The sequence below is a fragment of the Bacteroidota bacterium genome (assembly GCA_018266835.1).
Lineage (GTDB): Bacteria > Bacteroidota > Ignavibacteria > Tepidaquicellales > Tepidaquicellaceae > JAFDZO01.
In genome coordinates this window covers 57,672-288,357 of sequence record JAFDZP010000005.1, presented here as the reverse complement: position 1 = coordinate 288,357, position 230,686 = coordinate 57,672, and the positions used below count along the sequence as shown (strand labels likewise).

176 protein-coding genes and 3 tRNA genes (2 of these 179 only partly in view) are annotated in these 230,686 nt (G+C 35.4%); 115 read left to right on the top strand and 64 right to left on the bottom strand.

Annotation, left to right across the window (positions count from 1 at the left end):
* The 5 genes from JST55_14105 to JST55_14085 all read left to right on the top strand — a co-directional run.
* Positions 1-33, top strand: the end of a protein-coding gene (locus JST55_14105; protein ID MBS1494643.1) for a tetratricopeptide repeat protein. 462 nt of this gene lie to the left of the window's left edge; 33 of the gene's 495 nt are visible here — the last part of the coding sequence; its start codon lies off the left edge, out of view; it ends in the stop codon at positions 31-33.
* Positions 34-71: 38 nt separating this feature from the next.
* Complete coding sequence (locus tag JST55_14100) at positions 72-797, top strand: T9SS type A sorting domain-containing protein (GenBank protein ID MBS1494642.1); 726 nt, start codon at positions 72-74, stop codon at positions 795-797.
* A gap of 194 nt (positions 798-991) precedes the next feature.
* A complete protein-coding gene (locus JST55_14095) occupies positions 992-1,381 on the top strand; it encodes an endonuclease domain-containing protein (protein ID MBS1494641.1) in 390 nt (129 codons plus the stop codon).
* A gap of 285 nt (positions 1,382-1,666) precedes the next feature.
* Positions 1,667-3,244: a T9SS type A sorting domain-containing protein gene (locus tag JST55_14090; protein MBS1494640.1), complete on the top strand. Its 1,578-nt coding sequence runs from the start codon at positions 1,667-1,669 to the stop codon at positions 3,242-3,244.
* Positions 3,245-5,835: 2,591 nt separating this feature from the next.
* Complete coding sequence (locus tag JST55_14085; GenBank protein ID MBS1494639.1) at positions 5,836-6,684, top strand: T9SS type A sorting domain-containing protein; 849 nt, start codon at positions 5,836-5,838, stop codon at positions 6,682-6,684.
* Between the two features lie 97 nt (positions 6,685-6,781).
* Here the strand turns inward: JST55_14085 and JST55_14080 are convergent, their stop codons facing one another.
* On the bottom strand, positions 6,782-8,242 hold the full coding sequence (locus tag JST55_14080) for a hypothetical protein (GenBank protein ID MBS1494638.1): 1,461 nt from the start codon (positions 8,240-8,242) through the stop codon (positions 6,782-6,784).
* Between the two features lie 235 nt (positions 8,243-8,477).
* Here JST55_14080 and nuoI point away from each other — a divergent pair, with 235 nt between their 5' ends.
* Together nuoI and JST55_14070 are read left to right on the top strand one after the other, a co-directional pair.
* Positions 8,478-8,966, top strand: coding sequence for an NADH-quinone oxidoreductase subunit NuoI (nuoI, locus tag JST55_14075; protein ID MBS1494637.1), 489 nt, complete (start codon positions 8,478-8,480; stop codon positions 8,964-8,966).
* Positions 8,967-8,975: 9 nt separating this feature from the next.
* Positions 8,976-9,644: a T9SS type A sorting domain-containing protein gene (locus tag JST55_14070; protein ID MBS1494636.1), complete on the top strand. Its 669-nt coding sequence runs from the start codon at positions 8,976-8,978 to the stop codon at positions 9,642-9,644.
* Between the two features lie 266 nt (positions 9,645-9,910).
* Here JST55_14070 and JST55_14065 read toward each other — a convergent pair whose 3' ends face one another.
* The 5 genes from JST55_14065 to JST55_14045 form a co-directional block, all read right to left on the bottom strand.
* Positions 9,911-11,176 carry a T9SS type A sorting domain-containing protein gene (locus JST55_14065; GenBank protein ID MBS1494635.1) on the bottom strand — a complete coding sequence of 422 codons (1,266 nt, stop codon included), beginning with the start codon at positions 11,174-11,176 and terminating at the stop codon, positions 9,911-9,913.
* A 70-nt stretch (positions 11,177-11,246) separates the two neighbouring features.
* Positions 11,247-12,536 carry a T9SS type A sorting domain-containing protein gene (locus JST55_14060; protein MBS1494634.1) on the bottom strand — a complete coding sequence of 430 codons (1,290 nt, stop codon included), beginning with the start codon at positions 12,534-12,536 and terminating at the stop codon, positions 11,247-11,249.
* A gap of 70 nt (positions 12,537-12,606) precedes the next feature.
* Positions 12,607-13,842 (bottom strand): T9SS type A sorting domain-containing protein, encoded by a 1,236-nt coding sequence (locus JST55_14055; GenBank protein ID MBS1494633.1) that lies wholly within the window; start codon positions 13,840-13,842, stop codon positions 12,607-12,609.
* A gap of 1 nt (position 13,843) precedes the next feature.
* A complete protein-coding gene (locus tag JST55_14050) occupies positions 13,844-15,469 on the bottom strand; it encodes a T9SS type A sorting domain-containing protein (protein ID MBS1494632.1) in 1,626 nt (541 codons plus the stop codon).
* A 123-nt stretch (positions 15,470-15,592) separates the two neighbouring features.
* Positions 15,593-16,810 (bottom strand): T9SS type A sorting domain-containing protein, encoded by a 1,218-nt coding sequence (locus tag JST55_14045; GenBank protein ID MBS1494631.1) that lies wholly within the window; start codon positions 16,808-16,810, stop codon positions 15,593-15,595.
* 283 nt (positions 16,811-17,093) lie between these two features.
* Here JST55_14045 and JST55_14040 point away from each other — a divergent pair, with 283 nt between their 5' ends.
* From JST55_14040 to JST55_14025, 4 genes are all read left to right on the top strand, one after another.
* Complete coding sequence (locus JST55_14040) at positions 17,094-17,564, top strand: hypothetical protein (GenBank protein MBS1494630.1); 471 nt, start codon at positions 17,094-17,096, stop codon at positions 17,562-17,564.
* A 216-nt stretch (positions 17,565-17,780) separates the two neighbouring features.
* Positions 17,781-18,212 (top strand): hypothetical protein, encoded by a 432-nt coding sequence (locus JST55_14035; protein MBS1494629.1) that lies wholly within the window; start codon positions 17,781-17,783, stop codon positions 18,210-18,212.
* Between the two features lie 212 nt (positions 18,213-18,424).
* On the top strand, positions 18,425-18,853 hold the full coding sequence (locus JST55_14030; protein ID MBS1494628.1) for a hypothetical protein: 429 nt from the start codon (positions 18,425-18,427) through the stop codon (positions 18,851-18,853).
* A gap of 120 nt (positions 18,854-18,973) precedes the next feature.
* Positions 18,974-19,183 carry a hypothetical protein gene (locus tag JST55_14025; GenBank protein ID MBS1494627.1) on the top strand — a complete coding sequence of 70 codons (210 nt, stop codon included), beginning with the start codon at positions 18,974-18,976 and terminating at the stop codon, positions 19,181-19,183.
* 224 nt (positions 19,184-19,407) lie between these two features.
* Here the strand turns inward: JST55_14025 and JST55_14020 are convergent, their stop codons facing one another.
* The 3 genes from JST55_14020 to JST55_14010 all read right to left on the bottom strand — a co-directional run bounded on the left by JST55_14020 (position 19,408) and on the right by JST55_14010 (position 20,540).
* A complete protein-coding gene (locus JST55_14020; GenBank protein MBS1494626.1) occupies positions 19,408-19,776 on the bottom strand; it encodes a hypothetical protein in 369 nt (122 codons plus the stop codon).
* Positions 19,777-19,861: 85 nt separating this feature from the next.
* The gene (locus tag JST55_14015; protein ID MBS1494625.1) at positions 19,862-19,999 is read right to left on the bottom strand and encodes a hypothetical protein; all 138 of its coding nucleotides are present in this window, start codon (positions 19,997-19,999) and stop codon (positions 19,862-19,864) included.
* Positions 20,000-20,225: 226 nt separating this feature from the next.
* The gene (locus JST55_14010) at positions 20,226-20,540 is read right to left on the bottom strand and encodes a hypothetical protein (GenBank protein MBS1494624.1); all 315 of its coding nucleotides are present in this window, start codon (positions 20,538-20,540) and stop codon (positions 20,226-20,228) included.
* Between the two features lie 212 nt (positions 20,541-20,752).
* Here JST55_14010 and JST55_14005 point away from each other — a divergent pair, with 212 nt between their 5' ends.
* On the top strand, positions 20,753-21,229 hold the full coding sequence (locus JST55_14005) for a hypothetical protein (protein MBS1494623.1): 477 nt from the start codon (positions 20,753-20,755) through the stop codon (positions 21,227-21,229).
* A gap of 177 nt (positions 21,230-21,406) precedes the next feature.
* Here the strand turns inward: JST55_14005 and JST55_14000 are convergent, their stop codons facing one another.
* The 3 genes from JST55_14000 to JST55_13990 form a co-directional block, all read right to left on the bottom strand.
* Positions 21,407-22,891, bottom strand: a complete 1,485-nt coding sequence (locus JST55_14000) for a hypothetical protein (GenBank protein ID MBS1494622.1) — start codon at positions 22,889-22,891, stop codon at positions 21,407-21,409.
* Positions 22,888-23,463: an HAD hydrolase-like protein gene (locus JST55_13995; GenBank protein MBS1494621.1), complete on the bottom strand. Its 576-nt coding sequence runs from the start codon at positions 23,461-23,463 to the stop codon at positions 22,888-22,890. Before JST55_13995 ends, JST55_14000 begins: the two co-directional genes overlap by 4 nt.
* 325 nt (positions 23,464-23,788) lie before the next feature.
* A complete protein-coding gene (locus JST55_13990; GenBank protein MBS1494620.1) occupies positions 23,789-24,103 on the bottom strand; it encodes a hypothetical protein in 315 nt (104 codons plus the stop codon).
* Between the two features lie 720 nt (positions 24,104-24,823).
* Here JST55_13990 and paaA point away from each other — a divergent pair.
* From paaA to paaJ, 4 genes are all read left to right on the top strand, one after another.
* Positions 24,824-25,810 carry a 1,2-phenylacetyl-CoA epoxidase subunit A gene (gene paaA, locus JST55_13985; GenBank protein ID MBS1494619.1) on the top strand — a complete coding sequence of 329 codons (987 nt, stop codon included), beginning with the start codon at positions 24,824-24,826 and terminating at the stop codon, positions 25,808-25,810.
* A gap of 158 nt (positions 25,811-25,968) precedes the next feature.
* A complete protein-coding gene (gene paaB / locus JST55_13980) occupies positions 25,969-26,391 on the top strand; it encodes a 1,2-phenylacetyl-CoA epoxidase subunit B (GenBank protein ID MBS1494618.1) in 423 nt (140 codons plus the stop codon).
* Complete coding sequence (gene paaC / locus JST55_13975) at positions 26,388-27,167, top strand: phenylacetate-CoA oxygenase subunit PaaC (protein ID MBS1494617.1); 780 nt, start codon at positions 26,388-26,390, stop codon at positions 27,165-27,167. Before paaB ends, paaC begins: the two co-directional genes overlap by 4 nt.
* 23 nt (positions 27,168-27,190) lie before the next feature.
* Positions 27,191-27,691 carry a phenylacetate-CoA oxygenase subunit PaaJ gene (paaJ, locus tag JST55_13970; protein ID MBS1494616.1) on the top strand — a complete coding sequence of 167 codons (501 nt, stop codon included), beginning with the start codon at positions 27,191-27,193 and terminating at the stop codon, positions 27,689-27,691.
* 10 nt (positions 27,692-27,701) lie between these two features.
* Here paaJ and JST55_13965 read toward each other — a convergent pair whose 3' ends face one another.
* A complete protein-coding gene (locus JST55_13965; protein MBS1494615.1) occupies positions 27,702-29,171 on the bottom strand; it encodes a hypothetical protein in 1,470 nt (489 codons plus the stop codon).
* A gap of 168 nt (positions 29,172-29,339) precedes the next feature.
* The gene (locus JST55_13960) at positions 29,340-30,029 is read right to left on the bottom strand and encodes a hypothetical protein (protein MBS1494614.1); all 690 of its coding nucleotides are present in this window, start codon (positions 30,027-30,029) and stop codon (positions 29,340-29,342) included.
* Positions 30,030-30,624: 595 nt separating this feature from the next.
* Between JST55_13960 and JST55_13955 the strand changes: the two genes are divergently transcribed.
* The gene (locus tag JST55_13955; GenBank protein ID MBS1494613.1) at positions 30,625-32,406 is read left to right on the top strand and encodes a CHASE3 domain-containing protein; all 1,782 of its coding nucleotides are present in this window, start codon (positions 30,625-30,627) and stop codon (positions 32,404-32,406) included.
* A gap of 59 nt (positions 32,407-32,465) precedes the next feature.
* Entirely contained in the window at positions 32,466-34,427 is a 1,962-nt protein-coding gene (locus JST55_13950; protein ID MBS1494612.1) for a response regulator, read from the top strand.
* Between the two features lie 12 nt (positions 34,428-34,439).
* On the opposite strand, the gene JST55_13945 is transcribed toward JST55_13950, so the two are convergent.
* The 4 genes from JST55_13945 to JST55_13930 all read right to left on the bottom strand — a co-directional run bounded on the left by JST55_13945 (position 34,440) and on the right by JST55_13930 (position 37,649).
* Positions 34,440-34,802 (bottom strand): EamA family transporter, encoded by a 363-nt coding sequence (locus JST55_13945; GenBank protein MBS1494611.1) that lies wholly within the window; start codon positions 34,800-34,802, stop codon positions 34,440-34,442.
* Entirely contained in the window at positions 34,792-35,175 is a 384-nt protein-coding gene (locus JST55_13940; GenBank protein ID MBS1494610.1) for a hypothetical protein, read from the bottom strand. Before JST55_13940 ends, JST55_13945 begins: the two co-directional genes overlap by 11 nt.
* A gap of 41 nt (positions 35,176-35,216) precedes the next feature.
* On the bottom strand, positions 35,217-36,809 hold the full coding sequence (locus JST55_13935; protein MBS1494609.1) for a hypothetical protein: 1,593 nt from the start codon (positions 36,807-36,809) through the stop codon (positions 35,217-35,219).
* A 72-nt stretch (positions 36,810-36,881) separates the two neighbouring features.
* Positions 36,882-37,649, bottom strand: a complete 768-nt coding sequence (locus JST55_13930) for a hypothetical protein (GenBank protein ID MBS1494608.1) — start codon at positions 37,647-37,649, stop codon at positions 36,882-36,884.
* 413 nt (positions 37,650-38,062) lie between these two features.
* Between JST55_13930 and dprA the strand changes: the two genes are divergently transcribed.
* The 6 genes from dprA (at position 38,063) to JST55_13900 (ending at position 44,364) form a co-directional block, all read left to right on the top strand.
* Positions 38,063-39,220 carry a DNA-protecting protein DprA gene (gene dprA / locus JST55_13925; protein MBS1494607.1) on the top strand — a complete coding sequence of 386 codons (1,158 nt, stop codon included), beginning with the start codon at positions 38,063-38,065 and terminating at the stop codon, positions 39,218-39,220.
* 136 nt (positions 39,221-39,356) lie between these two features.
* Positions 39,357-39,941, top strand: coding sequence for a DUF3109 family protein (locus tag JST55_13920; GenBank protein MBS1494606.1), 585 nt, complete (start codon positions 39,357-39,359; stop codon positions 39,939-39,941).
* Positions 39,941-41,434: an RNA polymerase factor sigma-54 gene (gene rpoN / locus JST55_13915; GenBank protein ID MBS1494605.1), complete on the top strand. Its 1,494-nt coding sequence runs from the start codon at positions 39,941-39,943 to the stop codon at positions 41,432-41,434. The genes JST55_13920 and rpoN overlap by 1 nt, the downstream gene beginning before the upstream one ends.
* Positions 41,435-41,560: 126 nt before the next feature.
* Entirely contained in the window at positions 41,561-42,085 is a 525-nt protein-coding gene (hslV, locus tag JST55_13910; GenBank protein MBS1494604.1) for an ATP-dependent protease subunit HslV, read from the top strand.
* Between the two features lie 28 nt (positions 42,086-42,113).
* A complete protein-coding gene (gene hslU, locus JST55_13905; GenBank protein ID MBS1494603.1) occupies positions 42,114-43,625 on the top strand; it encodes an ATP-dependent protease ATPase subunit HslU in 1,512 nt (503 codons plus the stop codon).
* Between the two features lie 13 nt (positions 43,626-43,638).
* On the top strand, positions 43,639-44,364 hold the full coding sequence (locus tag JST55_13900) for a hypothetical protein (GenBank protein ID MBS1494602.1): 726 nt from the start codon (positions 43,639-43,641) through the stop codon (positions 44,362-44,364).
* Positions 44,365-44,444: 80 nt separating this feature from the next.
* Here the strand turns inward: JST55_13900 and JST55_13895 are convergent, their stop codons facing one another.
* The 13 genes from JST55_13895 to JST55_13835 form a co-directional block, all read right to left on the bottom strand.
* Positions 44,445-45,587: an acyl-CoA dehydrogenase gene (locus JST55_13895; GenBank protein MBS1494601.1), complete on the bottom strand. Its 1,143-nt coding sequence runs from the start codon at positions 45,585-45,587 to the stop codon at positions 44,445-44,447.
* 38 nt (positions 45,588-45,625) lie between these two features.
* The gene (locus tag JST55_13890; protein ID MBS1494600.1) at positions 45,626-46,483 is read right to left on the bottom strand and encodes a 3-hydroxybutyryl-CoA dehydrogenase; all 858 of its coding nucleotides are present in this window, start codon (positions 46,481-46,483) and stop codon (positions 45,626-45,628) included.
* Positions 46,484-46,523: 40 nt separating this feature from the next.
* Complete coding sequence (locus tag JST55_13885; protein ID MBS1494599.1) at positions 46,524-47,699, bottom strand: acetyl-CoA C-acetyltransferase; 1,176 nt, start codon at positions 47,697-47,699, stop codon at positions 46,524-46,526.
* Between the two features lie 7 nt (positions 47,700-47,706).
* Positions 47,707-48,468 carry a triose-phosphate isomerase gene (locus JST55_13880; GenBank protein MBS1494598.1) on the bottom strand — a complete coding sequence of 254 codons (762 nt, stop codon included), beginning with the start codon at positions 48,466-48,468 and terminating at the stop codon, positions 47,707-47,709.
* Positions 48,465-49,955 carry an Asp-tRNA(Asn)/Glu-tRNA(Gln) amidotransferase subunit GatB gene (gene gatB, locus JST55_13875; protein MBS1494597.1) on the bottom strand — a complete coding sequence of 497 codons (1,491 nt, stop codon included), beginning with the start codon at positions 49,953-49,955 and terminating at the stop codon, positions 48,465-48,467. Before gatB ends, JST55_13880 begins: the two co-directional genes overlap by 4 nt.
* A gap of 7 nt (positions 49,956-49,962) precedes the next feature.
* A complete protein-coding gene (locus tag JST55_13870) occupies positions 49,963-51,399 on the bottom strand; it encodes a deoxyribodipyrimidine photo-lyase (protein MBS1494596.1) in 1,437 nt (478 codons plus the stop codon).
* 7 nt (positions 51,400-51,406) lie between these two features.
* Positions 51,407-52,441 carry a guanosine monophosphate reductase gene (locus JST55_13865; GenBank protein ID MBS1494595.1) on the bottom strand — a complete coding sequence of 345 codons (1,035 nt, stop codon included), beginning with the start codon at positions 52,439-52,441 and terminating at the stop codon, positions 51,407-51,409.
* Complete coding sequence (gene sucC, locus JST55_13860) at positions 52,441-53,832, bottom strand: ADP-forming succinate--CoA ligase subunit beta (protein ID MBS1494594.1); 1,392 nt, start codon at positions 53,830-53,832, stop codon at positions 52,441-52,443. Before sucC ends, JST55_13865 begins: the two co-directional genes overlap by 1 nt.
* Positions 53,833-53,915: 83 nt before the next feature.
* Positions 53,916-54,167 carry a hypothetical protein gene (locus tag JST55_13855; GenBank protein ID MBS1494593.1) on the bottom strand — a complete coding sequence of 84 codons (252 nt, stop codon included), beginning with the start codon at positions 54,165-54,167 and terminating at the stop codon, positions 53,916-53,918.
* On the bottom strand, positions 54,164-54,415 hold the full coding sequence (locus tag JST55_13850) for a hypothetical protein (protein ID MBS1494592.1): 252 nt from the start codon (positions 54,413-54,415) through the stop codon (positions 54,164-54,166). Before JST55_13850 ends, JST55_13855 begins: the two co-directional genes overlap by 4 nt.
* A gap of 52 nt (positions 54,416-54,467) precedes the next feature.
* Positions 54,468-56,030 carry an L-glutamate gamma-semialdehyde dehydrogenase gene (pruA, locus tag JST55_13845; GenBank protein ID MBS1494591.1) on the bottom strand — a complete coding sequence of 521 codons (1,563 nt, stop codon included), beginning with the start codon at positions 56,028-56,030 and terminating at the stop codon, positions 54,468-54,470.
* A gap of 49 nt (positions 56,031-56,079) precedes the next feature.
* Positions 56,080-57,249 (bottom strand): serine hydrolase, encoded by a 1,170-nt coding sequence (locus tag JST55_13840; protein MBS1494590.1) that lies wholly within the window; start codon positions 57,247-57,249, stop codon positions 56,080-56,082.
* A gap of 590 nt (positions 57,250-57,839) precedes the next feature.
* Entirely contained in the window at positions 57,840-58,586 is a 747-nt protein-coding gene (locus tag JST55_13835) for a DUF3667 domain-containing protein (protein ID MBS1494589.1), read from the bottom strand.
* 367 nt (positions 58,587-58,953) lie between these two features.
* Between JST55_13835 and JST55_13830 the strand changes: the two genes are divergently transcribed.
* The gene (locus tag JST55_13830; GenBank protein MBS1494588.1) at positions 58,954-59,925 is read left to right on the top strand and encodes a hypothetical protein; all 972 of its coding nucleotides are present in this window, start codon (positions 58,954-58,956) and stop codon (positions 59,923-59,925) included.
* Between the two features lie 68 nt (positions 59,926-59,993).
* Complete coding sequence (locus JST55_13825) at positions 59,994-61,331, top strand: hypothetical protein (protein ID MBS1494587.1); 1,338 nt, start codon at positions 59,994-59,996, stop codon at positions 61,329-61,331.
* Between the two features lie 9 nt (positions 61,332-61,340).
* On the opposite strand, the gene JST55_13820 is transcribed toward JST55_13825, so the two are convergent.
* The 3 genes from JST55_13820 to JST55_13810 form a co-directional block, all read right to left on the bottom strand.
* Complete coding sequence (locus tag JST55_13820) at positions 61,341-62,096, bottom strand: hypothetical protein (protein ID MBS1494586.1); 756 nt, start codon at positions 62,094-62,096, stop codon at positions 61,341-61,343.
* A gap of 110 nt (positions 62,097-62,206) precedes the next feature.
* Entirely contained in the window at positions 62,207-63,265 is a 1,059-nt protein-coding gene (locus tag JST55_13815; protein ID MBS1494585.1) for a hypothetical protein, read from the bottom strand.
* 116 nt (positions 63,266-63,381) lie between these two features.
* A complete protein-coding gene (locus tag JST55_13810) occupies positions 63,382-64,998 on the bottom strand; it encodes a T9SS type A sorting domain-containing protein (GenBank protein ID MBS1494584.1) in 1,617 nt (538 codons plus the stop codon).
* 404 nt (positions 64,999-65,402) lie between these two features.
* On the opposite strand from JST55_13810, the gene JST55_13805 reads away from it, so the two are divergent.
* The 7 genes from JST55_13805 (at position 65,403) to JST55_13775 (ending at position 78,879) form a co-directional block, all read left to right on the top strand.
* A complete protein-coding gene (locus JST55_13805) occupies positions 65,403-65,642 on the top strand; it encodes a HigA family addiction module antidote protein (protein ID MBS1494583.1) in 240 nt (79 codons plus the stop codon).
* 461 nt (positions 65,643-66,103) lie between these two features.
* On the top strand, positions 66,104-66,487 hold the full coding sequence (locus tag JST55_13800) for a hypothetical protein (protein MBS1494582.1): 384 nt from the start codon (positions 66,104-66,106) through the stop codon (positions 66,485-66,487).
* 174 nt (positions 66,488-66,661) lie between these two features.
* Positions 66,662-67,312 (top strand): hypothetical protein, encoded by a 651-nt coding sequence (locus JST55_13795; GenBank protein ID MBS1494581.1) that lies wholly within the window; start codon positions 66,662-66,664, stop codon positions 67,310-67,312.
* A gap of 217 nt (positions 67,313-67,529) precedes the next feature.
* A complete protein-coding gene (locus tag JST55_13790) occupies positions 67,530-71,159 on the top strand; it encodes a multifunctional oxoglutarate decarboxylase/oxoglutarate dehydrogenase thiamine pyrophosphate-binding subunit/dihydrolipoyllysine-residue succinyltransferase subunit (GenBank protein ID MBS1494580.1) in 3,630 nt (1,209 codons plus the stop codon).
* Between the two features lie 243 nt (positions 71,160-71,402).
* Entirely contained in the window at positions 71,403-73,577 is a 2,175-nt protein-coding gene (locus JST55_13785) for a T9SS type A sorting domain-containing protein (protein ID MBS1494579.1), read from the top strand.
* A 169-nt stretch (positions 73,578-73,746) separates the two neighbouring features.
* Positions 73,747-76,311 carry a T9SS type A sorting domain-containing protein gene (locus JST55_13780; GenBank protein ID MBS1494578.1) on the top strand — a complete coding sequence of 855 codons (2,565 nt, stop codon included), beginning with the start codon at positions 73,747-73,749 and terminating at the stop codon, positions 76,309-76,311.
* A 162-nt stretch (positions 76,312-76,473) separates the two neighbouring features.
* Positions 76,474-78,879 carry a T9SS type A sorting domain-containing protein gene (locus JST55_13775; protein MBS1494577.1) on the top strand — a complete coding sequence of 802 codons (2,406 nt, stop codon included), beginning with the start codon at positions 76,474-76,476 and terminating at the stop codon, positions 78,877-78,879.
* 19 nt (positions 78,880-78,898) lie between these two features.
* Here JST55_13775 and JST55_13770 read toward each other — a convergent pair whose 3' ends face one another.
* Together JST55_13770 and JST55_13765 are read right to left on the bottom strand one after the other, a co-directional pair.
* Positions 78,899-79,846: a sugar nucleotide-binding protein gene (locus JST55_13770; protein ID MBS1494576.1), complete on the bottom strand. Its 948-nt coding sequence runs from the start codon at positions 79,844-79,846 to the stop codon at positions 78,899-78,901.
* Positions 79,847-79,902: 56 nt separating this feature from the next.
* A tRNA-Asn gene (locus JST55_13765) sits at positions 79,903-79,977 on the bottom strand.
* Between the two features lie 167 nt (positions 79,978-80,144).
* Here JST55_13765 and JST55_13760 point away from each other — a divergent pair.
* From JST55_13760 to JST55_13735, 6 genes are all read left to right on the top strand, one after another.
* On the top strand, positions 80,145-83,426 hold the full coding sequence (locus JST55_13760; protein ID MBS1494575.1) for a hypothetical protein: 3,282 nt from the start codon (positions 80,145-80,147) through the stop codon (positions 83,424-83,426).
* 12 nt (positions 83,427-83,438) lie between these two features.
* Entirely contained in the window at positions 83,439-84,113 is a 675-nt protein-coding gene (locus JST55_13755) for a metallophosphoesterase (GenBank protein ID MBS1494574.1), read from the top strand.
* Between the two features lie 93 nt (positions 84,114-84,206).
* Positions 84,207-84,279: transfer RNA gene (locus JST55_13750), tRNA-Ala, on the top strand.
* Positions 84,280-84,329: 50 nt separating this feature from the next.
* Positions 84,330-86,804: a DNA gyrase subunit A gene (gyrA, locus tag JST55_13745; protein ID MBS1494573.1), complete on the top strand. Its 2,475-nt coding sequence runs from the start codon at positions 84,330-84,332 to the stop codon at positions 86,802-86,804.
* A gap of 60 nt (positions 86,805-86,864) precedes the next feature.
* Entirely contained in the window at positions 86,865-87,884 is a 1,020-nt protein-coding gene (locus tag JST55_13740; GenBank protein ID MBS1494572.1) for an aminotransferase class I/II-fold pyridoxal phosphate-dependent enzyme, read from the top strand.
* A gap of 70 nt (positions 87,885-87,954) precedes the next feature.
* Positions 87,955-92,730, top strand: coding sequence for a PAS domain S-box protein (locus tag JST55_13735; protein MBS1494571.1), 4,776 nt, complete (start codon positions 87,955-87,957; stop codon positions 92,728-92,730).
* On the opposite strand, the gene JST55_13730 is transcribed toward JST55_13735, so the two are convergent.
* Both JST55_13730 and serA read right to left on the bottom strand, forming a co-directional pair.
* Positions 92,723-93,817 carry an aminotransferase class V-fold PLP-dependent enzyme gene (locus JST55_13730; protein ID MBS1494570.1) on the bottom strand — a complete coding sequence of 365 codons (1,095 nt, stop codon included), beginning with the start codon at positions 93,815-93,817 and terminating at the stop codon, positions 92,723-92,725. The two genes, JST55_13735 and JST55_13730, sit on opposite strands and share 8 nt — an antisense overlap.
* A gap of 5 nt (positions 93,818-93,822) precedes the next feature.
* On the bottom strand, positions 93,823-95,709 hold the full coding sequence (serA, locus tag JST55_13725; GenBank protein MBS1494569.1) for a phosphoglycerate dehydrogenase: 1,887 nt from the start codon (positions 95,707-95,709) through the stop codon (positions 93,823-93,825).
* 134 nt (positions 95,710-95,843) lie between these two features.
* On the opposite strand from serA, the gene JST55_13720 reads away from it, so the two are divergent.
* The 7 genes from JST55_13720 (at position 95,844) to JST55_13690 (ending at position 104,617) form a co-directional block, all read left to right on the top strand.
* Positions 95,844-96,677, top strand: coding sequence for a cyanophycinase (locus JST55_13720; protein MBS1494568.1), 834 nt, complete (start codon positions 95,844-95,846; stop codon positions 96,675-96,677).
* A 476-nt stretch (positions 96,678-97,153) separates the two neighbouring features.
* A complete protein-coding gene (locus JST55_13715) occupies positions 97,154-99,241 on the top strand; it encodes a T9SS type A sorting domain-containing protein (protein MBS1494567.1) in 2,088 nt (695 codons plus the stop codon).
* A 233-nt stretch (positions 99,242-99,474) separates the two neighbouring features.
* The gene (cphA, locus tag JST55_13710) at positions 99,475-102,138 is read left to right on the top strand and encodes a cyanophycin synthetase (protein ID MBS1494566.1); all 2,664 of its coding nucleotides are present in this window, start codon (positions 99,475-99,477) and stop codon (positions 102,136-102,138) included.
* A gap of 148 nt (positions 102,139-102,286) precedes the next feature.
* On the top strand, positions 102,287-102,898 hold the full coding sequence (locus JST55_13705; protein ID MBS1494565.1) for a ribonuclease HII: 612 nt from the start codon (positions 102,287-102,289) through the stop codon (positions 102,896-102,898).
* A 7-nt stretch (positions 102,899-102,905) separates the two neighbouring features.
* Positions 102,906-103,259, top strand: coding sequence for a YraN family protein (locus JST55_13700; GenBank protein MBS1494564.1), 354 nt, complete (start codon positions 102,906-102,908; stop codon positions 103,257-103,259).
* A gap of 16 nt (positions 103,260-103,275) precedes the next feature.
* Entirely contained in the window at positions 103,276-103,776 is a 501-nt protein-coding gene (locus JST55_13695) for a YajQ family cyclic di-GMP-binding protein (protein MBS1494563.1), read from the top strand.
* A gap of 190 nt (positions 103,777-103,966) precedes the next feature.
* Positions 103,967-104,617, top strand: coding sequence for an N-acetylmuramoyl-L-alanine amidase (locus JST55_13690; protein ID MBS1494562.1), 651 nt, complete (start codon positions 103,967-103,969; stop codon positions 104,615-104,617).
* Between the two features lie 136 nt (positions 104,618-104,753).
* On the opposite strand, the gene JST55_13685 is transcribed toward JST55_13690, so the two are convergent.
* Both JST55_13685 and JST55_13680 read right to left on the bottom strand, forming a co-directional pair.
* The gene (locus JST55_13685) at positions 104,754-105,644 is read right to left on the bottom strand and encodes a septal ring lytic transglycosylase RlpA family protein (GenBank protein MBS1494561.1); all 891 of its coding nucleotides are present in this window, start codon (positions 105,642-105,644) and stop codon (positions 104,754-104,756) included.
* Positions 105,645-106,402: 758 nt separating this feature from the next.
* Positions 106,403-107,425, bottom strand: coding sequence for an acyltransferase (locus tag JST55_13680; GenBank protein MBS1494560.1), 1,023 nt, complete (start codon positions 107,423-107,425; stop codon positions 106,403-106,405).
* 332 nt (positions 107,426-107,757) lie between these two features.
* Here JST55_13680 and JST55_13675 point away from each other — a divergent pair, with 332 nt between their 5' ends.
* The 16 genes from JST55_13675 (at position 107,758) to JST55_13600 (ending at position 127,595) form a co-directional block, all read left to right on the top strand.
* Positions 107,758-108,684: a PIG-L family deacetylase gene (locus JST55_13675; GenBank protein ID MBS1494559.1), complete on the top strand. Its 927-nt coding sequence runs from the start codon at positions 107,758-107,760 to the stop codon at positions 108,682-108,684.
* A 247-nt stretch (positions 108,685-108,931) separates the two neighbouring features.
* On the top strand, positions 108,932-109,963 hold the full coding sequence (locus JST55_13670; protein MBS1494558.1) for an extracellular solute-binding protein: 1,032 nt from the start codon (positions 108,932-108,934) through the stop codon (positions 109,961-109,963).
* 118 nt (positions 109,964-110,081) lie between these two features.
* Entirely contained in the window at positions 110,082-111,083 is a 1,002-nt protein-coding gene (locus JST55_13665; GenBank protein ID MBS1494557.1) for an ABC transporter ATP-binding protein, read from the top strand.
* An 8-nt stretch (positions 111,084-111,091) separates the two neighbouring features.
* Positions 111,092-112,732: an iron ABC transporter permease gene (locus JST55_13660; protein ID MBS1494556.1), complete on the top strand. Its 1,641-nt coding sequence runs from the start codon at positions 111,092-111,094 to the stop codon at positions 112,730-112,732.
* Positions 112,729-114,354, top strand: a complete 1,626-nt coding sequence (locus tag JST55_13655) for a T9SS type A sorting domain-containing protein (protein ID MBS1494555.1) — start codon at positions 112,729-112,731, stop codon at positions 114,352-114,354. The genes JST55_13660 and JST55_13655 overlap by 4 nt, the downstream gene beginning before the upstream one ends.
* Positions 114,355-114,629: 275 nt before the next feature.
* A complete protein-coding gene (locus JST55_13650; GenBank protein MBS1494554.1) occupies positions 114,630-115,052 on the top strand; it encodes an HNH endonuclease in 423 nt (140 codons plus the stop codon).
* A gap of 109 nt (positions 115,053-115,161) precedes the next feature.
* Complete coding sequence (locus tag JST55_13645; GenBank protein ID MBS1494553.1) at positions 115,162-116,649, top strand: aldehyde dehydrogenase family protein; 1,488 nt, start codon at positions 115,162-115,164, stop codon at positions 116,647-116,649.
* 35 nt (positions 116,650-116,684) lie between these two features.
* On the top strand, positions 116,685-117,227 hold the full coding sequence (locus tag JST55_13640; GenBank protein MBS1494552.1) for a GNAT family N-acetyltransferase: 543 nt from the start codon (positions 116,685-116,687) through the stop codon (positions 117,225-117,227).
* 9 nt (positions 117,228-117,236) lie between these two features.
* The gene (locus tag JST55_13635; protein ID MBS1494551.1) at positions 117,237-118,934 is read left to right on the top strand and encodes a short-chain dehydrogenase; all 1,698 of its coding nucleotides are present in this window, start codon (positions 117,237-117,239) and stop codon (positions 118,932-118,934) included.
* 43 nt (positions 118,935-118,977) lie between these two features.
* Entirely contained in the window at positions 118,978-120,570 is a 1,593-nt protein-coding gene (locus JST55_13630) for an NADH-quinone oxidoreductase subunit M (protein MBS1494550.1), read from the top strand.
* A gap of 970 nt (positions 120,571-121,540) precedes the next feature.
* Entirely contained in the window at positions 121,541-122,788 is a 1,248-nt protein-coding gene (locus JST55_13625; protein MBS1494549.1) for a cystathionine gamma-synthase family protein, read from the top strand.
* Between the two features lie 44 nt (positions 122,789-122,832).
* On the top strand, positions 122,833-123,252 hold the full coding sequence (locus tag JST55_13620) for an OsmC family protein (protein ID MBS1494548.1): 420 nt from the start codon (positions 122,833-122,835) through the stop codon (positions 123,250-123,252).
* A gap of 70 nt (positions 123,253-123,322) precedes the next feature.
* A complete protein-coding gene (locus tag JST55_13615; protein MBS1494547.1) occupies positions 123,323-124,918 on the top strand; it encodes a S41 family peptidase in 1,596 nt (531 codons plus the stop codon).
* Between the two features lie 66 nt (positions 124,919-124,984).
* Positions 124,985-125,773, top strand: coding sequence for a DUF3108 domain-containing protein (locus JST55_13610; protein ID MBS1494546.1), 789 nt, complete (start codon positions 124,985-124,987; stop codon positions 125,771-125,773).
* A gap of 87 nt (positions 125,774-125,860) precedes the next feature.
* On the top strand, positions 125,861-126,499 hold the full coding sequence (gene lolA, locus JST55_13605; GenBank protein ID MBS1494545.1) for an outer membrane lipoprotein chaperone LolA: 639 nt from the start codon (positions 125,861-125,863) through the stop codon (positions 126,497-126,499).
* A gap of 157 nt (positions 126,500-126,656) precedes the next feature.
* Positions 126,657-127,595, top strand: coding sequence for a flippase-like domain-containing protein (locus tag JST55_13600; GenBank protein ID MBS1494544.1), 939 nt, complete (start codon positions 126,657-126,659; stop codon positions 127,593-127,595).
* Here JST55_13600 and JST55_13595 read toward each other — a convergent pair.
* Positions 127,592-128,230, bottom strand: coding sequence for a VTT domain-containing protein (locus JST55_13595; protein ID MBS1494543.1), 639 nt, complete (start codon positions 128,228-128,230; stop codon positions 127,592-127,594). The two genes, JST55_13600 and JST55_13595, sit on opposite strands and share 4 nt — an antisense overlap.
* 217 nt (positions 128,231-128,447) lie before the next feature.
* On the opposite strand from JST55_13595, the gene JST55_13590 reads away from it, so the two are divergent.
* Genes JST55_13590 through JST55_13570 form a run of 5 tightly spaced genes read left to right on the top strand, consistent with a single transcriptional unit; the run spans position 128,448 to position 133,385 of the window.
* A complete protein-coding gene (locus JST55_13590) occupies positions 128,448-128,858 on the top strand; it encodes a DUF2085 domain-containing protein (GenBank protein ID MBS1494542.1) in 411 nt (136 codons plus the stop codon).
* Positions 128,859-129,383: a hypothetical protein gene (locus JST55_13585; protein MBS1494541.1), complete on the top strand. Its 525-nt coding sequence runs from the start codon at positions 128,859-128,861 to the stop codon at positions 129,381-129,383.
* Positions 129,384-129,410: 27 nt separating this feature from the next.
* Positions 129,411-130,490 (top strand): PHP domain-containing protein, encoded by a 1,080-nt coding sequence (locus tag JST55_13580; protein ID MBS1494540.1) that lies wholly within the window; start codon positions 129,411-129,413, stop codon positions 130,488-130,490.
* Positions 130,457-132,019 carry an amidophosphoribosyltransferase gene (locus JST55_13575; protein MBS1494539.1) on the top strand — a complete coding sequence of 521 codons (1,563 nt, stop codon included), beginning with the start codon at positions 130,457-130,459 and terminating at the stop codon, positions 132,017-132,019. The genes JST55_13580 and JST55_13575 overlap by 34 nt, the downstream gene beginning before the upstream one ends.
* Before the next feature lie 25 nt (positions 132,020-132,044).
* A complete protein-coding gene (locus tag JST55_13570; protein MBS1494538.1) occupies positions 132,045-133,385 on the top strand; it encodes an aminopeptidase P family protein in 1,341 nt (446 codons plus the stop codon).
* 4 nt (positions 133,386-133,389) lie between these two features.
* On the opposite strand, the gene rnr is transcribed toward JST55_13570, so the two are convergent.
* The 4 genes from rnr to rfaE1 are packed head-to-tail and all read right to left on the bottom strand — an operon-like array spanning position 133,390 to position 141,668.
* Entirely contained in the window at positions 133,390-135,492 is a 2,103-nt protein-coding gene (gene rnr / locus JST55_13565; protein MBS1494537.1) for a ribonuclease R, read from the bottom strand.
* 6 nt (positions 135,493-135,498) lie between these two features.
* Positions 135,499-140,205 carry a hypothetical protein gene (locus tag JST55_13560; protein ID MBS1494536.1) on the bottom strand — a complete coding sequence of 1,569 codons (4,707 nt, stop codon included), beginning with the start codon at positions 140,203-140,205 and terminating at the stop codon, positions 135,499-135,501.
* Positions 140,206-140,220: 15 nt separating this feature from the next.
* Positions 140,221-140,673 carry a D-glycero-beta-D-manno-heptose 1-phosphate adenylyltransferase gene (gene rfaE2, locus JST55_13555; GenBank protein ID MBS1494535.1) on the bottom strand — a complete coding sequence of 151 codons (453 nt, stop codon included), beginning with the start codon at positions 140,671-140,673 and terminating at the stop codon, positions 140,221-140,223.
* On the bottom strand, positions 140,673-141,668 hold the full coding sequence (gene rfaE1 / locus JST55_13550; GenBank protein MBS1494534.1) for a D-glycero-beta-D-manno-heptose-7-phosphate kinase: 996 nt from the start codon (positions 141,666-141,668) through the stop codon (positions 140,673-140,675). The genes rfaE2 and rfaE1 overlap by 1 nt, the downstream gene beginning before the upstream one ends.
* 72 nt (positions 141,669-141,740) lie before the next feature.
* On the opposite strand from rfaE1, the gene JST55_13545 reads away from it, so the two are divergent.
* The 10 genes from JST55_13545 (at position 141,741) to JST55_13500 (ending at position 158,781) form a co-directional block, all read left to right on the top strand.
* Positions 141,741-144,629 (top strand): hypothetical protein, encoded by a 2,889-nt coding sequence (locus JST55_13545; protein MBS1494533.1) that lies wholly within the window; start codon positions 141,741-141,743, stop codon positions 144,627-144,629.
* 115 nt (positions 144,630-144,744) lie between these two features.
* Positions 144,745-146,958, top strand: coding sequence for a zinc-dependent metalloprotease (locus JST55_13540; GenBank protein MBS1494532.1), 2,214 nt, complete (start codon positions 144,745-144,747; stop codon positions 146,956-146,958).
* Positions 146,959-147,035: 77 nt separating this feature from the next.
* Positions 147,036-147,614, top strand: coding sequence for a DUF5063 domain-containing protein (locus tag JST55_13535; GenBank protein MBS1494531.1), 579 nt, complete (start codon positions 147,036-147,038; stop codon positions 147,612-147,614).
* A gap of 74 nt (positions 147,615-147,688) precedes the next feature.
* Positions 147,689-150,688, top strand: coding sequence for a choice-of-anchor D domain-containing protein (locus tag JST55_13530; protein ID MBS1494530.1), 3,000 nt, complete (start codon positions 147,689-147,691; stop codon positions 150,686-150,688).
* A 696-nt stretch (positions 150,689-151,384) separates the two neighbouring features.
* Positions 151,385-152,530, top strand: coding sequence for a 4-hydroxyphenylpyruvate dioxygenase (hppD, locus tag JST55_13525; GenBank protein ID MBS1494529.1), 1,146 nt, complete (start codon positions 151,385-151,387; stop codon positions 152,528-152,530).
* 73 nt (positions 152,531-152,603) lie between these two features.
* Entirely contained in the window at positions 152,604-152,945 is a 342-nt protein-coding gene (locus JST55_13520) for an Hpt domain-containing protein (protein MBS1494528.1), read from the top strand.
* Between the two features lie 212 nt (positions 152,946-153,157).
* On the top strand, positions 153,158-155,368 hold the full coding sequence (locus JST55_13515; GenBank protein MBS1494527.1) for a response regulator: 2,211 nt from the start codon (positions 153,158-153,160) through the stop codon (positions 155,366-155,368).
* Between the two features lie 72 nt (positions 155,369-155,440).
* Positions 155,441-157,294 (top strand): aspartate--tRNA ligase, encoded by a 1,854-nt coding sequence (gene aspS / locus JST55_13510; protein MBS1494526.1) that lies wholly within the window; start codon positions 155,441-155,443, stop codon positions 157,292-157,294.
* Between the two features lie 79 nt (positions 157,295-157,373).
* Positions 157,374-158,696, top strand: a complete 1,323-nt coding sequence (locus JST55_13505; protein MBS1494525.1) for an adenosylhomocysteinase — start codon at positions 157,374-157,376, stop codon at positions 158,694-158,696.
* Positions 158,697-158,708: 12 nt separating this feature from the next.
* Positions 158,709-158,781, top strand: a tRNA-Thr gene (locus JST55_13500).
* A gap of 261 nt (positions 158,782-159,042) precedes the next feature.
* On the opposite strand, the gene JST55_13495 is transcribed toward JST55_13500, so the two are convergent.
* Together JST55_13495 and JST55_13490 are read right to left on the bottom strand one after the other, a co-directional pair.
* The gene (locus JST55_13495; GenBank protein MBS1494524.1) at positions 159,043-159,300 is read right to left on the bottom strand and encodes a hypothetical protein; all 258 of its coding nucleotides are present in this window, start codon (positions 159,298-159,300) and stop codon (positions 159,043-159,045) included.
* The gene (locus JST55_13490) at positions 159,300-160,613 is read right to left on the bottom strand and encodes a DNA polymerase IV (GenBank protein MBS1494523.1); all 1,314 of its coding nucleotides are present in this window, start codon (positions 160,611-160,613) and stop codon (positions 159,300-159,302) included. The genes JST55_13495 and JST55_13490 overlap by 1 nt, the downstream gene beginning before the upstream one ends.
* Positions 160,614-160,729: 116 nt before the next feature.
* Here JST55_13490 and JST55_13485 point away from each other — a divergent pair, with 116 nt between their 5' ends.
* Positions 160,730-161,380, top strand: a complete 651-nt coding sequence (locus tag JST55_13485) for an SOS response-associated peptidase family protein (GenBank protein ID MBS1494522.1) — start codon at positions 160,730-160,732, stop codon at positions 161,378-161,380.
* Positions 161,381-161,390: 10 nt separating this feature from the next.
* On the opposite strand, the gene JST55_13480 is transcribed toward JST55_13485, so the two are convergent.
* The 6 genes from JST55_13480 to JST55_13455 all read right to left on the bottom strand — a co-directional run bounded on the left by JST55_13480 (position 161,391) and on the right by JST55_13455 (position 167,770).
* On the bottom strand, positions 161,391-162,647 hold the full coding sequence (locus tag JST55_13480; protein MBS1494521.1) for a hypothetical protein: 1,257 nt from the start codon (positions 162,645-162,647) through the stop codon (positions 161,391-161,393).
* 92 nt (positions 162,648-162,739) lie between these two features.
* On the bottom strand, positions 162,740-165,022 hold the full coding sequence (locus JST55_13475) for a TonB-dependent receptor (GenBank protein MBS1494520.1): 2,283 nt from the start codon (positions 165,020-165,022) through the stop codon (positions 162,740-162,742).
* A gap of 72 nt (positions 165,023-165,094) precedes the next feature.
* Positions 165,095-165,880 carry a hypothetical protein gene (locus JST55_13470; protein MBS1494519.1) on the bottom strand — a complete coding sequence of 262 codons (786 nt, stop codon included), beginning with the start codon at positions 165,878-165,880 and terminating at the stop codon, positions 165,095-165,097.
* Positions 165,881-166,008: 128 nt separating this feature from the next.
* Positions 166,009-166,338 carry a hypothetical protein gene (locus JST55_13465; GenBank protein MBS1494518.1) on the bottom strand — a complete coding sequence of 110 codons (330 nt, stop codon included), beginning with the start codon at positions 166,336-166,338 and terminating at the stop codon, positions 166,009-166,011.
* Positions 166,339-166,494: 156 nt separating this feature from the next.
* Entirely contained in the window at positions 166,495-167,208 is a 714-nt protein-coding gene (locus JST55_13460; protein ID MBS1494517.1) for a GNAT family N-acetyltransferase, read from the bottom strand.
* 67 nt (positions 167,209-167,275) lie between these two features.
* Complete coding sequence (locus tag JST55_13455; protein ID MBS1494516.1) at positions 167,276-167,770, bottom strand: hypothetical protein; 495 nt, start codon at positions 167,768-167,770, stop codon at positions 167,276-167,278.
* Positions 167,771-167,952: 182 nt separating this feature from the next.
* On the opposite strand from JST55_13455, the gene JST55_13450 reads away from it, so the two are divergent.
* From JST55_13450 to JST55_13435, 4 genes are all read left to right on the top strand, one after another.
* A complete protein-coding gene (locus JST55_13450) occupies positions 167,953-169,491 on the top strand; it encodes a T9SS type A sorting domain-containing protein (GenBank protein MBS1494515.1) in 1,539 nt (512 codons plus the stop codon).
* 162 nt (positions 169,492-169,653) lie between these two features.
* Positions 169,654-172,500: a T9SS type A sorting domain-containing protein gene (locus JST55_13445; GenBank protein ID MBS1494514.1), complete on the top strand. Its 2,847-nt coding sequence runs from the start codon at positions 169,654-169,656 to the stop codon at positions 172,498-172,500.
* A gap of 116 nt (positions 172,501-172,616) precedes the next feature.
* Entirely contained in the window at positions 172,617-173,420 is an 804-nt protein-coding gene (locus JST55_13440; GenBank protein ID MBS1494513.1) for a CHAD domain-containing protein, read from the top strand.
* A 73-nt stretch (positions 173,421-173,493) separates the two neighbouring features.
* Positions 173,494-174,198, top strand: a complete 705-nt coding sequence (locus JST55_13435; GenBank protein ID MBS1494512.1) for an outer membrane beta-barrel protein — start codon at positions 173,494-173,496, stop codon at positions 174,196-174,198.
* Between the two features lie 49 nt (positions 174,199-174,247).
* Here JST55_13435 and JST55_13430 read toward each other — a convergent pair whose 3' ends face one another.
* Together JST55_13430 and JST55_13425 are read right to left on the bottom strand one after the other, a co-directional pair.
* Positions 174,248-175,576: a T9SS type A sorting domain-containing protein gene (locus JST55_13430; GenBank protein MBS1494511.1), complete on the bottom strand. Its 1,329-nt coding sequence runs from the start codon at positions 175,574-175,576 to the stop codon at positions 174,248-174,250.
* Positions 175,577-175,756: 180 nt separating this feature from the next.
* Positions 175,757-176,122 carry a hypothetical protein gene (locus JST55_13425; GenBank protein MBS1494510.1) on the bottom strand — a complete coding sequence of 122 codons (366 nt, stop codon included), beginning with the start codon at positions 176,120-176,122 and terminating at the stop codon, positions 175,757-175,759.
* A gap of 742 nt (positions 176,123-176,864) precedes the next feature.
* Here JST55_13425 and mscL point away from each other — a divergent pair.
* From mscL to JST55_13305, 24 genes are all read left to right on the top strand, one after another.
* Complete coding sequence (gene mscL / locus JST55_13420; GenBank protein MBS1494509.1) at positions 176,865-177,293, top strand: large-conductance mechanosensitive channel protein MscL; 429 nt, start codon at positions 176,865-176,867, stop codon at positions 177,291-177,293.
* A 99-nt stretch (positions 177,294-177,392) separates the two neighbouring features.
* Positions 177,393-181,631, top strand: coding sequence for an LruC domain-containing protein (locus JST55_13415; GenBank protein ID MBS1494508.1), 4,239 nt, complete (start codon positions 177,393-177,395; stop codon positions 181,629-181,631).
* Positions 181,628-182,518, top strand: a complete 891-nt coding sequence (locus JST55_13410) for a PorV/PorQ family protein (GenBank protein ID MBS1494507.1) — start codon at positions 181,628-181,630, stop codon at positions 182,516-182,518. Before JST55_13415 ends, JST55_13410 begins: the two co-directional genes overlap by 4 nt.
* Positions 182,519-182,558: 40 nt before the next feature.
* Positions 182,559-184,121, top strand: coding sequence for a response regulator (locus JST55_13405; GenBank protein MBS1494506.1), 1,563 nt, complete (start codon positions 182,559-182,561; stop codon positions 184,119-184,121).
* Between the two features lie 146 nt (positions 184,122-184,267).
* Complete coding sequence (locus tag JST55_13400; protein MBS1494505.1) at positions 184,268-185,602, top strand: glycosyltransferase; 1,335 nt, start codon at positions 184,268-184,270, stop codon at positions 185,600-185,602.
* 41 nt (positions 185,603-185,643) lie between these two features.
* Positions 185,644-185,982, top strand: a complete 339-nt coding sequence (locus JST55_13395) for an STAS domain-containing protein (GenBank protein MBS1494504.1) — start codon at positions 185,644-185,646, stop codon at positions 185,980-185,982.
* 103 nt (positions 185,983-186,085) lie between these two features.
* On the top strand, positions 186,086-186,667 hold the full coding sequence (locus JST55_13390; GenBank protein MBS1494503.1) for an ATP-binding protein: 582 nt from the start codon (positions 186,086-186,088) through the stop codon (positions 186,665-186,667).
* Positions 186,668-188,464, top strand: a complete 1,797-nt coding sequence (locus tag JST55_13385) for a sugar transferase (GenBank protein MBS1494502.1) — start codon at positions 186,668-186,670, stop codon at positions 188,462-188,464.
* A 31-nt stretch (positions 188,465-188,495) separates the two neighbouring features.
* Positions 188,496-189,362 (top strand): glucose-1-phosphate thymidylyltransferase RfbA, encoded by an 867-nt coding sequence (gene rfbA / locus JST55_13380; protein MBS1494501.1) that lies wholly within the window; start codon positions 188,496-188,498, stop codon positions 189,360-189,362.
* Positions 189,359-189,907, top strand: a complete 549-nt coding sequence (gene rfbC, locus JST55_13375) for a dTDP-4-dehydrorhamnose 3,5-epimerase (protein MBS1494500.1) — start codon at positions 189,359-189,361, stop codon at positions 189,905-189,907. The genes rfbA and rfbC overlap by 4 nt, the downstream gene beginning before the upstream one ends.
* Positions 189,908-189,915: 8 nt before the next feature.
* Entirely contained in the window at positions 189,916-192,390 is a 2,475-nt protein-coding gene (locus JST55_13370) for a glycogen/starch/alpha-glucan phosphorylase (protein ID MBS1494499.1), read from the top strand.
* Positions 192,391-192,425: 35 nt separating this feature from the next.
* The gene (locus JST55_13365; GenBank protein MBS1494498.1) at positions 192,426-193,751 is read left to right on the top strand and encodes a UDP-glucose/GDP-mannose dehydrogenase family protein; all 1,326 of its coding nucleotides are present in this window, start codon (positions 192,426-192,428) and stop codon (positions 193,749-193,751) included.
* Positions 193,748-194,698 carry an SDR family oxidoreductase gene (locus JST55_13360; protein ID MBS1494497.1) on the top strand — a complete coding sequence of 317 codons (951 nt, stop codon included), beginning with the start codon at positions 193,748-193,750 and terminating at the stop codon, positions 194,696-194,698. Before JST55_13365 ends, JST55_13360 begins: the two co-directional genes overlap by 4 nt.
* Positions 194,699-194,723: 25 nt before the next feature.
* Complete coding sequence (locus JST55_13355; GenBank protein ID MBS1494496.1) at positions 194,724-195,437, top strand: TolC family protein; 714 nt, start codon at positions 194,724-194,726, stop codon at positions 195,435-195,437.
* Positions 195,438-197,648 carry an AAA family ATPase gene (locus tag JST55_13350; protein MBS1494495.1) on the top strand — a complete coding sequence of 737 codons (2,211 nt, stop codon included), beginning with the start codon at positions 195,438-195,440 and terminating at the stop codon, positions 197,646-197,648. It abuts the gene before it with no gap.
* Positions 197,649-197,693: 45 nt separating this feature from the next.
* A complete protein-coding gene (locus tag JST55_13345; protein MBS1494494.1) occupies positions 197,694-200,024 on the top strand; it encodes a glycosyltransferase in 2,331 nt (776 codons plus the stop codon).
* Between the two features lie 21 nt (positions 200,025-200,045).
* A complete protein-coding gene (locus tag JST55_13340; GenBank protein MBS1494493.1) occupies positions 200,046-201,392 on the top strand; it encodes a flippase in 1,347 nt (448 codons plus the stop codon).
* Entirely contained in the window at positions 201,393-202,610 is a 1,218-nt protein-coding gene (locus JST55_13335; GenBank protein MBS1494492.1) for a glycosyltransferase, read from the top strand.
* On the top strand, positions 202,610-203,230 hold the full coding sequence (locus JST55_13330) for an acyltransferase (protein ID MBS1494491.1): 621 nt from the start codon (positions 202,610-202,612) through the stop codon (positions 203,228-203,230). Before JST55_13335 ends, JST55_13330 begins: the two co-directional genes overlap by 1 nt.
* Positions 203,227-203,391, top strand: coding sequence for a hypothetical protein (locus tag JST55_13325; GenBank protein ID MBS1494490.1), 165 nt, complete (start codon positions 203,227-203,229; stop codon positions 203,389-203,391). The genes JST55_13330 and JST55_13325 overlap by 4 nt, the downstream gene beginning before the upstream one ends.
* 17 nt (positions 203,392-203,408) lie before the next feature.
* Positions 203,409-204,371: a glycosyltransferase family 2 protein gene (locus JST55_13320; protein MBS1494489.1), complete on the top strand. Its 963-nt coding sequence runs from the start codon at positions 203,409-203,411 to the stop codon at positions 204,369-204,371.
* Complete coding sequence (locus JST55_13315) at positions 204,372-205,865, top strand: O-antigen ligase family protein (GenBank protein ID MBS1494488.1); 1,494 nt, start codon at positions 204,372-204,374, stop codon at positions 205,863-205,865. It abuts the gene before it with no gap.
* Between the two features lie 39 nt (positions 205,866-205,904).
* Positions 205,905-206,747 (top strand): glycosyltransferase family 2 protein, encoded by an 843-nt coding sequence (locus JST55_13310; GenBank protein ID MBS1494487.1) that lies wholly within the window; start codon positions 205,905-205,907, stop codon positions 206,745-206,747.
* Positions 206,748-206,780: 33 nt separating this feature from the next.
* Positions 206,781-207,623, top strand: a complete 843-nt coding sequence (locus JST55_13305; protein MBS1494486.1) for a glycosyltransferase — start codon at positions 206,781-206,783, stop codon at positions 207,621-207,623.
* On the opposite strand, the gene JST55_13300 is transcribed toward JST55_13305, so the two are convergent.
* Positions 207,620-208,027 (bottom strand): hypothetical protein, encoded by a 408-nt coding sequence (locus JST55_13300; GenBank protein MBS1494485.1) that lies wholly within the window; start codon positions 208,025-208,027, stop codon positions 207,620-207,622. The two genes, JST55_13305 and JST55_13300, sit on opposite strands and share 4 nt — an antisense overlap.
* A 127-nt stretch (positions 208,028-208,154) precedes the next feature.
* On the opposite strand from JST55_13300, the gene JST55_13295 reads away from it, so the two are divergent.
* The 6 genes from JST55_13295 to JST55_13270 all read left to right on the top strand — a co-directional run bounded on the left by JST55_13295 (position 208,155) and on the right by JST55_13270 (position 218,635).
* On the top strand, positions 208,155-210,305 hold the full coding sequence (locus JST55_13295) for a T9SS type A sorting domain-containing protein (GenBank protein MBS1494484.1): 2,151 nt from the start codon (positions 208,155-208,157) through the stop codon (positions 210,303-210,305).
* Between the two features lie 83 nt (positions 210,306-210,388).
* Positions 210,389-211,321 carry a tRNA (adenosine(37)-N6)-dimethylallyltransferase MiaA gene (gene miaA, locus JST55_13290; protein ID MBS1494483.1) on the top strand — a complete coding sequence of 311 codons (933 nt, stop codon included), beginning with the start codon at positions 210,389-210,391 and terminating at the stop codon, positions 211,319-211,321.
* 123 nt (positions 211,322-211,444) lie between these two features.
* Positions 211,445-213,529 (top strand): hypothetical protein, encoded by a 2,085-nt coding sequence (locus JST55_13285; GenBank protein ID MBS1494482.1) that lies wholly within the window; start codon positions 211,445-211,447, stop codon positions 213,527-213,529.
* 169 nt (positions 213,530-213,698) lie between these two features.
* Positions 213,699-215,486: a T9SS type A sorting domain-containing protein gene (locus JST55_13280; GenBank protein ID MBS1494481.1), complete on the top strand. Its 1,788-nt coding sequence runs from the start codon at positions 213,699-213,701 to the stop codon at positions 215,484-215,486.
* A gap of 180 nt (positions 215,487-215,666) precedes the next feature.
* Complete coding sequence (locus JST55_13275) at positions 215,667-217,253, top strand: hypothetical protein (GenBank protein ID MBS1494480.1); 1,587 nt, start codon at positions 215,667-215,669, stop codon at positions 217,251-217,253.
* Positions 217,250-218,635, top strand: a complete 1,386-nt coding sequence (locus JST55_13270; protein MBS1494479.1) for a hypothetical protein — start codon at positions 217,250-217,252, stop codon at positions 218,633-218,635. Before JST55_13275 ends, JST55_13270 begins: the two co-directional genes overlap by 4 nt.
* Before the next feature lie 62 nt (positions 218,636-218,697).
* Here JST55_13270 and JST55_13265 read toward each other — a convergent pair whose 3' ends face one another.
* Positions 218,698-219,318, bottom strand: a complete 621-nt coding sequence (locus JST55_13265; GenBank protein MBS1494478.1) for a histidine phosphatase family protein — start codon at positions 219,316-219,318, stop codon at positions 218,698-218,700.
* A 55-nt stretch (positions 219,319-219,373) separates the two neighbouring features.
* A complete protein-coding gene (locus tag JST55_13260) occupies positions 219,374-220,051 on the bottom strand; it encodes a hypothetical protein (protein MBS1494477.1) in 678 nt (225 codons plus the stop codon).
* A gap of 25 nt (positions 220,052-220,076) precedes the next feature.
* Between JST55_13260 and JST55_13255 the strand changes: the two genes are divergently transcribed.
* Positions 220,077-220,835, top strand: a complete 759-nt coding sequence (locus JST55_13255; GenBank protein ID MBS1494476.1) for a TIGR02757 family protein — start codon at positions 220,077-220,079, stop codon at positions 220,833-220,835.
* A 92-nt stretch (positions 220,836-220,927) separates the two neighbouring features.
* Here JST55_13255 and JST55_13250 read toward each other — a convergent pair whose 3' ends face one another.
* The 6 genes from JST55_13250 to groES form a co-directional block, all read right to left on the bottom strand.
* Complete coding sequence (locus tag JST55_13250) at positions 220,928-221,833, bottom strand: hypothetical protein (GenBank protein ID MBS1494475.1); 906 nt, start codon at positions 221,831-221,833, stop codon at positions 220,928-220,930.
* Between the two features lie 1,171 nt (positions 221,834-223,004).
* The gene (locus JST55_13245; GenBank protein MBS1494474.1) at positions 223,005-223,421 is read right to left on the bottom strand and encodes a hypothetical protein; all 417 of its coding nucleotides are present in this window, start codon (positions 223,419-223,421) and stop codon (positions 223,005-223,007) included.
* Positions 223,422-223,472: 51 nt separating this feature from the next.
* Positions 223,473-223,829: a hypothetical protein gene (locus JST55_13240; protein ID MBS1494473.1), complete on the bottom strand. Its 357-nt coding sequence runs from the start codon at positions 223,827-223,829 to the stop codon at positions 223,473-223,475.
* A gap of 89 nt (positions 223,830-223,918) precedes the next feature.
* Positions 223,919-224,293 carry a hypothetical protein gene (locus tag JST55_13235; protein MBS1494472.1) on the bottom strand — a complete coding sequence of 125 codons (375 nt, stop codon included), beginning with the start codon at positions 224,291-224,293 and terminating at the stop codon, positions 223,919-223,921.
* Positions 224,294-224,391: 98 nt separating this feature from the next.
* Positions 224,392-226,044, bottom strand: coding sequence for a chaperonin GroEL (groL, locus tag JST55_13230; protein MBS1494471.1), 1,653 nt, complete (start codon positions 226,042-226,044; stop codon positions 224,392-224,394).
* A 116-nt stretch (positions 226,045-226,160) separates the two neighbouring features.
* On the bottom strand, positions 226,161-226,445 hold the full coding sequence (gene groES, locus JST55_13225) for a co-chaperone GroES (GenBank protein MBS1494470.1): 285 nt from the start codon (positions 226,443-226,445) through the stop codon (positions 226,161-226,163).
* 238 nt (positions 226,446-226,683) lie between these two features.
* On the opposite strand from groES, the gene JST55_13220 reads away from it, so the two are divergent.
* Positions 226,684-228,090, top strand: coding sequence for a T9SS type A sorting domain-containing protein (locus JST55_13220; protein MBS1494469.1), 1,407 nt, complete (start codon positions 226,684-226,686; stop codon positions 228,088-228,090).
* 83 nt (positions 228,091-228,173) lie between these two features.
* Positions 228,174-230,686, top strand: the 5' portion of a protein-coding gene (locus JST55_13215; GenBank protein ID MBS1494468.1) for a T9SS type A sorting domain-containing protein. 349 nt of this gene lie beyond the right edge of the window; the window shows 2,513 of its 2,862 coding nt (coding positions 1-2,513); its start codon is at positions 228,174-228,176; its stop codon lies beyond the right edge, outside the window.

The following is a 230,686-nucleotide window of genomic DNA, read 5'->3' as shown; positions in this document are numbered from 1 at the left end:
AACTTCAACAGGCTGCAGGGACTATTAAACTAAATTAAAAAATATTACATAATCATCATTCACCAACCAAAATGAAAAAAGCATTACTTATTTGTTTCGCGGTGCTCGCATTTGCAACATGCGCACAATCGCAGAGTTTTACATTTACAAAATTAGGGGCTGATACTGCGCGTTATGAAAACGGCGGTACATTCGATACATATTATACTTATGCAGTAATGAGAAATACAGGCGCTACAACATTGCACATAAAATTTCAGAAGATGGCTAGAGTTATTCCTTCGGGTTGGGCTGCTGATATGTGTTATGGTTTATGCTATGTGAATACGGAAATTATTCCTCCATCCGGCACAGTTGATTTAGCTCCGGGAGAAGTTGATTCAACTTTTGAAGTTACCTGGACAGTTCCGAACCCTGGTGTTGGTACTCAAACTGTAAGAATGTTTGATAATGATAATCCGTCTCAGTTTCAGGAGGTAACTTTTTATGTTAGAAGAACAACAACAGCTATTACTAATATTTCTTCTACAGTAAAATCATTTGAGCTTAAACAAAATTATCCGAATCCGTTCAACCCTATAACAAATATAAATTTCTCAATCCCTAAAGCTCAGAACGTAAGCTTGAAAGTTTATGATATGATGGGAAGAGAAGTTGCCGACCTTGTAAATCAGTTCATGCAGGCAGGGGAGTACAGAGCAGATTTCTCTGGAGCAAATTTATCATCCGGTGTTTATTATTACACTCTTAAAACAGATGAATTCTCTTCTATAAAAAGTATGGTTTTAGTAAAATAGATTTGTTCTAAAAAATATAATAATCAAATTTTGGTATTATTTATAATACCAGTGAAACAGCCTTCAGGTGCCCCTGTAATTCACCATCTGTCGGCTGTTTTTTTATTATTATAAGTTTTAATGAATTTTCTTCCCCCTCCTTACTAAGGAGGGGATTAAGGGGGAGGTTAAAGGCAAGAATTCAATCGGCTGAGATGAAGCTTTACAACAAACCCGAAAAAAAGGAAGCGAGAAAATTTCTTCGGAACAATTCTACTAAAGCAGAGCAGTTACTTTGGGATGAAATAAAGAATAAGAAATTTCATGGGATAAAATTCAGAAGGCAATACAGTGTTGATAGATATATTTTAGATTTTTATTCAATAGAACTCCGACTAGGAATTGAATTGGATGGTGAAGTGCATGATGATAAAGATGCAATTGAGTATGATAAAATTCGGACAAATTATTTGAAGCAAAGAAAAATAAAGGTAATTAGATTTTCAAATGAAGAAATCTATAAATCAATTGATAATGTTCTTAATAAGATTAAGAATGAAATAGAAATTAGTCGCAATTTACCTCCCCCTGCCCCCTCCTTATAAAGGATGGGGTTCTATTCTCGTGATTTACATTCCTTATTTAGGAGTTATTCTAGCTTTACTCTACATAAAAGAAGTTATCGTTTCCCTCTCCTTACTAAGGAGAGCTTGTCCCGCCTTGACGGGAGGGATTAAGGGGGAGGTTAAAGGAAGCTCTTTTTTTAAAATAATAGTGTTTCTTATTTCTGGCTAAAGTTGAGAGAGAAATAATTATCAAATCACATCTTATTTTTGACTACAACTATACATCCACCTGTACTATCTTTGCAGTATAAAACTAAACCTAAAATGAAAAAGTACTTACTCTTTATTTTAATATTAACATTCAGCTCGTCTGTTGCATGGGCGCAATATACGAACATAAGAATAGATTCAGGCTCATCATCACCAAATGAACCTTCTATCTGGATAAATCCTAAAAATCCAAACCAGGTAGTGGGGGGCGCTAATATCAGCAGCTATTATTATTCGACTAACGGCGGCACAAACTGGACTAAGGCTAACCTTACTTCATCTTATTCTGTTTGGGGCGACCCTGCATTGTTCACAGATACACTTGGCAATTTTTATTATCTGCACTTAACAAATCCCAACGGAGGATATTTCATTGATAGAATAGTTGCTCAGAAATCAACTAACGGAGGTGCTAACTGGTCTGACGGAAGTTCAGTCGGATATGTTCCACCTAAGCAGCAGGATAAAGCCTGGGGATGTGTTGACCCGCGTAACAATAATTTATATGTAACATGGACTCAGTTTGACAGCTATGGAAGTTCAAATCCTTCCGACAGTTCCAATATAGTTTTTGCGCGTTCAACAAACGGAGGAGCAAACTGGAGTACAGTAACAAGAATTAATCAAAGGGCAGGTGACTGTATCGATGCCGATAACACAGTTGAAGGCGCTGTTCCTTGTGTAGGACCAAACGGTGAAATTTATGTTGCATGGTCGGGACCGCTTGGAATTGTTATGGATAAATCCACTGATGCCGGAAACACTTGGCTTGCCAATGATATTTTTGTAACGGCTCACCCGGGCGGATGGGATTACGGTGTACCCGGAATCTACAGAGCAAACGGCTTACCTATTACGGCCTGTGACTTAAGCAACGGACCTAACAGAGGAACAATTTATATAAACTGGACTGACCAGAGAAACGGAGTGACTGATACAGATGTATGGCTTATAAAATCTACTAACGGCGGCGCAAACTGGAGCGCTGTAAAACGAGTTAACGATGATCCTGCAGGTAAACAGCAATTTTTTACATGGATGACAATAGACCAGAAAACAGGTATTCTATATTTTGTTTTCTATGACAGAAGAAATTATACATCAGGCAATGCTACGGATGTTTACATGGCGCGCTCAACGGATGGCGGCGAGACCTTTACAAATTTCAAAGTAAGCAGCTCACCGTTCACTCCTACGTCGGGAGTATTCTTTGGTGACTACACAAACGTCTCTGCATACAACGGGAAGATTCGTCCTATCTGGGCAAGACTAAACGGTAGTTCAAGCAGTAACATGAGTATCTACACAGCCATTGTTGATTTCCCTACAAATGTAAATCAGATAAGCGGAGTTGTACCGGAGAAATATTCACTTGAGCAGAACTATCCTAATCCGTTCAATCCCGAGACAAAAATAAAATTCTCTATCCCTGAAACGCAGGCGGTTACATTGCAGGTTTATAATGTACAGGGAAAAATGGTTGCAGAGTTAATGAACGGTTCAACTCTGACATCCGGCTCATACGAAGTCAACTTCAATTCAACTAATTTCAATTTATCATCAGGAACATATTATTATACTCTAAAGACTGACAAGTTTACACAGACGAAGAAGCTTACAATAGTTAAATAAAATTTAAACTAAATTTTAAGATCAAAGCCCTGTGGGATTCTTTCCTCAGGGCTTTTTTTAGAGAATAGTCCATCTCCACCACGTTCTAAAGTGAGTTAAGCAGAATTTACTCCTATCATTGTATTTTTCATTTTTTCTAAATTTATCACCTTATATAAAGTAATACTTTATATAAGGGCTCTATATTGTTGAATTAATGTAAATTAAATCAATAAAATAGTATGTAAACTATATTTTTTAGTTTAAATTTCAGATGATAAAAAATAGTGTCAAATATATGTAAAATTATTAAAATAGTGTGAGATAAAACAATTTTTCAGCAGGATTTTAAAAAAATTTCTTTTTGCTAAGGTATTCGCAATAGAATATCTTTGTTGAAATTATTTTAAATCCGGTATAAAAAATATCTCCCTATGAAAAAAATATCCCAAATTGTTCTTTTATTGGCTTTATTAATAATTATGACAAAGAGTTTAAATGCTCAAATTCCGATTTTATATTACGATTTCGAAGATAATATTGACCGTACTTCATTTCAAAATTCAGTCGAAGCGCAAATAAACTCCGGAAGCGGAGCTCTTGAGAAGTTTGGCGGGCACGGCTCGGCTGTGCATATTGATAATATGAATGGAGCAGGACTATTTAATCTTGGGGCAGCAACAGGTCAGGCAATTACTACACAGCAAGGTGGCTGGAGCAGTGAAACAACAGACCCGGGAACAGGCGCAGATTATTATTATCAGTTTGTTGTAAATACATCAGGATTCAGAGGTATAACACTTTCATTCGATAATTCTTCGGAAGAAGACGGACCTGCAAGAACAGGAGTTTTATTCAGCGGCAACGGAATCAATTTTTTATCTGCTACAACATCACCTGTGCTTACGGGCAATGGTACTTTTAAAAACTCAGGCATCTTTTCATTACCTTCCGGAGCAGATAACTGGAGCACCATTACAATCAGAATTTATGCTTATTCAGGCAGCGCATCAGACAGAACAGGTAGAGACGGATTTTCTTCACACGGGAAATTCGGAGTTGATAACGTTACAGTTTTTGCAAATTCAATTATTACTAATGCGGGAGTAAAGACATTGCTTAACGAATCTAACCTCTACACTTGTGTAAAGTCGGGCAGCACCGGAGGAGTAATCTCACGGAACAGCTGGACTATAAATTCAGGATCGGCAGCAGTACTGACAAGCGATATATCTCTCGTAACGTCACAGGCTCTCACAGTTTTATCGGGTGGAGTAATTTCATTCGGTTCATACTCTCTACTTGAATCAGGTGCAGCATCGTTTACGGCAGCATCAGGTTCATATATAAACATCGGCTCGGCAAATGGAATAACAACATCAGGGTCAGCAGGAAATGTTCAGACTACAACGAGAAATTTTAACGCATCAGCAAACTATATTTACAATGGTGAGGCAGCACAGTTTACAGGAAACGGACTTCCTTCCACTGTAACCAATGTTACAATAAATAATTCTTCGGGTGTTACTATGAGTTCAGATATTACTATTTCTGGGGTTTTAACTTTAACATCAGGCAATTTTAACATCGGTGCAAAGACTCTTAGTATAGGAAATGCTATTCAGGGAACGAGAACAAATTTAATTTCAAATGTTAACTCAAATTTCACGGTTGGCGGAACAGGAAACGGAATTGTCATACCATCATCTGTAACGGATTTACATAATCTTACAATCAGCAATAATCAGGCAGCAGGTGTGTTGTTTACAAGCAGCATTAATATCAATAATGGGACGGCAAATATATCAGGCTTTGCAAAACTAAACAATTATAACTTAACGGGAAAAGGTACAAGTACTCTAAAAGGCTCGTCCAGCGGGAAATTAAGCCTGGCAGGAGATCTTACAACTCAGGTCACCGGCTTTACAACTAATTCATTCAGCAACAGTGACGGAGGTATGTATAGTTTTTCAGGGATTACTGCTCAAACAATTCCCGCCGGTACTTATGCAAACCTTCAATCTGTAAACGCTGCAGGAGTAAATTTAAGCGGAACGGTAATAGTAACCGGAGCAGTAACTTTATCGGGACCATTGAATATCGGCCCGGCAACGCTTAATATTTGTAATCCATTATCGGGCACAATTACAAATCTTACAGGTACATCAAGTTCTAATCTTATCGTTTCAGGATTTATGCCGGGTATAACTATACCATCGAGCTTAACTGATTTGAATAATCTCAATATCAGCAACAATCAGATTGTTACTCTTGGCGGTAACTTAAATATTAACGGAACTCTTACGCTTGAACAAAGCGCTGCATTTTTAAATACTGGGGGAAATACAATAACAATCGGTTCAGGTGTTTCTAATCCGGGTGAAATAATCCGAAACGGCGGTTCGATAAGAGGAACAATCAAAAGATGGTTTTCAACCGGAGCAGCGTTGAATAAAATTTTTCCATTAGATAACGGTTCAGGCGCATTTGCCCAGGCAAAGATTTCATTTAATTCAGTTGCAACAGGCGGCACGCTGACTGCTACATTTCATAATTCAGGCTCAGGTTCATTGCCTTCGCAAGGGGACGGTAATTATATTCCTGCACCTGAAATGCATGTGAACCTCATTAATCTTGCGCCGCAATACTGGACAATATCAGCAGGGGACGGGCTTGCAGGATTTAATTACAATCTTGAGCTTACAGGAGATGCAATTCCGAATGTTTCAAATATTAATTATATCACAGTTATAAAAAGACATGACAGTTCAAATCCATGGGGATGGAATTATTCAAACTATATTCCTACCACGGGCACAACAATAAATCCTGTTTTATATTATCGCAACGGAACCTCATTTTCAGATTTTGGTGTGGCCGGAAACGTAGAAAATTTATTGCCCGTCGAACTTTCATCGTTCACCTCAAGTATAAATGGCAGTAACGTAAATTTAAGCTGGGCAACAAACTCAGAGCAGAATAATTCGGGATTCGATATAGAAAGAAAATCAGATGCATTGGTATGGAAAAAAATAGGCAACATAGTAGGACATGGAAACACTAACACTCCAAGCAATTATTCTTTTACAGATGTAAATAATACTTCAGGCAAATATAACTACAGATTAAAGCAGATAGATTTCAACGGCAACTTCCATTACTATGATTTAGCCAGTGAAGTCATAATCGGAGCTCCCAAAAAATTTGTGTTATCGCAGAACTTTCCTAATCCTTTTAATCCAACCACAAAAATAAATTACGAATTGCCGGTTACAAATTTCGTTTCATTGAAAATATTTGATATGAATGGAAGGGAAGTTGATCAACTTGTAAATGAAGTCCAGCAGGCAGGATATTATAATGTCAATTTTAACGCGGCAGGGCTTCCAAGCGGAACTTATTTTTATAAGCTGACTACAGATAAATTTTCAGATGTGAAGAAGATGGTGCTTATTAAGTAGAAGGTTGCAAAGTTAAAAGTTTATAAAGTAATGTCTCTTTAATTTTTAAGAAGGGGCATTGCTTTTATAAATAACTATCATAACTATAATCCATAACTCACAGCAGCTTTTCCATTTTTTCCAGAATATATTGTCTATGGTTAAAATTTTTCCCGTTTTTAGCAATTTCGTAAAGAAAGCCGTCAATTTTTTTCCCTTCCATTTCGCATTTTATTATTTCCTGAAAATATTTTAGTGATTCGGTAAAATTGACTGTAAATATTTCAGGCATATCTTTATTGTCATTATAATATTGTCTTAATGTCTGTACAGAGGAAAGCGCAGTTTCATATGCTTTCAGCTCTATATAGTTCATCAGATAATAAAAACGGATAGAAATTTTTTGCACCAGATGAACGAGTTTTAATTTGTTCAGGTAATTTAACGACTCTTCAAATTTTCCTTTCTTAAAACTTAAAATGCCGAGACAGTAGTTAAGCTCGCTCTCTCTGGTATCTTCTGCGAGGTAAGGCGCGTACTCATAAACAAAATTTTCCGCCCATTCATACTCCTTCAAAATTATAGCAGGCATAAATGCATCTCTGAAGCAGCCAATTGTGAAAACATTGCCTGAGTCATCAGGGAAGATTTTAAGTTCACGAAACAGATTTGCAAAGTCTAATATATCGCGGTAATATTTTCTGTCAGACCTTACCATTTTAACAAGGATTAAATCAATTGTCCTGAATATAAAAGTGTATGCTTCCCACTTCTCAACCTTATGAATTATATTGAAAATCTCTTTCTTTAAATCATATAATTGCTCTTCATTTATATCAGACTTCATATGATAGTAGAGCATGTAATTTATTTTTAAATAAGAATAATATTTATGGTTTTCCCTTTTTAAAGTTTCTAAAAATTTCTCCATGTCAAACACATTCAAGAATGCATCAACTATCATTATTCCTTTTTCAGAACTTATAGCTTCTTCAGTAGCAATAGAATAGGCTTCAGTATATGTTATTCTGAGGAACCTGGTTATCATGGACTCAGAAATTACTGTCAGAACATTCCTGTAATCCTGCTCTTTCGTTTCAGCGCCGGCATGCTGAAAATTATCTCTTTGAATAATATTTATTCTTTGATTGTATAAGAGCTTTATATGATCGGTAATCAGTCCTGTATCATGTTTGGCAATGCTTTTTTTTATAAATTTTGCAGAAGCGTCAAAGAGATTTTTTGCCGATAAGCTTTCAGCTGTAAGAAGGTCCAGCTCATAGCTTTTATTTGCGATCTCTTCATAGCCGATAAATTTTTTCAGGATGATACTGAAATCAGCATACAGATTTTTTATGCGTTTCTCTTTATATTCTTCATGAGGGAACATTTTTTTCCATATGTTCTTATATTCCAGTGCGGGCGATGAATAATCGGGACGGGCTTTCAAAACTATTTTATAAATTTTTTCAAGAGAGGCTGTGGAATTGTGATATGGGGAATTTATAAAATCGCCAAATCTTTTTAGTTCAGCTGAACTTAAACGTTTTAAAATCTCAACAGTTGTAGCAGAAAGCATAAAGCAATTTAGAAGTTCAGGTAATATTAAGAAACCGAATTCAGATAATAGAAATAAAACAGATGTAAAAGAATTCAGAATATAAATAAGACAGTTTAATAAACAGGTGAATATATTTACAGTTTAATGACCAACAAAAGGAATTTTAATTCAATCATTTTTATTTTATCTTGTATAGCTATAATTTGTATAGTTTAAAAAATTAAATTAGATAAACAAACGCACTATATAATCTATGCCTGTGATAAAAAAGAAAGATCTAACTGTACTTGAACAAACTTATTTACCTCAGATCGTAAAAGGTCTTGCTCAGACATTCAAGCAGATGTTCAAGCCGAAGTTTACACGTCAGTATCCTGAAGAGAGATGGGTTTCCCCGCCTTCATTCAGAGGACGTCCGGTACTTGTAGAAGAGAACGGAAAAGAAAGGTGCGTTGCATGCGGATTGTGCTCAAGGGTTTGCCCTGCGCTTGCTATTGAAGTCCAGGCAGGCGAGACACAACTTGAAAAAGAAAGATATCCTGAAAAGTTTGAAATAAATATGCTTCGCTGTATTTACTGCGGCTTTTGCGAAGAGGTCTGCCCTGAAGAAGCGATTGTAATGAGTGATGAATTTGAGCTGGTGTTTAACAATCAGCCCGAGGCAATTTATGGTAAAGATAAGCTTTTATTCCCGAAAGAAAGAGTTCAGAAAAGATTGGACTTTTTAAAAGAAAACAGGTAATTTGATATAATGAAAATCCGGTCCCTGATATTATCCTGTATATTTTTATTTGCGCTAAATGCCTATGCTATAGATACGCCTGAAACAGATAACCAGCTATCAGCATTTTCTGCGAAGGTAAAAAAGGGCGAGGTATCGCTCTCGTGGAAAATTTCCAATCCCAATAATCTTTATAAGTTCAGATTAGAATCACGTAAATCTTCAGAGGCTGCTTTTACAAAAGTAGATGACGTTCTGTTTACGGATTATCTAAAAAAAGACACGAAGGCAGAAGAGACTGTTTACTCATTCTCCTATAAAGATTCTAAAACAGAGAACGGTGTTTATTTCTACAGACTCACATTGCTTAATGCAAGTGATGCTGTTATATCCAATGAAGAGTTAAAGCTTGGCATCAGTGATATACCTGATTTCAAGCTGCATCAGAATACACCTAATCCATTTAATCCTTCTACACTTATTACATATGAGCTTAAGTCAGCTTCCAATGTCCGCCTGAGCGTATTTACTATGACTGGGCAGTTAGTTGCAAAGCTAATTGATGAGCAGCAGAGCGCGGGGAATTATACAGTCGAGTTTAATGCGATGAATTATCCCGAACTCTCAACGGGAATTTATTTCTATAAACTCGAGACTCAGTATTCATCGGATATAAAGAAGATGATATTGGCTAAGTAGAAAGTAGCAGGTAGAAAGTAGAAAGTAATTTTAGAGCCGCGGATAGCGGCTTTTTTATTGGCAAAAGTTTCGCGAAAATTTGGAGAGCGAAAATAAATTATTCTTAAAACATTAAGTTATTTCCAGATTATGTAAAGTCGATTTTATCCTATTGATTTAACATACAAATAATTGAACGAAATCTTAACTTTTTTTACTCAATTTTGAATTTTCATTTTCCCTTGAAATTACTCCTACCGACTCATTCCCAAGGGTGTAAATTTAGATTACTTTACCAGCACCATCTTCTTCACTTCTGAAAAATTCTCACCCGTCAGCTTGTAATAATATACTCCGCTTGGAAATTCAGAGCCATCAAAATTTATTTTATACTCGCCTGCATTTAAGTTTTCGTTTATGAGCTGCGATACTTCTCGTCCGTTTATATTAAAAACTTTCAGATTCACAAAATTATTTTTTGGAATCTGAAAGCTTATAGTGGTTGAAGGGTTAAAAGGGTTTGGGTAGTTTTGGTTCAGAGAAAATTTATCGGGGATTACTGATAAGCTGTTTTTTATACTTACAACTCCGGTTTCATTATATACCGCTAAGCCACCCGCATCTGTTGCAATCCATTTATTATAATATTTATCTATACTAATACTATTAATAAAATTACTCGGTAAGCCAGAATTTAAATCATTATATTTTGTCCAACTTTGATTGTTGAAATAATGAAGTCCGTCGTATTTTGTTCCGATATATTTTTTGTTTAATCTATCAACTCGAATACTATTTATGTCAGTGTTTCCATTTTCGAATAAAGTAGAATTAGAACTATCATACTTTGTAAAAGTAGTATCATTATAACTATATAATCCTCCCGAATTCTCAGACCCAATCCATTTTTTATTATTTTTATCGATTACAATTGTATAAATTTGATTTGCATTAAGCCCCGAATTTGTGTCGGTAAAAACAGTCCAGTTACCGTTAATAAATCTACACATTCCTCCTCCACTTGTTCCTATCCAGACTATTGAATCTTTTTCAATTGCAACAGATCTTACAAAATTATTAGAAAGTCCCGAGTTGGAAGTATTGTAAATGGTCCAATTTGTTCCATCGAACTTAAGCAGTCCCAAGTGCGTTGCAATCCATTTATTGTTATTTTGATCAATTGCTATATCAAAAATTAGATTTGAAGGTAATGGAGAATTAGAACTATTGTAAAGAGTCCATGAGGTCTCATTATATACTGCTATTCCGCCTTCAGTGGCTATCCATTTGTTATTGGAACCGTCTATTGCAATACAATGAATTCTATTGTTAGGAAGCGGAGAATTAGTTACGTTATAATTTATCCAATTATTACTGTATAATCTGTTTAATCCTCCCGAAGCTATCCATTTTACATCATTGGAATCAATTGCAACGCACAGAGGACCATATGAGGGCAAACCTGAATTAGATGGGTCATATACAACCCACTGTTGCGCTTGTGCAGTTAAGAAAATGAATGAGAAAAATAATATCAGAAGAAGTTTAAACATACACTTTTAAGTTTTCTACACGTATTAAAGTAAATTAAAGATATTTATAAATAATGAGTGAAAAATAATATTACTTCACCAGCACCATCTTCTTCACTTCTGAAAAATTATCACCCGCCAGTTTGTAATAATACACTCCGCTTGGAAATTCAGAGCCGTCGAAATTTATTTTATACTCGCCTGCGTTTAAGGTCTCATTCACAAGCTGCGATATTTCTTTTCCGTTTATATCAAAAATTTTCAGATTCACAAAATTATTTTTCGGAATCTGAAAAATTATAGTAGTTGATGGATTGAAGGGGTTGGGATAGTTTTGAGAAAGTTCAAAGGCTGTAGGGACAATAACGTAAGAATTATTAATACCAACTATACCGTTTTTATTAAATTCAAGTAATCCACTTGCTGTTGCTATCCATAGATTACCTAATTTATCTTCCTTTATATCGTAAATGTTAGTTCCATTTCCAATAACGGGTGGATTAGAATATACAAATTGTGTATCTGCAAATTCTGCCAAACCTGTTTCAGTACTATTAAAACCAATCCATTTGATATTTCTTTTATCTATAAATAGTCCTAATGGATGTGCAGAAATTAAATTAGAATTTTGAGGAGTCCAGTTCTGCCATGAATTACTTGAGGCATTATATTTACACAATCCTGAATAGGAAATATTAATCCAATAATTTCCAGTATTATCTTCTCTAATTTTTCTTATTATAGTTCCTCCAATTCCTGAGTTATTAGGACTAAACAAGGTCCATGTATTATCATTTGCCAGCTTATATAACCCATAGAAATCAAGACCGATCCATTTGTTGTTTTGTTTATCGACGTAGATTTCGGATGCCGTTGAGGGTCTTAAGGGAGAGTTTTTTGAGTCGTAAACAAACCAATTAGTCCCATCAAATTTGCTCAGTGAATTATAGATACACCATACAATATTATTTGTATCTATATTAACACTAAATTGATTTCCGTTTTCAATCCCTGAGTTCTGAGAATTATAATATGACCAGTTATTTTTTCTATCAAACTTCATCAATGCTCCTTCATTTCCTGATCCCTGTCTAAAAGCACACAACCATAAGTTTTCAAATTTATCTACTGACATAGACTTAACTAAATTTGATTTCATAGGTGAGTTTCCTGAGTTATAAGAACTGAAATTTATGCCGTCAAATCTTATCAAACCAAAATCACCTGAACCAATCCAAATAATACCGCTACTATCAATGTATAAATTAATTAAATTGTTGGTGGGAATATTTGAATTAGAAGAATTCCAAACTTTCCACTGTTGCGCTTGTACAGTTAAGAAAATGAATGAGAAAAATAATATCAGAAGAAGTTTAAACATACACTTTTAAGTTTTCTACACGTATTAAAGTATATTAAAGATAATTATAAATAATGAGTGAAAAATAATATTACTTCACCAGCACCATCTTCTTCACCTCTGAAAAATTATCAACCGTAAGCTTGTAATAATACACTCCGCTTGGAAGGGCAGCGCCGTTGAAATTTATTTTATACTCGCCTTCATTTAAATTTTCCTTCACAAGCTGTGATACTTCTCTTCCGTTAATATCGAAAACTTTTAAAGAAATAAATCCGGCAATGGGCAGCTGAAAACTTATAGTGGTTGAAGGGTTAAAGGGGTTGGGATAGTTTTGGTTTAAAGAAAAATTTTTAGGAATGTTTGTGGAAGTTTGTTCTATGAAAACATTACCGCCGTTTGTCGTCTTCAATATAAATGCATTCTGATAGTAGCCGCTTACTATAGCTGTATCTGCTCCGAAAAATTTCATATCATTTAGAACGCCATTCTCCCGCGAATAAATAACATTAAAATTTGTCCCCCCGTTTGTAGTCTTATAAATTTTTTGCTCTGATGTAAAGTAACCGATATTTGCATTGGAGAAGTGAATGGATAAATAATTATAATCCACAATATCAGTTCCTATTCTTTGCCAGCTCAATCCTGCATCTGATGTTTTTGCCAATGCCCCGCGGTTCTGATTATTATATTTGATCCCGGATAAAAATCCTGTATTAGCGTTTACAAAAAATATTCTTGCAAAACCTGTGCTATCTAAATTTGTTGCGATGCGCTTCCAGGAATTTCCGCCATCTGTGGTTTTTTCTATTAAATTTGAGTATCCTCCGCATGCATAACCTGTAAGCTGATTTACGAACATTGCATCATAAAGAGTATAGACTGAATCCGTTATGAGCATCCAGTTATCTCCGTGGTTTGTAGTTTTGTATATAGCAGAGCCGATTGCAAAACCGGTATTTGAATTTATGAATGTGTAATTGCAGATTTCCATCGCACCTGACTCCAGGTACTGCCAGTTGTATCCGCCGTTTGTTGTTCTTGCAATCCTGCTTAACCCTGTTGCAAAAAATCCTGTAGTTTCGTCTAAAAAATATAGACCAAGAACATATCCATCGAATAAAGGTCCGCTTATCTGCACCCAGTTAATCCCTCCGTTAGTTGTTTTATGGAAGGTAGGGAAAGCTGAGCCTGCAAATCCGGTCTGATTATTTATAAAATATATTTTATCGAAGCTTGATGCTATGCCGGGATTATACTGAATCCATTGCGCGTGAACGAAATTACATGTAACGAAGAATAGAGTTATTATAAGAATCTTTTTCATATTATTTTATCAGAATCATTTTTTTTGTTTCAGAAAAATTCTCACCCGTTAGCTTGTAATAATACACTCCGCTTGGAAGGGCAGCGCCGTTGAAATTTATTTTGTACTCACCTGCATTTAAGTTTTCGTTCACAAGCTGCGACACTTCTTTGCCGTTTATATCAAAAACTTTTAAGCTCACAAAATTATTTTTCGGAATCTGAAAAATTATAGTAGTTGATGGATTGAATGGGTTGGGATAATTTTGGTTAAGAGAAAATTTATCAGGTAGATTATTCCCGCTTGGAGTAATATTTACCGGCTGGGAGTATCGGATAGTTGCCCCTTTTTCCCAAAATGGCGGATTGAAATCAATTCCTGTTACAATTAAATCATTATTTTTTGCCAAGGCTAAATGATAAGGGAAATATCTAAAATTTAAAAACCCGTTATTTCTTGTAATTCTTAAAACCTGCCCTGAGGAAGAAATTTTCAGTATAACGAAGTCATAAATATTACCGGTGATAATTTCTCCGCAAGCATAAATATTTCCGAGAGAATCAATTACAGAGTTTCGTAAAATCCCATTGCTGCCCGGTATTAAATTATCCACTCTGTTTATCCACAGTTCATTACCGGTTGACTTATCTAATTTAATTATAGCTAACGTATTGGTACTACTGAACTGAGCATCTTTCATAGTGCTTGAAATAACCGGGTTATTATCGTTATCAATCAAAATATGAGGATAATAGCCGTAATATAGAACATCATTATTTATTGCAACAGGTCCGGGCAGTTCTTTTAGCCATTTTAAATTGCCGGCATAATCATATTTATAAATTGAAAGTACTACTCCGTTCAGCGTCTCTTCCCTGTAAAAGCAGACATAAAGTGATGAATCTTTGGAAGATTGCAAAGCGTATGGGTTGCCCCTATAATTTAATTCCTTCGTCCAAAAAATATTATGAGTAGTATCGGCAAAAGATATAAATGAATTTTTAATATCATTTATTGATAATTCAGAAAAAATGAAAACTTTATTATCAGCGGTAAGATTATATCTTTCGATTCCTGCATTCATATTGTTAATTACAATAAAAATTGAATCGATAATTTCTCCGGCCGGGTTAAATTTATAAAGACATTTTCCGTTTGTATAGCTGGCCCCGTTTGAATATATAGTCCCTGTTGAAGTTAAATTTACTTCCTGGAAATACTGATAATCGTAATAGCCTATTCTCTTTTTCCATATTTGATTGCCTTCTGTATTTAACTTAAAAAGATTCATTGTCCATAAGCTGCTATCAAATTGTGAGCATAAAAAATATAAAAACTTATCTGAACTATATTTTATGCTTAGTGGAAATTCCTTCCTGGAAATATCCAATCCGAAATTCTTGATCCAGATAGTTTCTCCGTATTTATTGATTTTTTGTATGAAGGGGTCACGAGGAGGACTTTCTGTGTATGTTAATCTCGCCGCCTCCTCCATGACATAGGTATTAGAACTGTCATCAACCACCATTCCCATAGGAAAAATCCCAAGACTATCCTTTACGCCATAATAATTTTGCCACTGGGGAGTCATCTGAGCGAAGGAGGGAAGGGAAATGAGGAGAACGAGTAATAAAATAATTTTTTTCATAAGTTTTTGCTTGGTTTCCCCCTCCTTACTAAGGAGGGGGCAGGGGGTGGTTATCAATTCAAACTTTAACTATCCGTTATAGACCCCACCCTATCCCTCCCCTTCGCAGGGGAGGGGAAACACTCACTTTACCAAAATCAATTTCTTTGTTTCAGAAAAATTATTTGAAATTAATTTGTAATAATAGACACCGCTTGAAAGTTTTGAAGCATTGAACATTACCGAGTAACTTCCAGCGGTTTGATTTTCATTAGCCAGAGTTTCAACTTCATTCCCTTTTGAATCGAACACTTTAATAGTAACGTGCTCTGAATTTTTTATTTTATATTTAATTGTTGTAGATGGATTAAACGGATTTGGATAATTCTGATACAGTTCAAATTTATCCGGTATTTCGGAGGATGTCTGAGAAATAAAAACAACTCCGCCGTTAGTCGTTTTGAGAAGATTATTAGTGCTTGTTGTAATCCATCCGGTATTTTCATTGGTAAATTCTATATCCATCAGACCGTATGACGGGTCTATTGTAATAGCAGTCCAGTTTATTCCTGTGTTAGTTGTTTTAAATAAATTTCCTGCGCCGCCGCACGCCCATCCGGTTTGATTGTTAATAAACTTAATATCTCTCATAAGAGAAGTGCCCGGATTTGTTTTTTCCCAAGTAATTCCGCTATCAGTTGTTTTGCAAATCATTCCTCCGGTACCGGTAAGGAAGCCTGTAGATTCATTGATAAAATCCATGCCGTAAGCCATAGTAGAAATTGAAGGCGCAAAGTTGCTTTGAGGCAGCCAGTTAAGTCCGCCGTTAGTTGTCTTACATATACTTTTCATTCCTGCAACCCAACCGGTGTTGTCATTTAAAAAATCCATGCAGAACATTGCATATACAGTATCGACAAGATTTACGGTAATAAAATTTAATCCGCCATCAGTAGTCTTTGAAACAAATCTGCTTCCTGCAATCCAGCCTGTATTTACATTAATAAATTTCATTACTAACCCGTTTATATTATTTGGTAGCTGCAACCAGTTATTACCACCATTTGTAGTTTTAAATATCTCACCACTGCTTTGACAAAAATAACCTGTATTCGAACTTAAAAATGAAAGACTGAAAAATGCATTCACATCTAAAGTTGTTGTTTTCTGAACCCAGCTATTTCCTGCATCATTAGTTTTATAAATAGCATTAGCTAAAAGAAATCCTGTATTTGCATCAGTAAAATTTAATCGAGTTGTCTTTGTGATATTAGAGGGAAGAGTCACAACCTGCCACGCACTTTGTGAAAAAGAGATATTTGAGAGTAAAAATAAAACGAGGGTTAGCGTGATTTTTTTCATGTTCATATTTATTTACTCAAATATGAATTAAATACTATTTACAAGCAAAGATTTTTTTCGCAGTTTATTAGAAATATAACATATTGATAATAAATGATTTGTAAGAAAATTGATATTTTTTATTTAAATTGCTGAGTATGCATTTATGTGTCATCTTTGACATTGGTGTCGGTTTAAGTTATAAATTAATTGAATTTTAATAATTTTTTCACAGTCTGTTTTGGCATAACGATTGTTTAACAGGTGGTTAGAGATTAAGAAATAAATCAAACAAAAAACTAATATGAAAAACTTTAAACAAATTATTTTCGCTGCTCTCCTCACGGCGGTAACTTTTATTTTTATAAACAGCTCGCCATTAAAAGCTCAGGATGCAAGCGCTGTGACCGATACTTATATGCAGGACGGTCCGAGCCTTTACGTAGTTGTTCAGCGCTCAGATATGTGCACAATGTGCGAGGATAACTATGACAGATGGAATAAAGAAGTAATAGGATACTACTCAGGAAGACCATCAATTATTTTTATGAACTACGATATCACAAACGATAAGACAATTGAAAACACAAAAGCAGATATTGATAAATACGGACTGACAGACTTGGTAAATGCTAACAAACGCCCAGGAAGAGTTTTACTTATTGATCCGAACACAAAACAAATTGTAAAAATGCTTGATGTTGACCTTGCAACTACTGATATACAGAATTATATAAATGAAGCAGCTCCTATGAAACATAAAGCAACAAAATAAATTATATTTTTTACGAGGTGATAAATGCCGTCTTTGAGTGAAATTGAGGCGGCATTTATTTTTTTGACATTAAAGTTACTACAGGACATCGATGACAAATTTTATAAATGATACACTCAAAATCTGAGTATTTTTATGGAATAATTTCGGCACGCAGGTTGTAAAACATATGAGTAAGAAGGATAATTTATAACATAAAATCACATGGGGTAAAACATGAAGAAGAAACAAATCTTAAGCCTGTTCCTTAGCTTAATCGCACTGATCGTTTTTAATGTTAACGCAAAGGCACAAACTGATGGAAATATCAGTCCACGCCTTTATGTAATCACACAAAGCTCTGCCAACTGTTTAATATGTACCGATAATCAGACACGATGGAATACAGAAGTAAGAAATTATTATTCAAATGATCCAAGCGTAATATTTCTGAACTATGACTTAACAGATGACAAGACAATGGCAACAACACGCGCCGACCTTGATAAGTACGGAATCTATAATTCGATTTCTTCTTATAATACACCTGGAAGCGTAATACTGGTTGACCCGGTCACAAAACAAGTTGTAGGTACAACAACAATAAGCTCATCTACACAGGATATACTGAAATCGATTAACGGAGGAAATCCCTCCCCTTCGAAATAATTGATTTCTCCTTAAACAGAAGAAGACCCGTAAATCATTTGAGAGTGGCTTACGGGTCTTTGTTATTACTAATGTGACTGACATGATATTGACACTGCGACATGATTGACGAAAAAATAAATCCGTTCTGCAAAATTAAACGTATTTTGCATAAATACTTTGGCACAAATATTGGAATTAAATAAAGCAACAGCAAAACATTAAAACCGCAAATGAAAACAATAGAGTATGTAATCCTGACAGTAATTTTGAGCTTAGTAGTTTTCCAGACATCGGCAGCTGCGCAGACACCGAATCCGACTTTATATGTAATCGTTCAGCACACAGATGATAGTCCGGCTTACAATGCAAACTATGACAGGATTCAACAGGATATAATGAGCAGATATACGAAAAATACCAAGGTTGTTTTTATTTCTTATGATGTTACAAACGATGCAATGACTGCAAACTTAAAAGGGGATTTTGACTGGTACGCTGTTTACAATGCTGCATATGCAAATAACGGAGAGGAAGGAATTATCATAATGGACCCTGCAAGCAAGCAGGTAATATCAAGATATAATCTGGACGCCGGTACAAAGGATATATTGAAATCTATAGCTGAGGGTTCGCAAATGATTGCGCGCTCAAATCAGTAAGAAGATTTCCAGTTTTACACAAGAGAGCAAAATACCCGTGGGCTAAGATAGTAGTTCATGGGTTTTTTGTTTTAAAGGGGGTAATTCAAAAATATCTTTTAAATTTAATTTAAAATATCAATGGAAACTACAAAACAAACCGCCACTAAATCAGGATTCACCGAAGCGGGAATAATGACTCAGCCGCCTGATTATATTTTGAGAGATAAAACAGATGAACCAAATGCTTCTGATTATATGAATGATTCCATTGTTAATGATGAAGGACCTGCAGGAACAGATGAGGATAAAGAATGGGTACAGAGAAAAACAAATGAGACAATGATGTAAACCTTAGAATACTTTGGTAAAATTAGAATGACCGGTGGAATTTTATTTCACAGGTCATTTTTTTATGTATTAAATTTTTATATTAAATAAACTAGGGAACGAGGAATTGATTTCGGATTTGATAAGGATTTGTTGGGCAAAAAAAAAAATTGCTTCCCGGCGGAATATCCCTCAGGTAACAAATACAGTATGGGAGCAGTATGCCGGAAAGCAATTAAAATTAATTATATAACGCTTCTTGAAGTATGGTCAAGTGTAGCGCGTTCTTTGGTGTTTTCAGTTATTGTGTTTTCATCGCCGAAGTTTTCAGCTTCGTTAATGCTAACTCCGTGAGAGTCCTTTGCGCCGCCTTCATCTCTTCCTTTTTCTAAATTCTCCTCGCGTTTTTTTCTATCTACTTCTCCGCCCATCTCTTCAGTTTCTTTTTGCTTGTAACCGTTATCTGTGTTAACATCCTTTGAAGATGGCAAACGGCTTGCAGAATCGTTAATAGCAGTATCGCTTTGGTTCTCTAAGCTGTCGTTATACTCTCTTTGTTTTTCCTTAGCGGAGTCGCTGCCGGGCTGATTTGAGTTGTGATTATTTGTTTCCATTTTATTTTTATTTAATTGCTTTTTGTTCAAAATGAACTGAGCCCCGTATTAGCAGAGCTCAGTTCTTTAAAAAGGCATTGGTTAATTAACCTCTTGAGCTTGCAAAAATTACTATCATAAGAGTAAGAATTGCGCATACAACAAACATAACTCTGCCAGAATTAAATAATCTGTCAGGCATTCTGTAATTCCTCGGGTTCGAGTAATGAAGTTCTGTGTTCATGGTTTTGTACGTTTAGTTTTAGGGGCAGAGCCGGGGAGTGCCGAATGCATATACTATTTGCACATAGTGTTCCTATGGCATGGTAAAATTTCGCTGAAAGTAACGTTTTTTTTGATTCTACTTAGACAGGCATGACGATTTATAGTAGTTGTGTCAGAGGTATTTTCCTCCCCTCGTTTACAAGGAGGGGGGATTAAGAGGTGGATTAAGGGGGTGGTTCAAATCTTTACTCCATCACAAAAGCTTTCATAACAACAACAAGTATAAGCAGCATTACTGAGAGGGAAATGAGAAGAAAGTTCAGATGGAAAACGAATGACTGATATCTGAACAGATGAACGTCACGAAATTTATAATAGAAGAAAATAAAAATCGCCGCAACAACAGGTGAGCCGTAGAGATAGTATTTAAGGAAGTCCGAAAAGAAGATTGTCCGCGGCAGATACTCGGTAAAAAATATCCCTCCGAAGAAAATCAGGATGAACGCAAGATTTATGAGTGTGATTATCGGAAGAAATATTTTAGCGTACAGGGGTTTCATATATCACAATGTAACTCTTTTGGATTTGAGATTTAAGAGAGAAAGATTGAGAGTTCTTCTATGATGTACGACATTATAAAACATAAAGCACCGAAATTGACAGTTATGTCTCAGCAGCTTTTTAATTGTTCACTTTACCTGCCATTCTTAACAGCTATATTGGCATATTCTATGTACGTATTAATACTAACGCACCACTTATTAAACTCAAAATGAAAAATTCAAAGCGAACCATTATTGCAAATCTACTTGCTGTAATTTCCTTTTTTACTTTTATAACTGCAAATGTAAACGCGCAGAATGCAGAAACATTTGATGGCAAAGAGCCTAAGACAACCAATTCACTCTATGTTGTTCTGCAGCGCTCAGATATGTGCGAGATGATGAATGATAACTACACCAGATGGAATACAGAAGTTGTAAATTATTACTCGGATAGACCTTCGATAGTTTTTTTAAGCTACGATATTACTGATGAAAACACTATCGATGCTACGAAGACAGATGTGCAGAACTACGGACTTTTGTATCTCCTAAATGCAAATAAGGCACCGGGAAGAGTGTTTTTAATTGACCCGAACCATCAGCAGATTGTTAATATGCTGGATGTACATCTTACTTCAGAGGAGTTGAAGGATGCTATCAGTAAGGAATCTCCGTATCATGAACAGGCAGAGGCCGGGTTTTAAGAAGTTGTATGCGGGGCGAAAACCCCGAGTTGTTTTATCACTACACTGTCATTCCCGCGAAGGCGGGAATCCAGTCATAAATAATAATTTAACTTGAAAAATAATAGTTATTGGTCAGGAAGACCAATATAGGCTGAAACAATCATTTCCTAAGAAAACTGAATGTGGAATAGAAAATTATTTGTTAAATGGGTTTGTCGGCTTAATTTCCTGAACAGAACTCATTAAATACTTTATCATTCTTACTTTTTGAATTCCATCTTCCCAAAAGACTCTTTGTACTATTTTAAATTTAGAAGGAAGATTGTTAATAAAAACTATATAAGAATCGTTTATTCTTATTGGAACTAGAACAACAATATCTTTTTTTTGCAAAAGATTTGCCCTTTTTCGTGTAGAAGCCACAATTCCATTATTAAAAAAATAATCCACAAATTTTGTGATTAAGTCTTCGTCATCCTCAAGTCTGATTTCATTAACTTCTTCTTCAAAGTGCTTTAAGAAGTATTTATTATCTTCACGATACCATTTTGTAAATAAACTTAAATTATCATAACCTTCTCTTTTTGATTTGAAAAGATCTTGCACTTCCTTAAACCAATCTTCAATATGTGTGTAATCATCTTTTGTTAATAGTTGTTTGTCACATAGAATTTTTTGTTTGTTTCCCTCAAGAGCATGGGTTTGAAACCCCATGCTTAAGAGATAGTTCTCGTCGTTTTTTTCGAAAACAAACAGTGCTTCGCTATTAATTTCCCGACATAATTTTCGTATGATGTCATAATTAATTGTTTTTTTACTGTCTATTAAATCATCGAATAGCTCCGCTGTAAAATCAAATATTCTCTTAATTCTAATTTTTGTTTCTGCTTGAAAAATAACAGCAACAACAATAAAAAAAATGGATACAATTATTAACTGCTTAAATGCTTGCCAGTTAGCAAATCCGTCACGTGCCTCAAGGTATTTATTAAAATTACTCGCATTTTTTAATTCATCAATATTAACTACTTGAATATTTTCTATTCGAATAAGATGATAAAAATTTGAAATTGCTTCGAAAACCGGTAAAGTTGAAATTAAAATTATTGATAAAATGCTTATACTTGTAATTATGATAGTCTTAAACGAAAGATATCGCCTAGCGACCGTAGAGATTGGAATTAGGAACAATAGCCAGTTAGGATTTTTAATTCCGCCATAATAAGTAAAAATTACAATTGCAAGTGCAAGGTCAACTAGTATACGAACTCTTCTCCAAGAATATTTATGATAAGAAATTCTATCATAAGTAGTAACTATGAAAACGAAGTATATAAAATATAGTATTGTTGGATATGGTGGATATACAGTTGTAAAAAATACTGTAGAAAGACATAAAGTAAATAAAGTTCTAAAAAGAGCACTTGTAGTTGGACAGTATTTATAGAAATTATACCAAGGCGATTTTATCTTTTTTGATTTATTAATGTTTGTATACTGTAAAAAAAGGACACATATTATGGAGGCATAATAAATCATTACTTGATAAGATCTATCAATACCAGTAAATGATGATATTGTTGCTATTAACGCACTTCCAATAGTACTGAAAAAGCAGAACAATGAAAATGGGGTCCAGCTATTGTTATTTTGTTCAATTTCAGGTGCAGCTTCAGTCATTTTTTTAAAAATATTTTAAAAACATTAACGATAAAGTTTTCAATTATCCTTGGAATGGTAACCCAAAAAAATGGATCAGTTTTTGGATTTAATGGTCTTTGATAAATAGTATAGATTTCAACATTATTAGCTCCCATAATATCAGTAAAAATTCGATCTCCTACCATTGCTGTATCAGATGCTTTTGTTTCTAATATATTTAGAGCTGCCATAAATGCTTTTGGCGATGGCTTTTTCTCATCTGAATATGTAAGCGGAATTCCAAGTTGCCTTTGTATTTCACTCAATCTTTCAAATTTTTCTTTAGTCTTCGGAAAATTGGAAAGCATACAACACTTTGTTGTTTTTGTAATTTCAAGAATTTCATTTTTTATATCTAAATCTACTATTGTTTCACCGTAAGGTACTATTGTTTGATCTACATCAAAAATCACTCCTTTAAAATTTTGATTTTTTATTATTCCCATTACCTCAGAAATTGTTTCTGCCCTATCTTTTGCAATTAAATTTCGGGGTTTTAAAAACAATTTCAGGTTTTTAAAGAAGTCAATATTAAATAAAGCAATACTCATTTGGTTGACTGAACAGATATTTTAATTAGAATTATTAAGAAAATATTGAATTTTAAAACTAAACTACAAAATGAATATTTCATACTTGAACATATGAAAAATAGTTTAATTATACAGAGAAAAAAAACTTTAGATGTTGGTAAATTATCATTGGAAAAATTTTATCCTCGAAATAATCATACAAATTTTGAGTTAAATAAAAGTTTTTTCAAAAAAAAATATATTTTCTGTTGGTAATTGGAGATTGGAATGTGGAATATTTCTTTGAGCACATGATTAATCAGGTGCAAGTGAGCTCTAGCACCTGCAAGGAAGGAAATCCATCCTACAACTCCTTATAAAAAATCAAACTATATATTAGAGAACCGAGGAGGAAGAAGAGATATAGAAAATTAAAATACAGCATCCACTTTGAAAAGCGGGCGCGGAGATATTTTTTGTAAGCGGCATAAACTCCGGCATAAACGATTAACATAATAGGGGAGACGAGCGAGTAAATCCCGATGCCGTACCCGGGCCAGAAGAGCCAGAACTGTGTCTGCGTAAGCAGCACAACAATAAAGCACAAAAGCGTGTAAACGCTTCCGATTGTAACAAGGTAGATGAAAGTATCTACCGCTATATTTTTTTTAGTTTCCATTCTAATGATATTAAACGCAAAGTGCGCAAAGGTTCACGCAGAGACCGCTAAGAAAATCTGTTATACTTTAAATAAACTAATATTTAATTGCTTTGTGTGCTTCGCGAAAAACTTTGCTTATGTAGTTAAACGCAAAATACGCAAAGGTTCACGCAGAGACCGCTAAGAAAATCTGTTATACTTTAAATAAACTAATATTTAATTGCTTTGTGTGCTTCGCGAAAAACTTTGCTTATGTAGTTAAACGCAAAATACGCAAAGGTTCACGCACAGACCGCTAAGAAAATCTGATATATTTTAAATAAATTTATATTTAATTGCTTTGCGTGCTTCGCGAAAAACTTTGCTTATGTAGTTAAACGCAAAGTACGCAAAGGTTCACGCAGAGACCGCTGAGAAAAACTGATATATTTTAAATAAATTTATATTTAATCGCTTTGCGTGCTTCGCAAAAAATTTTGCTTATGTAGTTAGACGCAAAATACGCAAAGGTTCACGCAGAGACCGCTAAGCAGCAATAAATATATAAAAAATTCAATGCAGTACAATGCATGTGCTTTGCGCACTTCGCGTAGAGCTCTGCGTACTTTGCGTTAAAATTCCACTGCAAGTGTGCCTTTTTTTACAAATCTAAATACATTAAATTTGAATTATAATGCATTTAATATGTTTTATATTCTGTAAACATATTATTTCAATTTAAATTAAACAAATAAGCTTATGTACGGCGGCGGATATATCTACGACGATACAAACAACAATAATAACCAAACTGACGACGCTCAGAAGCTGGAAGCTTTTGAAGCGCGCATTGCAGCGGGCGAAAAAATAGAACCGCAGGACTGGATGCCTGCTGACTATCGCAAACAGTTAATCAGAATGATTGAGCAGCATGCTCACTCAGAGATCATCGGCGCTCTGCCCGAAGGCACGTGGATAACCCGCGCACCGGGATTCAGACGCAAGCTTGCTCTGATGGCAAAGGTTCAGGATGAAGTCGGTCACGCTCAGTTATTATATAGCGCAGCTGAAACGCTCGGCAAGTCACGTGAAGATATGATTAACGATTTGATAACGGGAAAATCAAAGTACTCGAATGTTTTCAACTATCCTGCTGAAACATGGGCAGATACTGCAGTGATTGCATGGCTTATAGATGCAGGCGCAATTATAAATCAGGTAGCGAACTCAAAGGGAAGTTACGGTCCCTACTGCCGCGCGCTTGAAAGAATCTGCACGGAAGAAAGTTTTCATTTAAAATACGGTCATGATAACGTTGTGTTCCTTGCAACAGGCACTCCTACACAAAGAGCAATGGTGCAGGATGCATTGAACAGATGGTGGCCACCGATAATGCATTTCTTCGGACCGTCGGATAAGATTTCAGTTCACACTGAAACAATGATGAGATGGAAATTAAAGATGGCAAGCAATGATGACATGCGTCAGAAATTTTTAGATATGTATGTACCGAAAATATGGGACCTGGGATTAACAATTCCTGACCCGAACTTACGCAAAGATGAAGCAACCGGTCAATGGCAATATACTGAGCCTGACTGGGATGAATTTAAAAAAGTAATTAACGGCGGCGGACCTTGCAATAAGGAAAGACTTGCCGTGAGAAAGATGGCTGAAGAAAGAGGCGAATGGGTTCGGAAGGCATTGATGAAAAGAGATGAGCAGTATATAACTCCATTGGCGTAAAAGAATTTTTTGTATAAGTATAGTTGTAAAGCCCCCTCCTTTATAAGGAGGGGGTTGGGGGAGGTAAAGGATAAGTACAAACTTTGGTTTCTTCTTCCCGCTAACCCCACCCTAGCCCTCCCCTTAGTAAGGAGAGGGAAACACATTAACAAATCAAATTGAAATCCGACTCCACCATCAAATCGCTCGATCCGAGAATAACAAGGGCTGATATTCCAAAGGACGAAGAACTAAAAATTGAAATTGCTCCGCTTGACCAGTGGCAGACTTATGAAGTCTTCCATCAGACAAAGAAGGGCGACCATCATGTGCATGTGGGTTCGCTTCATGCTCCGAATCCTGAAATTGCATTTCTCTCAGCTAAAGAACAATATGCAAGAAGAGGCAAGTGCGTAAATATCTGGGTTGTGAAAACTGCCGATATATTTTCCACTGATTATGAAACTGAAGATATGTATGAAAATAATTCCGAAAAAATGTACCGCGAAGCAGGCGGTTATAAAGTGATGGAAAAAATCAATAAATATAAAAAAGAACATAAGAAACCCGAAGCTGCAAAAAATGAGGAGGTGAAGTCATGAGTAATGGTGAACAGCATACAACTGCTATCAAAAATCTTTTGTTCAGAATGGCAGATGATGAACTTATTATCGGGCACAGAAATTCAGAATGGACGGGACTCGGTCCTATACTTGAAGAAGATATTGCATTCTCTTCGATGGCGCAGGATAAGCTCGGTCATGCTCAGGCGTTGTATAATATTTTACATTCAATGGGTGAGCCGGATGCAGATACGCTGGCATTCACAAGAAACGAAAAGAATTTTTACTGCTGTCACTTTGTGGAGTATCCTATTCGTGATTATGATTTCAGCTTAATGAGACATTTTTTATTTGATACAGCAGAGGCGATTCGTTTTGATATGCTTACGAAATCATCATGCCAGCCGCTTGCAAATCTTGCCAAGAAAGTAAGAGGCGAAATAAAGTATCATACGATGCATGCAAATATATGGATAAGTCAGTTAGGGAAAGCTACCGATGAAAGTAATATAAGGATGCAGGCTGCGCTTAACGAATGTTATCCGCTTGCATTGGGAATATTTGAGAAATCTGATTATGAAAATGAATTGATGGAATCGGGAGTGTTTGACGGAGAAGAATTGTTGCAGAAAGTATGGACAGATATTGTGACTGAAGTAATTGAGAAATCGAATTTGAAGATGCCTGATATTAACGATGCTAATCTGAGTACACTAGCCTTTGGCGGAAGAAAAGGATATCACACAGAGTATTTACAACCGCTGCTTGATGAGATGACAGAAGTTTATTCAATAGACCCCTCAGCAGAATGGTAAAAGCATTACAAACGTTAGACGATATGGATACTATAGAAAATGTCACAAAGGATGATGTTATTTCCTTATTGCAAGAAGTAAAAGACCCGGAAATTCCGCGTGTCTCTGTAGTTGAGCTTGGGATGATAACGGGAATAGAAATTTCATCTGATAATAAAGTTGAAGTAAGAATGACTCCGACTTTTGCGGGATGCCCGGCAGTTGAAATTTTGAAGTCTGAAATTAAAAATAAAGTATTAGAGCTTCCTGTTGAAGATGTTGAAGTGAAGGTTGATTATGATATACAATGGTCAACTGACATGATAACAGAAGAGGGAAGAAGACATTTAAAAGAATCCGGCTTTGCATTGCCGGCACATTTGAACAACGAATTGATTTCGATTGACTTGCTGACTAATGTAGAGTGTCCTTTTTGCGGTAGTAAAAAAACACGGCTTCGAAATCCTTTCGGACCAACTCTCTGCCGCGCAATACACTATTGTGATGCATGTTCTCAGGCGTTTGAACAATTCAAACCCGTCTAGTAGAATTACTTTACCATGATTTTAAAGCACGCAGCTGGGGGGTTTTCTTTAGCTGATGTAACTGCATTCTTCTTAATACATCATCCAGTATTTTTACTGCCTCGACTATATATTTTCCTTTATTAAGCATTACACATTCAGCCCTCTCAGACATGGCTGCATCAGTAATTTCTGCTCTTGTGGGAATTCCGTTTTTTACAAGGGTTTCCAATACCTGAGTTGCCCAAATCACCGGAACGTGGGCAGCTTCGCATATCCATAAAATTTCTTCCTGCATTTCTGCAAGCCTTTCATAACCTATTTCTACTGCTAAGTCACCTCGTGCAATCATAATAGCCAGCGGAAATTTCCCTGCAGTCCTTGCAATTATTTCGGGTAAGTTGTTTACGGCAAGCTTGGTTTCTATCTTGGCTATAATACATATATTTTTATTCTTATGGTCGCAGTTGTTTATTTCTTCTTCAAGCAAATCCATATCGCCGGGTTTTTGAATAAAAGAATAACCTAATATATCAGCATGCTTAAGAATAAATTTTATATCTTCTTTATCTTTTTTTGTAATCGGGTCGATATGACATTCGCAATCAGGGAAATTAATTCCCTTATCGTTTTTTAATTTTTTCCCTTCGGGTGATATACTTTTCACCCGCAGTAAAATCCCTTCAGCTCTTAAATCTATAACTTCGGTTATAATTTTTCCGTCATCAATTACAACTCTGTTACCGGTTTTAATATAATCCAGAGTTTCAGGTATTGAGCATCTTCCGCAGAATCCTATATACTCTGCAGGAGGTTTTTCCCGGGAGAGAAGTATAAGTTCGTTTTCGTAAATCTTTTTGTTTTTTTTCTTCGGAGCGCGAAAATCTTTCAGTCTTATTTTTGGTCCGCCAATTTCCATAGAAATCTTTACTCTCAAGCCCGTAGATCTTTCGGCTCTTCTTATATTGTTAATCATTTTTTCCCATTCGTCTTGTGTATCGTGTGAGCAGTTTATTCTGAAAATATTTGTACCTGAAAGTAAAAGATTTTTTACCAGCTTATAATCTTCAGAAGCAGATTCAGGAAGAGTGACCATTATTTTAACATCTCTATCAGTAAACGTTTCTCCGAAAATTTCTAATGAATTGTTTTTTAATACATCTTCTCCTTTGAAAAATTTTTCCAGTGAAGGCCTGGATAAGTCAATATTAATTTTATTTTCGACAATGGCATTAAGGTTCAGAATTACTGAATCTAAAGTTTCCAATAAGCGGGACTCGCTTCTTCCCAGAGAGGAAAGACCGTTTGCAGTAAGATAGGTTTGGATTTTTCTCAGGTCACGTCTTCTTGCAGATAAGTAATACGCAAGATTTAATGCGCTGTATTTGAATTGCTCCCGTGAAATATTCGGGAGATATGTTGAGTATAATTGCAGCCCCTCAGAAATAATACTCTCTCTTAAAGAAATTAATTCTTTAAGAAGTTCATCATTTGAGTACATTTTTTATTTAATACATTAAGTTTAGCTATCGAATATTATCCGAAGATTAAGCTAATGTAAATATTTAACTGAATTAATTTAGGACATTGTTGAGAGACGAAATAAAACCGGAAATAAAAAAGGGCAATTCATAAGAATTGCCCCGTAAAAATTGAATAAATTATTTTATTAAGCTTTGTTATTTTTCTTGCTGTTTCTTTTTCTGACTGTGTAACCAAACATCAGTCCAAAGAATACTATTACAGGAAGTTCCATTCCGAAGAGTCCGCATTTCTTTCCTGAGCTGCCGCCTTTTACTGTAGCAGTCATGTTAACATCATCTTTTAAGTCTGCAACTGTTTTGCTCCATTTCAAAGTCATGCCGTCTTTTGAAGTAGCGTTTGTAACGATAACTTCACCAGGCATTGTAAATTCATAGTTGAGCTTGAATTCTTCCATACCCATTCCGCCTGCATTAGCAGTATCTTTTAATAATGTGTATTTGAAATCCATTCCGTCTTTTCCTTTTGCCCAGGTTTGTTTAGATTTGGCAAAACCTTTTGCATCGCTCAGTTTATTGAAGTCTTTGAAGTCCACAGTCAGATTTACATGTTTAGTAGAGTCGTCAGTATTTTCCGTAACTTTAATATCAGAAGGTTCGATTCCTGTGGCAGTATAGTTTGTTTTTACGCCCGATTCAGAAAATGAGAAGCCGCCAATTTCATCACCCATTGAGAGATTCTTCATAGAAGTCCAGTAGTGAAGTTTAATTGAGCCCGAGCCGTCTTCTTTCAGGGTTGTTTTCTGGTCTACGTTTACGCATCCATTAACAAATACCAGGCATAGAATGACAAAGATAGAGAGAATAAGAGATTTCATATATCTTGTGGTTAATTTGTGGAAAGACTAAGGTAACTTTTTTGAAATGTAACTTCAATTCAGATATGCTATACAAATATAGAATATCACAGGGAATATGTTATAATATACTGCGTTTATGTACGGAGTTATAGATTTGAAATTGCTTTTTTTTTAAAAACTTTTTATCTTAAAACCGAGTGGCATTTTTAATAACTTTTTATAATTTAAAGTAAAAGGTTGTAAGAAAGTGCAAAGCGGTAAGCGCCTTTTTTATATCCCTTCATAAAATCTCTATCCAAGGAGAACATTCTTTTATATGCATTATTAAAAGATAGCATTGTTCTTTTAATAAAATTTTCCGGAGTCAAATAAATTACCCTAACAGTTATGCTTGTGTAAAATTTATTATGACAATTTTTTGCGTATAATAGTAGTATGTATACTATTAATTATAAATTCAATTAGCTTTTTTAACTTAGCAGTAAATAAATAACTGTAAATCGAAATTTCAGTAGTATAACTACTTTGTTTTATAATTTATTCTTATTTTTATATTTGGTTGTGTAATCTACTGAAGTATTAGTTTAATATTAGAATTTTGCTTTATCGGGGGATGATAAATAAAAAAATTTTATATACCGCATTTGCCTGCGCCATACTGATTTTAATCGGTATATCGTATCTTGCTTATATGAATCTGATTGCGCTTCAGGCTAATGCAAATCAGGTAAAGGAATCATATTCAGATGTAAACCTGCTCAATAAAATCGAAAAGGCAGTTGTTGATGGCGAGACAGGTCAAAGGGGCTATATAATCACAAAAAACTACTCCTATCTGGAACCTTATTTCGGTTCTAAGAAAGAAATAAATTTACTCATACAACAATATCGCGCTGCCAACATTGGCAATCCCCAAATACAACTGTTTGATAAAGTTGAAAATCTTATTAACTCAAAGTTTAAGGAACTGGATTATACCGTTAATCTGAAAGAAAAAGGATTCAGTGATTCAGTAGTAGCAAGAATAAATTCGAATATCGGGAAAAATATAATGGATTCTATTCGGACTTCCATTGATACCCTGCTTTTAAAAGAAAGTGAAATTCTAAAATCGAACGAAGTAAATACACTTGCAAGCAGTTCAGGAGCTGTAAAAAGCTATGTTGCCGGTATTACAATAAGTTTTGCAGTTATTATTTTCGTCTTCTTCTCTCTGTTAAAAGAAATAAATCTGAGAAGCAGACTTGAACAGGAAGCCAACCAGGGACGGTTATTTTTTTCAACCTCACTAATTAGTATTGGTGATGCAGTTATAACCACAAATGAAAAAGCATTCATAACATTTATGAACAAGGTTGCGGAAAATTTAACAAAGTGGGGTAAAGATGAGGCAGAGGGAAGACCAATTGAAACAGTTTTTAATATATATAAAGAGGGAACTAGAGATGCAGTCCTGAGTCCGGTAAAAGTTGCGATTCAAACAAAACAAATTGTCGGGCTAAATAATCACACAATACTTCTTGATAAATTTAATAATGAAATCCATATAGATGACAGCGCCGCCCCGATAATAAATGAGAAAGATGAAGTAACAGGAGCAGTACTGATTTTCAGAGATATTACTGAGAAACGTAAAACAGAAATTGAACTTGATAAGAGCTATGAACAATTGCAGGAGCTTACGAAAGAAATGGACACAAAAATAAATGAGCTTCAGATTTCAAACAGAGACCTCGAATCATTTTCTTACTCGGTATCTCATGATTTAAGAGCGCCGCTGCGCTCCATTGACGGCTTTTCAAAAATTCTTGAAGCGGAATACGGAAATGTAATTGATGACGAAGGCAAACGTCTGTTAAAAATTGTCAGAGATAATGCAGTAAAGATGGGAGTTTTTATTGATGAGCTTTTGAATATTGCCAAAGTCGGCAAGCGCGCTTTGAATTATGCAATTGTTGATAACAACCGGTTAGTTGAAGATGCGATTGAGTTATGTTCGCAGGATTTAGAGAATAAAAATATATTTAAAATAAAACCTTTGCTTCCTTCTTATGCTGATGAAGTACTCTTGTTTGAAGTATGGAAAAACTTGATTTCAAACGCCGTTAAGTTTTCCGGTAATAAAGAGAATCCTTCGATAGAAATAGGATGTGAAGTTGTGGATAGCATTGTAAGATTTTATGTAAAAGATAACGGTGCGGGATTTAATATGAGCTATGCAAATAAACTGTTCCAGGTCTTTCAGCGGCTGCACTCAGAAAGTGAGTTTGCAGGGAACGGTGTGGGACTTGCATTATGTGAGAAAATTATAAGGCTTCATGGGGGAACTATTTCTGCTAAGTCAGTTCCTGATGAGGAGACAATTTTTTCATTCACAGTTCCCAATAAATCATAAAAATATTTTCAAGTTTAATTTATACAATCTTAAATACTGTAACCTTAACGCTGCCCCTAATGGAAAAGATTAAAATACTAATAATTGAAGATAATAAGTTCGATACTGAATTAATTATTCGAGAACTTAAAAAGAACAATCTGAACTTTGAATATAAAAATGTTTATAAGTTTGAGGATGTTAAAAGAGAAATCACCGAGAACCCTCCCGATATAATTTTCAGTGATTATCAGCTTCAGTCATTCAATGGAATTGAAGTTCTGAATTTCAGGAATGAACATGCGCCCTTTACTCCTTTCATAAAAATCACGGGCACATTAGATGAAGAGCGCGCAGTTGAGATAATAAAATCCGGGGCAGATGATTACATCCTTAAACAAAATCTTTCACGATTGGGACCTGCGGTTCATTCTGCAATTGAGAAGATGTACCTGAACAGACAGAAAAATTACGCCGAAAGAAAATTAAAAGAATCTGAAGAAAAATTTTCTAAGATATTTCATTTCTCTCCCGTACCTACGTGCATACTTAACTTTGAATCCGGGCTGATAATGGATGTGAACGAAAGTTTCTGTGATTTCAGCAAATACAGGGAAGGGGAGCTTATCGGCAGCTATATTTATGATTTTGATTTCTTCGATTCACATCATCATGAAAATTTTGTAAAAACTGCCCTGAAGGATAAGTACGTTGTAAAAAATTATGAGCTTGAAGTCGGTACGAAAGAAGGGGAGAAAAAATTTGTTCTTACTAATTTTGTAAAGATAACTCTGGATGGTATAATGTATGTTGTGGTAAAATTTGTTGATATTACTCCGCACAAACTTGCAGAGATAGAATTGAACAAAGCGAAAGAGCGGGCAGAAGAAATGAATAAGCTGAAGACAACTTTTCTTACAAATTTAAGCCATGAGTTCAGAACTCCGTTAAACGGAATTCTTGGATTTTCAGATATGCTTGCAAATGAGCTTGTTAACGAAGAGCACAAATCTTATATAGAAGCAATAAGAACAAGCGGACAGAGACTGCTGGACACATTTAATGATTTAATTGACCTGTCGGTAATTGAATCCGGAAAGATTGTATTGAGAAAAGAGGCGGTGAATTTAGTAAATACAACTCAGAAGATCTTTAATCATTTTAAAGGCACGGTAAGAAAAGAAATAGAACTACAGTTGGAAATTAAATCTGAAAATCTTATATGCACAATTGACTTGGAGGGATATGAAAAAATAATCTATAAGCTTCTGGGTAATGCAATAAAATTTACTCACAGAGGATATGTAAAAGTAGTGCTGGATAAAGTTTTAAAAGACGGACATCAATACATTTTTATAAGTGTGAAAGATTCAGGCATAGGCATCAGCCCTGAGGACCTTGAAATAGTATTTCACAGATTCCGTCAGTCAAGTGAAGGCATAAGAAGAAATTATGAAGGAACGGGTATAGGACTATCGATTGCGCAGAAATTCGTAGAACTTATGGGCGGCACAATAAGCGTGACAAGTAAAGTCGGAGCAGGCAGTGAATTTATAATTGAGATACCTGTCAACAGCAGAAATGGTAACGGCGGCACAGTTAATAATATCAGTCCCGTCGTTTATTATAAAGAGAACGGTGCAAAAGAAATTACAAAAGAAAATTTTTCTGATAAAAATAAAAAAATCCTTTTAGTAGAAGATAATGATGTTGATTGTTTTTATATCAATAAGCTGTTATCCGATAAATTTCAGCTGACTATTGTGAAAGATTCCCTTAAGGCGCAGAAATATTATTCATCGGAAAAATTTGATTTGATAATGCTGGATATACATTTCAACAGCGGTATAAACGGTGTTGAAGTTTTGAAAGGAATTAAGAATGAGTCAATTAATCACAATACTCCGGTAATTGCTTCAACGGCACTTGCTATGGCAGGGGATAAGGAAAAACTTCTTACCGAAGGATTTGATGATTACATTCAAAAACCATTTGATAAGCACGGACTTATTGTAATGCTGAAGAAGTATCTTAAGAAGTGATTGTACAAATGATTATCTGTTTGAGAGACCGATGAGAACTATTCCAAGGATAATCAGAACAATTCCTATGACTTTCTGTTTGTTTATTTCTTCTTTGAGGTAGAATTTTGAAATGAGTGTTACCCATAGATAGCTTAACGAAGCGTAAGGATAAAGCACGCTAAGCTCGCCGCCCTTTAATGCCATGATGTAAACACCTGCTGATATCACCATCATAAACGCGCCGAAAATAATTTTCGGATGTTTAATGATATTGAAGAAAGACATTTTAATTTCATGAACGCCAATCTTCAGCATAATAGGACCAACTGCTCCTATTAAAGTGCTGAGGATAACTAATCCAATTGCCCATAATTCTGTCGGTTTACTTTCCACGTTTATCACCCCCTTTGCCTCCGTAACCTATAAATGAAACTCCTGCAACGATAGCAGCAACGCCTGCAAATCTTAGGACGCTGTATGAATCAGAAGGAAAAAATAATGGTGAAATAATGCTCACCCAGACATACGTAAGACCAATGAAAGGATATAATGTTGAAAGGTCATCTTCTTTTAAAGCTATGGTAAGTATAAGAAAGCTGAGACCGTATGCAATGAATCCTCCTATAAGAACGGGATTCATTACAGTATCTATTAAAGTGTGTTTTTCATTAACTGATGCTACTGAGGCAAGCTTGAAAAGAATCTGCGCTGCTGTTCCGAGAAATGTGCAAACGACGACAAGTAAAATTCCGGTGTAATGTTTCATTAATGCAGCTTAGTATTCTTTTAATAAAAAAAAGACGAACACTATTGTTCGTCTTTTTTCTTAAGGTCAACTGAGATAGGCTCTATAGGAGCATTTCTTCTGTAAATTTCAATTCCGTTATCTACGTAAAGCAAATCGTAAAATTTATCTAAAACTATAGGATCAACTTTATCACGTAATCTGTAGTAGGGATTTTTGTTATCAATAAGAATCCAGTTAGCATAATCCTGCGGACGAGCTAAAGTCTTTGGTCCTACTTCCCAGCTTTCAGGATAAATTCTTTGTTTGATATCAATCTTTGTCCAAGGCTTCAATGAGAAGTTAACACCGTCATAAAAAATTGTTCCGCCTTTGTAATTCATTCTTAAAAATTCTGATGCTCTGTTAATTTCAGGACGTGAATTATTAAAGAAGGCAGTTTCAACAATTACGGGAGCGCCTTTCGGCCAGTTGTAATAATAACTGAGCGGAATTATCAGCGCAAGAACAAAGTATCCTATGTAATAGGGAAGATTGTTATAATATCTGTACTCGTAAATTTTATATGAAAGATAACCTATAAAGAATGCAACACCGGGAATAATAAACACTCCATACCGCGCATTGTAATATCCGTAAGGTTCTATGTTCGGCATTTCAATAATAATCGAACCGGAGTAAACAAGATAAACAGTTACTGGAATTGAAATCAAAAACACATAAGGAGTAATAGCAGAGAATCTGAACTTATTAACTAAGAAATATATTATCACACCGACTCCAAAGAGAAGCAGCGGTATAGTTCCTATTAACTGAACAATATTATTTAAGTAAACTACGAGTGAGAATAATAAATCACCTTTAGCATTAAATCTTCCGCCCTTTTCAAACCATGCGCCTGCTGAGTATTCACCGCGCAAGAATGCAATAGGGTCTCCATAAACGCTCCAGTTGTGATACAGCCAGAAGCCCACAAAGAGAGCAGTTGGCGCAACATATAAAATTGAGTAACGCAGCACCATTGTTTTGTTCTTACCGAAGCAAAGTAGAACAACAGCTATGACTATAAAGACGGCAAATGTCCACCCTTCGTAACGCGAACCCACTGCAAGCGCAGTAAGGATTGCCGAATAAATAAACCAAACTTTTTCTCCCGTTACGTTCCACTTCAGTAGATAATAAACCGAGGCAGTCATGAACATCATCAGAATCATTTCCGACATGGCAGTCGTCTGCAGGTAAAGTATATTGGGATTTATAACAAAAATAAAAACTGCGATGTATTGTGAAAGTCTGTGCTCAGTGATAAGTCTTACCGAGAGAAAAATACAAAGTGAAGTAATTACAAAGCAAGTAAGATTTACTATGCTGCCGGCAAGACCTGTGTACCATAGAAAATCGAAATAAGCAAATGGAAGAATCATTACTGCAGGAATCGGAAGCCATGCAGTACCAAGCTGCTGGCTGATACCCGGAGTAAGTGAATCGTAAAATCTTCGGGCTATATCAACACGGCTGATGGAATCGGGGTATGCATACACATATTCATAGTAGTAGCTAGCAAGCTGCGCAAGAAATCCTACTATCAAAGTAAAATAAAATACGCGCCTGAAAGATTTTATCGTTACCTCATCACTAAAAAATTTATCTACCATGTATTAATAAATTAAATAAAAGGCCGTAAATATTATAACAATGAAAATCCATTAAGGATTTTCGGAAATTCATTAATATCCGAAATTGAATCCGAAGAACAGGCTCGGACCTGTAGAAACATTTTTACCTGCTACAATATATTCTGTGCCGAAGGATAAGCTTGTTGTCTTTGAAATCTTCTGAACAATTGCGCCTGAAAGTTTTGTTGAGCTAGTTGGATTTCCGTTAAGCCCTCTGTTGCTTTCTATTGTTGCATACCAGCTTGTGTATCTGTTGAACGATGAACCGAGTGTAAAGAATATCGAAACTTCTTCGCCTGCATCTGCTGCGCCTCTGAATTTATATTTTATACCTGCGCTGTAATATGAAGGCATTCTGAATAACCGCATTCCGTTTCCGATTGTGAATCCGATGCTGTACGTTGCAAAACTTGCATCGAGCTCGGGATCCTGATCTCTCGGGAAATGGAAAGGAAGATTTGCTTCAAGTTCAAGCCCCATAACGGGTGGACCTGCAGAAATCTGATAAACTAAACCAATACTTGGATTTTTAAAACCAAAGCTGCTTGTTGTTCCCGTAACAGGGTCAACATTTGTCAGTTTAGCTACACCGAATTTAATGAAGAATGCAACACTTGGGCTAATGCCTGTGATGTTGAAAATATCTATATCGAAGCGGGAAAATTTAGAATTGCTGCTTTTTAAAACTCCGGTCGCATCGTATAACTGGTTAAATTCCCCATATTTCATTGTAACGAGTGTTCCATTTTTGCCCTTTGTTGGAATCCACTGGGAATACGATTTCTCTGTACATAACAAAAAAATGCATACTGTTACCATAACGAGCAAAATCTTACTATTTAACGGGGTCTGCAAATTTTGTATTTTTTGGTTGATGGCTATAAATTAAAAGATTAATCGGTAAAAATAAACACTGAAATATATAGTTCTTACTGCCTCTTTTTAACGAATTACTTTATCTGCAAAATTACACAGACAAATATTATAGTTACAAAACTATCATTTTTATTTTTAAAATAAAACATTAAAATTTTGCGAATACTTCCCCCTCCTTTTCAAGGAGGGGGACTGAGGGGGTGGTTTTATTGTGCCTTCCTTTCTACATAAATGAAAACCAGGAAAAGCAAAAAAATGCACATTAAAAGTTTTTTTCGATTTGCAATAATAATTCAATTATTCTACTACTTTTTTTAGACATTCATTTAAAAGGATATAATATTTAAATTATTAAAATGACTGTAAATCTTGATTTAAGCGAGACAGACTTCAGAGAAATTAAATATTTATATTTCCTTTCAAGAATTGAAAACATAGGAAATGTAAAGATAACCTCGCTTGTCAATTTGTTCAAAAGCGCCGAAGCAGTTTTCAACGCAGACCTGCTCAGCATAAAGAATACCGAAATTCTGACAATCGCAAATATTAAAAATTTGGAGAAAGTCAGGAATAGCCAGGCAGCGATGGAAAGTCTTGAAAAAGAGTTTTCAAACCTGATGGACGTATGTGAAAAGAAAGATATAAAGATTACAAGTTTTTTAAGAGATGATTATCCGAAGAATTTAAAACCTATTTATGATGCTCCCGTTCTTTTATATTATAGAGGAAGTCTAAGCGCGACGGATGAGTTTTCAATCGGTATAGTTGGTACCAGAACTCCAAGCGAATATGGAAGACAGATATGCGAACATTTTGCCGAAGAGTTTTCAAAGATGAACATTCCTTTAATGAGCGGAATGGCTAAGGGAGTCGATTCAATCTGTCACAAGACAGCCTGCAAATTCGGAAATGTAAATTATGCATTGCTTGGCTGCGGAGTGGATGTAATTTATCCGCCTGAGAATAAAAAGTTGTATGATGAAGTCGCTGAAGTCGGAGCAATTGTATCTGAGTTTCCGCCCGGGACTTTCCCTGATAAGCCGAACTTCCCAAAGAGAAACAGACTTATAAGCGGAATCAGTCTTGGTACAATTATCATTGAGAGCGCAGCACGAGGCGGCGCATTAATAACTGCGGGATTTGCTATTGACCAGAACAGGGAAGTATTTGCAGTACCGGGACATCTTAATTCAAAGCAATCGGAAGGAACTAACAATTTAATAAAGCGCGGAACCGCAAAGCTTGTGATGAACGCAGATGATGTATTGGTTGAGCTTGAAAGCAAAATGAAAAATTTTGTTAAAGCAAAAAATAAAGAAGAGAAAAAAGTATTGCCGAACTTATCAAAGTCAGAAACTGTTATTTATAATTTACTGGGATTTGAACCGATGCACATAGATAAGATTTACGAAGGAACAGGATTTAATATTTCATCTTGTTTGGTCGAGCTGCTTAGTCTGGAGTTCAAAGGAATAGTCAGACAGCTTCCCGGAAAATATTTTGTAAGAGCGTGAAGAATTCAGAATTCAGAATGTAGAATTTAGAATAAATAAAAAAATGACTCGACTTCCCCCTCCTTCAGAAGGAGGGGGATTGAGGGGGCGGTATCAATAAAAGCAGTTTGTAGCAAGAAAAAAGCATAACCATTAAATGAAAATAAATTTAGACAAGTATATAATAGACGACAGGATTTTCGATGTGAAGTTTTCCTGCGATTTGAATATGTGCAAAGGAGCATGCTGTACAATCACAGGAACAGACGGCGCGCCGCTGCTTGAAAAAGAAATTAATGTAATGAAGCATCTGCTTCCGAAGGTAGAGAAATATTTGCCCGAAAAACATCTTGATGTTATAAAGCGCGAAGGATTTTATTACAGACACGATAACGATTATGCAGTTAGTACGTATAATGATAATGAATGTGTTTTTTCTTTTTACGATGAAAAGGGAATAGCAAAGTGCGCTTTTCAGACGGCATACTTTGCGGGAGAGATTGAGTTCAAAAAACCGATTTCATGTTATCTTTTCCCTATAAGAGTTTATGGCAAAAAAAGAAACATAATGCGTTACGAAAAAATAACTGAGTGCAACGATGCTCTAGATAAAGGTGTTACAGAAGATAAGACGGTTTTTGAATTTTTAAAGCAGCCGATTATTGATGAGTTCGGTATTGATTTTTACAAAGCAGCAAAAGAAAAATTTTTAAATAAGAATTTAAACAAAACAAAAGTATAGTGATATCACAAAGTCAAAATTTAAAACTATCACAAAAACTTTTTCCAAAAGTAATACTTAATCAGAGTGTTCTTGCAGTGCCAACTCTGGCGCTTGAGCAGATGATAAAGAAAGAGCTTGAAGAAAATGTTCTTCTGGAAGAAGAAGCTTCCGATGAGATAAAGGATGAAACCGCTGAGGAAAAAGATCTTGAACTGAAAAAAGACGAAGAGGATATAAAGAAAGAAGATGATGAGATAGAGCCCTCTGAAAATACAAAAGAAGATGAGCTTGACTGGGATGACTATTTCAATAAAGAAGAAATGGATTACGATCCCGCCGAGCACGCATCGAAGGGAACACAGAATGATTACGACAACTCCAATATACAGGCAGCATCATTTTTAAATGAAAGCTTAATGTTGCAGGTTCATCTTATGGGCTTGCCGCCGAAGAAAGCATTTATAGCAGAAGAGATTGTCGGCTCCTTAAATGATGAAGGATATCTTACAACTGATATAATTGATTTAATCCGTGATATAGATGAACTGAAAGTTGATACTGAATTCAAAGATGAGTTCTTTTCAATACTTGAAGTTGAAGAAGTACTGAAAGAAATTCAGATGAGCATTGAGCCTGCAGGTATTGCGGCGAGAAATCTTCAGGAGTGTTTGTCTATTCAGATTGAACGTTCTGCAATAGATACTTTCATTAAGAAAAATGCGCTAAGAGTAATTAATGAATTCTTTGAAGAGCTTCGTTTAAAGAATTATGAAAAGCTTGCAAAGGAATTAAATACATCATTAGAAAAAGTTAAGAAAATATTTGAAGCGATACATAAGCTTAATCCAAAACCGGGACAAACTGAAAGCGGCGCTGCGGAGAGTTATATCTATCCTGATATGATAATCACAAAAGTGAATAATAACTTTGAAGTTTATCTCAATGAAAAGAACGTTCCGTCCCTGCGTATAAATAAATCGTACAGGGAGATGTATCAGAGCGGAGATAAAATTGATAAAGATACAAAAGAATTTTTATCAAATAATTTTAACCGCGCAAAATGGTTTTTAGATGCGATTAATTCAAGAAGACAGACACTGCTAAAAGTAATGAATTCGATTTTACAACGACAGTACGTGTGGTTCAATAATGAAGGTGTGGGATTAAGACCAATGATTGAAAAAGATGTTGCGGAAGATATTCAGATGGATGTGTCAACCGTCAGCCGCGCAGTGAAAGGGAAGTATGTGCAGACTGATTTCGGAATTTACTCACTGAAATCATTTTTCAGCAATGCTCTTACAAATGAAGACGGCTTTGATGTATCTGCGAAAGAAGCTAAAGATAAATTGAAACAGATCATTGAGAACGAGGACAAGAAAAATCCTTTTACCGATGATGCTCTTGTGAAGGAAATGACCAATGCGGGGTATAAGATTGCAAGAAGAACAGTTACGAAATACAGAGAGGCGATGAATATTGCAAAGGCGAGACTGAGACGTTCGATTTAAACAGTTAGCAATTAGTAATTAACAATTATCAGATTCAATGGTGATAAGCAGTTCGTGGGAAACATTTTAAAATTTTAATCAAACAAATTGAGTAAAAATAAATTAGATACAAACAACGAAAATAAAATACGTTCAACAACTGTAATAGGTCTCGTCCGTAACGGCAAAGCTGCTATCGGCAGTGATGGTCAGGTTACGATGGGAAATACAGTTGCAAAATCTACGACAAAAAAAGTAAGAAAAATTTATAACGATACAGTGCTCGTCGGTTTTGCAGGTTCAACATCGGATGCATTTACACTCTATGAAAGATTTGAATCGAAGCTTGAGCAGTACAAAGGAAACTTAGCGCGCGCAGCAGTTGAGATGGCGAAGGAATGGAGAAGCGATAAGTACTTACGAAGACTTGAAGCATTGCTTGCAGTAGTCGGTAAAGATAAGGCTTATATAATTTCCGGTAACGGAGATATAATTGAGCCAGATGACGGAATTGTTGCAATCGGTTCAGGCGGTCCTTATGCATTAGCTGCGGCAAAAGTTTTAGTGAAGTACACAAAACTTTCCGCAAAGGAAATTGTAACTGAATCGCTTAACCAGGCAGCAGATATATGCATCTATACAAATCACAATATTTCAATAGAAGAATTATAATACAATCTATAATAAGAATTTTAATTTAATGACTGAAGAAAAAGAAGTAAAGAAAACAGAAAAGACTCCTAACAAAAACGGTAAAGCTGAAAAAAATTTATCGGGCGATAAAATTAAACAGCTCACTCCATCAGAAATAGTAGCAGAACTTGATAAATATATAATCGGCCAGCACAACGCAAAAAAATCTGTTGCAATAGCATTGCGTAACAGATGGAGAAGGCAGCAGGTGCCGGACAGCATGAAAGATGAAATCATGCCGAACAATATTATTATGATTGGACCGACCGGAGTCGGTAAGACAGAAATTGCAAGAAGAATTTCAAAATTATCAAACGCTCCTTTTATAAAAGTAGAGGCTTCAAAGTTTACTGAAGTCGGTTATGTAGGAAGAGATGTTGAGTCAATGATTCGCGAACTCACCGATTTATCTGTTACGATGGTAAAGAAGGAAAAATCGGATTTAGTACAGAAGAAAGCAGAAGAAAATGTTATTGAAAGAATTCTTGATATTCTCGTTCCTCCTATGAAAAAGAAAGTTTCCATTGATAGCGACAGGGCAGAAGCTGCGCAGGCTGAAGGCGGCGGAGATAATCAAGTAGTGGGATTTACTGTAAATGTTGAGCCACAGGATGAGAAGTCTGAAGAGTCAAATCAGAAGACAAGAGAGAAATTCCGTGAGGATCTGAAATCAGGAAAACTTGATAACAGAAATATTGAACTCGATTTATCTGCTGAAGCACCTATGCTTCAGGTACTTGGACCTATCGGCCTTGAAGAAATGGGACTGAACCTTCAGGACTTGTTCGGAAATATGATGCCGAAGAAATCCAAGAAAAGAAAATTAACAATTGCCGAAGCAAAGACCATTCTTGTTCAGGAAGAAGCTCAGAAGTTAATTGATATGGATGCTGCAATAAAAGAAGCTATAGAGAAAGTACAGAACTCGGGAATAGTTTTTATAGATGAAATTGATAAGATTGCAGGCGGAAGCAAGGCATCGAATCAAAGCCCCGACGTATCACGTGAAGGTGTGCAGAGAGATTTGCTTCCGATTGTTGAAGGCTCTACAGTAATTACAAAATACGGTCCCGTAAAAACTGACCATATTTTATTTATTGCATCCGGCGCTTTTCACGTGGCTAAGCCAAGTGATTTAATTCCTGAATTGCAGGGAAGATTTCCAATAAGAGTTGAACTTAACAGCTTAACTGAAGAAGACTTTTATAATATTCTTACTCAGACACAGAATGCTTTGATAAAGCAATATGTGGCTATGCTGGAAACAGAAGCAATCACACTTACTTTTAAAGAAGATGCAATAAGAGAAGTTGCAAAGATTGCAGCGCTTGTAAATGAGCAGGTTGAAAACATCGGAGCAAGAAGACTGCATACAATACTTACAACACTTCTTGAAAGTATTTTATTCGAAGTGCCGGATAAAATCAAAAAGAAAAAAATTGATATCGATAAAAAATATGTGAACGATAAACTTTCAGCAATTGTAAAAGACAGAGACTTAAGCAGTTACATTTTATAATCTTACTTTTAAAATGAAAACTTTAAAGTTTTTATCAGCCCTCGTTGTTTGTTTTGTAATTATGTGGAGCAATTCTTACTCGCAGATCAAGACAAGAGAAACCGCGCAAGCATATGCAGGAGTAGGGTATTCGTTTGTGATATTTACAAATTCCGATATGACGGATTCTTATCCATTATTCGGAAGCAACGGTGAATTTCTTAAAGAAGTGAATTTCTTTGGAGGAGTAAGAGTTAACAGAAACATTGCTTTGGAGCTATCTCCTTCAATTATTTTCTCGAATACATCTAACAACAAAGGATTTTATTACGGCAATCCCAGTGTAGCAGGTAGAGACAGCTTTTATGTACCGAACACCACTTCGTTCCTCTCACTTCCGATAAATTTGAAAGTGAAGTATTATCCTTTTACAAAGGACATGATTTCTCAAGTAAGCAATTTTTATGTTGGGTTTGAAGCGGGTATGGTTTATGTGAAAGAAGAATTCACAAACTATGTTTATGTTGATAATACTACCAGTCAGTTCGTGGGTTCAAGAAGTGTGAAAAACAGTTTCTGGAAACCTGATTTCGGTATTTCAATCGGGTACGGAAGTACAGCAAAGTTCGGTTACGGCTTCGAAGCATCATACAGATTCATTTCTTTAGACGGAAATAATAAATACCCGTTAACTACTTCGAGATCTAAAGATATGAACAGTATAAATCTTACTGCTAAATTGATCTTTGGTTTTAATTGATTTTGAACTGAAAGGTATAAAAAAAATCCCTCTTTATTATTATAAGGAGGGATTTTTTATTTGTAGTAATTATAAATTTATTAAGCTTTCAAAAGCTCTCTTGCAATAACAATTCTTTGTATTTCAGATGTGCCTTCATAAATTTCAGTTATCTTCGCATCTCTTAAATATCTTTCAACTAAATATTCTCTTACATATCCGTAACCGCCGTGAATTTGAATCGCTTCAAGCGCTGCCTGAACGCAAATCTTACTTGCAAATAGTTTTGCCATTGCAGCTTCTTTGATATATTTTTTACCTTCATCTTTTAATTTTGCTGCCTGGTAAATAAGAAGTCTTGCTGCATCAACATTCACTGCCATATCGGATAACTTGAATTGTATAGCCTGCAGATTTGCAATCGGTGCATCGAATGCTTTTCTTTGCTTTGAATATTTCACAGAAGCTTCAAGACATGCCTGAGCAATGCCTAATGCCTGAGATGCAATTCCGATTCTTCCACCGTTAAGTGTTTCCATAGCAAACTTAAATCCAAGTCCTTCTTCACCGATTAAATTTTCTTTCGGTACTCTTACATTATTCAAACCGATTGAACATGTATCTGAACCTCTTATACCGAGCTTATCTTCTTTCACGCCTGTTTCAACTCCCGCCATCTCTTTTTCAACTATAAATGTTGAAATTCCTTTGTAGCCGAGCTCAGGATTTGTCATTGCCTGCATGAAATAATAATCAGCAGTTGTTCCGTTGGTAATCCAGTTCTTCATTCCGTTCAGTACATAGAAGTCACCGTCTTTTACAGCAGTTGTTCTCTGTGCTGTTGCATCACTGCCTGCTTCAGGCTCTGATAAACAAAACGCGCCGAGCTTCTGTCCTGATGCTAACGGCTTAAGATATTTTTCTTTTATAAAATCACTGCCCCATCTTTCAATGCCGTAGCAAACAAGTGAATTGTTCACTGACATTATAACACCTACCGATGCATCAACTTTGGAAATTTCTTCCATAGCACAAACGTAGCTGACTGCATCCATACCTGCGCCGCCCCATTCAGGCGCAACCATCATTCCCATGAATCCAAGTTCGCCCATTTTTTTCACGATCTCATAGGGGAATTCTGCATTCTTATCTCTTTGTATCTGTGAAGGTGCAATTTCATTTTCGGCAAAATCCCTTGCAGCCATTTTTATTGCTAACTGATCTTCTGTTAGTTCAAAGTTCATTGTTGAGGTAGTTAAATTATTTTATTAAATTTTTTATTTTATTTTTGTGAGTAATCATAAAAACCTTTGCCTGATTTTCTTCCTAAGTAACCTGCGGCAACCATTTTTATAAGCAGTGGACATGGACGATATTTAGAGTCACCCAATCCTTTATGAAGGACTTCCATAATTGAAAGGCACACATCAAGTCCGATGAAATCAGCAAGTGTAAGTGGACCCATAGGATGATTCATCCCCAGCTTCATAACTGTATCGATAGATTCCGGAGTAGCAACGCCTTCCATTACACAATACATTGCTTCGTTAAGCATGGGGATTAAAACTCTGTTAGATACAAATCCCGGATAGTCATTCACTTCAACCGGAACCTTCTCAATTTTTTCAGAGAGAGCTTTTATAATTGAATACGTTTCATCAGATGTTGCAAGACCGCGGATAACTTCGATAAGCTTCATCAGCGGAACCGGATTCATAAAATGCATTCCGATAACTTTATCTGCTCTCTTTGTAACTGCTGCAATTTCAGTAATAGAAATTGAAGATGTGTTTGATGCAAGAATTGCTTCAGGTTTGCAGCACTCATCAAGTGTTGTGAAAATAGATTTCTTCACTTCAAATTTTTCCGAAGCTGCTTCAACTACTAAGTCAGCATCTTTTGCGTCATTAAGATTTGTTGAAGACTTTATATTTCCTAAAGTAGAATTTTTTTGCTCTTCTGTTATCGTTCCTTTCTTAACCATGCGGTCAAGGTTTTTTGTAATAGTTGCAACACCTTTATCAACAAACTCCTGCTTTATATCTATGAACGTAACTGAATATCCGAACTGTGCAAATGTGTGAGCAATACCGTTGCCCATTGTGCCCGCACCTACTACTGCTATATTTTTAATTTCCATTAGTAATTAAATAAAAATAAATTTTTAAATTAAATTTTCTTTAGATCTTTTCTATTATCATTGCGCTTGCTTCTCCGCCGCCTATACATAATGTTGCAAGACCTCTTTTTGCATTTCTGTTTTTCATAGCATGAACAAGAGTTGTTAAAATTCTTGCGCCGCTTGCTCCGATAGGGTGACCTATAGCAACTGCTCCTCCGTTAACGTTTACTTTGCTTGTATCAAGTCCTGCAATCTGATTCACTGCGCATGCCTGTACTGCAAATGCTTCGTTAGCTTCAACTAAATCTAAATCATCAACAGTAAGATTTACTTTCTTCAATAAATTCTGAATCGCATAAGCCGGTGCTGTTGTGAATTTCTCAGGTGACTGTGCGAATGAAATCTGTCCAACAATTTTTGCAATCGGAGTTAAACCTAACTCTTTTGCTTTATCTGCTGACATTATTACTACTGCTGCTGCGCCGTCATTAATGCTTGATGCGTTGAACGCAGTTATCGTTCCTTCTTTTTCAAAAGATGGTTTCAGTTTTCTTCCTTTTTCTGCGTTACCTTTTCTTATGTCTTCATCTTCGCTGATTGTAATTGTACCTTTTTTATCTGTGATTTCTACCGGAACGATTTCATCTTTGAATGCACCGTTCTCAGTTGCTGCCAAAGCTCTCTTATAACTCTCTTCTGCAAAGTCATCCTGCATCTCTCTTGTGATATTCATTTCTCTGCTGCACATTTCTGCTGCATTGCCCATGTGAAAATTATTGTACACGTCCCAGAGACCGTCTTTAATCATACCGTCGATAACTTTTCCGTCACCCATTCTGTAACCGTTTCTTGCTTTATCAAGGTAGTAAGGAACATTACTCATTGATTCCATTCCGCCTGCAACAATAACATCTGCATCGCCGCATTGAATTGCCTGTGCGCCGAGCATCACTGCTTTAAGTCCCGAACCGCAAACTTTTCCGATTGTTAAACATGGAACTGAGTTCGGCAGACCTGCAAATATTGCAGCTTGTCTTGCCGGAGCTTGTCCGAGCCCTGCTGTAAGTACGCATCCCATTATAACTTCCGATACATCTTCAGGTTTTATTCCTGCTCTGTTAATTGCTTCTTTGATTGCTATCGCGCCGAGCTGCGGAGCTGTCTTCGAAGATAATCCTCCGTTAAAACTTCCTACAGGTGTTCTCACCGCTGATACTATAACTACTTCTTTCATTTATTTTCTATTTTATTGACTTAATTATATTTATAAAATTTTCTGATTTCAAACTAGCGCCGCCGATAAGCGCGCCGTCAACTCCACATGTTGCAAAAATTTCTTCAGCGTTCTTATCATTCACACTGCCGCCGTAAAGAATTAATAAAGATACAGCAGTCTCAGAATCGTAAAGTTCGCCGATAGTATCGCCTATTATCATATTCATTTCGCTTATCTGTTCAGTGTTTGCATTGAGACCGGTTCCGATTGCCCACACAGGTTCGTAAGCAATAACTATATTCTTCATGTCTTCTTTTGAAATTCCGTCTAATCCTTTTTGTAATTGTTCAGATACGACTCCTTTGAAAATTCCTTCTTCTCTTTGTGCAAGTGATTCACCTACACAAACTATCGGTTTTAAATTATTCTCTGATGCTTTCTTTATTTTTTTGTTAACTGTTACATCTGTCTCGCCGAAGTATTGTCTTCTCTCGCTGTGCCCGATTATAACATATTCACATCCCACAGATGTAAGCATCGTAGCAGAAATTTCTCCTGTGTAAGCTCCGTCTTTTTCCCAATGAAGATTTTGTGCTCCAAGCTTCATCTTCGTTCCTTTTATCATTGAATTACATACCATCAATGATGTGAACGGAGGACAGATAAGAACATCACACTTATCAAAATAGCTATCGTGAATATTATCAGTCAGCGCTTTTACAAGCACTTCTGAATGAGTAATATCAAGATTCATTTTCCAGTTGCCCGCTATTAATTTCTTTCTCAATTTAATTGTTCTAAGTTTTTTAAAAGTAACTCATTTACAATTTTAGGGTTTGCCTTACCTTTGCTCTCTCTCATAATTTTTCCTACAAATAATCCAGCAAGTTTTTTCTCACCGCCTTTATATCTTTCAACTTCCTTCGGACTCTCATTCAAAATCTTCTTTATTATCTCGTCTATCTCGCTTGTATCGCTGACCTGTTCAAGTCCCAGTTCTTTTATTAAGTGTTCAGGATTTTGTTCTTCTCGTGTTTCCTTTGTCAGCATCAATTCAAATATTTCCAGCGCAACAGTCTTGTTTATTTTTTCATCGAGCAGAATATCGATCAGCTTTGATAGATTTATCTCAGGTATGTTAAATTTTTCTATTCCGATTTTTTTATCGTTCAAAACCTTCAGCACTTCATTCATCACCCAGTTGCTTGCCTGCTTGTAACCTTTTTCGTCTTTATGCTTTAACTCTTTGATAACATTTTCAAAATAAATTGAAAGTTCCTTGCCTGATGTCAATATTTCAGCGTCATATTCAGGAATAGAATAATCTTTTACAAATCTTTTTAATTTTGCTTCAGGGAACTCCGGCAGTTTCGATTCAATTTCATCCTTCATTGCCTTATCTACAACTGTAAATACCAGATCCGGCTCAGGAAAATATCTATAATCATGTGCCTGTTCCTTCGAGCGAGTGGCAGCTGTAGTCTTATCCTTAGCATTGTAAGTCATTGTAGTGAAAAAAACTTTCTCGCCTTTTTCAGTAACTTCTATTTGTCTCTTTATTTCTGTTTCAATTGCATCTGAAACATTCTTAAAAGAATTAAGATTTTTTATTTCCGTTCTGTTGCCGAACTCAATTGCTCCTTTTAATCTAACAGATACGTTCGCATCACATCTTAAACTTCCTTCTTCCATATTTCCATCGCAGATATCTAAATAAACCAAAATCTGTCTTATCTTCTGCATATAATTAATTGCTTCTTCAGAAGAGCGGATATCAGGCTCGCTTACAATTTCAATAAGCGGTACTCCACAGCGGTTGAAATCGACAAGTGTTTCATTGTCGGAAAAATCGTGAATGGATTTTCCGGCATCTTCTTCCATGTGAATTCTTGTTATGCCTATTTTCTTTTCTGATTTGTCTTTCAGTTTTATATTAATAAAACCATCGTAACAAATCGGAGTTTCAAACTGAGTTATCTGATATCCTTTTGTAAGGTCAGGATAAAAATAATTTTTACGGGCAAAGATAGACTTCTCTCTTATTGAACAGTTCGTTGCAAGTCCCATGCGTATAGCATAATCAACAAGCTCTTTATTAAGCACAGGCAAAGTGCCGGGCATACCGAGACATATAGGGCAAACGTTGCTGTTCGGCGAATTATGAAAATTCGTAGAGCATTTACAAAATGCCTTTGTCTGCGTTTTCATCTGAGCGTGAATTTCAAGCCCGATGACCGGTTCATATTTATCGTAGATGTTTTCCAAGCTGCTCAATTAATTTTTATTTATGGTTCGATTTTAAATTCTGTATTCTTTTAAACTCTGAAATCACTCTGTCTTTTATTTCAAAATGATCTACTATTGGCAGGGGATAGTGACTGCCTAATTCAATTCCGTTATTCTCTTTTAAAATTTCTTTATGTTCCCAGGGGTCATGAATATATTTTGCATCAACATCTTTTAATTCAGGAACATATTTCTTTATATAATTTCCTTCTGTATCAAACTTCTTGCTTTGCAGAACAGGATTAAAAATCCTGAAGTAGGGCTGAGCATCGCATCCGGTTGATGAGCTCCATTGCCATCCTCCGTTATTGCTGGAAAAATCCAAATCGATTAACTTCTCAGCAAAATATTTCTCGCCGAGTCTCCAGTCAATAAATAAATCCTTTGTAAAAAACATTGCCGTTATCATTCTCACTCTGTTATGCATCCAGCCTGTTTCATTCAGCTGCCGCATTCCGGCATCAACTATCGGATAACCCGTTTTTCCTTCACACCAAAATTTAAAGAGCTTCTCATCGTAACTCCATTTCAGATTGTCGTATTCAGATCTGAACGACTCCGTAACAATCTGGGGATTATGAAACGTTATATTGTAATAAAACTCTCTCCATATCAATTCGTTTATCCATGTATCAACATTTGTCTTCTCATCAACATTCTTTACTTCTTTATCAATCTTATTGAAAGCTAATCTGAACAGCTCTCTTATTCCTATCGTGCCGAAGTGAATATGCGGTGACATCAAACTTGTGCCGACAACATCCGGAAAATCTCTTTGTTCTTTGTATCGAACCAGCTTATCATGGTAGAAAGATTTAAGATGCTTTAAAGCCTCTGTTCTTCCTCCTTTGATTTTACCTGACTCTTTTGCTTGTAAATCTAATTCTTTTAAACTCTTGCTCTTAAACTTCTTTGCATCTTTCAGCTTATCAAGATTGCAAATCTGCTTAGCTGTGTATTCCTTCTTTAACTCTGAAAGAAATTTATTTTTGAACGGAGTGTAAACTGAATAAAAATTTCCTTCACCGTTCTTTATTTCTCCCAAAGGAAAAATTGTATTATCTTTGAATAAATTAAAAGAGGGGATTATCTCTTTTACCTTCTTATCTCTCTCTATACAATACGGCTCAACTTGTTCATTCGCATAAACTTCAATATCATCCGCTTCTTTTTTTAGTCTCTTAAAAACATCAGGACTCTTTCCTTCAGTTATTAATAAATTAAATCCAATTTCTTTTAAATCGTTCTTAAGCTCAGCAAGACATTCGAATAAAAAATTTATTCTTTTCTCTCCGTAATACTCAAATTTATTTTTATTCTTGATGTACAAAAATAAAATTTCATCTGTATCTTCTATATTTTCAACGAACGCTTTTAATGCTGCATTATCTTTTAATCGTAAATCCTTCCTGAACCAAAAGACTTTCAGCATCTATAAATTATATCTGAGGTTTTCTTTCGTTAAACGAGTTACTTGTTAACCTTACAAATGTAGAATTCTTCTGGAACTCTGTAATACTTGTTGAATTCAGATAACTCATCGATGACTGAAGCCCTTCCTGATAATCTCTGATAATTTTCGTTACGCTTCCTTTATATGTTACCAGCGATTCTTCACCTTCGATATAATTTTTCTTATCCTGCTTAACGGCAAATGATGCGCTGCCGCAATATTTTTTCCAGAGCTGATTGTTATATTTTAATACATCGCCAGGAGCTTCTTCCGTTCCTGCGAGCACACGTCCGAACATAACTGCATCACATCCCAATGCAAGTGCTTTGCACATTGCGCCGGGAGTATTAATCCCTCCGTCAGCGATTATTTTTACATCGCTCTTCATTTCATCCTTAGCTGTTAAAGCGCGGATGATTGCATCAACCTGTCCTATGCCTATACCTGATTTAATGGAAGTGGAACACATTGCACCGTTACCAATACCGACACGGATTGCATCAACTTTTAAATCAATTAAGAACTTTGTCGTCTCATAGCTTGCAACGTTGCCTGCAATGATTTTTAGTCCGTACTTCTTTATTATATCCTGAATGTCATTCAGATAACTTTCAATCATCTTCGAGCCGCCGTTTGCAATATCTACACACATTATTTTTATTCCGTAGTCGGCAAGTTTTTTCAGACGGTCGATATCAATTTTTTTATTGATGCCGACTGCCGCTGATTTAAACTCACTGTCCTTCAAATCATAATCTTCAAACTCAGCAATCTGCTCTTCGATTGTATTGAATCTGTGAATAACTCCAAGGCATTTTAAATCAGCTAATGCCTTAGCCATCTTGCCGCCGCAGACCGTGTTCATGGGTGAGCCGATAATCGGAATCTCCAGCTTAACGCCGAGAAACTCTGCGCTCGTATCACAGTTTGAACGATGCTGCACTGCCGAGATCTGGTCAGGCAGTAACGATATATCATCGTAAGTTAATGAATATGTCTCTGTAATATTTTTGTAGGACATTAGTTTAGATTTTCAGGTGTTGGGTTCTCTTCAGAATTATTTTCTTCAGTGTTGTTTTCTACCGGTATATCAATTACTTCGATTGTTTCTACAACTTCGATTACTTCTGAATCAACTGCGCCTGATTCATCTGCGAATTCTGCTACTTCCTTTTCAACTTCTTTATCTTCTTCTGCCATCTTCAATGCCATGTTAACTTTTTCAGCAGCTTCTGTTAAAGTGTTTGCAGGAATGAGATTCAATCCTGAGTTCTCTAATATTTCTTTAGCTTCTTTTGCATTTGTTCCCTGTAATCTTACTACAACAGGAACTTTGATATCGATATTCTTCGCTGCCTGAATTACTCCGTTCGCAACGCGATCGCATCTTACAATTCCGCCGAATACATTAATCAAAATTGCTTTAACGTTCGGGTCAGATAAAATAATTCTGAAACCGTTTTCTACTGTTGTCGGGCTGGCCGTACCGCCTACATCTAAGAAGTTGGCAGGTGAACCGCCGGCAAGCTTGATTAAATCCATGGTACCCATGGCAAGTCCTGCGCCGTTAACCATACAACCAACGTTACCGTCAAGTTTTATATAATTCAAATTGAAGTTAGATGCTTCAACTTCAAGCGGATCTTCTTCGTTTAAATCTCTTAACTCTTCGAAATCTTTATGTCTGAATGTTGCATTGTCATCCAATGTAACTTTTGCATCAAGCGCCATTATTTTGTCATCATTTGTGATAATCATAGGATTAACTTCGATCATGGAAGCATCCATTCCTTCGTAAGCTTTATAAAGATTTTTAATGAACTTTAAGAAATCTTTGTAAGCAGCACCTTCAAGACCAAGACCGAATGCTAGCTCTCTTGCCTGGAAGTCCTCAAGTCCTGTACCCGGATCAACCCAGATCTTTATAATTTTTTCAGGAGTTTCTTCTGCAACTGTTTCAATTTCCACGCCGCCTTCTGTAGATGCCATTATGACATTTTTTGAATTCGTTCTATCAAGCAAAATACCAAGGTACAATTCTTTTTTGTAATCAAGACCTTCAGCAATGAAAAGAGTCTGTACTTCTTTTCCTTCTGCTCCTGTCTGATGTGTTACAAGCACGTTGCCTAAAACTTTTCCTGCGTAGTCTTTTGCTTTTTCAAAATTATCGCCGAAGAATTTTACTCCGCCCTGTACTGCAACTTCATCTCTGTTATGTTTGTGATACACTGTGCCTTTGCCTCTTCCGCCTGCATGAATCTGTGACTTCACAACAATCTGGCTTACGCCGTTTGCTTTAAGTGTGTCGACTGCAGTATCGAAGTGTTCCATTGATTTGATAGGCACTCCGCCCTGAATTGCAACTCCGTATTTCTGAAGTAATTCTTTTGCCTGATACTCGTGTAATTTCATATTCTATAATTAAATTATTTTATTTTTATAACTTTTTTTCTCACAGATACTTCCTGTGGAATTATAATTTCAATTTTTTAAATTTATTTTTTGTCGGTCTTTTTAGGGTCAACTTTCTTTTGAAGCTTATCAATTTCTTTTGAAAGTGAATCAATGCTCTTCATGTTGCTATCCAGACTTTTTCTTTCGCTCTCAATATATTTGCTGGTAGAATCAATTCTTTTTTTAAGCTCGGCAGCTTCTTTCTGAATCCTTTCCTTCTCAAGTTCCTGCTGGCTTTTTCCGCATCCGGCTATTAACAGTAATGATGCAGCTAAAATAAAAAAATATTTCATTTGTTGGTTTTGGTTTTTTCTTTTATTTTGTTAACGTTTTTATCTAATGTTGAGTCTAAATCTTTACCCAGCTTCTTGAGTGAGTCCAGGCTCAGCTTATTCATAGCAGTATCAATCTTGTTTAATGTCTCGTCTATCTTCTGGTCAATTTTTTCATTAACCTTCTGTTCAACTTTCTCCTGTACCTTTGAGCAGCTTAATAAAACTATGCAAACTAATACTGAAAGAATAAATTTAACTCTGTTCATTATAAAAAATTTTATGTAAAGAAATTTATTTTAAGAAATTATATAAAGAAATTTATTTCTTAATTTTCTTTTCGCTTGTAAGCTTTGCCTGCATGAATAAGCCTAAATAATCTCTTCCGCCTGCTTTTGAATCCGTACCGCTCATATTAAATCCGCCGAAAGGATGCACACCGACTAATGCGCCTGTGCATTTTCTGTTGAGGTATAAGTTACCTGCAAAGAATTCCTTTGCGCCTTTATGTAATCTCTTTTTATTTTTTGTGTAAATAGCTCCAGTCAATCCAAACATTGTATTGTTTGCAATATCAATTGCATCATCAAAATCATTTGCTTTAAGAACTGCAAGTACAGGTCCGAAAATTTCTTCCTGTGAAATCGTTGCATTTCTTTCAACGTCTTTAATAATTGTAGGCTCAACAAAATATCCTTTACCTTCAATTTTATTTCCGCCGGCAATAACTTTTCCGCCTTCTTCAATTGCTTTATTGATGTATCTTAAACAATTATCCTGTGAACGTTTGTTTATAACAGGTCCCATAGGAGGATTGTTTGCTGCGTTATCAACTTTAATAGTCTGAACATGCTCAACCAATGCATCGCAGAATTTATCGTAAATATCCTTGTGAACGATAACTCTTGAGCATGCTGAACATTTTTGTCCCTGGAATCCAAACGCTGCTGAGATTGTTCCTTTTACAGCATCGCTGAAGCTATGTAATTCTTTATCAACAACTATAGAATCTTTGCCGCCCATCTCTGCAACAACTCTTTTAATCCATATTTGCCCCGGCTGTGCTTTTGCAGCAAGCTCGTTAATTCTTAAACCGACTTCCATTGAACCTGTGAAGCATACGAATCTTGTTAAGTGATGCTGAACCATTATATCGCCGATAGTTCCGCCGCCGCCTGTTACAAAGTTTACAACTCCTTTAGGAAGCTTTACTTCTTCAAGAAGTTCAAAGAACATTTGCGCAATGGCAGGGGAGTCGCTTGACGGTTTCAATACAACGGTGTTGCCTGTTACAAATGCTGATGTTGTCATACCGACTAAGATTGCAAGCGGGAAATTCCATGGCGGAATAACTGCGCCTACACCAAGCGGTAAATATTCTAAATGATTTTTTTCATCGGGTAATTTTACTAACGGATGGTCTCCGCTCCATCTTAACATTTCGCGTGCGTAAAATTCCATGAAGTCAATTGCCTCTGCTGTATCGCCGTCTGCTTCTGCCCAGTTCTTACCGACTTCATAAACCATCATTGCAGAAAATTCATGTTTTCTTTTTCTCATTAATTTTGCTGCTTTGAATAAGTAGTCAGCGCGTTTTTTAGGCGCTACGTTCTTCCAGGTCTTGAATGTTTCGTATGCTGTTTCAATTGCCTTCACTGCCATTTCAGCAGAAGCTTTCTGGAATGTTCCGAGCTTCATATCTTCGTTTGATGGATTTATTGAATGCATCTTATCATCGGTCCATAATTTCTCTCCGCCTATTACAATCGGATATTCTTTTGCAAATCTTGATGTGACTTTATCTAAAGCCTTTTCAAAAGCCTGTTTATTTTTTTTATTCGTGAAGTCTGTGAACGGTTCGTTCTTAAATTTTGAGTGTGACATTATAATATTATTTTATGATTTATTTTTTAAAAAGTAAAAAAGCTGCTGACTAATTCCCGTTAAGTAACTCAACTGCCATGTTATGAATTTCAGGTCTTATCTCTCTGATACCGTTATTATCACGGGAAGGATAGACTCTGTTTGTTAAAAAAATTACTATTAAATTTTTATCAGTATCGGCCCATACGCTTGTTCCTGTGTAGCCTGTATGTCCGAATGAATTTTCTGAAAACTTTTCTCCGCAGGGAGTTCTGTATGAAGTCGGTTCCGGTTTTGTGTCCCATCCGAGTCCGCGTGAATTATTATAAGCAGCCGTCTCCCATTTTTTTATAAATAAATTTACAACATCTGCGCTTGCAAACTTCTCTTCTTTCAGTCCTCTGCTATATGGATTATAGTATTTTCCTTTCACAAGCATCATTACCATAAACCAATAGAGGTCTTTTGCATTGGAAAAAAGTCCAGCATTGCCTGATACTCCGTCCAGCATTGCTGCTGTTTCATCGTGCACTTCGCCTTGCAGCAATCTGTTTCTCCAGTAAGTATCGTTCTCAGTCGGGACTGCAAGTTTCTTCAGTTCATTTTTAGGAAGATAAGTCGTGCTTCTCATTCCGAGCGGTTCAAAAATATTTATTCTGCAATATTCATCAAGAGGCATTCCGGAAATTTTTTCTACAATAAGTCCAAGCAGAACTGCATTCAAATCACTGTAAACAAATTTAGTCCCGGTTTTATAATCAGGAGTCATGTTATAGATCTCATCTAAAACTTGCTGCTTTGTTGTAAGCGTTTTATAAAATGGAACCCATGCCTTCAGTCCTGAATTATGAAGAAGCAGATTTGTTATTTTGATATCTTCTTTTCCGTTGTTTGCAAACTCAGGAATGTATAGCCATACGTTATCGTTGATGTTGAGCTTTCCGTTATCATACAATTGCATTATAGCGGATGTTGTTGCAATAACTTTCGTGACAGAGGCGAGGTCATAGATGCTTGAGCTTGTTACATCAGGGGCATCGGAATCATAAGTATATTTTCCGAAATTTTTTTCCATTAAAATTCTTTCCGGAGTGCCAATTAACAGCTGCGCGCCAGGAAAAGATTTGCTTACGATACCTCCGTAAACAAGATTTTCAATTTCAGTTATCGAATTAGCTTTTAGGCAAGATAAATGTACTGAAAAAAGGAAAAGAAATATAAGGATACAATACCGTTTCACTTTGGCAATATACCTAATTTAAAAATTTTTAAAAACTTACAAAAAATGCCCGAAGATTTAACCCATACCTACTAATAGGGAACAATTTGTGGAATAAAAAATTCAAATAGGATATATTGGGGAGGTGGTTAAAAGTTTGGAAAGTTTGTAGGGTTTGTAAAGTTTGTAAAGTTAGTAAGGTTAGTAAACTTTGTAAAGAATACATGGTTTTTTCCCCCCTCCTTTAGAAGGAGAGCTTGTCCCGTCAAAGGCGGGAGGGATTAAGGGGGGGGGGTATTAACAAATGTGACAATAATGTTACTATTATATATTCAATTTTAAGCCGGAATTAAAGAATCCGTCAAAAATCCATCATTTGAATGAAAACTTTGAAACTAAAATGTTACAATAATGTAACTATTTAAACCACCCCCTCAGTCCCCCTCCTTGTAAAGGAGGGGGAAGCAAGTGTATAGTTTTTACAAATAAGGCTTTGATTTTACACCTGAATCAAAGAATCCGTCAAAAATTCATCAATTGAGTAAAAATATTGAAACCAAAATGTGACAATAATGTAACTTTGGAATCTGAAATCTGAAATGAAAAATAAATTAATGCACAAGCTCCAGGTAGCCCCAGAGTAATAATGTAACGATTCCATAATAAACCGCATTTCCGGCAATCAGCACAATTAAGGCTTTAATGATACCTGAAAAAATGTTTGCTTTTGAAAATTGAACTATGGCATAGATGTAATAAACAGCTAAAGGGATAAGCCGCAGCTCCCACATAACAGGAGTTATTAGCGCAAGCCCTAGAAAGATAACGGAAATGAGCGCGCCGAAGCCGAGGATATAAAGATAAAAAGCCAGGCGTTCGCCGTAACCGACATCTTTATTTCTGAATATAATTGTATGAAAAAGCGCTAAAATAGGAGGTAGCATGAACATAAGGTAATTCAGCCTTGATACTTCAAGCTGACGGAAATCATTTACGGAAATATTAGAGTCAATCATCTCACTCGTATCTTCTCCGATAAAAATCGGCTTCATGTAGCTGAAATGATTTTCACTTAAAAAATGAAACATAAGAATGAAAAATCCCACGGTCATAAGGAAAAATCCAACGGGTTTAACGTAGTCTTTTCTTTTGCCATTAATGAAATTGAGAACGAAGTTGCCGGGAGCAAGGAATAAATCCCTAACTGTATAAGAAAAACTGGACTCCCAATATATTGACTTATAAAAGTATTCATCGAAACTGTTTCTTACTGAAATTCCGGGAGCCAGCTTCTGCTGTCCGCAGTTGTGGCAGAAATTTCCGACGAGTTCAGTCCCGCAGTTTAAGCATTTTTCCATGACTCAAAATAGGTAATGATAGTTAAAGAGTCAGTTGCAAATTGAGAGTTACTAAATATTAACCCATTCCTACTAATAGGGAACATTTTATGGGATTTGAAATTAAAAAATTATATATTGAATACTATTTTGAATTGAGAGGAAAAGCAGATAATTGATTTCCATCAATGATGAATTTTAAGACGGATACAAATTGAGAAGTGTTGAAAAAACAATACTGAGTTTCAGAAAATTCGTCAAAAATCCATCAAAATTAAAAAATAAAATTGAAGAGTTTTTCGTGCTTAACAAAATGTGACATTAATGTGACAATGGGAATTTATTTTTATGGTACATTTTCATATTTTCTAATAAAACATAGTATTCAATGAAAAAGCCAGTAAAATTAATATTTATTGCCCTCTTGATTACTTCTTTTTTTTCCTGCAACTCCTCAAAAACAGATGACCCGAATTATATCTATTGTGACTTAAAGAATTTTTCATTGAGAATCGAACTAAGTTCAGATACTGCAGTTTATGGAGAGACTGTCTGGGCTAAGCTATTTGTTAAAAATAACTCGGACGAGAAAGATTCAATTGCTTATTTCAATAAATGGGAAATATTAGAATCTCCTATGATTTTAAATTCAAATGTAAAAGATACAAACTGGGATTGCAAAAATCCCGACAGAGCAGGGGATATGATAGTTGATTATTTTAAAGTACCGTATACAGTTTTTAAACCAAATGAAGAGAAATATGAATACATTTATTTTTCAAGATCAGTATACTCTTGTTCAGAAGATACTACTTACAAAACCTATTCACATTATTTAATTCCTGCCGATTATAAAGTATCAGCTCACTTCTACAGCCGGTGTTTTAATTTCCAGGAAAAGAAAAGTGATAATACTTTAAATCTTAAGATTGTTAATATTGATTTGAAGGCATTTAATGAATTGCTGGCAGATGTTGATGATAGAAGTAAATTTTCTTTGACAATATCAAAGGACAGCGTAATTAAATATTATGATTCAAAAATAGAGGAGTATAAGAATTCCCCTTATGAAAATGAATTTTTTTTGAGAAAATTATACTACGCGCATATAACTGCTTATTGGGGAGAAAACGATAGCACAGGATCGCTGAAAAAACTAACTGAGGAAATTAAATATCACGTTTCGGAGAACCCTAATGCTTCACAAGTTCATGCTTTTCTTGATTACTTTAAAATACTCAATTACGGCAGGCAGCAAGATACACTTGGCACTAACCGGTATTTAAAAGACCTTCAATTAAAATACCCCAGTAAGCGAATCGCTCTATGGGCTAAAGAATATTTAGAAAGGGATTATTAATAGCTAAAAATAATTCTGAATTAAATCTATTGCAATCATTTTGTATATTAACAAACTTTAACTTTTTAATGAGGCGAATACTTCCACTTTTAACGACGGGATTTTTATTAATTGCAGCGGCTTTTTATTCTGTATCTATCACTTCATGCCAGAACGTCGTTAAGACTAACGATACTACAATCCATAATAACGGAACCACTATTCAGGGGCACGTTTACGATGCTAAGGGTTTTCCTTTCAGAGGCGTTAAAGTGTACTCCTCAAAAAATAATTATACTACAACTTTAATTGACGGATATTTTTCGCTTTCAAATATAACATATCCTGTCACATTAATGTTATTGAAGGACGGTGATTCAACTTTGAATGTCTATCAGAACCTTAATGCAAACAATACTAACCTTACATATAATTCTTACAGCGATAACACAAACTATCAGGAAGGCGCATTTATCGTTCACTATCCTACTATTCAGCCAAATAAAAATCTTATGATTGCTTTTGCATCTGAAGATATTACAAACTTCAGTTATAATTACTCAATTGCTGATTCAGTTCAGGCAAGAGTACCAATAACTTGGCAGGGAGATAAACAGACAATTCTGGGTAAGCTGATGCTATTAGTTTACCAAAGGAATTTATTTCAACCGTTTCTTATTTCATCCTATGATGCTTACGCCGAAAAAACTGTTTATATAGATACATTGAGAATCATTAATACAACTTTTGTGGGAACCGATTTTACAACCAATCCCGAAGAAGCTGTTGTTGAAGTAAAGAATTTTAATTTCAGTTCATCATCGGATAACAGAATATATTTTAGTCTTGCCGGAAATACGAACTCTGATTTATTCCTCGATAATTATAACTTCAGAGGAGATTTTGATTTTATAGTGCCGAAGATTTTTGCAAATAACAGAATGCATATTACTACAAATGCACCATATACAACGGATAGTTACATTGCAAATAATGCATTCACTCCTGAAAACTCTATAGTGACATTTAACGGAATTCCTGAAATAGCTTTGATAACTCCTCCATTGAACGGAACAAATGTGGATTCCACAACAACATTTTTTGTAAAGGGTAATACAAATTCAGTTGGAGTTTATTGTTATAATTTTAACATCGAAGGGAACTTCCTGTACTCTGTATGGATTTACAATGCGTCGGACACTTTTACTTATCCCGATTTATCTGCATTCGGATTTAATCTTAGAAGAGGCGCAAGCTATAAATGGAGCGTTCAGAAAATGGCTCCGTTCGGAAATCTGGACGACTATTGTTCAGTCCCTACAAATAAAATTCTGAGGAACTTTGATACTCAGGCAAATGCAAGTTACTTCACAACAAGACCGCCTGATACTGTATCCTTCCGTCCGAAAAATAACTCTTTAAAATAGGCTGTAACATTAAAAATCCAAGTTAAACTTATCTGAATAAGCATTGCTCTTAATTAGCGAAACTAACTTATCAGGTTCATCCGTAAGGATTGCATCGATTGGTTTTTCCAAGTCAAGATATTCTTTCATATCGTCTTCATCGTTTACGCACCACGCATGTACAAATTTAAAATCACCGTTATCTCTTAATTCCAAAGCTCTTTGTATTCTTTCAACAAATTTATCTCTGCCGGGAGAAAATACACTTGAGCCCGCTGCAAAGCAGTGATTGAGATTTTTACTTTTGAAAAAATCGTTTACTTCATCCGGCTCTGCATGTTCATCGACTCCGACAAATTCATTGGGATTAGTTGAGTTTAACTTAGCAAGAAATTCCATACCGTTTGGATTACTGACTGTGGTTATAATTTTAACATCGGGAAAATCTAATGAAAAATTATCTCTTATAATTTTATATAATTCGTTTATATCGTAATTGTAATCGGGTTTTAAATCGAATGTAATAATTTTTAAATCGTATTTTTTCTCGAACAATAATTGTTTCAGTTCATTTAGATATTGTGTTAGACTCAGATACTCGCTTCTGAAAATGTCTTCAATAAAATCAGGAATCTGTTCAATGTCTTCATGCACATAAAACTTTTCGGGTTTATCTTTATGATAGCAAATATCAGGTTCAATGCCGTTTGCGCCGTTAGATAAGTATTTATTTACATCTTCGATTGTATTCGGGTTGTGTCCGATTATATAAAAGTTTTTTACCATAAAGTTTTACAACAGTGATAAGATATTTAGAGTTGCAGAAATATGCAGTTTAAAGAAAAGCAAAAACTGATCTGACAGATTCTAATCTGTCTGATCAGTTAATATAAAAATTAATCGCCGGAGCACATTTTAAATTGATAACCACCCCAGGCAAAACCTCTTGTTACTTTGATATAATATGTTCCTGTTGTCAAAGATATTTGTTTAGTGATGTTATTCGTGCCAATTGTATTAAATTCAGTTACAGGTGTTAATCCGTCATTTTTAAGAATTGATACACCGAGGTCCATTTCCTGATTAAAATTAACTTCAGAGCTTTTGTTGATTGTGAATGCATAATTTTTACTTGACGGAATATCTATCCGGAAAAAATCTACCAAATCAGGTGAGTTTGGAGTTTCGCCGTTAAAGCCTATATGTCCGTTTACAATCGTATTTGTCTGAACCAGTATAGAATTTTCTTTTGTATCATTTGGCTCGGTATCTCCTGAGTAAATAGTTCCTATTGTATAACATTTTAAATTAAAATTACCTTTTCCCGCAGTTCTGTTTAATCTGATTATATAAGTGCCTGCTTTAATGTTTAATCCGCCGCCGCCTCCTATAGTGTTTCCAATTGAAGGACCGGAGGTTGAATATATTTTTGTCGATCCGCTGGAATTATAAATTTCCAAAGCTGAGTAATTACTTAAATCTAAATTGACATCTTTAGTTATTCCTAGACTTAACCAGCAGTCTGCATCAAGTGTTAATGTATAATTATCCTGGGGGGTAGTTTCACTTAAATAACCTGCATGGGTTGTTAAGGTTATTAGCCTGCTTTTTTTTGAAGTCGCTTCAACGAAAACATAATATGTATATTTTGTTTCGGGAGAAAAATCATAGTAATCGAAATAGCTGTCATCCTGAGTTGAACCTATGAGAACATCATTCCTGTAGATTTTGTAACTGGATGTAACTCTGGCCAAACTCCATGTCAGTTCCACATGATTTAAGCTTGAGGAACGGGCAATAAGATTTAACGGGGCCCCGGTTTCCGGTGAGGCAAAACTGCAATCAACTGTTTCATTAGTTGTTACTTCCGATTGAGTTACATTTTCTTTATTACAGCCAATTGAGAGGGATACTGCTAAAATGAGAGGACAGATAAGGAGTTTATATAGTTTCATTTTGCTTCTCCGTTTAAATGAACCAAAGTAACGTATTTATAATTAGAAAAAATGGAAAGGTATAAAATGAGTGTTGAAAACCTGACAGGTTTCAAATCCTGCCAGGTTAAATATAATTATTTAATAAGTATCATCTTTTTTGTTTCTGAAAAATTTTCCGTTTTCAGGGTATAGAAATAAATTCCGCTGGTCAGATTCGCTCCGTTAAAATCTGCCTGATATGTTCCTGCAGATAAGTTTTCATTTATTAAACCGGAAACTTCTTTACCTGATAAGTCAAAAACTTTCAGAGAAACGAAAGAGCTTTTAGGTAACGAGAAATTTATTTTTGTATTCGGGTTGAACGGGTTAGGGTAATTCTGTCCCAGTGAATATTGTGAAGGAACATTTGAAGATGTGTTTACAACTCCGGATGTTTGTGAATATTTAATAGTGATTACTTTATTATATATATCACTGACCTGACTGAATCCTGAAACATAAACGTTATCTGCATTATCTAAATTAATAGCTGAACCGAAGCTTTTAGATGTGTTGTCGCCTTTATATCTCGCAGCCCAGAGCTGAACGCCTGAAGGAGAGTATTTTATCGTTGCAAAATCAGTTTCAGTATTTATCCCTTTACTCAGTCCTGTAACATAGACATTTGATAAAGCATCTATGCAAATTTTCCATGCTTTATTCAGGCCATCGGTCATTGAATATGATTTACCCCATTGAAAAATTCCCTGTGAATTATATTTAGCGGTATAATATTGTGTATTTGTTCCGTCGGCTGTGATAGCGCCTGTAGTATAAATATTTCCTGAATTGTCGGTTACTAAATCAAAAACAGAATTCGGCAAAACATTTGAGGGGGGACTGGCTTTCCATTGAAGAACTCCCTGGGAATTGTATTTTAAAATAATACCACGAGCACCCCCGTTCGTGCCTAAACTGTAACCTGTAACAAAGATATACCCATTGTTATCAATCAGCATATTCGTTACATCATTATCAGGGCTTTCAATATTTTGATATATTGCAGACCATTGTAAATCACCGTTGGTATTATATTTTAATAAAGTCAAATTTGAATTCCAGTTTGAATCAACCGTACTTCCGCAAACATAAACATTGCCGGAATTGTCAGTTAGTAATTTCATTGTTTGATCAGCGCTATGCCATGGTCCGTCAAATGTTTTACTCCACTGAAGGATACCGGATGAATTGTATTTTACAATGACCATATCTCTGTTATTGCCGGAAGTGATAGTGCTGGTTCCGCCTATAAAAATATTTCCTGAATCATCACATGAAACTGTATTTGAAATACTTCGTGAGCTTAAAGGAGTTCTGTAAAGATTTGCCCATTGTAATATCCCATCCGGATTGTATTTTACTGTCAGCATGTCTTCACCGCCGTCTCCTGTTATCACAATATTACCTGAATTATCCATGCCCATTGCATACACTAAATCATCAGTATTGGAGGGATTATTATAATGAACTTTCCATAGTTCAGTCCCCACAGAATTGTATTTTATCAGAACGAAATCGCTGCCTTGATTCTGATAATAAGCATCACATGCTACGTACACATTGCTGGCATTATCAATCTTAGAAAATACAATGTCAGTTGTAGATTCGTCAGGTCTTGAAAATGCTGCAGTCCATTCGGGAGTGAACTGAGCGAAAGAACCTGAAACGAAAAGAAAGAGGAAGATGAAAAGAGATAATGATTTGGTGTCCATAAACAAATTTAAATTATCTAATTGAAAAAATAGAAGTGGATTGTTGAAAATTAAGCAGATTAAATTTAAAAGTAAAGTAAAATTTTAAAATTCAGAACCAATTAAACTATTGAAAAAACTATATGCGAAACTTACGCCCCCTCGTAAGTTCTATGCTAAAATATTGATTTAATAAGAACGATGTTTTGGAGTTTATTAATAGTTATTCTTTAATAATAAACTATTTGTATCCGATAAAATATAAAAATTATATTTTCAAAATTAAATCAAGTTTATCCAATTAGTACTAATGGGGAAGTTTAGTTTGAATGGTATTGACAGGTATGGTAGAAAGTAGGGAGTTTATTTCATAAGAAAAATTGTTTAGTTGGAAGTTATTAGATCCATGATTATTTTTACTAACTATGAGAAAGCTAAAAAATATTCATCCGGGAGAAATTCTAAAAGAAGAATTTTTACTCCCACTGGAAATAACGGCATATAAACTTTCGAAAGATATTGCTATTCCTCAGACCAGGATTTCTGAAATTATAAAAGGCAAAAGAGGAATATCAGCAGATACTGCTTTGCGTCTTTCTAAATATTTTGGTAACTCAGCAAAATTCTGGCTCGGTTTACAAAAAGATTTTGATTTGGAAGAATAATGATATGAAAAATGATATTCTGAATGAATAAGAAAGTATTTTAGAGTGAAGATTGAAAGGAAAATTTTGAAATCTCTTATAAAAAACAAAAAAGTAAGAAAGGAGCGTAAAAGAAACCACTACATAATGTAATACATTGTAACACATTGTAACACATTGTGATGCAACGTATTATCAAATAATAACCGATAATAAACCTATGTAGATGGGTTGAAAATCTTTGTAAAGTACAGTATTATATTGTACAATAAGATGCTAGTGAATATTAAAAACTCAAATTTAAAACTTATAAATTCAGTAAATAAATTCCCATGGGATGAGAAATTATAAGTAAATTCTCTAATTATGAGCAAATTTTCAATCTTTTGTATTGCGAAAATAAATTAAATTTTTTTTACCCAAGGTATTGTTTCTGTAAAATAAAAATAGTATTTTTGAAATATCAAATTAAATAAAAGATTATGCTAGAATTTGAGGTTATAAAAATAAAATCTAAGGCAAATATAAAAGCTGCAATTCACAAAACCGGAAAACTGGGCTTTACAAAGGATGCTATTGAGGAGTTGCAATTGGATAAAGGAAAATATGTAAAATTTGCTAAAAACGCGAAGGATAAAAATGATTCTTGTCTTTATATGTTTATCTCAGGCATTAATGAAGAAGGTTCATTTTCAGTAATAAAAGCAGGAGGATATATTTACCTCAATACAAATCTTCTTTTTTCTGAATTAGGATATGATTATAAAAATAAAAAGATTTCATTTTTAATTACTGAGGAAGAACAAGGTGGTACTAAATTTTATAAATTAAGAAAAAGGGAAGAGAACAGGACAAGTAAAAAATAAAAGCTAATGATGTTTGCCCCATCATTAGCTTCATGAATAAAGAAAAAGTTAAAAATTTACGTGCGGGTTTGTCACCCTTTCTCCTCTTTCTTTATTCATAAATTATAGAATTGGTTTAAAAAATACAATTCTAAAAGCAATCTGAATTAACCTTTTAAAAAATTAAATTTGCTTATGAAAAAGCTAATTAAAATTTCAGCCAAGGGAATTGCTAAATTTATGAATTCAACTGGCTCCCAGCAACTAAAAATCCTTCATGACTATAAATATCCAAATCCTGAAGGTAATGCAATGGCGAGTTATTATGCTATAGCACTAAATGTTATTAAAGCTTATCATCGAAATGATAATGATGAGGATTTAATAAGAAAAGAAATTTCTAATTTAAAAGTTGAAAAAGATTCGGAATCGAATAAATCTCGAATAATTAAACTTAGAAGCAACATTTCTTTATTAGAATCTTATAAAGTACATTTTAAAGAGAAAAGATATAGAATTTTAACCATGCTAAGTTCACGAGTTGAGATTGAAGGTGTAAGCTTGTCAATCACTTCCGATATGCATGCTTTTGAAAAAAGCTCGGAGAAATTTATTAAATATATCTGCAACAAAAAGACTTCCGAACTTGAACTTAAAATTATTTCTCAAGTAATTCTTGAGAGTATGGAATTAAGTAAAGTTAATATTCCATCTAACAATATTGAATTAATTGATATACATAGAGGAACCATCTATAAGTTAGCTAGAAATAGAACGCGGTTACGGAATGATTTAGTAGCTGCTTGTAAAATAATTAATATATTGTGGGATCAAATTGAGGAATAAGTGAAATAGTGACTTAATCCCTATTAGAACTAAGAAGTAAGTTTTAAAAAGCAGTTCCTAAATGGAACTGCTTTTTTTATAAATTTTCCGCATTCTATTTCCTACTGAACTTCAATTTTTATTTGCTTATTTTTGTTGTTTACTAATAATTACATAATCTAGATTTAACACCATAATAATGAAATTAGAAGACCTTAACGAACAGCAGAGAGAAAAAATCTCCGAGTTCGGCGTGAATACCTGGTATGTGCTTGACTTGCTAACTCAATATAAAGAGGATGCGGATTCAGTCCCTGAAAAATGGCAGAACTTTTTTAAAGATATAAATATAGATTCGCTTTCATTCAACATAGGAAACGGACATACAAACGGCTCTGCTGTAATGCAATCTGCTCCTACTATAATACAAACTTCAGGCGCAAAAATTACTATGCCTCTTCCGGCTGAAAATGAGAAGGGTGTAGCGCTCCGCGGCGCAGGCGCAAAGATAGTTGATAACATGACGGGCAGTCTTACGATTCCGACAGCTACAACTTTCAGAACTATTCCGGTTAAGGTCCTTGAAGAGAACAGAATAATAATCAATCAGCACTTCAAAAAATTAAATCTCGGTAAAATATCTTTTACACATATAATAGGCTGGGCAATTGTTAAGGCAATTGACTCCGCGCCTGTGATGAATAATTCGTTTACAATTGTGGACGGAACTCCGACACTTGTTGTAAAGCAGGATGTGAATCTGGGACTTGCCATAGATATTCAGAAGAAGGACGGCAGCCGTTCGCTTCTTGTACCGAATATCAAGAAGGCAAACTCAATGAACTTCCAGCAGTTCTTCGATGCATATAATGATATTGTGAACAGGTCAAGAGTAAATAAAATTGAAGTTGCGGATTTCATGGGAACATCTATTACCCTTACAAATCCCGGAACGCTCGGAACCATAGCTTCTAACCCGAGACTGATGATAGGGCAGGGAGCAATTATTGCAACAGGCTCGCTTGATTATCCTGCTGAGTTCCAAGCATCTTCAAGAGAAATTATTACTTCACTGGGTATCAGCAAAGTAATGAACATGACAAGCACCTATGACCACAGAATAATTCAGGGCGCAGAGTCAGGTTTATTCTTAAAGAAAGTTTCTGAATTATTAACAGGTGAAGAAAATTTTTATGAAAATATTTTTGCCGATTTAAAAATTCCGTTAAGACCTGTTGTTTGGAAGCACGATAACAATCCCGAAGATTTTGTAGGCATTAACAACATTGCTGAAATTGAAAAACACGGCAAGGCATTGCAGCTGATAAATATGTTCAGAGTGCGAGGCCACTTGCTTGCTAATATTGACCCATTATTTCCGAAGGTTCAGTATCATCCCGAGCTTGATTCAGCTAACTACGGATTTACAGTATGGGATTATGACAGGGAGTTTATCACTGACGGTCTTGCAGGAAAACGAAGTGCGCCGTTAAGAGAGATATTAAATATTTTAAACGAAACATACTGCGGTTCCATAGGTGTTGAGTACAGACACATACAGGATCCCGATGAAAAGAAATGGCTTCAGGACCAGATGGAATCGACACGAAACAAAGGTAATTTTTCTTTAGAAGAAAAAATGCTGATGCTGAATAAACTTATTCAAGCGGAAAATTTTGAAAAGTTCATCCATACAAAATATGTCGGGCATAAGAGATTTTCACTGGAAGGAATGGAAACAATAATTCCTGTTCTTGATTACTTAAACGATGAAGCAGCAAAAGAAGGAGTGCAAGAAATTGTTTACGGTATGGCTCACAGAGGAAGACTGAATGTGTTAGCAAACATTGTAAACAAATCTTTATACTCAATTTTTTCTGAGTTTGAAGATATAGTTGATACACGTTCTTCGCAGGGTTCTGGTGATGTAAAATATCATTTGGGTGCAACAGGGGAGTATGAAACATTAAGCGGAATAAAAATAAAAGTTTCTATTGCTTCAAATCCATCACACCTGGAATTTGTAAATCCTGTCGTGGAAGGAATTGTAAGAGCGAAGCAGACAAGAACAGAAGATGCTGACAGAAAGAAAACTCTTGCAGTTGTATTGCATGGCGATGCAGCGTTTGCAGGTGAAGGTGTTGTAGCGGAGACATTGAACTTATCTCAGTTAAAAGGATATACAACAGGCGGAACGCTTCATATAATTATAAATAACCAGATAGGATTTACAACTGACCCGAAAGAAGGACGCTCAACTACCTATGCAACTGACGTCGCGAAGATGGTGCAGGCACCGATATTCCACGTAAACGGTGAAGACCCCGAAGCATGTTTATGGGTAACTAAGCTTGCTTACGAGTACAGACAGAAGTTTAAAAAAGATGTAGTTGTGGATGTTCTCGGCTACAGAAAATACGGACATAACGAAGCAGACGAGCCTTCATTCACACAGCCGTTGATGTATAAAGTAATTAAAGGAAGAGCCAGCATAAAAGAAATTTATGAAAGACAATTATTAAAAGCAGGAACAGTAACTGAAGCCGATATAGTAAGGCTTGAAAATATTTATAACGGGAGACTGAACGAAGCATTTGAGAAAGCAAAAGGCTCGCATCAGGAATTCAAACATGAAGACCCGATGGCATTAACGAAAGCTGAAATAAATACAATTCAGCTGGATAAGAAAACGGAAATTACCGAGGGAGATTTCAATAAAATTGTTGAAGCTCTGGTAAAATTTCCGCAAGGATTTAATGTCCATCCAAAACTTCTTAAATTTAATGAATCCAGAAGAGAAATTTTAAATAATGGTGACGCTCCGATTGACTGGTCATTTGCTGAAGCATTGGCATTCGGATCATTGATACAGGAAGGAATCACAGTAAGGCTCAGCGGGCAGGATGTTTCAAGAGGAACTTTCTCGCAAAGACACGTTGTATTTGCCGATGCTGAAAACGGACATGAGTTTATCCCTATAAATGCTCTTTCAACAAAAGATGCAATATTTGAACCTGTGGATAGCTCGCTCTCTGAAATTGCTGTGCTTGGTTTTGAATACGGTTATGCAACGGCTGATCCGATGGCATTAGTTATATGGGAAGCGCAGTTCGGAGATTTTGCTAATGCCGCGCAGGTTATCATTGATAACTTCGTTGTATCTTCTTATTCAAAGTGGAATCTGCATAATAATCTTGTAATGCTTTTGCCGCACGGACAGGAAGGGCAGGGACCGGAGCACTCAAGCGCCCGTCTTGAAAGATTTTTAACTCTCTGCGCAGATAACAATATGTATGTTTGTAACGTTACTACTGCATCACAGTATTTCCATTTGCTGAGAAGGCAGGCAAAGCTTACCGGTACAGACAGAAAACCGTTGGCATTAATGACACCAAAAAGTTTGTTAAGGTCACCATTGGCTGCCTCACATAAAAAAGATATACTTGAAGGAAAATTCTGGGAAGTGATTGAAGATATTAATCTTGCCGGAAACACCAACGATGTTAAGACTATAATTTTAACAAGCGGAAAAATTTATTATGATGCCGATAAGTACAGAACAGATAATAACCGAAAAGATATTGCTATAGTAAGACTTGAGCAGTATTATCCTTTCCCGGAAGACTTGCTGATATTTGTACTTGCTCAGTATAAAAATGCAAAGAGCTTAGTATGGCTGCAGGAAGAACCCGAGAACATGGGTGCATACAATCATTTAGCTCTTGACCTGATAAGACTAGTTCAGAACAAAATGAAATTCTATTCAGTTTGCAGGGAGCCGAGCGCAAGTCCGGCACCGGGCTCTAATAAGGTATTCCAGATTACACAGAAAGAAATTATTGCTGAGGCATTTTCAGTCAGCAATTAATAATTATTTATTTTACTAGTTTGAAGCCTTTTTAATGAAAATTAAAAGGGCTTTTTTATTTTATAATCCAGTAATTATTAAACAATTCTCTCGTAACAATTCCTGCTTATTTTGCAAGAAAACTCAATTTATGTGTTTATTTTATCATCTTTTTCAGTTACATTAAATCCAATACCATGGTTCACTAATGAAAATTTTGCTATGAAAAAACTTTTTACATTCTCCCTAATTTTTTTCGGTTTTTTGGCTTTAAATTTACAGGCTCAGACATACACTTGGAACAGAACAGATTCTGCTGATTTTCAGGTCGCATCAAACTGGACACCGGACAGAACAACTCCTGCGGCTACAGATGTTCTAGTTTTTAATAACGGCGCTACAGGAACAGTAGTTTATAATATTCCAGCTACACAAACAATTGCAGGTTTTCAACTTTCCAATAATACATTTGTAAGAATTACAAATGGCTCAACAACATTAATTACTATTTCAGGCGGCACAGGTCCGCAGTTTTCAATTGGTGCAGGAAGCACATTAGAAGTTTGTGGTGCAGCAACAAAAGATTCTATAGGATTTAACCTTACAACGGGAACAACTGCTTCTATTAGCGGTATTTTTACAATGAAATCTTATGGAGGAACGCCGGGGCACAGGTTTAGAGTAAAAGATGCAAGCGGAGCAACATTTAATAACGGTTCGGTATTCACATTTGGTCCTGCAGTTGCAGGTAATTCTTTCGGTGCGGCTGCAAATGCTTCATCAGGTAATAATTCTGTAGTTTTTGCTAGCGGCTCAAGATATATTTTAAAAGCCGGTGCAAATCCTTTTGCACAATCAACACCAAATTCATTTGTAGTTTTTAATAGTGGAAGTACATACGAACATCAATCTACGGGTGCGCCTTCGTTATCAGGCAGAACATTTGCTAATTTCGAAATGAATGCAGCTGGTTATAATACGGGTTCCACAGGTGGCGGTACTTTTACAGTTGAGAATTTAACAGTAACGGATGCTACTTCATTTGGTATTAATCTTACAGGAAGAATAAATATTAAAGGAAATATTTCAATTGCAGCAGGAAAAACTCTTGCATTCAGCCCGGCAACTGCCGATACACTTTATTTAAATGGAACATCAAATCAAACTATAAACGGTGCAGGTACATTAACATTCGGAACAGGTTCAAGAATTTTGGTAAATAATTCTGCAGGGATAACATTAAACAGAAACGTTATTCTTGGGGGCGAATTAAATATGCAGTCCGGTAATATTACAACAGGTGCAAATATATTAACACTTGGCTCAGGCACATCTGCATTAGGCACTTTAGTTTACACTTCAGGAACAATTATCGGTAACTTTGAAAGATGGTTTGCAGCTTCCACAGTTTCCAATGTTTTATATCCTGTCGGAACAACTACTGACTACAGACCTTTTACAGTTTCGTTCCCGACAGTAGCTCCTGTAACAGGCGGAACAATTATTGTTTCTCATACAGACGGAACAGATGGAAGTGATTTAACAGTACCGATTAACGATGGCGGATTTAACATCACAAGACGTTCAAATATGTTCTGGACTTTAACTGCTGCTAACGGATTAGCAGGCGGCACATACGATTTATCAATTGACGGAAACGGACAAAATGGAATTAACGATGCAAATAATTTAAGAGCAATCTATTCGACTGATGGAACAGTTTTTTCAGTTTTAGGAACTCATGCAGTGGGAACAGGAACAGTTGCTAACAGAACAGGAATTATCGGCGGTCTACCTGGAAGTTTTTATTTAGGCGGTAATAGCACAAATAACCCTCTTCCTGTAGAACTTGACAATTTTGTTGCAACAACAATTAAGAATGAAGTAATTCTTGACTGGGCAACCGGGCATGAATTAAATAATACAGGCTTTGAAATTGAAAGAGCGGTTTTAACAAATAATCAAAACGGAACTGACGCTGATGTAAATTTCCAAACAGTTGCATTTGTTGCAAGCAAAGGAAACTCAAACAATGTTCAGGGCTATAAATATATTGACGGAAATCTTCTTGTCGGCAGATTTGCATACAGATTAAAACAGATAGATTACAACGGAAACCACACTTACTTCTTATTAAATAATGAAGTGATTGTTGCATCTCCTAATAAATTCGCAATAAGCCAAAATTATCCTAATCCATTCAACCCTGCAACTAAAATTGCTTTTGAAATGCCGTTTGACGGTAATGTGAAGATTGTTGTATTTGATAATCTTGGCAGAGAAGTAAAAACTTTAGTAAACGGAAATGTCAATGCCGGATATAATAAAGTTGATTTCAATGCTTCGGGCCTTCCAAGCGGAATTTATTTCTACAGAATAAATGCTGTATCGGGCACAGAAAAATACGAGAAAGTTTTTAAAATGATGCTTGTAAAATAATTTAACAAAATATTTTTTTTAAAAGGTCTGTAAGATTCAATCTTGCAGACCTTTTTTTATATAACTCAGATATTAGAAATCGTCTTAAAATGTTAGGATTTTGTTAGGATTAGTTTTAATTTGTTAATACATCATTTTTAATGTAAGTTTAATATCTAACGAATCTCAAATGAGAAAATTTCTTACTTCAGTTTTTTTATCTTTTGTTATATTGCTGCTTTCTGTTTTTACCCCCGTTAAAACGAATGCAACAACTTATATAATTCAGGTTGTCGATAGTTTTTTTAATCCTAATTCTCAGAATGCTGCAGTCGGCGATACGATACTTTTTCAATATGTCGGACCTACACGTTCACACACCGCAACTTGTGATCCCGGAATTGACCCTACAACTTCTTTACCCGTAGGGGCAGCAACATTTGATGCGCCATTAAATTCAGGAAGCCTTTCTTTCACTTATGTTTTGACTGTGGAAGGAACCTACCAATATAATTGTCAGTTTCATGCGGGCTCAGGTATGACAGGAATTTTAAATGTTGCAGCAGGCGGACCTCCAACATATGTATGGAACAGAACAGACTCAGCAGATTTTCAGGTTGCTTCGAACTGGACACCCGATAGAACTACTCCCGGAACAACGGATGTTTTAGTGTTTAATAACGGCGCTGCAAATACTATTGCTTATAATATTCCTACACAAACAATTGCAGGATTTCAGGTTACCTCCAATACAACTTTAAAATGTTACGATGCTTTTGCAGGTGCAAGCACAATAACTATTACAGGCGGAACTAATCCCAATTTGCAGGTTGAAGCAGGTTCAAATTTAACATTTGCTTCTTCAGGAGCAAATACGAATACTATTGTAATGAATCTTGCTATGGGTACAACGGGATTAATAGGCGGGACATTTACTTTTACTTCAACTCTTACCGGAACCGGTCATAGATTACAGGCTGTTGATGCAGGCGCTGTTGTTTTTCAAAACGGTTCAATATTTAATTACGGACCTTTCGCTGGAGGTAATGCTTATGGCGCTGGTTCAGGTGCTTCAGGTTTGAATTCTGTTGTATTCCAAAACGGCTCTAAATTTGTTTTCAGATCAATCGCAAACGGAGCTAATCCTTTCGGCGCATCAGCTCCGAATACTGTATGTGTGTTTCAGACAGGAAGTACTTATGAACATCAGTCAAATTTATCTCCTGTAGCATCGGGAAGAACTTATGCTAACTTTGTAATGAATTTAGCAGGAGGCACTGCCAGTGTGACAGGCGCAAGCGCATTGACTCTGGATAATCTTACCGTAACTGACGGTACGTTCAATTGTAATATGACAGGAAGAATAAATATAAAAGGTAATATTTCCGTTGCAGCAGGTAAGACACTGAATTTTACTCCTGCAAGTAATCCGGTCGATTCGTTAGTATTCAATGGAACATCACAGCAGTCAATAAGCGGAGCAGGAACAATCAATATAACAAATACTTTAACAATCCAGACAAAAGTTTTGTTAAATAATTCAGCCGGTTTAGTTTTGAATAAAAACATTACTTTTCCCGGCTCCCTAAATCTTTTATCGGGTAATATTACAACCGGTTCAAATACATTAACATTAGGTACAAGTATACTCAATTTAGGCACATTAACAAGAACATCGGGTACCATCATCGGAAATTTTTCAAGATGGTTTGCTCCATCCACAGTCTCCAATGTGTTATTCCCTGTAGGTACTGCAACAAATTACAGACCTGTGCTTTTTACATTAACTTCAAATCCTTTTTCTGGAGGCACAGTTACTGTAGGTCATACTGACGGTACTGATGGTTCTGATTTAGCGGCTCCGTTCTCTGATGGCGGTTATTCAATTGAAAGACGTTCAAACATGTTTTGGACAGTTACTCCTTCTTTTTCAGATGGAGTATATACTGTTTCTGCTGACGGTAACGGGCAGACCGGTATTACAGACATTAATAATTTACGCCTTATTTATTCTCCTGACGGAACTACATTTTCTGCACCCGGTACACATGTTGCCGGTTCGGGCGGTTCAGTTGCATCAAGAAGCGGTTTAGCCGGTTCAGTTGCAGGTAATTTCTTCCTTGGAGGAAATAACAGCAATAATCCACTGCCGGTAGAAATGGATAACTTCGTTGCATCGACGATTAAAAACGAAGTTATACTTGACTGGGCAACAGGGCATGAACTTAATAATTCGGGATTTGAAGTTCAAAGAGCTTCATTGATTCCAAATCAAAATTCAACAGATTTTGCATCAACAATAAATTATACAACAGTGGGTTATGTTCAAAGCAGAGGTAATTCAAATCTGGAACAGACTTATAAATTTAACGATAGAAATCTTCAGGCGGGAAGATATGCTTACAGATTAAAACAGATAGACGTAAACGGAAACTACACATATTTTATTTTAAATAATGAAGTCTTTGTAAATTTACCTGCAAAGTTTTTTATAAGTCAGAATTATCCTAATCCGTTCAATCCTACAACAAATATTAATTATGAAATTCCTTTCGACGGAATGGTAAAAATACTTGTGTATGATAATACAGGAAGGGAAATAAAAACGTTAGTGAACGGTAACGTAAATGCGGGATACCACAAAGTTGAATTTAATGCTTCAGGTTTACCAAGCGGTGTTTACTTCTATAGAGTGAATGCATCTTCAGGTTCACAAAACTTTGATAAAGTCTTTAAGATGATGCTTATCAAATAAAAGCTCAAAGCTAAACTCTAAGTTATATTAAAACCTGCCGTAAGAATAGGGTAGGTTTTTTTATATTAATCCTACAATTTCGTAGTATTTCTAATAAAATAATTATATTTTTGTAGATTGTAGTCTTTACTAAATCTATATAAGAGTATATAACCCTAATTTATGAGAAAATCTTTTACAATTTTTTCAATTTTTGCTGCAATAATAACATTCGTGTTTATCCCCGTAAATACGAATGCCACCACTTATACTATCACTGTTAACAGCAATTTTTTCAGTCCTGCATCTCAGAATGTACTTGTCGGAGATACTGTCCATTTTCAATGGGTGAGCGGTTCTCACACAACAACATGTGACCCGGGAACATTACCGGGAACTTCCTACCCTGCAGGATTTTTCGGATGGGATGCAAATATGAACAGCGGCAGCACAGATTATTATGTTCTTATTACTCAACCCGGAACTTATGTTTATGGCTGCCAGCCTCACTGGCCTGCTATGCAAGGTACGATAACCGCTACCACAGGATATAAATACTGGTATGGAATAAACGGAGGCGGAGATGGTACATCATGGGCAGATCCTCTGAACTGGTTAGACGGAGTTGCTCCTGTTTCAACAGATACTGTAAAACTTACCAACTCATTTGTTACAAGTACATATATTGTCACTTTACCCACAGGCGCTGTAAATACTAATGTAAAAAGATTAATAATAGAACCTACTGCACCTAACTATGTTTATTTAACATTGCCTTCAGGTAATACAAATAATCCCGGACTTACAGTCGGAGACGGTGTAAGCGGTTCATACGATTTTATATTAAAAAAGAACAGCGTATTTACGAATTCTTCAGGAGCAGCAGCAGGAACGGGCTTTGCATTTGCAGCTACTTCGGATTCAATACAATTGCAAGATAGCTCTATGTGGGTTCATAACTGCACACGCGGTACATCAGGTATCGTCCAGCAGCTTTCAAAGGCTACTAATTGTAACAGAGGTATATGGAGGTTTGATGTTCCAACAGCAAGTAGTTTTTCATTGACAGCATCCGGAATAAGTTACGGCTCATTACAGCTTTACGGTCTGGCTGCAGGCGGAGGATTACTTTCTAAAAAATATGTACGCGCCGGCGGAACCGCTTTAACTATACGCGGCGATTATTATATTGAAGAACATGCTTATGATAGTACTGCTATGACAAATAATTTGAATATATGGGGGAATTATACATGCTATGGGAAAATTGTTTATGCATTATCATCAACTCAAACTATAAATTTTAACGGTACGTCATTACAGACAATTACTTGTGACGGATTAACTTCTGCAAGCTTTACAATTTCAAGATCAGTAACATTTAATAATGCAGCAGGATTTTATATCGCTTCGCCATTTTATTCCGATTCTGTAATTATGACTCAGGGCAATATTAATTCAGGCGGTGGTGCCTGGCTCGGAGTTGGGTATGATGCGAACAATCCCGGGTTCTTAAGCAGAACGGGAGGCATTGTTACAGGGCAAATGGAGAGATGGTATTTAGCAGGAGCAGTTTCGGATTCTCTTAGTTTTCCTGTAGGTACTTCTTCAGTTTTAAAAGAAGCTAAAGTAAGGTTTTCTACAGCTCCTACAACTGCAGGAAGAATAGGTATGAAATTTATAGATAACGGAACCGGAGGAAGCGATTTAACTCCATTTGGATTAGTAGATGGCGGATATTCCATAACAAGAAGGTCTGATTCTTATTGGCTGATGACAGGTACTCTTTTAACAGGCGGTTTAATAGATGTTGCGCTTGACGGAAACGGACAGGCAGGAATAACGGACCCTCAGAATATGAGAGTAATCTGGTCAAACGACGGCACAACTTTTACTTTACAAGGAAGCCATAAGGACGGAAACAATTCTACAGCAAGAAGAACAGGAATTAGCTTTTACTTCAGCAATTTTTATCTGGGTGGAAACTCATCATTCAATCCTTTACCTGTTGAGCTGAACAGCTTTGCAGCTTCTACTATTAAAAATGAAGTTATACTTGACTGGGTAACAGGACATGAAACAAATAACAATATGTTTGAAGTTCAGCGAGCAAATGTTAACTCAGGAAAGACAGGTGACTTTACAACAGTTGGTACAGTCCCGAGCAGAGGAAATTCAAATTTGCCGCAGGCATACAGATATTCAGATAAAAATTTATCCATCGGAACTTATGCTTACAGATTAAAACAAATTGACCACAACGGTAACTTTGAATATTTTGCGCTTAACAACGAAGTAAATGTAGGTCAGCCAAAAGATTTTATTGTAAGCCAGAATTACCCGAATCCTTTTAACCCAACAACAAACATTGATTACGAAATTCCGTTTGACGGATTAGTAAAAATAATTGTGTTCGATAATTTGGGTAGGGAAGTGAAAACTCTGGTAAACTCAAATGTAAACGCAGGATATTATAGAGCAGAGTTTAATGCTGCGGGACTTCCGAGCGGAATTTATTTCTACAGAGTAAACTTAACATCAGGCTCTCAGAAATTTGAGAAAGTTTCCAAGATGATGCTTGTAAAATAAAATAATTTAGTTTTAAATTTTAAAAGTCCGTTTCAGAATCTGATTCAAGTTCTTCTTCTTCAGAATCTAAACGGGCTTTTTTTATTTCTCCTTGAATCTCTATAATAACTTCTTTAATTGATTTTTGTTTTATCCCATAGCTTTGGAGTTTAGATGTATCCATTGAAACATTTGCCACAAAAATATCTCCAAGCATTTTTTGTCCGTCAGTTTTTACTAAGTTGTTTTTATCGAATCCGAAAACATCACAAACCAATTCTCCCATAGCATAACGCGAAATTTTTTCTGCACCGCCGAAGTTTATGATTTCGTTTGAAATATTTTTTTCAATCAGCTCAGAAATAATCCTTGCACCGTCTTTTGCTTCGAGCGGAGTTCTGTACTGATTAAAAAATAAATTTACTTTTTCATTGTTCTCTAATGCTTCCAGCATATTCTGAAAGTGAGTCCGTGTATGGCTTAAACCCAATCCGTACAATAAAGAAGTTCTGAGAATTATATAATCTTTGCAATTTTCTTTTAAAACTTCTTCTGCTATAACTTTTGTCTCAGCATATAAAGATTTTGGTTCAAGCGCGCCACCTTCATTAATTAATACATCATTACTTTTATAAACTAAATCAGTAGAAGTGAAAATTAATTTTGAGTTGTATTCGTTAGCTTTCTCTGATAAAGTTTTTAACAGATTTATATTAAAGTTTATAACATCTTCTTTTTCAGTTTTATTGCAAATATCGGGAGTGGAATATGCGGCAGTGTGTATTATAATTTCGGGTTTAAAATTTTTGAAAAGATTGGATAATGCAGACTGATTTCTTAAATCAATCGAAGCACTTCTATAATTAAGACAGTTGCCGGGGTTAGTTCGGAAAGTGGTCATAATTTCAAACTTATTATTCAGTTCAGTATTTAGATATTGTCCAAGAAATCCGCTTCCGCCGGTTATTAAAACTCTTTTTCTTTTCATTTTAATTTACTAGGTATAATAACAAAAAAGCCCGGCATTTTACAATACCAGGCTTTTGGCTCGACGAGCAGGATTTGAACCTGCAACCCTTCGGTTAACAGCCGAATGCTCCACCATTGAGCTATCGTCGAATAAAATTAAAAATAGTAATATTTGATATTTTAAGCAATATAGAATTCACTACATTTTAAGAAAAATTTAATTTTTTTCTGCAAAATTTTGAATATAAGATTATTTATTAGGTTGAACAGTTGGAAATATTTTACAAAATTCAATATTTGAACATTTTTAGCAGAATTTGCTCCATTTAGAATTTTCACAGAAGATAATTGTGCCGGAAGTAGCGGATACTTACTATTCCCGCACGCGGCTAATGGAAAAGCTTGCTTCCTTTAAAAAGAAGAAAGTTATTCTCCTTACTGCGCCTGCAGGCTACGGCAAAACTTCGCTATCTGTTGATTTTTATCATTCTTTGAAAAAAGAACAGAAGATGTGGATTTCATTATCTACCTATGATAATTCTATAGAAAATTTCTTCATTCTGCTATCCCTGGCATTTCAGAAAGCTTTTCCTGATTCTCCATTTGGTGATAATCTTAAAAATGTTATTTCAAAATCGCAGAACCTCTCATTAACTGAAAAAGTAAACTACATAATTTCATCTTTTGCCAATGACCTGCATTTTTATCTGGAAGAACATAAAAAAGAGTTGTACATATTCTTTGATGATTTTCATAATGTAGATAATTCTGAGGAAGTATGTGAATCATTAAATTATTTACTGGACTATCTTCCCACAAAACTACACCTGATATTTATATCAAGACGGGAAGCAACTAAGATGAACTATCCTAAATTCCTGGCAAAGAACTGGCTTGGAAGAATTAAAAAAGATGAGCTTGCATTCGATGCAAAGGATTTAAAAAGTTTTCTTAAACTGAATAAGCAGCTTGCTAAGTTCCTTTCCCAAAATACAATGGAAGTTGAAAAATTTCTTTCAGCTACTGAGGGATGGATTACAGCAATTCAGCTGCTGCTGTTATCAGGAAATTTTTCATCTGTTGCAAAAGCTAATATTTTACAGACGAAGTATGATATTTTTAATTACTTCACTAATGAAATTTTTAACAGCTTTACACGCGAAGAAAAATCATTTTTAATAAAGACATCATTCCTTGAATATCTGGATAAAGAGAATATAGAAGAAGTCCTTGGCATTGAGAACGGTTATGATAAGTTAATTTCTCTTTTCAATAATAATATCTTCATAACGAAAGAAGAAGATTCCTACAAGTATCATGAACTGTTCAAAGAGTTTCTTATCAAGCAAGCAGATGTTCTTCTGACACATAGCGAAACAGAAGATATTTGCCGTAAGCTCGGAAATTATTATTTGCAGAATAGTGACTGGCGCAGTGAATACATAGGGCTGAACTATATGATTGAAGGAAAAGATTTTGAAACTCTGAAAAGCTGGATAAGAATAAATGCTACTGAGAAGCTGCTGCTTATTCACTCTTCGGGATTGTTTCAGAAAATTCAGGATATAGAAAATCTCGATTTTAAAAATTCGCTTGAGTATATACTTCTGAATGTTAATACATTTATATATAAAGAGAAAAATCTGGAGAAGACTTTAGATTATCTGAACAATATAATCAAATCAAAATTTGTTCAGACGGAATCGAACAATTATATAATAGATAAGAGATATATCAAGAAAAAAGATCTGAATTACTACGTTGAGATACTAATGCTGATTTGTAACTGTAATTTTTTAAGAGAGGGAATTTCAAAATCCAATATTGCTATAGCTGAACACATATTAAAATTTGAACTGACTGTCGAGCAGGAAATACAATTCATTGTGCTTCTTATAAAATCCTATATTTCAACCGGTGAAAATTCAAAAAGTAAAAAATATATTACACGCCTTAAAATTATTTTTGAGGATTTAATAAACAAAGCTGAGAAAGGTGAAATATCTTTAGACGATAATATGTTCATCGAAGATATTTTTTCTATGATGATATTTTTTGACTATGGTGATTTTAAAACGGGTCAGAAAGTCATCAAGTTTATTTATAACAATATTGATATAAGTAATTTTGATATAACAAATTACTCGCAGATTTGTTTTGCTCTTTTTGCCAGCTACAACGAAAAAGATTATGATATTTTCTACGGGCTGCTTTCGAAAAAGAATAAAGAAAAATCGAAGACAATTTTTCAGGCGTATAAAAATCAATATGAGTTTCAGACGGTACTTAAGGGATTTTTCAGAGGAGAGTACAGGGAGACAATCAATCAGCTTGAATCAGTTAAGAAGCATACATTTTTAAAAAATTATATCTTTTTTATAGACGCTCTTATACTTTATTGTTACAATTTATTGAATCTTCCTCATAAGACTTTATATCTTTTAACTAACGGAGGATACAGCGTATCTAAAACAAGAGGCTTAATACTGAAGCTTGAGGCTTATCTGCTCCTGAAAGATATTAAAAACGCCAATGCTACGATTAAAGAACTTAACACTTTAAATGTCTCAAACTTTACTTTGTTGAATCAGGCTAGGATTTATTTTTTTGAATCCTATATGTACACATTGAGCAATGATTTGAATAAATTTAAAACTACGTTTACATCTTTTATAAAATTATGCAAAGAGTATGAGTATGATAATTATATAATTTTCAGGACGAAATCTTCTAAATTTTCCGATGTATTCCGTTTTGCTTTGAAAAATAATATAGAGCAAACTTATCTGAAGAATATTTTCCTTAAGGAAGATATTAATTTTAAGATGGATGATAATCTTATTTTAGATGTCAAAGTCAGGTTCCTTGATAATACAAAAATATATATCAATAATACAGAACTTGGAGATACTTTATGGGAAAGGCCGCGCTCGAAATTAATTTTTCTTTACTTCCTTTTGCAGACAGTTTCTAAAAAGGAAATTACAAAAGAAAAGATTATGGATGATATTTTTGCAGATACACGCAGCGCCAATTTAGTAGCAGTTATCGATGTGGAAGTAAATAAAGTACGTAAGGTTTTACAAAGTTTTCTTGGTAATCTTTTCGGGGGATTAAAAGATAAGGAAGTGCTTTTTATCAAAGATAAAAAATATCATTTAGTATCAGATGTTTTCAAGCTTAATATAGAATTTGATATAGAAACTTTCAGAAAGTATGCGGAGAGCAAAGATATAAATGAAAATATAAAAGCATTTGATTTTTATAATAACAATTTTCTTGAGGATTATTATTTTAACTGGGTTGAGAGCGTAAGAGATAACCTGCAATCAATTTATTTTAACAATTCAAATAAGCTTGTTAAGTATTACGATAAATTAAAGAACGATAAAAAGATATCAGAAATACTTGAAAAACTTTTCGCTTTGGACCCGACAGACGATGATACGGTTTTAAGACTTCTTAAAATTTATAAATCAGTGGGGGATAAGAGAAGTTATAAATCTACATTTAAAAAATACGAAAAAACCGTTAAGGCAGAACTTGAAGGAAGCGCTGACGAAAAAATTCTAAAATATTACAAGGAAAATATTTTTTAACGAAAAGATATCATGTCAGAATTAGTCGGAATCATTGGAGATATTCACGGATGCTATTTAACTTTCACATCTCTTTATAATGAACTCATAAAATATACTGATGAAGTTTATTCAGTAGGTGATTTAATTGACCGCGGGAAGAAATCGAAAGATGTAATTGATTTCGTTATAGAAAATAATATCAAAACTATAAGAGGAAATCACGAAGATGTTCTTCTTAAAGCATTTGATCTGATTGGAAACTCGGACAAGAGCTTAATAGAAATTTATCAGCATCATTTTAAAATTGGCGGCGAAGCAACCTTTGAAGCATACCGGGGAAACAGGAAACCATATATACTCTCCGATTATAAAAGCGCAGTTGAAGATACTGGGCACACAGAGTTTATGCGTAACTTGCCTGTAATGATTGAGCTTCCCAAAATTGTAATTTCACATGCCGGCATTGTAAAAGATGCGACTATACAGGATATAATCTGGAACAGAACAAAGCCGCTTTTAAAGCTTAATAAGTTTCAGGTTATCGGTCACACACCGCAGGATGAAGTGCTCTATGAGAAAAACTGGTACATGAATATTGATACAGGATGTATATACGGCAACAAACTTACTGCCGTTGTTATGAATAAAAATACTGCCGAAGTTGTGCATGTTTTACAGCTGAATAATATAGATGTTCACGAGTAAAAAATACTCTCAAAATCTGCAAAATACCTGCAATAAATAACTATTCTTACATTGATTACCCTCTGCAAAATTAGTATTTTCCATAATTCCAAAGGGGTTATAGCTTAGCTGGTAAAGCGTTTCGTTCGCAATGAAAAGAGCGCCGGTTCGATTCCGGCTAACTCCACAAAATCACAAATCCCTAAAAATTATAAATAAAGAAAGCGTTAAAAATTAATGGCTAACGAAAAAATTGTTCCCGTAAATATTGAAGATGAAATGAAGTCATCTTACATAGATTACTCTATGTCTGTTATCGTTGCGCGCGCACTGCCCGATGTAAGAGACGGTTTAAAACCGGTACACAGAAGAGTGCTGTATGGCATGAATGAATTAGGACTTGCTGCAAACCGAGCTTATAAAAAGTCAGCGAGAATTGTCGGTGAAGTTCTTGGTAAGTATCACCCTCACGGTGATAAAGCAGTTTACGATACTATGGTTCGTATGGTGCAGGAATTCTCATTGAGATATCCGCTGGTTGACGGACAAGGTAACTTCGGTTCGGTTGACGGTGACTCTCCTGCAGCGATGCGTTATACTGAGGCAAGGCTTTCAAGAATTGCAGAAACATTGCTTGAAGACTTAGAAAAAAATACGGTAGATTTCACTCCTAACTTTGACGATACATTAAACGAGCCTTCTGTTCTTCCATCCATACTTCCTAATTTATTAGTGAATGGTTCAAGCGGAATTGCAGTTGGTATGGCTACAAATATTCCTCCTCACAACTTAACTGAAATTGTTGATGGTTTAATTTATCTGATAAAAAAACCTGAAGCGACTCTTAAAGAGTTAATGAAGCATATTACAGCTCCTGATTTCCCAACCGGAGGAATTATCTACGGTTACGAACCTGTAAAGCAGGCTTATGAAACAGGAAGAGGTAAAATAATTTTAAGAGCAAAAGCATCGATTGAAACTGAAAAGAATGGAAGACAGGCAATTATAATTTCTGAAATTCCTTACCAAGTAAATAAAGCTACATTGATTGAAGCAATAGCTGACCTGGTAAAAGAAAGAAAAGTTGAAGACATTGCAACAGTAAACGATGAAAGTGACAGGGACGGAATGAGAATTGTTATCGGCTTAAAGCGTGAAGCTAATGCTCAGGTGATAATGAATAAGCTTTATAAGTACACACAGATGTCAGTGACTTTCGGTGTTATTATGCTTTCACTAGTTGATGGTGTGCCGAGAATTCTGGGCTTAAAAGAAATGATGGAATATTTCTTAAAGCACAGACTTGAAGTTATCGTCCGCAGGACAAAGTTTGAACTTGAAGCTGCAGAAAAGCGCGCTCACATACTCGAAGGTTATATTATTGCATTAGATAACATCGATGAGATAATTAAGCTTATTAAGAAATCTGCTGATACACCGACTGCTAAGGCAGGATTGATGAAGAAGTTCAAGCTCTCTGAAATTCAGGCGCAGGCAATTCTTGATATGAGACTGCAAAGACTTACAGGACTTGAAAGAAAGAAAATTGAGGATGAATATAAAGAGTTGCTTAAAACAATCGAAAGATTGCAGGCAATTCTTAAAAATGAAAATTTAAGAAAAGATATCGTATCAAAAGAGCTTAAGGAGATTAAAGAAAAATACGGTGATGAAAGAAGAACTGCAATAATTTACGATGTTGCAAGCAAGTCAGACGATGAAATGATGAAAGAGCTTGTAAAAGAAGAAGACGTTGTAATCACAATTTCCAATAAAGGATTTATAAAAAGAATTCCTGTTGCTTCTTACAAGTCACAAGGCAGAGGCGGCAGAGGAATAACCGCTGCAAGCACAGGCTCTAACGATGATGATTTCGTAGAGCATATGTTTATCGGTTCAACTCACCAGTACATAATGTTCTTTACTGATAAGGGTAAGTGCTACTGGCTGAAAGTTTATGATATCCCTGAAGGCACAAGAACTTCACGCGGGAAAAATATTGTAAACCTTATTGAAAAAGAGAACGATGAAAAGGTAAGTTCATTCGTAATGGTGAAAGATTTTGCTGAGCCTTTATTTGTAACTATGATAACAAGAATGGGTACTATCAAAAAGACAACGCTCGATGCTTATTCCAATATCAGAAAAAACGGTATCAATGCAATCAATATAAACAAAGGTGATGCATTGGTTGATGTTAAGCTTACAAACGGAAGCCAGGAAATTCTTATCGGAACTCACAACGGACAGGCGATCAGATTCAATGAATCACTCGTCCGCGAAATGGGAAGAACTGCTACAGGCGTAAGAGCTATCAATCTTGCAAAAGGTGATTACGTTATCGGTCTTGTTGCTGTACAAAGACAAAGCGCAACTATACTTGTTGTTACTGATAAGGGATTCGGTAAGAGAAGTGACTTAGGCGATTACAGAATAACAGGCAGAGGCGGTAAAGGCGTTATTACAATTAAGGCAAATGATAAGGTCGGAAAATTAATTTCTATTAAAGAAGTTACTGACTCAGATGACTTAATGATAATTACAAACAAAGGAATTCTGATAAGACAGAAGATGAAAGATATAAGAGTGATGTCACGCGCTACACAAGGTGTACGTTTGATAAAGCTTGGTGAAGGCGATATAATTTCTTCGATTGCAAACGTAGTTGAAGAAGATAAAGATGCCGGACAGGAAAATATGTTTGAGAAATAAATAATTCTTAACCCCTCCTTGCAAAAGGAGGGGAATTGTATAAACTGAAAAATTCCATTAATGAAATATATTGATTTAAGAAGTGATACGGTTACAAAGCCATCTAAAGGTATGCTTGCTGCAATGATGAAAGCAAAAACAGGCGACGATGTATTTGGTGAAGACCCTGCAATAAATGAATTACAGGAAAAATGCGCTAAGCTTACAGGTAAAGAAAAAGCTCTTTTCGTTCCAACGGGAGTAATGGGAAATCAGCTTGCAATAAAAGCTCATACCATACAAGGTGATGAAGTTATAGTTGAAAGTGAATCGCACATCTTGAATTATGAGACTGCCGCTTCTTCAATTATTTCAAATGTGCAATTACTTCAGTTAAAAGGTGAGAACGGGATTCTTGATGTTGAAACTGTAAGAGCTCATGTCCGTTCCAATGAATATTATTTTCCAAAGACAAGATTAATTTGTTTAGAAAATACTCACAACCGCGCAGGCGGGGTGATACTTCCCATAAAAACAATCAAAGCAATTTCAACTTTTGCGCGTGAATACGGAATTAAGATGCACCTTGACGGCGCAAGAATTTTTAATGCAATTGCAGAGACAAAAATTTCTTTGAAGGATTACGCATATAACTTTGATACAATCTCATTCTGCTTTTCAAAAGGTCTTGGCTGTCCTATTGGCTCGATTTTATGCGGAGATGCAGAAACAATTGATTTAGCGCACAAGTGGAGAAAGATTTTAGGCGGCGGCATGAGGCAGGCAGGTATTTTAGGCGCAGCGGCAATTTATGCGCTTAATAATAATGTGAAGAGATTAAAGGATGACAATGCAAGAGCAAAGAGATTTGCAAAAGCGCTGGCTGATACGGGCAACTATAAAATTGATGTTGAGAACGTTCATACAAACATTGTTGTCTTTTGTTCTCATAAGCACAGCAAGGAAGAGTTCATGAAACTTGCGAAGAAAAAAGGTTTGTTGTTTTCATCGGGCAGTTATGATTTGATACGTGCAGTATTCCATATGGATTTATCAGAAGCAGATGTAACAAAAGCGATAAACGTATTAAAGAATTTGTAAGTTTTAAAACTTAAATTCACTTCATACATTTTTTATAAAATATGATATTCGTATCTTTGCGTAAGATTTAATGCGGACCCCTAAAAAAATATCATATTTTTTATTACTGTCATTTCTATTTCTATCCGGAAAATTATTCTCGCAGCAAAATAAGTTACAATTTGAAAACATTTCATTAGAGAATGGTCTCTCTCATAATGCTGTTTATTCCATCACACAGGATAAATCAGGTTTTATGTGGTTTGCCACACAGGACGGTCTTAATAAATATGACGGTTACAACATCACAGTTTATAAATTCAATCCAACTGATTCGACATCACTTCCCAATAACAACGTAAGCAAAGTTTTCGAAGATAAAGAAGGTAATATATGGGTTGGTACATGGGGCGGAGGTCTTTGCCGATTTGACCCAATTCAGGAAAAATTCATAATTTATAAATATAATCCTTCTGTTCCTTCTTCAATTTCTTTTAATCGTGTACCGGTAATTTTTCAATCACGAAGCGGGGATTTATGGATTGGAACTGCCGGCGGAGGACTTGATAAGTATATTAAGGATAAAGATGCATTTGAAACGTATAAGCATTTCAATGACGATGATAATTCACTTTCAAATAACAGAGTCTGGGATATTACGGATGATAATAATGGCAATATCTGGATCGCAACAGATGAAGGCCTGAATAAATTTAATCCAAATACAAAAACATTCAATCATTATAATCCTAATGCATCATCAAACAGAATCCGTTCAATTCTGATTACATCAAAAGGAGATTTTTATGCAGGCGGTGAAACAGGATTGTATCTATTTGATGAAACAAAAGGTGAATTTGCTAAAACGTCTTTGAGCCAATACACTAATGATCAGGATGTTGTTAATACCATTTTTGAAGATAGAGAAGGAAGAATTTGGGCGGGCACTTACGGCAACGGTTTGTATGTTAAGAGCAATGGAATGTTTGAGAATTATGTAAATAATCCGAACAATCCGTTAAGCTTAAGAAGCAATGATGTACGATGCATTTTTGAAGACAACTCTTCGACAATTTGGGTAGGCACTCGTGGGAACGGAATAAGTAAATATAATCCTTCTACTATAAAGTTTAATATTCTTCGTAATATTCCCTATGATAGGAATTCTTTAACGAGCAATTCTATCCGCACTATCTTTGAAGATTCCCAAAAAAATATCTGGATAGGAACCAATGACGGGGGTTTAAACCTTTATGACCCAAGGACGAATGTATTTAAATCATTTACATCTCAGCCTGGAAGAAATGTTGTAAAAGGTTATGAGCGTATTACAGGAATACTGGAAGACTCACCCGGAATTCTCTGGCTTGGAACCGATGACGGTCTTGTAAAATTTAATTCAAACTCCGGAACTTATGAATTAATCAAGAATGAATTTATAACTTCATCGACATCAAACAGTATTATTTTATGTTTGTTTAAAGACAGGGATGGTGATATATGGATCGGAACATACGGTGTAGGGTTGCAAAGATACGACGCTGCTACAAAAACATTTCAGGGTTATAAAAATAATCCTAATGTAAAAAATTCATTAAGCCATAATGAAGTCTGGAGTATATGTCAGGACAAAGAAGGATTTCTTTGGTTAGGTACTGGTGAAGGATTAAATAAGCTGGATAAAAAAACGGGACAGTTTACAGTTTATAAACATTCAGTAACTGATGTAAACACAATTAGTGATAACTCAGTAAACTACGTTGCGATAGGTTATACAGGAAATATATGGGTTGGCACAAACACGGGATTGAATTTACTGGATAGGAACAGCGGAAGCGTAAAGAGATTCGAAAATATTTATGAGTTATCTGTAGAAGCGATTTACGGAATTCTGCAGGATAATAAAAGCAACATATGGGTAAGTACCACAAAAGGGCTGATAAAGTTTAATCCCCAGACGAATGATTATAAAACATATAACGTACTTGATGGTTTACAATCAAATGTGTTCACGCAAAACGCATGCTATAAAGCATCGGACGGCAGATTATTTTTTGGAGGTATTAATGGCTTAAATTATTTTTATGCAGATTCTATTCCTGAAAATAAACACGTTCCTAATATTGTTGTTACAGATTATAAACTCATAGAGCAGAATATTCCTGAATCTGATTTAGAAAAGTACTGGGAAATGTTTAAAACTCAGAGCACTTTGATTTTACCCTATGACCGGAATTTTGTAACATTGGATTTCGCATCATTAGATTATGCACGACCGGAAAAAAATGAATTTGAGTATAAGCTTGAAGGTCTTGATAAAGACTGGATAGATGCAGGCAACAGGCGATATGCTACCTATACAAGTTTAAATCCAGGGACATATACTTTTAGAGTCAAAGGTTCAAATAATGATGGAGTATGGAATGAGAACGGCGCCACAATAAAAATACAAATCACTCCGCCATTCTGGAAAACCTGGTGGTTCATTACAGGAATCTTATTAATAATAGTTTCATCAAGTTACACTGCTTACAACTATAGAGTAAATAGGTTAAGAAAAAAACAAACGGAACTTCTTAATCTTATCAATGAAAGAGAAATTGCTGAGGCAAAGTTAAGAAAGAGCGAAGAAGAAATTCGAAAGATAAATTCTTTTCTTGAAGAGAGAATAAAAGAAAGAACTGCAAAGCTTGAAAATGAAATTGTTGAAAGAAAAAGATACGAGCGTGTGCAGGAAGCAATATACCAGATTGCAGAAGCTATTCCGGTATCGGAAGATATGCCTGAACTGTATTCGAAGATTCACGGTATTATTGGAATGCTTATGCCTGCAAAGAACTTCTACATAGCTTTGTATGATAAAAAAAATGACTTCGTAACTTTCCCTTATTATGTAGATGAATTTGATTATGTCCCTGTACCGAGAAGAGCTAAGAAAGGAATAACTGAATATGTCATCAAGAGCGGTAAAGCTCTTTTATCTCCGAGAAGTGTAAGTGAAGAATTGATCCGTTCAGGTGAAATAGAACAGACGGGAAGACCTGCTCCGCTTTGGATGGGTGTACCTTTAAAAATAAAAGGTGAGACTATTGGTATCATGGCAATTCAGGATTACCACAGGGAAGATACATACGGTGAAAATGAAATGCAGATATTAACGTTTGTATCTGAACAGATTTCAATTGCAATCGAAAGAAAGACACGGGAAGAAAATGATAAGAAAAATCTTGAGGTAATTCTACAACATAGAAATGTGTTACTTGTTCTTTCGCAGATTGATAAGTCCGATTTCAATCTTTCACTTGAAAAAATTCTGACGGCTACATCGCAGACGTTAAATATAAGCAGAGTAAGTTTCTGGATTCTTGATAAAGAACAGAAGAAGTTAAGATGTAAAAAGCTTTACATACAGAAAACAAATTCATTCGATAAAGTTTCAGAGACTACTGTTCTTCCGGCAACTTTTCCCGGTGTAGCAGATAACTTTGATGATTATTACTATGCGTTAAGGAGCAATAAAAAGCTTCAGTCAAATGATGCTCAGGGAGATGAAAATACAGGCATAGTTGATAATTATCTTAAACCGCTTGGCATTAAATATATAATGGATATTCCCGTATGGCTGCGCGGAGATATTTACGGAATAATTTGTCTTGAAGAAACAAATCAGATCAAAGCTCTTTCAGTTGCGGAAGAAGATTTCATTGCATCGATTTCAACAATGCTTACACTTAGCCTTGAAGCATCATTCAGAAAGAAAGCTGAAGAAAGTTTAAGCGCAAGTGAAGAGCAGTATAAGCTGCTTGTTGAAAACGCAAGCGAGGCAATACTTGTGCTGCAGGATGGTTTGATAAAATATTCTAATCCCAAGACTTTTGATTTACTCGGGTACTCTCAGGAGGAAATTCACTATGCAAAATTCCTGAATTTCATACAGGAAGAAGACAGAGAGCTTGCGCTGATAAACCACATGAAGAAGTTAAAAGGTGAAATGGATTCCAATGTTTATACCTATGGTATTATAACTAAACGAGGACTTGTAAGATATTTCTCAGTTAATGCAGTTCTAATTAACTGGGGCGGTGACAGAGCAGTGCTAGCATTTTTATCTGACGTTACTGAAAGAAAAAGAGCAGAGCGTGAAATACAACTCTCTTTTGAAAAGCAAAAAGAATTATCTGAGCTCCGTTCCAAGTTTGTAACTATGGCATCGCATGAATTCAAAACTCCGCTTACAGCTATATTAGGCTCTGCTGAGATACTTGAGAAGTACGGAGAGACTTTAGCCGAAGATAAACGTCAGCGAAATATTTTCAGAATACAGGAAAGCGTGAAGCGTATGAATCAGATGCTAAATGATATTATTATCATGGGTAAATCCGATACAGGTAAGCTTGAATTGAAATCTGCTCCGATTGATTTAAATGTGTTCCTTCAAAATCTTATTGATGATTTGCTACAGAGAGAATCTAAGAAATCGCATCCAAGTCTGAAAATTGATATTCAGGGTCTTCCAATGGATGCAAATGTTGATGCTGAAATTATTCGACAGGGAATTGAAAATATATTATCCAATGCTTTCAAGTTCTCTGAACCAAATACTGAAGTTAGCTTTAAAGCTTACATGGAAAAAGGTAACATAATAATAAAGGTCCGTGATGAAGGTATTGGAATTCCCGATAGCGATAAGCAAAGATTGATGGAGCCGTTCTTCAAAGGAAGCAATGTCGGAAATCTTTCGGGTACCGGATTAGGTTTAACAATTGTTAAACGCGCAGTTGAAATGCATCAGGGCAAAATAGAAATTCACTCACAGGAAAATAAAGGAACGGAAGTTACAATATCTATGCCATACCGCATCAGTTAAATTCTTTAACGTCAATTAATTCAATCAGCTTAGTTACATCTTCAACAGTATGCATCGGGAAATTTGCAATCCTTATCTGGTTGCTAACATATTTCCCGTAGCCTGAGCTTACTATAAATCCGTTATCAGATAGATATTTTTTAACAGCATTCTGCTTATCAAAGCAGTCGATAACTATAATTGTTTTAGAGCGGTCAAAAGGGTTTTTCACAAAGAGCTGCATATCCTTTCTTGTGTAAAAATAATCATAGAGCAATCTTGCTTTCTCTTCCGTTTCAAATCTTATTTTATCTTTTCCGATTGTATTAAGGTGATTTGCAACTTTGCCCAGAAGATAAATTCCTAATGTGTTCGGAGTAACAGTTGTCTGATTTTTATTGAAGTATCCCGCAGCATCAATATAATTATTGAACGTGCCGATATTGTAATTCTGCTCTTTAAGAGAAATAGTTTTTTCTATGCAGGACTTTCTTATGATAGTCACTCCAAGTCCGGGAGGTAAACCGAATCCTTTTTGCACAGAGAAAAATGCAACGTCAACTTTGGCGAAATCAATTTTCTGATAAGGTGCAGAAGTAACAACATCTATCGCTATTAGCTTATCGGGATATTTATCTTTAAGTTCGCTTATCCTTTTCATAGGGACTGCAACCCCTGAGCTTGTCTCGTTTTGTGTGATGCATATCAGCTCTATATTATCAGGAATATCTATGTTATCAAAATCAAATCCTTCGCCAAACTCAACTTTATGTAGTATAGGATTCTTTTTTAATTCCTGAGCTGTTTTGTAAAATCTTTCTGAGAACGAACCGTTAACAAAATGATACGAAGACTCTTTAACTAAGTTCTCAATAATTCTTTCCATACATTCAGTACCTGAGCTGGAAAAGAAAATCATAAAATCATCAGGTATCTCCATTAACTTTTTTAACTCACTGACAGTAAACTGAAAGATAACTTCAAAGTCTTTGCTTCTATGAGAAATCGAAGGAAGCTTTTTATCTAACGCTTCAATCATGTAGTCACGCACTATAGAAAATAACTCAGTAGGTCCGCATGTTAAATATTTTTTATTCTTTTGTTCCATAACGCTTAATATAAAACTCTGAATTTAATTGTATGCTTAATATCTTTTAAATCGTTTATTAACTCGGGATTGTACTTTTTTGAGATGTCAGTTATTACATAGCCGATCTTCTCATTTGTTTTTAAGTACTGCCCTATGATATTTATGTTGCGTTTGCTGAATACTGTATTTATCTGTGCCAGAATTCCCGGCACGTTTTCATGAATATGAATTAGCCTGTGAGCATTTTCAAAAGAGGGAAGTTTCAGTTCAGGGAAGTTCACACTGAATACTGAGTTACCGTTGTTTATGAAATCTATAATTTTAGTCGGGACAAACTCACCGATATTTTCCTGAGCTTCTTCAGTGCTTCCTGCAATGTGCGGAGTAAGGATTACATTCGGAAGATTCTGCAGCTCGCAATAGAACTTCTCATCATTGGATTCAGGCTCGTAAGGGAAAACATCAATTGCGCACCCGCGTATTTTTTCATTCTTGATATTTTTTATAAGAGCATCAAGATTAACAACGTGACCACGGCTTAGATTTAAAAATATAGTGCTCTTCTTCATCTGCTTAAACTCTTTTTCATCTATGAAGTTCGTATTATGCTTGCTGCCGTCTATATGAAGAGTTACTACGTCGGATATCTTTAGTAAATCCTTAAGTGAGTTGCATTTCTTTGCATTGCCAAGTGCAAGCTTATCTGAGTTATCATAAAAGTAAACATCCATTCCTAAATCTTCTGCAAGTATTGAAAGCTGCGAACCTATTTTTCCGTAACCTATTATACCCAGCTTTTTACCTCTTACTTCATTGGAGAAATTAGCGCTTTTATCCCAGAGCCCCTGATGAAGTGAATTACTTTTAGGAAATATGTTACGCATTAAGATTATTATCTCGGCTAGCGCAAGCTCAACAACGCTTCTTGTATTGCTGAACGGAGCATTAAATGCAGCAACTCCCTTTATCAATGCTTCGTCCAAATCAATCTGATTTGTACCTATACAAAATGCACCTATGCTTAATAATCGTTTTGCATTAGCTAAGACTTTTTTCGTTACCTGAGTTTTTGAACGTATGCCTAAGATCGAGACATCTTTTATTTTTTCTGCAAGTTCATTTTCAGATAAGCTTTTTTTAATATGCTCAACCTGATAGCCTTCATTTCTGAATATCTTAACTGCATTCTGATGAATGTTTTCCAGGAGTAAAACTTTAATTCTGTTTTTGGGGTATGATATTGCCATAGGTAATTTATTTAAAAATAAAAATTCATCAAGAGACGGGGTAATATGGTCTGCGTTTTTTGTGACTGAATTTCTTGAAATATTTTCCGTGTAAGCAAAAAATTTATCTGCAAGTCCTGCCTTCTTTAATTCAAAATCAGTATAGCCGTCTCCTATAACGTAAACGTTACCGTTTACATTTATTTTCTTTAACTGATTAATCTTTCCTTTGTCTTTTGCAAGAATATTGCTCTTATCAAATCCGATAATTTCATCTTTGCTGTTAAACTTAAAATCGTTGGCATACACATTTTCTTCTTTAATGCCGTAACTCTTTACAACAGGTATAATAAACTCTTTAAATCCTCCGGAGATAATGTAAACAAAATCCTTATTCTTTTTAAAGAATTCTTTATTGCGCTTTACGGAAACAGAAATACTTTTCTTCAGAACAGATACGAGTTTTTCAAGATGGTTTCTGTTTGCATTAAGTAATTTAATTCGCTGCTCAAGCGCCTTTGAAAAATCCATCTTGCCTTCCATCGCCTTCGTAGTAATGGAAGAAATCTCATTCAGTATTTTATCTTTCTCCGGATTTCCTTCCAGTGAAATTGATGCAAGAACTTCAAGCGCTTCTGAATTTGTAAACGTGCTGTCGAAATCGAAAAAATAATAAGTATCCATTGATTCTGTAAGATGTCAAATTCAAAACTTAAAGTAAAATTCAAAATTAATTACTTGAAATTATACCATATATTACCCTCTAAAAAGACGATTAAATTTGATAAATTAACACTTTCAATTATTAAATAAATCTATTGGCAAAATCTTCACCTTCGTTCGGCGGACCTATATTAATTATCGGCGGCGCCGAAGACAAATTCAACGAGAGACATATCATCCGTAAATTCGTTTCACTTTCCGGAGATAAGAAAGCAAACATCTTAATCATTCCCATTGCATCTGACTTTGCAGAGATTGCAGCTAAGCTTTACACAACCATCTTCAGCAGCCTTGGAGTTAAGAAAATCTCAGTTCTTGAAGCTACTTCGCGTCAGGATATCTTAAGTATAAATGCAGATAAGCTGCTTAAAAATCTTACCGGAGTATTTATAACAGGCGGAGACCAGATGCGACTGAGCTCACTTCTCGGCGGAACTGAATTCATTCAGAAGCTTGCTAAGAAAGTCCGCGGAGGACTTGTAGTCGCAGGCTCAAGCGCCGGCGCTGCTTGCATGAGCTCCGAAATGATTGTAAGAGGCGATGCAATGACTCCAAATCAGAACAGTGTTAAGATCGTTCCGGGACTTGGTATTCTAAAGAACATAATCATTGACCAGCATTTTACTCAGCGCGCGCGTCTTAATAGAATCATTACTGCCGTTTGCTACAACCCAAAGAATATTGGAATAGGCATCGATGAGGATACAGCCATATTAATACATAAGAACGGAGTGCTTGAAGTTCTTGGCAAAGGTACTGTTACTATTATTGACGGCTCAAATGTGAACTATATAAATATAGCTGAGGTGAAGGAAAACGAACCGTTCTCAGTCTTCGGGCTGCAGCTTCATATCCTATCCAGCACTATAAGGTACGATGTAATAAAGCGTAAGCCGCTTGAAGTGGTCGGGGATTATATGCAGGTTTAATAATAATTAAAAATTAATATTGAATAATTAATATTTAATTGATATTTTTAACCGATTTTATATTTTCAGATAGTAACATTTTTGTAACATTTTTTTCAAAAATTATTTTGAAAAGTCGGAAAAAAGTCGGATTTTATTTTTGCTCAGTATTGTTTTTACAGTGCCGAGCTTTTTTATTTTCTGAAAAAGTCGGATTCTCATAATTTCAATTTTCAGATTTTAAATTTCAAATTTAGTCGGAAAAAAGTCGGATTTTATTTTAGTATAAAGTCGTATGCATAAAGTAGAAAGAGATATATAATAAAACTAGACTGTTTAACTTTTCCCTGTTTAATATTTATAGTGTCACATTATTGTCGCATTTTATTTTGACTGATTTCTATACAAAACTCAGAGCAATGAAAATTTAGTTAGAATAATTTTAATTACAAATTGGTTTTAACCTATTAGTAGTAATAGATAAAATAAATTCCTCTATGAAAAAACATAAAATATTTTTTGCAGTTGTTTGCTGTTTAGTATTTATAAGCAATATTTCTTACTCGCAAAGCGGATGGGTATGGCAAAGCCCAAAAATTATAGGAATAAAACTCAATAAGTCATTTTTTGTTAATTTACAAACCGGATGGGTAGTTGGGGATGGAGGTACTGTTTTAAAAACCACAAATATGGGAATTAATTGGAATGTCAGTTCTTTCAATCCAGCCAAAAATTTTTATTCAGTTTATTTTAGGAACGACAATACAGGGTGGATAGGTGGGACAAATGGTTTTGTAATAAAAACTACTAATTCCGGTAATAATTGGCTGCCGGTTTCATTTGGGACAAACGCGAGTATTTTTGATATATATTTTACGAATGAAACGACAGGTTTCGCCGCTTGTGACAGCGGTAAAATTTTAAGAACAACAAATGACGGAGTGACTTGGTCGTCTCAAACTTTTTTTGGTCATTATCCAATGAAAAAAATACAGTTTTTTAATCAACTAACAGGTTATGTATGTTATGGATTTGATTTTCATAAAACTACTGATGGTGGAATTACATGGAGTGGTACCTTGACAAGTTCTCCTAGGTCCGGTTCAACCTGGCGTTCCTCGTTTTTTATAAACTTGAATACAGGCTGGGCTGTAGGAAACAATTATATTTCCAGGACAACTGATGCTGGAGCAAATTGGATTGCTCAGTCAGCAAATTTTTCAGGTTATGTAAATTCAGTAAACTTCATAAATGCAAATACAGGTTTTGCAGTAGGTGAAACGGGAAGATTATTCTATACAATCAATGGCGGTACAAATTGGAACATGCAAGTAAGCAATACAGTGAGACATTTCAATAACGTTATGATGCTCGATTCAGCTAATGTTTTTGCATTTGGAGATAATGGAATGGTCTATAAAACTATAAATAGCGGAACAAATTGGAATAATCTTTCATTGCCACTTACTGAAGGCACAGTTAATTCAGTTTTCCCTTTAAATCAAAATTTTGCACTTATCGTTGGGGAATTCGGAACATTTGCAAAAACTACTGATGGAGGAACAAACTGGACTAACTATAACCTTAATACAACTGCAAATTTTAAAAGTGTATTTTTTTTGAATGACTTAACAGGCTGGATTGGGGGAGATTCCACGCTTATTAAAAAAACTACAAATGGCGGGCAGAGCTGGATAACGAGTCATGTAGAGGCATCTACTTCTTTTACCTCTATATTTTTCATTGACAGTCAAACAGGCTGGGCAGCAAGCAATGGTTATGGTTCTATTTATAAGACGACTAACAGTGGAGGCAGTTGGTTTTTAAGTTATGATCATATTACAGCAAACTATAACACAGTTTATTTTGTCAACTCTCTGACAGGATGGGCATCAGATTATTTGGAATTATCTAAGACTACTAACGGGGGTACTAATTGGTTTTTAGCCAGTAATGTGGCAGCTGAAAGATTTAACGATTTACAATTTTTCAATGATCAAACGGGCTGGTGTTGCGGAGCAGGAAGAATTGCAAAAACCACGAATGGCGGGCTTAACTGGGTTACATTTTTTACAGGAGGATTCAGTTCTATTAGTTTTATTAATGGCTTGATAGGATACGCTGCGGGAGCAGAAGACGTATATAAAACTATCAACGGTGGAAATAATTGGACATTCATTACAAAAATATATTCACATGCTATTACTAAAATACGGTTTGTTGATGAAGCGAACGGGTGGATTAGCTGCACTGATGGTGCTGTTCTCAAAACTACAACGGGCGGCCTGACTTTCATCTCACAGACTTCCACCGAAATTTCTGAAAAATATTCATTGCATCAGAATTATCCAAATCCATTCAATCCAACTACAAATATAAAATTTGATATTCATAAGTCAGGTATCGCAATTCTTAAAGTTTTTGATTTGCTTGGTAAAGAAATTGAAACTTTAGTTGATGAACCGTTATCGGTAGGAAGTTACGAAGTTACATTCAACACAGGCTCACTCCCCAGCGGAATATATTTTTATGTTTTGAAGACGGAGGAATTTTCAGAGAGTAAAAAGATGATGCTGGTGAAGTAGTTATGAGTTATGAGCTGAGGACAAGTTAATAAATAATAATTGCCACGGCTTTTAAGCCGTGGTTAACAAATTCACTTCAGTTTTCCCCCTCCTTATAAAGGGGGGGGGGAAGATTCGAGAGATACCGTTCTGACATCGTACAAGATCATAACCGCAATTTTATACTTACTTTCAATTCTTATATATCCTATTTTACAACTCATCCATAAATTTTTTAATCTGGCACTTTATCCATGAAAATTCTTGAAATCAGAGCGCTCCGCGGACCAAACTACTGGAGCATCAGAAGAACTAAATTAATTGTAATGCGTCTTGACCTCGAAGAATACGAGAACAAGCCATCCAATGAAATTCCCGATTTTCTTCCCAAGCTTAAAGTCGTGCTGCCTACATTGCAGGAGCATCGCTGCAGCTACGAAGAACCGGGCGGATTTTTCAAGCGAGTAGAAGAAGGTACATGGGCAGGTCACATAATCGAGCACATGGCTCTCGAACTGCAGACACTTGCCGGAATGGATACGGGTTTCGGTCGCACACGCGAAACAAATACTAAAGGAGTTTATAACGTTGTCTTCAGCTACATAGAAGAAAATGCAGGTCTTTATGTTGCGCGCAAGGCAGTTGATTTGTTCAAACTCATGGCGGAAGATGGTTCCTATGAAGATGTAGTGAAATTCAGAGATGAGATAATTCAGACCTTAAGGGAAATAAGAGAAGATGTACGCTTCGGTCCAAGTACAGGTTCAATAGTTGAAGAAGCCCGTCAGAGAAATATACCGCACATAAGATTAAATCAGAATTCGTTGGTTCAGTTAGGATATGGAATTCATCAGCAGAGAATTCAGGCAACTGTTACAGGAAAAACAAATATGATTTCAGTAGACCTTGCATCAGATAAAAATGCAACGAAAAAATTACTCGGAGAGATGGGTGTACCTGTTCCGAAGGGCTTTACATTAAGAAATGAAGATGAAATAGAAAGTATTGTAAACAGAATCGGTTTCCCTGTGGCGGTAAAACCATTAGACGGAAATCACGGCAAAGGTATTACTGCGCATCTTACATCGATGGATGCAGTGAAGACTGCATTTGCAGAGGCGAAGAAGTTTTCGAGAACGGTTATTATTGAAAAATCGTTAACGGGAAGTGACTTCAGAGCGCTTGTGATTAATAATAAATTGATTGCAGTAGCGGAAAGAATTCCTGCCTGCTGTAAAGGTGACGGGAAGCACACGATAAAAGAATTAATTGATAAAGAAAATCAGGACCCGCGCAGAGGCTACGGTCATGAAAAAACTTTAACACAGATAAAGATTGATGACATGACTATGAGAGTACTTGAACTGAAAGGATATAATTTAGAGACTGTATTAAAGAAAAATGAAATCTGTTATTTGAAATCGACGGCAAATATTTCTACAGGCGGTACAGCAATTGACCGCACAGAAGAAGTTGACCCGCAGAATATATTTTTATTTGAGCGCATTGCAAAAATTGTCGGACTTGATGTTGCCGGAATTGATATCGTTGCGCCTGATGTTTCTACTCCGCTCAGTGAAAATGGAGGCGGCATAGTAGAAGTTAATGCTGCGCCCGGATTCAGAATGCATCTTGAGCCTTCGGAAGGAATCGGCAGAAACGTTGCCGAGCCGTTGGTGGATATGTTATTTCCTCCGGGAGCTCCCGCAAGAATTCCTATAATTGCAGTTACAGGAACGAACGGAAAAACTACAACTACACGATTAATTGCTCATATTATGAAACAAGTTGGTTATACTGTAGGCTATACAACTACGGAAGGTGTTTATATAGGAAATACTATGATTGAGCCGGGAGATAACACCGGACCTATGTCCGCTAAGATGGTGTTGATGGACCCGACTGTTGAAATTGCAGTGCTTGAAAGTGCACGCGGAGGAATTTTGAGAGCCGGTCTTGGATTTGATTATTGCGATATTGGTATCTGTACTAATGTAACAATCGACCATCTTGGACTTAAAGATATTAATACTCTTGAAGATATGGCGCGAGTAAAAGCAGTTGTGCCTGAGAGCGTTAAGAAGAACGGCTATGCAATATTAAATGCCGATGATGATCTTGTTTATAAAATGAGAGAGGACCTGGAAAGCAAGGTTGCGCTGTTCAGCATGGATGAAAATAATAAAAGAATAAAAAAGCATACTGCCAAAGGCGGTATAGCTGCAGTCTTTGAAAATAATTACATCACAATTATAAAGAGCGGCTGGAAAGTAAGAATTGAGAAGGTTATAAATATTCCTCTTACATTCGGGGGACGCGCTGCGTTTATGATACAGAACGTTTTAGCTGCTACGCTTGCAGCTTATTTGCAGGGATTAACAACGGAAGATATTAAGTTCGGCTTAACTACGTTTGTGCCGGGCACTGCACAGACTCCGGGAAGACTCAATCTCATTGAGGTTGGTGAGTTCAAAGTTCTTATTGACTTTGCGCATAACCCTGCCGGTATGGAAGCTCTATCGAAGTTTGTTGATAAATTCCCGAACAAAGTTAAGATAGGTGTTGTTGCAGGAACGGGCGATAGAAGAGATGAAGATATTATCAAGCTCGGAACTGTAGTAGGTAAAATGTTTACAAAGGTTGTTATCAGGCAGGATGATAATTTAAGAGGAAGAGCTTCGGCAGATGAAATTTCTGATTTGTTACTGAAGGGAATTCTGAAAGCAAATCCTGAAATAAAGCATAAAGTTATCCCTGATGAGGTTGAGGCTATTGAGTTTGCATTAAGTCATACTAAAAAGAACGAACTGCTTGTGCTGCTTCCGGATGATATTCCGAGATGTATTCAGATTGTGACGAAGTTCAGAGAAAGTTTGAATCCTGTTAAGGTTGAGCATAGTGATATTCCGAATCAGTAGGTTCAAGTTGCAAGTTCCAAGTTCCAAGTTTCAAGTTTCAAGTTTCAAGTTTCAAGTTTCAAGTTTCAAGTTTCAAGTTTCAAGTAGAAAAGGCGTCGGAACGGAATATTTACATTTTACAAAAAAATAATTTCCAATAAATTTATATATGATTGTTTGCGGAATAGATGAGGCAGGCAGGGGACCCTTAGCGGGTCCTGTAGTTGTAGCCGGTTTTATAAATACGAATAATTACTCTAACCAATTTATAACTGACTCAAAAAAAATTGCTGAGCCGGACAGGGAAGAGCTATATTCGGAAATTATTTCATCAGGCTGTATTTATTTTATTACAAAAATTGACCACCTGACTATAGACAGAATAAATATTCTAGCCGCAACTATGAAGGGAATGGGAATTATTGCAAAGACATTACATGAGAAATGCGAAAAATTTTTAATAGACGGAAATTATTTTAAGCTGTACGGCAACAGACAGAAAAATTATAATTACGAGACAATAATTGACGGTGATGAGAAGGTCTTTGAAATATCCTGCGCATCTATTTTAGCAAAAGTTACGCGTGATAGAATAATGCGTGAGTATTGTAAAGAATATCCGAATTATAATTTCAGCAGACATAAAGGATATGCAACTAAGGAACATATTGCAAATATAAGGCAGCACGGATTATGTCCAATTCACCGCAGGTCATTCTGCAAAAATTTTATAGAGCTATCTATAATAACTGAACAGCCGAGTGAACAACTGTTTTTATAAAAATCGTCTGGGTAAATCAGGTGAGCTGCTTGCAAAACAATTCTTAATTGATGAAGGTTATACATTTTTAAAAAGTAATTACAGATTTGAAAGAGCAGAAGCTGATTTAATTTTTACTGGGGGAGAAGGCAAAGATAAAGAGATAATTTTTATCGAAGTAAAGACAAGACGAAGTAAGAAGTTTGGTGAAGGTGAAGAATCAGTTGATGCAAAGAAACAGGCACAGATAAGAAAAGCAGCGGAAGGATTTCTGTATGAGAACGAAATGTATCAGGATTATCAGATAAGACTGGATGTGATAGTAGTTTATTTAATGAATAACGAAAAAAACATAGTTCATATAAAGAACGCATTTTATTAATTTATAAATTAAAATTATGGCAGACACATACTCATTTGATATTGTATCGGAAATCGATTTGCAGGAAGTGGATAACGCAATGAATCAGGCAATAAAGGAAATCCAGCAGAGATACGATTTAAAAGGGAGCCACAGTGAAATTACACTTAACAAAAAAGACAAGAAGATAAACGTAACCTCGGCAGATGATTTTAAAGTAAAAACCGTTAACGACATTCTTCAGAACAAGCTGATCAAAAGAGGAATTTCTATCAAAGCATTGAAATACGGCACGATTGAACAAGGCAGCGGAATGGGAACTGCCAAGCAGGAAATAACTTTGCAGGCAGGGATAGATAAAGAGAATGCAAAGAAAATAACTAAAATGATTAAGGATATGAAGATTAAGGTTAACGCATCTATACAGGATGAGCAGGTGCGTGTGCAGGGAAAATCGAAGGATGATTTGCAGGAAGTGATAAAGATGCTTAATGCAGCGGATCTGGATTTTGCATTTCAGGTAACGAATTATCGGTGACCAATTAATAATTAATAAAGAATAATTAATAATTATTAAAAAATACTTTTATATATTACTATCTATATTTATTCTGACATCGCTTTTTTATTTTAATAGCGGCGAAAGTCAGGTTAATGTCCGGAAAGAGGGAAGCAAGATTGATGTTGTAATAATAGATGCAGGACATGGAGGCAAGGATCCGGGCAGCATGAGTATTACAAAAATCCCTGAGAAAAATTATAATCTGCTGATTGCTAAATATCTTGCAGAGATGTTACGCAAAGAGTACTCTGATATGCAAGTTTACATGACTCGCGATGATGATACATTTCCTGAGCTGAAAGAACGCGGACGATTTGCTAACTCAAAAAAAGGCAAGCTGTTCGTGAGCATTCATTGCAATTCAAAACTGACGGAAGAAACTGATAAGTCGGGCTTTGAAGTTTACGTAATGTCACCTACCAAAACAACTGATGCTGTAAAGATAACTCAGGGAGAGAATCAGTTATTAAGAGATAATATAGATTCAACAAGAGGCAAACCCACTTTTCAGAATGATTTCATTCTGTCATCCATCCTCACAAACGTCTACAGAAGGTATTCAGAACGATTTGCTTCAATTCTTGAAACAGAACTAACTAAAACAACTCAGCTTGAAAACAGGGGAGTAAAAGAAGAAGAGTTTATTGTAAACTTCACTTCATCAATGCCTTCCGTGCTGGTTGAGTGCGGCTACCTTTCAAATAAAAAAGATGAAGCATATCTCCGTTCAAAAGACGGTCAGTACGATATAGCCCGCTCCGTTTATAAAGCCATTAGGTATTTCAAGATGGATTATGAATGGGAGAATGCTTATTAGTCAATTAAGAGTTTCAAATTACGAATTACGAGTTAATGGTTGCTATACCTCGGACTGAAACTTGTAATATTAAAATTTTCTTAATAAAACAAAAAAGCCATCCTGATTCGCGCCAGGATGGCTTTTTTAATATTATTTAGTTAAATCCTATTTTAACGATTTTCGGTGATTGTTTTAAATCAACTAAAACGTTATAGTCTTTGATGGCACCTTCATAGTTATCGTAGTTACCGGTCAAAAGACGGAATTTAACAGAGTTCTGATTATGAATTTCTTCAAAGTACAATGTAGTGAAGTTTTCAGACTCTAATAATCCTATTAGTTTTTCCGCCTCAGTTTTATCTGAGAAAAGTCCCAAGTCTATTGTGTAGCCTGTTAGAAACTGAACTCTGTTTGTTATATCTAGGTAGTTGAGAGATTTCTCGTCTTTTACTTCCTGATAAATCTTTGAGTTAGCGGTTTTAGCATCAGGGGTCAGAATCTTGATTCTGACTGTTTTGAAATTTTTAAAGATGTTGTTTAAGTCCTCACCCGAGAGTCCGGTCTGATTTCCGTTATTAGCATCTTCAAAGTATTCAATAAATACTTTTGATTTACTTGCAAGTGTTTCCTCGAAAAGATTTAGAGGGGTTAGATCTGCTGGGTTTTCATCTTCCGCTTCAGGTGTGTAGACTTCAAGTCTTACCTGTGCGGTGCCACCCATATCAAGCGCGTCTTTTGCTGCTTTGGATAGATCGATTATTCTGCCTCTTACATAAGGACCTCTATCGTTAACGGTTACCAGAATGGTTTTTCCGTTGCTGAGGTTGGTTACTTTAAGTACAGTTCCAAAGGGTAAAGTTTTGTGAGCTGCCGTCATTTCATATGTGTCAAATCGCTCTCCTGAAGCGGTTTTCCTACCATGAAATCCTGGGCCGTACCACGAAGCTTCGCCTTCCTGTACAAAGTCCGGATCAATTTTCGAAGTTCTTGCGAATAAACTGTTGCTGCCTGTGCTGCTAATTGGATTAACTAAAACTAATGCGATAAAGAAAAAAAGTATCGCGTTAATTTTAAGTTTGGTCAAGTGTCTCCTTTTTATGTTATCTGTTTGTATCAAACACTCAGGGAAGCGCGCCGACCAAGCGGCTTAAAATTGTAGTCTTAATTCTCCGTTTTGTGCAGAGATATTTGTAAAGAACGATATTAAGAAAAAATCTTTATTCTGTTTTAAGAAGCAGTAAAGTACTGATTTTAGATTTAATAAGCAAGGCGGTTGCATCTGCACTTCGCTGCTATTTTTCGGCTTTAAAGCTTATTTTCAAAGAAAAAATTTCGTAAAATACTGATAAAATGAATTAATCTAGAACATATTGATTATAATATAGTTATAAACGAAAATTTTTTATGAAAATTTCTCAAAAGTCATCAAAAATCCTTTAACACCTTTTTTGTTGAGTTATTTTGCAGGTCAAATGTATCTTATAATTTTCTGCAGAATAAATAAAACACTTGACAGCTTCTATCATATTCGTATTTCTAATGAAAAAGTTTTGATGAGCTTAAAGATAAAGAAGTTAAGTTGAGCAGATTTTTTTTCGCTCATTGTTCCACTTCAAGAATTCGATTTCAAATAATTCTGTGAAATGATGGATTTTTGACGGATTCTTTAATTATAGATTGAAATTGGGGTTTTCAAGTAACCTTTACCTGTTTTTAATTATGAACAGACAGGAACAGGTTAAAATAGCAACTTTATATTTTATATCAAAGAAAAGTAAACCCATTACTACTAATAGGGGAGATTTAAAAACTCGGAAGCTGATTTTTGAACTTTAATGCCTGTTTTTCAATAAGATGCCAGGATAAATAACCAAATACGATTGAGATGAGGGAAGCATATATTGTCAAAGAAAACTGCTCAATTTTGAAAAAATGAACAAGCGTCTGCTGGATAACAAATGCGTAGATATAAATTCCGTAAGACATGTCACCAACCTTCTTTGATATTCCCCTTATATATTTTGTAGCTGTTATGCCAAAAAGGATAATTGCAACCGGCATGGCAAACTGGTGGACGATTCTGAAAACTCCGAAATACAAAGAAATTAGTAGAAGCAGGTTGGAAATCACAAGCAATAAATTCCGGTTCTTCCATTTTTCAATTTTCAGAACTGCCAGCAGAGAACCTGCAAAGAAGAACGTACCGAAGTCAATTATATTCTCTGCAAATATTACAAATCTTAATTTTGAAAAGACATCAAGAAAGAAGATGTTAGAAACGAAAAAGAATAAGCAAACAACAGATAGAATTATCAGATGACCCCTTTTAATAAAGAAGAGTAATGAAATTAAAACGTAGCATATGAACTCATAGCCGAGCGTCCATATTGAGCCGTTTATATCATCTTTATAAGGATTGTTTTCAAAGATTCCCTGAATTGTACCTTGAAGTCTGAAGAGCTTAATATTGTTTGGAAAATAAGTCCATACGGATTTATTAGTGATGTAGCTGTGGAAGTCTCCGGCGTAAACAAAATATCCCAGAATGACTGTGAGGAGAAGAACGACTATAAGTCCCGGGAAAATTCTTAAAATCCTGTGCCAGTAAAATAAATAAAACGACTTGCTGCGAAGAAGACTTTGGTATATCAGATATCCGCTTATAATAAAGAAGCCCCGGACACCAATATATGAAAAAAACACCTGTCCGTTAGTGAGTGTATGCAGCCAGTCAGTCTCCGCCGCTCCGGTGAGAGTATATGAATGAGTTATAATAACGCAAAGCGCAAAGACGAGCCGTAAAAAATCGAAATTATTTTTATGCATCTGCTGTTGGTATCAAGGAAAATAGAATATAAAAAAATTAAGCGGCTTTTATTATTCAATAAATAATTGGATGAAACTTTCCCCCTCCTTTATAAGGAGGGGGATTGAGGGGGCGGTATTAAGTCGAACTTTTCTTTACATTTTGACTATCTGTTTCTCAACTGCCTGTCCCGCTAAATCGGAATCCCATTGGGAAACTTACTTAGATAACATTCCCAACGAGGACGTTGGGAATGAGACTGGATTTAATCCATGATAGAAATGAAAGCTATTTCTTTACATTTTAACTTTATTTTTTTTAGTCTAACTTTGCTTATATAATTCTACTACTGATGAAAAAAATATCTTTTTTATTTTCAATTCTAACTCTTCTTTTTTTATTCTCAATAAATTCATTTGCACAATCCGATACAACCATAAAAGTCCTTATAGTCACAGCCCATCCCGATGACGATGCTTTATTCTCTGCAACTGTTTATAAAATAACTCATAACCTCGGTGGAAAAGTTGACCTGTGCCTTATCACAAATGGTGAGGGCGGATATAAATATTCAACTCTTGGCGAGCCGATTTACGGACTCGAACTTACAGATGAAGCTGTAGGTCGTGAATATCTTCCTGATATCCGCAAGAAGGAGCTTAAAGCCGGATGCGCTATTGTCGGCATAAAAGATTTTTTCTTTCTTGACCAGAAAGACCATCGCTATACAACGGACGTTCACGAAATTATGGATAGCACGGTATGGGATATTCCATTTGTAAAACGCAGACTAAAGGAAATTATTGAAGCTGGGAAGTACAATTATATTTTCTGTTTACTTCCTGTTCCGACAACACATGCTCATCATGCTTCATCTGCCATTTTAACTCTTCAGGTTGTAAATGAAATGCCATTATCAACCAGACCCGTAGTCCTTGGTGGTACTATGAGTTCAAAAGGCGATACAACTAAGTTTACTTTTACAGGACTTGAAAAATATCCCGTCACGAAAATAAGTCCCGACCCGCTGATGTTTACATTTGATAGAACAGCTCCATTCGGTTTTCAGGACAGGCTCAACTATAAAATAATAGCTAACTGGGTAATTGCCGAGCATAAGTCACAGGGCACAATGCAGCTGCTAATGAATATGGGAGACATTGAAGAATACATATGGTATGATTTAAATGATAAAAATAAAATAGAACAGACTAAACAGTTATTCGATAAGCTGGCAATAAATTACTTTAAGAAGAAAGATTATGATTTAACGAAGTGATTTTCAGTAACACTGATGTTAATGATTATTATGATGTCACAGATAAAAATTTGTCAATTTTTTTTTGCATAAAGTAGAGTATAACAGTAACCCCATCCTTTAGGATGGGGACTAATACATTTGTATAATCTCCCCTCCTTAATAAGGAGGGGCAAGGGGTGGTTAACAAAAGTTTAACCCTAAAGGGTATTCATTTCATCCTTACACCCCACCCTAAAGGATGGGGTTACTAAATTATAATAAGTTTATGAAAATATTTTTTAAAGTAATTCTATTGGTAGTTCTTTGTATCGGTTTTTCATCCTGCTCTAAAAATAACAAACGAAAACTCGTAGTCTATTCTCCTCACGGAAAAGAAATGCTGGGAGAATTTGAAAAACAATTCGAAGCAAAAAATCCTGAGATAGATGTTCAGTGGCTGGATATGGGTTCGCAGGAAATTATAGACAGAATTAAAACTGAGAAAGATAATCCTCAGGCAGATATCTGGTGGGGAGCGCCGGCTACTCTATTTATGCGTGCAGATAAAATGGGTTTGCTTGAAAAATACACTCCCACCTGGGCATCAAGTGTAACTGCTGCGCATAAAGGAAAAAATGATACCTGGTACGGAACGTTTTTAACTCCCGAAGTGATTTCATTCAATAATAAAGTACTTAATAATACAAACGCTCCGCAGGACTGGGCTGATTTAGTCCAACCCGTATGGAAAGATAAAATTGTTTTAAGAAATCCAATGGCATCGGGAACGCTTCGTGTAATTTTTTCTGCAATCATTTCCATGTCAGTAAAAGCAAACGGCAGCGAAGATAAAGGATGGGAATGGCTTAAAGGTTTAGATGCAAATACGAAGGATTATTCCGCCGATGCAACTCAAATGTATTTAAAATTGGGCGGCGACCAGGAACCTGTAACTCTTTGGAATATGCCTGATATAATATTACAGGCAAATGCATATCAGTATCCGTTTGGATATATTTTTCCTAAAAGCGGAACAGTAGTGCTCACTGACGGTATAGCATTAGTAAAAGGAAGCAAAAATTCAGAAGATGCAAAAAAGTTTTATGAATTTGTTACAAGTAATGAGGCTCTGAAAGTTCAGGCAGAGAAGTTCTATAGAATTCCGGCTCGTACTGATATTGCAAAAGAATCATTACCTGATTGGATAAAAAAGGCTGACTATAAAGAGCTTGAGCTTGAGCTTGACTGGGAAATGATTTCCGAAAAAGAAGGGGACTGGATGAAGAAATGGGATGCGGAAATAAAGGGTAAGAAGTAGTTTTCGTTGTTCGTTGTTCGTTGTTCGTTATTCGTTATTTGTTATTCTTTATTCTTTTATAATTCATAATTTATAATTCATAATTCATAATTCATCATTTATAATTCATAATTCATCTGTGTTTCTTAAATTAGATAACATTCAAAAAAAATTTTCTGAACAGACTGTTTTAGAAAATATTAATCTTGAAATTGAAAAAGGTGAGTTCTTTTCTTTGCTCGGTCCCAGCGGATGTGGGAAGACCACTTTGCTCAGAATAATTTCAGGATTAGAGACCTCTGACTTAGGGAAAATAATTCTTGAAGGAAAAGATGTAACAAATTTAACTACACAGCAGAGGAAGGTCGGAATTGTTTTTCAGAATTATGCATTATTTCCGAATATGAATGTATCGAAAAATATTTCATACGGACTGGAAATAAATAAAGTCAGCAAAGATGAGATAAGTAAAAAAGTTGAAGAAGTTTTAAAGAAAGTAAATCTCTCTCATAAAGCAAACTCTTCTGTAAGCGAACTCAGCGGCGGTGAACAGCAGAGAGCATCACTTGCACGCGTTATTGTAAACGAACCAAGTTTAATTTTATTTGATGAGCCGTTATCCAATCTTGATTACGCACTGCGACTTGAAGCAAGAGGGGAACTGAAACGCCTGCAACGAGAAGCAGGCATTACAAGTGTATATGTTACTCACGATCAGGGCGAGGCACTGGCACTTTCCGATAGAATTGCAGTAATGAATAAAGGCGTGATTCAGCAGGTTGGCACTCCGCAGGAGTTGTATAATAATCCCGTGAATTCATTTGTAGCTGAGTTTGTTGGCCATTACAATATTTTCAGCGGAAGTGAAGCGGATGAAATCTTAGGAATCACTGATGTTGCAAATGATGAAGTGTTGATTATTCTTCCTGAGAATTTAAAAATAAAAAAATCTGAAGGACAGACAGAATTAAAAATAAAAGAAATTTTATATAATGGTTCTTATACTGAATTTATAATTGAGCATAAGCTTAAAGAAATAAAAAGTATTTCGTTCTCGAATGAGAAAACTACTCATTTCAATATAAATGACTATGTGAATTTTGAATTCAATACAACAAAAATAAAACTGATAAAGAGATAAAGCAGAAAATGAAAAGGAAGTTTTCCATATTTGAATACGCTTTGCTTTTTATTGTGCTGTTCTTTGCAGTCGGCTATATCATTTTTCCTTTAATAAAGTTAGTAAAGGAAAGCTTCAGATTTAATCTTGACTCATACAAAACACTGGGCAGCGCAACAGTACTTGGCTCAGCGATGAATTCAGTTTTACTCTCAGTTGTTACCGTAATTGGCTGCGCAGCCATAGGAATATTACTGGCATATTATTTTCACTTCTATAAAATCCCTTTTAAAAAATATTTATCAGTTATTTTTTTAATACCGCTCGCTACACCTCCGATAGTTGGAGTAGTATCGTTTTTATATTTGCTGAGCGATAACGGGATTTTATCGCGGATTTTATTTTTAATTTTCTCAAAAAATCTTTTAACAGGTTTTCAGGGATGGACGGCAATAATAATAATTCATTTGTTTTCGTTTTATCCATTATTCTTTTTATTCGCCTCTGCCTCATTTGAAAAACTGGATTATAATGTTATCGATGCATCAAACTCGCTTGGAGCATCTAAGTGGACTACATTCAGAAAAATAATTCTGCCGTTTTTACTCCCATCAGTTGCAAGCGCGGGTATTATTACATTCATGGCAAGTATGGCTTCGTTTTCTGCTCCGTTTGTATTTGGCGGCTCGATTCGATTTTTAACGACTGAAATTTATAATTCTAAGATTAACGGAGATACTTCTTTAACTGCAGTCCTTTCAGTATTTCTAACACTTATTTCTGTGGTGTTTTTATTTTTGTTGAGGAAATTCAGAACAGCAAATGAGTATTCATTAAGAATGAAGGGAAGTGTAAAGAAAATTGATGCTTCTAAACTTTATAATCTAAGCGTAGTTGGAAAAATACTATTTCCATTAACAGGATTTATAATTCTTTTACCTGTTCTTACTTTATTGTATCTCTCATTAATTCCTGAAGGCTCTTTGATAAGAAATTATTTCGGCGATGCACTTACGTTTGTAAATTATCAGAATATATTCACGACTGATTCCGTTGCAATTCCTTATTATAACAGCTTGATAATGTCTTTGATAGCAGTCGCGGCTACTATAATCATTGGACTCCCAGCATCGTACTTCACAGCAAAGAAAAAAATAAAAGGCGGGAATTTGCTTGAGAGCATAATTACTCTGCCTTACGGAATTCCGGGAACGGTAATAGCCATCACATTAATTTTCAGTTTTAATTCCGGTAACGTTTTTTCATTCGGAGAAATACTGGTTGGGACTTTTGCAATAATGCCATTGGCATATACAATAAGAAACATTCCTGCTATAACGCAGTCACTCAATTCAGGATTTAACAATATTGACCCTTCGCTTGAAGAGGCATCTTATTCACTCGGCGCAGGGAGATTTAAAACGTTCAGAACAATTATTCTTCCTCTGATTGTTCCTGCAATTATATCGGGAGCTTTAATTGTGTTCATAAATTCATTTGGAGAATTTGTTTCCTCAATACTTCTCTATACTTTTTCCACTAAAACAATTTCTATAGATATTTATTCACAGCTTAGACTTTATAATACTGGCGGCTCGGCTGCATCGGGATTTATAATGTTCTTAATTGTACTCATCGCTCTGATATTTTCACGAAGGAAAATATCATGATAAAATACATACTAATCGGGCTTCTTTTCGTTTTTACTAATACTTATTCACAATATAATCAGCAATGGGTCGATAGATTAAACGGTTCAGGAAACAGCTTTGATATAGCTAATACCATATTGCTTGATGAGCAAAGTAATGCATACGTGTACTGTACACTTTATGATAGTCTTTCATCAACGGATATTTGTGTAGTAAAATACTCTCCATCCGGAAATGTTCTATGGAAGTATGTTTACCCTTCACCGGGGATTGACCAGATGCAGGATATTTATAAAGATGCTCAGAATTTTTCTTATATAACAGGATATACAGCTGATTCTGGAAGAATAAAACTTTTAACTTTCAAACTGACTCCTACGGGTGATACAGTCTGGACAAAAGTTACAACAATTCCAAATCATGAGACATTAATCAGCCATTCAATAATTTCAGATAAGTCGAATAATATTTTTGTATTGTTTGATGGAAGAAATGTTGCAACATCCCGAACAGATTTTATGATTATAAAATATAATCAGTCAGGTGTTATTCTTCAGCAAAAGATATTTGAAGGCAGTCCCGGCGGTGATGATAACGGAATAAAGCTTGTATGCGATGCGCAGGGAAATATTTTTGTTGGAGTAAATTCGCAAAATACAGGAACTGCTTACGATATCGTTTTATATAAATTTGATAATGATTTAAACCAGATTTACACTAAGACAATTAACGGCACTGCAAACTCAGATGACGGAGTTATAGATATGAAAATCGCGAGTGATAACAATATTATTTTGACAGGAAAAATATTTAACTCGGGCACTCAGCAGGATATCGGGACATATAAAATCAATAACAGCAACGGAGATATTATATGGTCCAAAATTTATAACGGTATCGGCAATGATATTGACCTCCCGTATGCATTAACGATTGATAATGAAAATAATATTTTAGTAACCGGTTATGCGCGTAATTCAAATCAGATAGAGAGCGAAGATATAATAACGTTAAAGTATAATTCTGCGGGCAATTTATTGTGGAGCAAAATATATAATGATTCTACTAACGGAACGGATGAAGGATTTTCTATCTGCACTGATTCGCAAAATAATGTTTATGTCGGCGGCATGGCAGACCATGGAAACCGGCGTGTAGGATATATTACTTTAAAATATGATGCCTTGGGAAATTTACTCTGGAAGGGGACTTACAACTATATTGCCCTATCTGAAGATTTCATTTATAAAATTGCTGTGAATAACTCGCAGGATATTTTCATAACGGGTATTAGTTTTTCGAATACAACAGATTACGACGTAACTACCATTAAATATGCCAGACAAACGGGGATTAATAATAATTATGAAACCGTAAAAGATTTTAAACTTTATCCAAACTATCCTAATCCTTTTAACCCTTCAACGATAATCAGATTTTATAATCCGAACAAGGAATACACGTCAATAAAAATTTATGATATTAGTGGTAAAGAAATTACTGAGCTGGAAAATTCAGTTTTGAATTCAGGTGAGCACAGGTACATTTTTAATGCAGGTGATTTATCTGCCGGGACTTATTTTTATAAAATTTTCCATGGTAATTCAGAAGAATTTGGCAAAGTAGTATATGTCAAATGAGTGATTTGTGCTTTCTTCAATGAAGGCAAGAAGACTTGTTTGATTTAAAATCCTGCAAAATAGCTATCAAAAACCGAATTGATTATACTATGTAATTTTAATAATTTGTTGAATAAATAAAAAAACGATAAAAAGTTTTAAGGGAGATAAAGCTCTTCGATCATGTCTTTTCAAATAGAAATAATTTTTCAGGCGGCCAGTTAAACGGCAAAGTGCTGGTCCTTAACCAGAACTACGAACCTCTCACAATTTGCAGTGTGAGGCGCGCCATAATTATGACTTATTTGGAGAAGGCTGAAATCATCAGTGCCATCGATGACAAGGAAATCCGTTCAGTGTACAGGAAGTTTCAGTATCCAAGCATTGTAAGACTTGTTTTCTTTGTAAGAGTTCCTTTTAAAAAAATAATTTTATCGAGAAAGAATATATTAAGAAGAGACGGGCACAGATGCCAGTACTGCGGACATACTTCAAACTTAACGGTTGACCATGTAATTCCGAAATCAAGAAAAGGCGAAGACACCTGGGAAAATCTGACAACAGCTTGCGTAAGATGCAATAATAAAAAAGGGGACAGGACTCCCGAAGAAGCAAAGATGCATTTGAGAAATATTCCTAAGCGACCTTCTCATATAACTTTCATAAAGAACTTTGCAGGCAAGATAGACGATGACTGGAAGCCGTATTTGTACATGTAGTAAAATGTTTTTTAGTTTTTAAATTCAATGAATCACATCAGAGTTATTTCTAGCATATCATTTTTTCATCCCATAAATACAATTTTAATTTTTTTAATAATACTAATTAATGGATAAATATTTATTATACATAAACGGTGAATTCCGTGAAGCGCAAAACAAAGAATATTTCGATTCTGTAAATCCTGCCGATGACAGCGTTAACGCTCAGATATCGAAAGGCACTGTTGAAGATGTTAAAGATGCAATTGCTGCAGCAAGAGAAGCATTTGATGACGGACGCTGGACAAATCTTGCAAGAGAAGAGCGCGGCAGAATGATAAAGCAGATCGTTGACAAAATTAATGAGCATAAGGATAGACTTATCGAGCTTGAAGTAAAAGATTCCGGCTCAACAATAAGAAAAGCAACTGAAGATATTATGCTCGGCGCAAGGACTTTGAATTATTATTCAAAGATGGCTTCGACAGTATTTGAAGAAAACATCGAAGGACTTTCAAAAGAAGGTATCAGCAAAAATTTATTAGTAAGAGAACCAATCGGAGTTGTTGCTTCAATAATTCCATGGAATTTTCCTTTCAAGATGGCGATCTGGAAACTCGGTCCGGCATTAGCAGCAGGATGTACGATTGTTTTAAAGCCGTCATCTGAAACATCGCTTTCAGTTGCAGAGCTTGCAAAGCTCATTGACGAAACTGATATTCCAAAAGGTGTAATAAATATTGTAACAGGCGGTTCGGATATCGGAACAGAAATGGTATCTAATAAGCTTGTTGATAAAGTTGCGTTCACCGGTTCTACAGAAGTCGGCAGAACAATTATGAAAAACGCTGCACCGACTTTGAAAAAATTAACTCTTGAGTGCGGCGGAAAATCACCTAATATTATTTTAGATGATACGGATATGAACATGGCAGTTGACGGTGCTATCTATGCAGGATTTTATCATCAGGGACAGTGCTGCGAAGGCGGTACAAGATTACTTGTACAGGAAAGTGTATATGACGAGTTTACATCAAAGCTGAAAGAAAAAATTGAGAAGATGAAAATAGGCGACCCGATGGATAAAGGTAATGATAACGGTCCTGTTGTATCAAAGAAGCAGTTTGAATCAGTAATGAATTATATTGATATCGGTAAAAAAGAAGGCGCAAAGATTTTAACAGGCGGCGAGAGAGTTGGTGATAAAGGATATTATATTAAGCCGACAATATTTACAGACGTGGATAATAAAATGAGAATTGCGCAGGAAGAAATTTTCGGACCTGTAGTGGTAATCATAAAGTTCAAAGATGACGATGAAGCTGTGAAAATTTCAAATGATTCTGAATTCGGACTTGCAGCCGGAATCTGGTCAGGCAACGATGAAAGAGCATTGGCATTGGCAAAGAGATTAAGAACAGGAACAGTGTGGATAAACGAATATCACCTGCTTGCGGACAGAGCTCCTTTTGGCGGATATAAACAAAGCGGTGTTGGACGTGAGTTCGGCGTTGATGGCTTGAAAGAATATACTGAAGCAAAACATATTCACATTGACGAAATAAAAGACAGAAGCAAAAAATTCTGGTATAACACAGTTGTACCAAGAGGATAATTTGCTGAGCATAATTTGATTGCAAAAGAAGTTGAATGAAAAAGATTATCAGAGGTAAAAATTGTTCTTTATTAAGATTCGAGGCAGGCGACGAGAAACTTGTTGATTTAATTCACAAGCTTTTTAATGATGAACATATAACGGGATTATTAAATCCTGACTATCCGCTGCACAAACCCAAATCCGTTATAAAAAAATGGGTGAAGGAGACTGCAGAAAATCCATATGGAGTATGGTATGTGATAAAGAGCAAACAGAATTATATAGGATATGTCTGTTACAAATGGAGAGAGAATTACACTGAAGCATGCGAGATATCAACGGCTATTTTATTTGAATACAGAGGATTGAAGTTAGGATACGAATCATCCAAGCTTTTATCAGATTATGTAAAAGGATTAAAGAAGTTTAAATATTTAGTTGCATACGTCCATCACGGAAACAAGAGGGCGGAAAACAATTTAAAGAAGTTCGGTTTAAGCAAAGCAAACCGGTTGCAAAAAACAATAACAATGGCTTTGTATAATGAAGACGGTTCGAGCGGCGAGTATGACTTATTTGCATTAAAATTAAGTTAAACAAATTTAATGGACATTAGAAATAAAACAGTATTGATTCTCGGCGGATGGGGATTGGTGGGCTCCGCAATAGCGAGAAACTTAATAGCAGAGGAACCGAAAAAAATCATCTTAACATCTCTTAAGAAAGAAGAAGCTGAAGATATCTGCAAAGACTTAACAAAAGAATTTAAAAAACCTAAAGGATTTTTTGTACCGTGGTATGGTAACGTATTTGTAAGGAACGAATTCAAAGATAAGAACCGTGAGCTTATTTTAAAGGATGCCGCTGAAAGAAAAAAGCTTATGCACGATATAAGCGATGAGCTTAATGATGATATACTGCACAACTCTGCATTGTATAAAATGATGCAGCAGCATAAGCCTGATATCGTTATCGATTGTATCAATACAGCAACTGCTATTGCTTATCAGAATATTTTCAAATCGTTTACTGATATTCAGAAGTTCATGGAAGGCGCAGATAGTGATTATGAAAAACTGAAAGAAGCTGTTGAAAAATTTATGTGTGTCTCATACATACCTCAGTTAATAAGACACATTCAGATTTTATATTACAGTATGACTGAGTTTAAGACGAAGTTCTATCTTAAAATCGGTACAAGCGGAACAGGCGGTATGGGTCTTAATATTCCATATACCCACAGCGAAGAGAAGCCGTCAAGAATGCTGCTGAGCAAATCATCAGTTGCAGGAGCGCATACATTGTTGTTATTCTTAATGGCAAGAACTCCAAACGGTCCTGCTGTAAAAGAATTAAAGCCAACTGCATCAATTGCATGGAAAAAAATTGCATACGGTGAAATTAAAAAAGGCGGAAGACCAATTGCTTTGATTGATACAAAAATGGAAGATGCAGAACCGCTTGAAAAGAAATTCCACAGAGTCTCTGCAAAAAAATATAAAACTAACGGCAACTTAAAAACTGTATTTATTGATACCGGCGAGAACGGAATTTTCTCCGCTGCCGAATTTGAAACAATATCTACAGTCGGGCAGATGCAGTTTGTAACTCCCGAAGAAATTGCAGAGAATGCAATTCTTGAAATCAAAGGACACAATACGGGACACGATGTTATCAACGCAATCGACAGCGCTTCAATGGAGCCTTCGTACAGGGCAGGATTTATGCAGCAGTACGCAACTAATCAGATAAAGGCATTAGAGAAAAAGCATAAGACAAACTCAGTTGCTTTTGAGATGCTCGGACCGCCCAGACTTACAAAACTTCTTTTTGAAGCAAATTTAATTAGACTTATATATAAAAATTTCAATCAGTATATTAAGGAAGATTATAAAAAAGCGGCAAAAAGAATTTACGAATATCTTAAGAAGGATTCAAAAGTCAGAAATGAAATCATTTCAATTGGTATTCCTATTATTTTGCCTGACGGAAAGAAATTATTAAGAGGACCTGACATTAAATCTCCTTCAGTTTTAAAAGGGGATATATTCGATGTAAACCCAAAAACCATAGATAAATGGTGCGATGCCGGCTGGTTTGACTTACGTGAAAAGAACTGGAAACTATGGAACGAAAGATTTAAAGCAATTATGAAACAATCAAAGGCAATGACGGATGAAAATTTCAGCTCAAGATATATTTTCAATGATGATTACTGGGATAACTTTAAAGAAATAAATATCGGAAAAGTTGTCGGCTGGATATTCATCAACGAAGAACAAGGCGTAAGAAACAAAGGTTAATACAACAAAATTTTTAGACATATAAACAATAAATTAAAGAAAATTGATACCTAATATTCTTTCTTTAACAATTTTTGCTCCGATAGTTCTTGCATTTCTGATTTTGTTCATGAAAAAAGAAAACGAGACTATGATAAAGTGGTATGCAATGATTGTCTCATTGATACCTTTTGTATTATCACTGGTGCTTTTCTTTACATACAATCCTGCAAACCCTGAATATCAGTTCGTTGAAAAATGGAAATGGGTCACGGCTCTGAATTCCTATTATTATCTTGGGATTGACGGAATTTCTATGCTGCTTGTAGTGCTTTCCACTTTCATTATTCCTATCTGCATTCTTGCTTCATGGAATACAATTAAAACAAGAGTGAAGGAATACTTCTTTCTTATTTTATTGCTTGAAGGAACGCTCGTTGGTGTATTCTGCTCGCTCGATTTAATATTATTCTATCTCTTCTGGGAATTCATACTTATCCCGATGTATTTCATGATAGGTATCTGGGGTGGTGAAGAAAGAATTTATGCTACGGTTAAATTTTTCTTATATACAATGTTCGGAAGCGTGCTGCTTCTTATCGGAATTATCTGGCTCGGATTCTTATGTCAGCCGATGATAGGGGAGTTCACCACTGACCTTACAAGATTGATTCTTGTATCTCCAAGCATCGCTGCCGATAAACAGACATTTTTATTTATACTTTTCACACTAAGTTTCTTAATAAAGGTACCGCTCTTTCCGTTCCATACATGGCTGCCAGATGCACACGTTCAGGCGCCGACTTCCGGCTCAGTTATTCTTGCCGCCATTCTTTTGAAGATGGGTACGTACGGATTAATAAGATTTTCATTGCCGCTTTTCCCGTCGGGATTTGTTGCGATGACTCCTTACATTGCAGTACTTGCAACAGTAGGTATTATTTACGGAGCGTTAGTTTCCATAGTGCAGAAAGATGTTAAAAAGCTTGTTGCTTATTCATCGGTTTCTCACATGGCATTTATAGTGCTCGGTACATTTGCTCTTACACAGGAATCAATGCAGGGCGGCGTTATTCAAATGATTAACCACGGACTTTCTACAGGCGCGCTCTTCTTGATTGTCGGTATGCTTTATGAAAGAAGACATACAAAACTCATTGCAGAGTACGGCGGACTTATGAAAGTTATGCCCGTGTTCTCAGTTATTTTTATGGTTGTCGTATTTTCTTCAATCGGATTACCGGGACTTAACGGATTTATCGGTGAGTTTCTTGTATTGATCGGTGCTTATAAATCTGCAAATCTTGGAACACCTGTTTACTCTATATTATCAACTACTGCAGTAATTCTTGCAGCGGTTTATTTATTGTGGATGTTCCAGAGAGTTATGCTCGGACCTATTGAAAATGAAAAGAACAAAGACTTAAAAGATATTTCAAAATTAGAACTTGCAACGGTGCTTCCATTACTTGTTTTCATAGTCTGGATTGGTGTTTATCCAAGTACATTCTTAAGCAAGACTGAAACATCTGTAAAACGAATTATAGAGAACTTTGAAAAGTTTAAACCTAAACCGGTAAACGAAACGGCACCTAACACAATGCCGAATAACACTCCTCCTCCGACACAAGAAGGAACTCCTCCGGCAGGAAAATAAAAATTATTTTTAATTGAACCCCGCATTTGCGGGGTTTTTTTATACCCCTTAAGTATTGATTTATTATATATCAAAACTTACGCCCCCTCGTAAGTTATCTGTCAAACCTTTGTTTTTCCAATCCAGGCATCATTTAAATTCTTTGTTCATTTTTACTCTCAAAATGAGAATAAGAATATCTCTTGCGAAAATAATTAATATAAAATTTGATTTGAAGTGAAGTGTACCAATTAGTACTAATGGGAGAGTTTTATATTTTTTGCTTGACAGGGTTTGTTAATTAATAATTAATAAAGAATAATTAAATATTGTAAGGGTGAATGTTAATTAATGATCCCCACAGTGCTCCTCCTTGAAAAGGGGAATCATATTTGATAATAATTTCTAAATTTAAACCACCCCCTCAGTCCCTCCCGCCTTTGGCGGGACAAGCTCTCCTTGTAAAGGAGGGGGAAGCCAGCTCGATTTTATCTCTAATATAGAATGTAAAGATTTTAATATAAATCTTCCCCCTCCTTTTCAAGGAGGGGGGATGTTAGTATTTTAAGAAATCATATTAGGTAATTAGTACTTCATCCTATAAAGGGCGGAATAATGAATTTTTTTGTGCCCCCTCCTTTTCAAGGAGGGGGCAGGGGGTGGTTAATAAAGAATTTAGTCCTTAAGCATTTAAAGAATTTGTAAAACCAAAGTGTTAAAATATTTCACCAAAATTCTTCCCCTCCTTTATAAGGAGGGGAACTGAGGGGGCGGTATTAAAATTCAAAACAGCTTTTTTACTCCGTCCCAAACAGGGGTTTGGGACGAAGAGCTGAGCTCCAAATGAGGATGAGATTTATACTTCGTTTCGCATCCTAGCTTTCTAATCTCTTCTCTCATTTATTATTGACTCACATTTACACAATTCTATCCGTAACTTAATGCAGGGTAAACGGGCAAATTAATTTACTTAATTGAATTAATGAATCAAATGTTACAGAAGATGAAACCTGAAAGCCTAATGATGTCCTACGGATATAAACCCGCCTTATCTGAAGGGGCAGTTAAATGTCCTATATTCCAGACCTCAACTTTTTGTTTCAAAAGCGCGGAAGAAGGCAAGGCTTTCTTTGAAGTTGCATACGGCATTCGTGATAAAAAGCCGTCTGAAGAGCTTGGGCTGATTTACAGCAGAATAAATAATCCTGACTTAGAAATATTAGAGAATAGATTAACACTCTGGGATGAAGCTGAAGACTGCGCAGTGTTTGAAAGCGGTATGTCTGCGATATCGACAATGATGCTAGAATTTCTTTCACCCGGAGATATGATAATGGTCAGCAGTCCTTTGTACGGAGGTACAGACCACTTTGTAAATCATTTTTTGAAGAAGATAAACGTAAGCGTGCTTGAGTTTAAGCCGGGACAATCGTATGATGAAATGATTTCGCTGATAGAAAATTCAGAGAGATTCGATAAGCTTAGAATGATTTATATTGAGACTCCCGCAAACCCCACGAACGCATTGATAGATATTGAAATGTGTAAAGCCATTGCTGATAAATATTCAAACGAAGACAATAATGTTTACGTTGCTGTTGATAATACTTACATGGGACCATTGTGGCAGCATCCGTTAAAACACGGAGCGGACTTTGTGCTTTACTCCGCAACGAAATATATCGGCGGACACAGCGACGTTATTGCAGGCGCATGTCTTGGCTCGAAGGAAGTTATGTCACGGGTAAAAACACTTAGAACTTTTTTAGGAAATATGGCGGGACCGTGGACGGGATGGTTATTGCTCAGAAGTCTTGAAACACTAAAAGTCAGGATGGAGCAGCAGGCAAAGAATGCAGAGGTGATTGCAAATTATCTTAACAATCATCCGAAGGTAGAGAAAGTTTATTATCTTGGATTGTTGAAACCAACCGATGCACAGTATGAAATTTATAAGAGACAATATTCTTCACCCGGAGCGATGGTATCGTTCGATATTAAAGGCGGGGAAAAAGAAGCTTTCAGATTTTTAAATAATCTGAAGCTGATAAAGCTGGCAGTAAGTCTTGGCAGTACGGAATCTCTTGCCGAGCATCCTGCATCTATGACTCATGCAGGAGTTGAACCGGAGCACAGGGAAGCAATGAATATTACGGATAAATTGATTAGATTATCGATAGGTGTTGAGAATGTTTATGACCTGGAAAACGTAATCGGTGAAGCTTTAACTCACGTATAAGCGTGAGCATTTTATAATTTTGATAAAATTTTTATAAAACAAATATGACTGATAAGAAAAAAGTCAGAGGAATATCTTTTAATAATTCGTATAAAGTCGTTCTTCATACAGAGGGACATACTGTAATATCCGATGAACCTGTAGAAGAAGGTGGAAGCGATGAAGGGATGAACCCTTATGAGCTGCTTTCGGGCTCGCTTGCAAGCTGCACTGCTATTACAATCCGTATGTATCTGGAACGTAAAGGCTGGAAAATTGAGGAGCTTATTGTAGATGTGGATATGAAAACTGAGACTATTGAAAAAACATCGAAGAATATTTTTTCAAGGAATATAATCGTTAAAAGTCAGCTTGATGATGCGCAGCTTGACAGGGTAAAATATATTGCGAATGTGTGCCCGATTTCAAGGATTCTGGAAGCGGGGAACAATTCCATAATTACGACATTAGAGAAGAGAAAGTGAAACTTTATACTGATTTTAATAGTATTTCTTATAAATAGGTTATATGTTATTTTTATCAAAATAATTTAAAATGAATAAAAAACTTTTAATAGTAGTTTATGTTTTAATAGTCGGTCTGGCGTTTTTTGTAGGCACAAAAATACAGAATGCCGTATCAGATGACAAGACTTCAGCACAGGTGAAAAAATTCAGCGACGCTTTGAATATAACTTCCAGATATTATGTAGATGAAGTTGATTCACAGAAGCTTACTGAAGCAGCTATAAAAGGCATGCTTGAAGAGCTTGACCCTCACTCAGTTTATATAAGCGCAGAGCAGTTGAAAAGAGTTAACGAAGATTTCCAGGGAAGCTTTGAAGGAATCGGAGTTGAGTTCGACATCATAGCAGATACGATTACAATTGTCTCTCCAATTTCAGGTGGACCATCAGAGAAGCTTGGCATATTAGCAGGAGATAAAATCGTTAAGATTGACGGACAGTCAGCAATAAAATTAACACGTGAAGACGTTCCGAAAAAACTCAGAGGAGAAAAGGGAACAAAAGTAGTGGTAACAATTGCAAGACCGGGAAGTAATAAGACGATGGATTTTGAAATAATAAGAGATAAAATTCCGTTATACAGCGTCGATGCATCATTTATGTACAATAATGATATCGGTTATATAAAAGTATCAAAGTTTTCAGCAACAACTTATGATGAATTCTCAAAAGCATACTTGAAACTGCAAGGCGAAGGTATGAAGAAGCTCGTTCTTGACTTACGCGGTAACCCGGGCGGATATTTAGACCAGGCATTTAAGATGGGAAGTGAGTTTATTCCAAAAGGCGGAAAGATTGTATATACAAAGAGCAGAATTGCTGACTTCAACGAAGTTTATAATTCAGAAGGCGGAAAATTAAATGATGTTCCGTTAATAGTATTAGTTAACAGCGGTTCAGCATCTGCAAGTGAAATTGTTGCAGGAGCAGTTCAGGACTGGGACAGAGGCTTGATTGTAGGTGAAACTACATTCGGTAAAGGCCTCGTTCAGAGACAGTTTGACTTGCCTGACCAATCAGCATTCAGAGTAACGACTGCAAGATATTATACTCCGGTAGGGCGTTCTATTCAGAAACCTTATGAAGGCGGTAAATATAAATCTGACTTAGCAAGAGACGAGAGCGAAGGTGACAATTTGAATCATACAAAAGATAAAGCCGATTCTACACATCCTGAGTTCAAAACAATGGGCGGCAGAATTATATTCGGCGGCGGCGGTATTACTCCTGATTATATTGTAAAGCTTGATACTCTTACACCTTACACAGTTTCGTTGAGAAGACAAAATCTGATGTATCTGTTCACAGAAAATTATATGTCGAACAACAGAAAGAACATTGAGGGAACATATAAATCCTACAATGCATTCAGAGACGGATTCAATATTTCATCTTCAATGATGAATGATTTTATAAAATTTGCTGAAAGCAAAGGTGTTGCAATGAACCAAAGCGAATTTGATAAAGATAAGAGCTTCATAGAAGTCTCCATAAAATCACAGATTGCAAGAGATATCTGGGGCAATGAGGGAAGCTATGCAGTTTTTGTAACATCAGATGAACAGTTCTTAAAAGCGATCACTTTATTTGACGAAGCAAAAGATTTAGGAAACCTTAGAAAATAAAATTTCAAATGAAATGGTTTATCGCGTATATTTATATAGCGGATAAACCATTTTCATTTATATAAATTGAAACGATTAGCTTTAATATTATTGTTAACCGGATTTGCCTGTAGCGCTTACAGTCAAACCAAAGTTCTTGACCAGGGTGAAGAGCTGAAGTATATCGTTTATTTCGGATTTATAAAGCTCGGTGAAGTAAAGATAAAGATGACTAAGATAGAAACCGATGAAGGAAAAAAAACGTGCAATGCTATAGCTTACATTAAAAGTTATGACGGTGTGCCATTTGTTACTCTGAATAATATATTTGAATCAGAAATGGAGCAGAACAAAGAGCAGCTTTACTCAAAGAAATTTTTTGCGACTGAATTTAAGAATAAGGATATTGCAAAGACTGACTACAGATTTAATTATGATTCGAATAAAGTAAAAGTCCTGAAAGAAACGAACAATAAAACGGAAAGAAATGAAACTATTTCATTCAATAAAGGTATAAGATTTCAGGACGGGTTATCTATTTTTTATTCTGCGAGAATGAATTCTTTCGCAAATAAAAATTATAATATCCCGATATTTATAAATGAAGCGCAGAGCTCGGTAAAGTATTCATTCAATATTAATAAAGATGTTGTTTCGGTTGGCGCTGTAGATTATGATATATCGGTTATTAAAATTGCAGGAGTAGCGGACTTTACGGGGATATTCGGATTAACAGGGGAGTTTGTCGGCTGGTTTTCCGATGATGAATACAGAGTTCCGATAAAAGCACAACTTAACGTTTTAATAGGAAGTATCACACTTGAACTTGCATCATACAAAAAAACAAACTGGAAGCCGCCTGTATTCAAACATTAATTTCTACATTTTACATTCAAAGCTTTACAACCCCATCCCATTTTTACTAAATTGAAAACCAACTAAAATATAGCTATTTTAAGAATTATGAAAAAAATAAACATACTTAAATACGTATTAATAGCTGCAGCACTAACAATAGGAATAAAAGATTCCTATTCGCAAACTGCTCAGGACATTATTAAAAAAACACAGGATAAATACGAAAGTATTTCCGATGCAAAGGCAACATTTTCTCAAAGCTATAAAGGCTCAGGGGGAAAATCACAATCTGCTTCAGGAACAATCTATATCAAGAAAACCAACAAGTATAGAATTGAAACCGGCGGACAGGTAATTATTACTGACGGCACAACTTCATGGACTTACTCACCTAAGAAGAAACAGGTTGTAATAGATAATTATAAAGATGACGGCAGCACTTTTTCGCCGAACAAATTTTTATTTACATATCCTGAAAATTTTTATTCTGATTTAGACGGCGAAGATAAAGTCGGTTCTATTGACTGCTATGTATTAAAGCTTTCACCAAGAAGCAAAGGGAATATAAAGTCGGCAAAGATTTGGATTGATAAGAATGATTACATAATCAAAAAAATTACCGTAAATTCCAAAGAAGGAACAAATACATATACATTGAAAGATGTAAATCTTGATGCCGGTGTTGCTTCATCAAAGTTTACTTTTTCACCGCCTGCTGATGTTGAAGTAATTGATATGAGATAAAATTGGAATTATTTTTGAAAGATTTTTATTTAAAAGTTAAGTGTAAATCTGCACTTAACTTTTTTTATTTTAGCTTTTTACTCTGAATCCCACTCTTAAAAAAATATTAAAGTTTGTTATTATAACAGCTCTGCTGGCACTATTTCTGTGGCTTGCATTGCGTTCAGTCAATTTTGATGATCTTGTAAACGAGCTTAAGAAAACAAACTATTTCCTTGCCATTGCAGGGGGATTAGTGGGAGTTTTGATAGGCAGCTATTTCAGAGCTTTGCGCTGGAGGTATTTTTTAAATCCCATCAAGGAAAATATCTCAATGAAAAATCTTTTTCCTCCGATTATGATTGGCTACATGCTTAACTCAGTTATTCCAAGAGGGGGAGAGTTTACCCGTCCGATTATTCTTGCGCGTAACGAAGATATTTCAAAGGCAGCATCATTCGGCACAATATTAGTTGAAAGAATTTTTGATGTGCTTAGTGTACTTGGCGCATTTGGGATTTCATTGTTTGCCTTCAGAGATAAACTTGGGGCTGCTTTCCCGGAATATAATGTTGAAAAAATCGCGCTAATATCTTCACTGGGCACTTTAGCTGTTATTGTTTTTATTATTGTGGTAATTTTTAACTTTGAGAAGTCAGAGCATATAATAGAAAAAATCACATCTAAATTTTTTCCTGAAAAATTTCAGATAAAAATAAAAAAATTCTTTAGCTCAACAATGAGCGGTTTCTTATTTATCAAATATCCAAAAGATTACCTGCCGATATTTATATATACCGTTCTGATATGGATAATGTATTTGCTTTCAGCATATATTACATTTTTTGCATGCGGAATAAACAACCTGAATTTAGTCGATGCAAATCTTGTTCTGACAATGATAACATTTGCAATGTTTTTACCGCTGCCCGGGAATTCAGCAGGGGCATTCCACTACATTTGCACAGGTACACTGGTAAATATTTTTGGAATAGACAGGGAAGTTGCATTCGGTTATGCAACGGTAAATCACTTAACAGGGTTTATATTACAAATATTAATCGGCGCTTATTATTTCTTCAAAGAAAACTACAAAGTAAAAGATCTGCAGAGTTAAGCTTTTGCTGCTTTCTTTTTCTTTCTTTCCTTAAAATATCCGATAACAATCGGCAGCACTGATAGCACAATCACAAGTATTACTACTTTTTCAAAATTTTGTTTTACAACAGGAATCTGTCCGAAGAAATATCCTGCAAGTGACATTGATGCAATCCACAGAATACCTCCTGAAATACTGAATGTAACATATTTTTGGTAAGGCATTTTTGCAACGCCTGCTACTATAGGAGCAAAAGTTCTTGCGAAGGGAACAAAGCGCGCGTATATAATTGCTTTGCCGCCATGTTTTTCGTAAAATTCTTTCGCGCTGGTAAGATATTTTTGTTTGAAGAGTTTTGAATCTTTCCTTGCAAATATTTTTTCACCTGTTAATCTTCCAAACCAGTATCCGCAGTTATCTCCAATTACGGCTGCGAGCACTAACGCAACAATAAGTGTTGTAATATCTACTCCGAGAAAATTAGTTGCTGTGAGTAAGCCTGCTGTTAATAATAATGAGTCACCCGGTAGAAAAAATCCGATAAGCAGTCCTGTTTCAGCAAATACAATAGCTATTACGCCATAAAAGCCCACCATTTTAATAAGTGCTTCGTAATTGTAGAGGTTCTTGAAAAATTCAATTATTGCGTCCATTAAGTCTTAAAATAAGTCTTTAAAAATTTGATTAAGCCCATAAATTACAGATTAAAAAATTCAGAATAAATTTATAAATTAATCTTTAATCTTTTATTATTTATTTTATATAATCGAAAGTTCTGATATCCATATTAAGTATTCTAAGAGAGTATATTTAACTTTTTTAATAGCCTCAATTGTCTGGTGCTCTGCTATTATACTTGCTCCTTTATTTATGGAAATAGGCGGAGTTTTTGCAAAAATTTCGGTCTTCATATATTATTTTTTTACACCCATTTGTCATCAGCAGGATGCGCGTTCGTTTCATCTGCTGGGGTATAAGTTTGCAGTGTGTTCGCGATGCACAAGCATTTATTTGGGATTTTTAATCGCAGTTATTTTTTATCCTGTAAAGTTTAAATTGAGTAATACAGAACTCCCCTCAATCTGGTTCTTGATAATTCCGGTTTTTCTTATTGCAGCAGATGCTCTTTTAGATGTTTTCGGTTTAATGACAAATTCATTTTTGACAAGAAGTCTTACAGGCGGTATTGCAGGATTTATGCTTCCGTTTTTCTTAATTCCCGGATTTGTAAAATTAGTAAATGATATTTTTAATTCCTTCTATAAAAAAATAAAAGTATAAATGAATAACTCACCCAATAAACTTACTCCTGTTATTTTAAGCGCATCAATAATGGTGATTTTATCATCAGTGCCTTTATTGAATCTTGTAAATACATTTTGCTGTATGGGAATAATATTAGGAGGATTTATCGGAGTAACGTATTACTCAAGGCAGCTGATAAGCAATAACTTACTGCTGACTCAAAAAGATTCAATTTTGATAGGACTGCTTTCAGGAATTATTTCTGCTGTTATTAACACAGGTGTAACTCTCGTAATAAGTTTGTTTTCAAAAACGAATCCGATTGCAGAAATAATGGACATGATGAGTCAGATGGGAAAAGAAATGCCGCCTGAAGCAATGCAGATAATGGAAAAACTTTCACAGGAGTTTACCAAATTTGGATTTTCACCGACGCTTATAATCATAACATTTGTTATGAATATTATTCTGTATCCTTTGTTCGGTATGCTGGGAAGTTTCATAGCTTATCAGATTTATAAAAAGAAAAATTTACAGCAGCCAAATATACCAATACAGTAAATACAAATTAAAGAATAAAGATATTTTATGTTCGAGTACTCCGGCGCAATTCATATACATTCAACTTATTCCGATGGGACAGGTACTGTACCGGATATTATGCGCTTTGCAAATGAAACAAATCTTGACTTCGCAATTCTGACTGACCATAATACAATGAAGGCGAAGGATGACGGTTACGAGAAATGGTACAATGATTCCATGCTGATTGTCGGATATGAAATGAATGACTTGCAGAACAAAAACCATTATTTAACATTCGGGTTGGAGAAAGTAATCGGGTCTTATGAGAAATTAGATGACGGAGAGCTTGGTTCAATCCTAACTGCTGAAGAATACGTTAAGAAAATAAATGAAGAAGGGGGATTTGGTTTTACTGCCCACCCTGATGAAAAAAGAAAATTATTACCTGACCATCCTTCTTATCCTTGGCAGGCTTGGGATGCAGAGTTTACGGGAATAGAAATATGGAATCACATGAGCGAGTGGATTGAAGGTATGAATGAAAAAAATAAACTGCAAAGATTTATCCATCCTTTGCGTTCTATTGTGGCTCCGCCTGAAACAACTTTAAAGAAATGGGACGACCTTAATACAAAAAGAAAAGTTGTTGCCATGGGAGGAATTGATGCACACGCACACAAACAAAATATTATGGGATTTTATGAAGTTGAAATATTCCCTTATAAGGTTTTGTTTAAATCAATAAGAACAAACGTTCTGCTAGAGACTGAAATTAAAAAAAATAATCCTCAGACATATCATCATGACAGGAATAAAATTCTTGAAGCATTGAAGAATGGAAATTCTTTTATTGTAAATACATATCATGGCAGCGGTAAAGGATTCAGATTTTTTGCTGATTACAACGGTAGGACATACATTATGGGAGATGAGATAATCTATGATAATCCCGATAAAAAAATAATTCTTCGCGCATTAATTCCGGAGAAAGCAAGAGTAAGATTAATAAAGGACGGAGTTTGTATAGATGAGTTTGAATCCATGGAATGTATATGGGACTCCGATGAAAAGGGATGCTACAGAATTGAGTGCTGGAAACAGGATAAAGGATGGATTTTTTCAAATCATATAAGAGTACTTTAAACTACATTAACTTGATAAAAAAAGTAAAAGAGTATAAAAAGAAAGAAAGCGCAATTAATTCGAATTGCGGAGTATTTGGAATTTATAATAATCCTGAAGCGGGAATAATGACTTACTACGGACTTCATTCACTTCAGCACAGGGGACAGGAAGCAGCAGGAATTGTCTCTTCTGAATTTCTACCCGACGAGAAAAGATATAGGTTTAATATTCATAAAGATCACGGACTGGTATCGAATGTTTTCCGCGATGAAAAAATTCTCACGGATGTATTAAAGGGAAATGCTGCAATTGGGCATACGAGATATTCTACTACAGGTGCTTCCGATAAGAGAACAAACATACAGCCCTTCAAAGTAAATTTCAAAGGCGGTAATCTCGCATTATCTCACAACGGAAACCTAACAAATACAAAAGAACTCCGTAATTATCTGCAGAACGAAGGAACGCTGTTTCAGACTTCAACGGATAGTGAACTTTTACTTCACTTAATTGCGCGAAGCAAGAAGGAAACTATCGAGGATAAAATACTTGATGCAGTTTCGTATATAAGAGGTGCGTATTCAATTTGCATCTTAACTGATGACAAACTTTTTGCAATAAGGGACCCGTATGGCGTGAGGCCGTTTTGTATGGGAAAGCTTGGCGATAGTTTTGTATTTGCATCGGAAACATGTGCGCTGGATATTATTAATGCTGATTATGTAAGAGATGTTATGCCGGGAGAAATGATTACGATTGATAAGGATGTTATTGAAACGCAGAAAGAGAAATCTATAATATTTAAGAAAGTTGACCAGTACAAGCACTGTATATTTGAATATATATATTTTTCAAGACCTGACAGCATAGTCTTTGAAGAAAAAGTTGATAAGGTAAGAAGACGTATAGGAAAAAATCTTGCTCTTGAAAGTCAGCCGCCAAAAAAAGAAAGCGACCCGAAAAGAGTAGTTGTTATAAACGTTCCTGATTCATCGAACACTGCAACGCTCGGCTATTTTAGTGAAGCAGTAAAACACAATCAGGATATAAAAAATGAAATAGGATTGATAAGAAGCCACTATGTCGGAAGAACATTTATTCAGCCCGGTCAGGACAAAAGAGAAATGAAGGTAAGGACTAAATTTAATATTGTTAAAGGTGTGCTTGCCGATAGAAAAGTTGTGATGATAGATGATTCTATTGTGAGGGGCACAACTTCAAAGCTGCTTGTTGATTTACTAAAGAAAGCGAATCCTAAAGAGATACATCTAAAAATTACTTCACCGCCGATAGTTTCTCCATGCTATTACGGAATGGATTTTCCCTCTAAGGCTGAGCTTATTGCAAACCAAAAAAATCAGAATATAGAGGAGATAAGAGATTCTCTTGGAGTAACTTCGCTGGCATATTTAACAGAGGAAAAGCTGTTGGAAAGCGTTCCTAAAACTCACCCTGAAACAGGGTTTTGTACTGCCTGCTTCACAGGAAATTATCCGATTCAGATAGAAGGATTAGATGAATTTTCGAAGAGCAATTTAGACGATTAAAATAATTTTTAACTAGAAAAATTAAATGAATAAAGAACAACTGGAGTTTCACAAATCAAGAAGAGACGAATTCGCAAAACTGATGGGAGATGATTCCATTGCAGTTATATTCGGCAATACGCATATAAATAAATCGTACGATGCGAATTATAATTTCAGACAGCACAAGAATTTTTATTACCTGACAGGTTTTCTTGAACCGGATTCAGTCCTCATGCTTTCCGGCGGCGGGATAAAATATTATGATTATGATTCGAAAAAAGAAAGCACATCGAAAGAAATATTGTTCGTTCAGGAGAAAGATGAAACAAAAGAAACCTGGACAGGTGTTCGTTTAGGCAAAGATAATGTGAAAAGAGAATTAGGAATTGCCGACGCAAAAGAAAATTTTGACTTACCTGATTTTCTGAATTATAGTTTATTTAAAGGTTATAAAAAATTATATATAAATATTGCTGACCTTATCAGTCTTACAGGTGAATTAAAAGAATTTACAACTCAGTTTCTTGACGGAATAAGAAGTCTTGCACCCTCGTTACAGATTCTTGACTCAACATATTTACTCGGTAAAATGCGAAGAAGAAAAACCACTTACGAACTGAAGATGATGCAGGCAGCAGCCGATATTTCTGCAAATGCATTCAATGATACGCTGAAAAAAATTAAGTCTGGAATGAAGGAATATCAGGTTCAGGCTAATCTTGAGTACAATTATAAATTCAACGGCTCATCAGATAATGCTTACCCGCCAATATGCGCATCGGGAAATCATGCAAACATTCTTCACTATGAAGAAAATAATGATACGTTAAAAGAAGGGGAGTTAATCCTGATTGATTCGGGCGCTGAGTACGGATATTACTGCTCCGACATCACCAGAACATATCCTAACTCAGGAAAATTTTCAAAAGAGCAGCGCGAAATATATGAAATCGTTCTTGATGCAAATAAAAATTGCATAAAGAAATCCAAAGAAGGTGCTAGTATGGATGAGCTGAAAAATTATTGCGACAGATTTCTTGCAGATGCAATGGCGGCAAAAGGAATTTTAAAAAATAAAAAACTTTACAAGAAATATACTATACATGGTGTTGGACATCACATAGGATTAGATACTCACGATGCAGTTCCTTACAGAATAAATAAAGATATGGGAGATAAATTAGTCGTTGGAGATGTGATTACAATTGAACCGGGATTGTATTTTCCAATCGGTTCAAGAGATGTTCCCAAAAAATACTGGGGAATAGGAGTCCGCATCGAGGACGACGTTGTCATAGGAAAAAACGGCTGCCTTAATTTAACAAAAAATGCCGTCAAGGAAATTGACGACATTGAAAGATTAATGGCTGAGACCAGAAATTAATAAATTATACTATTGCAAAATCTATTTTCTTCGAGAACATATTCACTCTTGAAACTGCAATTCTGACTTTATCACCGGCGCGGAGAACTCTCTTAGTTCTTCGCCCGATTGCAATGTGCCTCTTATCATCATACTCGTAATAATCGTCTTCAATATCTTTAAATCTTACCATACCTTCAATCAGAATATCATTTATCTGTACATATACTCCGAACTGAACGATACCTGAAATAATACCGTCGTACTCTTCACCGATTCTGCTTTGCAGATATTCAATTTGTTTTATCTTAATTGATTCACGCTCGGCAGCGACTGCATTTTGTTCGCGTTCGGAGCTTCTTTTGCAAATATCAGGAAGAATCTGGTTATAATGCTGAACAACTTTATTTATATTTTTCTTAGCTGTAATATAATCAAATAAAACCCTGTGCACTATTAAATCCGGATATCTTCTGATAGGGGATGTAAAGTGTGTGTAGTGGTCAAAGCCAAGTCCATAGTGTCCGATATTTTTATGCGTATAAATTGCCTTTGCCATGGAACGGATTAGCAAATCATTTATAATATATTCTTCAGGTTTTCCTTTTACTTGTTCAAGAAGTTCTCCGAGTGAATCTTTATTATTAATGTCTACTTTATATCCGAACTGATGAACAAACTCAGAAAGATTTTTTAATTTTTCGATATCGGGATTATCATGCACTCTGTAAATAAAAGGATACAGCATCTCAGAATCCTTCTGCAAATTTTTCACATACAATGTTGCGCAGATATTTGCAAGCAGCATAAACTCTTCGATAAGGCGCATCGTACCCAATCTTTCTTTCGGAACAATCTTTATAACCTTTCCTTTTTTATTGAAAACAAATTTCACTTCGGGGGAATCAAAATCCAGTCCGCCACCTTTTATTCTGTTCTCTGTAAGGCATTTTGATACCTTGGACATTAATTGCAGCTCTTTAGCAAAGTCACCTTTTTTTGTTTCGATTATTTCCTGCGCTTCTTCATAGGTAAATCTTCTCTTACTATTTATAATCGTCTTCTTTATCTCAAAATTTTTTATTGTATATTTTTTTGTGAGATTTATAAAGATTGAAAATGTTAAGCGGTCAACGTTCGGCTTTAACGAGCATATATCATTTGATAGATTTTCAGGAAGCATCGGAATAACTCCATCAACAAGATAAACACTTGTTCCTCTTTTTGATGCTTCTTTATCCAACTCACTTCCTTCTTTTACATAGTGAGATACATCGGCTATATGAACACCGAGCAAAAACCCATCTTTCGTCTTTTCAAGCGAGACTGCATCATCAAAATCTCTTGCATCAAGAGGGTCAATTGTGAATATAGTTTCTTCTCTTAGATCTAATCTTCCTTTAGTTTCGGAAACAAATTTAATCGACTCTGCTTCTTTAATTACATTAGGAGGGAAATCCTTTTCAAGATTAAATTTCTTTGCAATGGAATTAAGTTCAGCTTCCGAATCGCCGGACTTACCTAAAACTTCTTTTACAATTCCTTTTAAATCGGTAAACTCATTTGTTATTGCATCGGGATTTAAAATTTCTACATAAACTTTATCGCCGTCTTTTGCTCCGTTAAACGAGCTCTTTTCAATATAAATATTCTTTTTTATTGTGCGTGAATCCGGAAATACTGTTCCGTAGCTCCTGTTATTTTCAAAATCACCAGTAATGAATTTTAGTTCTTTTCTTTGAATATTTACAATCTCTGCAAATGTAAATCCATCCATATCTTTAAGTTGAAACTCTACCTTATCGCCAAGGCTCATATCTTTATTACTGGTACCAATAACTTTGTATCGAACTTCATTTCCCTGAGTATCAAAATGTTTAATTTCGAAACGACCGTCACTTCCAAAATCAATTACTCCTTCAAGGTTAGCAAACTTAGGTGCCTTATTAAAAAAGTATAGTTTGCCGTCTTTGGAAACAATTCCTTCATCCATTAAATCATAAAGAATATTTCTCAGTGCTTCCAGTTTAAATCGCGGGAGATTTAGATTCTTTAAGAGCGCATGAAGTTTGAACTTCTGTTCCTGATTCTTCTTAAAGAAGTGCGCTATTTGATTTTTGAGTTTGATAGGCGTTTAGAATTTAATTCTATAATAAATTGTAGCTCCAGTTCTGATATCTGATGAAACCAGAGACAGATTTGAACTTGTTGAGTTTAAAGGATCTACAGTTCTTTCAATTTGAATAAATAAATTACTTGAGATACCCTTAAGATTTAAAAGTTTTCCCAAAGGATATTGTATTACAAAACTTGTATTACCAACATTATCGAATACCTGACCGCCGACTCTGACTACTGCATCACCGAACTCAGCAGTAATTCTTATATCCGTATTTTGAGCAATTGAACCTGACTGAGAATTTACATAGTTGATATCAGTATTTACAATGAACGGTAAAATATTTTGTATGAACGAAGAAAAATAATTCGATAAAATTACTGAACCAACATTCGCGCCAACAGTTGAAGCAAGTGTAACCTGTTGTGAGGCATTTAAATTTAATGTACCAAATAAAATAAAACTAATTGCCTGCTGAGAAGGATCTGCCGAGTTATCCAGAACTCCTGCTTTATATAACTTCCATTCCAATTTAGGATTCGTTGCATCTCCGGTAACAGCTAGTTGCAAATCTACATTTATAGGAGCTTCAGTAGGGTTATCAGAAGGAACTGTTCCGGAATATTCTGCCTGAATATCAAGCTCCGGATTTTTTATTGGTCCGTTGAACTTAACTGTTCCGCTTGCTTTAAAGTTTTTATAAAATTTATAATAAGAGTTGTCTCCTAAAATCACATTGCCTCTAGCTTCCATGTTTCCGGTACTTCTATTATCAACAAATAAATTCATATTAACGTCACCGAAAAATTCCTGTTTGTACTTTGGGTTAGTAATAAATCTCAAAAATATCGGTGTTTCGTTGGTAACAACTATATCATAAATAAATGAACTTCTTGGAATCGGTTTGTTCAAGCTCGAATCTTCCTGTGCAATAATGTAACGTTCGAAAGGATTCCATTCCTTTTTATTTTTTTGTTTTATACTGTCAGTCAGCTTTGAAACATAATATAATAAACTATCAGCCATAAATGAAGTTGAATCATATACAAGCTTGTAATTAAAATCATCTGCGTACAGATCAAGAGTTTCCTGCTGGAAAGGATTTATTGTTATGTTTCCTTTTTTCAATGTAAGATTTCCATTTAGCAGCATTGACTGATCATTGCCCTTTAAGTGCAGCTGGGGAGTACCGCTTCCCCCGTATAAATCTCCCATCAAACCTAAATCTGTATTACCGTTATTTTTATCAAATAGTTTTACATCACCAGTCATATATAAATCAATATCACTTAATTTCAGATTACTGAAATCAATATAACCTGTAGTAGTTATAAATCTGCTGTCTTCATCGGGAGTATAGAGTTTTGAATTATTCAACAATAGTTTTTGTCCTTCAGTTGACATATCTGCTTCAAATCTATAATACATTTTAGTGAGGTCGACATTAAATGAACCGTTTCTTACAGTCATAGCTCCTGTAAGCTGAGGTTTAGAACTTGTTCCGCCGATATCAATTTTTCCGTTAAGCGTTCCGGCAAGATTTGAAGTGAAAGGAAGTATCTGCTCTATAATTCTTATCTGATAATTGTTTGCTGCAAGATTCAATTTTATAAGGTCAGTCTGCATCTTCTCTCTGATAATTGCAGTATCGGCATCTGTGAAAGATAAATAGATAGGGAAGTTTCCTGTTATCTTTGCATTACCAACGTTACTCTGATTATAGAAGGCAATATCAGGAATCAGTTTATATTCTTTGTAATCGGCAAGAGCATCAATTCTACCAATAGAAGTATTACCCATGCTTAACATGTCTGAGTTAGCTTCGAAATGGAAAAGGGGATTTTTCAAATCACCTTTAAACACAACTTCAACACGTCGGAAGTTACCTCTTATTTGTTCTTCAGGTTCAATACCAGGCTTAATGTATTTTTGAATTTCTGCAATGCTTAGATTATTTAATGTTACTTTTATATCACTGCTGCCGTCTAATGAATAAACTCCTTCAATATTAGCCCGCTGCCTTCCTTGCTCAAGCCTGAAATGTTTTACATCAAAATATCTTTCCCCATTGTCATTTACGAAATAGAAGAGCAATGAGTCTGTATCTCTGAATAAATATTTTCCTGCTTTGAAAGCAAGACTATCAACAATGAAAACCGATTGTATAGGGTCAAGTGTGAATCTCCCCTTTGAACCAAATTGTAATGTAGAATCTTTTACAAGACGCGTAATAAAAGTATTATTGTTATCTCTGTAGTTCACGAATAAATACGTGCTGTCGAATTTAGTACCGATAACTCTTAGTGAATCAGAAACAAAATTTATCCGTGCATTTACTCCGTTAATGTTCTGTTTATTATTGCTTGAGATTCTCATTGATAAATTCGCCTTGGAAACTCTCAGCAGTGAATCCTGATAAACTAATTTCGTAACTTTCCCTGTATCAACTGCAAATACAAATCTATTATTTGTGTTTGCAACTCTGCCTTTCATATCAATAATAATATCTAAATCATTGTACTGAATTAAAGATGCAATCGGTTTGAAGTCAATTATTTTTATATCATAAGTAAATCTGAAACTATCGGGAATTGCAGTAACCTGAGTATTGAATGAGCGCCTGATTGTACTATCAATTTTTATTGAGACGTTTTGAGTAACAGAATCTTTTGCAAAAATTTGACCAATATTCGATGAGACTTTTTCAATATTAGATGCAACAACTATAGGCAAAGTGGCTAATGAATAAAGTCCTGATGCGCGTAGTTCAAGGAAATTAGATTTTAAAGAAATATCAGTCGAGTCTCCATTCTTATGGATGAATCCCGTCATTGGTGATTCCGGTATCTGGTATTTAGCATAGTAAGATTTTGAGAAATTCAACTGAAAGTCACCGGTAATTCCGGCTAATGTTGTACCGTTGCCTTTTATATTATAAGTAAAGTTCAGGTTACTTTCCTGCGCGCTGTTTTTTGTAATGCCGGCTATATTAAGATTTTGAATATTACCTTTTACATCATATTGCAAATTCTTAAAATCTCTGAACACTACTTTACCATCTACAGAACTATTCCCGTAATTTGTATTATAGATAACATTCAAATCAGCAGTGCCATTATTTAAAATAATTGTACCTGAGGATTTATTTATATGCTGCTCGAATATATTGCTCTCGCGGATATCATACACCAGCTTTGTACGCATTTTTTTGTAGTCGAAGCTTACACCCTCAGCATTTATCTCACCGGTTATATTTCCTTCTAAACTTTTTTCTTTAAGGACCTTTCCTAAGTTGAAACTGTTCGTTTTAAAATTGCCTTTATAAACTGCTTCGTTAGGTTTAAGATTCAATGAACCTTTACCTGAAATATTTCCTGCCGATGAATTGATATCAATATCAGCAGTAAAATCTGTCGGCTCACCTACGAAATGAAAATCAGCGTAAACTTTTCCTAAGTGGCTGTAGTCAGGGACGGGAAGTCCGGGAATAATGAGTTTAGTATCAATAGGGTCAATTTCAGATTTGTTGGATGTTATATCAAGATAAAGTTTTGACGGCTCATCTAGGTTTTTTATAGTACCTGCAAAATCATAAACAGAATTATCCGTTTTCAGATAAAGTTTATCCAGAGCAAAATTGTTGTACTTTCCTTTCGCTTTGAAGTTTAAATATACGCGTCCGTCAAGGAAATCTAAATCAGGAAGAAAAAATTTCAGATCATCAAAATCGAACTTATCAGTTAATAAATCGATTGTCATTATTCTGTCATCGAATTTTTCGTATTCAACTTTCTGTTCAAGCGGGTCAAAGTCATCAAGCTGAACAGTCTTTATATCAACTTTAGTCCGCGGGGTGGTAAGATTTAAATTTGTAACCTGAGTAAATTTATTCTTCTGAAGCTTTGCCTGCAGGCTTAAGTTCTTTACCGTCAGTGCTGAATTTGTTGAAAAATTAATTTTCTTAATATCTACACTCTTTACATCAGGATAAATTTTTGCTGCAAGCTCTAAGTTAAAATTTTTAACAAAAAGATTCTTTATTCCGAAGTGCTCAATGTTGGTAACGGGAATTTGACCGATAGGCAGAGTTGAATTTTTATTCTCAAGAATTCTGAAGTTACCATTAACGATCTCAATTTTATCTGCAGTTATCTTCCAGTCAAATGGTTTTTTAGTAGTATCTTCGGGTTCTTCTTTATCGCTTCTTAAAATATAATTAAGATTCCACATCAGGCTATCTTTTGTGAAATTTACCTTGGTAAGATTTATTGTAGGATTATTAAGAATAACTTTGCTTACATAAACATTCTTGTTAGGGATTCCCCATAAGTCATAGCCGAGCTCGATGTAATTTAATTTTAGTAATGTATCACTTTTTACAATGACGCTAGCTTTATTTAATCTGAGTCCACTGATGATGCTGCCTTCAATTGACTCTGCATCAATGCGGCTTTGCTTGCTGACTAATGATTCATTTACTTTATCTATTGCGTAATGAAGTATCCAGTTCTTTGCGAATGAAGTCTGAAGGAAGAAAAATAATCCGATTAAGAAAATAAGAAAGCCAAGAAAAGTATATAAGCAAAATCTGAAAAGCTTTCCTAAGAAGCTTCTCTTTTTTTTAATAGGTTTCTCTGATGACTCAATTTTTTTAGACTCTTCTTGCTTCGGCTCATCAGGTGGCTTAGGGTTTGTGATATTTTCTATATCGTTATCTGACATTCAGCTTATATTCTATTAAAGCTTGATTATTTTTTCTATTATTCCTGTGGTTGAGTAGTTATCTATAAACTTAAGGCTGAATACTTTACCGCCGTTTTGTTTTACAATATCACTACCGACGATCTGGTCTTCTTTCCAGTCGCCGCCCTTTACTAGTATATCGGGAATGATTTTTGAAATTAAATTGAACGGAGTGTCTTCAGTGAAAATTGTTACGTCATCAACTGCTTTAAGATTTTCCATTACAAATTTTCTGTCCTGTTCTTTATTAACAGGTCGTGAATCTCCCTTTAATCTTTTCACAGATGCATCTGCGTTAAGTCCGACAATTAAATAATCACCAAGCGCTTTCGCTTCATTAAGGTATGCAACATGTCCGCGATGAATTATATCAAATACTCCGTTAGTGAAAACTATTTTCTTTCCTTCTTTTTTCAGTGCTGCAATTTTTTCAAATACTGAGTCCATTAATTTCCGTTCTCCGAGATATGCTCTATTAATTTATTTTTTTCAATCGGAACTATACCTACTTCTTCAACTACAAGTCCCGCAGCAATGTTCGCCGTTATGACACTATCCTTTACTGATGCTCCGCCTGCAAGGCAGACTGCAATTGTAGAGATAACCGTATCGCCTGCGCCGGATACATCTGAAACTTTTCTTGCTTGTGTCGGCACTCTTTCTATTTCAATTACACCGTTATCATTTTCAATAAGTAACATTCCGTGTTCGCCTAAAGTCAGAACTAAATTTTTGCAATTTAATTTTTTTATAAATTCCATAGCCTGTTCAATAAGCTCTTCGATATCTGATGTTCTTTTTAAAATTGCATCTTCAAGTTCTTTTCTGTTCGGCTTGAATAAGAAGACATCTTTGTACTCAAAGAAGTTTTCAAACTTAGGATCGACAAGAATTTTTTTGTTATTCTTTTTTGCAAAATCAATAATAGAATGTATTAGAGATTTTGTTAATACACCTTTGTTATAATCTTCAAGAATAATTATTTCAAATTCATTTTTATTTTTTTCAAGAAGCGATAAAACATTTTTATTTGATTCATCTGAAATACTTGTTCTGCTTTCGCTGTCTAATCTTATAAGATGATGCGCCGCTGCAATTACTCTTGTCTTGCAAGTTGTGTTTCTGTTCTCTTCACAGATTATTCCGTCTGTGTTTATTCCAAGTCCTTTAAAAACATTTTTTAAAATTTTGCCTTCGTCATCGTTTCCGCAGACGCCGATTAAAAGCGGTTCTGCTCCTAGAGTTTTAATATTGTAAGCAACATTTGCTGCGCCGCCGAGTTTGTTTTCCGATGTACCGATATCGAATACCTGCACGGGCGCTTCCGGTGAAATGCGAGTTACGTTTCCAAGCAAATATCTGTCGAGCATTATATCGCCGATAACGACAATTTTTTTGCCGTTTGCCTGTGAAAATATGGAGTTTAAGTCTTTTAAATTCATTCGGTAAAAATACCTTTTATACTTTGCTTATTCAATGTAGTTTGCAATGTAATCCAATTGATTAAACCGCTTATGAAATTATTACTTATAATACTAATAACATCTGTATTTGTTTCCGGTTTTGCTCAGCAAAATACGCAGGAAAATATTCATTCCAAGCTTGATAAAACTCTTTCTTTCAGAGGACTGAGCGAGAAGGATATTACCATTCCTATTACGACCGATAAAGATAAATCACCGACGAATCAATCGAAGTTATTATTACTGAAAGTAAAGGAGATTATGGAGTCTCCGTTGAAATCTTTTGAGTTTATGGAGGAGATGAAAGATATGGATAAATTTAATTTATCAAAAATTTTAGATAACTTTTATTACAAGATTATTCAAAATTATCAATTACACACTATTAGGGGACTCAGGTCACTTAAAACTATTGATTCAAATGAACCACAAATTTTAAAAAATCTTTTTGGAGATGCAGTTAGAAATGTTTATGATTACAGAGCTGGTGAAATCTTTTTTTTAAATGATAAATTTAATTCTGAGGAACTTAAATTCTTAAAGAAAAATTTGTTTTCAATAATCGAAGACACCGAAGATGGAACCGATGATAATAATTCGGACATTTTCAAATTTAATACATCAAGAGATTCTTCTTGGAAAATATCTCGCCAAACTTTAGACCTGTTATCCAAACTTGATTTAGTAAGAATACTTGAAAATTCTATTTGGGCTTCAAATGATTTTTTGAATATATATGAAAATGCGAAGGAGAAAATTTCTCTATTAAAAAATCTTCCTAAACAATACATCTCCAATCAATACGTTGATGGAGATTTTTATTACTATCACGATGACGGAGACGTTCGTATTGCAATTGGCACGGAAGGAAAAAATATTTACAACGGACACTTTGATTTAATAATCGATATCGGCGGTGATGATGTTTACAATATGAAGAATGAAATCCTTACAGGAAATAATTTTCAGTGCATAATGGATTTTGCCGGAAATGATTTTTATAATACATACGATGACTTCGGCTTGGCAGGAGCAGTGTTTTCCACTTCAATGATTTTTGATAAAGAAGGCAATGATGTTTACAAATCAAAGAACGGTTCGCTCGGCGCAGCCATCGGCGGCATTGGTTTACTTTACGATGAAGCAGGTGATGATATTTACGAGGGAAATGCGTTCTCACAGGGAGCAGGATGTTTCGGCATTGGTTTGTTGTATGACAAAAACGGAAACGATATGTATATATCAAATACATGCTCGCAGGCATTTGGAATGACTCAGGGAATCGGCGCAATTATAGATGAAAAAGGGAATGACTCTTATTTAATTTCTCCTCACTCACTTGATATCGGAAGATATGAAGACCATTATGTTTCAATGTGCCAGGGATACGGACTCGGTCTTCGTCCTTACTATGCGGGAGGAATCGGTCTGCTGCTTGACTGCGAAGGCAATGACGTTTACAATACAGATATTTTCGGACAGGGCGGCGGTTACTGGTACGGTCTAGGAGTTCTTATTGATAAAAAAGGCAACGATAAATATAACAGTTATCAGTATGCGCAAGGCGCGGGCATTCACTTGGCTGTCGGCTTGCTTGAAGATGATGAAGGCTGGGATTTTTATCAGTCGGACGGAGTTTCGCAGGGTTGCGGACATGATTACGGCTTCGGTTTACTGTATGACAAAAAAGGAAATGATAATTATTCAGCTTACTCGCTTTCACAGGGAGCAGGTAATGCAAACGGAATAGGAATGTTCATAGATGAAGAGGGAAGGGACGGATACTTAAATAAAGAGCCGGGCAATTGCAGAGGATATGGAAATCCAAGAAGAGAGTACGGCAGCCTTGGAATATTTCTTGACGGAAGCGGAACGGACTTTTATTCACAGCCGGGATATGACAGCACAATAAGCAATGGGTCGTTATGGGGTTCATTCAATGATTATCCTTCTCAGGATGAAATTCCAAATCAGGTCAGCGGAGATAATTATAAAGTAGAAGTGAACACTTCAAAAAATTATTCGCTTGAAGAATATTTTGTAATGGCAAAAACAATCGAGCCAAGATTTTCTAAATGGCAGGAGTACGGATTTAATAAATTAGTTGAAGACAGCATTAACACCGCAGAATATATTTTAAAATATTTGGATACAGATGACCACAGGGTAAGTCTTGTTTTAAGAAATCTTGCTTTTAAAATTGGTTACTCTATGGCAGAGGTTTTTAAAAGTGAAATCAGGAAAACATTAAGGTCAAAATCAGGAATTCAACCTAACATGAGAGTTAAGTTAGCATCGCTAAACGATAATCAGCTTTCATTTATCTGTTATCTTTTTGGCGAGACCAGGAATTCATCTGCTAAAGAAGAATTGTATGAACTAACTTATGATGAAAATGTAAGAGTAAGATCTTCTGCAATAAATGCATTAGGAAAAATTATACTTGATACAACTTATGATTCAGGGTTTATCAATCAGATGTCAGATAGACTTTTGCAGTTAGTAAACGAAGATTCTGACAACAAAATTTTATATAAAGATATTGCCCATGCATTGAAGAATTATAAATCACCTCAGAGTTTTGAAGCATATAAAAAACTTTTGTTCAATGATTATTACGGACCAAGATTTATTGCATCTGAAGCATTGAAAAGTTACTGGAATCAAAATGAAGTAACTGATAAAGATATATCGGGATTCACATCTGACAGGCTTGCCTTCCAGCAGTTTGTGTATTCAATTTCTGCACTGGAAGAAAATAAATTTAAAGAAGTTTTCGATAAAATATTGAATCAGAATATAAGTTACGAAGAAGTAATAAAGTATAATCTGATAGATGTATTGAATCAAAGAGAAAAATCCGCAAATGGTTTATTCCTGGAATGGATTAAAAACAGAAAAGAAATTTTGTCTGCAGTACTTGATGAAAAAATAAAATAAGATATAAAAATTTTTTACCCCGCACTCATAATACTATTGAATATGTAAGTGAGCGGCAATAATTTGTACACGGAGATTGCTTGCCAAATAAATTCAATTAATTCAAAAAACTAAAATGCAAAAATTATTTTTCCTTGTACTTGTATTGCTGTATTTACCTGTGAGTTCTTACGGTGAAAATTTACCGCTATTCACCAAAACTGCCACATCAAAGGCTCAGAACTTATCAGGTAAGTATATAAAAGAAGTAAGCGCTCCGAAATTTCTCACAGTAAATAAAGACGCTATCCGTCAGATATTAAGCTCATCTTCAAAATTTTTAAATCTTACAATTCCCGTTGATGAAAATATAAGTGCAGATTTGAAACTGACTGAGTATAATATTCTTACTCCTGATGCAGTGATAAACGAAATGACTGAAAACGGAATGAAAACAATGAAGGCAGACGTTCCATTCAAATGTTACAAAGGAATTTATAATAACGATATGAACTCAATGGCAATCATTTGTGTGTCGGAAACTTTTGTGAAAGGAATTCTTATTACAGATAATAATACTTACGCGCTTTCAACACTTGATGAAAATAATTTATCTGATGACTGCATTCTTTATGAGAACAGCAAGCTGCTTGTGAAAAATGATTTTCATTGCGGAAGCGAGGCGTTTGGAATTCCTGAAAGAGTTAAGCACGAAATGGAAAATCTGAACCCCGATATAGTGAGCAATACTTTTCTTCAGGCAAATATTGCTGTTGAAATAGATAAAATAACATACGCAACTTACGGCTCATCAATCCCGAATACCACTGCAAATACACTTGCGCTGTTCAGTGTTGTCTCTGCAATTTATAACAGGGATATAAATGTAAAAATTGTTGTGCCATTTATAAATATATGGACTACAACTGACCCGTACACAGGAACAACTTCCAATGCGCTTCTTACTCAGTTTACAAATTACTGGAACGGACACTTCTCAAGTGTGAACAGAACACTTGCGCATTTTATTACACGCAGAACAGGCGGACTTGGAGGCATTGCATTTGTTGATGTTCTTTGCAATTCACCAACTAACGGCAACGGTTACGGTTTCAGTAATATTATTGGGGCGTACAGTCCGCTGCCACTGTACTCATGGGACGTAATGGTTGTTGCACATGAAATGGGACATAACTTTGGTTCATCGCATACACATAACTGCAGCTGGCCCGGCGGTCCGATTGATACTTGCTATACTATAGAAGGCAATTGTTACAACGGTCCTAACAAGCCGCGAGTAGGTACAATTATGAGTTACTGCCACCTGACAGGCAGCATTGATTTAAGATTAGGCTTCGGTCCGCTGCCTAAAGCGCTTATAAGAACAAGCGCAGAAAATTCTTCGTGCATATCTGCTGCTCCTAATGCTTTACTTTTATCTTTTCCACAAGGCGGGGAATCATTTGCTACAAGCACTCAGCAGTACTTATACTGGGGGACTTCTTCAACAGCAAACTTTAATATTGACCTGACTACAAATAACGGAACTTCATGGACTTCACTTGCAACAAATGTTCCTGCTCAGCAGCATTATTATGTATGGACAGTGCCTTATATTTCTACAAGCTCAAATTGTAAAATAAAAATTTATGATGCAGGCAATCCTTCTCTTGCAGATACAGTCGATAATGTCTTTACCATTAAGGCAACAATGACAGGTGTGAGTTTAATCTCTCCTGCTAACTCAACGGCATTTACAACAACTCCAATAGATACATCGAAGATTGTTTTCAGCTGGACTCCTTCAGGGACTCTTCCTGAGATAAATTATAAATTCAAAATTAAAAAAATCGGCGGGCAGTTTGTTTCTCTTCCTTCAGATTCAAATGGTAAAGCTGCTCGGTTTACAGTCACGAAGAGTAAGCTGGATTCGCTTGCTGCATTATTTGTAGTAACAGGGGATTCAGTTCTTTGCGGATGGGCAGCGACTTCTTATCTTAATGCTGATTCACTCACAAGCGAAATAAGAATTCTTACAATTAAAACTCATACCGTCGGAGTAAATAATATTTCATCAGTAATTCCAACTGAGCATAAGCTATATACAAATTATCCGAATCCTTTTAATCCTGTTACAAAAATAAAATTTGAAATACCGAAGGATGAATTTGTGAAAATTACTGTGTATGACTTATCAGGAAAAGTTGTTTCTGAATTAGTTAATGAAAGACTGCAGGCAGGAGTTTACGAAACCGATTTCGATGGCGCGCGATTAGCAAGCGGAACATATTTTTATAAAATTGAGACAAACAGTTTTGTAGAAACAAGAAAGATGGTGCTTATAAAATAGATTTTTTATTCATAAGTATTTAGTAATTTTAAACCTGCCGTGTAATTTCTAAGGCAGGTTTTTTTATAATAAAAATTATGCATAAAACTCCAAAGGAAATATTAGAGTCAGAAAACTTTCAGTCATTTTTGAAAAGTGTTAAGGATGTTATTGAATTTTTTGAAAGAGGTCATTATGGAGATTATGAAATCTTTGTTTTTGAAGTTAGAAAAAAACTCTTAACTTATTATTCGGCTGCTATTGATCTAGAAGAAGTTGAACAGAATGATGAAGCTGAATACTTTCATAGTTTTAAGATAGAAAAAGAACTTACAAAAGCAGTTCATGAAAAATCCGAAGAAGTTCTCAAAGAAAACCAGTGGTACATTGATACTTTTAATCCTGTAGAAGTAGATGGCCAAAAACCTACAGGAGGATGGCTTGTGGATGATTTTGAGGATATTTATAAAGATTTGAAAGAGAATATTGTTCTTCTAGAGGATAAAAAGGAAACAGCTTATGAGTATGTAATATGGAATTTTAGATACTCCTTTTTAATTCATACTGGACAACATTGTATAGATGCAATTAGAGCATTACATTTTTTAATAGAAAGAATATTAAATCAAAGAGATTTAGATGCTATCGTACCATTCGAACCAGAAGAATTAGAATAACATTCCCATCCATTTTTTGCTTTCAAAACAATAATAAAACAGGTAATTTTATTGATAAACCTAAAAATCTATTAATGAAAAAGTTACTACTATTTTTATTAATTCTTCTCTCACAAAATATTTTCAGCCAGACATTAGTTTCATCATATCCTTTTCCCAATTACGGTTCATATAATTTTCTCTGGGGAATAACTGCTAAGAATGATACACTATGGGTTGGTTCAGATTATGATAATGCAGGAGCTTCTATACCTGCCAAGATTTATAAAATTACAAGAACAGCTCAGATACTCGATAGCATTGCAATGCCTTACGGATTTAATCACGGTATGGCATGGGATGGCAGCGGGTTCTGGATTGCTCAGGATTTTACAAGCAACGGAGCAAAGCTTTATAAAATAAATATGTCAGGTGTAAAAGTTGACAGCATTGTAACAGGAACATATGCGCAGGGCATCGGCGGACTAACAATCAACAATAATAAAATCTGGTTCACAGTTTATTATCCTGAAGTTACTACTTATCCATTCACATGGGCGTATGCTATAGACTTAACATCAAGATTGAAAGTTGACTCAATTCCTCTTAGATGTAAACAGGCACAGGGTATTGCATTTAAAGGTGACACCATTTTATATGTAAACGATAATTTCAGCAGCGAGCCTGAAAGAATTTTTGCATTCAGAAAAGCTGTAGGGGATACTATATTTTCTTTCCCGGGACCTGACCCTGACGGTTCAGACTCTCCACGGGGAATGTATTACGACGGACAAAATCTTTATCTCTTGGCGCAAAGAATAGGGAATACCGTTGGTTCATATTCAACTCTTTATAAATACTCTTTATCCGGGGCCGGCAATCCGGTTATAGCTGCTCCTGCAACTATTAATTTTGGAAACACAATTTTAAACACTCCAAATCCGCAGACTCTTACTATTCAGAACACAGGTACAGCTACTCTGAAATTGAATTCATTTAATATTTCAAATCCGAGATATACAATTTCTCCTAATGCACCTGATTCTATTTTAGCAGGTCAGCAAAAAAATTACACAGTTACATTTACTCCGACAGTTTACGATACTACTTCAGGTATATTATATATCGCTTCAAATGACGGCGGTACACCTGTTAAACAAGTTCAGCTTAAGGGTAAAGGTGTTTACAGCGGCGCTTACTTAACATTAAGCGCAAATACTTATGCTTACGGTACAAGAAGAGTTGGATGTACATCAGGATATTTATTTAATGTAACAAATACAGGAAGCCAGACATTGAATATAACTTCAGCATCTTTTGCAGGTGCAAGATTCAGACTTGATACCGTAGGACTTACATTCCCGATAGTTATCGATACACAGAAAACGAAGCAATTAAGAATCTGGTTTAATCCTACAACAGCTACAAGCTATGCAGATTCTATTTCAATAAATTCAAATGCAGTTAATGGTTCAGTTCAGAGATTAAAAGTTACAGGAACAGGAGCAAACTCAACCGGTACACTTGGTGAAATTTTATGGGAAGGAACTGTACCTGTAAATCCTTACTCAACATCTGCAGATCTTAAACCTATTTCAATTAAACAAATAAACGATGTTAATGCAGACGGTATAAATGACGTTTTAGTTGCATCGACGAACTATCTTGTAACATGTTACAACGGCGGTTCATCGGTTACGACTGATATATTATGGACATTCAATTCAGGGTACAATAATAATAACAGCGGTTCTGTTCCTTATGAGCAGGCAATGCAGGTAAGAAGCGATGTTGACGGCGACGGGATTCCTGATGTAGTAATAGGAACAGGCGGCGGCAATGAAGAAGTTTATACTATCTCTGGAAGAACCGGAAAGAAAATCTGGGAGTTCGGAGATTCTGTAAGTTTCAGCGACGGCGATGTTAACGTTGTAAAAGTTGATAAAGATTTTAACGGTGACGGAGTTAACGATGTACTTATGGATGCAAACGGAACAGGCGGAAATCCTCCCGGAAGAAAAACAATTTTTATTCTGAATGGATTAACAGGACAATCGATGTTAACAACATCAATGCCTCAGACATTTTCATATGACTTAGTTACAACGTCAGCAGGATTTGCAGTAGGTATGGGAGAGAGCGGCGGACCGTATTCAATAAGAGGTTATAATAATTCAGGTTCACAAATATGGTCTTACACTTCGCCTGCAGTTATCTGGGGAATGACAAGTATTCCGAGTGTGAATGCAGATACAATTCCTGATATAGCTTGTCTTGTAGGATTTACTTCTACAATTACAGTCCTAGATGGCGCAACAGGTAATTCAATTTACTCTACAGGATTTGGAACAGGTATAAACGGAATAGTAAAATACTATAAAGGTATATGGCCGGACCCCAATGTAAATCTGGGTGAGATTACAATTTTCAACGGAGCAAAGCAAATGGTGAAAATAAATCCGAGAGACGGAGTACCGATCTGGAATAATAATCTGGATGCTACTTATGTTATGGGCGCAGACATTATCGGACCAACAGGTCCCGGATCATTAACGGAAGCATCTGTTGCCTGCGGTACACTTGGTGATAATTTTTATATCTTAAATGGAAATACAGGCGCGGTAAAATTCACTTATTCTTTCGGAAGCGGCAGCACTGATTTTGCATGCGAGAAAGTTTCAAGATTAGATAATATAAACAGGCTGGAAAATGTTAACATGGGCGCAAACGGTAACGAAGTTATTGCCGGCTGCAGAGATGGAAGAATTAAATGTTTTTCCGGAGGGTGGTATACGTTAGCAGGTATTTCTAATCTCTCGAATGAGATTCCGGGTAAATATTCTCTTGAGCAGAATTATCCGAATCCGTTCAACCCACAGACAAAAATAAAATTTGCCTTGCCGAAAGATGAATTTGTAAAAATTACAATCTTTGATGTATCGGGAAGAGCAATCGATAATATTGTTAATGAAAAACTGACAGCAGGAACTTATGAAGCACAGTTCAACGGAAGTAATTTTGCCAGCGGAACATACTTCTATAAAATAGAGGCAGGCAATTTTGTGGAGACGAAGAAAATGATTCTTGTCAAATAGTTTAGAAAGTTTGTACCTATTAGTAGTAATAGGAAATTAAATCTTGTCCCTGCTAAAAAAATTTATTATTTTTAGGCAGGGATTTTTTTTTTTTTTGAGTATTGTGTGAAAAGGATTTAGTTAAAATAAAATGCGTCTTTTTTGCGACTATTTAATTTTCCCTCCCCTTATTAAGGGGAGAGTCAGGGAGGGGTTATTGGAAGAGAAAATTAAAATTTGTTCTTTACTTAACCTCCCCCTCAATCCCCCTCCTTAGTAAGGAGGGGGAAGAATGGACGAAAAAATGAATAGAGAAAATAAAATCCGTCAAAAATTCATCAATTCAGTGAATTAATTTTGGGGTGTATTGAAAAAACTATATGATGGAAATAAAATGTGACATTAATGCGACTTTATACTTTGTACGTTTGACTTACTACTAAATAAAATCCGACTATTTTCCGACTAATTTCACTAATGAATAATTATAATTAATAATGAATAATAAAATGTGACATTAATGTGACAATTTTATTTAATGTATAGAAAATGAATCCTTCTAAAGACAGGACTGAGCTTCGCTCAGAATGTTACAATAAGGTAACAATTTGAAACTTGAAACTTGTAACTTGAAACTGTAAGAGAATGCGACAAAAATCCGACTTTTAAAACGATAATAATAAAGCTAATTTCGACAAACTTAGAAAATTTTAGTTTATGGAAACTGCAATTGAAAATGAAGTAACTGCTGCTAACGGTTCTGCCGCAGTTGATTTTCTTCCTCTTAAACGAATCGACCATTTAGAATTCTATGTAGGGAATGCAAAACAATCTGCATTCTACTATCAATATGCTTTAGGTTTCAAAATGACAGGTTACAGAGGACTTGAAACCGGAGATAAAAAAGTTACCTCTTATTTGTTAGAGCAAAATAAAATCAAGTTCGTACTTTCAACAGCGCTAACTCCCGACCACGAAATTTCAGACCATGTTAAAGCTCACGGTGACGGTGTGCGTGATATTGCATTTGAAGTTGATGATGCCACCAGCGCTTTTGAAGAGACGACAAAGAGGGGAGCAGTTCCGCATTTAGCTCCAACAAAAATTGAAGATGAGAACGGCTATATAATTAAGTCAGCTATAAAAATTTACGGCGATACCATTCACACGTTTATTGAAAGAAAAAATTATAAAGGACTTTTCCTTCCGGGATTTGTACCGGCCGGAACAAGAGCGGTTCAGGGGATAGACGATACAGGCTTAAAAGCAGTTGATCATATTGTAGCAAATGTTGAGCTCGGCAAAATGAATGAGTGGATGAAATTTTATGCTCACACAATGGGCTTCAGCCAGCTTATTTCTTTTGATGATAAAGATATTTCAACTGAATATACAGCTTTGATGAGTAAAGTAATGCAGAACGGTTCAGGAAAGATTAAATTTCCGATAAATGAGCCTGCTCAGGGAAAGAAGAAGTCACAGATAGAAGAATATCTTGATTTTTACGGCAGTCCGGGCGCACAGCATATTGCATTGATTACAGGTAATATTATTGAGACTGTAAATGAACTGCAAAGAAGAGGGGTGGAATTCCTCAAAGTGCCGACAACATATTACAGAGAACTTGAAAACAGAGTAGGAAAGATTGATGAGGATTTAACTGAACTGGAAAAACTTGGAGTCCTTGTAGATAGAGATGAAGACGGGTATCTGCTTCAGATATTCTCCAAACCTGTTGAAGACAGGCCGACATTGTTCTTTGAAATCATTCAAAGAAAAGGCGCAAGAAGTTTTGGTAAAGGGAATTTCAAAGCTTTATTTGAAGCTATTGAAAGAGAACAGGAACTAAGAGGAACTTTATAATAGAAGCTATAACTATCTTGTATATAATCTGGTTAGGCTTATTTTTTAATGTAAAAAATAGGATAAAGTAATAATGGAGTTAATCAACAATAACGCATTAGATGAATTGAGAATGATGGATGAAGAGGGCGGGTTTCTAAAGGAAATCGTAAACCTGTTCATTACAGATTCCGTTAACACGCTGAATGATATAAAGAACCATGCGGCCTCGGGCGATATAGGGGCAATGAATAAATCAGCTCATAAATTGAAAGGTTCAAGTCTTAGTATAGGGGCTCAGGCACTTGGCGAATTGTGCTTTAAGCTCGAAAAGACTGAATCATTCAGCAGCGATGATGAAAAAGAGCAGAATATGAAAGATTTGCAGAGTTTATATGACCAGTCAGTAGAAGCCTTGCAGAAGATAATAGCTTAGAAGTAAAATAGTTTTCCCTACATATAGGTAATTTTAGAGCCGTTCCGGTTAATCCGGACCGGCTTTTTTTATTTGGCACGGTTTTTCTAAGTATAATAGTATGAAATTGAGTATAAAGACTTAATTCTAGTACAGTTTTAGGGGATAGTGTGTGCAAACTATAGTATTAGTGTATCCTTTTGATACCTAAAAGAAGTGAGATGACTATCTAAATGAAAGCAACACATATAAATAAAGAATCGGACAAGAAACGAACACCGCTGAAAAATGCTAAAACTGCGGAAAATGACGATGTAAAAACCGGTAAAAATGAGCCGGAAATCACTAAAAATCAAATGTCAGAAATAGTAAACAGAATAGATAATACATACGATAGATTTCAAAGATTGAGCTTGAATTCAGGCAAGGATTCTTCTCATTTGAATGACTTATCAAAGAAAACTCTGGAAGAGGAAAAGAAAGTGTTAATTGATGAAATAACGAAAATGAAGAACGATTTAGCAGCAGCAGTAAACGCTAAGTCTGAGTTCTTATCAGTTATAAGCCATGAGATACGGACACCTATGAATGCAGTAATTGGTATGTCAGGATTATTAATGGATACAAATTTAACTCCTGAGCAAAAGGAATATGTAGATACTATTCGTTCAAGCGGAGATAAGCTTCTTACTCTGATAAATGACATTCTTGATTATACAGATATTGATTCGGGCAAACTCGCATTGGAATATCAGCCGTTCTCATTGAGAAATTGCATTGATGATGCGATAGGTTTGATATCAAACAGCGCCTGGTCAAAATCACTTGAGGTTATTTATTATGTGGATCCTCAGGTACCTGAAAATATATTCGGAGATATAACAAGGCTGCGTCAGATTATTGTGAATCTATTGAACAATGCAGTGAAGTTCACCAATCAGGGAGATGTGTTTTTATCAGTAGTAAAAATAGATAAGCCCGGTAAAACTTCAGATGATATCGAGCTTGAGTTTTCAATAAGAGATACAGGAATAGGTATTAAGAACACTGAAGCTGAGAAGATATTTAAAGAGTTTTCGCAGGTAGATTCATCACTTACGAGAAAATTCGGAGGTGCGGGACTTGGTTTGGCAATCTGTAAAAAGCTTGTTGATATGATGGGCGGAAATATATGGTTTGAAAGCAAGGAAGGAATCGGAACTACGTTCTATTTTACGATAAGTGTAAAGAAGTCAGAAGTAACAGAGGTAAAAGAATATCTTCTATCGGATATACCAAATCTCAAAGGAAAGAATCTTCTTATTATAGATGAGAACAGGGTATTGAGACAGATACTTTCATTGCAGACTCAGATGTGGGGTATGAAGCCGAAGACTACACCAAGCGGATATGAGGCAATTGACTGGCTGAAAAAGTATAAGTTTGATACAGTGTTATTGGACTTAGTCCTCAACGAAAAATACAATGGAGAGATAGTAAAAGAGATAAGAAGAGTTAAAGGAAATGAGTTTCCTATTATAGCTTTACAAAGCGGAAAGTCAGATATGTTTGTAAATCAGGATTTGTTTTCTGCTTCAATAACGAAACCGATAAATCAGGAAGAACTGTTCGATGTATTTAATCTGATGTGTACGGATAACAAGACTTCAATCGTAAAACCTGAAGTCACTGAAAAGAAGCTATCGGAAAAACTGCCTTTAAAAATTCTTATCGCTGAAGATAACATTATCAATCAGAAAATAGCTTCACGAATTTTAGCTCAGATGGGTTATGTAGCGGATATTGCGAGTGACGGACTCGAAGTTCTTGATTGTCTGAACAGACAGCATTATGATTTAGTGTTAATGGATGTGCAAATGCCTGAGCTTGATGGAATACAAACAACAGGTAGAATTCTTGAAAAATGGATTCCTGCAGAGAGACCAAAAATTATTGCTATGACGGCAAATGCCACTCAGGGAGATATGGAAAAATGCTTATATGCCGGTATGGATGACTTTATCAGCAAACCTATTTTATCTGAAGAGCTTAAAACTATGCTTGAGAAGTGGGGAAGTAATCCTATAACAAAAGTTACAGGAGCGTTGACATATAATAATGATGATTTGATTGATACATCAACTGTGGAAAATCTTAAACAGATAACAGGTATAGATAATTTATCATTCCTTAAAGAAGTTGTTAACTTGTATTCAAAGCAGACTCCTCAGTTGATTTCTGATATTAAGAAACACTGGAAGAATAATGAAATTCAGAAGCTCATTTTAGCTGTGCATAATTTAAGAGGCTCAAGCATAAATATGGGTGCAAAGCTTATTCAGGAGATTAGCAAAAACATTGAAGCAAAATGCCGTAAAGGCGATATGGGTGAAATTGGAAATGATATTGAAAAGCTTGAATATGTTTATCAGAGAACAATTAATGAGTATAAAAAATTAGTATAATTTATTAAATTCAATTTATTCCAGAAACTTTGACCTGCCGGGCTTGCCTGACAGGTCTTTTTTATTATTTTTATGAGCTTTAAAACGAGAACTAATACTTGCGGAGATTTAAATATATCCAATGTAAACGAAAGCGTTACACTTAACGGATGGGTTGCAAAAAAGCGTGACCTTGGCGGAATTTTATTCATAGATTTAAGAGACAGATACGGAATTACACAGGTAAAAATTGATCCTGATAAGAAAGAATTATATGATATTGCTTCTAAAGTCGGAAATGAATTTGTCATTTCTGTTTCAGGAAAAGTTATAGAGCGCTCAAGCAAGAACAAGAATATTCCTACAGGAGAAATTGAAGTTGATACAGAAGAGTTTCAGATTTTGAATGAAGCTGTCACTCCTCCTTTCGTAATTGAAGACGATGTTAAAGCGTCTGAAGATTTGCGTTTACAATACAGATATCTTGATTTAAGAAGAGGTAAGCTTCAGAGAAATCTTATGGTAAGAAACGAAGTTTATCAGATAGTTCATAAGTATTTTCATAAGAGAAATTTCGTTGAAGTTGAAACACCTATACTAATGAAATCCACTCCCGAAGGAGCTAGAGATTATCTCGTACCATCGAGAGTCCATAAAGGAAAATTCTATGCATTACCTCAATCACCCCAGACTTACAAACAGATTTTAATGGTGGCAGGATATGATAGATATGTTCAGATCTGTAAGTGCTTCCGGGATGAAGATTTAAGAGCAGACAGACAGCCTGAGTTTACACAAATCGATATGGAAATGAGTTTTGTTCATCAGCAGGATGTATTTGATATGTCAGAGCCATTGTTTAAAGAAATCTGGAAAGAGATTTTAGGAGTGGAAATTACTACTCCCTTCCCGCAGTTAAGCTATGATTACGTAGTTGAAAATTACGGCTCTGATAAACCAGATTTAAGAATATTCGGCTTATCAAAAATCATAAACATCAGTGAGATTGTCAAAGATTCCGGCTTTGTAGTTTTTGAAAACGGACTTAAAGAAAAGAACGGTATCGTTGCCGGAGTAAAATTATCATTTGCAGAAAACAAGATTGACGTTACCCGTAAAATCATAGATGGCTTAACAGACTTTGTAAAGAAACTTGGCTTCGGTGGACTTGGTTACATTAAATACAATACAGACGGGACCGTTCAATCACCACTACAGAAATTCTTAAGTGATGATATTCAGGCTCAAATCAAATCAGCATTTGAAGTCAAAGACGGTGAAATAATCTTCATCCTTTCAGGTGAAAAGAAAAAAGTATGCACATCTCTTGGAACACTTAGAAATAAAATTGCAGCGGAGCATAAACTCATCGATGAAAGCAAATATGAATTCCTATGGGTAGTTGATTTCCCTCTGTTCCATTACGCCGAAGAAACTGATTCTTATGCGGCAGAGCATCATATGTTCACAGGTCCCCAAAATAAAGAGCTGCCAAAGTTTGAATTAGCAAAGAACGAGACTGATAAACGCAAACGCGCCGACATCATTGAAAGCATGAAAGGGGATTGTTATGATTTAGTCTTAAACGGGAACGAAATAGCCAGCGGAAGCATTAGAATACATCAAAGAGACATTCAAAAGAAAGTATTCGATATAGTCGGATTCACTGAAGCAGAGCAGCAGGAGAAATTCGGATTCCTCCTCGATGCTTTCAAATATGGCGCGCCGCCTCACGGTGGAGCAGCATTTGGCTTTGATAGAATCGTTGCAATACTCTGCGGACTTGATGCAATACGCGATGTAATAGCATTCCCTAAAACGGTAAGCGCAGCATCTTTGATGGATGAATCTCCAAGCAACGTTGCGCAGCAGCAGCTGGATGAATTAGGAATTAGATTAGCACCTAAAGAAATTAAGACTGAATTTCTTGAAGGAATTAAACTCTAATTTGTTTTGAATTTCATTAAAATTTAAAAAATCGTATCTTATACATTACTCAAAAATTAATTAAACGGAGCACAATACAGTGGCAACAGCATCACTAACAAAAGAAAAATTAAAGTACAAAGTTAAAGACATATCACTCGCTGAATGGGGACGCAAAGAGATTCGTTTAGCAGAGGCTGAAATGCCCGGCTTGATGGCCATTCGTGAAGAGTACAAAAAAACAAAACCGCTCAGCGGTGCAAGAATTGCCGGATGTCTTCACATGACAATCCAGACCGCAGTTCTTATCGAAACCCTCGTAGATCTCGGAGCAGAAGTTACATGGTCTTCATGTAATATCTTCTCTACCCAAGATCACGCCGCAGCAGCTATAGCAGCAGCAGGGATTTCTGTTTATGCATGGAAAGGAATGAACGCAGAAGAATTCGACTGGTGTATCGAGCAGACACTATTCTTCGGCGATGAAAACAAACCGCTCAATATGATTCTCGATGACGGCGGTGACCTCACCAATATGGTTTTCGATAAGTACCCTGAATTAATCGCAGGCATCAAAGGCTTATCAGAAGAAACCACAACCGGTGTTCACAGACTATATGACAGAATGAAAAACGGCACTTTACATATGCCGGCTATCAACGTAAATGACTCTGTTACAAAATCAAAATTCGATAACAAATACGGCTGTAAAGAGTCCTTAGTTGACGCTATCCGTAGAGCAACTGACGTAATGATGGCAGGTAAAGTTGCCGTTGTTGCCGGTTACGGAGACGTGGGTAAAGGCTCTGCCGCATCACTCAGAGGCGCAGGCGCAAGAGTTCTCGTTACAGAAATCGATCCTATCTGTGCGCTTCAGGCAGCTATGGACGGATTCAAAGTTACAACAATGGAAGAAGCTGTTAAAGAAGCCGATATCCTTGTAACTGCAACAGGAAACCTTAACATCATCAACGGCTCACACTTCAAAGCTATGAAGGATAAAGCAATCGTTTGTAATATCGGTCACTTCGATAATGAAATCGATATGGCATGGCTCAATGAAAACTATGGCCACACTAAAGATACCATTAAACCTCAGGTTGACCTTTATAATGTTGACGGACATGAAGTTATCGTCCTTGCAGAAGGCCGACTTGTAAACCTTGGCTGCGCGATGGGACATCCTTCCTTCGTTATGTCAAACTCGTTTACAAATCAGGTTCTTGCCCAGCTTGAGTTATGGGAAAACCACTCAAAATACGAGAACAAAGTTTATGTATTGCCAAAGCATCTTGATGAAAAGGTTGCAAGACTTCACCTGGCTAAAATAGGTGTTAAGCTTGAAACCCTTACAAAAGAGCAGGCAGATTATATCGGCGTGACTGTAGAAGGTCCTTACAAATCCGATATGTACAGATATTAATACAGATGTTCTGCTAATGTAGCTCAGTTGGTAGAGCAATTGATTCGTAATCAATAGGTCGCCAGTTCAACTCTGGCCATTAGCTCTTTTTTATAAAATAAGCCCGTTTCTGATTCAGATTCGGGCTTTTTTTATGTCAATTTTTTGAATTACCCTTTAATTAATTGATTTTTCACATACCAAAACTTACGCCCCCTCGTAAGTTTTCTGCTAAATTAATGTTAATACAACTATATATTTCAGGCATTATGAAGTAATTATTGAAAAAATATATGTTTATTTTCCTTACCTATATGTACTAATCGGTTGTTTAAATTAAAACGGGGCGTTGGCCCCGACTACTTTTTTAAGCTTCCAGCACATCAAACTGCACCAACAGCCATTTATTCAAAATATGGTTATGTGATATCTCGCAGCAGATTCCCTGCCTTTCGCAAATCAATGAATAATGCGTTATAATATTATCGCCAATTCTTTCAATCCACGGCTTCCCGTATTTCGTTACAGAGTACTCTGTATTGCCCCTTTTGAATTTTATTATTTCTATTGCTGATGCTTTATATTTTACTATCACATCAACTTGTTCATTTACCACTCTGTTCATTAATACCTCCCGATGCCTACACGGATACTGCTCTCTCCGTATTTGGTTTTAATTGTATCAAGAGCGTGATACGGTAAAATTTTCTGTTGATTAAAAAGGTCGTAGTTCTCACTTTGCAAATCGCTGCCAAGCTCGCACACCATAATACCGAACATCTGCACTTTCAGCTCCGCTGTCGGATGCTGCATATTTTTATACAGCTCAAGCGCGCATTCATAGAGCGTCCTGTCGTTATTTGTAAACTGAGTTAACTTATACTCAGCTACATCAAACTGCAGATTTGTGAACCGCTCAATGAGGAACAATCTTTTACAAAGTAAATTTTTACTGCGGAGCTTCCTGCCGATGTATTCCACTCTGCGCCCGATCTCTTCTTCACATGCAAAGCGCTCATAAATAGGATACGTTAATGAATGCTGATGCATTAAGCTTTTCTCATGCGTTTCCTTTCTGAAAATCTCCGCCGTCTCTTCTCCTCGCGCCATCCGTTTATAGCAGATGCCGTTAATGCCGAATTCTTTCCGCAAAATATTATCGGGACAGTTTGCAAGGTCTTGTATAGTCCATACATCATGAAAATTCAGACGCGGTTTTATTTTATTTCCTATGCCCCATATTTTATCTACTGCCATAGGAAAAAAAATTCCTCTGTCCCTTTGAGTTATCAAAGTAAAGCCCGCCGGCTTGTGAAGCTTCGTTGCCATTTTTGCATAGCTCTTATTAAATGATAATCCCATCGAGCAGGTGAGGTCTTCTTCTTTTAAAATAAAATCTTTGAACTCTCTTGATATTTTTTCCGCGCTTTTAAAATCTTTACAAACAGAAGTGAGGTCTATAAAACATTCATCTATGCTATATTGCTCAATCGCTTCATCGGGGACATATTTTTTTGCAAACGTTAAAATGTTAAAAAGTATTGCTTCATATTTCTGTCCGTAGCAGGGTACAAGTATTAGCTGCGGGCAGATTGTCTTTGCCTGGTAAGTAGTCATTGCAGTATCTACTCCAAGCGCGCGCGCCTCATAGGAAGAAGTCATAACAATTCCTTTAGTGAACGTATCAGGAAGCGATACAACTCCGACAGGTTTGCCTTTGTAATTAGGATTATCTCTTTGTTCGACCTGCGCATAAAATGCATCCAGGTCTAAATGAAGAAAGAAACGGTTAGAGTGTTCCTTTATTCCAAGGTTATATTCTTTGAGACAAGGAAAACGATATAAGGGCATCATCCGCACTCTCTTAAAAACCGAGTGTGCTTTATCCTTATCTACGGGGTTGAAAAACGCGGAGCTTGCCAGGTCCAGGGGATTCATATTCCGTAAATTTAGTTGCCATAAAGATATAAGGTTATTATTTAATAATAAAGTTATTTCTTTTTTTATTTAATACTACTGCGCTCTTCTTTATATTAAATGCTTATATTAAAAAAATGTGCACAAGCTTTGATGTAATTATCGATACTGAAAAACTCGTAGATACCTTCAGAAAAACAGGTAAGGGCGAGCTTATAGTAAGGTCAACTGTATCACCCGGAAAATCGCGCATGCGGCCGACTGACCTTGTTCCTGTTATCCGTAAGATTGACGATGAATATTATATGGATACAATGCGCTGGGGATTTAAGCTGCAGATAGGACCTATGGTAAACTCACGCATCGAAGAAATTACCTCTGGCAAAGCAGCCGATTACTGGCAGTCGCTTTTAAAGGAGAATCCGTGCTTATTTGTAATGAGCGGATATCACGAGTGGAAAAATGTTGTTATAGATACCTTCACTCCAAAAACAGGAAAGCCCACAAAGAAAAAAATAAAACAGCCTCACAGGTTTACAATCAAAGAAAAAGATACATTCTTCTGCGCAGGATATTACAGGAAGGAAGGAAATGATTTCGCCTGTACGCTTATAACTACAGTCGGTAACATGCTTACAAATATTGTCCATGATAAAGGCCGAATGCCTGTTATTTTGGATCTGGAAGTCGGCCTGCAATTTTTAGAAGCCTCGCTTGAAGAGAGAATTGCCCTATGCCAAACCTACCCGCCCGATAAAATGAACTCCGAACCAACTACGTTGGAGTAAAATTATAATTTCATTCATTTACCGCCCATTTCAAGTAAAATGCAAAAAATGGATCTGAAATAAATAGTTTACTATTTTCATTATCCCAATCAATAACAGGTTCACCTTTTATCTCCTTTTTTGCAATTTCATCCATTTTTTTCAATACTCTCGTTATTTCATGTCTCTGAGGTGCACTTTCTGAATCATCTAAAACTTTTCTCATAGAACTTCTTAAGTCTTCATAAACAATTTCAGTTTTTGGGCCAGTTGCAGCAATTGCATGTAAAGTTGCAGTATAAATATCAACTTGTTGACCATTTTTTAATTTTCTTTTCATTCTATCTGTCCTTTGTCGAGGTCCAACTGCTAGACGATCGAAAGCTGTTTTTGACGCAATTGTGTCAACAATTTCTTTGAAAAATTTTTCATCAGTTGTTTTAGTTAATTCCTTAGTTGGTCCAACAACTGTTGAAGTTATTCCGTTATTAATACAAATATAATAACAGAATTCTTGCATTAAATGAGGACTTCCAAAACTTTCAGTTGCTAATAATTCCACTTCCGTTGGTTTGCAATAAACATTTAAAGATTTGAAACCTTTATTTGCAATATCTTTAAGCTCAGTTTCGTTCCAAAAAGGAATCTGAAGTTGAGCTACGCGTCCAGTCATCTCAGACTCAGCTCGTGTAGAATCTTCTGCTCTATGAGGGACAGCTAAAACCATAACTTTTAGACCATTAAAAATTGGTTGCTTCAGAGCTCTTATTATTTGAATTTGAATTTTAGAATCTATATAATGAAAATCATCTATTAGTAGAGCCCTTTTTTGTTCAAGTAGTTCTTTTAATGCCAATAGTTTGACATTAGTAACTTTGGTAGAGGTTTTAGAAATACCAGTAGTTGTACTTTCTTTTTCTCCTTTCTTCAAATCTATTTTAATTACTCCTACATTTAATCCACCTCCCGTTCCGGCTGAATCTTCCGTTGTAGAATTAGAATTTTGCGTGGAAGAAGAATATATTTCTGCATCAATATCATGAAGTATTGCTTCCCAAAAATCATCTTCACTTGTAATTGATCCACCAGATATTTTTATTAAATTCTGATTAGAAAATAATTTCGAACAAAGAACAGTCTTACCAGTTTTAGTTGGTCCAGTAACAGATATAAGTTTATTACCAATATCAAAAAAATCAGTCAACTTTCTTTCTAATTGTAAATCTTCTCTAGGATTATAAGTAACAGTAGGTAACCCCCCAGCTATAAATATTTCATTAACTTTCATTTCTATTTGAATTTTTACTAAAGTTAATTAATTAATTATTATCTAAAAATACTTTATGTTACACCAAAATATAAATAATACTTCGAACCCCTCTAATACGATAACTGAAACGGTACCTTGATTGTGAAGACTATATTTCTGCCGATGTTGTTGGCGTAGAATGTCTGCCCGTCGTAAACGGCGGTGAGAGTTTTTATGCGCGACATGAAATCTATGTATGTCTTATCCAGCAGGTTGTTGCAGGCAATCGTCATATTAAAAAGCTCCTTCTCAAAACTTAGGTCGCAGCCGAAGCCGAGGTTCAGCAGAGTGTATCCGGGAAGGGAAGTTTCATTTTCGCCGAGCCGCGTTTTTTCAAGAGCAGTATTTGCAGAGAGCTCGAAGTAGGGATTATAAAAAAACTTCCAGTTCTTCAGCTCGATATGAGCGCTTGCAGAAAATTTATCGGAGGGAATGAGAGGAAGATTCACTCCGTCGCTGCGCTTTGCAATAACGGTTGAGTAAGTCCCGCGAAGCGAAAGCCAGTCAGCGGGGTTTACAACAAGGTCAGCCTCAAAACCCTTAAGCGTTGCATCTTCCTGATAGTATCTGTAAACGGGATAGCCGCGGTAAGTATCGGTGGTAAGCCCGAGGTAAATATAATTATTTATGCTGTTGTTGTAGGCGGAGAAATCCAGCGAGACGTACTTGCTATCGATAACAAATCCGATATCGCCCTCCACACTTTGCTCATTCTTAAAATCTTTGTTGCCGATCTCATACTGGAACGTGCCTTCGTGCAGACCGTTGGAAGTAAGCTCGGCAAGGTTTGGCGCGCGGAAGCCTGTAGAGAGATTTGCCTTAACAAGAAAATTTTTATTGAAGCGGTAAGTTGCGCCTGCAGAGCCGTTGACTGAGTTGTAATTTAAATCCAGCGGCGGAAAATAATTTGCGGAATCCAAAACTCCGTACTCAGTTGTTTTGACTTTGAATAAATCGAAGCGTCCGCCTGCCTCGAAACCGAATTTATTTTTCTGATATTTTAAAATACTTGTGAGCGAGCCCGAGCTTACATCTGCATCGGGGATAAGTCTGCGCTGTCCGTTATTTTTATTTGACTGGATGAACTCCTGCGTGCCGACGGTTATATCAAAATCTTTTTTGAAAGTGTAGTTCCAGCTTGCATCAAGCGAGGCAGTATTGAGAACCATATCGAGATTGCCGAACTGCAGGCTATCGGGAAGAAATCGCTCATCGTTGCCTTCGCGCTCAACGCGCTGATTGTAAGTGTAGCCGAGATTTACTTTGAACTTGGACCTATCTGCATTGAAGGTGTTCTGCAAAACCATGTTGTGGACTTTCAGCTGGTGATGCGCGCCGTTAAAACTTCTATCGAAGCGTGTTTCTTTTGTGTTGCGAAACTCTTTCTGGAAGTCACGCTGCTCAAGGATTCCATAGGTATAATTTGTATATGCATAGTTCAGGTTGCCGACCCATATTCCTTTATTTGTGCCGAGCGAAGTTTTCATTGTGTATCCACCGAAGCGTGTCGAGGGCATTCTGTCTCCGCTGCCGTCTATGTAATCGCCGTGAGTTTCACCGCCGAAGCGGACAAGCCAGTTGAATTTTTCTTCCGCGCCTTTGAGTCCGATATCTGCTAGTATTCCGATGGTGTTTGAAAAATATTTTAAGTTGAGGTCTGCAAGATTTGTACCTACTGCAGCGGGATGCTCATCGGTGATGCTGACGACTCCGCCGATTGCTTCGGGACCGTAAAGAAGACTGCGGGGACCTTTGATGACTTCGATGTTATCGATGCCGTCGCTGCTGAGAACGAGTCCGTGCTCATCCTGCCATTGCTGGTTGTCAAATCGAATGCCGTTAATCATTATGCCGATGCGGTTGCCGTAGAGTCCGCGGATGACGGGCTTGGAAACACCTGTACCGGTGGATAGCTCCCATACTCCCGGAATGCGGGCAACTGCTTCGGAGATGTTCATTGAGCCCATTCGCTGGAGGTCGCGCGAATTTATTTTATCAGCCTGGTACGGCTTATCGGGATTTGTTTCGTTGACGATGATATCTTCCGTGGTGAATTCATTTGGCAACAGAGTGATTTGCAGCGGCGCTGTTATTTTATCAGTTTCTATTGTAAGGGTATAGCTTCTATATCCTTGCAGTGAAAACTGTAATTGCACGAACGTGCCGGGCAAATCGGAGATGCTGAATACACCTGAGCTATCGGTTGAGATTGTTTTTTTTAAATCGGCGATGTAGACTTTTGCATGAATGAGTTTTTCATTTGTGATAGCATCTGATACAGTACCTGTAACTTTGTATTGAGCGTATGAGTTGAGACAGAAGAATAACGCTATGATTGTGAGAAGTGTTTTCATCGTTTCGATTTTAAAAGAGAGAGTCCGCAGAAGCGGACTCTCTTAATATAAATTAAAATTAATTTTACAATATTATTTCATTAGGCCGAAGTAGAAAGATACACCGGCATAAACGTTAACTGAGCTTACTGTTCTGGCAGGGAAGTAATTGCCGTCTTCTGTGTGCTCCATATCGCCGAGGTCGATTTCGTTTGGTCCGATTTCTGATGGATCATCTGCGCCTTTTCCTAATGGATTAATGAAGTGATATTTAACTCCAAGAATTGCGCCGACTGTTCTGCTTAAACGGAAGTCTGCGCCTGCATCTAAGATAACGCCGATTCTTGTTTCTGATTTCATATCCATAGGTCCGCTTCTTTGCGCGCCCTTTACATAAACTGACTGACCGAATTCGAATTTACCGCTGAAGAAGTTAGCTGCAAGACCTAAGCCGACGTAAGGATTTACTTTTTGAGTCGGAGCAAATGCCCATTCGCCGCCTAAAGCAATAGACATAACGTTAACTTTTGGTTTGAAGTTAACAGCAACACCTGCTTGTCCTTGGGCAGGTCTTAATAAAGCAGTTACATCGTTGCTGAACATATTGTATGTTGCGCCGAGAGTTACTCTGAAGTTTCCTCTTGTACCTAATGCTAATTTACCGTCAGCACCAAAATTTATTAATTGTTTTGTATAGTATGGAAAGTAATCAGCATCTGCTCTAGAATCTGTAGGAACGTCCTGTTTGAAATTGCCTGTCGGCATACCGTAACCGCCTGTTACATGAAGTGTTACTTTTGGAACAGGAAGCATTTGCGAATATGATTGTGATGCTGCAAATAAAATTATTACTGCTAATAAAATTGTAATCTTTTTCATTGTCTGAAATTTTTAAATTTAAAATTATTTTGAATGTCTTTATCCATAATAGAACTATAAAGCTTCAGTAAGACCGAAACTTATTCTTATGGATATAAAATTATTAACTACTAACTATTAATTATTAATTAAAAAACGGGCGGCGCTCTGTCTTTCAGGCATGAGAAAAAATTGTTTTGAATTGTATGTGTAGATGTAAAAGAAATGATTCCGATAAATTGAAAATCAACATTAGCATCAAGCGGGGCATCAAGAATAGTAGAATCAATTGTGTTATCCAGTACGGCTGCAACAGAAGAAATTTCGTCCTTCTCAATTGCCATTTCAGTCTGTAAATCTATTGTTACTACAAGGTACGTGATAAAAGCTAAAGCTAATATCAGATTTTGTTGAAATGAATTTCCCTTCAGCAGTGGTATCCGGTTAAAAATATTTTTTATTTTACTTAACACCAGCATTTTTATTGAATCAATAAAATAATTTTGCCAAGGGGATATAATACAAAAAAACTTTTACAGTTGTAAAGGAAGATTAGAATTATTGTATAAGATAAAATCGTTAAAAAACACTTTGAAAGCAATTCAGATTAATATGTGAAAACTATAAATTCCTGTTTAAATTTCATAAATATACTCTCTGCATTTAAAAATATTTTCAAATCCGTGATGTAAATAAAAACTGTGCGCATAGGAATCAGTATCAACCTGTAAAGTTACTGTCGGAATTTTATTTTCCTTTGCATAATCCGACACAAACTTAATAATTTTTGTACTAATACCTTTTTCCCTGAACTCCGGAATTGTTGCAAGCATGTTTATTCCAATTATATTTTCATATATAATACTTAATGCCGCACCAGTAGGTTTATCGTTGTAATAAGCAGTCAGATATAAATGATTTGGATTCTTAAAATTCATTAAGTTTTTCTTTCTCAGCCATTCAAGTTTTTTCTGATATTCAGGTGAGCTGCCATAAAATCCTTCTGTCTGTGCAATTGTAAAGTCTTCAAGTTCTTCAGCTGAGCTTGCAATTTTTACCACTATGTCCTTATTGGTATGGGGACCCGGAATATATACTTTCAAAGTCATAAAAGTTATTGACCTTAGGAGTTTTCTATGAGGTAAATTTAAATCTGCGGTAACCCAATCAGGTAAACAAATTTTAAATTCATCAGGAACTTCGTAACATTTTTCCAGGGAAGAAGGGAAGGCAAGCTTGTATCTTGCATCGTCACTATCAATGTATTCGATTCCATCAACCGATTTTTTACTCCCTCTGTGAGTTGAAAGAAATTCAATACGATGCTGCAGCAGTAACTCTTTATTCATTAAAATTTTACAAAATCTGTTAATATAAAATTAAACTTTTTTACATCAAGAGCAAGCCTAAGATTTACTATCTTTCAAAATTATCTATATGCTTTGTCACAAAATTTATTTTATAATCATCTTCCGGTTTAGGTATCAGCCCCCAGGTACTCATATAATTTCCCGCAGCTCTGCATCCTCCATATATTATATCAACATGGACTGTAAATATTTTCTGATTCATATTCTTATCTGAAAAATACCGGAATCTTGCATGACAATCGCTTCCATGATAGCTGAATAAAACTAAAGTATTTTTTGAAAAATCTATCTCATCAAATCTGAATGGTGATGTTGACCGGGTTGTATCTATAAATTTTTTGGCGTCTGCTCCTGATTTAAAAACAAGTATATCTCCATTATTCAAATAATAAAATTTAGTATGGCTTTCTCCCATAAGCATGAGATTAGTATCCTGAGTTCTGTAGTTAAGAAATGAATTTCCGCCTTCGATTTGAGAAGAGGCAGTATGAGTAATTGATGCTATGATTAAGAGGGTAATGATGTAAATTTTTATAACCATAATTCAGATTTTTTCTTTTTAATGCTTTACATATTTGAAAGTTCCAACATAGTTTAGAATACTGCTGTTTTCACAATAATAATATTATCTCGAGATAATACTATAATCATTGAAGATATTTACGGTTTCATTTATGTTTTAGAAACTAACCACTTTTAACAAACTAAACCGAGGCAAATGTTATGAAAAATTTCTTACTGATATTTTCAACGATAACATTTTTTCTAACTGTTTCTGCAGTTCGTTCACAGGAAATAAGAAGTGAAGTTTATAACCCGCCATTACCTTATCATTCAAATGTGGACTGGGGAAATGATTACACAGTTTCCACAACTGAGCCTTTGGGTAAAGTCACAGGAGTTTATAGAAATTCGAACAATACAATTTATACAGCTATTCCCGATACAAGTATAATTCCGGGAAAAAGCATTGTTGTGCTTGCTTCCTCCAATAACGGAGCAAACTGGGCTGTGACGGGTTCTATATCTCCCTCTAATGTAATCAATAAAATAAAAATGGTAGGCAGAGCTGACAGCGATTCAATTTTTTGTTTCTTTCAGCTTGGAAGTCTGGTTTATTGCTGGAATGTTATAACTAATAATCTTAATCAGTTTACCACATACACAAATGTAAATAACTTTGATGCATGTATTTCGTCGACTAACAGTTTGTATCTTATAATTGATTTGAATACAAATAATGAAGTGAGGTTTTTCGGTTCAGCAAACAGCGGCGCTTCATGGGGAGGCGCAGTATTTTTAAGCAATACAGCTGCAAACCCTAATATTTATATGTCAGGTACAGGAGACACTTGTTTGATTTCTTATTTTGGCGTTGCCATTATTCCCGATACAACGGCGGGCGCAGTCAGAACAGTTAGATACAGAGAATCAGCACCCGGTACATTAACAGTCGTCGGAGGATTTTTAACTACGATTCCCGCAGGTACACAAAAGCCGCAAGTTAAGGGAGTTATCAATGGCGGCAAAGCCTGGTTATTTTTTTCCGGAGGAACTCCCGGTTTTTATGAAATGTACTGTATGCAAAGCAATGATAACGGAGCAACTTTCGGAGCATCTTTTACAATCGGCTCTTCAACGGGCAGATCAAATTTCTGGTTTGATGCTACACATTACAAACTCGGCGCAGGAGGAGTTGATTTAGTTTATCGTTCAGATAGCACTGCTGCTTTTCCTCAGACAAATCAAAGTACGAAATTAGTTTATACACTGGCAAATAATAATAATCCTTCAACTTTTACAACGCCGATACAGATAAGTCAGCATATACCGGCTGTTGGATTTGCATTTTATACTCCTTCAATAATTGAATATTACAATACAGCCGGAGATCTGGGAGTTACATGGGTTGGACTAAACGGAACAGCGCGCAATGTTTTTTATGACAGATACGCTGCAGTTACACATGTTTCGAATAACGGAAACTCAGTGGCCGATAAGTTTATTCTTGAGCAGAATTATCCGAATCCTTTTAATCCTACGACAAATATAAATTTTACTTTGCCTAAGGATGCAAATGTGACTCTTACGGTATTTGATATAGCAGGGAAGGAAGTTGCAAGATTATTGAATGGTGAATTAAAAACCGCAAACAGTTACTCAGTTAATTTTAATGCAATGAATTTGCCTTCGGGAGTTTATTTCTATAAACTTGAATCGGAAAATTTTGTTGACAGCAAGAAAATGATTCTTGTAAAATAATACTTTTAAATAATCAGATTTAGCAGAAGCCCGATGGAATTTCCACCGGGCTTTTTAATTTATTAAAAACATTTTCCGATATTTTTCCTTTAATTCAAATTCCAAATTCATTTTATTTAGAATATGTAAATATTATTTTTAAGGCTTAAACTAAATCCCCGGATGTTATTTATAAGAACAGCTGTAATTTTTTTACTGTTAATTTTCTTTTATTATATTTCGCCGAATCAAAATAATTCACAAACTCCAAATCCTGATAACTTTCCTGTCGGGTTCTGCGATGAAAAATCAAGCGAATCATTTGAAGCATTAAATTTTGTAAATGATTCCCGCGCATATCCGTATGCAGATATTCCATCGGATAAATATACCGTCGAATACGAGAAATCAAAAAATATACCTTCCTTAACTTCCAATACAGATGCCTCTAATACATGGACTAATATAGGACCCGAAAATATCGGCGGAAGAATGCTGTGCATTACAATTAATCCTGCTGATACATCAATACTCTGGGCAGGTTCTGCAGGCGGCGGATTATGGAAAAGCACGAACGGTGGACTTGGAACAACTGCCTGGGTAAATGTGCCGACAGGATTTCAGACAGTCGGCGTAAGCGCAGTTATACTGGATTCAGCAAATACAAATTTAATGTTCATAGGCACAGGAGAAGTTTATGGCTATACGGCAGCATTGAACGGACTCAGCACGAGAACAACACGCGGCAGTTATGGAATAGGAATTTTAAAATCGACTAATGGCGGAGTTAACTGGACGAAGTCATTGGACTGGACCTATGCGCAGAACAGGGGAGTTGCAGATTTGGTTTTCAATCCAAGAAACTCCAACACAGTTTATGCGGCAACATCGGAAGGGATTTACAAAACTATAGATGGCGGAAGCAGCTGGAGTCAGGTTTTTACAGGCCAGATGGTTATGGATATTGAAATAGACAGAATAGATACAAATATTATCTATGCAGGAGTAGGAAACTTATCAAGCTCAACTCAGGGAATTTACCAATCCACAAACAGCGGCGCAAACTGGACTGAGCTTACAAACGGACTTCCCGGTACAAACACAGGAAGGGTAACTCTCTCATCTTACTATCTCAATCATAATATTGTTTACGCTGTAATAGGAAGCAGAACATCTTCTGCAGGAACTGTTGGTATTTATAAAACAACAGACCAGGGAGCGACATGGACACAGACTTCCGGCGGAACTCCCGATATGCTTGAAGACCAGGGTTGGTACGCTGCAGGTGTGAAGATAAAAGATAACGATTCTTCGCAAATGCTTTTCAGCGGAGTAAATTTTTATAAGTCAACAAATTCAGGTGTTACAATCACACAAAAGAGCAGCACAAATACAAGCGCGGCAAATTATATTCATGTTGACCATCATCAGATAATTTCAAATCCTTACGATGCAAATAAAATTTACGTAGCTACTGACGGTGGAATATACAGGTCGTTTGATTTCGGAGAAAATTATACAAGGTGCAATAATAAATTAGTGACGGCCCAGTTCTATGGAGGATTTTCGAATTCGGCAACGGATTCAACTCTTGCCATAGGAGGATTGCAGGATAACGGTATTGCAAGATACGATGGAAGCAATAGCTGGTACAGACCTTCGGGCGGAGACGGAACGTATTGCAGTATAAATCCGCTGAATAATAATTCGATTATTATGGGAGATAAATATATGGAAGTAAATTACTCTTCGAATAAAGGCGCGCAGAATACGATGACGACTACATTTACTTCAAATAGTGTAAATGCGAATTTCATTTCGCCGATTGTCAGAAGTCCTTCGGATACAGGAGTAGTTTATGCGGGTGCGAAGAAAATATTTAAGTCAACTAACGGCGGTATTAGTTTTGATTCACTTGCAGCGGCATTAGACGGCAATAAGATTTTATCTATAGCAGTATCAAAGACAAGTTCAGATACATTATATGCGGCAACAGTTCCAAACTCCGGCGGTGCGAATCAGATGGGATTTTTTAAAAGTACGAACGGAAGTACAAGCTGGACTAATATTACTACAGGATTGCCAAACAGGTATCCAAACAAAATTGCAGTTGATCCATTGGATAGCAGAATTGTTTATGCTGCGTTCGGAGGGTTTGGTACTTCTCATGTTTACAAAACAACTGACGGTGGAAGCAGCTGGAGCGATATAAACGGAACATTGCCCGACGTGCCGGTGCAGTCAATAGTTGTTGACCCTTCAATATCGCATAATGTTTATCTTGGAAATGATTTAGGAATTTATATCAGCACAAATTCAGGAACGACGTGGTCATCTTTCAGCGACGGAATGCCAGAAGCAGCAATGGTCTTTGATTTAAGTATTTCGCCTGCGAATAATTCAATAAGGGCTGCAACGCACGGCAGAGGAGTTTATGAAAGAAAACTTTGGCCTGATACTCCGTTGCCGGTTGAATTAGTTTCGTTTTATTCATTAGTGGAAAGGAATTCAGTAACACTAAAATGGAAGACATCAGGAGAAGTAAATAATAAAGAGTTTATCATTGAAAGAAAAAATATCGATGGACAATGGAGTAGTATAGGAAAGGTTAACGGCAACGGGACTGTTCAGAATGAGAAAAATTATTCATTCACGGATAAGAATATTAAAGCAGGAAAATATTCATACAGATTGAAGCAGACAGACCTTAACGGGAATTATAGATATTATGAATTAAGTAATGAAGTTGTAATTGGTGTGCCGCAGAAATTTGAATTACTGCAGAACTATCCAAATCCATTCAATCCTTCTACAAAGATTAATTTTAATTTGCCTAAAGAAGGAAGAGTAACATTGAGAGTTTTTGATATGAACGGTAAAGAAGTTATGAGCTTGATTGAAAATAAAATTTTATCTGCTGACTATCATTCAGTTGAAATGCCGGGGGCAAATCTTTCATCAGGCATTTATTTCTACAGACTGGAAACGCCGGATTTCGTTCAAAGCAAAAAAATGGTACTGATAAAGTAAAATTATAGTATGTAAAGTTTCATCAAAGCCCTGCAGAAGAAATTTTGCAGGGCTTTTTGTTTTTACAGGAAAAATTGAGTAATTGAACAGTGAAATGCAAACAAGTAAGTTTTGGTATGGATATCTCAAAAAAATATTTATTTGAGTATTATTTATCACTACAAAATGATTGCATTAAGGAGCTTTGGAAGATAAAGAAAAATTTCAAACGAAGGGATATCCATAATTTCAGAGTGTGTGTAAAGAAAATTAATGCGTTTAAATCATTGCTCAATTTTTTTAAGTACGGTGAAAAATTTGATAATGAACTGTTAAGAAAGCTATATAACTCGGCAGGAAAACTAAGAACAAACACTCTTTTGAAAACTGAATTAAGAGCTTTAAAGATATCTGATAAACATCTAAACGAATATTTTAAAACTCAAAGCAAAAAACTAGCAGAGAAATTAGAGTATCAGATTTCTTCATACTCAGTGGGACTGAAGACTATTTTCAAAGAAGAAAAAACTAAACTGGAATTTCTTTTAAATGAATCAGGAAATATTGAAAATCTTTCATTCAAATACCTGAATAATTTATTCAAAAAAATATCTGAGTTTGAGATTACAAATGAAAAGAAAAAATCACCTTTGCATGATTTAAGAAAACTTATGAAGGAAGCGGGTTATAATTATGATTTAATCTGCGATGCATTTTATTTTTTGAAAGATGAAGTGATTATGCGGCAAATTGATAACCTTAACAAAATTCTGGGTGCATGGCATGACCTTACAATCTTTAACAAGTTCATACACAAAAATAATTTTAAAAATTCTGATAGAATCTTACAACAGTTGAATAATGATGTAACAAAGAGTGAAAACCTTATTTACTCAGCTTTGCAAAATTTCATAAAAAACTTACAGGAACTAAATTTTTAAATATTATGTAGTATCCTTTGTGGGAATTTAGATGTATTATTTGATGTACTTTTTATTAAATAAACTCTAAATCATGAAAAGCAATAAAACAGTACTTACAATTCTTCTCCTGACAATTCTATCGATAAATTCTTATGCTCAAGACAGAAAAGTTTCATTCAGTGCAGGAGTAAATCTTCCCGTCGGGGGGTTCAGTGATATTTATAAAGCAGGACCATCTGCGCAAATCGGATTCGTATTTTTATCGCTTCCTTTAATTCCATTAGATTTATCTGTTAATGCAGAATACAATTCTTTCGGGTACAAGAATTCTTATTTTACTGATCAGTTCAAAACAAATCTTGGCGCAACAGCAAGCGGATTTACACCTGACTGGATGGCATCAGATTTTTCAATAATGTTTGGAGGCAGATTAAAACTTCCGGGATTAATAGTAAATCCTTACGGAGAAGCGCAGGTCGGAGTTCATTTTATGAATTTCAATCAAAGGCTTACAGGTCAGATAAATGCATCCAGTTCGGACCCCTCAAATATTTCATTGGCAGGCGCAACGGAGTCAGTTAGTGAAACAGGTGTCGGTACTTCATTTGGTGTCGGTACAGAAATTTCAATTATACCTAAGCTTACGATTGATATCGGAGTTAAATATAACTATGCAGGTATAACTTATTCGAAAGGATATACAGTTTTCAGAAACAATAATTCACAGTATACATCACCTGAAATGAAAAATGCTTCATTTATTACAACGAGAGCCGGAATAATGATTAGTTTTTAAAATGAAATCAAAATGCCCTTTGAACTTAATCAAAGGGCATCTTTTGTAATTATTTTACAAGTATCATCTTTTTTACTTCAGCGTAATTATTTGTTATCAATCTGTAATAATAAATTCCCGAAGGATGATTAGCGGCAGAAAACTCAACTTCATACGTACCGGTTCTTAAAATTTTATCAACAAGTGTTTCTACAAGCTGCCCCAATGAATTGTAAACTTCCAGCCGCATATCTGCTGTAGGGGAAGCAACTTCAAATCTTATTTTAGTTCCGGGATTAAAAGGGTTTGGATAATTCTGTTCCAGGTAAAATTTTGCAGGAATCTCATTTGAAATTACATTTATACCGGTTGTGCTATCTCTGGAAAATTTGAGAATTTTCTGACCTACGGCGTATCCTAAAGTGTCGTTAATAAATCTGAACCGGTTCATTCTTGCACCGATATTATCGGCAAACCAGTTATCACCTCCGTTAGTAGTTTTATAAGTCATTGGTCCGCCGCCCAGCCAGCCGGTATTTTCATTAATAAACCCTATTCCTTCCTGATTATATCCTGATACAAATGGTTTCTCTATCCAGTTAACTCCGCCGTTAGTTGTTTTTAAAAACTGGTTATCACTTATCCAGCTTTCCAATGAAATATAAGCAGTATTTCTTGTCGGGAAAGATATTTTCCAGCCCCATTCCTGACTGCGGACAGTGCGGTGTCTTTCAACCCAGGTTTCACCTCCGTCTGAAGTAAACAACACTACTGCATTCATATCAGGCCATATACCGCCCGTACCGCCAACTACAAAACCGGAATCAGCAGAAAAAAAATGAATATCAACTAAGCCTGTAGCATACTGAGACATATCTTTTACAGTCCAGTTAACTCCTCCGTTAGTCGTTTTATAAAATCTTGAAGGACCGCAATACCTTCCGCATCCGTAAACAATATTTTTATTAATGACGCTTAACCCGCAAACATTATTTGTATCGGTAATTGGAGTAACAAGCGAAGGAAACCAGTTTGCTCCTCCGTTTGTAGTTCTAATAATAGGTACGTTATCTCTTGAAAGCATTCCGATCCACCCGTTCAACGAATCAGCAAAACCGATGCACCGGTAATAGATAGAGGAGCTGTCGGACTGATCACTCCAGCTTTTACCTCCATTTGTTGTTTTAAAAATGTGATGATGGTCGCCTCCGAATTGATCACTATAGTTAGTGATTGTCCAGCCTGTGTTTGCGTTGATAAAGCAGATATCTTCCAGACGGGTGGGGGATACAAATCCGGCCGGTAAAACTCTCCAGCGAAGTTGTTGGGCGAGGGTAAAATCTGTGGTAAGGGTGAAAATGCTCATGAGGGTAAGCATAAAGCAGAAGAGAGATTTCATTTCTGTAATTAGTGTTATGAAATATTGTCTGCCGCAAGGTAAAACAATATTTCATAAATAAAAACATAAATCTTTAAACAGTATTGAAATTATAATATATAAGATATTTGTAGGTGCAAAGTAAGTGTGCAAGTAATAATATGGGGAGCGGTTGCTGGAGTACAAACGCTGACAAATGAATTAATCAGGTACTTTGTTCAAATGTTTCTTCTTATCTGAAAGTATATCTAAAATAAGAGTGAAATATTGCATTCCGTACTGTGGATTTTTGCTGTAAGCTGAAATAGTATTCTTTTCCATAGCTTTTTTGATTTCATGTATTCTGAAATCAATATAAGTAGATAGAACGGAATTGCCTGCTAATTCAATTTTGCAGTTTTCTAATTTCTTAAGTAAAGTAGATAAGCTTACTTCGTCAAGCTGAAACTCTAAAGCCGTTTTGCCTGATTCAGATTCTATAACATTTTCTGAATAATAAGTTAAGGAATCTTGGGTGATTTCCAGAAGGAAATCCAGTGTGGATAAATCTAAGAGCTCTTTTTCCATTTCGATGAAATTTGGAAATACGTTATTACAAAAAGAGCTGGGGTAAATCTAGGACTGGTTTTGTAATTAAATTTGTTATTTTATTTGTCCTTTACTGCGGGTATGAAGGATATAACTGACAGGGGAGAAGAAAAATAGTACAATAGCTTTAGAACTTTAATGAGTAAGTAATTTTTGGTATCACTACAATAATATATGGCATAAAAAGGAAAGAAGCAAGTGGTTTCTTTTAGCGAATTGTAAAAAAAAAGCCGTCAGAAGGAAGTCCTGACGGCTTTAAAAATTTCTTAATACCCCTACTAATTTATCACTAATAAAAATCCTGCAACAGCTAAAATAACTGCGCAGAACACAACAAATACAAATGTTGTAACTCCAGAAATGCTTCTTGCGAGCATTTTTCCCCCTGTTTTATTTATGTAAAAGAACCTGCTTATACAAAACTACAATATCTAAAATTAAAATGAAAGGATTTATTTTGCAGGAATAATTTAACTAGCGTGATTTTTTTGTTGAATTGTGCACTGTTTCTAATTAAATAATTAAACAGGTGTTTGAATTTTTCGTAATGTAGTAATTGTACTTCTTATTTCAATTTTTAATTTTAAAACAATTAAAAACTGTAATATTTTAAAAGAAAGATAGTTAATATACTTATTTTGGTTTAGCCGGGATATTAATTTTTCAGTAACTTTTATAGATAAAATATCTTAAATTCAGGGTTCAAATCAAAGAATATTTTATGTCAATCATTAAAGAATTCAAGGCATTCGCAATGCGTGGTAATGTTCTGGATCTTGCCATCGGTGTTATTATCGGCGCAGCTTTTGGGAAAATAGTTTCGGCATTTGTAGATAAAATCATTATGCCTCCTATCGGAATTTTACTCGGAAAAGTAAATTTCGTCGATTTGAAATTTGTACTTCAAAAAGCTGTAATGGAAGGTGATAAAGTAGTTTCCCCGGAAGTTGCTATCGGTTATGGAGCATTTGCTCAGTCTATTATAGATTTTGTAATTATTGCATTCTGTATTTTTATAGTGATAAAAATTTATCAGGCAGCAGTGAAAAAAGAAGAGGCAGCACCTCCTCCTCCTCCTGCGCCTCCTACAAAAGAACAAATGTTATTAACTGAGATACGTGATTTATTAAAAGAAAATAAAGCGAAATAATAGATAGAATTGGACTAAATTATATATTTTTCCCTGATATTATTGGTATGGTAATTGCTTTAAAAGTAGTAAGATAAATCCGCTCACTTAATTTTTTACATGAAAAAAATTTTTACCCTTCTCATATTTCTCATATCTTTCAAAGCTGCATTCAGCGGCGGAGCGGGCACAAAATTCCAGATGTATGTTCCTCCCGTTAATGAAAATAACAACAGACCTGTATGTCTTGTAATTACGGCATTCACTGATTCAACTTCAGTTGTACTTACAGATGACGGTTCGGATGGAGATACAGACGACTCATGGTCAGGAATATTAATGAGAGGTCAGTCATACGTCTGCTATATGAAAGACGGTGCAGTTAATGATGATGCAGGCGGAAAGTGGGACGGAGATTATTTTCTTGTATCATCAAATAAGCCGGTTATTGTATATCAGCAGGTGAATTCCGACTGGGAACATGACTTCCTTCCTTCCGATAACGGAACAATGACTGGAAATACTTTTTTTGTATATGTAAATACTTCACCATTTTCAAATCGTGATATAAACGTTTTTACATATTTTGACAGTACAAATGTAAGAATAAATGATATATCAGTTTCAGGAATGAATAACACAGGGCTAACTTCGGTAAATCCTTTGCCTAATAATAATCTTCTCGTTAACACCAATCTCAATATTAACCAGGACTTGATTTATACTTCTTCGACAGGAAGAAATTTACTGAATAACGGAAAGAGTTATATGATAACAACTTCCAAGCCGGTTACAGTTCAGTATGGAGCGTTGACTACGAATTCACGTGAAGCAGGAGCATACGTTCCCGGAAGAACGGGAAGCACAGTTGATTCTCTTTTTTATTTCAATATTCCCTCTGATTATAAAAAGGAGCAGGAACTGAGAATAGCTTCTTATTCAAATAATGTCACACTTCAGGTTGAATGGCTTAATAACGGAAATAATTGGGTGCAGCTTCAGAGTTATAATTTAAATCAGTTTCAGGTCGGTAATTTTCTTGATAACGGAAACCAGAACGAGCATAAATTCCGCGCTTATACAAACGGCGGAAAAGTTTCTATTTTCGAAGGAAATTATCTACAAAGTTCGTACGGAGCTACAACGGCAGATATTTATTCTTATGCTGCATCAGACAGAGGTATAAATGCAGGGCAAAATTTAGTAGTGTATCTTCCATATCCGAATAAAATTGATAACTGCGTTATTCCGGGTACTAATCAAAAATATACAACGCTTTCCGCAGACGGATTGTTCACACATCTTTTTATTTATGCAAACTATGATAACTCAGAAGTAAGAATCCGTGATAATAATTTAAGCGGACTAGTAGATACAACAATAAATCTCTCAGCAGGAAAGTATTATGATTTTAAGGTAAACAAAGCAAAGTACAATCAGCTTAATAACGGAGCGACAACAATTCCTTATATGAGAGTTACTTCTACGCAGCCGATAGTTGTGGCAACTTGCAACTGGTCAGGTGACTGGATGTGTTTTGCAAATGACATGATAGCGGATAATGTTAATGTGATTAATAACACCAGCAAAGCAGAAGTAAATTCAAATGACACGATATCATATTTTGCATATTTAACAAACAGGGCAGGAGTAGCTCTAAACGGAGCAAACGTTACAGTTACATTGCCGGATGGATTAGATTATCAGTCGTCAGTGCTTACCAGCAACACTCAGGGAAATTTAGGTTCTGGGACTTACACAGCAGGTACAACTCAAAGCACTGTGAAATGGAGCGGATTTAGTTTTTCTACATCCGATACCTTGAAAATAAAAATTATAGCAAAGGGTGAGCTGAATTATTATAACGGAAATCCTATTCCGAATAATACTTCAGTTACTGTTTCCACTTTATTAAAAGGAAATGCTTTAGCTGACACATTATCTGCTCAGAATTCAGCATCCATATCAATAAAGAATTCAAATCCGAATACACAAATAAATAATTATATACTGGCATTTGAAGATATAAAAAACAGCGCATGGAATGACTGGGACGTGAACGATTTTGTCGCAAGCATGAAGCAGACAATTGTAACTGACTTAAGCTTAAACATAACAAAGATAACTTACGACTACGAAACGCTGGCACGCGGCTCATCATTCGACCATATCTTTAAGCACAAAGTAAATCTAACAGGAAGCACAACGACATCGTTAACAGTTTACGATACACTCGGAAATACAATTCCTGCATTAAGTTTTAGTAATCAGGCAAATACAGGTGCGTTTACTACAACAATTTTTCCATCAAGCAAAGCAGCATTGCCGCCTGCGGGGGGATTGTTCAGCACTAATACGAGTCCTTTGCAGGTTGGAGTGAAAAAAGGATATAAGGCGAAATTAGAAATTACTGTAAACAATACAAGCAATCCATTGAGTGGATTTACAACGGGAAAATCTGACCCATATATAATAACATCAGTCGGCGGTGAAATACATATAGCCTCTCTGGCAGGTCCGTCAGGCAATACACAGAATTTAGATAATACAAATTTAATCGGTCAACCATTATACGGATATTATTTGGACTTAGGATATCAGAATCCCAGCACATACAAATGGCCGCTTGAAGGTCCCGCTTATCCTATATGGGTAGCGTATCCAAGATTTACATCGTACATAACATCGAACAAAACTTTAAACACTGACTGGTACAATTTCCCTGATACATCAAAGGTCTGGAATAAGCATATAGTAACCACTGATGAAATGAGTTTTACTTCAACTGCAAAAAACAGATTTGAGGGAAATAAAGGATTGGGAAAAAGAATTTTTCAGGACTCCATTGCAAAGTTCTTTGCGTCACCGAAATATTATGATCTGGACGGAGACGGGATTCAGGAAGTCATCATCGGTGCTATGGATAAGAGGATGTATGCGTTCAAAAGCAACGGTGAAATTATGCAGGGATTTCCGTTCCCGACTGACGGAATAATCCGTTCAACAGCGGCAATAGATACTGTCAATGGAAAGAAAGTAATTGTGTTCGGCTCAGACGACGGAAATTTGTTTGCGATAGACAACAACGGAAATTTATTGAAAGGATTTCCTTTCTATACTGGCGGCGCAATAAAATCTTCACCTGTAATTGCTGATATATACAATGACGGAAGCAAAGAGATAATAGTATTTTCAGGAAATGGGAATATTTCAGTGGTGGGATTTGACGGAGCGATGAAGAATGGCTTTCCCGTAAAAGTACAAAAAACTCAGGATGCATACGGCAACTTAGTAATCTTATCTTCACCTGCAATCGGTGATATAGATAATGACGGCTCAAAAGAAATTGTTATTGGAACATCGGACAGCACGTTGAATGTAGTAAGAGCGGACGGAACGATTCAGTCAGGTTTTCCTGTAAGATTAGATAACGTTGTTTATTCTTCGCCCGTAATTTCAAAACTCAACGGAAACAGTTACGAAATTGTAGCAGCATCAAGCGGCGGCTATTTATATTTAATAAAACCGAACGGAACTATTATTACAAGGCGTCAGCTATCGCAGGGATTTATTTCCTCCCCTGTAATTGCAGATATGAACAGAGATTCAACAAAGGAAATTATAATAGCAGGAACAGACGGAAATATTTTATCAATCAATCCAAGTGAAGCGCTTGAAGTTAACTGGAATATGCAGACTGTTACAGAGTTTGATTCGAGCCCTGTAATAGCGGATGTAAACGGAGACGGATTCATGGAAGCAGTTTATTGCGGAATGAACGGAGCAGTCTTTGTTATTAATAAAGACGGTGTAATGGATTTGAATACAACAAATCTGTTCGGGCTATTCGGCGGATGGATAGTCTCTTCTCCTGCTATTGGAGATTTAGACGCAAACGGAAAATTAGATATCACTATTGCATCATTTGATGAAACGATTAAAACATATGAGCTCCCTGATACAAAGGCAAGTTCAGTTATTCAATGGCAATTCTTCGGAAAGGATTTAACTAATACAAGATTTGACGGTACGAACAACAATGTAAATCCTGCAGGAAATCAGTTAGGACAGATTTTTAATTATCCAAATCCTGTAAAAGAATCTACAACATTGATAAGAGCAGAGCTTCCTACGGAAACTCAGGATATAAAATTACAGATTTATGATTTAGGCGGGCAGTTAGTGAAGACTGCAACATTCAAAGAGTTTGCCCGCAACGGATTTTATTATGACTACAGATGGAATTTGCAAAATGAAAGAGGAGTGGAAGTCGCTAACGGCGCATATATATACATCATTAAAGCAAAGGTCGGCGGCATTGAATATACAAAGAGCCAAAAGATGGGAGTAGTAAGATGAAAAAGATAATAATTTTAATCTTACTGGTACTGACCGGAAAAGTATTCTCACAAAGTGGTGAGGGAGGTGAAGTTGGCGCATTTATGAAAAATGGTTTCGGCGCTAGAGCGACATCATTGGGCAATTCATTCACTGCAATTTCAAATGACGCTTCGGCAATATTTTACAATCCTGCAGGACTTTCATCTGAAAATAAATTGCAGGTGCTTGGAATGTATTCAAACTTATTCGGAAGCATCGACGGAATGAACTATGGTAATCTGGGAGTTTCAAAAGGATTTGAGTTCGGTACTATGGGAATGGGAGTAATTTACTCTTCTGTTTCAGATATTCCTTATGTAGAAAATGTATCGGGGCCATCTGGTGAAGTTTTCTCAGATAACGAATTGGCAATTCTCTTATCGTATTCAAAAATTGTTACAGAGAATTTACAGATAGGTGTTACAGGAAAATATATAAGACACTCAATTGCAGGCTTTGAAGCATCGGGTGTAGGATTCGATGTCGGGTTATTGACAGTAGTTAATGAAAAATTCAGAATGGGACTTATGATTCAGGATGCTATCGGCGCAAACATAAAACTGAACGGAAGAGAAGATACATATATTAGCAAGTTTAAATTAGGTGCTGCGTATTCTCCTATATCAGTATTAACAATCTCCCCTGAAATAATGGTTACGGGAAATAAGAAATTACAATTTTCTATAGGGAGTGAATATGATATTTACAAAAATATGATTAAATTGAGGGGCGGTTATAATTCAGTTCAGGACGCGCCTTCATTCGGAGTAGGATTAAAATACTCACAGATAAATTTAGATTACAGCTACAGCCGCAACGGTGACCTTGGCAATGTCAGCAAGTTCGGTTTTATATTAGATTTTTAAAATAGTTTTAGTAACAAAGAATATCCCAGACAATTTTTTAATGAAGAAAAATAACAGACAAATTTTAGTAATCGATGACGATGCAGTAACGCGCAAGCTTATATGTCACAATCTTGAAAAAGAAGGATACACAGTTTTTGATGCCGACTCATCCAAACACGGACTGGCACAAATAAAGGCTCACAATATTGATTTAGTTTTCTGCGATGTAATGATGGAAGACATGGACGGATTTGAATTCTGCAAACTGGTTCGTCAGGATGAAAGATATCAGGCATTGCCGTTCGTATTTATTACAGCAAGGACTTCCAATGAAGATAAAATCAAAGCTCTTAACTTAGGCGCTGACGATTTCATTTCCAAGCCTGTTAATATACAGGATTTACTTCTCAAGACAAGTTCAATTTTAAAAAGAGTTGAAATATACAGAGTTTACGGAATAAGAAAAAAATTCGAAGAGACATTTTCCGAGAAGCCGTTTCAGATCTTATTGGTAGATGATGACCCGATTATTTTAAAAATTCTCAGCGTAACTTTTATGGGGGCAGGTTATGATTGTTTGATTGCTAACAATGCGCAGGAGGGTTTTGCTTTGGCGAGAATTCATAATCCCGATTTGATTTTATCGGATTACATGATGCCCGATGTTGACGGTTTCAGCTTCAGAAAAATGCTGATGAACGATAACAGGCTCAGCCATATTCCATTCATATTTCTTACTGCAAATGACCAGGATAACGTTGTGATGGAAAGCTTTGATTTAGACATTAAAGATTTTATTAGCAAGACTACAAATCCAAGATTAGTTGCTGCAAAAGTCGGCAACGTATTGAAGACAATAAGAAAAGAGAGACAAAATACTTTGCTTGAGCTGCAGGAAGCTGCGGATTCAATCAGCATGGAAGTTGTGCCTAAAAATATGCCCAACCTTGACGGTTTTGAAATAATTCACTGGCATGTTCCTTTCAAAGGAATGCCCGGCGGAGATTTTATAGATTACATTGAGCTTGATGAAAATAATTTAGTTGTAATATTGGGTGACGTAATGGGTAAGAAATGGGGAGCGTGGTTCTTTACTTTCTCATTCATTGGTTATTTAAGAAGCGCTATAAGAGTTGTGTTAAAAGAACAGAAAGTTTTTTCTGCTAAGGAAGTTTTAAAGAAGGTGAACGAATCTATTTACGATGATGCAAAGATTTCGGAAATTTTTACAACGGTTTCACTGGTAATTGTAAACAAAAAAACAAAAGAAGTTCAATACTCAGGCGCAGGTGATCTAGGTCTGCTTTATTATGATGAAGAAAGTAAGCATGTAAGGCCATATCAGTCAGAAGGTATGCTCCTTGGAGCAAGACAGGACGGCGATTACGATACAATAACAATGAGTTTAAAACATCATGATTCAATGTTTGTACTGACGGACGGAATCATTGAATCAAGAAATAAACAAGGTGAGCAGTACGGTATGGAAAGACTGGTACAAACGATTGAAGAATCCGCCGATCTGCCGAACCAATTTGATTATGTAAAAGAAAAATTCCTAGATTTTACAGGTGGAGTTTTTGACGACGATGTTAGTATGATAGCAATACGATGCGACTAATAATTAATATTTCCTTTTAATTTTTTATTTTTCATTCATTGCATTTAACTGCGGAAATATTATTCTGGTTATTTCTCTTCACAATTTTCTATTCTTACGCGGGCTACGGAATATTGATAATTTTGATTTCGAGAATTCCTTTCCTTATGAAACTTCTTCCTAAGCCGTATAATTATGTTCACTCGGAACGTATAGTTCCTGAAGGCGAACCATATTATCCAACAATTACATTTGTCATTTCCGCTTCGGGTGAGAGTAAACGAATTATTAAAGAAAAAATTGAGAACACTCAGGCTTTAATTTATCCGAGAGAAAAGCTGGAAGTTGTGTTTGCGATTGCTTATGATACGTCAGGCGCAATAGATGAAACCATAGATGAGTTCTATAAGAATTTTTTAGTTGACCCTGCTTTAAAAAATACAACTTCAAAAGATGAAGAGATATATCTGAAGTTTAGAAAATATGACCATGATAAAAATCTGCGTGATGAAAAAATCCTTACTGAAATAGAAAAGCATCTGGAAGGAGATACATTTACAACTGATGACATATCTCTCGAAGGCAAGAAGACCATTGATAATTTTATTAATAACATTGGGAGAGATGACGAGCTTAACATAAAAGTTACAAAGGATATTGAACGTAAAGGTAAAATTTCACAGGTAAACAGAACAGTTGAAAAAGCAAAAGGTGAGATATTAGTTTTCTCCGACGCAAATTCTTACTTCAATAAAGAAGCATTGATAAATCTTGCAAAACATTTTGCAGATAAACAGGTTGGATGCGTTGCAGGAGAGAAGAGAGTAAAGAAAAGTGAGAGTTCAACAAGCGGCGAAGGTGAAGGATTATACTGGAAGTATGAATCACTATTGAAAAAAACAGATTCCAAACTCTGGACGTGTGTAGGTGCAGCAGGAGAAATTTTTGCAATACGAAAAAATCTCTGGGGTGATGGAGTAGAGCAGAATACTCTCATCGAAGACTTTGTAGTATCAATGAAAGTCGCTGAGAAAGGTTACAGAGTAATTTACGAACCGGAAGCATATGCAGAAGAAGAGCCTACAGTCGATATGAAAGAAGAATATATCAGACGAAGAAGAATTGCTGCAGGAGGATTTCAGGCTATAGTAATTTTGAAATCATTGTTCAATATTTTTAAGTACAGAATACTTTCTTTCCAATATATTTCGCATCGAGTATTAAGATGGGCAGTTGTGCCGTTTATCATACCTTTGGCATTGATTTTGAATATATATCTATTAAAAAGCGGGTTTTCGTATATTTACTTTCTCACTTTATTAGTACAGCTAAGTTTTTATATATTTGCATTACTCGGATACATACTTGAAACAAAAAAAATGAAGGTGAAAATCTTCAATATACCATACGTGCTGTTCGTTATGAATTACTCAGCATATGTGGGATTAAAACGTTTTTTAACCGGAGAACAGAAAGTGATCTGGGAAAGAGCCAAAAGATAAATTTAAAACTAATTATATAATAAACCTAAAGGAGATACAAAATGAATTACGAAGCAATTGACCAAAACGGAGTAACATTTCTTGTTATTAAGCTTCGCAGGGCAACGGCAGATGCTGCAAAAGATTTTAAACAATATCTTTTCGATCTTATTGAAACAAGCGGAAAGAAAAAAATTATTATCGATTTAACTGACGTTGAATTTGTTGACAGTTCGTTCTTAGGAGCAATTGTTTCAGGTTTGAAAAAAGTTACAGCAGTAAAAGGCGATATAAAAATCGTTGGTTTGCAAGCTCCTGTAAGAGCTATGTTTGAGCTGACAAGATTATACAAAGTATTTGAAATTTTTGATGCAAGAGAAGACGCAGTTAGCAGCTTCTAATTTTTTTATTTAATAAAGGTTGAAATATTTTAACCTCAATTATTCTTCCCCCGGAATTATTGTAGCAGGCAACACTACAAACCAAAGAATAACAAATTAGTTAATGAAAGAAGAAAGCGTCTCATTAATAATAAACAGCTCAGTTGATTATATTCACTTTGTCAATGACACTGCGGAAATACTTGTGAAGTCAAAGGCAAAGTTTAGCAGGGAAGAAGATAAAGATAAATTCATTCAGGACTTAAGAGTTTTGATATATGAGCTTTTTTCAAATGCAGTTTCTCATTCTAGAAGCAGTAACGTTGCCTTAAAATACACTTTATCAGATACAGAACTGAAAATTGAAATTGAAACGCTCGGTGAAGGATTTATGATCAAAACAATTGATGAAGAAGGAAATTATATTGAATGGAATGCGCCTCCTTACAAAGATGAAATATTAAGTAAGGAATTTATAGTTTACAGAGACGAGGAAAATTTAGTGCTGAGCAAAGTTACCGGAAAATACAGCATGGAATTGTATCACAAAAAAACAGGCAAGATAAGTAAAACAAATAAAGAGATTCCTGAACACTATGGTTTGTATCTTATAGCATGTTTATCCGATAAAGTAAGTTATCAAAGAACTGAAACAGGAAAAGACATTTTTGCAATTGTGAAGAACTTAAAAGGAGAAGAAGCATAGATGAAAGCAATGATACTTGCTGCCGGACTAGGCGAAAGATTAAAACCACTGACACTATCCATTCCAAAACCAATGCTTCCGGTTTGCAATAAACCTGTGATGCAATACTCACTTGAGCTTTGCAGGAAGCACAACATAAAAGACATAAAAGTAAATCTGCATTACCTTCCTGAACAAATTGATAAATGTTTCGGCGACGGTTCTAAATATGATTTAAATATTTCTTACTCGATTGAAAAAAATCTTTGCGGCACAGCAGGCGCAATAAAAAGAGTAAAGAGTTTTTTTAAGGAAACATTCATAGTCCTTACCGGGGACAGCTACCATAATATAAATCTAAATGCCTTAATAAAATATCACAAGGAAAGTAATTCCATTGCTACACTATGCATAAAGAAAACATCGAAAAAAAATAAAGACTGGAAAGCAGAATTAGACGGAAAGAGTAATTTAAAAAGCATATCCGAATCTGAAAATATAAATGATGAATATATAAACTGCGGAGTTTATATTTTTGAACCTGCAATTTTTGAACACATGCCTGATAAAAGTGTTTCAAGCATTGTACAGGATTTGATTCCTGCTTTACTTGAAAAAAATATTGTAGTTAACTGTTATGTAACAAATGATGACTGGAGCAATATTGATTCGCTTGAAGAGTACTGGGAATTGAATATGAGATTATGCAAGTATGATCACGAAGGAGTATCGGGAACAGAAAAATTATCTGAAGGAATTTATATACATCCTTCTGTAAAATTTAATAATCTTCAGGTTGAAAATTTTAAACCTCCGATAATCATCGGAGAGAATACAACTATTTGTAAAGGAGTAAAACTTGAGGGTCCGTTAGTTCTTGGCAAAGAGTTATTTATAGATGAAAATGCTTCGTTGAGTAAATCAGTCATCCTTAGCAATACATACATTGGAAAAGATGTCGATATAAAAGATTCCGTTGTTAATCAGAATTACCACATGAGCGTCTCCGCAAACTTCGGAATGTACGTGGATGATGATAATGTACTGAAGTCACACAGGCTGATACCATTCAAAACAAAGTTTAATTTATTTTTAATAAATGCTACGGATAGGCTTGTAGCTTTTTTTGCTTTATTGTTTCTCACACCGATTTTTGCAGTTGTTGCAGTATTGATAAAGTTAGATTCCAAAGGTCCCGTATTTTATATATCAAAAAGATTGAAAGCTCCGGAAGTTGAGACGAAAGGAAATCATCAGTACGTTTATTTCAAAGAGAAGGCAGTCAAGTATTATGTATTTAGAACTATGTACGTAGATGCAGATGCAAGAATAAAAGAACTGAAGAATAAATATGACACAGGTCCGTTCAGAAAAATTGAGAATGACCCGAGAGTAACAAAGGTAGGAAAAATTTTAAGAAAGACTTCAATCGATGAACTCCCTTTATTCTGGAATGTGCTTAAAGGGCAAATGAGTTTAGTCGGTATATGGGCATTGCCTACATATGAAGCTAAGGAGTTACTTGATAAAGGATTGAAATCAGAAATTGATAACGGAGTTATAGATTTATCCGATGTTGCGCAGGTAAGATTTCAGGGAAAGCTCGGACTTGCAGGATTCTGGCAGGCAAGGGGACGTTCGAATCTTACTGCTGAAGAAAGAGCGCTGCACGATACATATCAGTCAGTGATGGAAAATCTTTCGCATGAAGATGAAGAATATTTAGGGGAGTACACAGAATTTAAATCATATAAGGGCTATTTGAAAATGTTGTTTGAGACGTTCAAGTCAGTTGTAAAAAGAACAGGCGCCGTATAGCAATTTTTAAAAATTAATTACATCTAATAAAATGAAAGGCATTATATTAGCAGGCGGTTCAGGCTCACGATTATATCCTATCACACAAATTTACAGCAAGCAGTTATGTCTTATCTATGATAAGCCGCTTATTTATTATCCGCTTTCTGTTTTAATGCTGTCAGGAATTAAAGATATTCTAATAATTTCAAATGCAGAGACTTTACCATGGTATGAAAAGTTATTCGGAAACGGTTCAAGATACGGCATCAATATTGAATATGTATTACAAGAACAGCCAAACGGAATAGCGCAGTCTTTTATACTCGGAGAAGAATTCATTGGTAATGACAGTGTGACATTGATTCTTGGCGATAATATATTTTACGGTAACTTACAATTCATGTACGACGCAATAAAACATAATACAGGTGGAACGATATTCGGTTACAGAGTAAATGATCCTGAACGTTATGGTATAGTTGAGTTTGATGAGACAGGAAAAGTTTTATCGATTGAAGAGAAGCCAAGCAAGCCCAAATCAAATTATGCAGTACCTGGATTATATGTTTATGATAACAGAGTTGTAGAGATTTCAAAAAATCTGAAACCATCACCAAGAGGTGAATTAGAAATTACCGACGTTAACGTTGAATATTTAAAACTCGGTGAATTAAAAGTAGAGCGCATCGGACGCGGAATAGCATGGCTTGATACAGGAACACCTGAGGCTTTACTTCAGGCTTCAAATTTCTTCGGAGTAATCGAAGACAGGCAGGGACTGAAGGTCGCATGCCTTGAAGAAGTTGCATATCACATGAAATATATTACAAATGAACAGTTTGATGAAATTATAAATGCGCTGCCGAAATCGTTATACAGAACATATTTAGAAAAAGTAGAAAGACATAAGAATTGAAAATAGTACAATCAGATTTAAAAGAAGTTCTATTAATACAGCCGACAGTTTTCGGAGACCACAGAGGATATTTTTTTGAATCATACAGCAAAAAAAATCTGCTTGAACATGGTGTTGATTACGAATTTGTTCAGGATAATATTTCTAAAAGTAAAAAGGGAACTATTAGAGGGTTGCATTATCAGATAGGTGAAAAAGCGCAGGGTAAACTTTGTCAGGTGATTCAGGGAACTGTGCTTGATGTTGCTGTTGATATAAGATTCGGTTCGCCTACATTTGGAAAATATGTGATGTGTGAGCTTAACGATACTGACCACAATTTGATCTGGATACCTCCGGGATTTGCACACGGATTTTGTGTTACATCCGATGAAGCAATTTTTCATTACAAGTGTACTCAGCTCTATAGTCCTAAAGATGAAAGAGCAATTTTATATAACGACGAAGATTTGAATATTCCCTGGAATATCGAAGAGCCTTTAGTATCCGGAAAAGATTTAGTTGCAAAAAAATTTAAAGAAATAGAAAGAGATTTTATTTATTGAAATTAACAATGGGATTTAAAGACAACTCGCCATATTTTACTGATTACGACTCGGGCAGAAAATTCGACCTGCTTACAAAGCTTGCCGAACATATTGAATATGATTTAGGAAAAGATAAACACACACTCACTCAGGATGATGCATTCAAAGGGCTGGCTCATACTATACGAGATAAGATGATGCATGACTGGATACGCACTCAGAAAATTTATTTTAAAGATGATGTAAAGAAAGTTCATTATCTTTCCATGGAGTTTTTAATGGGAAGATTACTCGGCAACTCACTCATTAATTTAGATTATTACAATAAGTGTTTTCATTTATTAGAGCAGATTGGTTACAAGCTTGAAGATATCCGTGAAGTTGAGCACGATATGGGACTTGGTAATGGCGGTCTTGGAAGGCTTGCAGCATGTTTTTTGGATTCACTTTCTACTCTGCAAATTCCTGCTTTCGGATATGGAATAAGATATGAATACGGAATTTTTGAACAGGAGTTTGATGAAACCGGCGCACAGATAGAAAAACCCGATGACTGGCTTTCATACGGAAATCCATGGGAAGTTATAAGACCTGAAATTTTATATAGAGTAAAATTTTTCGGCACAGTTGAAATATATAAAGATGAAAAGGGAAACAATAGATGCAAATGGGTAAATACAGACGATGTGCTTGCAGTCGCATATGATACTCCTATTCCCGGATACAAAAATGAGACGGTAAATACTTTAAGATTATGGCAAGCGAAATCAACTCATGAATTCAAGCTTCAGGATTTTAATAAGGGGGATTATTTCTCAGCAGTACAAAGCAAGAATGATTCGGAAATTATCTCTAAAGTTTTATACCCGAACGATTCATTTCAGCATGGAAAGATTTTAAGACTGAAGCAGCAGTATTTTTTCGTATCAGCAACTATACAGGATATAATTAAGAACTATAAAAAAAATCATAAAGATTTTTCACAGTTTGCTGATAAGAATGCTTTGCAATTGAATGATACACACCCTACAATTGCAATTCCTGAACTGATGAGAGTGCTATTAGATGAAGAAGGACTTAGCTGGGAAGAAAGCTGGAAAATAACTACAAATACCTTTGGATATACGAATCATACTGTAGTTCCTGAGGCTATGGAAGAGTGGTCGATTGATTTATTCGGTAAATTGCTTCCAAGGCATTTGCAGATTATTTATGATATTAATGCAAATTTTTTACATGAAGTAAAAAAAAATGTAAAGAATGATATTCCAACGATTGCAAAGTTATCAATTATAAGAGAAGGTGAAACAAAGTACATTAAAATGGCAAATCTTGCCATAATCGGTTCGCATTCAGTCAATGGTGTAGCTGCATTGCATACTCAGATTTTAAAGGATACTATCTTCAAACATTTTTATGATTTATATCCGGAAAAGTTTAATAACAAAACAAACGGAATTACTCCAAGAAGATTTTTAAAGAAGGCTAATCCATTTTTATCAGGCTTAATTACAGATAAGATCGGTAAAGGATGGGTAAAGGATTTAGATAAATTAAGGAAGCTTGAAAAGTTTGCTGATGAAGAGGAATTTGTAGAGAACTGGATGAACGCAAAATGGTTAAATAAGCAGGCTTTAATTGCTTATATTGAGAAGAATCATAACATAAAAATAAATCCTGAATCTCTTTTTGATGTACAAGTTAAAAGAATTCATGAATATAAAAGACAGCTGCTGAATGCCCTGCATGTAATTCATTTATATAATAGAATTAAAATCAATCCGGATTCTGTTAAGGTTCCCCGAACGATTTTATTTGGCGGTAAAGCAGCTCCCGGATATGACAAGGCAAAGCTTATTATTAAGCTCATAAACAATATTGCGCGGGTTATAAATAACGATAAAGAAGTCGGTGATACATTAAAAGTTTTATTTATTCCGAATTATTCCGTATCGCTTGCAGAAAAAATTATACCGGCTGCGGATTTATCTGAGCAAATATCTACTGCGGGTCTTGAAGCATCGGGTACAGGCAATATGAAGTTTGCGCTTAACGGTGCTTTAACAATCGGAACGTTAGACGGCGCTAATGTTGAAATTCTTGAAGAGGTAGGTGACGATAATATTTTTATATTCGGATTGAAGGCAGATGAAGTAGCATATATGAAGGAGACAGGTTATACTCCTATGGATTATTACAATAAGAGTGAAACTTTGCAAAAGATTTTAAATCAGATTCAATATAATGTTTTCAGCAAAGATGAACCGGGAGTATTTCAATCTATAATTGATGACTTACTTCATGTTGATAACTATTTTGTCTTAGCTGATTTTGAAAATTATATAAACACTCAGCTTTTAGTCGAACAGACTTATTTAGATAAAAAGAGCTGGAATAAAAAATCAATTTTAAACGTCGCAAGAATCGGAAAATTTTCAAGCGATAGAACTATATCGGAATATGCAAGAGATATCTGGCATATTTCACCGTATAAAATTTAAAACTTAACAATACTTAATTATAAAGGAGATATAAAATGAATGTAGCATTAGTTGGTACAGGATATGTAGGTTTGGTATCAGGAACATGTTTTGCTGAAATGGGCGTTCAGGTAACATGTGTAGATAATGATCCGGTAAAATTGGAAAAATTAAAAAATGCAGAAGTCACTATTTATGAACCCGGACTTGAAATAATTTTTTATAGAAACATAGCAAAAAAAAGATTGCTGTTTACAGGTGATTTAAAAGAAGCAGTATTGAATAACGATGTTATATTTTTATGCCTGCCTACGCCGATGGGCGGCGACGGTTCTGCAGATTTAAAATTTGTAATGGGAGTTGCAGATAATATCGGAAAAATTATGAAAGAAAATAATGTAACCGATTATAAAATAATTGTAAATAAAAGCACTGTACCGGTAGGGACTGCGCAAAAAGTAAAACATGAAGTTTCCAAACATGGTGTTACAAACTTTGATGTAGTTTCAAATCCTGAATTCTTACGAGAAGGATTTGCTGTTGAAGATTTCATGAAACCGGATAGAATTGTAATCGGAGCTGAAGATCAAAAAGCTCTTGATGTAATGCGCGAATTATATGAACCTTTTGTCAGACAGGGAAATCCTATAATCGAAATGAATACTGAAAGCGCAGAAGTCACAAAGTATGCAGGAAATTCATACCTTGCGATGAGAATTACTTTTATGAATCAGCTTGCTAATTTCTGTGAGAAAGTCGGTGCAAATATTGATTTGGTCAGAAAAGGTATGGCTGCAGATAACAGAATCGGTAAAAGATTTTTATTTCCGGGTATAGGTTATGGTGGCTCATGTTTCCCTAAAGATGTTAATGCTTTAATAAAAACTTCTTTGGAATATAGCTCAGAAATGACTATCTTGACTGAAGTTAACAAGGTAAATAACGCGCAGAAAACAGTACTTGTGAGCAAAATTCTTGACCATTACAAAGGCAATATTAAAGGTAAACACTTTGCTGCCTGGGGACTTGCATTTAAGCCAAATACTGATGATATGCGTGAAGCTCCATCTGTAATAATTATTAACGAATTATTAAAAAACGGTGCAACCGTAAGTGCATATGACCCTGCTGCGATTGACACTTCTAAGGTTTACTTAAAAGATACTATTACATATGCAAGCGGAGAATATGAAACTTTAGATAATGCCGATGCTTTACTTGTTTTCACGGAATGGAATGAATTCAGGAATCCTGATTTTGAAGTTTTAAAAGAAAAATTATCAGAACCCATTATTTTTGACGGAAGGAATATTTTTACGCCTGAAAAAATGAGAGAATTAGGGTTCACTTATTATAGTATAGGAAGGCAGGATATAAAATGAGCGTTAAAAAAAGAGTTCTAATAACAGGCGGAGCCGGATTTTTAGGATCGCACTTATGTGATAGATTTGTAAAAGAAGGTTATCATGTTATTGCGATGGATAATCTTAGTACGGGCTCACTTGATAACATTCAGCATTTGTTCCCTTTAAGTGAATTTGAATTTTATCATCATGATGTAACAAAGTTTATTCATGTGCCCGGTAAGCTGGATTATATTTTACATTTTGCATCTCCTGCAAGTCCTATTGATTACCTAAAAATTCCAATACAGACTCTTAAAGTCGGTTCTTTAGGAACTCATAATGCACTAGGTCTCGCAAAAGAAAAAGGAGCAAGAATACTTGTTGCATCAACATCTGAAATTTATGGAGACCCTGAAGTTCATCCGCAGAAGGAAGAATACTGGGGAAATGTAAATCCTGTTGGTCCGCGCGGAGTTTATGATGAAGCAAAGAGATTCATGGAAGCTATTACAATGGCGTACCACACTTATCACAAAGTAGAAACAAGAATTATAAGAATCTTCAATACTTACGGACCACGAATGAGGTTAAATGACGGAAGAGCGTTACCTGCTTTTATTGGCCAAGCTTTAAGAGGAGAAGATATAACTGTATTTGGAGACGGTTCACAGACACGTTCATTCTGCTATGTTTCAGACTTGGTTGATGGTATTTACAGATTACTGCTGAGTAATTATTCATCACCGGTTAATATCGGTAATCCCGCAGAAATAACTATTAAACAATTTGCAGAAGAAATTATAAAGCTTACTGGTACAAAGCAAAAAATTGTTTACAATCCATTGCCTGTTGATGACCCAAAACAACGTCAGCCCGATATTACAAAAGCGCGTGAAATTTTAGGATGGGAACCTAAGATTAACAGAGAAGATGGCTTGAAAATTACATACGAATATTTTAAGACTGTATTAAATAAACAATAAAAATTTATACCCCGAAATTTATTTGATGACTAAATACTTTTTAGTAATAATTTTCTTACTAACAACATTCGGTTTAGCGTACAGTCAGGATAAAGAGCCTAAAAACTTAATTGATACTTTAAAACTGATTCCTCAAAATCCGGATACAACAGACTATCTTGAAAAGCTTATATATATAGCATGGCAGAATTATCCTGATAATCTTGCCTTCAGATATTTAGTCGGAGTTCAGGAAGAAGATTTATTTCAGAGAAAGTGGTCATGGCTTGATAACCTGAATTTAACTTATCAATATAATCCGCAGCCGGGTACTACAACAAATCCGAATGACAATTCATCGCTTCCAAAATTCGGCATTGGCGTAAGTATTAATATCGGTTCTATTTTCACGACTCCAAGTAAAATTACACAAGGCAAATATTATCTTGAAAGAGCCAAGCTTCAGGTTACTCAGCAGAAGCTATATATCAGAAGCGAGGTTTCTAAAAGATATGCACATTATATTGGTAATATCAATTTGATGAAAATCAGAACTCAGGCAGTTAATGATGCTCAGACCTCACTCACTATGGTAAAATATAAGTATGAACAAGGGCAGGTTAATCTTGAAGAATATGACAGGGCACTAAGAACTTACACAGATAATCTTGAAAGACAGGCAGTAGCTGAAATGGATATGATGTTCAATAAAGCGGATTTAGAACAACTTGTAGGAATTAAACTTGAAGACATAAAATAAATGGATTTTTTAAGCTTCATAAAAGTTTTACGAAGAAGAAAATTACTATTGCTAATTGTTCCAATCATTGCAATAGTTATCGCATATTTCCTTACTAAAAATATTCCTGAAGTCTATAAGTCGCAGGCACAAATTGCTACAGGTATTACCCAGGAAAATAAAATTTCAATTAGTGAAGGTGATAAAGGCGGATTTTCTTTTGATAACGTTGCCGTAAAATTCAGCAACCTTATTGAAGTAATTAAATCCAAACAGGTAATGGATTTAGTAGGATATAAATTAATACTTCATGATTTAACTGATCCTAATCCTTTTTCTAAAAAATCCAAGATCTTTAATAACTTAAACACTCAGGCAAAAAATCATGCGAGGGAAATAATTCAGCAGCATCTTGATTCAATGAAGTCCCTTGATTTTCAGAATGAAGATGAGAGAGGGATGATTCAGCTTATTGAGAGCTGCGGATACGATGAAGTAAATATTCTTAAGAAATTAAAAGTTGAGAGATTAGGTTCCAGTGACTTTATTCAAATTGCTTACGAGTCCGAAAATCCATATCTAAGCGCCTTGGTGGTAAATTCAGTTACTGAAGCTTTTCTGAAATATTATGATACCTCTTCTTCTCAAAGGGCAGATGCTTCAGTTGCTTATTATACTGAGCTTGCCGAGCAAAAGAAAAAAGAACTTGATGAAAAAGTAAATGCGCTGAAAACCTATAAACAGCAAAACGGTGTAATTAATATTTACGAACAGACAAAATCTTTAGTAAATCAGATTTCGGATCTTGAACTTTCTCGTGAAGGAGAAAATAAAAAAATAACATCTTCATCTAAGGCGGTTAAGGATATTGATAACCGATTCACAGATAAAGAGAAAAAATATTTAGAAGCAGGTAATACTCCTTACTCTAAGAAGATTGCTGAAATGAAACAAAGAGTAACAGATTACTCCAATGAACTAATTTCAAAAGGCTATTCACCTAAAGTAGTTAATGATTCTTTAAATAGCCTCAAAACAAGTCTCGATGCTGAAATTAAAAAATCTTCCGATGAATATTTATACAATCCCGATGTACCGAAACAGGAATTGGTTACCAAAAGAATTGATTACGAACTGGACTTAGTTGTTGCTAAGTACTCTGTTGAATCTATGGATAAAGAACTTGCTCGTTTAAGGCAAATCGTAGTAAGTTTTGCTCCTATAGAAGCTTCTATTTCTGCTCTTGAAAGAGAAATTACGGTAGCTGCAGATGTATATCTTTTAATTCTTAATAAATTAAATCTTGCAAGAATTGAAAACGTTACGAAGGGAACATTAAAGCAAATTGAGTATGGCATTCCGGGTCCTCCTGAAGCTTCAAAAAAAATTCTCCTTATAATAATGGCAGGATTTATAAGCTTAATACTTTGTATAGTTGTAATTTTTGTTCTTGAGTATCTTGATGTAACAATAAAAGCACCAAAGCAATTTTCAAAATATACTGGACTTAATTTACTTGGCTACCTGAATTTACTAGAAGAAGGTAAGATTGATTTGAATTCAATTTTTACCGAGAATACTGCAAGGTACGATACGAATTCAGAGACGTTTAAAGAATTATTAAGAATCATAAGATATGAGCTTGCGCAGAGAATGACAGATTCCAAAACTCTTTTGTTCACAAGTACTAGATCCGGTGAAGGGAAGTCGCTTATAATTTCATGTCTCGCATATTCTTTTGCAATTACGGGAAAGAAGGTTTTAATATTGGATTCGAATTTTAAGAATAATACTCTTACAAAGATGTTTAAGGCAAATCCTAATCTGGAAAGTTATTTGCGCGGAGAATTGTCATTATCTACTGCTGTGACTGAAACATCTGTGAATAATATCGATATCATCGGCTGCAAAGGCGGAATGTATTCTGTAAGTGAAGTTGCGCCTTCTGATATAATTACAAGAAAGATTTCTGAAGTTAAAGATAAGTATGATTACATTTTCTTTGAAGGTACTTCATTAAATAAATACTCCGATTCAAAAGAACTTATATCTTATGTAGATGCATTCACAACTGTATTTTCTGCGTTGAACTCAGTAGATGAAGCGGATAGAAATTCGATTGCATTCGTTAAAAAAATCGAACAGAAATACATTGGAGCGATATTAAATAAAGTTACAATGGATAATCTTGAACAGGTTTACGGTGAGCCGCTTAAAGTTAAGAAGAAATAATCTGTCTTAATAGTAATTCAAACTGAATTTTAATGTTTCTGAATCTTGAGCTTATTACAAACAATATTATTCGTATTTCAGTTATTCCTGATATTTTTTCTGCTCCTTCCGTTTTTTAATCTATTCTTTTCCATACTAATACCGCGTAAGAAATTAAAAAAAAATTTCGATAAGAAATACGATTTCGCTGCAGTCATTACTGCTTACAAAGATGCGGTGATTGCTGTTCATTGCGTAGATTCAATTCTTAAACAAAAATATGAAAATTACATTGTTTACTTAGTTGCAGATCAGTGTGATGTGAGTAATATTAATTTTCAGAATGACAAAGTTGTAATTTTACGTCCGGAAGAAAAGCTCGGTTCCAAAGTAAAATCAATACGCTATGCAATAGATAATTTCAACAGAAAGCATGAAGCAGTAATAATATTTGACCCTGACAATCTTGCACATCCGCAGATGTTTTCTAAGATGAATTTATTTTTCAATAACGGATATAAAGCGGTGCAGGGAAGAAGAACTGCAAAAAATGTGGAGACAGTTTATGCATCACTTGATGCAATGGGTGAATATTATTATAATTACGTAAATAAGTATGCTCCTTATAAACTACGTTCATCTTCACCGATTGCCGGTTCAGGAATGGCAATTGATTACAATCTGTATGTTGATCATCTGAATCAATATGAATCCGGTTCTGATAAAGTTATTGTAGCAGAAGATAAACTTCTGCAGGCTGAAATAGTTGCAAAGGGATTTCATATAGCATTTGCACGTGATGCAATAATCTATGATGAGAAAGTATCATCAGGTGAACAGGTTGAAAGACAAAGAACCAGATGGATTAATTCTTATTTCAAATATTCATTAAAGGCCGTTCAGATAATATTTCAGGGAATTATAAATTTCAGCTGGAACCAATTTTTATTCGGTTTAAATATTTTTCTTCCTCCGTTATTCATTCTTATTCTGTGCAGCGGATTCTTTTTCATATTCAATTTTTTTGTTGATAAGCAGATGTTCATTGTCTGGTTATGCGCAATTGTAATATTTGTTTTGAATTTTAATGCTGCGTTATTATTAAGCAATGTTGAAAAGGAAATCTGGAAATCGATGTGGGGTATTCCTCTGTTTATGTTCAATCAGATCATGGCGCTCTTAAAAATAAAGCGCTCGAATAAAGATTTTATGGAAACGGAGCATACAAAGCTTTTAACTATAGATGATGTATTAAAGCAAAAAGGAATCAACAGTAACTCAACAAAAATTAAAGTGCTACACTCTATAAGACAGGGTTCGTTCGGGGGAGGTGAAACATACTTATATAATCTGGTTACAAATCTTGATAAAAATAAATTTGAACCGGTAGTGCTTAGTTTTTCTCCGGGTGCAATGGTAACTGCTTTAAAGAAAGTCGGCATTAAAACTTATGTAGTTAATACTGAATCTCCGTTTTCAGTTTCCGCATATCCCAAAGTTAAAAATATTTTTGAAAAAGAGTGTATTGATATTCTGCATATTCATGGAACCCGTGCAGGAAGTAATACTCTTATTCAGGCATTAAAAACAAACCTCACTGCTATTTATACAGTGCATGGCTGGTCCTTCCACTCAGGCTTATCTAAAATGGTTACTGACTTAAGGAAGCTGAGCGAAAAATTCCTTTTAAAAAAATCTGATTTGGTTGTATGCGGTTCACAGGCAGATTTAAGTAAAGGAAGGGAATTAGCTCCCGATGCAAATTTCAAACTGATATACAACAGCATAGATACATCTTTATATACACCCGATAGCAGTATGAAAAACATAAGGGAGGAATTTGGATTCTCTGATAGCGATGTAGTTATTTTATTTATTGCAAGACTTACGTATCAGAAAGATCCGCAGACATTCGTAAATGCTGCTAAAATTGTTCTCGATAAAATTCCTGATGCAAAATTTTTAATGGTCGGCGAAGGTGAATTAAGAAAAGACTGCGTTGAGCTTAGCCACACACTTAACATTTATGACAAAATAAAGTTTGTCCCGTTCAGGCAGGATGTAAAAAATATTTTATACTCCACTGATATTTTTGTTCTCCCTTCACTTTGGGAAGTTGTGCCTCTTGCATTGCTTGAAGCTATGGCAATGAAGAAGGCATGTATTGCCACTAATATTAAGGGCACCAATGAAGCATTGAAAGATAATTTCAACGGGTATTTATTCGGAGTAGGTAACTTTGTTGAGCTTGCTGATAAAATTGTTTCTCTCATCAATGATAAAAATCAAAGAATTAAACTTGGTGAAGAAGCACGCAATACAGTTGTAAGAGAATTTGACCTTAAAAAGTTAGTAAAAGAAAATGAGCAGCTGTATTCCTACATGGGACATTTTTAAAATTATTGAACTGATATAAGATTGTTTGCAAAAGATTCATATTGGATGAAGTCGGGGATTTACACAATGGGACAGCGTGTAACTTCTCTGATAACGGGATTCGGCGGATTTTATATACTTGTGCGTTTACTGAGCAAAGACGATTTAGGTGCATGGGCATTGTTTGTTTCTGTAACTGCGTTGATAGAAGTCGCCCGCGGCGGATTGATACAAAATGCTCAGATTAAGTATTGCGCAACGGCTTCAGCAGAAGATTATCCGAAAATTCTGACTGCTTCGCTCTCATTGAATGTAATAGTTACAATTTTTTCTGTTATTGTGTTATCGGGACTCGCACATTTCATGAGTAACTTATGGCACTCACCGCAGCTTGAAATGATGTTTTATCTGTACGCCATTACCACAGTAATATTAATTTTTTATTACCAGTTTAATTTTATACAGCAGTCTAATTTAGATTTTAAAGGGATTTTCTACAGCAATCTTATCCGGCAGGGAGTGCTGTTCATCTTTATTTTTTTATCATGGTATTATAATCACGATATAAAGTTATATGAACTTGTATGGATGATGTCTATAGGCGCATTGCTTGGAGCAGTTCTTTCATACTTTTTTGTAAAAAATTACTGGAAGATTACTTATAAACTTGAGTGGGAATGGGTAAAAAAGCTTTTCCATTACGGTAAGTATGTATTTGGTACTAACATCTCTTCTATGATTTACACAAGCATTGACCAGATGATGCTTGGTTACTTAATGCCTGTATCTTCAGTAGCTATTTTTAATGCGGCAAACAGAGTCACAAATTTTGTTGAAGTCCCGTTATCATCGGTAGCTGCAATAGTTTTTCCGCAAAGCGCAAAAAGAATTGAAACGCACGGTAAGGAAGCGGTTACATATTTGTATGAGAGGTCAGTCGGTTTGCTTGTTGCAATGATTTTGCCTGTAACAATAGCGTGTCTGATATTCTCAAAATGGATTATTATAATCATTGCCGGTAAAGATTACGTTGAGGCTGCTCCTATATTACAAATTATTATTCTGGCAACGCTTATTCAGCCTTATATTAGACAGTTTGGAACAACGATGGATTCAATAGGGAAGCCGAAGACAAATTTTTATCTTTTAGTTTTTATTGCTGTAATTAACATAGGTACGAATTATTTTTTCATTTCGACATTCGGCCTAATAGGTGCAGCATTCGGAACGTTCACAGCTTTACTGATTTTCTTAGTCATCAGTCAGGTTATTTTATACCGGGAACTGAATATTAAATTTCATCATACTTTTATTTACATGTGGAAGTTCTATGTTGACGGATTTAATAAAGGACTGCACGTTCTTAAAACAAGAAAACTTAGAGGGTAAATGAAAATTACCGGAAGAGACATAGTAATAACGGGCTTGCAGGCATGGGATAATGATATCGGAAGCAATTGTATAAACATTGCAAAAGAATTTGCAAAAGATAACAGAGTGCTGTATGTGAATTTCCCATTGGATTCGCGAACCATTATGAAGGGAAAGAATGATGAAAAAATCCGGAAGAGACTGGCAATAATAAAAAACGAAAGGGATGATTTAGAACAGGTTGGTGAAAACATCTGGACGCTTTACCCGAGAACTACTTTACAATCAATAAACTGGATCAGTTTAGAAGGCATATTCAATTTTTTTAATAAAAGAAATAACACAAAATTTGCATATCAGATTTCAAAAGCGCTTAAGAGATTAAACTTCGATAAATTTTTCATTTTTAATGACAGCGATATGTTCCGCAGTTTCTATTTAAAGGAATTTTTGAAACCGGAGTTATATATTTATTATAGCAGGGATAACCTCATTGCAGTCGATTATTGGAAAAAGCACGGCATCAGAATTGAAGCAGAATTAATAAGAAAATCTGATTTATGTACGGCTAATTCAACTTATTTAGCTGATTATTGCAGACAGTTTAATCCGAATTCATATTACGTTGGTCAGGGATGTGATTTAAGTTTGTTCAATCCTAATTTAATGACGGATATACCTGATGATATAAAAATAATAAAGTCACCAATAATTGGATATGTAGGAGCGTTAGTTGGTCTCAGACTGGATATAAAGCTGCTTGAATTCATTGCTGAGAACCGCCCGCAATGGAATATTGTTTTAGTCGGACCGGAAGATGATAATTTTAAGAATAGCAGGCTTCATTCTTTTTCAAACGTTCATTTCCTTGGCGCAAAAAAGATGGAAGAGCTGCCGTTATATGTTAAAGCATTTGATGTCTGCATAAATCCGCAGCTTGTAAATGAAGTTACAATCGGGAATTATCCGCGAAAAATTGACGAATATTTAGCTATGGGAAAACCTACTGTAGCTACGGCAACAACTGCTATGGAAGTTTTCGCAGATTACTGTTATCTTGCAAGAAATAAAGAGGGTTACATTGAATCAATTGAAGCTGCTTTGAACTCAAACAATACTAAAGAAGCTAAACGAAGAAGAGACTTTGCAATGACACATACCTGGGAAAACAACGTTGTAGAAATTTATAAAGCTATGAATGATGTATTACAAACAAAAGAGGAACTTGAACTATAATGGGATTACAGGATAAAATAAAAAACAATCCGGGATTAAAAAAGTTTGTACTTTGGGCGTTGATGCCTAAGAATCAGGCAAAACCAAGGCTTTGGGTTAGGTGGTTTGTCAATCCTATAATTCATAAAAAAGCAAAGGGAGCAACTGTTTGCAGAAGAACGCGTATGGACGTGCTTCCATTTAATAAATTTTATTTAGGAGTCAATTCAACAGTTGAGGATTTTGCAACCGTAAATAACGGAGTTGGCGACGTAATAATTGGCGACAGAACGCGAATAGGACTTGGGAACGTAGTAATAGGACCCGTAACAATAGGCAATGATGTGATGTTTGCACAGAATATTGTACTTAGCGGATTAAATCACGGTTATGAAGATATTAACACTCCACCTTCCATACAGCCGGTTTCTGTTAAACAGATTACTATTTCAGATGATGTATGGATAGGAGCCAACGCAGTTATTACAGCAGGAGTTACAGTAGGCAAGCATTCAGTTGTTGCTGCAGGAAGTGTTGTAACAAAGGATGTTCCGCCGTTTTCAATTGTGGGAGGAAATCCTGCAAAGTTAATTAAGCAATATAATCCTGAAACTAAACTCTGGGAAAGGGTAAAGTCATGACAGAAAAGTGTACGAAGTGTAATAAGAAATTGAATCAGTTTGGTACTTGCGATTACTGCGATTTTGATCTTGATAAAAAGACATTGCTAATAGAAAAAATTGCAATTGCATTTGCATTTGTAAGTACGTTCGGATTTTTTGTTAAAATTGTTTTCTTTTAATTTTTATTTTTGATTTAATGCAGAAAGATCTATCAATTATAATAGTCAGCTGGAATACTAAAGGGCTTTTGAGAAAGTGTCTTCAATCGGTTTATGATGAGACGAAAAAATATACATTTGAAATTGTTGTTGTAGATAACGATTCACCGGATGATTCAGCAGGTATGGTTCGTGAAGAATTCCCGGATGTGAAACTTATTGCAAATAAAACCAATAATGGATTTGCGCCTGCCAACAATCAGGGACTTGAAATAGCTACAGGTAAAAATATTTTATTCTTAAATCCTGATACCCTTGTACTCAAAGGAGCAATAGATAAGATGATGGATTACCTTCTTGCAAATAAAGATAAAGGTGTAGGATGTGTTGTAAGTAAATTACTGAATGACGATATGACTTTGCAGAAATCGGTTAACAATTTCTTTTCGTTCTGGTCTTCATTTTTTGAGAATCGATTTTTTGCCGGAATGTTATCTAAGCTGAATACTAAAAAGATGTTCATGTCATTCTGGGACCATAATGATACCCGTGAAATTGACTGGGCTTATGGCGCAGTATTTTTAGTTTCGGAAGAATGTTATAAAAAAGCCGGTATGCTCGATGCAAGATTTTTTATATATGCAGAAGAGATGGATTATTTTATGAGAATCAGAAAAGCAGGTTATAAATCAATTTTCCTTCACGATGTTGAAATTATTCATTTCGGCAAATCAAGCTCACGCCAACGCAGAGCTGCAATGTTCATTCAGAATTACAAAAGTTTGTATTTATATATAAAGAAGCATTACAATCCGCTTACTTATTACTTCTACAGAATCCGCGCATTTATTTTTCTGTTCCTATGGGAAATTATTTTTTCATTAAAGTTTATTCTTCATAAGCTTACAGGAAAATCTACAGAGGAAGATACTGAACAACTGAAAGTATATTCACAGACAATCAAATGGCATTTTACTTCAGATAGCTTAATCAGCAATTAATTGTTTAATTTTGAAATAAATATTGACTCTGCCCCTAAAAAATCTTTCTTCTCTTTATTGTGGCAGAAGATATTTGAAGAAAAATTAAATAATTCCCTCGGCATTTTCTTCCTTATACTCTGCTCAGGATTTATAGCTGCAGCAATTTCATTCGGCGGAATAAAAATCGGCGGTGTATTAGGAGCATTATTAATCGGCTCTCCGCTCATCATTGCCAGCATGTTCAATCTCAAGTTCGGTATTTCATTTACAATAATGTTGTCATTTGTATTTCTGGGAGCAAAGAGGATATTAGATGATATTCCATTGGGTATATTAATGGATGTAATGATTGTTGTGATGCTGTTCGGACTTTTTATAAGGCAGATAAATGAAAGGGACTGGAGCTTTGCAAAAAACCCCATAAGCAAAATTATTTTAGTCTGGATACTTTATAACCTGCTCGAAGGCGCGAACCCATGGGCAGAATCAAGATTAGCATGGCTTTACACAGTACGCGGATTTGCAGGATTTACGATTATGTATTTTCTTTTGATGTATGCAATTGATTCAAAAAAATTCCTGTTCCTTCTTATAAAAATCTGGCTGCTGTTCATGACTTTCGCTATGATATATGGATACAATCAGGAGTTTTTCGGTTTGCTTCCGTTTGAATTGAACTGGATAATGGCAGATAAGGGTAGATATATGCTGCTGTTTCAGGCAGGGAAGTTCAGAATGTTCTCATTTTTCTCTGACCCGCTTGTTTATGGATTCTCGATGTGCTTTACAGGAATGCTTTGCTTTATTTTGGCAGGCGGACCGTTCAGATTGTACAAAAAGGTATTCTTATATACATTAGGCTGCCTTATGATTTATGGTATGCTATTCTCAGGAACACGTGCTGCGTTTATATTACCGCCGGCAGGATTTTTATTTTACTCCATTGTTAAGTTTAAGAAAAATATCCTGATAACAGGGGGAGTGCTATTTTTTATAGTAATGATACTATTAAATATTCCTTCATCTAATCCAAATCTCGTAAGATTGCAGTCAGCTTTTAAGCCAAGTGATGATGCTTCTTATCAGGTCAGAGTCAGGAATCAGAAATTTATTCAGCCGTTCATTCAGACTCACCCAATGGGTGGAGGATTAGGAAGTGTTGGTGAGTGGGGTAAAAAATTCTCGCCCTGGTCTCCTTTAGCAAATTTTCCACCGGATAGCGGATACGTTAGAATAGCTGTAGAAATGGGCTGGATTGGACTATTTTTGTTCTGTTTGATGCTTTTTATTGTGTTTAAAGAAGGAATTAAAGATTATTTGAGAATAAAAGATCCGATGTTAAAAACGATTTCATTGGGTATGTTGACGGTGGTTTACTCTTTAACATTAGCAAATTTTCCACAGGAAGCAATCGGGCAGTACCCTATAAACTATCTTTTTTTTGTTGCAATAGCGATAATTAACAAATGCAGGCAATTTGATACTCAAACTGAGAATAGTTTGGTACAATAATTGATATAATGCGTTTTATACAAAACTAACTGTTAATATATGATTCCATTTAGACTTCCTAAGTGGGTTTTGGGCATACTTGAAATTCCACGTGATTTTGATAAACTCTCAGCTGAATTTGTATCTGAGTTGAAGCAAAACCTTTCAAAATTTTCCACGAATAATCCAACCGTTTCTATTGTAATGCCGGTTTATAATGAAGAGGAAAATATTGTTCAAACATTGTTTTCTTTATCAAAATTAAATTTGAACCATAGAACTGAATTGATTGTAGTAAACAATAATTCTACCGATAGAACTCAGGAGATTCTCGATAAATTAGGTGTAAAGACGTTTTCGCAAACCAGGCAGGGTATTAGCTATACTCGCCAGCTCGGGCTTGAAATGGCAAAAGGAAAATACCACTTATGCGTTGACGGAGATTCAATCTATCATCCCGAATGGCTTAATGAATATATAAAACATCTTGAAGATGAATCCATTACAGTTGTTTACGGTCCTTATTCCTTCATTCCACAGTACGGATTATCAAGAAGAAAATATTTTGCCATATATGAAATTATAACTACTAATTATTTCAGAGTGAGAAGAAGAAACAAAGAATTCCTTAATGTATTAGGATTTAATTTCGGATTCAGAACTGAAGACGGTAGAAAAGTCGGAGGATTCAATACGTCACGTCCCAGATGGTCAGACGGATGGATGGCAATGACATTGCAGGAATTAGGCAAAATTAAATTTGTGAAAACTGAAGGGACAAGAGTATGGACAACTGCAAGAAGAATAAATGCAGACGGCAGCCTTGTAAGAGCCTTTATGAAAAGAGTAAAAAAAGCTACTCCAAAGATTTCGGACAATATAAATAAATTTAAATTTAGCTAATAAATAGTAATATTCCGACAATTTAATTATAGAATGTCGAGATTTTCAATTCCGGACTGGGTTAAAGAAAATTTATTTGAATATAAAGGAGTAGATGATTTAAGCCCGGATTTTTATAAAGGCGTATCAGAAAGATTTAAAAAATTTCATCATCCTGAACCTGAAGTATCAGTTGTAATTCCTGTATGGAATGAAGAACTGAATATTGCACACACCATTTATACTCTCTCCAAATTAGAAACAAAATATCCTACTGAAATAATTTTTGTAAATAATAACTCTACTGATAGAACTCAGGAGCTTTTAGATCGCTGCGGAGTGAAATCTATTTTTAATCCGAAGCAGGGTATAAGTTATACAAGGCAAATGGGTCTTGAAACTGCTAAAGGTAAATATTATCTGAGCGCTGATAGTGATTCGTTATATCCGGTAACATGGATTGATGCTTACGTAGATGTTCTTAAAGATGAATCTGTTGCAGTTGCTTACGGACCTTACTCTTTTATTCCTCCCGGTACTACTTCGCGATTTTCGATGGGAATTTATGAAATTGTTTCTGAAACTCTGTTTGCATTAAGAAGAAAAAGAAGAGGGTATTTAAATGTAATGGGATTTAATTCAGCATACAGAAGAGAAGATGCATTAAAAGTCGGCGGTTATAATCTGAACAGAACAATATGGGAAGACGGATGGATGGCTTTTCAGTTAATGAACTACGGTAAAATTCAATATGTAAAACATGGCGCAAGAGTCTGGACAGAAGCAAGAAGATTAATGGCAGATGGTTCAATATGGGGTGCAGTGAAACGAAGAACTAAAAAAGAAATTTCCAGAATTTATGAATACATATTTCATAAGCCGCAGAAAGTAGATTAACTTTTACTTCTCTTAGCTCCGTAAAAGATAAGGAGCGTTCCTATAAAAACAATTACCACTCCAATTATTTCTGCAAAGCCGAAAACATCTGAGAGATGCAATCCGTTCTGAGGAGTTGCTCTTAATAATACCACGTCGTTATAATCTGTCGGCATTGGTACAATAATTAAAGCGAATCCGATTATGTTTAAAATTATTCCAATGACAATTGAAATAATTTTCGATAGTCTTCTTTTCAATACATACTTAAAAGCTTCGTCACTATCTACATAATTATCTTCCAATAGAACTATAAACTCATCAAGTGCAGCGGGATCTCTTTCACCGGATCTTACATCTACATCTTCAAACGATTTTAATCTTTCTTCTATTGGGGCTTTAGAAGCGGGAGCGTTATTTTTCATTGTTGCAATTTAGCAGATATTATGAATATAAAAAATGTTATTTAGTAAGTATTTTTGCGATTTTCATACGTCTAAAAGTATTGAATTTTCAATCTAAAAATTTTAGGTTTACCAAACAAATTTTTCTATGAAAAAGTACTTACTCTTTGCAGTTTTACCCTTCATTTTAATTTATTCAAATTCATTTTCTCAGGGTTTGAACAGCATAGCAACTCCCGATGGAGTTAACGTTATTGCAGTCGGCGATAACGGAAATGTTTTACGCTCATCGAACGGAGGAACAACCTGGTCAAAAAATATAATTCCCGGTTATAACTTTAAATACATTGCTGCATATGACAGTACAGTATTTGCTGTTAGTGATAACGGAAAAGTTTTTAAATCCAAACCCGGAAATAATCCTTTGAATATTTCCAACGTCAGTTCTGTTTCTTTAAATTCAGTGGCAATTATTGATGATATGAATGCATTTGTCTGTGGAAACGGCGGAGAAGTTTACTGGACTACGAACGGTGGAGCATCATGGAGTTTAAGAAATTCAGGCATACCTAATACAGTAAAATTAAATTCAATTTCATTCTCCGGTAATCTTAACGGAGTTGCTGTAGGTGATGGCGGAGCAATTTATGTAACTGTAAATGCAGGTTTGACATGGATTTCATATCCTTCTACAACTACAAGGAATTTAATTAAGGCAAGATATTTTGCAGGAGGTATTTGCGTAGTTGGTGAGTACGGAATTTGTTTAATGAAAACAGGCACCGGAAGTTTTTCCCAAGTAAATATGAGAATTGTAACAGATATAAGAGGAGTTACAGGAACGGATATAGATAACATAAGGGTATGCGGCGGCGGCGGTTTTATAAGAAATAATACATCCGGTAGCAGTAAGTTTTTAAAATTTGAAGTTAATCCCATGATGGCTAATCTTGTAGATATTCTGTATTACAATTCTACAATAGGTTATGCAGTCAGCAGCATGAACGATGCAATAATAAAAACAACTAACGGCGGCGCTAACTGGAATCTTACAGCAGGCGCAACAGCAACATATACATGGTCAACAAAACTCACAGCTTCAGGCAGTATAGGTAATACTCTTTGCCCGCATCCGAATAACAGAGATGCAATGTTCGTTGTTTACAACACTGCAATTTACAGAAGCTCTAACAGAGGTGATAACTGGACACAGATTGGTACTATTGCAGTTGCAGGACAAACACTTTCAAGGACACATTCATTCTATGTTAATCCTATTGATACAAATATAATGGTTGCGGCCTGCGAATCTTCCACAGACGTAGTTGTAAAATCTACTAACTACGGAGCTAACTGGACAGTTTCAATAGCAAGAAATTTCAGTTCTTACGGTCAGCCATTAGAGCAGGACCAGAATGCACCTAACAGATATTATTATGTACCTGACGGGGGCGGATTTTATAAATCAACAGATTACGGTTCTACATTTACACAAATCAGCACTTTCCCGTTTGTAAGTCCATGCGATATAGCAGTAATGTATGATAGCGCAAACGTTCTTTATGTTGGCGAAAGCAGTTCATCCAGAATATATAAATCAACGGATTCCGGTGTTAACTGGTCATTACGTATGACATACAGCGGAAGTGAAATTCCATCCATTGCGAACAGTATATTTGATAAGTCAATAGGGTATGCTACAACATTTTCAACACCTGTATATAAGACAACTGATTACGGTGATACCTGGACAAACATTTATACCATGAGCGGTTCAGGCTGGGGTTCAGATATTTGCCGTGAAGACCCTAATGTTTATCTCACAGGCACATACAGCGGTTCTACAGGCTATTCGACGACTAACTCAGGTGCTTCATTCTTTACGAGCAATATTACTACAGGAGCCGGCGCGGGTATAATTGTAATGGAAAAAGCATATATGTTAGCGCAACAGACAACTAATCTTCAAAAGCTTTCAATAGCATATAATGTAATTACAAGGGCAGAAGAAACAACAGTCTCTACAAATATTCCAACGAAGTTTGATTTGTATCAGAACTATCCGAATCCGTTCAATCCGTCTACTAATATTAAATTTGATTTAGTAAGAAGCGGTAGTGTAAAATTAGTAGTGTACAATGAAATGGGAAGGGAAGTTGAAACATTACTCGAAGGCGTAAGAAATGCAGGAAGTTACGAAGTGAAATTTGATGCATCTTCATTAGGTTCAGGAATATATTTCTATAAACTTGTAACAGAGAATGGTTCTGTAACTAAAAAAATGCTATTAGTTAAATAGTAAATATTTTATATATCAGTTTAATGCCGGTGGTATTGAAAAATGCCATCGGCTTTTTTATGAGGTAACAACGTTTTTATTTAATGGCATCTAAAAGAAAAGTATTAGCAATAGTAGGGCCTACTGCATCAGGAAAAACAAAACTTGCAATTGAAACCGCAAAACAACTCGAGGGGGAAGTTATTTCCGCCGATTCCAGGCAAAACTACAAGCATATTCCGGTATCCACAGCAACACCATCAATTGAAGAAAGACAGGGAGTTAAACATTATTTTCTGCAGGAATTAAATTTGACAGAAAAGTTTACAGCAGGTGAGTTTGGTAAAGCCGGGCGTAAACGAGTTGATGAAATTTTTGATAGAGGAGTGCAGCCAATAATCTGCGGCGGAAGCGGATTATATATCCGTTCACTTATCGACGGATTTTTTGAAGAGGAAGTGCATGATGAAAATGTAAGAAAAAATCTTTATCAGCTTTTAAAAGATAAAGGCAAAGATTTTATTTATAATGAACTGAAAGAAATTGATAAGATTGCAGCATCAACAATGCTGCCTTCAAATACCAGAAGAATCATACGCGCACTTGAAGTATATTTTGCCAGCGGAAAAAAAATGTCGGAGTTACAGCAGCAGAAAATCGAAATCAATTTCAGAACAGTGCAGGTAGGGTTATATCTAGAAAGAAAATTTTTATATGAAAGAATTAATAAACGTGTAGATGAAATGATTGAAAACGGACTCATAGATGAAGTTGAAAGATTAAAAAGCAACGGATATCACTGGCAGACATATAACTCGCTAAATACAGTGGGAATTAAAGAAGTGTTCGGCTATCTTGAAGGACAGCTTGATTATAAAGATATGGTAGAGCTGATAAAACAGAATACACGCAGATATGCTAAACGACAGATGACATGGTTTAAAGCCGATACCAGAATCCTTTGGCTGGAAGTAACTGAAGAAAAACCAATCGAAGAGCTCACTCATGAGGCATTATATCTCTTCAAAAATAATTAATTAAAATATTTTTAATTAATTTCACATCTTTGAAACTTTTTAAAACTGTTGCGTAGAACAAGAGAAAAAACAGTTTTTGCATTTCTCTCTACCCTCGCATTTTAAAACCTTAAATAAAAAGGTATGAAAATTATCTATTGCTTGTGCTTAAAGAAGCACTATATTTTGTTTGGAATCGCTTTATTAACAGCAATATTTTTTTCGAAGGGTATGTATGCGCAAACTCAAAGTCTTTCACCTTCCACGCCTTCCATTGATGGCCATATAAACGAATCAGAATGGTCAGATGCAAAAGTTTTTAATAATTTTTATGTCACAATTCCTAAAACTAACGAAAAATTTTATGACAGCACTGTAGTATATATTAAGCAGACAAAAGATGCATTATGGTTTGCAATAAAATACTGGCCAAAAGGTAAAGTAATTTCAAAATCACTTATAAGAGACCAAAGCACTGAAGAGGAAAATGAATTTTTTATACTTCTTGATTTAGAGAATAAAAGACAGAACGGATATATTTTCGTATTTAGTTTTTTGAATAATCAGAGGGACATGCAGGTCTATAATGTGAATAACAAATCTTCACAATGGGATTGGGTCTGGTACTGCAAATCTACTATATCTAAAGAAGCAAAAGACGGCCAGCCGGGATATATTGAAAGCGAAATAAAAATTCCTGTAGAGAAACTTCAGAACAAAAATGAAAAGCAGATTGGAATAGATATGCAGCTATTCTCATATAAACCGGATGGAAGCTATTATTATTATAATTTAATACCTGATGCAGAACTATTATCTCTAAAAAATCTTTATACCTATGATTTAAAATTTCCTTTTGAGGAAAAACTTAATATAAGCTTCAATGCAACTCCGTATTTAGTGGCAAACAGATTTAATGATTCCGTATATAAAGGAACATTCGGCGGGGAGTTTAATCTATCGCTTGATAAACATAAATTGAAAACTACTATTAATACTGATGAATCTACCTTAGAAGCAGACCCCTTCAGGTTTTCATTCTATAACAGGGCTATTTTCCTTAACGAGAAAAGAACTTTCTTTAGCAAAGACTTAGATATATACAGCTCACCGATAAATTTATTTTACACACGCTCAATCGAAAACATCGATTATGGTTTTAACTACACATACCGCAGTGATAAATTTAAAGCGGGAGCTATCTTTGTTCAGAGTGATCCGCTCTCTGACGGAAATAAAAATAAATATCTTATAGCGCGTCCAAGATATTATGCGAATGATTTCAACGTGGGCGGAATGTATGTTCATTCAGATAACAAAGGTGATGATTATAAAGAGGACATTTTAAGTTTTGACGGATTTTACAGATTTCCTTTAAACCGTGTAAGACTCGGTGTACAATATGCAAAAAGCTTTAATGAATATGCAGGGGATGTAAGTAAACAAGGTGATGCTTATAATATTTATGGTTACTATCAATCAGATGACGCAGGCGGTCCATATGCTGACTGGGGATATAACAGAGTAAATAAAGATTTTCAGGCTTCGACATCTTTTACAGGTGTAACAGGAAATCCCGATAATTTCGACCAGCTAAATCTAAGCGGGGGATATAAATGGGTATTTAACCGCAACTGGTTTTCTGATGTAAGTTTCAATGGTTCATATTATAAGGATAGGCAATTAGCCGATGATTTTATCAATCAGGAAAGTTACGGTGCAAATTTGAATTTTAAGTTGAACGGATTAATAAGAATGAACGCGAATTTCAGCATCAACAGGCCAAACGATTACGACCAGAATGGTAATTTAATCGTCCGTGAAAATATGGGTCAGGAATATTCGGCAAACTTTATATTCGGAAATAACGGTGGTTATGTCGGCTATTTCTTTGGTCCATATTACGGGTCATTTATAAAGAATCCATACTTTGGAATGAACTTTATTTTATTTGATAAATTTGCTGTGAATGGAAGTGTAAATTATCTTGATTATTTTGATGTTAAACAGACTATAATAAATGCCCGATTTGATTTCAAAGTATTTGATAAATTTTTCATCCGTTCTTTTTACAGAAAAGATAATTACACACGCCAATCTTTATTAAATACTTTGTTCCAGTACGAATTTTTTGCGGGAAGTAATGTATATTTTGTTTTAAACCTATCTGGTGAGAGACTTGAAAAAACCAGCAAGTATTTTAAAGTAGGGTATGAATTTAATTTTTAGAAATATTCAGTTGAACGTAAAAAACAGGTATAATATTAATACTTTTTTCAATAATATTTTTTATTATATTGAAACACTACTAAAAATGTACCCTCATTCATATTCCCTTATTTATATTAACTTTTATAATACTTAACTAATATTTTATTAACCTTAAAGGAGAAAAACCTTGAAAAAAATTATTTTTCTATTTTTAATTACAGCATTTGCTGCAGCCGGCTTTAGCCAGGATAAGCATGCAAAAGCTTTAACAACAGCTCTTGAAGACGGAAATGCGCCTACAAGAATGTTTGTTCCGCCTTCCATGACGGATAATGTTGCTCCTCCATTTTCAATTGCCGGTGCTGACGGTTTCTGGGATTACGTTACAAACGGTGCCAATATGCAAAATATAGCTGTGTATGGCGATACCGTTATAGTAGCATATGCAACTTGCGATTCTACAGATGCATTAGGTGCTACAACAAGATTAGCATACTACATTGTAAGTTACAATGGCGGTACAACATGGGATGCTCCGCTTGTTGTTTCATCACTTCCAAACAGAAGTGCATATCCTGAAGTTCATTCATATATTTCAGGTGGTCAAAGAAACGTTGTTATTGCCGGAAGAAAATACAATGGCACAAACGGCGCTAACTCAAGAGGCGGTGCATGGAAAGATGCATTCTTCGGTCTTGGTTCATTCTCAGGGGCAAACGTTCCTTTAGAAGGTAGAGATTTCTTCGGTGCTTACCAAAATGGTAATACTGTAGGCGGTTTATTCAGCGTTCCAAACGGAACGGTTGAAGATACTTTATTCTACAACAAATATGATGCAAGCACAAATTCATTCGGAACAAGATTAAGAGTTGCAAATCCGGGTTCAGCCCAGATTGGAGCTAACTCACGTTACAGAATGGCAGCTGATCAAACAGGAAATAATTTAGTAGCTGTTTGGTATAAAGACTCAACAGGAACCGGTTTCTCTAAAATGATGGCTGCAACATCAACAAACGGCGGTACAAGCTTTAACACTCCATTTGTTATTCAGATGGCAAGAGGTTTAAACTCTGTTCTTGCACCCGGCGATACTTGCGGACCATGGTTCGGTATAGATGCAGCTTTCAAACCCGGCACTTCAACATACAGTGTTGTATGGAGCACATTATTCCCAACTGCAACAGGTCTTTCATCAGGAGATAATGGTGGCTGTAAAATATTATTCTACTCACCAAATATTAATGGTGGAGTTCCAACAATAGTTGCAGGTAAACAAAACATGACCATCATGTCTGATACAGCTCAGTTCAATAACAGACAAGCTCTTCAAGTTGGTGTTACACCTGTATCACATCCTTCTATTGCTTATTCAGCTGATGGTTCTATGATTTATTGTGCATTCTCTGCTTTCCAACCCGGAGACTCAGCAGATACTTTTACATACAATGATATCTGGTACACATATTCTGCAAACGGTGGTTTAACATGGGCAACTCCTACAAATTTAACAAATTCACATACTCAAGACGAATTATATCCAACGATCTCATTAACAGGAAATTCAAATACATCATTTAACATTCACTATATTTCAACAAAAGGACCGGGAAGTTCAAGCTTCACAGATAATGCTCCTGTATACAGAGTAAATCAATGCTTCCAGAAAGTCGCTATAACTGCTGTTAATAATATATCAACAACAGTACCGGATAAGTTCTCATTAAAGCAAAATTATCCAAACCCATTTAATCCTACAACATCTATTAGATTTGACGTAGTTAAATCTTCAAAGATGTCATTAAATGTTTATGATGCAACCGGAAAATTAGTACAGACATTACTTAACAACGAAGTTGTTCCTACAGGAACAAATGAAGTTGTGTTTGATGCTGGTAAATTATCAACTGGTGTTTACTTCTACACCTTATCTTCAGATAATTTCAGAGAAACAAAGAAAATGATGCTCGTAAAATAGCCCTTTTAGTACCTTTACTAACAATATATAGACCTGTCGGAGTGATTTACCGACAGGTCTTTTTTTTGCACAAATTTTAAAATTAATATGTAATTTTGGTTAAGTTAATTTCAAAAATGTCTTTCAAAATTAGATAATAAATATTATCTTAACTCAACTTAACCTTCACTGAAAAAGAGTTTGAAATTATTCCGGATTTTCTGCGCCCTCATCGCAATTCTCCTTACAATTGTATCGGGTTGTCAGATTAAAGATTTCGTATCTCCCGAATACGATATCGATGCAAATCTCCCCTTTATAACTAGATTTTATTCCGTCATGTCAATGCTTAAAGGAAATCAAAATGTTTACATTGATTCTTTAAACAATGATGTAGTATTGACTGGAAACGTACACAGCAAAGACGACCTTGCCAATAATATTAAATTTAAAGGTGTTAATATTTCAAACAATGTTGTTCTATACAACCGTGATACTATAATTAGTTTGAAGTTTGATGATTCAAGCGCAGTCAGAAAAGCATATTTTCTTGATGGCACTTTAAATCTCAGATTCAATAATAACAATACTGTTCCGTATAATGTTGTGCTTAGAATTCAAAATTTGAAAAGCCGTACATCTAATTTACCTTTTCAGGTTTCAGGTGTTATACCGGTAAATTCTACTATTCAGCAATCGCTAAATCTTTCTGGCTATTATATAGATAATGGAACTTTACTTTCAAACAAACTGGATTTTTTTGTAAGCACTTCTTCCTCACAGTCAATTGGATTTGGAAGTTTCGATTATACAGTCACTCCTACACAGTTAAGTTTTGTTTCAGGCAGGGTAAAACCAGAACCTTCGTTAGCTATTTTGGATTCTATTGACGGACCACTTGGAACAAATGCTCCGAATCAACCTTTGACAATCTCAGCTGTTAAGAAAGCACAAATTTCGGTACGAAATTATATTTCGACTCAAATAGATTTTAAGAAAGCTTATTTTTATGGATACAATAAATCTGCAGGAACAACTAAAAGATTATTTTTTGACTATGACGGTAACGGAACATTGGATTCATTTTACAATGTTTCAATTCCTGCAAGAACTTCCTCAGGTGCATTTGGAGAGAAAATTTTAAATATAACTACGGGCAACAGTAACATTCTTGAGTTCATGGGAAACGTTCCTGATAAAATTATTTTTGTAAGGGACCAATATATAAATTTAAATAATCAGGATGTCAGTCTTGATGTAAAAGACAGTATTGAGACATTTTTTAATGTTGAAATTCCTCTGAGATTTCAATCTACACTGTATAACTCTTATCATGATACTTCAAAATCAGGATTTACAAAAAAGCAACTGGAAGATGTTGATAAATCTTACAGCTTAAAAATTACTACAACAATTACTAACGCAATCGCTCTGAAGTTAAAGGCTAAAGTCACTGTAACAGATTCATCTGGTCATCCGTTACTCTATCTTACAGGCCAATTTCCAAATCAGGAGCCCGATTCATTTTATGTGGTTGAAGCTGCAGATGTTGGACCTGACGGCTCAGTGCTTCCCGGAGGTCAGAAGACAAAACAAATTGAGATCGAAATTAATCGTGAAAACATACAAAGTATAAAACAATATGGGCGAGTTTACATTGAATTAAAGTATATCACTAATCCGAATGCAGGAATTATTAGATTAAAAGGTGATGATTATGCATACGTACGAAGTCAGGGAGTCTTGCAATACAGAGTTGTTCAGGGAAGAGAAGGAGGAACACGATGAAGAAATTAATTTTGATAATTTTATTTTTATATTCTTCAATTTCATACTCTCAATACTCAGATAATGTCAGAAGTCTTTCCATGGGAAGAACAGGTGTTGCCAGCTCATACAATATAGATGCTTTAAATTTAAATCCTGCAAATCTTTCTTTAGTTAAACCTAAAGATAAGACAAGAATTTATATTAACGGAATGACTACCGGGGGATATATGATGAACAGCAAATTTCTCACAATAGATTTTTATAATAAGTATTTTACTGGCGACGGAAGCGGCAATGCGAAATACTGGACTACTGCGGATAAAGAAGATATTCTCAGCAAGTCTAAAAATTCTGAGTTAGGAATGGGACTTGGCTATAAATTTGTTTCTGCTGCTTTTAAGATTCCTAAAGCCGGGGTTCTAGGATTTTCTTTTGAAGACAAAATTTTCGGCAAATCATTTTTACCCGAAGAAATGCTTAGGCTTACTTTATTCGGCAACGAAATAAATAAGACTTATGATTTTTCACAGTACAGACTTGAACTTTCATGGATTCGCCAGCTCAATATTTCATATGCAAATACGTCCAAGACTTTTTTAAAAAGTATGTTCAAACAATTTGCTTGGGGAGTTTCGCTAAAACCACAGTTTGGGTATTACTATATCGGGATAAAAAGTAACGACTTAAATTTTTCTACAAATGATTCTGCACAGATAACAAGCCATGGAGCAGTTACTTTCCTTCGTTCATCAATAAGACCCGATGATAAAATTGAATACCCGGGACTTGGCAGACTCGCAGGGTTCGGCTGGGGATTCGATATAGGTATGAACGGGAAAATTAATGAACGTTGGTCAGTGGGAATGAGCATAACAGATATCGGATATATGAACTGGTACGGAAACAACTATGAATATAAATATGCAGGGGAGTTTGTTGTAACTGACCTTGCGAAATCAGAACAGCTTGATTCACTTCGTAATTTAATCAATGGTCAAAAAACATACATCAGCGCATTTCAAAAAATGCTGCCAATGACTTTACGGCTTGGAGTTAATTACAAAATTTTTAAAAATATTTTTGGAGTTAAGGCTGATTCACTTTCTAAAGAACTTGTTTCTATCTCGCTGGACTATATTCAGGGATTATCAAAGAATGCAGCAGGAAGTTCAACCGTTCCTACTATAGGTGCCGGGGCAGAATTTTTCCTCTCACAGTTTTTTATTCCGCGTATAGGATTTATTGCCGGTGGCACTGAAGGATTTCTTGTTTCGCTCGGAGCAGGATTAGATACAAAGTATATACTCTTCGACGTAGGAACTCATAATATCGCAGCTATTACGGATGTAAACAATGCTTCTAAATTTTCTTTCGGTGTAAATCTTAAACTAAAACTGTAGAATTCGGTTGATAGTTGTCAGTTGCTGGAAAAGTATTCTTCCTAATAACTGACAACTAGAAACTAAGAACTAATGAATCCTTTAACCTCTTCAACATTCATCTGATTTCCTTCAACAATTAATTTGATATAACCTGTATTATCAAATCTACCTGTTAAGACTTTTTCATACTCGCCATAGCCAAGCTCAAGTAAAAGAGCTTTCATGTACCCTCCATGGCTAAGCGCTAATAAAGTCTTACCTTCATTCATTCCACTTGTTTCAGATATAAAAGTACTGAATCTTTTCCAAAGCTCTTCATCGTTTTCTATGTCATCTGAAATTTTATATGAGCGTCTTTCTTCATGTGGAAGCTTTTTAAGAAGTTCATAACCTTCGATATAGTGTTTATACAAATCATCATATGAACGCATTTCGTAAGTGCCAAAACATCTTTCACGTAAATGGGTTGTTGTATTAAGTTTTATCTCCCTGTCTTTAATTATAATTTCGGCTGTTTGTTTTGCCCTGCCAAGGTCGGATGAATATGCAGTATGAAACGGAATTTCAGATAACTGTTCACTTATCAGTTGCGCCTGTTCAAGTCCTTTTTCTGTTAAAGGTGAATCTGAGTGCCCCTGTATTATTAACTTAATGTTTCCTTCAGTTTCGCCGTGACGGACGATGTAGTAAGTAGTTTTCATTTTATAATTAGCATTAAACAATTTTCAAAAAACTTTTGGTACAACCAGGAAATTGTTAATTACTAATTATTAATTGCTCAAGGTATTTTTCTTTAAGCAAGGGAGTAATTCTGTATCTGTCATCTTTAAACTCATCATTCATTTTTAAGAGAACATGATATATCAAATCTAAACCGATTCTCTTGCTCCACTCTATAGGTCCGTATGGATAGTTTGTTCCGAGCTTCATTGCTGTATCTATATCAGCTTCGTTAGATGTGCCTTCCTGCCAGACCAAATATGCTTCGTTAATGATAAGTGAGATTATTCTTAAATGTATCAATCCCGCTCTGTCAGTTGCAACATGGACTTCCTTGAAATACTCAAGCCATGTCTTCACTTTAGGGAATATATGCTCATCTGTAATATGAGTTTTGGAAATCTCCATTCCTTTCAGCTCAGAAAAAGTAGGGTAGAGAGCAGCGCCGATAATGCGCTCAGGTCTCCAAGATTCCACGCTTTGCTCAAGCACAGGTATGCAGAGCGAAGATGAAATTACGGGAGTGGTTGCATCGTAATTATCATCAATATATTTCAGATTATTGAATTTTATCTCTCTGTTTATATTAGTAGTTTCGAAAATGATATCCGGGAATTCCTTGGAAGTTTTGGTAAGGATGGAATCGGCATAGAACATATGCTTAATTTCAGTGTTCAGTTTTTCGTTTTCGCCCAGTATTAATATTTTCTTCATTTATATTGAAAAAGCTTAAAATTAATTGAAAAAAACAGAATTAAAAGAGTTTTTAGATAATCTTTATCATAAATATCATAAAAAGCAGTCATCAAAAGATCCCATTTGGACACTCCATAAGTTCAAAAATGAGCGGGATATTGAGATTGCCGGACTGATTATCTCATCTTATGCCTATGGCAGGGTGGACCAGATAAATCAGTTTACACATCGTTTTTTCGAAGCAATTTCATGGAATCCTTACGAATTTACCATTAATTATTCGGAGATTAAAGACAAAAAGAGACTCAAAGGGCTGTATTATAGATTCAATGACGAAAAAGACCTTTCAAATCTGATTCTTGGAATTCAAAAAGCTGTGATAAAATACGGCTCATTAAAGAATTTATTTTTGCAGTTATACAACACAGATGAAGTAAATATTACTATTCCATTGCAGTTCTTTTCACAGAGCATAACTAACAATAAAATATATTACTTATTGCCTGACATCTCAAAACATTCAACTGCTAAGAGATTGAATATGTACATGCGCTGGATGGTACGTAAAGATGATATTGATTTGGGTATCTGGTCGGATAAAATCAGTGCTTCAAAGCTAATTATGCCCGTCGATACCCATGTTTATAAAATCGCTCAGAAGCTGAAGCTGGTTAAACGGAAATCATGTGATATTAAGTTTGCAATCGAGCTGACTGAAAAGCTAAAAGAATTCGACGCCAATGACCCTGTGAAATATGACTTTGCACTTTGTCATTTAGGAATAGACGGCAGGGAATTATGAATTCTGAATTATAAATTATGAATTACTAACATACTTATACTTGTAAGATATCATATGCTGTGCATTCATAATTCAGCATTCATAATTCATAATTATTCTGTAAGAACTATATCCGTTATCCCATTCACCTTTGCAAATTCTAGTGCCTCAGCTTCTGTATCAAATGATTTATAACCTTCAAATTCATACATTGATTTATAACCTAAAATGGTTAATTCAATCATCTGATGCACCATTCCTGTGGGATAAAAAAAGATTTTTAATACCCAATATTTTACGGGAGTTGCATTATACTCTTCCTGATTAAATTTCTGCTTGGGATAATACTTCATTTTACGAATAATAAGCTGCGTCATTCCCATTGGCGGGGGATTTATTAATGCTTCGTCAATGCTCGGTGTGTTAGGATTCAGATATGAATAATCTCTGATTATTTTCAATTCAACAGAACGTTTATCCGATGTCAGGGCTTTAGGAAATCCGGAAACAATATAGGCGCCGGCGCCGCGCCACACTATATCATTTATTTTAAGTACGATTTGCTTCACCCGCAATTCTCCTTCTGCGTTATCAATAATCGCAGAATCAGCAGTAACACTTTTTACAGTCCATTTTTGTTTTCCCAGATTATATTCACCACCTGAACTCATAAAAAAACTTTCTGCCGTAGGTGCTTGAATCTCTTGATCGATTTCAGTAAGTAACGATACTTTTCCTTTTGCGCTGCTGTTCAGCCCGTACTTACTGATTGACATTACTACATAGCGGCATTTGTCAATATAAATTGTGTCACGGGATTTATATCCTCCGGTTATTGGTTTGGAGTTCTTCTCTCTCAAAACAGATATGTCTGCTTTTATCCGGCCGTTGTCTATCCAGATACCATCGATGCGGAGAGTCCTCCCGCAGACTTCAACATCACTGCCTTCAGTCAAAGTAATATCCTGACCAAATAAAAACAGGGGAGTGAGAAGTATTAGTATTAGAATTAATTTCATAGTGATAGTTTTATATAAAATAAGAGTGTAATACTTGTGTTTAAAGGTGAAACTTCATTCTCTTTATTCGTTATTCATTTCGATATTTAACACCTGATAAAATTGTAACATTATTGTAACATTTTATTCGCGAGTGTATAAAAGTAACATTATTGTCACATTTCTTTCCGACCCTCATTCCCAACTGCCTGTCCCGCTTTAGCGGGATCCTCGTTGGGAATGTCACATTATTGTAACATTTTCCTCTTGGTCTTCTCTATTTCTCTTTCCCAATCCGCCGCGGCGGACTGTTTGGGAAAGAATTGTCCGCGAAACTCTGTTTCGCATTGAAACCCCGCATCAAGTGCGGGACAGGCTCCGTCCAATCACAAGTTCCGTCCCAAACAGGGGTTTGGGACGGAGTACACAGACAAATGAAGAATTTTTCAAAAATTGATGGATTTTTGACGGATTTTGAAAAATAAATATTGATTTTACAATACACAAGTTTTTTAGAAATCCGTCAATTGAAAACCTGTGATGGATTTTATTACTCTTGTTCCGATTGTCACATTATTGTCACATTTTATATTTGCCGGCAAACACCCCTCCCTTTCGCTTCGCGAAAGTACTCCCCTCAAGGGGAGAGTTTTGTGTCCTTGTTCCAATGTAACATTTTTGTCACATTTTAAAATTGCCACGGCTTTTAAGCCGTGGAGTAAAAATCATTCCAGTAAATGGCTTTAGCCAAAATAATTATTTGCCCTAAAGGGCATCATAAGGTTAGTCTATTTAGTCCACGCGTTAAAACGCGTGGCAATTAAAAGTAAAATCTGTGACGGATTTCTGGGCGAAGCCCAGTCCCGTCTTTAGCGGGATTTTAGCTCGCACTCTCAGCACAAATATAATAAGAATAGAAATTTATTCAAAAGGATTATTACCTATTAGTAGGAATGGTTCGAATTATGAATTATGAATGTAGAATTATGAATTGAGAAATACTAAATACACCACGCTTGTCATTCCCGCGAAGGCGGGAATCCAATCAGCATTAGTAAAATTTTTGTTTGTCGTTGTTGGTGTTTTCACCAACAACTTCTAGCATTGTGGTTGTTGGTCAGAAGACCAACAACGGCTGGAAGAATGGAAATTTATTCAAAAGGATTGTTACCTATTAGTAGGAATAAGGTGATTAATTTAATAAATTTTTGTACTCTTGCTGGTCTGGATATAATTCGATTAATTCTTTCACTGTCGAAGTTGCTCTACTAAAATCTCCTAAAAGTTTTAAAATCTTTATCTTTAATAAATACGCTTCTTGATAATACGAATTAATTCTTAAACTGGCATCTAACTCCAATAATGAATCTCTTAACTTTCCAGTTTCAAAATAACATTTTGCAAATATTAAATAAACTTCTTTATCCAAAATTAAATCAGAGGGAAGCTTTGATGTATTAACTGCATATTTGTCAATAATTCTAACATATTGTCCTTTATCGAACATTTTTTTTAATTTGGCTTTATTAAATTTAATATGTCGTTTATAAACCCAGACTATAAACATTATTAACATCAGTGCTAATGCGTTTGCAAGTGCCTTACTCATATAATTTAATTTATATTTTTAATTTTTTTGAAGTATGAGATTTTTGTAAACCTAATCAAAATCATTGGTAGAATTTGTTTCTTCCTCTATACCATATTTGATGTATTTTATAGACTTTTCATTGACTGTTGCTTGTTTTATAAAAAAATCATCACTAAAATCCTCCCGATCTACTTTATATTTTAGTTTTATTCCAGAATTTGAAAAGTAAAATGATACAATATTATCATAAACAATATTATCACGGGTAATAATTTTTGCATACATAACAAGATGGCATACTAAATATCTTCTATCATGATTATGAAAGTCAAATGCAACATCTATTTGCTCTTCGATCGAATTGTATAATGACGTTTTAACATAATCAGAATCACAATTTAATAAACAAAGTTTTTCATCTTCCATAAAGAAATATAGGACTTCATAAAAATAGAAAATAAAAAAGCCCTCTATAAATTAAAAGGGCTTTACTTGAGAATCTTTCTTTGCACTATTTATTTGCTAACCATTTGTGCGTTTTCCAAATGTAAAATATCTTGGATTTCAAAGTTCTCATATCCTACATTATTTTTAGTAACTAGAATTAATTCAAAGCGTTTAAATAAGCGAAAAAAATCTTCCATTGAAAGACTTTCTTTTAAGCTAATTTCAATTGCGGAGGGTTTGCTTTCTGTGAAGTTTTCTTTGTCGATACATATGACTGATACTTCAAAATGGCCTTTATTACCTGAAAATATTTTGATACCAATTGGCTTATATTTCTCTGCATCATCTGTGTTCTTTACGAGAAGGTTCTTTAAATCCATTTCACCTTCACCATCTGCTGCAACTGTTCCCGTATATTTGTCGAATTGTACTCCAGCTTTCATAATTTTTAGTTTATTTATTTTAATTATTTTAATGTACAAAGCCCTTCCTGTTAACACAGAAAGGGCTTTGATTTGAATAAAATGTATCTGAATGACTATTAATACATATCACCCATGCCGCCGCCCATTCCTGGAGGCATTCCCATAGGAGCTTTGTCTTTTTCAGGTCTCTCTACGATTGTAGCTTCTGTCATCAATAACATAGAAGCAACTGAAGCAGCGTTTTCAAGCGCGACTCTTGTTACTTTTGTCGGATCGATAACACCGGCTTTTACCAAGTCTTCATATTTATCGCTGAAAGCATTGTAACCGTAGTTTACATCTTCCTTCTTTGTTTTCAGTTTTACGTTGTTAACGATAACTGAACCTTCCATACCTGCATTAGCAACGATCTGTCTTATAGGCTCTTCGATAGCTTTTCTTATAATTGCAACACCGAGCATAATATCGTGGTTATCGTCTTTGATTGCATCGAGTCTGTTGGCAACTCTTATAAGAGCAACTCCGCCGCCGGGAACGATACCTTCTTCAACTGCAGCTCTTGTAGCATGCAATGCATCTTCTACTCTTGCTTTCTTTTCTTTCATTTCAACTTCTGTAGCTGCGCCGATCTTCAATACAGCAACGCCGCCTGAAAGTTTTGCAAGTCTTTCCTGTAATTTTTCTCTGTCATAGTCAGATGAAGTTTTATCCATCTGTCCTTTTATTTCATTAATTCTTTTTTTGATGTCGCCTGCATCGCCTGCGCCTTCAACTATTGTTGTATTGTCTTTGTCGATAACAACTCTCTTTGCTGTACCAAGGTAAGCAACTGTTGCGTTTTCAAGTTTGTAGCCTTGCTCTTCAGAGATAACTGTACCCTTTGTAAGAGTTGCAATATCTTCAAGCATAGCTTTTCTTCTATCGCCAAAGCCCGGAGCTTTAACAGCAGCAACTTTAAGTGTGCCTCTTAATTTATTTACAACAAGTGTTGCAAGAGCTTCACCGTCGATATCTTCTGCAATGATTAACATGCTTCTGCCTGACTGTGCTGATTTCTCAAGAATCGGAAGAAGGTCTTTCATTGTAGAAATTTTCTTATCGTAGATAAGGATGTACGGATCTTCAAGCTCAGCTTCCATAGATTCCGGATTTGTAACGAAGTAAGGTGATAAATAACCTCTATCGAACTGCATACCTTCTACAACGTCAACATTTGTATCTGTTCCTTTTGCTTCTTCAACTGTGATAACGCCGTCTTTGCCGACTTTTTCCATCGCCTGTGAAATTAAATCACCGATGTAGTTATCGTTATTTGCTGAGATTGCGCCAACCTGTGCGATCTCTTTGCTGTCTTTAATAGGGGAGGAGATTTCTTTCAGTCCTGCAACGATTGCTTCAACTGATTTATCTATACCTCTTTTTAAATCCATCGGGTTTGCGCCTGATGTTACGAATTTTAAACCTTCACGGTAGATTGCTTGAGCAAGCACGGTTGCTGTTGTTGTTCCGTCACCGGCAACATCTGATGTTTTAGAAGCAACTTCTTTTACCATCTGTGCGCCCATGTTTTCAATCGGATCTTCTAATTCGATTTCTTTTGCTACTGTTACACCGTCTTTTGTTACTGTCGGTGCGCCGAATTTCTTATCTATAACTACATTACGTCCTTTAGGACCTAATGTAACTTTCACTGCATTTGCTAAGGTGTCAACGCCTTTTTTAAGCGAAGCTCTTGCATCTGCATCGAATGTTATTAATTTTGAAGCCATTATTTTATTATAAGTTTTAAGTTTTAAATAGTTAAGTTGAGATATGTAACTCTCAAGAATTTAATGCTGTTAAGCAATTTAGCTAAATCTGAATTCTGTTATCTGAACTCTGAAATTTAGACGATTGCATAAACGTCAGATTCTCTCATAATGAGATACTCTTCGCCTTCGATAGTGATTTCAGTTCCTGAGTACTTGCCGTAAAGAACTTTATCGCCTTTTTTTAATGTAAGGGGAGTTACTTTTCCGTCTTCAGCTACTTTGCCTGAACCTACTGCAACAACTTCACCGTGCATAGGTTTTTCTTTTGCAGTATCAGGGATGATAATGCCGCTTGCAGTTTTTTCTTCTGCAGCATTAGGCTTTACTACGACTCTGTCGTGTAATGGTTTAATGTTCATGTGTTAATTTTATTTAAATTTGGAATAATTTTAAAGTACTATGAATTATATAACGTAAATTAGCACTCACAAGTTTCAAGTGCTAGTCAAAAAGATAGTAGAATAGCTGTATTAAACTTTTTATAATTAAGTATGTCTTATAGATATTAATTAATAACAATTACTTATATCAAGATAATCTTTCAATCTTGATTATTCATCAATAAAAATATACTTTTAGTAAATTTAAATTACAGCAATGAATATCAAATCAAAGGTACTTTTCGTCTTTGCGTTATTTTTTTGTTTTGTTAACATTTCCATTAAAGCTCAATCATTAGCTTGGGAAAAACTTTATGGTTTGGGTTATGGTAATGAAAGTTCGAGAATAGATGATGAAACTTTCTATGTATGCGGAAGCGGACCTGCGGGACATCCTGCAGTTGTAATGAAATTGAATCAATACGGAAACCAGATATGGTATAGGGAATTTGATAATACATACACAAGTTATGCGAACTGTATTGTTACAACAGATGATAAGGGATGTGTAATTATAGGTAATATTCAGAGCCATAAAGCAATTTGGAAATATGACACTGATGGTAATCTTCTCTGGTTAAAAAATTTCGACGGCGGAGATGATTTGGAGAAAATAATTAAAGTAGGAGCTTCCTTTTATGCTGTAGGAGGAAATATTGTTTTTAAGTTTGATTCGAACGGTAATTTAATTTGGACAAAGGGTTTTACTATTAATGCTCGTTTGTTTATTCATGACATATATTTTGAAAAAAATTCAAATACATTATTCTGTGCGGGAGATTTTCTTGACCAGTATCCTGTTACCCTGGGTTTTATAGGGAAAATTGATGCAAGCGGAAATATAACTGGCCAAAGAACATACAAACTATTAGAAAAGACTACATGGTACAGCTACTTAAAAAGATACGGTAATGGCTTTATTGTCGCAGGTATAACCGTCGATTCAAATTCATTTAATCCGAGAGTTTTCTTTCAAAAAATCAATATGAATTGTGATATAGAGTTTACAAAAATTTTCCCGCAGGATAGTAATGAATGGCTTTCCGGCTTTTTTGTAAAAGATGATAACAAGTTGATGTTTAGTACAAGGTCCGGAGATGCAAATCAGCAGCAACAGAACAAAATGAAATTTTTTGTTACAGATGGAGATGGAAATATTACGAAGTCAAATATTATCAACAGTGATTACACCAAGTATATAAATTTTGGAATGATGTTAAATAATGGTTATAGCATTTTCACAGGATATAAAGGAAACACCTACTATGCTACTGAATTTAAAATTCTTGTTATCAAGCTCGATTCAAGTTTGAATTTCAGTACAGTGAATGTTTCTGAAAGCAGTTCTTCTATAGCAGAGAATTTTTCATTATCACAAAACTACCCAAACCCATTCAACCCAAATACAATAATAAATTATCAAATAAAAAATTCTGCGCTCATTAGCTTAAATATTTACGATGCAAACGGCAGATTGATAAAAATTCTTGAAAATGGATTCAAACCGGCAGGGAACTACACTGCAAACTTCTCCGCCGAGGGACTTTCATCGGGGGTTTATTATTACAGCTTAGTTGTTGACGGAGTTGTATTTGATACAAAAAAGGCAGTGATTTTAAAGTAAATTTATTGCCAAATAAAGTAAGTTGATTATATAAAAATAACAAATTAAATTAGTTGTATTACTAAATTAAAACTGACAATGCTATGAGAAAGCTGTTTTTTGTTTTAATTTGTTTGTTGTTATCTTCTGTCGGGGCTTCACAAACTTATCGGGTTTCATTCTATCAAAACACTCCTGTTTATTTCAGCACTTCAAAACCGACTGCACAAAGGCAGATGGTTAATTCATTTATTGACGACAACGGAAATATTTTTTATATAGGGAATTACGAACCAACGGGTAATTCATTTATAAAAAAATTTAATTCCAAAGGTGAAGAAATATTAACATACAATTTTCCTGAAAGAGTTTTTATTTCATACGCGCAAAGTGAATATGCAGTTGCAACAGGAAAATTAGTTAAGACTCCTCTTAATCAGTTTCTTCTTGTATGTCAGAAAAATCAGGATAATGCAATCTGTCAGAGAGTAATATGTTTTGATTCCAACTTTCAGATATTGTGGGAGGTAACAGCGCCTGCTAATCCACAAGGAGTTGCTTATTTAATAAAAGACATATCATTTGATGAAAGTAATAATATATACCTTCTGGCAGATGTAGGTTATAACAGTTCTTTGCCTCCGGCTTATACTCATGTGTATTTATATAAATATACATCAGGAGGGAGTTTGCTTTGGCAAAAGACAATTAACACTTCGCCTTTTGGATTGACATATAATAAAATTGTTAAGATGAAGACAAACAGTTTTGTGATAGCAATCACCCGCGCATCACAATACAAGAATTATTTTACACTATATGAAATAGATAAGGCTACAGGTAATACATTGAAATATAATTTGTACACTGATAACCCTTCTTATATTGCTCAATTTGATTGTAAGGAATTAAACGGAAGCTATTATTTAGGGTACACAACAGATTTAATGCCGGAATACCAGCCTCATCATGTACTTAGAAAATATAATTCAGCATTGGACTCCGTATGGTCAAAAAAGGATGATGCCTTATCTACTTTATCCACTGTTGAAACAGATAATTCAGGACATGTATTCCTTCTGGGTAATCCATATGCTGCTGCTTATGATACCAATGGCACTCTTTGGTGGAAAACAAGTACATTCTCTTCAATCAACAGTCTAAAAACAACTGAAGGATTTGCTCTGACTCGTAGTGAATCAACCATGCCTGCATTTACAAATATTGGATTCAACGGAGGCATTCTTTCAAATTCAGAAGTTTACAATCCCGCTAATCAGTCATTGAATTCACGTCTGTTGTATCAGAATCCTTTAAATAATTTACAATATATAAGCGCGGGAGAAGTCCAGGAAAACGCTAATCAAAAATATTTATATTATAATAACTTCGATAAAAATGGCACGCTGACTTATTCTGCAACCGAGCAATCAGTCAATGATGCAGCATCAGATTTCAAATATTTCAATTCTTATTTATACATATCAGGAACAAGCAGAGCTAAGACAACCGAGATGAATGCATTTGTAAACAAGTATACTTCAGCAGGTGTTTTGCAGTGGACGGCAAACATCTATAGCGGGGAAAAGTCAGTGAAGATAACCAATATAGCTCCGACACCAACAGCAATTTATGCCGGGGGAGAATTATTTGATTCAGTTACGAATAGAAAGAATGGTTTTTTAGCAGCAACAGATAATAATGGAAATGTAACTTTTAAATTTTCATTTAAAAACTTATTGCCAAAAGAGAGTTCTGTAAAGTTTGTACAGGTAAATAACAGCAGTGCTGATGTTTTTATAGCAGGACAATATCTGGATAGTACAGGTAAATCAAAAATATTTATCGCAAAAAATACAGGTAATGAAAACGTCTGGATTCAAACTTTAAATCAGTCTGCAGGCGCAAGTGATTCTTTGGTTAGCTTTTTCATTGACCAGTTTAATAATGGATACATATCATATAATTGTTATGAGTCAGGTATTTCAACTAAATATATTGTGTACAGGTTTAATTCAAACGGTAACCCGATTTTTATGAGGACGATGAACAATCTTGATGGTGTATATCTGAAGAAAACTATACATGATGGTTTTGGATATATTTACAATTTGAGTTCCAATAAAGGAAGTACATATTTTGATTTATTGACGGAAAAACTTGATTCGAATGGTGCTCAGTTTTGGACCGATTTATACACTTCTAATGTGGATTACAAAGCTTGTGATTTAGTGACTGATTTAAACACAAATCTTGTTGTAACTGCAAATTTTTTAAATGCAGCTAATAAGACCGATGTGTTAACAATGAAGATCAGGAAGGATGGTGAAAGAATGTGGAATAAAGTTTACAACTCAGGAAATAAATTTCAGATAATAAAGATTTCTGCTGATGATTTGTGGTGCTACTATTTGTCAGGAATTTCGATTGATGCTGCCGGAAATAAAACACATATGCTTCTTGAATATGATAAAGATGGCAATCAGAGATACACAACTAACTATAATGAAAGAGATGCAGCAAATTTACTTTCATTTTCCGATGATTATTTTGCTTGTATCGTTACAAATGTTGAAGCCGGGCAAAAAAAGATGTTTACTCTTTCCAATGTGAACAG

Excerpts from the sequence above, each read along its gene's own strand:
- JST55_14100 (MBS1494642.1), top strand. The coding sequence starts at position 72 with ATGAAAAAAGCATTACTTATTTGTTTCGCGGTGCTCGCATTTGCAACA.
- JST55_14095 (MBS1494641.1), top strand. The coding sequence starts at position 992 with ATGAAGCTTTACAACAAACCCGAAAAAAAGGAAGCGAGAAAATTTCTT.
- JST55_14090 (MBS1494640.1), top strand. The coding sequence starts at position 1,667 with ATGAAAAAGTACTTACTCTTTATTTTAATATTAACATTCAGCTCGTCT.
- JST55_14085 (MBS1494639.1), top strand. The coding sequence starts at position 5,836 with ATGCATGTGAACCTCATTAATCTTGCGCCGCAATACTGGACAATATCA.
- JST55_14080 (MBS1494638.1), bottom strand. The coding sequence starts at position 8,242 with ATGCTTTCTGCTACAACTGTTGAGATTTTAAAACGTTTAAGTTCAGCT.
- nuoI (MBS1494637.1), top strand. The coding sequence starts at position 8,478 with ATGCCTGTGATAAAAAAGAAAGATCTAACTGTACTTGAACAAACTTAT.
- JST55_14070 (MBS1494636.1), top strand. The coding sequence starts at position 8,976 with ATGAAAATCCGGTCCCTGATATTATCCTGTATATTTTTATTTGCGCTA.
- JST55_14065 (MBS1494635.1), bottom strand. The coding sequence starts at position 11,176 with ATGTTTAAACTTCTTCTGATATTATTTTTCTCATTCATTTTCTTAACT.
- JST55_14060 (MBS1494634.1), bottom strand. The coding sequence starts at position 12,536 with ATGTTTAAACTTCTTCTGATATTATTTTTCTCATTCATTTTCTTAACT.
- JST55_14055 (MBS1494633.1), bottom strand. The coding sequence starts at position 13,842 with ATGAAAAAGATTCTTATAATAACTCTATTCTTCGTTACATGTAATTTC.
- JST55_14050 (MBS1494632.1), bottom strand. The coding sequence starts at position 15,469 with ATGAAAAAAATTATTTTATTACTCGTTCTCCTCATTTCCCTTCCCTCC.
- JST55_14045 (MBS1494631.1), bottom strand. The coding sequence starts at position 16,810 with ATGAAAAAAATCACGCTAACCCTCGTTTTATTTTTACTCTCAAATATC.
- JST55_14040 (MBS1494630.1), top strand. The coding sequence starts at position 17,094 with ATGAAAAACTTTAAACAAATTATTTTCGCTGCTCTCCTCACGGCGGTA.
- JST55_14035 (MBS1494629.1), top strand. The coding sequence starts at position 17,781 with ATGAAGAAGAAACAAATCTTAAGCCTGTTCCTTAGCTTAATCGCACTG.
- JST55_14030 (MBS1494628.1), top strand. The coding sequence starts at position 18,425 with ATGAAAACAATAGAGTATGTAATCCTGACAGTAATTTTGAGCTTAGTA.
- JST55_14025 (MBS1494627.1), top strand. The coding sequence starts at position 18,974 with ATGGAAACTACAAAACAAACCGCCACTAAATCAGGATTCACCGAAGCG.
- JST55_14020 (MBS1494626.1), bottom strand. The coding sequence starts at position 19,776 with ATGGAAACAAATAATCACAACTCAAATCAGCCCGGCAGCGACTCCGCT.
- JST55_14015 (MBS1494625.1), bottom strand. The coding sequence starts at position 19,999 with ATGAACACAGAACTTCATTACTCGAACCCGAGGAATTACAGAATGCCT.
- JST55_14010 (MBS1494624.1), bottom strand. The coding sequence starts at position 20,540 with ATGAAACCCCTGTACGCTAAAATATTTCTTCCGATAATCACACTCATA.
- JST55_14005 (MBS1494623.1), top strand. The coding sequence starts at position 20,753 with ATGAAAAATTCAAAGCGAACCATTATTGCAAATCTACTTGCTGTAATT.
- JST55_14000 (MBS1494622.1), bottom strand. The coding sequence starts at position 22,891 with ATGACTGAAGCTGCACCTGAAATTGAACAAAATAACAATAGCTGGACC.
- JST55_13995 (MBS1494621.1), bottom strand. The coding sequence starts at position 23,463 with ATGAGTATTGCTTTATTTAATATTGACTTCTTTAAAAACCTGAAATTG.
- JST55_13990 (MBS1494620.1), bottom strand. The coding sequence starts at position 24,103 with ATGGAAACTAAAAAAAATATAGCGGTAGATACTTTCATCTACCTTGTT.
- paaA (MBS1494619.1), top strand. The coding sequence starts at position 24,824 with ATGTACGGCGGCGGATATATCTACGACGATACAAACAACAATAATAAC.
- paaC (MBS1494617.1), top strand. The coding sequence starts at position 26,388 with ATGAGTAATGGTGAACAGCATACAACTGCTATCAAAAATCTTTTGTTC.
- paaJ (MBS1494616.1), top strand. The coding sequence starts at position 27,191 with ATGGATACTATAGAAAATGTCACAAAGGATGATGTTATTTCCTTATTG.
- JST55_13965 (MBS1494615.1), bottom strand. The coding sequence starts at position 29,171 with ATGTACTCAAATGATGAACTTCTTAAAGAATTAATTTCTTTAAGAGAG.
- JST55_13960 (MBS1494614.1), bottom strand. The coding sequence starts at position 30,029 with ATGAAATCTCTTATTCTCTCTATCTTTGTCATTCTATGCCTGGTATTT.
- JST55_13955 (MBS1494613.1), top strand. The coding sequence starts at position 30,625 with ATGATAAATAAAAAAATTTTATATACCGCATTTGCCTGCGCCATACTG.
- JST55_13950 (MBS1494612.1), top strand. The coding sequence starts at position 32,466 with ATGGAAAAGATTAAAATACTAATAATTGAAGATAATAAGTTCGATACT.
- JST55_13940 (MBS1494610.1), bottom strand. The coding sequence starts at position 35,175 with ATGAAACATTACACCGGAATTTTACTTGTCGTCGTTTGCACATTTCTC.
- JST55_13935 (MBS1494609.1), bottom strand. The coding sequence starts at position 36,809 with ATGGTAGATAAATTTTTTAGTGATGAGGTAACGATAAAATCTTTCAGG.
- JST55_13930 (MBS1494608.1), bottom strand. The coding sequence starts at position 37,649 with ATGGTAACAGTATGCATTTTTTTGTTATGTACAGAGAAATCGTATTCC.
- dprA (MBS1494607.1), top strand. The coding sequence starts at position 38,063 with ATGACTGTAAATCTTGATTTAAGCGAGACAGACTTCAGAGAAATTAAA.
- JST55_13920 (MBS1494606.1), top strand. The coding sequence starts at position 39,357 with ATGAAAATAAATTTAGACAAGTATATAATAGACGACAGGATTTTCGAT.
- hslU (MBS1494603.1), top strand. The coding sequence starts at position 42,114 with ATGACTGAAGAAAAAGAAGTAAAGAAAACAGAAAAGACTCCTAACAAA.
- JST55_13900 (MBS1494602.1), top strand. The coding sequence starts at position 43,639 with ATGAAAACTTTAAAGTTTTTATCAGCCCTCGTTGTTTGTTTTGTAATT.
- JST55_13895 (MBS1494601.1), bottom strand. The coding sequence starts at position 45,587 with ATGAACTTTGAACTAACAGAAGATCAGTTAGCAATAAAAATGGCTGCA.
- JST55_13890 (MBS1494600.1), bottom strand. The coding sequence starts at position 46,483 with ATGGAAATTAAAAATATAGCAGTAGTAGGTGCGGGCACAATGGGCAAC.
- JST55_13885 (MBS1494599.1), bottom strand. The coding sequence starts at position 47,699 with ATGAAAGAAGTAGTTATAGTATCAGCGGTGAGAACACCTGTAGGAAGT.
- JST55_13870 (MBS1494596.1), bottom strand. The coding sequence starts at position 51,399 with ATGCTGAAAGTCTTTTGGTTCAGGAAGGATTTACGATTAAAAGATAAT.
- JST55_13865 (MBS1494595.1), bottom strand. The coding sequence starts at position 52,441 with ATGTCCTACAAAAATATTACAGAGACATATTCATTAACTTACGATGAT.
- sucC (MBS1494594.1), bottom strand. The coding sequence starts at position 53,832 with ATGAAATTACACGAGTATCAGGCAAAAGAATTACTTCAGAAATACGGA.
- JST55_13855 (MBS1494593.1), bottom strand. The coding sequence starts at position 54,167 with ATGAAATATTTTTTTATTTTAGCTGCATCATTACTGTTAATAGCCGGA.
- JST55_13850 (MBS1494592.1), bottom strand. The coding sequence starts at position 54,415 with ATGAACAGAGTTAAATTTATTCTTTCAGTATTAGTTTGCATAGTTTTA.
- pruA (MBS1494591.1), bottom strand. The coding sequence starts at position 56,030 with ATGTCACACTCAAAATTTAAGAACGAACCGTTCACAGACTTCACGAAT.
- JST55_13835 (MBS1494589.1), bottom strand. The coding sequence starts at position 58,586 with ATGGAAAAATGCTTAAACTGCGGGACTGAACTCGTCGGAAATTTCTGC.
- JST55_13830 (MBS1494588.1), top strand. The coding sequence starts at position 58,954 with ATGAAAAAGCCAGTAAAATTAATATTTATTGCCCTCTTGATTACTTCT.
- JST55_13825 (MBS1494587.1), top strand. The coding sequence starts at position 59,994 with ATGAGGCGAATACTTCCACTTTTAACGACGGGATTTTTATTAATTGCA.
- JST55_13820 (MBS1494586.1), bottom strand. The coding sequence starts at position 62,096 with ATGGTAAAAAACTTTTATATAATCGGACACAACCCGAATACAATCGAA.
- JST55_13815 (MBS1494585.1), bottom strand. The coding sequence starts at position 63,265 with ATGAAACTATATAAACTCCTTATCTGTCCTCTCATTTTAGCAGTATCC.
- JST55_13810 (MBS1494584.1), bottom strand. The coding sequence starts at position 64,998 with ATGGACACCAAATCATTATCTCTTTTCATCTTCCTCTTTCTTTTCGTT.
- JST55_13805 (MBS1494583.1), top strand. The coding sequence starts at position 65,403 with ATGAGAAAGCTAAAAAATATTCATCCGGGAGAAATTCTAAAAGAAGAA.
- JST55_13800 (MBS1494582.1), top strand. The coding sequence starts at position 66,104 with ATGCTAGAATTTGAGGTTATAAAAATAAAATCTAAGGCAAATATAAAA.
- JST55_13795 (MBS1494581.1), top strand. The coding sequence starts at position 66,662 with ATGAAAAAGCTAATTAAAATTTCAGCCAAGGGAATTGCTAAATTTATG.
- JST55_13780 (MBS1494578.1), top strand. The coding sequence starts at position 73,747 with ATGAGAAAATTTCTTACTTCAGTTTTTTTATCTTTTGTTATATTGCTG.
- JST55_13775 (MBS1494577.1), top strand. The coding sequence starts at position 76,474 with ATGAGAAAATCTTTTACAATTTTTTCAATTTTTGCTGCAATAATAACA.
- JST55_13770 (MBS1494576.1), bottom strand. The coding sequence starts at position 79,846 with ATGAAAAGAAAAAGAGTTTTAATAACCGGCGGAAGCGGATTTCTTGGA.
- JST55_13755 (MBS1494574.1), top strand. The coding sequence starts at position 83,439 with ATGTCAGAATTAGTCGGAATCATTGGAGATATTCACGGATGCTATTTA.
- gyrA (MBS1494573.1), top strand. The coding sequence starts at position 84,330 with ATGGCTAACGAAAAAATTGTTCCCGTAAATATTGAAGATGAAATGAAG.
- JST55_13740 (MBS1494572.1), top strand. The coding sequence starts at position 86,865 with ATGAAATATATTGATTTAAGAAGTGATACGGTTACAAAGCCATCTAAA.
- JST55_13735 (MBS1494571.1), top strand. The coding sequence starts at position 87,955 with ATGCGGACCCCTAAAAAAATATCATATTTTTTATTACTGTCATTTCTA.
- JST55_13730 (MBS1494570.1), bottom strand. The coding sequence starts at position 93,817 with ATGGAACAAAAGAATAAAAAATATTTAACATGCGGACCTACTGAGTTA.
- serA (MBS1494569.1), bottom strand. The coding sequence starts at position 95,709 with ATGGATACTTATTATTTTTTCGATTTCGACAGCACGTTTACAAATTCA.
- JST55_13715 (MBS1494567.1), top strand. The coding sequence starts at position 97,154 with ATGAAAAAACATAAAATATTTTTTGCAGTTGTTTGCTGTTTAGTATTT.
- cphA (MBS1494566.1), top strand. The coding sequence starts at position 99,475 with ATGAAAATTCTTGAAATCAGAGCGCTCCGCGGACCAAACTACTGGAGC.
- JST55_13705 (MBS1494565.1), top strand. The coding sequence starts at position 102,287 with ATGATTGTTTGCGGAATAGATGAGGCAGGCAGGGGACCCTTAGCGGGT.
- JST55_13695 (MBS1494563.1), top strand. The coding sequence starts at position 103,276 with ATGGCAGACACATACTCATTTGATATTGTATCGGAAATCGATTTGCAG.
- JST55_13690 (MBS1494562.1), top strand. The coding sequence starts at position 103,967 with ATGAGTATTACAAAAATCCCTGAGAAAAATTATAATCTGCTGATTGCT.
- JST55_13680 (MBS1494560.1), bottom strand. The coding sequence starts at position 107,425 with ATGCATAAAAATAATTTCGATTTTTTACGGCTCGTCTTTGCGCTTTGC.
- JST55_13675 (MBS1494559.1), top strand. The coding sequence starts at position 107,758 with ATGAAAAAAATATCTTTTTTATTTTCAATTCTAACTCTTCTTTTTTTA.
- JST55_13670 (MBS1494558.1), top strand. The coding sequence starts at position 108,932 with ATGAAAATATTTTTTAAAGTAATTCTATTGGTAGTTCTTTGTATCGGT.
- JST55_13660 (MBS1494556.1), top strand. The coding sequence starts at position 111,092 with ATGAAAAGGAAGTTTTCCATATTTGAATACGCTTTGCTTTTTATTGTG.
- JST55_13655 (MBS1494555.1), top strand. The coding sequence starts at position 112,729 with ATGATAAAATACATACTAATCGGGCTTCTTTTCGTTTTTACTAATACT.
- JST55_13650 (MBS1494554.1), top strand. The coding sequence starts at position 114,630 with ATGACTTATTTGGAGAAGGCTGAAATCATCAGTGCCATCGATGACAAG.
- JST55_13645 (MBS1494553.1), top strand. The coding sequence starts at position 115,162 with ATGGATAAATATTTATTATACATAAACGGTGAATTCCGTGAAGCGCAA.
- JST55_13640 (MBS1494552.1), top strand. The coding sequence starts at position 116,685 with ATGAAAAAGATTATCAGAGGTAAAAATTGTTCTTTATTAAGATTCGAG.
- JST55_13635 (MBS1494551.1), top strand. The coding sequence starts at position 117,237 with ATGGACATTAGAAATAAAACAGTATTGATTCTCGGCGGATGGGGATTG.
- JST55_13625 (MBS1494549.1), top strand. The coding sequence starts at position 121,541 with ATGTTACAGAAGATGAAACCTGAAAGCCTAATGATGTCCTACGGATAT.
- JST55_13620 (MBS1494548.1), top strand. The coding sequence starts at position 122,833 with ATGACTGATAAGAAAAAAGTCAGAGGAATATCTTTTAATAATTCGTAT.
- JST55_13615 (MBS1494547.1), top strand. The coding sequence starts at position 123,323 with ATGAATAAAAAACTTTTAATAGTAGTTTATGTTTTAATAGTCGGTCTG.
- lolA (MBS1494545.1), top strand. The coding sequence starts at position 125,861 with ATGAAAAAAATAAACATACTTAAATACGTATTAATAGCTGCAGCACTA.
- JST55_13595 (MBS1494543.1), bottom strand. The coding sequence starts at position 128,230 with ATGGACGCAATAATTGAATTTTTCAAGAACCTCTACAATTACGAAGCA.
- JST55_13590 (MBS1494542.1), top strand. The coding sequence starts at position 128,448 with ATGGAAATAGGCGGAGTTTTTGCAAAAATTTCGGTCTTCATATATTAT.
- JST55_13585 (MBS1494541.1), top strand. The coding sequence starts at position 128,859 with ATGAATAACTCACCCAATAAACTTACTCCTGTTATTTTAAGCGCATCA.
- JST55_13580 (MBS1494540.1), top strand. The coding sequence starts at position 129,411 with ATGTTCGAGTACTCCGGCGCAATTCATATACATTCAACTTATTCCGAT.
- JST55_13575 (MBS1494539.1), top strand. The coding sequence starts at position 130,457 with ATGGATTTTTTCAAATCATATAAGAGTACTTTAAACTACATTAACTTG.
- JST55_13570 (MBS1494538.1), top strand. The coding sequence starts at position 132,045 with ATGAATAAAGAACAACTGGAGTTTCACAAATCAAGAAGAGACGAATTC.
- JST55_13560 (MBS1494536.1), bottom strand. The coding sequence starts at position 140,205 with ATGTCAGATAACGATATAGAAAATATCACAAACCCTAAGCCACCTGAT.
- rfaE2 (MBS1494535.1), bottom strand. The coding sequence starts at position 140,673 with ATGGACTCAGTATTTGAAAAAATTGCAGCACTGAAAAAAGAAGGAAAG.
- rfaE1 (MBS1494534.1), bottom strand. The coding sequence starts at position 141,668 with ATGAATTTAAAAGACTTAAACTCCATATTTTCACAGGCAAACGGCAAA.
- JST55_13545 (MBS1494533.1), top strand. The coding sequence starts at position 141,741 with ATGAAATTATTACTTATAATACTAATAACATCTGTATTTGTTTCCGGT.
- JST55_13540 (MBS1494532.1), top strand. The coding sequence starts at position 144,745 with ATGCAAAAATTATTTTTCCTTGTACTTGTATTGCTGTATTTACCTGTG.
- JST55_13535 (MBS1494531.1), top strand. The coding sequence starts at position 147,036 with ATGCATAAAACTCCAAAGGAAATATTAGAGTCAGAAAACTTTCAGTCA.
- JST55_13530 (MBS1494530.1), top strand. The coding sequence starts at position 147,689 with ATGAAAAAGTTACTACTATTTTTATTAATTCTTCTCTCACAAAATATT.
- hppD (MBS1494529.1), top strand. The coding sequence starts at position 151,385 with ATGGAAACTGCAATTGAAAATGAAGTAACTGCTGCTAACGGTTCTGCC.
- JST55_13520 (MBS1494528.1), top strand. The coding sequence starts at position 152,604 with ATGGAGTTAATCAACAATAACGCATTAGATGAATTGAGAATGATGGAT.
- JST55_13515 (MBS1494527.1), top strand. The coding sequence starts at position 153,158 with ATGAAAGCAACACATATAAATAAAGAATCGGACAAGAAACGAACACCG.
- aspS (MBS1494526.1), top strand. The coding sequence starts at position 155,441 with ATGAGCTTTAAAACGAGAACTAATACTTGCGGAGATTTAAATATATCC.
- JST55_13495 (MBS1494524.1), bottom strand. The coding sequence starts at position 159,300 with ATGAACAGAGTGGTAAATGAACAAGTTGATGTGATAGTAAAATATAAA.
- JST55_13490 (MBS1494523.1), bottom strand. The coding sequence starts at position 160,613 with ATGAATCCCCTGGACCTGGCAAGCTCCGCGTTTTTCAACCCCGTAGAT.
- JST55_13485 (MBS1494522.1), top strand. The coding sequence starts at position 160,730 with ATGTGCACAAGCTTTGATGTAATTATCGATACTGAAAAACTCGTAGAT.
- JST55_13480 (MBS1494521.1), bottom strand. The coding sequence starts at position 162,647 with ATGAAAGTTAATGAAATATTTATAGCTGGGGGGTTACCTACTGTTACT.
- JST55_13475 (MBS1494520.1), bottom strand. The coding sequence starts at position 165,022 with ATGAAAACACTTCTCACAATCATAGCGTTATTCTTCTGTCTCAACTCA.
- JST55_13470 (MBS1494519.1), bottom strand. The coding sequence starts at position 165,880 with ATGAAAAAGATTACAATTTTATTAGCAGTAATAATTTTATTTGCAGCA.
- JST55_13465 (MBS1494518.1), bottom strand. The coding sequence starts at position 166,338 with ATGCTGGTGTTAAGTAAAATAAAAAATATTTTTAACCGGATACCACTG.
- JST55_13460 (MBS1494517.1), bottom strand. The coding sequence starts at position 167,208 with ATGAATAAAGAGTTACTGCTGCAGCATCGTATTGAATTTCTTTCAACT.
- JST55_13455 (MBS1494516.1), bottom strand. The coding sequence starts at position 167,770 with ATGGTTATAAAAATTTACATCATTACCCTCTTAATCATAGCATCAATT.
- JST55_13450 (MBS1494515.1), top strand. The coding sequence starts at position 167,953 with ATGAAAAATTTCTTACTGATATTTTCAACGATAACATTTTTTCTAACT.
- JST55_13445 (MBS1494514.1), top strand. The coding sequence starts at position 169,654 with ATGTTATTTATAAGAACAGCTGTAATTTTTTTACTGTTAATTTTCTTT.
- JST55_13440 (MBS1494513.1), top strand. The coding sequence starts at position 172,617 with ATGGATATCTCAAAAAAATATTTATTTGAGTATTATTTATCACTACAA.
- JST55_13435 (MBS1494512.1), top strand. The coding sequence starts at position 173,494 with ATGAAAAGCAATAAAACAGTACTTACAATTCTTCTCCTGACAATTCTA.
- JST55_13430 (MBS1494511.1), bottom strand. The coding sequence starts at position 175,576 with ATGAAATCTCTCTTCTGCTTTATGCTTACCCTCATGAGCATTTTCACC.
- JST55_13425 (MBS1494510.1), bottom strand. The coding sequence starts at position 176,122 with ATGGAAAAAGAGCTCTTAGATTTATCCACACTGGATTTCCTTCTGGAA.
- mscL (MBS1494509.1), top strand. The coding sequence starts at position 176,865 with ATGTCAATCATTAAAGAATTCAAGGCATTCGCAATGCGTGGTAATGTT.
- JST55_13415 (MBS1494508.1), top strand. The coding sequence starts at position 177,393 with ATGAAAAAAATTTTTACCCTTCTCATATTTCTCATATCTTTCAAAGCT.
- JST55_13410 (MBS1494507.1), top strand. The coding sequence starts at position 181,628 with ATGAAAAAGATAATAATTTTAATCTTACTGGTACTGACCGGAAAAGTA.
- JST55_13405 (MBS1494506.1), top strand. The coding sequence starts at position 182,559 with ATGAAGAAAAATAACAGACAAATTTTAGTAATCGATGACGATGCAGTA.
- JST55_13400 (MBS1494505.1), top strand. The coding sequence starts at position 184,268 with ATGAAACTTCTTCCTAAGCCGTATAATTATGTTCACTCGGAACGTATA.
- JST55_13395 (MBS1494504.1), top strand. The coding sequence starts at position 185,644 with ATGAATTACGAAGCAATTGACCAAAACGGAGTAACATTTCTTGTTATT.
- JST55_13390 (MBS1494503.1), top strand. The coding sequence starts at position 186,086 with ATGAAAGAAGAAAGCGTCTCATTAATAATAAACAGCTCAGTTGATTAT.
- JST55_13385 (MBS1494502.1), top strand. The coding sequence starts at position 186,668 with ATGAAAGCAATGATACTTGCTGCCGGACTAGGCGAAAGATTAAAACCA.
- rfbA (MBS1494501.1), top strand. The coding sequence starts at position 188,496 with ATGAAAGGCATTATATTAGCAGGCGGTTCAGGCTCACGATTATATCCT.
- JST55_13370 (MBS1494499.1), top strand. The coding sequence starts at position 189,916 with ATGGGATTTAAAGACAACTCGCCATATTTTACTGATTACGACTCGGGC.
- JST55_13365 (MBS1494498.1), top strand. The coding sequence starts at position 192,426 with ATGAATGTAGCATTAGTTGGTACAGGATATGTAGGTTTGGTATCAGGA.
- JST55_13360 (MBS1494497.1), top strand. The coding sequence starts at position 193,748 with ATGAGCGTTAAAAAAAGAGTTCTAATAACAGGCGGAGCCGGATTTTTA.
- JST55_13355 (MBS1494496.1), top strand. The coding sequence starts at position 194,724 with ATGACTAAATACTTTTTAGTAATAATTTTCTTACTAACAACATTCGGT.
- JST55_13350 (MBS1494495.1), top strand. The coding sequence starts at position 195,438 with ATGGATTTTTTAAGCTTCATAAAAGTTTTACGAAGAAGAAAATTACTA.
- JST55_13335 (MBS1494492.1), top strand. The coding sequence starts at position 201,393 with ATGAAAATTACCGGAAGAGACATAGTAATAACGGGCTTGCAGGCATGG.
- JST55_13330 (MBS1494491.1), top strand. The coding sequence starts at position 202,610 with ATGGGATTACAGGATAAAATAAAAAACAATCCGGGATTAAAAAAGTTT.
- JST55_13325 (MBS1494490.1), top strand. The coding sequence starts at position 203,227 with ATGACAGAAAAGTGTACGAAGTGTAATAAGAAATTGAATCAGTTTGGT.
- JST55_13320 (MBS1494489.1), top strand. The coding sequence starts at position 203,409 with ATGCAGAAAGATCTATCAATTATAATAGTCAGCTGGAATACTAAAGGG.
- JST55_13310 (MBS1494487.1), top strand. The coding sequence starts at position 205,905 with ATGATTCCATTTAGACTTCCTAAGTGGGTTTTGGGCATACTTGAAATT.
- JST55_13305 (MBS1494486.1), top strand. The coding sequence starts at position 206,781 with ATGTCGAGATTTTCAATTCCGGACTGGGTTAAAGAAAATTTATTTGAA.
- JST55_13300 (MBS1494485.1), bottom strand. The coding sequence starts at position 208,027 with ATGAAAAATAACGCTCCCGCTTCTAAAGCCCCAATAGAAGAAAGATTA.
- JST55_13295 (MBS1494484.1), top strand. The coding sequence starts at position 208,155 with ATGAAAAAGTACTTACTCTTTGCAGTTTTACCCTTCATTTTAATTTAT.
- miaA (MBS1494483.1), top strand. The coding sequence starts at position 210,389 with ATGGCATCTAAAAGAAAAGTATTAGCAATAGTAGGGCCTACTGCATCA.
- JST55_13285 (MBS1494482.1), top strand. The coding sequence starts at position 211,445 with ATGAAAATTATCTATTGCTTGTGCTTAAAGAAGCACTATATTTTGTTT.
- JST55_13270 (MBS1494479.1), top strand. The coding sequence starts at position 217,250 with ATGAAGAAATTAATTTTGATAATTTTATTTTTATATTCTTCAATTTCA.
- JST55_13265 (MBS1494478.1), bottom strand. The coding sequence starts at position 219,318 with ATGAAAACTACTTACTACATCGTCCGTCACGGCGAAACTGAAGGAAAC.
- JST55_13260 (MBS1494477.1), bottom strand. The coding sequence starts at position 220,051 with ATGAAGAAAATATTAATACTGGGCGAAAACGAAAAACTGAACACTGAA.
- JST55_13250 (MBS1494475.1), bottom strand. The coding sequence starts at position 221,833 with ATGAAATTAATTCTAATACTAATACTTCTCACTCCCCTGTTTTTATTT.
- JST55_13245 (MBS1494474.1), bottom strand. The coding sequence starts at position 223,421 with ATGAGTAAGGCACTTGCAAACGCATTAGCACTGATGTTAATAATGTTT.
- JST55_13240 (MBS1494473.1), bottom strand. The coding sequence starts at position 223,829 with ATGGAAGATGAAAAACTTTGTTTATTAAATTGTGATTCTGATTATGTT.
- JST55_13235 (MBS1494472.1), bottom strand. The coding sequence starts at position 224,293 with ATGAAAGCTGGAGTACAATTCGACAAATATACGGGAACAGTTGCAGCA.
- groL (MBS1494471.1), bottom strand. The coding sequence starts at position 226,044 with ATGGCTTCAAAATTAATAACATTCGATGCAGATGCAAGAGCTTCGCTT.
- groES (MBS1494470.1), bottom strand. The coding sequence starts at position 226,445 with ATGAACATTAAACCATTACACGACAGAGTCGTAGTAAAGCCTAATGCT.
- JST55_13220 (MBS1494469.1), top strand. The coding sequence starts at position 226,684 with ATGAATATCAAATCAAAGGTACTTTTCGTCTTTGCGTTATTTTTTTGT.